General features: G+C 68.2%; 190 protein-coding genes, 4 tRNA genes, 1 pseudogene and 2 riboswitches (1 of these 197 running past the window's edge). Of the genes and pseudogenes, 103 read left to right on the plus strand and 92 right to left on the minus strand.

The window, feature by feature from the left end; translation table 11 throughout:
• The 7 genes from ilvD to VM780_RS11040 form a co-directional block, all read right to left on the minus strand.
• A protein-coding gene (gene ilvD, locus VM780_RS11010) for a dihydroxy-acid dehydratase (RefSeq protein WP_325447317.1) crosses the window boundary here: on the minus strand, positions 1-796 show its beginning. The gene continues 929 nt to the left of window position 1, outside the view; only the first 796 of its 1,725 coding nucleotides appear in the window; the start codon lies at positions 794-796; the stop codon falls past the left edge of the window.
• 259 nt (positions 797-1,055) lie between these two features.
• The gene (locus VM780_RS11015; RefSeq protein ID WP_325447318.1) at positions 1,056-2,330 is read right to left on the minus strand and encodes a glycosyltransferase; all 1,275 of its coding nucleotides are present in this window, start codon (positions 2,328-2,330) and stop codon (positions 1,056-1,058) included.
• An 88-nt stretch (positions 2,331-2,418) separates the two neighbouring features.
• Positions 2,419-3,975 carry a glucan biosynthesis protein G gene (locus tag VM780_RS11020; RefSeq protein ID WP_325447319.1) on the minus strand — a complete coding sequence of 519 codons (1,557 nt, stop codon included), beginning with the start codon at positions 3,973-3,975 and terminating at the stop codon, positions 2,419-2,421.
• A 101-nt stretch (positions 3,976-4,076) separates the two neighbouring features.
• Positions 4,077-6,785 carry a valine--tRNA ligase gene (locus tag VM780_RS11025; RefSeq protein WP_325447320.1) on the minus strand — a complete coding sequence of 903 codons (2,709 nt, stop codon included), beginning with the start codon at positions 6,783-6,785 and terminating at the stop codon, positions 4,077-4,079.
• Positions 6,786-6,886: 101 nt separating this feature from the next.
• Complete coding sequence (locus VM780_RS11030) at positions 6,887-7,546, minus strand: DUF2497 domain-containing protein (RefSeq protein WP_325447321.1); 660 nt, start codon at positions 7,544-7,546, stop codon at positions 6,887-6,889.
• A 153-nt stretch (positions 7,547-7,699) separates the two neighbouring features.
• Positions 7,700-9,130: a TolC family outer membrane protein gene (locus tag VM780_RS11035; protein WP_325447322.1), complete on the minus strand. Its 1,431-nt coding sequence runs from the start codon at positions 9,128-9,130 to the stop codon at positions 7,700-7,702.
• Positions 9,131-9,298: 168 nt separating this feature from the next.
• Complete coding sequence (locus tag VM780_RS11040; RefSeq protein WP_325447323.1) at positions 9,299-9,949, minus strand: protein-L-isoaspartate O-methyltransferase; 651 nt, start codon at positions 9,947-9,949, stop codon at positions 9,299-9,301.
• Positions 9,950-10,131: 182 nt separating this feature from the next.
• On the opposite strand from VM780_RS11040, the gene VM780_RS11045 reads away from it, so the two are divergent.
• The 3 genes from VM780_RS11045 to VM780_RS11055 all read left to right on the plus strand — a co-directional run bounded on the left by VM780_RS11045 (position 10,132) and on the right by VM780_RS11055 (position 11,716).
• Positions 10,132-10,205 (plus strand) — tRNA-Cys (locus VM780_RS11045).
• A gap of 169 nt (positions 10,206-10,374) precedes the next feature.
• A complete protein-coding gene (locus VM780_RS11050; protein ID WP_325447324.1) occupies positions 10,375-10,875 on the plus strand; it encodes an RDD family protein in 501 nt (166 codons plus the stop codon).
• Positions 10,876-10,963: 88 nt separating this feature from the next.
• Positions 10,964-11,716 carry an arginyltransferase gene (locus tag VM780_RS11055; RefSeq protein WP_325447325.1) on the plus strand — a complete coding sequence of 251 codons (753 nt, stop codon included), beginning with the start codon at positions 10,964-10,966 and terminating at the stop codon, positions 11,714-11,716.
• Between the two features lie 3 nt (positions 11,717-11,719).
• On the opposite strand, the gene VM780_RS11060 is transcribed toward VM780_RS11055, so the two are convergent.
• Positions 11,720-13,291 (minus strand): acyl-CoA synthetase, encoded by a 1,572-nt coding sequence (locus VM780_RS11060; RefSeq protein ID WP_325447326.1) that lies wholly within the window; start codon positions 13,289-13,291, stop codon positions 11,720-11,722.
• 221 nt (positions 13,292-13,512) lie between these two features.
• Here VM780_RS11060 and VM780_RS11065 point away from each other — a divergent pair, with 221 nt between their 5' ends.
• On the plus strand, positions 13,513-14,082 hold the full coding sequence (locus VM780_RS11065; RefSeq protein ID WP_325447327.1) for a DUF1003 domain-containing protein: 570 nt from the start codon (positions 13,513-13,515) through the stop codon (positions 14,080-14,082).
• Between the two features lie 49 nt (positions 14,083-14,131).
• On the opposite strand, the gene VM780_RS11070 is transcribed toward VM780_RS11065, so the two are convergent.
• On the minus strand, positions 14,132-14,482 hold the full coding sequence (locus tag VM780_RS11070) for a hypothetical protein (protein ID WP_325447328.1): 351 nt from the start codon (positions 14,480-14,482) through the stop codon (positions 14,132-14,134).
• Between the two features lie 298 nt (positions 14,483-14,780).
• Between VM780_RS11070 and otnI the strand changes: the two genes are divergently transcribed.
• Both otnI and VM780_RS11080 read left to right on the plus strand, forming a co-directional pair.
• Positions 14,781-15,551: a 2-oxo-tetronate isomerase gene (otnI, locus tag VM780_RS11075; RefSeq protein WP_325447329.1), complete on the plus strand. Its 771-nt coding sequence runs from the start codon at positions 14,781-14,783 to the stop codon at positions 15,549-15,551.
• Positions 15,552-15,627: 76 nt separating this feature from the next.
• Positions 15,628-16,719 (plus strand): ATP-dependent DNA helicase, encoded by a 1,092-nt coding sequence (locus tag VM780_RS11080; protein WP_325447330.1) that lies wholly within the window; start codon positions 15,628-15,630, stop codon positions 16,717-16,719.
• A 13-nt stretch (positions 16,720-16,732) separates the two neighbouring features.
• Here VM780_RS11080 and VM780_RS11085 read toward each other — a convergent pair whose 3' ends face one another.
• The 7 genes from VM780_RS11085 to VM780_RS11115 all read right to left on the minus strand — a co-directional run bounded on the left by VM780_RS11085 (position 16,733) and on the right by VM780_RS11115 (position 21,474).
• Complete coding sequence (locus VM780_RS11085) at positions 16,733-17,077, minus strand: hypothetical protein (protein WP_325447331.1); 345 nt, start codon at positions 17,075-17,077, stop codon at positions 16,733-16,735.
• A complete protein-coding gene (locus VM780_RS11090) occupies positions 17,077-17,775 on the minus strand; it encodes a hypothetical protein (RefSeq protein WP_325447332.1) in 699 nt (232 codons plus the stop codon). Before VM780_RS11090 ends, VM780_RS11085 begins: the two co-directional genes overlap by 1 nt.
• A 135-nt stretch (positions 17,776-17,910) precedes the next feature.
• The gene (locus VM780_RS11095) at positions 17,911-18,594 is read right to left on the minus strand and encodes a response regulator transcription factor (protein ID WP_325447333.1); all 684 of its coding nucleotides are present in this window, start codon (positions 18,592-18,594) and stop codon (positions 17,911-17,913) included.
• Positions 18,591-20,219 carry a HAMP domain-containing sensor histidine kinase gene (locus VM780_RS11100; protein ID WP_325447334.1) on the minus strand — a complete coding sequence of 543 codons (1,629 nt, stop codon included), beginning with the start codon at positions 20,217-20,219 and terminating at the stop codon, positions 18,591-18,593. The genes VM780_RS11095 and VM780_RS11100 overlap by 4 nt, the downstream gene beginning before the upstream one ends.
• An 81-nt stretch (positions 20,220-20,300) precedes the next feature.
• Entirely contained in the window at positions 20,301-20,567 is a 267-nt protein-coding gene (locus VM780_RS11105; protein WP_325447335.1) for a histidine kinase, read from the minus strand.
• The gene (locus VM780_RS11110; protein ID WP_325447336.1) at positions 20,564-20,998 is read right to left on the minus strand and encodes a hypothetical protein; all 435 of its coding nucleotides are present in this window, start codon (positions 20,996-20,998) and stop codon (positions 20,564-20,566) included. Before VM780_RS11110 ends, VM780_RS11105 begins: the two co-directional genes overlap by 4 nt.
• Before the next feature lie 326 nt (positions 20,999-21,324).
• Positions 21,325-21,474 carry a hypothetical protein gene (locus VM780_RS11115; protein ID WP_325447337.1) on the minus strand — a complete coding sequence of 50 codons (150 nt, stop codon included), beginning with the start codon at positions 21,472-21,474 and terminating at the stop codon, positions 21,325-21,327.
• 451 nt (positions 21,475-21,925) lie between these two features.
• Between VM780_RS11115 and fae the strand changes: the two genes are divergently transcribed.
• Positions 21,926-22,438, plus strand: a complete 513-nt coding sequence (gene fae, locus VM780_RS11120; protein ID WP_325447338.1) for a formaldehyde-activating enzyme — start codon at positions 21,926-21,928, stop codon at positions 22,436-22,438.
• A 167-nt stretch (positions 22,439-22,605) separates the two neighbouring features.
• On the opposite strand, the gene VM780_RS11125 is transcribed toward fae, so the two are convergent.
• The 4 genes from VM780_RS11125 to VM780_RS11140 are packed head-to-tail and all read right to left on the minus strand — an operon-like array spanning position 22,606 to position 25,622.
• Positions 22,606-23,349, minus strand: coding sequence for an ABC transporter ATP-binding protein (locus VM780_RS11125; RefSeq protein WP_325447339.1), 744 nt, complete (start codon positions 23,347-23,349; stop codon positions 22,606-22,608).
• Positions 23,337-24,089 (minus strand): ABC transporter permease, encoded by a 753-nt coding sequence (locus tag VM780_RS11130; protein WP_325447340.1) that lies wholly within the window; start codon positions 24,087-24,089, stop codon positions 23,337-23,339. Before VM780_RS11130 ends, VM780_RS11125 begins: the two co-directional genes overlap by 13 nt.
• Before the next feature lie 10 nt (positions 24,090-24,099).
• Complete coding sequence (locus VM780_RS11135) at positions 24,100-25,098, minus strand: ABC transporter substrate-binding protein (RefSeq protein ID WP_325447341.1); 999 nt, start codon at positions 25,096-25,098, stop codon at positions 24,100-24,102.
• Complete coding sequence (locus tag VM780_RS11140; RefSeq protein WP_325447342.1) at positions 25,098-25,622, minus strand: DUF3280 domain-containing protein; 525 nt, start codon at positions 25,620-25,622, stop codon at positions 25,098-25,100. The genes VM780_RS11135 and VM780_RS11140 overlap by 1 nt, the downstream gene beginning before the upstream one ends.
• A gap of 482 nt (positions 25,623-26,104) precedes the next feature.
• Between VM780_RS11140 and VM780_RS11145 the strand changes: the two genes are divergently transcribed.
• Genes VM780_RS11145 through VM780_RS11170 form a run of 6 tightly spaced genes read left to right on the plus strand, consistent with a single transcriptional unit; the run spans position 26,105 to position 31,751 of the window.
• Positions 26,105-27,214 carry an ABC transporter substrate-binding protein gene (locus tag VM780_RS11145; protein WP_325447343.1) on the plus strand — a complete coding sequence of 370 codons (1,110 nt, stop codon included), beginning with the start codon at positions 26,105-26,107 and terminating at the stop codon, positions 27,212-27,214.
• A 49-nt stretch (positions 27,215-27,263) separates the two neighbouring features.
• Entirely contained in the window at positions 27,264-28,271 is a 1,008-nt protein-coding gene (locus tag VM780_RS11150; protein ID WP_325447344.1) for a PQQ-dependent catabolism-associated beta-propeller protein, read from the plus strand.
• Between the two features lie 37 nt (positions 28,272-28,308).
• Positions 28,309-29,127 carry an ATP-binding cassette domain-containing protein gene (locus VM780_RS11155; protein WP_325447345.1) on the plus strand — a complete coding sequence of 273 codons (819 nt, stop codon included), beginning with the start codon at positions 28,309-28,311 and terminating at the stop codon, positions 29,125-29,127.
• 35 nt (positions 29,128-29,162) lie between these two features.
• On the plus strand, positions 29,163-29,981 hold the full coding sequence (locus VM780_RS11160) for an ABC transporter permease (protein WP_325447591.1): 819 nt from the start codon (positions 29,163-29,165) through the stop codon (positions 29,979-29,981).
• A gap of 35 nt (positions 29,982-30,016) precedes the next feature.
• Positions 30,017-30,751, plus strand: coding sequence for a hypothetical protein (locus VM780_RS11165; protein ID WP_325447346.1), 735 nt, complete (start codon positions 30,017-30,019; stop codon positions 30,749-30,751).
• A gap of 10 nt (positions 30,752-30,761) precedes the next feature.
• Positions 30,762-31,751 carry a tripartite tricarboxylate transporter substrate-binding protein gene (locus tag VM780_RS11170; protein ID WP_325447347.1) on the plus strand — a complete coding sequence of 330 codons (990 nt, stop codon included), beginning with the start codon at positions 30,762-30,764 and terminating at the stop codon, positions 31,749-31,751.
• Positions 31,752-31,821: 70 nt separating this feature from the next.
• Here the strand turns inward: VM780_RS11170 and VM780_RS11175 are convergent, their stop codons facing one another.
• Both VM780_RS11175 and xoxF5 read right to left on the minus strand, forming a co-directional pair.
• Positions 31,822-32,673, minus strand: a complete 852-nt coding sequence (locus VM780_RS11175; RefSeq protein ID WP_325447348.1) for a substrate-binding domain-containing protein — start codon at positions 32,671-32,673, stop codon at positions 31,822-31,824.
• Between the two features lie 387 nt (positions 32,674-33,060).
• Positions 33,061-34,869: a lanthanide-dependent methanol dehydrogenase XoxF5 gene (gene xoxF5, locus VM780_RS11180; protein ID WP_325447349.1), complete on the minus strand. Its 1,809-nt coding sequence runs from the start codon at positions 34,867-34,869 to the stop codon at positions 33,061-33,063.
• A 664-nt stretch (positions 34,870-35,533) separates the two neighbouring features.
• Between xoxF5 and VM780_RS11185 the strand changes: the two genes are divergently transcribed.
• Genes VM780_RS11185 through VM780_RS11200 form a run of 4 tightly spaced genes read left to right on the plus strand, consistent with a single transcriptional unit; the run spans position 35,534 to position 38,782 of the window.
• Positions 35,534-36,106, plus strand: coding sequence for a hypothetical protein (locus VM780_RS11185; protein ID WP_325447350.1), 573 nt, complete (start codon positions 35,534-35,536; stop codon positions 36,104-36,106).
• Positions 36,103-37,527, plus strand: coding sequence for a DUF6513 domain-containing protein (locus VM780_RS11190; RefSeq protein ID WP_325447351.1), 1,425 nt, complete (start codon positions 36,103-36,105; stop codon positions 37,525-37,527). Before VM780_RS11185 ends, VM780_RS11190 begins: the two co-directional genes overlap by 4 nt.
• Positions 37,524-38,090: a DUF447 domain-containing protein gene (locus VM780_RS11195; RefSeq protein WP_325447352.1), complete on the plus strand. Its 567-nt coding sequence runs from the start codon at positions 37,524-37,526 to the stop codon at positions 38,088-38,090. Before VM780_RS11190 ends, VM780_RS11195 begins: the two co-directional genes overlap by 4 nt.
• Positions 38,087-38,782 carry a (5-formylfuran-3-yl)methyl phosphate synthase gene (locus VM780_RS11200; RefSeq protein ID WP_325447353.1) on the plus strand — a complete coding sequence of 232 codons (696 nt, stop codon included), beginning with the start codon at positions 38,087-38,089 and terminating at the stop codon, positions 38,780-38,782. Before VM780_RS11195 ends, VM780_RS11200 begins: the two co-directional genes overlap by 4 nt.
• A gap of 10 nt (positions 38,783-38,792) precedes the next feature.
• Here the strand turns inward: VM780_RS11200 and VM780_RS11205 are convergent, their stop codons facing one another.
• The 5 genes from VM780_RS11205 to VM780_RS11225 are packed head-to-tail and all read right to left on the minus strand — an operon-like array spanning position 38,793 to position 43,752.
• A complete protein-coding gene (locus tag VM780_RS11205; RefSeq protein ID WP_325447354.1) occupies positions 38,793-39,596 on the minus strand; it encodes a formylmethanofuran dehydrogenase subunit C in 804 nt (267 codons plus the stop codon).
• Entirely contained in the window at positions 39,593-40,489 is an 897-nt protein-coding gene (gene fhcD, locus VM780_RS11210) for a formylmethanofuran--tetrahydromethanopterin N-formyltransferase (RefSeq protein WP_325447355.1), read from the minus strand. The genes VM780_RS11205 and fhcD overlap by 4 nt, the downstream gene beginning before the upstream one ends.
• Positions 40,486-42,144: a formylmethanofuran dehydrogenase subunit A gene (locus VM780_RS11215; protein ID WP_325447356.1), complete on the minus strand. Its 1,659-nt coding sequence runs from the start codon at positions 42,142-42,144 to the stop codon at positions 40,486-40,488. The genes fhcD and VM780_RS11215 overlap by 4 nt, the downstream gene beginning before the upstream one ends.
• Positions 42,141-43,385, minus strand: coding sequence for a hypothetical protein (locus VM780_RS11220; protein WP_325447357.1), 1,245 nt, complete (start codon positions 43,383-43,385; stop codon positions 42,141-42,143). Before VM780_RS11220 ends, VM780_RS11215 begins: the two co-directional genes overlap by 4 nt.
• Positions 43,378-43,752, minus strand: a complete 375-nt coding sequence (locus VM780_RS11225) for a 4a-hydroxytetrahydrobiopterin dehydratase (RefSeq protein ID WP_325447358.1) — start codon at positions 43,750-43,752, stop codon at positions 43,378-43,380. The genes VM780_RS11220 and VM780_RS11225 overlap by 8 nt, the downstream gene beginning before the upstream one ends.
• 156 nt (positions 43,753-43,908) lie before the next feature.
• On the opposite strand from VM780_RS11225, the gene VM780_RS11230 reads away from it, so the two are divergent.
• Genes VM780_RS11230 through VM780_RS11255 form a run of 6 tightly spaced genes read left to right on the plus strand, consistent with a single transcriptional unit; the run spans position 43,909 to position 49,719 of the window.
• Positions 43,909-44,943 (plus strand): beta-ribofuranosylaminobenzene 5'-phosphate synthase family protein, encoded by a 1,035-nt coding sequence (locus VM780_RS11230; protein ID WP_325447359.1) that lies wholly within the window; start codon positions 43,909-43,911, stop codon positions 44,941-44,943.
• 20 nt (positions 44,944-44,963) lie between these two features.
• Positions 44,964-45,857, plus strand: a complete 894-nt coding sequence (locus tag VM780_RS11235; RefSeq protein WP_325447360.1) for an NAD(P)-dependent methylenetetrahydromethanopterin dehydrogenase — start codon at positions 44,964-44,966, stop codon at positions 45,855-45,857.
• Complete coding sequence (locus VM780_RS11240; protein WP_325447361.1) at positions 45,829-46,992, plus strand: ATP-grasp domain-containing protein; 1,164 nt, start codon at positions 45,829-45,831, stop codon at positions 46,990-46,992. Before VM780_RS11235 ends, VM780_RS11240 begins: the two co-directional genes overlap by 29 nt.
• Positions 46,989-47,945 carry a methenyltetrahydromethanopterin cyclohydrolase gene (mch, locus tag VM780_RS11245; protein WP_325447362.1) on the plus strand — a complete coding sequence of 319 codons (957 nt, stop codon included), beginning with the start codon at positions 46,989-46,991 and terminating at the stop codon, positions 47,943-47,945. The genes VM780_RS11240 and mch overlap by 4 nt, the downstream gene beginning before the upstream one ends.
• 24 nt (positions 47,946-47,969) lie before the next feature.
• Positions 47,970-48,881 (plus strand): RimK family alpha-L-glutamate ligase, encoded by a 912-nt coding sequence (locus tag VM780_RS11250; protein ID WP_325447363.1) that lies wholly within the window; start codon positions 47,970-47,972, stop codon positions 48,879-48,881.
• Positions 48,871-49,719, plus strand: a complete 849-nt coding sequence (locus VM780_RS11255; protein WP_325447364.1) for a triphosphoribosyl-dephospho-CoA synthase — start codon at positions 48,871-48,873, stop codon at positions 49,717-49,719. The genes VM780_RS11250 and VM780_RS11255 overlap by 11 nt, the downstream gene beginning before the upstream one ends.
• Here VM780_RS11255 and VM780_RS11260 read toward each other — a convergent pair.
• A complete protein-coding gene (locus VM780_RS11260; RefSeq protein WP_325447365.1) occupies positions 49,658-50,383 on the minus strand; it encodes a HisA/HisF-related TIM barrel protein in 726 nt (241 codons plus the stop codon). The two genes, VM780_RS11255 and VM780_RS11260, sit on opposite strands and share 62 nt — an antisense overlap.
• A 101-nt stretch (positions 50,384-50,484) precedes the next feature.
• On the opposite strand from VM780_RS11260, the gene VM780_RS11265 reads away from it, so the two are divergent.
• From VM780_RS11265 to folK, 4 genes are read left to right on the plus strand one after another with little or no spacing between them, the layout of a single operon-like run.
• Positions 50,485-51,435: an ATP-grasp domain-containing protein gene (locus tag VM780_RS11265; RefSeq protein WP_325447366.1), complete on the plus strand. Its 951-nt coding sequence runs from the start codon at positions 50,485-50,487 to the stop codon at positions 51,433-51,435.
• Positions 51,432-52,499, plus strand: a complete 1,068-nt coding sequence (locus VM780_RS11270) for a hydantoinase/oxoprolinase family protein (RefSeq protein ID WP_325447367.1) — start codon at positions 51,432-51,434, stop codon at positions 52,497-52,499. Before VM780_RS11265 ends, VM780_RS11270 begins: the two co-directional genes overlap by 4 nt.
• 31 nt (positions 52,500-52,530) lie before the next feature.
• Positions 52,531-52,908, plus strand: a complete 378-nt coding sequence (gene folB, locus VM780_RS11275) for a dihydroneopterin aldolase (protein WP_325447368.1) — start codon at positions 52,531-52,533, stop codon at positions 52,906-52,908.
• Positions 52,909-52,912: 4 nt separating this feature from the next.
• Positions 52,913-53,416 carry a 2-amino-4-hydroxy-6-hydroxymethyldihydropteridine diphosphokinase gene (folK, locus tag VM780_RS11280; protein WP_325447369.1) on the plus strand — a complete coding sequence of 168 codons (504 nt, stop codon included), beginning with the start codon at positions 52,913-52,915 and terminating at the stop codon, positions 53,414-53,416.
• On the opposite strand, the gene VM780_RS11285 is transcribed toward folK, so the two are convergent.
• Together VM780_RS11285 and VM780_RS11290 are read right to left on the minus strand one after the other, a co-directional pair.
• Positions 53,413-53,796 (minus strand): response regulator, encoded by a 384-nt coding sequence (locus VM780_RS11285; protein WP_325447370.1) that lies wholly within the window; start codon positions 53,794-53,796, stop codon positions 53,413-53,415. The genes folK and VM780_RS11285 overlap by 4 nt on opposite strands.
• Positions 53,797-53,855: 59 nt before the next feature.
• A complete protein-coding gene (locus VM780_RS11290; RefSeq protein WP_325447371.1) occupies positions 53,856-54,818 on the minus strand; it encodes a LysR family transcriptional regulator in 963 nt (320 codons plus the stop codon).
• 144 nt (positions 54,819-54,962) lie between these two features.
• Here VM780_RS11290 and VM780_RS11295 point away from each other — a divergent pair, with 144 nt between their 5' ends.
• The 8 genes from VM780_RS11295 to VM780_RS11330 all read left to right on the plus strand — a co-directional run bounded on the left by VM780_RS11295 (position 54,963) and on the right by VM780_RS11330 (position 67,455).
• A complete protein-coding gene (locus VM780_RS11295; protein ID WP_325447372.1) occupies positions 54,963-55,988 on the plus strand; it encodes a class 1 fructose-bisphosphatase in 1,026 nt (341 codons plus the stop codon).
• Positions 55,989-55,999: 11 nt separating this feature from the next.
• Positions 56,000-56,875, plus strand: a complete 876-nt coding sequence (locus VM780_RS11300) for a phosphoribulokinase (RefSeq protein WP_325447373.1) — start codon at positions 56,000-56,002, stop codon at positions 56,873-56,875.
• 78 nt (positions 56,876-56,953) lie between these two features.
• Positions 56,954-57,634: a ribulose-phosphate 3-epimerase gene (gene rpe, locus VM780_RS11305; protein WP_325447374.1), complete on the plus strand. Its 681-nt coding sequence runs from the start codon at positions 56,954-56,956 to the stop codon at positions 57,632-57,634.
• The gene (locus VM780_RS11310; RefSeq protein ID WP_325447375.1) at positions 57,634-58,380 is read left to right on the plus strand and encodes an HAD-IA family hydrolase; all 747 of its coding nucleotides are present in this window, start codon (positions 57,634-57,636) and stop codon (positions 58,378-58,380) included. Before rpe ends, VM780_RS11310 begins: the two co-directional genes overlap by 1 nt.
• A 142-nt stretch (positions 58,381-58,522) precedes the next feature.
• Positions 58,523-59,950: an efflux transporter outer membrane subunit gene (locus VM780_RS11315; protein WP_325447376.1), complete on the plus strand. Its 1,428-nt coding sequence runs from the start codon at positions 58,523-58,525 to the stop codon at positions 59,948-59,950.
• Positions 59,947-61,230 (plus strand): efflux RND transporter periplasmic adaptor subunit, encoded by a 1,284-nt coding sequence (locus tag VM780_RS11320; protein ID WP_325447377.1) that lies wholly within the window; start codon positions 59,947-59,949, stop codon positions 61,228-61,230. The genes VM780_RS11315 and VM780_RS11320 overlap by 4 nt, the downstream gene beginning before the upstream one ends.
• Positions 61,231-61,243: 13 nt before the next feature.
• Entirely contained in the window at positions 61,244-64,342 is a 3,099-nt protein-coding gene (locus tag VM780_RS11325) for an efflux RND transporter permease subunit (RefSeq protein ID WP_325447378.1), read from the plus strand.
• A 44-nt stretch (positions 64,343-64,386) separates the two neighbouring features.
• Complete coding sequence (locus tag VM780_RS11330) at positions 64,387-67,455, plus strand: efflux RND transporter permease subunit (protein ID WP_325447379.1); 3,069 nt, start codon at positions 64,387-64,389, stop codon at positions 67,453-67,455.
• Positions 67,456-67,462: 7 nt separating this feature from the next.
• Here VM780_RS11330 and gnd read toward each other — a convergent pair whose 3' ends face one another.
• Positions 67,463-68,470, minus strand: coding sequence for a phosphogluconate dehydrogenase (NAD(+)-dependent, decarboxylating) (gnd, locus tag VM780_RS11335; RefSeq protein ID WP_325447380.1), 1,008 nt, complete (start codon positions 68,468-68,470; stop codon positions 67,463-67,465).
• A gap of 270 nt (positions 68,471-68,740) precedes the next feature.
• Here gnd and VM780_RS11340 point away from each other — a divergent pair, with 270 nt between their 5' ends.
• The 6 genes from VM780_RS11340 to VM780_RS11365 are packed head-to-tail and all read left to right on the plus strand — an operon-like array spanning position 68,741 to position 74,358.
• Positions 68,741-69,745: an AAA family ATPase gene (locus VM780_RS11340; protein ID WP_325447381.1), complete on the plus strand. Its 1,005-nt coding sequence runs from the start codon at positions 68,741-68,743 to the stop codon at positions 69,743-69,745.
• 9 nt (positions 69,746-69,754) lie between these two features.
• Positions 69,755-70,654, plus strand: a complete 900-nt coding sequence (locus tag VM780_RS11345) for a DUF58 domain-containing protein (RefSeq protein ID WP_325447382.1) — start codon at positions 69,755-69,757, stop codon at positions 70,652-70,654.
• Positions 70,641-71,102 carry a DUF4381 family protein gene (locus tag VM780_RS11350; protein WP_325447383.1) on the plus strand — a complete coding sequence of 154 codons (462 nt, stop codon included), beginning with the start codon at positions 70,641-70,643 and terminating at the stop codon, positions 71,100-71,102. The genes VM780_RS11345 and VM780_RS11350 overlap by 14 nt, the downstream gene beginning before the upstream one ends.
• A gap of 3 nt (positions 71,103-71,105) precedes the next feature.
• A complete protein-coding gene (locus VM780_RS11355; RefSeq protein WP_325447384.1) occupies positions 71,106-72,062 on the plus strand; it encodes a VWA domain-containing protein in 957 nt (318 codons plus the stop codon).
• Positions 72,059-72,994 (plus strand): VWA domain-containing protein, encoded by a 936-nt coding sequence (locus tag VM780_RS11360; RefSeq protein ID WP_325447385.1) that lies wholly within the window; start codon positions 72,059-72,061, stop codon positions 72,992-72,994. The genes VM780_RS11355 and VM780_RS11360 overlap by 4 nt, the downstream gene beginning before the upstream one ends.
• Before the next feature lie 5 nt (positions 72,995-72,999).
• Positions 73,000-74,358, plus strand: coding sequence for a hypothetical protein (locus VM780_RS11365; RefSeq protein WP_325447386.1), 1,359 nt, complete (start codon positions 73,000-73,002; stop codon positions 74,356-74,358).
• On the opposite strand, the gene VM780_RS11370 is transcribed toward VM780_RS11365, so the two are convergent.
• The 6 genes from VM780_RS11370 to oxlT form a co-directional block, all read right to left on the minus strand.
• Positions 74,289-74,687 carry a DoxX family protein gene (locus VM780_RS11370; RefSeq protein ID WP_325447387.1) on the minus strand — a complete coding sequence of 133 codons (399 nt, stop codon included), beginning with the start codon at positions 74,685-74,687 and terminating at the stop codon, positions 74,289-74,291. The genes VM780_RS11365 and VM780_RS11370 overlap by 70 nt on opposite strands.
• A gap of 132 nt (positions 74,688-74,819) precedes the next feature.
• The gene (locus tag VM780_RS11375; RefSeq protein WP_325447388.1) at positions 74,820-75,845 is read right to left on the minus strand and encodes a 2-dehydropantoate 2-reductase; all 1,026 of its coding nucleotides are present in this window, start codon (positions 75,843-75,845) and stop codon (positions 74,820-74,822) included.
• Between the two features lie 95 nt (positions 75,846-75,940).
• Positions 75,941-76,822, minus strand: coding sequence for a succinate--CoA ligase subunit alpha (gene sucD / locus VM780_RS11380; protein WP_325447389.1), 882 nt, complete (start codon positions 76,820-76,822; stop codon positions 75,941-75,943).
• 1 nt (position 76,823) lies between these two features.
• Entirely contained in the window at positions 76,824-77,996 is a 1,173-nt protein-coding gene (gene sucC / locus VM780_RS11385; RefSeq protein WP_325447390.1) for an ADP-forming succinate--CoA ligase subunit beta, read from the minus strand.
• A gap of 102 nt (positions 77,997-78,098) precedes the next feature.
• Positions 78,099-78,824 carry a GntR family transcriptional regulator gene (locus VM780_RS11390; RefSeq protein WP_325447391.1) on the minus strand — a complete coding sequence of 242 codons (726 nt, stop codon included), beginning with the start codon at positions 78,822-78,824 and terminating at the stop codon, positions 78,099-78,101.
• A 361-nt stretch (positions 78,825-79,185) separates the two neighbouring features.
• Positions 79,186-80,508, minus strand: coding sequence for an oxalate/formate MFS antiporter (oxlT, locus tag VM780_RS11395; RefSeq protein ID WP_325447392.1), 1,323 nt, complete (start codon positions 80,506-80,508; stop codon positions 79,186-79,188).
• Between the two features lie 859 nt (positions 80,509-81,367).
• On the opposite strand from oxlT, the gene frc reads away from it, so the two are divergent.
• Positions 81,368-82,645, plus strand: a complete 1,278-nt coding sequence (gene frc / locus VM780_RS11400) for a formyl-CoA transferase (RefSeq protein WP_325447393.1) — start codon at positions 81,368-81,370, stop codon at positions 82,643-82,645.
• A 124-nt stretch (positions 82,646-82,769) separates the two neighbouring features.
• Here the strand turns inward: frc and VM780_RS11405 are convergent, their stop codons facing one another.
• Positions 82,770-83,093 (minus strand): hypothetical protein, encoded by a 324-nt coding sequence (locus VM780_RS11405; RefSeq protein ID WP_325447394.1) that lies wholly within the window; start codon positions 83,091-83,093, stop codon positions 82,770-82,772.
• Positions 83,094-83,165: 72 nt separating this feature from the next.
• On the opposite strand from VM780_RS11405, the gene VM780_RS11410 reads away from it, so the two are divergent.
• Positions 83,166-84,098: a methionyl-tRNA formyltransferase gene (locus VM780_RS11410; RefSeq protein WP_325447395.1), complete on the plus strand. Its 933-nt coding sequence runs from the start codon at positions 83,166-83,168 to the stop codon at positions 84,096-84,098.
• Positions 84,099-84,106: 8 nt separating this feature from the next.
• The gene (locus VM780_RS11415; RefSeq protein ID WP_325447396.1) at positions 84,107-84,526 is read left to right on the plus strand and encodes a DoxX family protein; all 420 of its coding nucleotides are present in this window, start codon (positions 84,107-84,109) and stop codon (positions 84,524-84,526) included.
• 80 nt (positions 84,527-84,606) lie between these two features.
• Here the strand turns inward: VM780_RS11415 and VM780_RS11420 are convergent.
• From VM780_RS11420 to VM780_RS11450, 7 genes are all read right to left on the minus strand, one after another.
• Positions 84,607-84,681, minus strand: a tRNA-Glu gene (locus tag VM780_RS11420).
• A gap of 63 nt (positions 84,682-84,744) precedes the next feature.
• Complete coding sequence (locus VM780_RS11425) at positions 84,745-85,413, minus strand: exopolysaccharide biosynthesis protein (RefSeq protein ID WP_325447397.1); 669 nt, start codon at positions 85,411-85,413, stop codon at positions 84,745-84,747.
• Between the two features lie 119 nt (positions 85,414-85,532).
• Positions 85,533-87,356 carry a single-stranded-DNA-specific exonuclease RecJ gene (recJ, locus tag VM780_RS11430; RefSeq protein ID WP_325447398.1) on the minus strand — a complete coding sequence of 608 codons (1,824 nt, stop codon included), beginning with the start codon at positions 87,354-87,356 and terminating at the stop codon, positions 85,533-85,535.
• 86 nt (positions 87,357-87,442) lie between these two features.
• Positions 87,443-88,408, minus strand: a complete 966-nt coding sequence (gene glpX / locus VM780_RS11435) for a class II fructose-bisphosphatase (RefSeq protein WP_325447593.1) — start codon at positions 88,406-88,408, stop codon at positions 87,443-87,445.
• 112 nt (positions 88,409-88,520) lie between these two features.
• The gene (locus tag VM780_RS11440) at positions 88,521-89,831 is read right to left on the minus strand and encodes a homoserine dehydrogenase (RefSeq protein ID WP_325447399.1); all 1,311 of its coding nucleotides are present in this window, start codon (positions 89,829-89,831) and stop codon (positions 88,521-88,523) included.
• 225 nt (positions 89,832-90,056) lie between these two features.
• Positions 90,057-91,274, minus strand: coding sequence for an LL-diaminopimelate aminotransferase (locus VM780_RS11445; RefSeq protein ID WP_325447400.1), 1,218 nt, complete (start codon positions 91,272-91,274; stop codon positions 90,057-90,059).
• Between the two features lie 116 nt (positions 91,275-91,390).
• Positions 91,391-91,639, minus strand: coding sequence for a hypothetical protein (locus tag VM780_RS11450; protein ID WP_325447401.1), 249 nt, complete (start codon positions 91,637-91,639; stop codon positions 91,391-91,393).
• A gap of 661 nt (positions 91,640-92,300) precedes the next feature.
• Here VM780_RS11450 and phaC point away from each other — a divergent pair.
• Positions 92,301-94,037: a class I poly(R)-hydroxyalkanoic acid synthase gene (gene phaC, locus VM780_RS11455; protein ID WP_325447595.1), complete on the plus strand. Its 1,737-nt coding sequence runs from the start codon at positions 92,301-92,303 to the stop codon at positions 94,035-94,037.
• A 197-nt stretch (positions 94,038-94,234) separates the two neighbouring features.
• Here phaC and argC read toward each other — a convergent pair whose 3' ends face one another.
• The 3 genes from argC to VM780_RS11470 all read right to left on the minus strand — a co-directional run bounded on the left by argC (position 94,235) and on the right by VM780_RS11470 (position 97,702).
• Positions 94,235-95,287 (minus strand): N-acetyl-gamma-glutamyl-phosphate reductase, encoded by a 1,053-nt coding sequence (argC, locus tag VM780_RS11460; protein WP_325447402.1) that lies wholly within the window; start codon positions 95,285-95,287, stop codon positions 94,235-94,237.
• Between the two features lie 126 nt (positions 95,288-95,413).
• On the minus strand, positions 95,414-96,397 hold the full coding sequence (locus VM780_RS11465; protein ID WP_325447403.1) for an MDR family oxidoreductase: 984 nt from the start codon (positions 96,395-96,397) through the stop codon (positions 95,414-95,416).
• Between the two features lie 60 nt (positions 96,398-96,457).
• The gene (locus VM780_RS11470; RefSeq protein WP_325447404.1) at positions 96,458-97,702 is read right to left on the minus strand and encodes an MFS transporter; all 1,245 of its coding nucleotides are present in this window, start codon (positions 97,700-97,702) and stop codon (positions 96,458-96,460) included.
• A gap of 254 nt (positions 97,703-97,956) precedes the next feature.
• On the opposite strand from VM780_RS11470, the gene nadA reads away from it, so the two are divergent.
• The 3 genes from nadA to nadC all read left to right on the plus strand — a co-directional run bounded on the left by nadA (position 97,957) and on the right by nadC (position 101,614).
• On the plus strand, positions 97,957-99,033 hold the full coding sequence (nadA, locus tag VM780_RS11475; protein ID WP_325447405.1) for a quinolinate synthase NadA: 1,077 nt from the start codon (positions 97,957-97,959) through the stop codon (positions 99,031-99,033).
• A gap of 113 nt (positions 99,034-99,146) precedes the next feature.
• Positions 99,147-100,760 (plus strand): L-aspartate oxidase, encoded by a 1,614-nt coding sequence (locus tag VM780_RS11480; protein ID WP_325447406.1) that lies wholly within the window; start codon positions 99,147-99,149, stop codon positions 100,758-100,760.
• Positions 100,757-101,614, plus strand: a complete 858-nt coding sequence (gene nadC / locus VM780_RS11485) for a carboxylating nicotinate-nucleotide diphosphorylase (RefSeq protein WP_325447407.1) — start codon at positions 100,757-100,759, stop codon at positions 101,612-101,614. Before VM780_RS11480 ends, nadC begins: the two co-directional genes overlap by 4 nt.
• A 60-nt stretch (positions 101,615-101,674) precedes the next feature.
• On the opposite strand, the gene VM780_RS11490 is transcribed toward nadC, so the two are convergent.
• On the minus strand, positions 101,675-102,097 hold the full coding sequence (locus VM780_RS11490; protein ID WP_325447408.1) for an organic hydroperoxide resistance protein: 423 nt from the start codon (positions 102,095-102,097) through the stop codon (positions 101,675-101,677).
• A gap of 160 nt (positions 102,098-102,257) precedes the next feature.
• Between VM780_RS11490 and VM780_RS11495 the strand changes: the two genes are divergently transcribed.
• Positions 102,258-102,707, plus strand: a complete 450-nt coding sequence (locus VM780_RS11495; protein ID WP_325447409.1) for a MarR family transcriptional regulator — start codon at positions 102,258-102,260, stop codon at positions 102,705-102,707.
• Between the two features lie 4 nt (positions 102,708-102,711).
• Here VM780_RS11495 and VM780_RS11500 read toward each other — a convergent pair whose 3' ends face one another.
• The 3 genes from VM780_RS11500 to VM780_RS11510 all read right to left on the minus strand — a co-directional run bounded on the left by VM780_RS11500 (position 102,712) and on the right by VM780_RS11510 (position 104,864).
• Positions 102,712-103,065 carry a hypothetical protein gene (locus VM780_RS11500; RefSeq protein ID WP_325447410.1) on the minus strand — a complete coding sequence of 118 codons (354 nt, stop codon included), beginning with the start codon at positions 103,063-103,065 and terminating at the stop codon, positions 102,712-102,714.
• A gap of 11 nt (positions 103,066-103,076) precedes the next feature.
• Positions 103,077-104,060: an agmatinase gene (gene speB / locus VM780_RS11505; protein ID WP_325447411.1), complete on the minus strand. Its 984-nt coding sequence runs from the start codon at positions 104,058-104,060 to the stop codon at positions 103,077-103,079.
• 87 nt (positions 104,061-104,147) lie between these two features.
• Positions 104,148-104,864, minus strand: a complete 717-nt coding sequence (locus VM780_RS11510; protein ID WP_325447412.1) for an adenosylcobinamide amidohydrolase — start codon at positions 104,862-104,864, stop codon at positions 104,148-104,150.
• Positions 104,865-104,888: 24 nt separating this feature from the next.
• Between VM780_RS11510 and VM780_RS11515 the strand changes: the two genes are divergently transcribed.
• The 3 genes from VM780_RS11515 (at position 104,889) to VM780_RS11525 (ending at position 108,054) form a co-directional block, all read left to right on the plus strand.
• Positions 104,889-105,650, plus strand: a complete 762-nt coding sequence (locus VM780_RS11515; RefSeq protein ID WP_325447413.1) for a DeoR/GlpR family DNA-binding transcription regulator — start codon at positions 104,889-104,891, stop codon at positions 105,648-105,650.
• An 87-nt stretch (positions 105,651-105,737) separates the two neighbouring features.
• Positions 105,738-106,721 carry a phosphotransferase enzyme family protein gene (locus VM780_RS11520; RefSeq protein WP_325447414.1) on the plus strand — a complete coding sequence of 328 codons (984 nt, stop codon included), beginning with the start codon at positions 105,738-105,740 and terminating at the stop codon, positions 106,719-106,721.
• A 10-nt stretch (positions 106,722-106,731) separates the two neighbouring features.
• The gene (locus VM780_RS11525) at positions 106,732-108,054 is read left to right on the plus strand and encodes an aspartate aminotransferase family protein (RefSeq protein WP_325447415.1); all 1,323 of its coding nucleotides are present in this window, start codon (positions 106,732-106,734) and stop codon (positions 108,052-108,054) included.
• A gap of 22 nt (positions 108,055-108,076) precedes the next feature.
• On the opposite strand, the gene VM780_RS11530 is transcribed toward VM780_RS11525, so the two are convergent.
• Complete coding sequence (locus tag VM780_RS11530) at positions 108,077-108,883, minus strand: substrate-binding domain-containing protein (protein ID WP_414652814.1); 807 nt, start codon at positions 108,881-108,883, stop codon at positions 108,077-108,079.
• 144 nt (positions 108,884-109,027) lie between these two features.
• Here VM780_RS11530 and VM780_RS11535 point away from each other — a divergent pair, with 144 nt between their 5' ends.
• Positions 109,028-109,330 (plus strand): DUF3175 domain-containing protein, encoded by a 303-nt coding sequence (locus VM780_RS11535; protein ID WP_325447417.1) that lies wholly within the window; start codon positions 109,028-109,030, stop codon positions 109,328-109,330.
• Positions 109,331-109,334: 4 nt separating this feature from the next.
• Here VM780_RS11535 and VM780_RS11540 read toward each other — a convergent pair whose 3' ends face one another.
• Both VM780_RS11540 and VM780_RS11545 read right to left on the minus strand, forming a co-directional pair.
• Positions 109,335-110,204, minus strand: a complete 870-nt coding sequence (locus tag VM780_RS11540) for an SDR family oxidoreductase (RefSeq protein ID WP_325447418.1) — start codon at positions 110,202-110,204, stop codon at positions 109,335-109,337.
• Between the two features lie 109 nt (positions 110,205-110,313).
• On the minus strand, positions 110,314-111,642 hold the full coding sequence (locus tag VM780_RS11545; RefSeq protein WP_325447419.1) for an MFS transporter: 1,329 nt from the start codon (positions 111,640-111,642) through the stop codon (positions 110,314-110,316).
• A gap of 330 nt (positions 111,643-111,972) precedes the next feature.
• Here VM780_RS11545 and cyoA point away from each other — a divergent pair, with 330 nt between their 5' ends.
• The 7 genes from cyoA to VM780_RS11580 all read left to right on the plus strand — a co-directional run bounded on the left by cyoA (position 111,973) and on the right by VM780_RS11580 (position 118,891).
• On the plus strand, positions 111,973-113,076 hold the full coding sequence (gene cyoA / locus VM780_RS11550) for a ubiquinol oxidase subunit II (protein ID WP_414652815.1): 1,104 nt from the start codon (positions 111,973-111,975) through the stop codon (positions 113,074-113,076).
• 42 nt (positions 113,077-113,118) lie between these two features.
• Positions 113,119-115,122 carry a cytochrome o ubiquinol oxidase subunit I gene (gene cyoB / locus VM780_RS11555; RefSeq protein ID WP_325447420.1) on the plus strand — a complete coding sequence of 668 codons (2,004 nt, stop codon included), beginning with the start codon at positions 113,119-113,121 and terminating at the stop codon, positions 115,120-115,122.
• Between the two features lie 3 nt (positions 115,123-115,125).
• Positions 115,126-115,755 carry a cytochrome o ubiquinol oxidase subunit III gene (gene cyoC, locus VM780_RS11560; RefSeq protein ID WP_325447421.1) on the plus strand — a complete coding sequence of 210 codons (630 nt, stop codon included), beginning with the start codon at positions 115,126-115,128 and terminating at the stop codon, positions 115,753-115,755.
• Positions 115,752-116,213 (plus strand): cytochrome o ubiquinol oxidase subunit IV, encoded by a 462-nt coding sequence (cyoD, locus tag VM780_RS11565; protein ID WP_325447422.1) that lies wholly within the window; start codon positions 115,752-115,754, stop codon positions 116,211-116,213. The genes cyoC and cyoD overlap by 4 nt, the downstream gene beginning before the upstream one ends.
• A 25-nt stretch (positions 116,214-116,238) precedes the next feature.
• Entirely contained in the window at positions 116,239-116,997 is a 759-nt protein-coding gene (locus VM780_RS11570; RefSeq protein ID WP_325447423.1) for an SURF1 family protein, read from the plus strand.
• Positions 116,998-117,069: 72 nt separating this feature from the next.
• Positions 117,070-118,368, plus strand: a complete 1,299-nt coding sequence (locus VM780_RS11575; RefSeq protein WP_325447425.1) for an ATP-binding protein — start codon at positions 117,070-117,072, stop codon at positions 118,366-118,368.
• Positions 118,358-118,891, plus strand: a complete 534-nt coding sequence (locus tag VM780_RS11580) for a response regulator transcription factor (protein ID WP_325447427.1) — start codon at positions 118,358-118,360, stop codon at positions 118,889-118,891. Before VM780_RS11575 ends, VM780_RS11580 begins: the two co-directional genes overlap by 11 nt.
• A gap of 11 nt (positions 118,892-118,902) precedes the next feature.
• On the opposite strand, the gene VM780_RS11585 is transcribed toward VM780_RS11580, so the two are convergent.
• Positions 118,903-119,916 carry an LLM class flavin-dependent oxidoreductase gene (locus VM780_RS11585; protein WP_325447429.1) on the minus strand — a complete coding sequence of 338 codons (1,014 nt, stop codon included), beginning with the start codon at positions 119,914-119,916 and terminating at the stop codon, positions 118,903-118,905.
• 124 nt (positions 119,917-120,040) lie between these two features.
• A riboswitch (cobalamin riboswitch) is annotated at positions 120,041-120,221 on the plus strand.
• Positions 120,222-120,296: 75 nt separating this feature from the next.
• On the opposite strand from VM780_RS11585, the gene bluB reads away from it, so the two are divergent.
• The 4 genes from bluB (at position 120,297) to VM780_RS11605 (ending at position 126,424) form a co-directional block, all read left to right on the plus strand.
• Complete coding sequence (gene bluB / locus VM780_RS11590; protein ID WP_325447599.1) at positions 120,297-121,007, plus strand: 5,6-dimethylbenzimidazole synthase; 711 nt, start codon at positions 120,297-120,299, stop codon at positions 121,005-121,007.
• A 79-nt stretch (positions 121,008-121,086) separates the two neighbouring features.
• A riboswitch (guanidine-I (ykkC/yxkD leader) is annotated at positions 121,087-121,193 on the plus strand.
• A gap of 79 nt (positions 121,194-121,272) precedes the next feature.
• On the plus strand, positions 121,273-122,106 hold the full coding sequence (locus VM780_RS11595) for an urea amidolyase associated protein UAAP1 (RefSeq protein WP_325447431.1): 834 nt from the start codon (positions 121,273-121,275) through the stop codon (positions 122,104-122,106).
• A 10-nt stretch (positions 122,107-122,116) separates the two neighbouring features.
• The gene (locus VM780_RS11600) at positions 122,117-122,797 is read left to right on the plus strand and encodes an urea amidolyase associated protein UAAP2 (RefSeq protein WP_325447433.1); all 681 of its coding nucleotides are present in this window, start codon (positions 122,117-122,119) and stop codon (positions 122,795-122,797) included.
• A gap of 96 nt (positions 122,798-122,893) precedes the next feature.
• A complete protein-coding gene (locus VM780_RS11605; RefSeq protein ID WP_325447434.1) occupies positions 122,894-126,424 on the plus strand; it encodes a 5-oxoprolinase/urea amidolyase family protein in 3,531 nt (1,176 codons plus the stop codon).
• Between the two features lie 36 nt (positions 126,425-126,460).
• Here VM780_RS11605 and fabG read toward each other — a convergent pair whose 3' ends face one another.
• Positions 126,461-127,234 (minus strand): 3-oxoacyl-ACP reductase FabG, encoded by a 774-nt coding sequence (gene fabG / locus VM780_RS11610; protein WP_325447435.1) that lies wholly within the window; start codon positions 127,232-127,234, stop codon positions 126,461-126,463.
• A 158-nt stretch (positions 127,235-127,392) separates the two neighbouring features.
• Here fabG and VM780_RS11615 point away from each other — a divergent pair, with 158 nt between their 5' ends.
• The 5 genes from VM780_RS11615 to VM780_RS11635 all read left to right on the plus strand — a co-directional run bounded on the left by VM780_RS11615 (position 127,393) and on the right by VM780_RS11635 (position 132,612).
• Entirely contained in the window at positions 127,393-128,532 is a 1,140-nt protein-coding gene (locus VM780_RS11615; protein ID WP_325447437.1) for a PotD/PotF family extracellular solute-binding protein, read from the plus strand.
• Between the two features lie 170 nt (positions 128,533-128,702).
• Positions 128,703-129,791: an ABC transporter ATP-binding protein gene (locus VM780_RS11620; RefSeq protein WP_325447438.1), complete on the plus strand. Its 1,089-nt coding sequence runs from the start codon at positions 128,703-128,705 to the stop codon at positions 129,789-129,791.
• A gap of 89 nt (positions 129,792-129,880) precedes the next feature.
• Positions 129,881-130,792, plus strand: coding sequence for an ABC transporter permease (locus VM780_RS11625; protein WP_325447440.1), 912 nt, complete (start codon positions 129,881-129,883; stop codon positions 130,790-130,792).
• Entirely contained in the window at positions 130,792-131,601 is an 810-nt protein-coding gene (locus tag VM780_RS11630; RefSeq protein ID WP_325447442.1) for an ABC transporter permease, read from the plus strand. Before VM780_RS11625 ends, VM780_RS11630 begins: the two co-directional genes overlap by 1 nt.
• A 99-nt stretch (positions 131,602-131,700) precedes the next feature.
• Complete coding sequence (locus VM780_RS11635) at positions 131,701-132,612, plus strand: proline iminopeptidase-family hydrolase (protein ID WP_325447444.1); 912 nt, start codon at positions 131,701-131,703, stop codon at positions 132,610-132,612.
• Between the two features lie 64 nt (positions 132,613-132,676).
• On the opposite strand, the gene rpsI is transcribed toward VM780_RS11635, so the two are convergent.
• The 3 genes from rpsI to VM780_RS11650 form a co-directional block, all read right to left on the minus strand.
• Complete coding sequence (gene rpsI, locus VM780_RS11640; RefSeq protein ID WP_325447445.1) at positions 132,677-133,153, minus strand: 30S ribosomal protein S9; 477 nt, start codon at positions 133,151-133,153, stop codon at positions 132,677-132,679.
• A 2-nt stretch (positions 133,154-133,155) separates the two neighbouring features.
• The gene (gene rplM, locus VM780_RS11645; protein WP_325447446.1) at positions 133,156-133,635 is read right to left on the minus strand and encodes a 50S ribosomal protein L13; all 480 of its coding nucleotides are present in this window, start codon (positions 133,633-133,635) and stop codon (positions 133,156-133,158) included.
• Positions 133,636-133,804: 169 nt separating this feature from the next.
• Positions 133,805-134,308: a PaaI family thioesterase gene (locus VM780_RS11650; protein ID WP_325447601.1), complete on the minus strand. Its 504-nt coding sequence runs from the start codon at positions 134,306-134,308 to the stop codon at positions 133,805-133,807.
• A gap of 151 nt (positions 134,309-134,459) precedes the next feature.
• Between VM780_RS11650 and VM780_RS11655 the strand changes: the two genes are divergently transcribed.
• Entirely contained in the window at positions 134,460-135,158 is a 699-nt protein-coding gene (locus tag VM780_RS11655; RefSeq protein WP_325447447.1) for a hypothetical protein, read from the plus strand.
• Between the two features lie 38 nt (positions 135,159-135,196).
• Positions 135,197-135,625: a CoA-binding protein gene (locus tag VM780_RS11660; RefSeq protein ID WP_325447449.1), complete on the plus strand. Its 429-nt coding sequence runs from the start codon at positions 135,197-135,199 to the stop codon at positions 135,623-135,625.
• 3 nt (positions 135,626-135,628) lie between these two features.
• Here the strand turns inward: VM780_RS11660 and VM780_RS11665 are convergent, their stop codons facing one another.
• Positions 135,629-136,729 (minus strand): COX15/CtaA family protein, encoded by a 1,101-nt coding sequence (locus VM780_RS11665; protein WP_325447451.1) that lies wholly within the window; start codon positions 136,727-136,729, stop codon positions 135,629-135,631.
• A 101-nt stretch (positions 136,730-136,830) separates the two neighbouring features.
• Here VM780_RS11665 and VM780_RS11670 point away from each other — a divergent pair, with 101 nt between their 5' ends.
• Positions 136,831-137,043 carry a DUF2842 domain-containing protein gene (locus tag VM780_RS11670; protein WP_325447453.1) on the plus strand — a complete coding sequence of 71 codons (213 nt, stop codon included), beginning with the start codon at positions 136,831-136,833 and terminating at the stop codon, positions 137,041-137,043.
• Between the two features lie 2 nt (positions 137,044-137,045).
• Here VM780_RS11670 and VM780_RS11675 read toward each other — a convergent pair whose 3' ends face one another.
• Positions 137,046-138,098, minus strand: a complete 1,053-nt coding sequence (locus VM780_RS11675) for a polysaccharide deacetylase family protein (protein WP_325447455.1) — start codon at positions 138,096-138,098, stop codon at positions 137,046-137,048.
• 347 nt (positions 138,099-138,445) lie between these two features.
• Here VM780_RS11675 and VM780_RS11680 point away from each other — a divergent pair, with 347 nt between their 5' ends.
• Genes VM780_RS11680 through VM780_RS11695 form a run of 4 tightly spaced genes read left to right on the plus strand, consistent with a single transcriptional unit; the run spans position 138,446 to position 142,299 of the window.
• Positions 138,446-138,991 carry a TadE/TadG family type IV pilus assembly protein gene (locus VM780_RS11680; protein ID WP_325447457.1) on the plus strand — a complete coding sequence of 182 codons (546 nt, stop codon included), beginning with the start codon at positions 138,446-138,448 and terminating at the stop codon, positions 138,989-138,991.
• Positions 138,991-139,560: a pilus assembly protein gene (locus VM780_RS11685; RefSeq protein ID WP_325447459.1), complete on the plus strand. Its 570-nt coding sequence runs from the start codon at positions 138,991-138,993 to the stop codon at positions 139,558-139,560. Before VM780_RS11680 ends, VM780_RS11685 begins: the two co-directional genes overlap by 1 nt.
• Positions 139,561-139,564: 4 nt before the next feature.
• Entirely contained in the window at positions 139,565-140,989 is a 1,425-nt protein-coding gene (locus VM780_RS11690) for a TadE/TadG family type IV pilus assembly protein (protein ID WP_325447461.1), read from the plus strand.
• Entirely contained in the window at positions 140,986-142,299 is a 1,314-nt protein-coding gene (locus VM780_RS11695) for a GNAT family N-acetyltransferase (protein ID WP_325447463.1), read from the plus strand. The genes VM780_RS11690 and VM780_RS11695 overlap by 4 nt, the downstream gene beginning before the upstream one ends.
• 10 nt (positions 142,300-142,309) lie before the next feature.
• Here the strand turns inward: VM780_RS11695 and VM780_RS11700 are convergent, their stop codons facing one another.
• Complete coding sequence (locus VM780_RS11700; RefSeq protein ID WP_325447465.1) at positions 142,310-144,520, minus strand: exopolysaccharide transport family protein; 2,211 nt, start codon at positions 144,518-144,520, stop codon at positions 142,310-142,312.
• A gap of 160 nt (positions 144,521-144,680) precedes the next feature.
• On the opposite strand from VM780_RS11700, the gene VM780_RS11705 reads away from it, so the two are divergent.
• From VM780_RS11705 to VM780_RS11720, 4 genes are all read left to right on the plus strand, one after another.
• Positions 144,681-145,241 (plus strand): polysaccharide biosynthesis/export family protein, encoded by a 561-nt coding sequence (locus tag VM780_RS11705; RefSeq protein WP_325447467.1) that lies wholly within the window; start codon positions 144,681-144,683, stop codon positions 145,239-145,241.
• A gap of 46 nt (positions 145,242-145,287) precedes the next feature.
• Positions 145,288-146,439 carry a glycosyltransferase family 4 protein gene (locus VM780_RS11710; RefSeq protein WP_325447469.1) on the plus strand — a complete coding sequence of 384 codons (1,152 nt, stop codon included), beginning with the start codon at positions 145,288-145,290 and terminating at the stop codon, positions 146,437-146,439.
• Between the two features lie 86 nt (positions 146,440-146,525).
• Positions 146,526-148,037 carry an undecaprenyl-phosphate glucose phosphotransferase gene (locus VM780_RS11715; RefSeq protein WP_325447603.1) on the plus strand — a complete coding sequence of 504 codons (1,512 nt, stop codon included), beginning with the start codon at positions 146,526-146,528 and terminating at the stop codon, positions 148,035-148,037.
• A gap of 41 nt (positions 148,038-148,078) precedes the next feature.
• Positions 148,079-149,302 (plus strand): O-antigen ligase family protein, encoded by a 1,224-nt coding sequence (locus VM780_RS11720; RefSeq protein WP_325447471.1) that lies wholly within the window; start codon positions 148,079-148,081, stop codon positions 149,300-149,302.
• A 3-nt stretch (positions 149,303-149,305) separates the two neighbouring features.
• On the opposite strand, the gene murJ is transcribed toward VM780_RS11720, so the two are convergent.
• The 3 genes from murJ to VM780_RS11735 form a co-directional block, all read right to left on the minus strand.
• Positions 149,306-150,817: a murein biosynthesis integral membrane protein MurJ gene (murJ, locus tag VM780_RS11725; protein WP_325447473.1), complete on the minus strand. Its 1,512-nt coding sequence runs from the start codon at positions 150,815-150,817 to the stop codon at positions 149,306-149,308.
• Positions 150,818-150,914: 97 nt separating this feature from the next.
• Positions 150,915-151,985 carry a sulfate ABC transporter ATP-binding protein gene (locus tag VM780_RS11730; RefSeq protein ID WP_325447475.1) on the minus strand — a complete coding sequence of 357 codons (1,071 nt, stop codon included), beginning with the start codon at positions 151,983-151,985 and terminating at the stop codon, positions 150,915-150,917.
• 110 nt (positions 151,986-152,095) lie between these two features.
• Positions 152,096-153,118: a sulfate ABC transporter substrate-binding protein gene (locus VM780_RS11735; RefSeq protein WP_325447477.1), complete on the minus strand. Its 1,023-nt coding sequence runs from the start codon at positions 153,116-153,118 to the stop codon at positions 152,096-152,098.
• A gap of 409 nt (positions 153,119-153,527) precedes the next feature.
• On the opposite strand from VM780_RS11735, the gene VM780_RS11740 reads away from it, so the two are divergent.
• The 4 genes from VM780_RS11740 (at position 153,528) to VM780_RS11755 (ending at position 154,701) form a co-directional block, all read left to right on the plus strand.
• Positions 153,528-153,605, plus strand: a tRNA-Pro gene (locus VM780_RS11740).
• 70 nt (positions 153,606-153,675) lie between these two features.
• The gene (locus VM780_RS11745; protein WP_325447479.1) at positions 153,676-153,855 is read left to right on the plus strand and encodes a hypothetical protein; all 180 of its coding nucleotides are present in this window, start codon (positions 153,676-153,678) and stop codon (positions 153,853-153,855) included.
• A 105-nt stretch (positions 153,856-153,960) separates the two neighbouring features.
• Complete coding sequence (locus tag VM780_RS11750) at positions 153,961-154,227, plus strand: hypothetical protein (RefSeq protein WP_325447481.1); 267 nt, start codon at positions 153,961-153,963, stop codon at positions 154,225-154,227.
• An 87-nt stretch (positions 154,228-154,314) separates the two neighbouring features.
• Positions 154,315-154,701, plus strand: coding sequence for a response regulator (locus tag VM780_RS11755; protein ID WP_325447483.1), 387 nt, complete (start codon positions 154,315-154,317; stop codon positions 154,699-154,701).
• Here VM780_RS11755 and VM780_RS11760 read toward each other — a convergent pair.
• Together VM780_RS11760 and VM780_RS11765 are read right to left on the minus strand one after the other, a co-directional pair.
• Positions 154,667-155,635 carry a YncE family protein gene (locus tag VM780_RS11760; RefSeq protein ID WP_414652816.1) on the minus strand — a complete coding sequence of 323 codons (969 nt, stop codon included), beginning with the start codon at positions 155,633-155,635 and terminating at the stop codon, positions 154,667-154,669. The two genes, VM780_RS11755 and VM780_RS11760, sit on opposite strands and share 35 nt — an antisense overlap.
• 1 nt (position 155,636) lies before the next feature.
• Positions 155,637-156,167, minus strand: a complete 531-nt coding sequence (locus VM780_RS11765) for an SRPBCC family protein (protein WP_325447487.1) — start codon at positions 156,165-156,167, stop codon at positions 155,637-155,639.
• 204 nt (positions 156,168-156,371) lie between these two features.
• Here VM780_RS11765 and VM780_RS11770 point away from each other — a divergent pair, with 204 nt between their 5' ends.
• Complete coding sequence (locus VM780_RS11770; protein ID WP_325447489.1) at positions 156,372-157,568, plus strand: GNAT family N-acetyltransferase; 1,197 nt, start codon at positions 156,372-156,374, stop codon at positions 157,566-157,568.
• Between the two features lie 59 nt (positions 157,569-157,627).
• Entirely contained in the window at positions 157,628-158,050 is a 423-nt protein-coding gene (locus tag VM780_RS11775; protein ID WP_325447491.1) for an HIT family protein, read from the plus strand.
• Between the two features lie 10 nt (positions 158,051-158,060).
• On the opposite strand, the gene VM780_RS11780 is transcribed toward VM780_RS11775, so the two are convergent.
• The 5 genes from VM780_RS11780 to VM780_RS11800 all read right to left on the minus strand — a co-directional run bounded on the left by VM780_RS11780 (position 158,061) and on the right by VM780_RS11800 (position 162,588).
• Positions 158,061-158,402 (minus strand): AzlD domain-containing protein, encoded by a 342-nt coding sequence (locus VM780_RS11780; RefSeq protein WP_325447493.1) that lies wholly within the window; start codon positions 158,400-158,402, stop codon positions 158,061-158,063.
• On the minus strand, positions 158,399-159,148 hold the full coding sequence (locus VM780_RS11785; RefSeq protein ID WP_325447495.1) for an AzlC family ABC transporter permease: 750 nt from the start codon (positions 159,146-159,148) through the stop codon (positions 158,399-158,401). Before VM780_RS11785 ends, VM780_RS11780 begins: the two co-directional genes overlap by 4 nt.
• A gap of 43 nt (positions 159,149-159,191) precedes the next feature.
• On the minus strand, positions 159,192-161,603 hold the full coding sequence (gene clpA, locus VM780_RS11790) for an ATP-dependent Clp protease ATP-binding subunit ClpA (protein WP_325447497.1): 2,412 nt from the start codon (positions 161,601-161,603) through the stop codon (positions 159,192-159,194).
• A gap of 10 nt (positions 161,604-161,613) precedes the next feature.
• Positions 161,614-161,994 (minus strand): ATP-dependent Clp protease adapter ClpS, encoded by a 381-nt coding sequence (gene clpS, locus VM780_RS11795; protein WP_414652812.1) that lies wholly within the window; start codon positions 161,992-161,994, stop codon positions 161,614-161,616.
• A 261-nt stretch (positions 161,995-162,255) separates the two neighbouring features.
• Positions 162,256-162,588, minus strand: a complete 333-nt coding sequence (locus VM780_RS11800; RefSeq protein ID WP_325447499.1) for a phasin family protein — start codon at positions 162,586-162,588, stop codon at positions 162,256-162,258.
• A 297-nt stretch (positions 162,589-162,885) separates the two neighbouring features.
• Here VM780_RS11800 and VM780_RS11805 point away from each other — a divergent pair, with 297 nt between their 5' ends.
• A complete protein-coding gene (locus tag VM780_RS11805; RefSeq protein ID WP_325447501.1) occupies positions 162,886-164,514 on the plus strand; it encodes a D-alanyl-D-alanine carboxypeptidase in 1,629 nt (542 codons plus the stop codon).
• Between the two features lie 15 nt (positions 164,515-164,529).
• Here VM780_RS11805 and VM780_RS11810 read toward each other — a convergent pair.
• Positions 164,530-164,718, minus strand: a pseudogene (locus VM780_RS11810) (DnaJ domain-containing protein); the annotation flags it as partial.
• 467 nt (positions 164,719-165,185) lie between these two features.
• Between VM780_RS11810 and panC the strand changes: the two are divergent.
• The 3 genes from panC to VM780_RS11825 all read left to right on the plus strand — a co-directional run bounded on the left by panC (position 165,186) and on the right by VM780_RS11825 (position 167,090).
• Positions 165,186-166,076, plus strand: a complete 891-nt coding sequence (gene panC, locus VM780_RS11815) for a pantoate--beta-alanine ligase (protein ID WP_325447503.1) — start codon at positions 165,186-165,188, stop codon at positions 166,074-166,076.
• A gap of 140 nt (positions 166,077-166,216) precedes the next feature.
• Positions 166,217-166,672 carry a rhodanese-like domain-containing protein gene (locus VM780_RS11820; protein ID WP_325447505.1) on the plus strand — a complete coding sequence of 152 codons (456 nt, stop codon included), beginning with the start codon at positions 166,217-166,219 and terminating at the stop codon, positions 166,670-166,672.
• Positions 166,673-166,685: 13 nt separating this feature from the next.
• A complete protein-coding gene (locus VM780_RS11825) occupies positions 166,686-167,090 on the plus strand; it encodes a rhodanese-like domain-containing protein (RefSeq protein WP_325447507.1) in 405 nt (134 codons plus the stop codon).
• An 83-nt stretch (positions 167,091-167,173) separates the two neighbouring features.
• On the opposite strand, the gene VM780_RS11830 is transcribed toward VM780_RS11825, so the two are convergent.
• The 7 genes from VM780_RS11830 to VM780_RS11860 all read right to left on the minus strand — a co-directional run bounded on the left by VM780_RS11830 (position 167,174) and on the right by VM780_RS11860 (position 174,850).
• Entirely contained in the window at positions 167,174-169,294 is a 2,121-nt protein-coding gene (locus VM780_RS11830; RefSeq protein WP_325447509.1) for a sodium-translocating pyrophosphatase, read from the minus strand.
• A gap of 216 nt (positions 169,295-169,510) precedes the next feature.
• Positions 169,511-170,344, minus strand: a complete 834-nt coding sequence (locus VM780_RS11835) for a lytic murein transglycosylase (protein ID WP_325447511.1) — start codon at positions 170,342-170,344, stop codon at positions 169,511-169,513.
• Positions 170,345-170,503: 159 nt separating this feature from the next.
• On the minus strand, positions 170,504-171,496 hold the full coding sequence (thiL, locus tag VM780_RS11840) for a thiamine-phosphate kinase (RefSeq protein WP_325447513.1): 993 nt from the start codon (positions 171,494-171,496) through the stop codon (positions 170,504-170,506).
• A 7-nt stretch (positions 171,497-171,503) separates the two neighbouring features.
• Positions 171,504-171,965 (minus strand): type II toxin-antitoxin system RatA family toxin, encoded by a 462-nt coding sequence (locus VM780_RS11845; RefSeq protein WP_325447515.1) that lies wholly within the window; start codon positions 171,963-171,965, stop codon positions 171,504-171,506.
• A gap of 143 nt (positions 171,966-172,108) precedes the next feature.
• Positions 172,109-173,083 (minus strand): quinone oxidoreductase, encoded by a 975-nt coding sequence (locus VM780_RS11850; RefSeq protein WP_325447517.1) that lies wholly within the window; start codon positions 173,081-173,083, stop codon positions 172,109-172,111.
• Positions 173,084-173,094: 11 nt separating this feature from the next.
• Positions 173,095-174,024, minus strand: a complete 930-nt coding sequence (locus VM780_RS11855) for a hypothetical protein (protein ID WP_325447519.1) — start codon at positions 174,022-174,024, stop codon at positions 173,095-173,097.
• A gap of 58 nt (positions 174,025-174,082) precedes the next feature.
• Positions 174,083-174,850 (minus strand): TerC family protein, encoded by a 768-nt coding sequence (locus VM780_RS11860; protein WP_325447607.1) that lies wholly within the window; start codon positions 174,848-174,850, stop codon positions 174,083-174,085.
• 192 nt (positions 174,851-175,042) lie between these two features.
• Here VM780_RS11860 and VM780_RS11865 point away from each other — a divergent pair, with 192 nt between their 5' ends.
• Positions 175,043-176,215 (plus strand): UbiH/UbiF family hydroxylase, encoded by a 1,173-nt coding sequence (locus tag VM780_RS11865; protein WP_325447521.1) that lies wholly within the window; start codon positions 175,043-175,045, stop codon positions 176,213-176,215.
• Between the two features lie 3 nt (positions 176,216-176,218).
• On the opposite strand, the gene VM780_RS11870 is transcribed toward VM780_RS11865, so the two are convergent.
• Positions 176,219-177,166, minus strand: a complete 948-nt coding sequence (locus VM780_RS11870) for an AEC family transporter (protein ID WP_325447524.1) — start codon at positions 177,164-177,166, stop codon at positions 176,219-176,221.
• 214 nt (positions 177,167-177,380) lie between these two features.
• Between VM780_RS11870 and VM780_RS11875 the strand changes: the two genes are divergently transcribed.
• Positions 177,381-178,421 carry a CoA ester lyase gene (locus tag VM780_RS11875; protein ID WP_325447526.1) on the plus strand — a complete coding sequence of 347 codons (1,041 nt, stop codon included), beginning with the start codon at positions 177,381-177,383 and terminating at the stop codon, positions 178,419-178,421.
• Between the two features lie 65 nt (positions 178,422-178,486).
• Complete coding sequence (gene hspQ / locus VM780_RS11880; protein WP_325447528.1) at positions 178,487-178,825, plus strand: heat shock protein HspQ; 339 nt, start codon at positions 178,487-178,489, stop codon at positions 178,823-178,825.
• Between the two features lie 77 nt (positions 178,826-178,902).
• On the opposite strand, the gene VM780_RS11885 is transcribed toward hspQ, so the two are convergent.
• Entirely contained in the window at positions 178,903-179,631 is a 729-nt protein-coding gene (locus tag VM780_RS11885) for an invasion associated locus B family protein (protein WP_325447530.1), read from the minus strand.
• A gap of 265 nt (positions 179,632-179,896) precedes the next feature.
• Between VM780_RS11885 and VM780_RS11890 the strand changes: the two genes are divergently transcribed.
• From VM780_RS11890 to VM780_RS11900, 3 genes are all read left to right on the plus strand, one after another.
• Positions 179,897-181,753: an extracellular solute-binding protein gene (locus VM780_RS11890; RefSeq protein WP_325447532.1), complete on the plus strand. Its 1,857-nt coding sequence runs from the start codon at positions 179,897-179,899 to the stop codon at positions 181,751-181,753.
• 3 nt (positions 181,754-181,756) lie between these two features.
• Positions 181,757-183,256, plus strand: a complete 1,500-nt coding sequence (locus tag VM780_RS11895) for an AMP-binding protein (protein WP_325447534.1) — start codon at positions 181,757-181,759, stop codon at positions 183,254-183,256.
• Positions 183,257-183,320: 64 nt separating this feature from the next.
• Positions 183,321-183,977, plus strand: a complete 657-nt coding sequence (locus VM780_RS11900; protein ID WP_325447536.1) for a DsbA family oxidoreductase — start codon at positions 183,321-183,323, stop codon at positions 183,975-183,977.
• Between the two features lie 45 nt (positions 183,978-184,022).
• Here VM780_RS11900 and mfd read toward each other — a convergent pair whose 3' ends face one another.
• Positions 184,023-187,535 (minus strand): transcription-repair coupling factor, encoded by a 3,513-nt coding sequence (gene mfd, locus VM780_RS11905; protein ID WP_325447538.1) that lies wholly within the window; start codon positions 187,533-187,535, stop codon positions 184,023-184,025.
• A 54-nt stretch (positions 187,536-187,589) separates the two neighbouring features.
• Positions 187,590-187,892: a succinate dehydrogenase assembly factor 2 gene (locus tag VM780_RS11910; protein WP_325447540.1), complete on the minus strand. Its 303-nt coding sequence runs from the start codon at positions 187,890-187,892 to the stop codon at positions 187,590-187,592.
• Positions 187,893-187,996: 104 nt separating this feature from the next.
• Here VM780_RS11910 and recG point away from each other — a divergent pair, with 104 nt between their 5' ends.
• Complete coding sequence (gene recG, locus VM780_RS11915) at positions 187,997-190,099, plus strand: ATP-dependent DNA helicase RecG (protein WP_325447542.1); 2,103 nt, start codon at positions 187,997-187,999, stop codon at positions 190,097-190,099.
• 4 nt (positions 190,100-190,103) lie between these two features.
• Here the strand turns inward: recG and VM780_RS11920 are convergent, their stop codons facing one another.
• The gene (locus VM780_RS11920; RefSeq protein WP_325447544.1) at positions 190,104-190,280 is read right to left on the minus strand and encodes a hypothetical protein; all 177 of its coding nucleotides are present in this window, start codon (positions 190,278-190,280) and stop codon (positions 190,104-190,106) included.
• 99 nt (positions 190,281-190,379) lie between these two features.
• Complete coding sequence (locus VM780_RS11925; protein WP_325447546.1) at positions 190,380-191,111, minus strand: DUF502 domain-containing protein; 732 nt, start codon at positions 191,109-191,111, stop codon at positions 190,380-190,382.
• A 183-nt stretch (positions 191,112-191,294) separates the two neighbouring features.
• On the opposite strand from VM780_RS11925, the gene VM780_RS11930 reads away from it, so the two are divergent.
• A complete protein-coding gene (locus VM780_RS11930; RefSeq protein ID WP_414652813.1) occupies positions 191,295-191,660 on the plus strand; it encodes a YbaN family protein in 366 nt (121 codons plus the stop codon).
• On the opposite strand, the gene glmS is transcribed toward VM780_RS11930, so the two are convergent.
• Positions 191,647-193,470, minus strand: coding sequence for a glutamine--fructose-6-phosphate transaminase (isomerizing) (gene glmS, locus VM780_RS11935; protein ID WP_325447550.1), 1,824 nt, complete (start codon positions 193,468-193,470; stop codon positions 191,647-191,649). The genes VM780_RS11930 and glmS overlap by 14 nt on opposite strands.
• Positions 193,471-193,568: 98 nt before the next feature.
• Positions 193,569-194,930 carry a bifunctional UDP-N-acetylglucosamine diphosphorylase/glucosamine-1-phosphate N-acetyltransferase GlmU gene (gene glmU, locus VM780_RS11940; RefSeq protein ID WP_325447551.1) on the minus strand — a complete coding sequence of 454 codons (1,362 nt, stop codon included), beginning with the start codon at positions 194,928-194,930 and terminating at the stop codon, positions 193,569-193,571.
• Between the two features lie 162 nt (positions 194,931-195,092).
• Between glmU and VM780_RS11945 the strand changes: the two genes are divergently transcribed.
• The 3 genes from VM780_RS11945 to mdoH all read left to right on the plus strand — a co-directional run bounded on the left by VM780_RS11945 (position 195,093) and on the right by mdoH (position 199,548).
• A complete protein-coding gene (locus tag VM780_RS11945) occupies positions 195,093-195,698 on the plus strand; it encodes an SPOR domain-containing protein (protein WP_325447553.1) in 606 nt (201 codons plus the stop codon).
• A gap of 131 nt (positions 195,699-195,829) precedes the next feature.
• Entirely contained in the window at positions 195,830-197,380 is a 1,551-nt protein-coding gene (locus VM780_RS11950) for a glucan biosynthesis protein (RefSeq protein WP_325447555.1), read from the plus strand.
• On the plus strand, positions 197,368-199,548 hold the full coding sequence (gene mdoH / locus VM780_RS11955; RefSeq protein ID WP_325447557.1) for a glucans biosynthesis glucosyltransferase MdoH: 2,181 nt from the start codon (positions 197,368-197,370) through the stop codon (positions 199,546-199,548). Before VM780_RS11950 ends, mdoH begins: the two co-directional genes overlap by 13 nt.
• Positions 199,549-199,711: 163 nt before the next feature.
• Here the strand turns inward: mdoH and glp are convergent, their stop codons facing one another.
• Together glp and VM780_RS11965 are read right to left on the minus strand one after the other, a co-directional pair.
• The gene (gene glp / locus VM780_RS11960) at positions 199,712-200,989 is read right to left on the minus strand and encodes a gephyrin-like molybdotransferase Glp (protein ID WP_325447559.1); all 1,278 of its coding nucleotides are present in this window, start codon (positions 200,987-200,989) and stop codon (positions 199,712-199,714) included.
• Positions 200,990-201,116: 127 nt separating this feature from the next.
• Positions 201,117-201,863 (minus strand): tetratricopeptide repeat protein, encoded by a 747-nt coding sequence (locus VM780_RS11965; RefSeq protein ID WP_414652817.1) that lies wholly within the window; start codon positions 201,861-201,863, stop codon positions 201,117-201,119.
• A gap of 566 nt (positions 201,864-202,429) precedes the next feature.
• Between VM780_RS11965 and VM780_RS11970 the strand changes: the two genes are divergently transcribed.
• Together VM780_RS11970 and VM780_RS11975 are read left to right on the plus strand one after the other, a co-directional pair.
• Positions 202,430-202,714, plus strand: a complete 285-nt coding sequence (locus tag VM780_RS11970) for a sulfurtransferase TusA family protein (protein WP_325447563.1) — start codon at positions 202,430-202,432, stop codon at positions 202,712-202,714.
• Between the two features lie 37 nt (positions 202,715-202,751).
• Positions 202,752-202,827 (plus strand) — tRNA-Lys (locus tag VM780_RS11975).
• Positions 202,828-203,117: 290 nt separating this feature from the next.
• Here the strand turns inward: VM780_RS11975 and VM780_RS11980 are convergent.
• A partial coding sequence (locus VM780_RS11980) for a DUF2380 domain-containing protein (RefSeq protein ID WP_325447565.1) occupies positions 203,118-203,316 on the minus strand: 199 nt, incomplete at its 5' end.

Raw genomic sequence — 203,316 nt, forward strand, 5'->3', positions numbered from 1 at the left:
TCTCGAGCGCCTTGCGGGTGACGATGTCGCGCGGGCGGATGTTGCGGGCGATCAGATCCATGATCATCTCGCCGGCCGCCATGCAGAACCGGTCACGGATCTCGTAAGGCGCGGGCGCGCCAGCCGAGTACGGCAGCGCGAGGCCGATCGCCTCGGAGACCGTCGCCATGGTGTTGGCGGTGAACTGCGCGCCGCAGGCGCCGGCGGACGGGCACGCCGCCTGCTCGATCTCGTCGAGGTCTTCGTCCGATATGGCGTGAACGGAGTGCTTGCCGACCGCCTCGAACACGTCCTGGACCGTGATCTGCTGGCCGCGATAGGAGCCCGGCAGGATCGAGCCGCCATAGATGAAGATCGACGGCACGTTGAGGCGGACCATCGCCATCATCATGCCCGGCAGCGACTTGTCGCAGCCCGCGAGGCCGACGAGCGCGTCGTAGCAGTGGCCGCGCATGGTGAGCTCGACGGAGTCGGCGATCACGTCGCGGGACGCCAGCGAGGACTTCATGCCCTCGTGGCCCATGGCGATGCCGTCGGTGACGGTGATGGTGCAGAATTCGCGCGGCGTGCCGTTCGCCGCCGCGACGCCCTTCTTCACCGCCTGCGCCTGGCGCATCAGGGAGATGTTGCAGGGCGCGGCCTCGTTCCAGCACGAGGCGACGCCGACCAGCGGCTGATGGATCTGCGCCTTCGTCAGGCCCATCGCATAAAGGTATGAGCGATGGGGAGCGCGCGCCGGACCCTCGGTCACATGACGGCTGGGCAGTTTCGACTTGTCGAAGACGTTCGCGTCCATTCCGCCCCAATCCCTTGGGGCGAGACACGCCCCATACGCACGCTCAGCGGAGCGGACCGACGAAGGCGCTGGTTGACGCCGATGTCCGAACGCACGCGGCCTGCCGCTGCTGAACGCTTTGGTCCCCCGACCGTCTCAAGACGAGACTGCGTTCTCAGGCAGCAGGTTACCCCCGAAATAGTTGGGGCTTTGTGGCTGAATGGCGGCGAATTGGGCGGCGTGCGCGAAAGCGCGGCGCTCTGTTCTATTTATGTTGCTCTTATGCCACGGAAGACTCGGCCGGGCGCAACGAACCATTCACCGTATTCTGTCCGGCGAGACCGTCAATCAAGGCAAGCTGGCGCGGCAGACAGACCCGCTCGAGATCGTAGTTCTCGACCGCGAACGCACGTGCGGCGCGACCGAGCGCGCCGAGCCGCTCCCGCTCAGCCAGGCTTTCCACCACGAGCTCAGAGAGACCTGCCACGTCGAAGAAATCGAACAGCCGTCCGGTGATCCCGTCTGCGATGACCTCGCGCACCGGCGGCGTGTCCGACGCCACGATCAGGCATTCCGCCGCCATGGCTTCCAGCAGCGACCAGGACAGCACGAAGGGATAGGTCAGGTAGACGTGGCAGGACGACACCTGCAGCATCGCGATGAAGTCGGGCTTCGGGATGTTGCCGACGAAGTGGACGCGGCCGACGTCGAGCCGGTCGCGCACCTCGTCGAGGAAGATGTCCTTCCAGGTTTTGCCCTCCGGCGCGCGGCGCCCGTAGGACACGCCGTCGCCCCCGACGATCACGACCTGCGCGTGCGGCCTCCGCTTCAGGATCTCCGGCAGCGCGCGCATGAAGACATGGTAGCCGCGATAGGGCTCGAGCTGACGGTTCACGAAAGTGATGACTTCGTCGCGCGGCCTGAGCGTCAGGTTGGTTCCGGGGATCGCGAAGCGCGCGTTCGGCTTCGGGCAGGCGGCGGCGGTGTCCACGCCGTCATGGATCACCTTGATCTTGTCCCACAGAAACTGAGGGTGCTGGCGCTTCTGCCAGTCGGTCGGCGAGAGGCCGAGATCGGCTGCTGCGAGCGAGGTCAGCATAGCGGCGTTCTTGGTCCTCACCGGCAGCGCCGATCGCAGCCCGGCCTCCGGGAATTCCGGATCGAAGCCGACGTCCGCCCCGCTGAAATTGTAGAAGAACTCGCTGTAGACGAGATGGCGCGCGTTGGGGAACAGATCCCGCGCGAACAGCGTCTCTCCCCAGCCGGAGTGGCCGACCACCACCGCCGGGTCGCAGCCCGCCTCGCGCTTCAGCCGCTGCATGGCGCTGGCCGAGAGCTCGCCGCGCACCACGTCCGCCACGAAGCGCTCGGCGAGCGGGTGGCCTGCGCGCGGCGGAGAGGCGGGCGTCCTGTAAGTCGCCAGAGTGACGCCGGGACGGGGACGCGCGGTCGGCCCGCCGGCGGCGAAGACCCTGACGCCGGGCCGACGGGCGAGCGCCCGCGACGTGTGGATGAACTGCCCCGGGAAGTTGTTGTGAATGAACAGGACGTCCAAGGCGGCCCCCTGCCCCCGAGGCCGAAAGGATCGATCGCGAGGGCAGCGTTGTCAAAGCCTCGGCGACTGAGGCCTTAGCAGTGGGAGCTCAGTCCCTCCGCGTCCAGGGAAAGACCCATGCTTCCGTGATCACACGGTCGCCGACCTTCAGCAGCGCCCTGAGCTCCGCCGACGTGTTCGGCTGCTCGATCTCGTGATCGAGGAACAGGCGAAAGCCGCGTATCTCCGGATTGGGCACCACATAAGCGGCGTTGATCTTCCCGACGCTGGCGCGGGTGTCGGTCACCACCCGCTTCGGCTCGTCGAGCCAATACGCCAACTCGCCCCCGGCGAAATCGACGATGAAGCGCCGCACATGGGGAGGCCCCGGGTTCGGGTCGCCGGAGGCGCGCGCCTCCGTCACGAAGGTATGCACCGCGTGGGCCTCGGGCGTCAGCCGCTCGGCGAGCTTCAGGGCGCGCAGCCCGTATGAAAATCGCAGCGACTCGCCGGCTTTCGGCGGCGTCTCCGGAACCCAATAGGCGACGACGTTGTCGAACGTCTCGTTGTCGGTCGGCAGTTCGACCAGCTCGACCCGTCCTGCGCCCCAGCCGCCTTCAGAGTCGACCCAGTAGCTCGGCCGGAGATCGTAGCGGACCTCCAGATCCTGGTAGTCCTCAAACAGCCGGTCGCGCTGCAGCAGACCGAAGCCTTGGACCGACGGATCCGAAAAGGCGCTTTTTTGCAGCGCGTCCGGGTTCACCAGCGGACGCCAGGTCCAGCCGGAATCGCCGCGCACCAGAAGACCGTCGGAATCGTGAACTTCCGGCCGGAAGCCGCGATACTGGCGACGGTCGTTCTCGCCGTAGAAGAACATAGTGGTGAGCGGCGCCACGCCGAGCTTCGGAATGTCGCGCCGCGGGAACAGGGTCGAGCCGACCGCGACCGTAGTCTCCTCCCCCGGGGTGATGACCATCCGGTAAGAGCCCGTGAGCGACGGGCCGTCGAGCAGCGCGTGGATCACGATAGCGCTGGCGCCGGGCGCTGGCTCCTCGATCCAGAACTCCCGGAACATCGGAAATTCCTCGGGCTCAGCTTCGCCGGTGCCGATCGCGATGCCTCTCGCGGAGAGCCCGTAATGCTGGCCCGCGCCGAGGAACCGGAAATAGCTGGCTCCCAGGAAGACGGCGAGCTCGTCCATGACGGTCGGCCGGTTGAGCGGAAACAGCAGCCGCAGACCTGCAAAGCCGAAGTCGATCGGCAGCCTGTCCTTCACCTTCGTCTCGCCGAAATCGAACAGCGAGGCGTCATACGGGATCGGAGCCGCGACGCCCTCGCGCACGAGGTTCACCACCACCGGCGCCTTGTAGAGGAAGCCGAGGTGGAACAGCTCCATCCGGAAATCGCTGCGGCCCTTGGCGAAGAACGCCTTTTCGCGCCGAAACCGAATGGCGCGATAGGCATCGAACGAGAGCTCGTCGAGCGTCTTCGGAAGATCGGACCGCGGCGGCTGATAGGGATGCGCCGCGAGCTGGCGCGCCCGTTCGATGACGATGCCGTGGTCGAAGTCGAGCGGGCTCGTCTGGCCGCGCGCCGCAACAGGCGCAAGCAACGCAGCCCCGCCCGCGCCAAACAGCGCAACTGCCTCACGACGATTGATGATCACCGGCTGGAGTCCCCCCGCACACCCTTCGCGGCGGATTCTAAGGCGAAAGCCGGAGGTTTCGAGGCGGAGGCGCGTCGCTGCGCGCCTCCAATCGCGCTCCGTCACCCGCCGAGCTGCTTCAGCGCCGCCTCGATCTTGGCCAGCCGGTCCTGATAGCCCGCGCGCTTCTCACGCTCGCCCTCGACGACGTCCTCCGGCGCGCGTGCGACGAAGCTTTCGTTCGAGAGCTTCCCGTCGATGCGTTTGATCTCGCCGAAGGTCTTCTCGCGCTCCTTAGCGAGCCGGGTCCGTTCCGCTGCAATGTCGACCACGCCGCCGAGCGGAACGGCGACGACCGTGCCGCGCACAAGAAGCTGGATCGCCTCGCCGGGCGCCGTTTCGGCGAAGGAGACGTTCGACACCCGTGCGATGCGGGCGAGCGTCGGCGCGGCGCGCTCGGCGCGCGCCTGGAGCTCCCGGTCGGCCCCGACCAGCACGAGAGGCAGCGTCGCCGCCGGCGGCACGCCCATTTCAGCGCGGGCGGAGCGAAGCTCCGTCACGAGCTCCACCAGCCAGCCGATCTCCGACTCGCTCTCCGCGTCGCCCAAACCTTCGAGATCGGGCCATGCCGACAGAACAAGCAGGCTGTTCCGTCCGCCCTCGCCTGCCCTTGCGGCCCAGAGCTCCTCTGTCACGAAAGGCATGAACGGGTGCAGCAGCTTCGCGGACTGGTCGAGGATGAAGGCGAGCGTCGCGCGCGTCTCGGCGGCCTCCTCCTCGCTGCCGCCCTGCCCCTGCAGAACGGGCTTCGCCAGCTCGACATACCAGTCGCAGACGACGTTCCAGACGAAGCGGTAAACCGAGGCCGCGGCGTCATTGAAGCGGTAGGCCTCGATGGCCGCGGTCGTGTCGGCGGTCGCCCGCGCGGCCTCGCCGAGGATCCAGCGATTGAGAATGGTCTTGGCGGACCGCGGATCGAAGCCCTCCACCGGGGCCGAGCCGTTCATCTCGGCGAAGCGCGAGGCGTTCCAGAGCTTGGTCGCGAAGTTGCGGTAGCCCTCGACGCGCGACTTGGCGAGCTTGATGTCGCGCCCCTGCGCCGCCATCGCCGCAAGCGTAAAGCGCAGCGCGTCCGCCCCATAGGCGTCGACCAACTCTATCGGATCGATGACGTTGCCCTTCGACTTCGACATCTTGGCCCCCTTCTCGTCACGGACGAGGGCGTGGATGTAGACGTCGCGGAACGGGACCTCCTCCATGACGTAGAGGCCCATCATCATCATCCGGGCCACCCAGAAGAAGATGATGTCGAAGCCGGTGACGAGGGCGGCGTTCGGGTAATAGGTCTTGAGCTCCGGCGTCTCGTCCGGCCAGCCGAGCGTCGAGAACGGCCAGAGTGCGGAGGAGAACCAGGTGTCGAGGACGTCCTCGTCGCGGGTGAGCGCAGTCGGCGCGCCATAATGCTTCTCGGCGGCGGCGAGCGCTTCGGCTTCCGTCTCCTCGACGAAGATCTCGCCGTCCGGGCCGAACCAGGCCGGGATCTGATGGCCCCACCAGAGCTGGCGCGAGACGCACCACGGCTGGATGTTCTCCATCCAGTCGAAATAGGTCTTCGACCAGTTCTCCGGGACGAAGCGCGTGCGGCCGTCGCGCACCGCGGAGATCGCGTCGACGGCGAGCCTTGCGGCGTCGACGTACCACTGATCGGTCAGGTAGGGCTCGATCACGACGCCCGAACGGTCGCCATGCGGCACCTGATGGACGTGCGGCTCGGTCTCGACCAGCAGGCCGAGCTCCTCCAGCAGCGCCAGCACGCGCTTGCGCGCGTCGGCGCGGTCCAGCCCGTCGAGCGACATCACGAGATCGAGGTCGAGCGTTTCCGGCGCGCCGTTCAGGAACGCTTCATTGCCGAGCAGGGTGAGGCGGCCGTCCGGCGTCAGCACGTTGATCAGCGGCAGGCCGTGGCGCTTGCCGACCTCAAAATCGTTGAAGTCGTGCGCCGGGGTGATCTTGACCGCGCCCGTGCCCTTTTCGGGATCGGAATAGGAGTCGGCGACGATCGGAATCCTGCGGCCGACGAGCGGCAGCACGACGTTCTTGCCGACAAGGTGCTTGTAGCGCTCGTCGTCGGGATGCACCGCGACCGCAGCGTCGCCGAGCATCGTCTCCGGCCGCGTGGTCGCGACGACGATCGACTCGTCGGAATCCTCGACGGGGTAGCGCAGGTGCCAGAGATGGCCCTTCACCTCCACCGACTGGACTTCGATGTCCGAGATCGCAGTGAGCAGCTTCGGGTCCCAGTTCACCAGCCGCTTGTCGCGGTAGATCAGCCCGTCCTTGTGAAGCCGGACGAACAGCTTGACGACGGCGCGCGAGAGGCCGTCGTCCATGGTGAAGCGCTCACGCGACCAGTCGCAGGAGGCGCCGAGCCGCTTGAGCTGCTTGAGGATCGTGCCGCCGGATTCGGCCTTCCACTCCCAGATGCGCTCGACGAATTTCTCGCGGCCCATGTCGCGCCGCCCGGGCTCGCCGCGCGCGCTGAGCTGGCGCTCGACGACCATCTGCGTAGCGATGCCGGCGTGGTCCATCCCCGGCTGCCAGAGCACATTCTTGCCGCGCATGCGCTCGAAGCGCACGAGAATGTCCTGCAGCGTGTCGTTGAGCGCGTGCCCCATGTGGAGCGAGCCGGTGACGTTCGGCGGCGGAATGACGATGCAATAGGGCTCGGCGCCCGGCTTCGCTCCGGCCCCTGCCTTGAATGCGCCCGCCTCATCCCACCGCGCGGCGATGCGCGGCTCGATCTCGGCCGGCGAATAGGTCTTCTCGAGCATTGGGGAACGCGCCTTGGGACGTGCGGGACTGAGAGCGCGCGTTGAAGCCCAGCCCCGTGGGGAGTGTCAATGTTGCGGCGAATGGAGACGCCGGTTCGGACCTATCGGCCGCCGCGGGCGACGCGCTCGATCTCGTTGCGCACCAGACGCTCGACCAGCGGCGGAAGATTGTCGTCGAGCCATTCGCGCAGCATCGGCCGGAGCATCTCCTTGACGATGTCGTCGAGCGTCCGGGCGTTGTTCGAGAGGATCGTGTTCGCAAGCGATCCGAACGCGTTGCTGACGGCGTCGTCCGCGCTGGCGGACAGCAGCCGCTCGGACGACTCGGACGGCCGCGATGCGGTCGCCCGATCCGCGGCCTTCGGCGCCGGTGAGGCCGCCGCCGACGGCTCAGGCCTCGGCTCCTCGGCCATGTCCTCGGTGAGCTCGAAGACGTCGAGATCGTCGGCCATTGCGAGCGGTTCCGGCCGCGGCTCCATCTGCCGTGGCGCGACCAGCTCCGGCTTTGGAGCCTTCGGCGCCGGCGCGTCGAACGACGCAAACATGGCGTCGATGTCGTCCTGTCCCAGCGGTTCTTCCGCCTCGGGCTCCGGCTCGGGCTCTGGCTCCGGCTGCCGGGCCGGCTCGGGCTTCGCGGCCGCCCTGGGCGACGCCTTCGGCGGCGTCATGGCCTGGGTCGGCTCGTCATCGGAAATGATACGGCGAATTGAGGCCAGGATTTCCTCCATCGTCGGCTCTTGAGCCTTCGCGGGCGTGCTCATGGTCTCTCCGTCGCTCTCAGAGCCGCCCCGGGCTGGCCGTCCGCTTATGCGCACGGCTCACGAATCACCCGAAGACGCCGACCCTTTGTTAACGGCGAGTATTGCACCAGCCGGCCGCTCCACAAGCGCGCCGGCGCGGTCGCCCACAGCTCCTCAGCGACCGTCCGGGGTGCGAAGCCCGGTCCACTTGTCGCGGACTTGGTCGTAATGGACGTTGGCGTCGTAGCTCGCCACGCTCAGCCCGAGCCTGCTGGCGGTCAGCCAGCCCACGGCGGACATCACCGCGTAAGCCGCGACCACGCGGTCGCGCTGCGCCTGGATCAAGGTGACGCGGGCGGTCAGCAGATCCTGCTGGGCGTTCAGGACGTCGAGCGTCGTCCGCTGGCCGACCTTGGCTTCTTCGCGAACGCCATTCAGCGCCGTCTGGGACGCCTGGATCTGCGCCTTCGCGGAGGCGATCTGGGCGGTGGCGGCCTGCAGCTGGCCCCAAGCCGAAACCGTCGCCTGGCGCACCTGATCGCGGGCGATGTCAGCCTCGATCCTCCGCTGGCCGGCGACTTCCTTGGCCTGTCGAACCTGCGAGGAGACCGACCCCGCCTGATAGATCGGGATCGTCATGCGGCCGACGATCGAACCGCTGGTCACGCGCGAGACGTTGGAGCTGTCATCGTAGCGCCGCTGGAACGCCGCTTCGAGCCCGACCGTCGGATAGAGCTGGCCCTCGACGACCCGGATCTGCAGGTTTGCCGCGTCGACGCCGTGGAACGCCGCCAGGACGGCAGGATGCTGCGCCTGGCTGAGATTGATCGCGTCGTTCAGGTTCTTCGGCAGCAGCCGGTCGATCGAGCGCGCCGGCTTCGGCCGGCCTATGTCGTCGCCGACCACCTGCCTGTAGGTCGCGCGGCTGGTGTTGAGCTGCGCTTCCGCCTGGCTGACCGCGGTATGCGCGCCCTCCACGGCGGCCTCGGCCTGGGCGGTGTCGGTCCGCGTCACCTCGCCGACCTGGAAACGCTCCCGAGCGGCCCGGAGCTCTTCCTTGAGCACGTCGACATTGTTCCGCCGGACGTCGAGGATCGCGTAGTCGCGCAGCACGTCCATATAGGCCTGCGCCGCGTCGAACAGCACGTTCTGCTCGGTGTTGCGGAGTTCTTCGCGCGCGCCGAGCACGTTGGATTCCGCAGTGCGAACCTGGTTCTGCGTGCGAAAACCGTTGAACAGGTTCTGGTCGGCCGTGAGGGCGACGCCGCGCGGCTGACCCGTGTTGGTCGTCTTGCTCTTGGGCACATTGATGCCAAGGAACTGCGAGGCGGGCGTAACCTGCTCGGTCCGCTGGACGCCGTAGTCGGCCGAGATGCCGATCGTCGGGCGATAACCGGACAGCGCCTGCGGCACCTGTTCGTCGGTCGCGCGCACGGCGGCGCGCTGGGCGTTCAGCGTCGGGCTTGAGCCGTAGGCGCGGGCGAGCGCCTGCTCGAGGGACTGGGCGCGCGCCGCCTGATCCGCCGGGACGGCGAACAGCAGCCCAAGCGCCACACTGGCGCACAAGGCGCCTGCGCGACGACGAAACGAGACGTTCGTCGACATTCTACACACCGGATTTCGAGCGCCGCTCGCGCCGGAAAGCTCCGTCGCTGCGCGGCATGACGCGACCCCGCTCCAGCGTAGCGGGGCGGTCTCCAGAGGGAAACCGGCGGAGGCTACCTTGGTCGAAAGACCGCGGCGGTGGCGCAAAGCGGCCACAGCCATCGCAGCTCAGAACGCAAAGGCCTCTGTCGGCTGAAAGCCAGGCAGCGCCGGTCCGTAGGCGTCGAAGAATTGCGCGCTTGCAAGCTTGCCCTGATGCGGGCGGAAGATTGTCGCCTTGGTCGCCGGCCCCATGCCAGCCGGCGCGACGATCCGCCCCGACGGCGTCAGTTGGTCCGCGAGGCGCTCGAGCCCGACCGAGACGGCGCCGTCGCAGAAGATCAGGTCGAACGGCGCCTCCTGAGGCGCGCCGGCGGTGAGATCGCCTTCGACGACAGTGACATTCGGCCGATCCGCCAGCCGCTCGCGGGCGCCGGCGACGAGAACCGGGTCGCATTCAAGACCGACCACACGGGCCGCAAGCTCCGCGAAGATCGCGACGCTGTAGCCAAGGCCGCAGCCGACCACGAGAACGGATTCATCCTCCTCCGGCGCCGCGAGCTGCACGAGCCGTGCGAGCGTCATCGGCTCGAGCATGGCGCGGCCGGGCGCGCCGAGCGGCGCGCGGATGTCCAGATAGGCGAGGTCCTCGCGGCCGCCGGGAACGAACTTCTCGCGCGGCACGCTCAGGAAGGCGGAGAGGACGCGGTGGTCGGTGACATCGGCGACCCGGATCTGGCCGTCGACCATGCCGTGCCTGAGACGCTCGAAATCGGTCATGAGCCTCGCGCTCCCACGCGGCGCCCGCCGGCCGCGCTGCCGCGCCTCTTCTGCGACAGGCGCGGCGCTGTGGCAAGCATCGGTCACCTGTGTTGCGGCCGGAGAGAGCGCAGGCTATGGAGAGCCCCCCATTCCGCGGAAGCAACGCCGAGGGACCTCAAAGCCCCCCGGCCCGCGCGCGAGGCCACGTGGCGGAATGGTTACGCAGAGGACTGCAAATCCTTGTATCCCGGTTCGATTCCGGGCGTGGCCTCCAGCTTCCCCTCTTCCGGCGGTGCGCTTTTCGTTCATTTCGAAGCCAGCGGCTCGGGGCCATGCGAGTCGGGCTGTGGCATCCGGCCTTCGCTGCGCTGGCCGCTTGCGGAGCGGCCGGACGCCCCCCAGATTCGAGGAGGTACTTCAGCCGCCCCCGGAGCCGACGCGAGATGCAGCCTGCGCCCCTCTCCCCGACCGCCGTTCCGCTGCGCGACAGCTGGGATCCTCTGGCCGAGCCGCGACTCTACGACGGGGTGCTCAGCCGCCGCGTGCTCGCCTTCTGCGTCGACTTCTGCGTGTTGCTGACCCTCACAGCGCTCGCGAGCGTCATCATCGGCGTGCTCGGCATCTTCACCTTCGGGCTCGCCTGGCTGCTCTACGGGATGGTGTTTCCGATCGTGGCGATTCTGTATTCCGGCGCGACGCTGGGCGGTGACCGCGCAGCCACGTGGGGAATGCGCCTGACGGGGCTGACGTGTCGACTGGCCGACGGCGCGCGGCCAGGCTTCGTGGTCGCGGCCGCGCATGTCGTGTTCCTTTATCTCTCGGTCTCCATCCTGACGCCGCTCGTGCTCGTCGTCGGCCTCTTCACACGCCGCAAGCAGTTGCTGCACGACCTCGTGCTCGGGACGCTGTTCGTCGACCGAGGGACGCTGGACCGGCTCACGTGAGCCGGTCTTGTCGGCCGCAACGCCGCTGATATCCTGATGGTCGGACTTGCGCCGCGGGCGGCACCGTGGCGAGTCTCGGGTACGCGCCTTGACCGCCCACGCTCGTGATACGCCGCAGTTCTACCTGACAGCGCCCTCGCCCTGTCCCTATCTGAAGGGCCAGTTCGAGCGAAAGGTCTTCACGCATCTGGTGGGCGACAAGGCCGCCAGCCTGAACGATCTGCTCACCCATGGCGGCTTTCGCCGCAGCCAGACCATCGCCTATCGGCCGGCCTGCGAGAGCTGCCGCGCATGCGTCTCGGTGCGGGTCTGCGTCAGCGACTTCGTGTGGACCAAGGCGTTCCGCCGCAACCGCGCGTTCAACCGCGACCTCGTCGGGCAGGAGATCGGCCTGCAGCCGACGTCGGAGCAGTATTCCCTGTTCCGGTCATATCTCGACCGCCGCCACGCTGACGGCGGCATGGTGGACATGACGGTGCTCGACTACGCCACCATGATCGAGGACAGCCACGTCCGGACGGGGCTCGTGGAATATCGCCGGCGCGGGCCGGACACGGCGATCAACGGGCGCGGCGCGGGTCCGTTGCTGGCGGTCGCGCTCGTCGACCGGCTCTCGGACGGCCTGTCGCTGGTCTACTCCTTCTATGATCCGGACGCTCGCGACCGCGGCCTCGGCACCCATGTGATCCTCGACCACGTGGCGCGCGCAAAGGCGCTCGGGCTGCCCTACCTCTATCTCGGCTATTGGGTCGATGGCTCGCCGAAGATGGATTACAAGCGCCGGTTCCGGCCGCAGGAATATCTCAGCGCCACCGGCTGGACGCGGCGCGCCGGAGAGTAGGCCTCACGCCCGCCGGGCGCCGCTCTCGATGGTGGACGCGAGCAGCCGCCGCTGGAGCTTGCCGTTCGGCGAACGGGGCAGCGCCTTGACGAAGTGGAACGCCTTCGGGCGCTTGTAGGAGGCGAGCCGCGCCTCGGCCTGCGCCGCAAGGCCGGCGGGATCGGCGACAAAGCCTTCCTTCAGCAAGACGAAGGCGGCGATGATCGAGAGATCCTCCCTGGCCCGCCATTCCGTGACGCCGATGTCGGCCACGCAAGGGTGGTCCGCCAACGCGGCCTCGACCTCTGCCGGCGAAACCCGGTAACCGAGCGCATTCATCACGTCGTCAGCCCGACCGTGGTGCCAGACATAGCCGTCGTCATCGATCGAGACGAGGTCGCCGCTGACGAACCATTCGCCGCGGGAGGCGGCCGCCTCCTCGTCCGCGCGCCGCCAGTAACCGAGCATCAGGCCTGGATCCGAGCGGTGGATCGCGAGCAGCCCCACCTGCCCGTGCGGCGACGGATCAGTCCCGCCTTCTTGCGGCAGGACAGCGATATGACGGCCAGGCTGCGGCTTGCCTGCGGAGCCCGCACGCGGCGGCGTGGCAGGTCCTGACGAGATGAAGGTCGAGATCTCGCTCATCCCGAAGGACTCGTAGAGCGGCTTGCCGGTTCTCTCGCGCCACTCGGCGAGAAGCGCCGGAGCGAGCGCTTCGCCGGCGGCGACGCCATGACGAAGCGTCGGCAGTTCGAGCCCCTCCGTCCAGCCGCGCTTCATGATCTGCCGGTAGACGCCCGGCGTCGCGGCGAAGATCGTTGCGCCGAGGGCGGCGATCAGCCGGGGCCAGGCGGCGGGGTCCGAGACGCCGCGCGCGAGCGCAGCCGTCGCGCCGCAGGACCACGGGTCGAGCACGCCGACGCCGAGCGTGTAGGTCCAGTTGAACGCGCCGGCATGCAGCATCACGTCGCCCGGCCGCAGACCCAGCCAGTGCTGGTGCATCGGCCGCCGCCCGAGCGCCACCCGGTGCGCGTGGAGCACGCCCTTGGGCCGGCCGGTGGTGCCGGAGGTGTAGACGAGATAGGCCGGATCCTCCGCAGCTGTCGCGGCGAAGTCGGCGAGCGGCGCAGCTTGCCTGAGGGCGGCGAGTTCGTCCGGGCGGAGCGCCAGCGCGCCGCCGAAGCCGCGCTCCGACACCGCGTCGCGCCCAAGCGCCACCACAGCCGCCTCGGCGTCCGCCGTCACAAAGCGCACGTCGTCGGTCGTCAGCATCATCGACGTCGGGACTGCGACATGGCCGGCGGCGATCACCGCAAAGAACAGCAGGACCGTGTCCACCTCGTTGCCCATCCGGATCACGATCCTGGAGCGTGGCGGCAGGTCGAGCCCGGCCAAACCGCCAGCCAGGCGCATGACCGCGTCCAGGACCTCGGCGAAAGTCATCCGAAGCGGCGCGCCGCCGTCCCCCTCGGCGATGATCAGCGCCGTCTGGCTTCCGCGGAGACGGGCGTTCTCGGCCAGGCAGTGGCGGGCGAGATTGAATGCGCCGCCGGTGGCGCTGGGATGATCAGGCGCTTCGGTTACGTCGGCTGACATGGCGGCCCTCTGGCTGGAGGGGCCATATACCGGCGGTCCGCTTCCCGCGCGCTCATGCTTTCGGCGCAGCCCACGCCGCCTAACCGTCGCTCGGGCCGCCAAAGGTCGTCTGCCGGCGGAGGCCCCAGGCGGCAGGAACTTCACCCGCCCTGCAGTTGTTGCGCCAGCGACCGATCTTCTTCCTTCCCGACAAGGCTTCATCGCATGGCGGCGTTCAACGCATGACGGGCAATGACCCTCAGAGCGCGGATAGCGTAACCGAAGAAGCCGACCGCGAAGATCTCGGCCCCGTTCTTGACCAGAACATCCGTCGCCTTGAACAGCGACGCCAGGCCGAGGAGACCAGGGCGCCGCTTGAAGAGCGGCTCGCGGCCCGGATCACCGCCGCCACGGGCAGCATGGGCTTCGTCTACGTGCACCTCTGCGCCGTGATCGGCTGGATCGCCGTCAACACCGGTCTGGTCCCGATGATCCGCCCGTTCGACCCGACCTTCGTGATCCTGGCGACGTCTGCGTCCGTCGAGGCGATCTTCCTCTCCACGTTCGTGCTGATCAGCCAGAACCGCGACGCCGCAGTCGCCGAGCGCCGGGCGCAGCTCGACCTCCACGTGAACCTCCTCTCGGAGAGAGAGATCACGACGCTCGTGAAAATGGTGAAGGAGATCGCCGCGAAGCTGGATATACCGCTCGAGCAGGAGCCGGAGGTCGACGACGCACAACGCAAGATTGTGCCGGAGAAGGTTCTGGACCGGCTGTCAGACTCTGAGCCGAACAGGGGCGGCGCCGCCTGACGGCGGCGCCGCTATGCATTCCGGTTCAGCGGGCGCCCGATTGCGGCGTTCACTCCGCCATCTTCTTGGCGCCGCTCTTGGCGGCCTCGTCGGAGCTCGCCTGCTCCTGATCCGCGTAGCTCAGCAGGAGGTCCTTGCCGACGACAATCTTGTCGCCGTCACGGGCCGGCAGGCCGTAGCCCATGCCCACCACTCTCACCTCGCAGCCGCCGGGACATTCAAGATTCGCCGACTTGCCGGCGTCGATCTTGGTCCGCGGCTCGTCGGCGCCTCGGTCGACCGTGATCTCCTGGGCCTTGTCGCTCTGGTTCGCCACCGTGAGAGCCAGCGCCGGAGCGGCCGCAAACGTCAACGCGCCGGCAGCAAGCAGTACTGCTCCGGCGTCCTTCAACATAATCATCTCACTTGTCTCCTTCCCATATTGATGCGTCGCAAGCATCATCGTCCGCTGACGGCGACGGCGTCGCGGCGAGCCTCGTAATCGGCTGATGTTAGCTTTGGGCGAGCGCCTGCTTCCGCAAGATTCCTACGTGAATGTTATCCACTTCACGATTTTACTTACGAGACCGTGAGAGTCGGAGGATATGCATGCGCGGCAGCTCCGACCGAATGACGTGTCGCCGGCCGGCGGATGCCCGCGCCGATGGCGTTTCCGACCCCGTCGTCTATGCTCCGCGGCTCCTCCAGAGCCCCTCCCGATGCCGCGCTTCGCAGCCAATCTCTCGTTGATGTTCACGGAGCATCCGCTCCTCGACCGCTTCGCGGCGGCGGCCGACGCCGGGTTCGAAGCGGTCGAGCTGCAGTTCCCGTATGAGCAGTCGCCGGACGCAATCGCCGGCAGGCTCGCCGCCTCGGGACTCGAACTGACACTGTTCAATCTCAGTCCCGGCGACTGGGCGGCGGGCGACCGCGGACTTGCGGCGCTGCAGCATCGGCGGGAGGAGTTCCGTGCGTCCGTCGCGCAGGCTCTGGCTTACGCCGAGGCCACGGGAACGCGGAAGCTGCACGCCATGGCCGGGATCGCGCGCTCACCCGACACGGGCGCTGCAGCCGCCTATCGGGACGCGCTGCGCTACGCCTGCGACGAGGCCGGCGCTCGAGGCCTCGAGGTGATGATCGAGCCGATCAATCCGCGCGACATGCCCGGCTACTTTCTGAACGATTTCGCCGCAGCGGCGGAGCTCATCCGCGAGCTCGCGCTGCCGAACCTGAAGCTGCAGTTCGACGTCTATCACCGCCAGATCCTGCACGGCGACGTGCTCAAGGGCCTCGAGGCGCTCCTGCCGATCACCGGGCACGTCCAGATCGCCTCGGTTCCGGGACGGAACGAGCCCGGGACGGGCGAGCTCGACGATTTCAGAATCTTCCGCGCGCTCGACGAGCTCGGCTACGCCGGCCGCGTCGGCTGCGAGTACCGGCCGCTGGGCGGCACCGAGGAAGGCCTCGGTTGGCGTCGGGGGATCGCGTGACGCTGCCGCGGCGCGCCGGTCTGGACCGCGACTCGGTCTACAAGGCGGCCAACGTAACTCCGTCTGACGAGATCTGATGCGCTGGTCGCCTCAACAGGACGCCGCTCTTGCGGCCGCCGCCGAATGGCTGCGGCGGCCGCGTTCCCAGGTCTTCCGGCTGTTCGGCTATGCCGGGACGGGAAAGACGACGCTCGCGCGCCATCTCGCGGAGGATGTCGACGGCGACGTCTCGTTCGGCGCCTATACGGGCAAGGCCGCGCTGGTGCTGCGCGGCAAGGGCTGCGAGGGCGCCAGCACGATCCACGCAATGATCTACCGGCCGCGCGGCGGCGACGAGGATGCCCCCTCCTTCGCCCTCAACCGCGACGGGCCCGCCGCCAAAGCGGATCTAATCGTCATCGACGAATGTTCGATGGTCGACGAAGAGCTCGGTCGCGATCTGCTGTCCTTCGGGAAGAAGGTCCTGGTTCTGGGCGATCCGGCCCAGCTTCCGCCGGTGCGCGGCGGCGGCTTCTTCACCGACGCCGAGCCGGACGCGATGCTGACGGAGGTGCACCGGCAGGCGGCGGACAACCCGATCATCCGCATGTCGCTTGCGGTTCGGGAGGGCCGCGAGCTCGAGGCGGGCGTGTTCGGCGAAAGCCGCGTGACCTCGCGTCGCGAGATCGAAACTGCGGACGTCACAGGCGCCGACCAGGTGCTTGTCGGCACCAACCGCACCCGCCGGCTCTACAACGGCCGGCTGCGCGAACTGAAAGGCTTGCTGGATCCGATGCCCGCCGTGGGAGACAAGCTGGTCTGCCTCCGGAATGACAAGACCAAGGGCCTGCTGAACGGCGGCACCTGGCTGGTGCAGCGGCTGAAGAGCGCAGACGCCACGCGCGTGAAGATGGACGTGCTGCCCGACGACGAGAGCGCCCGCCGCTCCGTCTCAATCACGGTCCTCAAGGCCTTCTTCACCGGCGAGGCTGAGGCGATCCCGTTCGCGCAGCGCAAGCGCTCGGATGAGTTCGACTATGGCTACGCGTTGACGGTCCACAAGGCGCAGGGCTCGCAATGGGACGACGTGGTGCTGTTCGATGAGAGCTACGCGTTCCGCGAGCACCGCGCGCGCTGGCTCTATACGGGACTGACCCGCGCGGCCAAGCGCGTCACGGTGGTGCGCTAGCGGCGCTCTGGCCTCACGGGAAGCACTCGATGTCGGCTTCCGCCTGCGCGCGCCGGAGGTTCGCGATCTTGTCGCGCAGCTGGGCGCTGCTGCGGAAGACCTCGGACATCTGGCCGGCGACCTGATTCATGCTCATCACCGTCTGCGCCTCCTCATAGTCCGAGTGAGGCAACAGGGTCGCGATCTTGTCGATAGAGCACGAACACTGCTCCAGCGCCTGCCGGGTCTGGCCGTTGGCCGCCATGCAGCCGAAGACGTAATCCGCCTTGTCGACCGTCGTGTAGTCGTCGCCGACGCCCGCGAACGCCGTCCCTGCGGGCAGCAAGAGCGCCACGGCCGCGGCTGCGATCTTCTTCATCACTGCTTTGCGCCCTCCATCGGCTTGGCCGCCGTCTTGGTCGGCTGCAGGATCAGCTCCTCCACTAGAAGCGGGCCGGCGCCGTCCTGTTTCGGGGTGACGCTCTTGATGGCGTAGAGGCCGCCCGGCACATCGTCCGCAAAGGTCAGCTCATAGGCGCGATCGGCGAAACCCTTGAGCTGGGCGCGGTGCTGGTCCTTGGCGAACGGCTCGAACTTCACCGTCCAGGCGTCGATGGTGCGGCCGTCATACTGGATCTTGGTCGGCTCGGTGGCCGGGTCGTTCCTCAGCGCTTCCATGATCCGGTTGCGCAGATAGAAGGGACTGCCGCCCGAGACCTTCTGCATCTCTCGCACGTCCTGCTCGAACAGCGCGACGACAAGGGGATTTCCGCTGCGCGCCATGTTCGGCAGCGAGAGCCCGCGGGCTCCGGTGAACAGGTCGATCTTGACCGAATCCTCGGCGCCCTTCGGGCCGACGGTGAGCTTCACCTCATCCTCGAACGACGGCGCCAGGTCCTTGCCGTCCGCCTTCCTGACATAGCGGTAAGACAGCTCGGAGCCGTTCTCGACCTGCTTCAGGAACGGCGCATAGAATACGAGATCGACCGCAGCCGGATTGGCGCTCGCGGGCGCCGCGATCGCGACGCACAGCGCAAGCCCAGCCGCCACGCTGCAGCCGGAAACAAGACGACGCATAGGGCAAGCCTTCCTCGACCAGAGCGGGGCTTCATCCACGGCGCAAGCGCTGTCGCGGGCCGCGGGCCCCTTGTTATGCCCGCATTATGCACCGCCGTGGCGGAGCGCGCCAATATGGCGACCGGCCGCAGCGGCTCACGTCGGCGAGAACATGAAGCCGCGGCCGCGGACGGTCACGATCAAGCGGCCCCCGTCCGGCATGGCTTCGCCGAGCTTGTGCCGGAGATAGCCGATGTAAACGTCGACCACATTGAGCGACGCGCCGCCGTGCCCCGCCCAGAGAGCGGCGAAGATGTCGGCGCGGCTGAGCGGTTCGCCCGCGTGGCGCATCAGCAGCGCCAGCAGATCGACCTCACGCTCGGTCAGCCGCGTCGAGCCGTCCGGCGTCGCCGCGGTGCGGGTTTCGAGATCGAGATCGAGCGGCGGCACCACAAGATGCCGCTGGTCCGTCCCGCTGGTCTCGCGGCGCATCTCCTGGACGCGCACCCGCGCGAGCAGCTCCTCGAAATCGAACGGCTTCACGAGATAATCGTCGGCGCCGGCGAGCAGGCCCTCGGTCCGGTCCGAGACGCTCGACTTCGCAGACAGCATGATGATCGGCGCGGTCTGTCCGGCCGCCCGCAGGGCCTTGCACACATCGATCCCGGACCTGCCCGGCAGCATGACGTCCAGGATGATGGCGCAGAGCGGCTTGCCCGTCGCGACCGCGAGGGCCGCCTCGCCGTCGCCCACCAGTTCGACGTCATAGCTCTCGGCGGCGAAGCCGCGCCGCAGCACCGACCCGATGTCGACGTCGTCTTCCACGATCAGGATGGTCATGAAGCGGCTCCGATGGCGAGGCGCGGGGCATGCGCGGGCAGACGAATGGTGACGATTGTGCCGGACGGAAGACCGCCGCCGCCGGTGCTGCTGTCGATGGTGATTTCGCCTCCATGGCGCTCGACGACCCATCGCGCGAGAGCAAGGCCGATGCCGAAGCCTGAGCCCTCCTTCTGATCTCCTCCGCGGTAGAAGCGTTCGAAGATTTTGGGCAGGTCAGCTTCCGGGATGCCGCCGCCGTCGTCCGCGACGAGTATCTCGGCCGAGCCGTCGCGGGCGGCGCGGACGTCGAGGCGGACCGCTCCGCCCGGCGGCGTGTGGCGGACCGCATTGGCGATCAGACCCTCGATCACCTGCCGCAGCCAGTCGGCGTCGGCCTCTACGATCGGGTCCACCGCAAACGGCCCGGCCAGCAGCTTGATCTGCGCGGCCTTCGCGCCCGCCTCTGCGCTGTCGGCCGCCGTCTGGACGATCTCGGCCAGCGACACCGGAGTGAATTCGAGTTCGAGCTGGCCGCTTTCGGAGCGGGCGACCCTCAGCAAATCCTCCACCCTGCGGTGCAGGGCGCGGGCGCGCGCTCTGATGGTGTTGAGCGCCGCGCGCAGGGCGCCAGCGTCGGGCTGCCCCCGCAGAGAGATGTCGACCTCGCCCAGGATCACGGTAAGCGGCGTCCTGAGTTCATGGCTGACGTCGGTGAAGAAGCGTCGGCGGGCGCGGTCGACGTCGGAGAGGCGCGCGTTGGCCTCGCGCAGCTCCGCCGTCCGGGCGTTGACGATTTCCTGAAGCCGCAGCTGCGCCCTGAGCAGGCGTTCCTCCCGCCGCGACAGCTGGAGCGCCATCCGGTTGAAGCGCATCATCAGAAGGCTCAGTTCGTCATGGCCGCGCACGGAGAGACGCGTCTCCGTCTGTCCGCGCGTGATGGCGGCCGCGGCGCCGGCCACCTGAGAGATCCGCGACAGCAGCGGGCTTGCGACCGCCCGGTACAGCAGGAAGGCGATCAACGCAGCCGCCACGATGGCCGCAACCGATATGGGCGCAAGCCGCGCCCGGAGATCAGCCATCGCGGCGTCGGCGCCGCGGGCCGCCGCGCGCTCCTCCTCGATCGCCTGGCTCAGAGCCGGACTGAACCCGCTCGCAAAGTCGTCCAGGGCGACTTTGACCCGGGCGGAGGCGTCAGGCTGGCCTGCGCGCGCGTCCTTGATCGCCTGCAGGGTCTGTCGGTCGAGAAAATCGAACCGGGCTCGCATAAAAGCGAAGACGCGGCTTCGGGCTGCGACCAGGGTCGCCGCCTCCTCGTCGCTCTGCCGCGCAACCTCGCGCGCCACTTCCTCGTTCAGGCGCTCGAACGCCTCCTGCACGCGCTTGCGCGGAGGCGAGAGGCGATCCGATTGCAGCTCGCTAGTCTGGGTGGTCTGAAGCGCGCTCAAGGCGTAGTCCGCCACCCGCCCCGACACCGCCGAGAGCAGCTCCAGCCGCCTTTGAGCGGAGGAAAGCTCGCTGACGTGGCCGCTCGCCACGGCCAGCGTCCACGCGATCGCGAAGGCGGCTGCCCCCGTCACGACCACCACCGTCGTGACCAGGATCGCCAGCCGAAATCTCAGAGACTGGTGCGCGCGGCGCCACATGCGGCGGACCTCAGAACGACGGAGCGGCGTCGCCGCCCCGGAGATTTCGCGTGCGCGGCGGGCCGGCGCCCGCCGGCGACATCACTTCTTGTTCAACGCCTTTTTCGCGTCAGCGACGGCGTCGAGGCACTCGTCATACTCCTTCTCGCCCTTCTCCCGCTCCGCGACCCTCAGCGCCTTTCTGAGCGCGTCGGCCACGGCCGGCCGGTGCTGACCGGCCGCCTCGGCCCTGATCATCTGGATTCCGGCGTCGCACTCAGCCGCTTCGTCCGCCCGCGCCGCCGTCCCGGCGAGCGCAGCGCAGGCGACGGCGAGAACAACGCCGCCGATCAAGTCTCCGCGCCTCATTTCGCCACGATCTTTCCGGTCATGCCGCGGCTCTCGAGGCCGTCGATCCACCATTTGAATTCGCCCGGGCGGATGACCACGAACTCCAGGCGAATCGCTCCCGCGTCGTCCCACTCAAGATGATGCGGCGCGCCGGGACCATGGATCTCAAGATGATCGATGACGATCTGGTTGATCCAGATGTTCCGGAAGAACTCGGGCGAGAAGAATTTATATTCCTTGCCGCCCTTGGACACGATGTCGAGCTTGTAAGCCTTGCCCGCCTCGAGCTCGATGTCCTTCTGGCTGACGGCGTAATCGTCGCCTTTGTCGTCGCCAAACACGAGATCCGGCAGGTTGGTGCGGCCCTTGGCGAGGTCGACGGCGCCCGCAGGAGCGCCGGCGACCAGCGCGGCGGCGATTCCAAGCGAGGCGGCATAGCGTTTGAACATTTCCGGTCTCCCGTTGCGGCCCTGCTGGGCTCTTTTGATTGTCCGGCCGCGTCGCCGAACACGCGCGCGCCGCATGGATGATCGTCCGACAGTCAGACGTCGGTTTGTCGTGACTATCGTGGAGGATCGCAAGCCGAGACCAGTCACGCCGGCGCGCGAGCCAGGCGCGCCGTTCCGGGCGCCGACCTCAGGCGCCGCACGCGCCTTCCAAACGCAGAATCTGATAATCTCCCGTAGAGGTTACGGAAGTTTAATTCCGCGAATGGTTCGCGTCTATATTCGGCGGTATTTATTCTTCTCTTATGATTCCCGCCTTAGAACGCTTCTTAGTCGGCATTCCGGCTGAGCCGGACCTGATCCGACTGCTGGCATTTCCATCTGGAAATCTGCCACTCGGGATGGTCGCCCGACCATTCCGCCAGAACAGGCACGGCGCCGACCATGCACATGCGGGGTTCGGCCTGCTGAAGGCTCATGAGGAGCCTTTCCTCGTGGCACGACTGAGGGGACGCGGCGAGGCACACTAACAGGACAAGGTCCATGTCGGGCTCCTGGCGACTGCCGGCGTAGCGCGCCGGATCGACCGCCGGCGACGCTGAAGCCGGCGACGAGTCGAAGTGTACGCCGGCTATTGTGCGCCGCAATAAATTTTTTGTGCAGCGCAAGGCGCTGGAGCTCGAGGCGGTGAGGCCTGCAACGGTCAGGGCGCCCGGAGGCGGCGAGCGGTCGCGCTTCATAAGAAGCCCTTGCCGTCCGCGCGTGGTCGCGACTAGTGTGCGCGCCGCATGTCCTTATTCGAAGCTATCAGGCCAACCGGTTCGGTTCCCCGCCGAACGCAGTACGCAACGATAGCCTGGGGCATCGAGTCGGCGGGGGGCCGTCAAGGCGCTGCCGACTACACCATGGCTTAACGCTGGGAGGATGCTTATGGCGAAGATTACTAAGACGCTTATCGGTGAGTCGCTGGTTGGCGACGGCAACGAGGTCGCTCACATCGACCTGATCATCGGCCCGCGCGGCTCCACCGCCGAGTCGGCGTTCGTCAACGCTCTGACGAACAACAAGGACGGCTTCACCTCGCTGCTCGCGGTCGTGACGCCGAACCTGCTCGCCAAGCCGAACACGATCCTGTTCAACAAGGTCACCATCAAGGACGCCCGTCAGGCCGTTCAGATGTTTGGCCCGGCGCAGTACGGCGTCGCGAAGGCTGTCGTCGACAGCGTCGCGGAAGGCGTGATCCCCGAGGACGAAGCCGACGACCTGTTCATCTCGGTCGGCGTGTTCATCCACTGGGAAGCGGCTGACGACGCCAAGATCCAGCAGTACAACTACGAGGCGACCAAGGAAGCCCTCAAGCGCGCCGTCATGGGCGAGCCGAAGGCCAAGGACGTGGTCGCTCAGGCCGCGACTGCGAAGCACCCCTTCGCCGCCAACGCGTAGAGCGGAAACCACCCTGGACAGAACCCGCCTGCAGCACAGCCTCCAGGCCTGCTCCAGCGGTTGGCCGCCCTGCTCTTTGGCAAATGAGACGGTCGGCGACGGCCCGAAGCGCAAGCTTCGGGCCGTTTCCGCGTCTTAGAGAACGAATTTCCGATTGATCCGCGGCCTCAGGCCGCGACGGTGGGGCCCGCGCCGAGCACCGTCCCGCGCACGCGCTCGACCTCCCCGAGCGTCAGGCGACCTTCCCGGCTAAGCTCCACCCGCACGTCGCGCACCACCCGCACCGGCGGGCCGCCGAGAACGACGACCCGATCGGCGAGACGCACGGCTTCGTGGCTGTCATGGGTCACGAACAGCACGGTCGTCGGCCGCGCTTCGATCAGTTCAGCCAGCAGATCCCTGAGACGGTTCGCGTTCGCCTCGTCGAGCGAGACGAAGGGCTCGTCCATCAGCAGCAGCTCGGGCTCCAGCGCGAAAGCCCGCGCCAGCGCGACGCGGCGCTGCATGCCGAGCGAGAGCCGCTCCGGATAGACCTCTTCCGCGTCGGCCAGCCCCATATCGCTCAGGACGCCGCGCGCGCGCTTCAGGCTTTCCGCTCCGGGCGGCAGCGGCAACAGGACGTTCTGCAGCACGGTCCGCCAAGGCAGCAGCCGCGGGCTCTGAAAGACATAGGCGATCCGCGGATTCGGGCCGCGCGAAAACGAGATTCGGCCCGAGAAGCCGTGGTCCACGCCCGCGATCATGTTGAGCAGCGTCGTCTTGCCGAGCCCCGACGGTCCGAGCAGCGCCACGAAGCTTCGGTCGGCGAGCTCCAGCCGGAAATCGCGGTAAAGCGGCCGCGCCGGCGCGCCGCCCGCAGCCGGAAAGACCTTTTCGTCGATCTCGATGCTGACGCCGGTCACCGCCGCCACCTGTTTGCGAGCCGCTCCCAGGGCTGGATGATTCCGAGCTCGATCGCCTGCACGATGAGGCCGAAAGCCAGCGCGTAGGCGAGAATCGTCGCGACGTCGAACAGTTGGAACGCGGTCTGCAGTTCGAAGCCGACCCCGTTTGGCCGCCCAAGCAGTTCGACCACGAGCACGATTTTCCAGACCAGCGCGAGCCCGGAGCGCGCGGCCGCTGCGAAGTAGGGCGAAAGCTGCGGCAGTATGACGTGCCGCAGCGTCTTCCAACGCCCGAAGCGGTAGACGGCGGCCATCTCGGCGAGGTCCCGGCTCAACGCCGCAGCCCCCTCCCTCAGCGTCACCGCGACGTTCGGGATCTTGTTGATCGCCACCGCGGCGACCGCCGCCGATTCAATCAGGCCGAACCACACGTAGCAGAGGATGATGATCACCAGCGCCGGCAGGTTCAGGAACAGAACCACCCAAGGGCCGATCAGGCGGTCGGCGGTCCGGGACATGCCGAGCAGGATTCCGAGCGCCGATCCAAGCACCATGGCGATGAAAAAGCTCGCCGCCACCCGCGCCATGGTGATGAGCAGATTGGTGAGCAGAGCGCCTGTCTTGGCGGCGGCGATCAGCGCCGCGAGGACGAGGTCCGGCGTCGGCAGAAGCCGGAAGTCCTGTCGCAGCAGCGCGACCACCCACCAGATGGCGACAAACGTAGCGAGCGACAGCGCCCACCATCCCAGCCGACCTGCGACCGCCAACTGTTCCGCCTCAGACCTTGGGGGACCAGAACAGCGCCGGGTCGAAATGCGGATTCGGCCCGACGAACTCGGCGCCGCCGAGATCGGCCAGCAACTCATAGAGCTTCTGAGACGACTTCAGGTCGGCCTCCGTCCACGGCCCCGGCACGCCCGCTCTGAAATAATCCCGGAGCCGCGCGAACTCGAGGTCCGACTGCACCTGCATGCTGGGACGGAGGCGCTCCCACGCGGCGTCCGATGTCTTGAGCGTCTCGTTGGCTGCGGCCACGGCGCGGAAAAAGCCTTCGACTTGCGCGCCGGCCTTGGCGAGCAGCGTCTCGCGCCAGACAAAGCCCACGAGCGGCGGCGGCGGCGTCAAGCCGAGCTCCTTCATGACGTCGCTCACGTCGATCAGTCGTCGATATCCCTGCGCGTCGAGCCGGGCCGCATAGTTCCAGTAGGTGAGGACGGCGTCGACACGGCCGAGCCGCAATTGCTCGGAGAGCAGCGGCGGCGCTCCGAACACAGGCTCCAGCATGGTTGCGATGTCGCCGTCGACCTTGTCGTGCGCATAGGCGCGCAGCAAGAGCCAGCTCTTGTCCAGCGGGCCACCGGCCACGCCCAGCTTCTTGCCTTTCAGGTCGCCGATCGAGGCGATTTTGGCGTCGGCGCCGACCATCACCGCGCCGAGCGCTGAGGAATACGGCGCGAAACGAAACGGCTCGCCGTCGAGCCGTCGGCGCATTGCCCAGGGCCAGTCGCTGACGGCGAGATCGCAGTCGCCTGCCTGGAGCGAGACGGTGAGGGCCTGGGTGGAGGCGAGCTCGGTGCGATTCATCATCGCCCCCTCCCTCGTATCGAAGCCCTCGGCTTCGATGGTGTCGAGCAGCCAGTTCACCGTGCCGAACTTCAGCGTCGCGATCCGCAGCGGCGCGGCGGCCAGAGCGCTCCGGGGACGCAGCGCCGTCATCACGGCCGCGCCGGCGCAGGCCGCGAGAGCGCCGCGGCGCGAAAGGCTCAAAGCGCCCATCAGCCGTGCGCCTCCGGCAACGGCGTGTTCAGTATCTGGTCGCGCAGCAGCACCTTCACGCCGTGAGCCCACATCTCGTTGGTGTTGCCGCGAATGTCCGTGCTGCCGCCACGGACGATCTGTCCTGTCTTGGCGTCCACAACCTCGAGGTTGATGTTGAGGATCAGGTTGGAGACCTTCTGCACGTAGCCGATGACCGCGAAATCGGCGCCGAGGCGGGCGGCCGCCTTCTGCGCGCACGGCTTGCAGTCGCGCAGGCTCTTCACGTCGGCAAGCTCGCCGTCCGCCGGGGCGACGTCCACGAGTTCGATCCCGGCGCTCTGAAGAGCGTCGCGGACCTGGTCGGCGGTGCGGGCGAGCCGCTGAGTCTGGTCCGCCCGGACGCCGTCCATCTCACCTTCCAGACTGGTGTCCACGAGTTCGAATTTGAACACTGCGGCCTTGGGCGGGGAGGCCTCAGCGGAAAGCGCGAAGCACGGGGCCACGAGCATCCCGAGCAGCGGAATCGCGATGATGCGATGCATCGGCCTCTTCCCCTCTGGGTCTTTCGTCTGTGAGACGCTTCTGCAGGGCAGGCGACACTCTGCACCGAACGCCATACAGGATAAATTGCTCCGCTGGACAGGTGAATCAAGCAAACGTCAGCACTTATTATTCTCTTATGCATTGCTTTTGGCTGAGGCGAGCATATGGAATCGCCAGCAAATGTTCCCCGAGCATGCGGGCCGGCGCTGATGCGGCGCTCTGTCTCACGGCGGCGCGCACTCGACTTTGGCGGGACCGCGTCCATTAAGATCGAGATAGGCGGCTCAACCGCCTGCGGGAGGCGCTTCATGACCGTTTCGTCCACCGAAGCCCGGGACGCGTTCGCGTGAAGCGCGCCGCGGCTTGCTTCGTCGCAGCGCTGCTCGCGACCACCGTCCCGGCGGCGGCGCAGACTGCGCCAGCGGCGCCCTCCCCGGCCCCGACCACTCCTGGTCCGGCGCCGAAAAATGCCCCGGCGCCGATGGAATTCACGTTCGGGGTGCTGCGTCAGTTTCCCGAGAACCCGCCGTGGTGGAACAACATCGTGACTGTCCCGCCGGAGGATGACGGCATCGCGGGCGCAGCGCTCGGGGTCGTGGACGACAACACGACGGGCAGGTTCCTCAAGCAGGATTTCAAGATCGTCGCGCAGGAACTGGTGCCGAACGGCGCCGATCCGATGCCGGCGTTCAATCGTATCCTTGAGAGCGGCGCGAAGTTCGTTCTTGTCGCAGTTCCGGCCGATGCTCTTGTGAAGATGGCGGATGCCGCCAAGGGCAAGGACGTCATCCTGTTCAATGTCGGCGCGACCGACGACCGGCTGCGTGGAGCCGACTGTCGCGCCAATGTGCTCCACACGGCGCCGAGCCGCGCGATGCTGACGGACGCGCTGGCGCAATACCTCGTCACGAAGCGCTGGCCCAAATGGCTTCTGCTGGTCGGCCGCCGCCCGGACGACAAGCTGTACGCGGAGGCGGTCAAGCGGTCGGCCAAGAAGTTCGGCGCCAAGATCGTCGATGAGCGGACGTGGGATTTCGGTCCCGACGCTCGCGAGACCGGGAACGACATCATTCCGGTCTTCACGCAGGGCGTCAGCTACGACGTCATCGTGATCGCCGACGAGCTGGGCGAGTTCGGTCCGCTAATCGGCTACCGCAGTTGGGACCCGCGGCCGACGGTCGGGACCGCGGGCCTCAAGGCGACCACGTGGAGCATCACCGTCACGGGCTGGGGCGCAGAGCAGATCCAGAACCGCTTCTTCCGCCAGTCGAAGCGCGGCATGCGGCCGCTCGATTTTCAGATGTGGCTTGCGATGAGGACAATCGGCGAGTCGGCGGCCCGTATCCGCTCGAACGATCCCGCCAAGCTGCGTGAATTCATCTTCGGCCCGAGTTTCGAGCTCGCCGGGTTCAAGGGCGGGTCTTTCTCGTACCGCCCGTGGGACAACCAGCTCCGCCAGCCGATCGTCCTGACCACCGATGAGGCGCTGGTCGCCGCGTCGCCGCAGCCTGGCTTCCTGCACCAGACCAACCCGCTGGACACGATCGGGTTCGACAAGCCAGAGAGCCAGTGCCATTTCACCGGTCAGTGACAATGCGTGACGCCTCTCAGCCGCCCTCGTCCTACCTCGGAGATCGCCGATGAACTCTCGTCTCGCCGGCCGGGCGCCGCTTGCGTTCGTGAGGACCGTGACGGCCGGAGCCGCGCTCGCCGCCCTCGCGGCGTTTCCCGCGCCGGCCTGGGCCGGAAAGGTGTTCGTGACCAACGAGCGCGATCACACCATGACCGTGCTCGACAGCGACTCGCTGAGCACGATCGAGACCATCAAGACCGGACGGCGGCCGCGCGGGCTGACCGCGAGCCCCGACGGCAAGCTGATCTATGTCTGCGCGAGCGATGACGACCGCGTCGAGGTCTACGACGCGAACGACTATCACCTCGTCAAGACGCTGCCGTCCGGGCCGGACCCGGAGCTGTTCATCCTGCATCCCTCCGGCAATCCGCTCTACATCGCCAATGAGGACGACGCGCTCGTCACGATCGTCAACACCGAGACCGGCAAGGTCGAAGGCGAAATTCCGGTCGGCGTCGAGCCGGAAGGGATGGGCATCTCCCCAGACGGCAAGCTCCTGGTCAACACCTCCGAGACCACGAGCATGGCGCATTTCATCGACACGCAGACCAAGCAGATCGTCGAGAACGTTCTGGTCGACAGCCGGCCGCGCGTCGCCATGTTCACGCCCGACGGCAAGTTCACCTGGGTGTCGGCCGAGGTCGGCGGCACCGTGTCGGTGATCGACAACGCCACCCATCAGGTGGTGAAGAAGCTCTCCTTCGCGATCCCCGGGGTGAACGACGAGGCGATCCAGCCGGTCGGCATCCGCATCACGGCGGACGGGAAGACCGCCTTCGTTGCGCTCGGACCGGCCAACCGGGTGGCGGTGGTCGACGTCCAAAGCTATGAGATCAAGAAGTATCTGCTCGTCGGCCAGCGCGTCTGGCAGATGGCGTTCTCTCCCGACGGCAAAACGCTCTACACCACGAACGGCAATTCCAACGACGTGTCCGTGATCGATGTCGACGATCTCAAGGTGAAGAAGTCCGTCGCGGTCGGCCGGGGACCCTGGGGCGTGGTGGCTGTCCCTTGAGGCGCCACGCGCTGACGGCGTCCGGACGGCTGCGTAGATGAGCCAGGTGATGACGATCGAACAGCAGACCCGCGCGGCGGGCTCGCATTCCGAGCCCGCGCTCAGCGTCACCGGCGTCACGCACGCCTTCGGCTCCCGCAAGGCTCTCGACGACGTCACGCTGGAGGCGCCGGGCGGAGCCTTCACGGCGCTCGTCGGTCAGAACGGCGCGGGCAAGACCACCCTGTTCTCGCTGATCACGCGGCTTTACGACAACCGCTCCGGCTCGATCCGCGTCCTCGGCTATGACGTCAGGCGGAATCCGGCCGCCGCGCTGTCGCAGCTTGGCGTGGTGTTCCAGTCCCGAACGCTCGACCTCGAACTCACCGTTCTTCAGAACCTGCTCTACCATGCGGCGCTGCACGGCATCGGCCGCCGCGAGGCGAAGGAGCGCGCCTATGCGGCGCTTCGCCGAGTGAACCTCGATGCGCGGGCGAAGGATCGGGTCCGCGCGCTTTCGGGCGGTCAGATGCGGCGGGTGGAGATCGCCCGCGCCCTGCTCCACCAGCCGAGCCTCCTGCTTCTGGACGAGCCGACCACGGGCCTCGACATCGGCTCCCGCCGCACCCTCATCGAGGAGGTCCGGCGCCTGATCGAGGAAGACGGCATCGGCGTTCTCTGGGCCACTCATCTGGTCGACGAGATCGAGGTGGCGGATCGTGTCGTCGTCCTGCACAAGGGACGGGTGATGGCGAGCGGCGCCGTCGACGAGCTGAAGGCCCGGGCAGGCACCGACGACGTCGGCGCGGCCTTCCTGGCCGTGGTCGGCGAGAGCGATGCGGAAGCCGCCGTTCTGTCACGGAGGGCTTTGGCGTGACGATCGCGAATGCGGCTCCTCGGGCGGAGCGGGGCGTGACCGCGAGCGGCTACCTGGTCTGCCTCGGCGGCATCGTCTGGCGCGAGAGCCTGCGCTTCCTGCACCAGCGCGGGCGCTTCCTCTCGGCGCTTGTCCGGCCGCTGGTCTGGCTCTTCATCTTCGCCGCCGGCTTCCGGGCGACGCTCGGGGTCTCGATCATCCCGCCTTACGAGACCTATGTTCTTTACGAGGTCTACATCGCGCCCGGACTGATCGCGATGATTCAGCTGTTCAACGGGCTGCAGTCGTCGCTTTCGATGGTCTACGACCGCGAGGTCGGAGCGATGCGCATCCTGCTCGTGAGCCCCTACCCGCGCTGGTACCTGCTCGTCTCCAAGCTGATCGCGGGCATCGCAGTGTCCCTGCTGCAGGTCTACGCCTTCCTGCTCGTCGCCTATTTCTGGGACGTGCAGCCGGACGATCCGATCGGCTACCTCACCGTCCTGCCGGCGCTCCTGCTGACGGGCTTTATGCTCGGGGCCATGGGACTTGCGATGTCCTCGGTGTTCAAGCAGCTCGAGAACTTCGCGAGCGTGATGAACTTCGTCATCTTCCCGATGTTCTTCGCCTCCTCGGCGCTCTACCCGCTGTGGCGGGTCCAGCAGGCGAGCATCCCGCTCTATATGATCTGCCAGTACAACCCGTTCACCTCGGCGGTCGAGCTGATCCGGTTCGCGCTCTACCGCCAGGTCGAATGGACGTCGCTCGCGGTCGTCGCGGGCTGCTCCGTCGTCTTCCTGGCGGCGGCGATCTTCGCCTATGACCCCTCTACGGGCCTCACCTCCCGGCGAGGCGGCCCCGACGCCGCGAAATGAGCGCGTCGTCCTCGCATTCAGGAGAAGGAAGAGCCATGAGACGCACAGTCGGACCTCTGGCGTTCGGCGCGGCCGTCCTCCTCGCGCTCGCCACCGCCGCTTCGGCGCAGCCCGCGGTGCCCGCCGCGCCGGCTGCGACCGAGCCGCAGCAGCAGCCCCAGCCGAAGACGCCGCTTCCGCCACGCGACACGCCAAGAGCGCCTGAGCCAGGCAAGAAAGCCGCTGCGCAAGATCCGGACTGGCCGTGCCTGCAGCGCAAGGTGCCCTCCATGAGCTACGGCCAGATGTGGGGCGGCCCGCCGCTCGAGGATGCAGCCAAGGCCTGGCGCAACGACAAGGCGGTCGCCGATCTCGTGCCGACGATCGTCGCCCGGCGCACCTCGATGGACGAGGCCAGAGCGGCGATCGAGGACTTCGCCAAGGCGGCCGGCGCCGAAAAGAACCAGAAGCTGTCGCGCCTGTTCGCGGGCGCCTTCGAGGAGTTGAACGACCAGCGGGGCCGCATCATCGCCGGCATCGAACGGTACGCGCGCAAGCAGCGCGCGCTCGCGGACCGCATCAAAGAGGAGAGCCAGCGGATCGCGGCGAGCCAGAAGGACATGGCGGCGCAGATGAGCCCGGAAGGCCAGAAGGACCAGCAGACGCTCGACTGGGACACCAGGATATATGACGAGCGCGTCCAGTCTCTCACCTATGTCTGCGAGACGCCGGTCATCCTGGAGCAGCGGGCCTTCGATCTCGGCCGCGAAATCCAGAACCATCTCGACTGACGATCCCGACATGCCGTTGAAAGGCGTTCAGCCCGATCGGCGCAGCGTGGCGCGCGGGCTCGCGGCAGCCGCCGCGGCGGCTGCCTTGACGCTGAGGAGCGGCCCCTCTGCGGCGCAGATCGCGAGCATCGAGATCGTCGCCGCCACAGGTCCCGGCGACGGCGACGACCAGCTGGCGCGCGCCATCGCAGAGGGCCTGACCTCCACGCACCTGCTGCCGAACGCCGGCGCGGCGGACGCGCCTGGCGAGGACGGCGTCACCGGTTTCACGCAGTTCGTCTCGGGCGCGAGGCCCAAGCCAGGCCTGATGGTCCTCGGCCTTGGCACGTTGGGCTCGCTCGTGCTTCGCAAGGCCGATGAGGGCCTCGACCGAACCCTTCCGCTCGCCACGATGATCGGGGAACGGCAGCCGATCATCGTCGCGGCGGATTCGCCGATCCAAACACTGCCGGATCTCCTGGCCGCGATCAGCCGCGATCAGGCCAGCGTCCGCTGGGGCGGGCGCGCCCTTGGCGGGGCGGACCACCAGATCAGCCTGCTGACGACGCAGGCCGCGGGGGGCGATGTCCGTCGGGTGAATTATCACGCCGGCGATCATCGGACGGAAGTGGTCAGGATGCTTCTGCAGGGGGAGATCGCGGTCGCGACCGGCGACCTGATCGACCTTCTGGCGCAGATCCGCGGAGGCACCATCCGGGCCTTGGCGCTCGCCTCGGACGAACGTGCGCCGGGCGTCGACGTCCCGACCTTCCGGGAGCAGGGAGTGGACGTCGCCCTGCCCCACTGGCGCGGCGCGATCGCGCGGAGGAGCATGGACCCGGCTCTTGCGGTCCGCTTTTCGGACGCGCTCAAGCAGCTCGCGCAGGCGACCGGGTGGCGGCAGCTGCTGAGCCAGCGAAGCTGGCAGGACCTGTACGCGCCGGGCCCCGAGTTCGCGGCGCTGATCGATCGGGAGCGCGCCCGGATGGCCACGCTTTTCGGCTCCGCCGGCTTGCTCTGACGCGGCAGCTTCTGCGGCGTGAGCGCAGCCGCCCCGATTTCCCGGGGCGGCGTCACCAGAGGCAGGCAGGTTACTGAGAGACTTCGATCGGCCGATCCTGCTCGTCGAGCAGAGGAACGTGGTAGGACGCCAGGATCCTGTTGATCTCCGACTGGTTCTTCTTGATGAAGTCGTTCAGCCGATGCTTCCAGTTGTCTTCGCCGGGCCGAATGCCAAAGGTCAGGCGATAAGCCATCGGCGGGCCGCCGCGCTCCTTCACCAGCGGCGTCGCCACTAGGTCCGGGACCTTAGAGGCGAAATAGCCGCCGATCGGCCCCCAGAGCACGCCGGCGTCGATCGCGCCGGATTCGACGTCCTTGATCATCTCCTCAGCCGGCGACTCGTAGCGCCGGTCGACCGTCAGCGAGTACGGCTTCGCCTTCTGCATCAGCCCATACTGCACCAGATAGCTCGCGGTCGGACTGCCCGCGGTCACGCCGATCTTCGCCGTCTTGAGCTTCGGATCCGCCAGCGTGTCGACGCCGTCAAGCGGCCCGCCCTTCTTGACGATGAGGACCGAGGTGGAGCGGAAATAGGCGTTGGTGTTGAGGTAAGGGTCGGCGCCGGAGGGGACGCCGAAGACGACGTCGCAGCGCTTCGAGCCGAGGGTCATCCGGTAGAAGCCGGTCGCCTGGGGAAACCAGGTGTAGACGAGCGGCACGCCGAGATCCTTCGCGAGAAGCTCGGCGATCTTGTTCTCGAACCCTTCGCCGGCCTCGTTGGAGAGTGGCATGTCGGCCGGATCCGCACAGACGCGCAGCGTCGCGCGGCTCACGAGATCGGACGTCTGTGCGGCCGCAGGCGCGGCGATCCAGCTGGCGAGGCCAAGCGCGGCGATCGCCGCGGCGGGCCAGCCGCCCAAAATGGCGCGTCGATTTCTCATCCGAGGCAAACTTCCTCCTAAGCGCGGTTACCCGACGTTTCTTGTAGCGGTCGCCAAGGCCCGCGAGACGCCTCGGCCGGCGGACGCGCCGCCGATCGGAGCCCGGCGAGCGGCGCGACGGTAATGCGCTCCTAATGGGGCGCGTTCAAGCGGCGGCCCGCCTCAAGCAATGAATCGCCTGTAAGCGGGACTCCGAAGTCTCTCCGCCCAGCCGAGCTCATCATCCAGCGCCGCCGGCGCTTCGGTCGGGACGGCAGGCCCTTCGCAGCAGTCGACGAACTGGCGGGGAATCTAGAGAGACCTCCAGATACGGAAAGACCCGGCCATCGGATGATGGCCGGGTCCCTATTTCCCGAAATCAGCTGGAGGCTGACTTCGCTTTAGCGCTTACGAGCTCGGCAGCGAGAACACGGTCAGCTGACCGCCGAGAGCCGTGTACTGCGAGAGAGCCGCGTAGCCGCCGACCGCGCCGAGGCCGTCAGTCGGGTTGGCCAGACCGGCCGCAAGGCCGATGCCCGCCCAGCCGCCGACGCCCGAGAGCACCGCGACGAACTGCTTGCCCTTGTGCTCGTAGGTCATGACGTTGCCGATGATCCCGGACGGGGTCTTGAACTTGTAGAGTTCCTTACCCGTCTTGGCGTCGACAGCCTTCAGGTAGCCTTCGAGCGTGCCGTAGAACACCACGCCGCCAGCGGTCGCCAGGGCGCCCGACCAAACGGAGAACTGCTCCTTGTTCGACCAGACGATCTTACCCTTCTTGCCGTCCCAGGCGATGAAGTTGCCCATGCCGCCATGGCTGTTCGGCGCGGGGTACATCGAGAGGGTGGCGCCGACGTAAGGCTGGCCAGCGGTGTACGAGACGCGGAACGGCTCGTAGTCCATGCAGACGTGGTTGGTCGGAACGTAGAACAGCTCGGTCTCCGGCGAGTAAGCCGCAGGCTGCTGGTCCTTGGTGCCGAGCGCCGCAGGGCAGATGCCCTTCGAGTTCACGTCTTCGCCGTTCTGCTCCGTGGAGTACTTGGCGACGACGAGCGGACGGCCGTAGGTCTTGGACGACTTGTCCATGTCGACCTTGGTCGCCCAGTTCACCACCGGGTCGTACTTCTCGGCGACGAGCAGCGCGCCCGTCTCGCGGTTCAGCGTGTAGCCGAAGCCGTTACGGTCGAAGTGCGTCAGGAGCGGCTGATCCTTGCCGTCGACCTTCTGATCCGTGAGGATCATCTCGTTGATGCCGTCATAGTCCCACTCGTCGTGGGGGGTCATCTGGTAGACCCACTTGGCCATGCCGGTATCGACGTCACGCGCCCAAATGGTCATCGACCACTTGTTGTCGCCCGGACGCTGCTTCGGGTTCCAGGTCGAGGGGTTGCCCGACCCGTAGTACATCAGGTTCAGCTTCGGATCGTAGGAGTACCAGCCCCAGGTGCAGCCGCCGCCGGTCTTCCACTGATCGCCTTCCCAGGTCTTCAGCGAAGAATCCGCGCCGACAGGCTTGCCGAGCTCGGTGGTCTTCTCCGGATCCATCAGCGTGTCGCTGTCCGGACCCATCGAATAGCCGCGCCAAACCTGCTTGCCGGTCTTGGCGTCATAGGCCGTGACGTGGCAACGCACGCCGAACTCGCCGCCCGAGATGCCGACGATGATCTTGTCCTTGACCGGCAGAACGGTCGCGGTGTTGGTCTCGCCCTTCTTCGGGTCGCCGTTGACGACCGACCACTTCTTCTCGCCGGTCTTGGCGTCGAGCGCCACGACCGTCGTGTCGGCCTGATGCAGAATGATCATGCCGTTGGTGTAAGCGAGACCGCGGTTAACGGTGTCGCAGCACATCACCGGAATGACGCTCGGATCCTGCTTCGGCTGATACGTCCAAACGATCTTGCCGTTGTCGTTCAGGTCCAACGCATAGACGTTGTTCGGGAACGGCGTGTGGACGTACATCATGTCGCCGATCACGAGAGGCGAACCCTCGTGGCCGCGCAGAACGCCGGTCGAGAAGGTCCAGGCGACCTGGAGCTTCTTGACGTTGTCCTTGGTGATCTCGTCGAGCTTGGAATAGCGGGTGTTGGCGTAATCACCAGTCTGAATGACCCACTGCTTCGGGTCCTTCATCAGCGTGGCTACGTCTTCCTGCGCCAGCACCGGCCAGCTCAGGGCCGCGGAGCAGAAGAGCCCCGCCGCGATTGCGACTTTGCGCATTCGTTATTTCTCCCTCTTATACGCAGTCCTTAGTCAGCCCCTCGCTGGCCGTGAGGCTTTAAAGGAGCAGAGTGCTTATTATTGGACTTGCGCCTTCAGCATCGTGTCACGGTTTGTCGGCAAAGCGTTCGCGGGCCCAAGCCCCAAATCGCTCCCGCATTCCTACGATCCGCCGCCCCTCTTTATGGAGTTTCGCGTAGAAGCTGAAGACTGCGGCGGACCGTAGCTCCCTTCCCCAGGGTTCGCAACAGGACTTTAAGATATAAGGGCATTATTATGATTTTGCTGCGTTTGCGAACTTATTATATTGCGCTGCGTTATCACCGTTTTCGGGCTTCGCCGGTCGGGCGGCGCTCGCGGCCAGGCCGCGACGGCCGCCATCGCGTGGTTGCGGCGCGTTGGTCAGCTCGACCTTGGCTCTACAGCGCCTCTAGTTAACAGAGCTGCCGAGAGCGCAGCATAGCCGTCGGGCCGCGCCGAAGGGCAGAGGCCGCGCCGGACCCGCAAGGCGGATTGCGGGCCGAAGATGCGTCGGCTCACCGCCCGGCTCGTGAAAGCGGCGACGGCCTGCAAATTGAGAACCGCCCGGCGCGCTGATAGGGTCGCGCCAACGAAGCGCCGAGCGACGCATGAAGCCTGGGTCCGCGAGCCTATGAAACCGACGGTGGTGAAACTCGGCGGCAGCCTGATCGGGCCTGTCGCGCTCGACCCGCTGCTCGCCGTCGCTCAGCGTCATGCGGCGATCGTGGCGCCGGGCGGCGGCCGCTTCGCGGACGCCGTACGCGATGCGCAGGCTGAACTCGGCTTCAGCGATGCCGCCGCGCACCGGATGGCGATCCTCGCGATGGAGCAGGTCGCGCATCTGCTGCACGACCGGGCGCCGACCTTCCTGACATGCGCCTCGCTCGCTGATTTCGAGGCTGCGCGCGGCCGACCGGCTCTGTGGCTTCCGAGCCGGATGGCCTCCGCGGCGCCGCTTCCTGCCAGCTGGGACGTCACCTCCGACAGCCTCGCTCTGTGGCTGGCCTGCGCGCTCGGCGCGCGTAAGTTTGTTCTGGTCAAGGCGGCCGAAGCGCCGAGGGCCTCCTCCCCGGCGGATTGGGCGCGCGCCGGCTTGGTCGACCCTCAGTTCCCGCATGTCGCCGAAGCCTTCGCCGGCGAGATCGTCTGCGTCGGCCGTGCGTCGCCCGAGGAACTCGCAGCGGTCCTCTCCGCGCCTGTCAGCGTCGCCGCGTGAGCGCTGAACGGGTCGCCCTGCTGACCGGCTCGCTCGCCGAGGAGCGTCTCGCGCGTCTCGCCGACGAGCTGCGTGGCGATGCGCTCGATCCGGTGGTGGTCAATATCGGCGTCAAGGTCGCGGCGCTGATGACGGCCGAGATCATCGAGCGCCGCCTGAAAATGCCGGAAGGCGTCGATCGGGTGGTGCTCCCCGGCCGTTTCCGCGGCGATCTCGCGCGACTGAGCAGCCGCTTCGGCGCGCCCTTCGAGAGGGGCCCGGAGGAGCTCGCCGATCTCCCGACGTTCTTCGGACGAGGCGGCGTGGAGCCGGACCTGTCCCGGCAGGATTGCCTGATCTTTGCGGAGATCGTCGACGCCACCGCTTTGTCGGTGGAGGAGATCGTCGCCCGCGCCGGCTTGCTGCAGGCCGACGGCGCCGACGTGATCGACCTCGGCTGCATGCCGGACACCGCCTTTCCGCATCTGGAAGACTCCATCGCAGCGCTCGCCGGGGCGGGCTTCCGTGTCAGCGTCGATTCCGCGGACGGCGAGGAGCTTGCGCGCGCCAACCGGGCGGGCGCGAGCTACCTTCTCAGTCTTCACGAAAACACCCTCGGGATCGCCGACGAGGGGGGCGCCGTCCCGATTCTGGTGCCGGCCTCGCCGGGCGACATGGCCTCATTGCTGAGAGCCGTCGACGCCATGGAGGCGAAGGGCGCGCCCTATCTGGCGGACCCGATCCTTGATCCGATCCATTTCGGGTTCACCGAGTCGGTCGTGCGTTACGCCGAGCTCCGCCGGCAGCGGCCGCAGGCGCCGATCCTGATGGGCATCGGCAATGTCACCGAACTGACCGACGCTGACACGACCGGCGTCAACGCGATCCTGATGGGCATGATCTCGGAGCTCAGGATCGCTGCGGTGCTGGCGGTTCAGGTGAGCCCGCATTGCCGAACCGCGGTTCGGGAGTTCGATCGCGCCCGCCGGGAGTTTTTCGCCGCGCGCGAGGCGAACTCGCTGCCGCAGGGATTTGGCGGCGGGTTGATGGCGCTGCGCGACCGGCGGCCGGTCACTTCCACGGCCGCCGATATTGCGACCTTGGCGGGCCAGATCCGCGACGCCAATTACCGTATTCAGGTCAGCGAGGCCGGGGTGCACGTGTTCAATCGCGACGGCCACCGGCTGGCGGTGGACCCGTTCGATCATTTCCCCCACCTGGCGGTGGAAGGCGACGCCGCGCACGCCTTCTATCTGGGCGTCGAGACCGCCAGGGCCGAAATCGCGTTCCGGCTCGGCAAGCGTTACGCGCAGGACGAAGGCCTGCGGTTCGGCGTCGTCGCCGGCACCGCGGAAAGCGTCGAGGAGGCCCACAAAATGGGGTTCAAGGAGGCCGGCTCCACAATCGCCGCCAAGCGCGGCGCCAAAGCCGAGCCGTCATGATCCGCGAGACGATCGTCACCACCCTGTCGCCAGATGGGGTCGCGCATGTCGCGCCGATGGGCGCGACGCCGATCGAGGAAGGCTGGCTGCTGCAGCCGTTCCGTCCATCGACGACGCTCGACAACTTTCTCGCGACGCGCTGCGGCGTGGTGAACTTCACCGATGACGCGCGAGTTTTCGCGGGCTGCGTCACCAAGAGGCGACCCACCTGGCCGACGGCGCCTGCGAGCGAGATTCCGTCGGTTCGCCTCCAGGCGGCGCTGTCGCATCACGAGGTGCGCGTGGCGCGCATCGACGGAGACGGCGAGCGACCGAAGCTTCACTGCGTCGTCGTCGCGGAGAGGATCCACCGCGCCTTTCTGGGCCTCAACCGGGCCGTCGCCGCCGTCCTCGAGGGCGCAGTCCTGGTCAGCCGCCTCAACATGCTGCCTCCTGAGAAGATCGACGCCGAGTTCGCCTATCTGCAGATCGCGATCGACAAGACCGCCGGACCGGGCGAGCTCGAAGCCTGGCAGTGGCTGCTCGACGCGGTCCGCGAGCATCGCGCCCGGGCCGCGTCATGAGCGGGCTTCTGGCGAGCGTCGCGACGCTGGACGAAATGGATCTCGTCCGCGCCGGCGGGGCGGACATCGTGGACTTGAAGAATCCCGCGCAGGGGGCTCTCGGCGCTTGGGAAAGCTCAGCTCTCGAGGCGGCAGTCAGGCGGTGGCGGACATGGCCGGCGCCGAAGCCGACGCTGAGCGCGACGATCGGCGATCATCCGATGGCGCCCGAGACCGTGCGCGCGGCCGCCGAGCGCGTGGCGGCGACCGGCGTGCCGCTCGTGAAGCTCGGGCTATTCGAGGGCGACGTGTCCGGCTGTCTCGCCGCGCTGCGCCCGCTCGCGGCGACGACGCAGCTGATCGCGGTGTTCTTCGCCGACCGGGCGCCTGATTTCGCCCTGCTTCCGGAGGTGGCGGCGGCAGGTTTCCGCGGCGCAATGCTGGACACCGCGGACAAGGCCGCCGGCGGTCTACGCACCCATCTCGACGAACCTGATCTGCGCCGCTTCGTTTCGCGAGCGCGCAGCCTCGGTCTGCTGACCGGGCTCGCGGGCTCGCTGAAACGGGAGGACGTCGCGCCGCTCGCCGCCATCGGGCCGGACTATCTCGGTTTCCGCGGCGCGTTGTGCGAAGGCGGCCGCACCGGTCGCCTTGATCCCGCCTCCATGATCTCGATCCGGCAGGCCCTGGCGGAAAGCCGCCAGGCGGCCTGACCGGTCGACGTCACATACGGCCGGAGGGCGCGACGATCAGGGCTTCGCCCTTGCCGCCGGCGTAGAGATCGCCGGCGAAGCGCCGGGCGCGCGTGACCTCCGGGCCGAGGAAGGCCGCCAGTTCGGCCGACCGCCTGACGAGCACCCGGAGCAGCACGAGGTCGTGCTCGCCTGCGTCCCTGAACCCGCCCGAAAGGCCTTCGGCGGCGCGCAGAAACAGCGTGCCGCGCTTCATCCCGCGTCCGGCGGAGCCCGCCAGCCTGCCCCCGACCGCCAGCGTGCCGGCGATCAGATCAGCGGCCGCGTCTTTGCCGGCATCGCCTTCGATGACCACGACCCCGCCCCGCAGCCTCTCGCCCGCGCGGGCGCCGGCCGAGCCGCCGACGATCACGACCCCGCCGCTCATGCCGCGCCGGCTGCCATCGTCGGCCGCGCCGAGGCGTTCGCCGGCGTCGCCGCCGATCGCGATCTTGCCGCCGGACATCTCGCTCGCCGCGAAGGCGCCGGCCGAACCCTTCACGGAGATCACGCCGCCGCTCATCTTGCGGCCGAGACGGGCGCCGACGTCGCCGCGCACGACGATCTCGCCCTTCGTCAGCCCTGCGCCGACGCCGTCGAGCCGGGCGTCGCCGGCCTCGATCGTCAGCCGCTCGGCGCCGGAGCCCGAGACGTCGAACAGCTCGCCCAGCTCCACGACGCGGCCGCCATAGGGGATCGGCCGCTTCGCAAGGTCGCCTTCGGCGCCGGGCAGCACGCCCGAAAGGTCGACGCGGGCGTCGAAAGCGCCGCGCGCGGTGAGGATCACGCCGGTCACGCCATGATCTCCCGCAGCTTGAAGTGGAACGGTCCGAGATTGCCGCCGTAATTGCCGGCGTCGATCGCCACCACCCCCTTGGCGCGGCCGAGCGCGACGACCGCCTCGATGCCGGCGCGGGTGCAGGCCGAAACGGCCTCCGGCGAGACCCCGTCGATCACGATCTCCATCACGGAGGCGACCTCCGGCGGAAGCTGCGTCGCGGTCTGCGCCCGAAGCGTCGGGCAGTAGAAGTTATTGGTGGACGCGAACATGCCCTTGTACTTCGAGCCCACCTTCGAGCCGGACCGGACGACGCCGCCGGGGAACGGGAGAATGCAGCCCTCGACCTTGTCCATGGCGTCGACCGCGGCTTCCGCGGCGGCCAGCGCCTCGCCGCGCGAGGTCGCCAGGATCAGGATGTTGCCGCCGCCGACGCCGGAGGTCGTGCCGCTTTCATGATCGCAGACGAACTCGCCTTCCATCACGGGAATGCGCCAGATCCGGCGGCCGTCGACATTCTTGGCGATCTGCCAGCCGTCGCCAAAATAGCGCAGCGCCTTGCCGATCGAGACCGTGTCGCCACCCGTCATGCCCGCAAAGCAGGCCGACGTCGGGGAGGTCAGCACGCACTGGCCGATGCGCAGCGGCACGACCGACTTCAGCCCGTTGATGTCCATCGCGAAGATCAGCACGGCGACGCCCGGCCTGCCGTCCGGCGTCTCATCCGCCGGGACGACCCGCTCGACGCCGGCCTCGCAGCCGCAGCCGATGACCGAGGTCGCGAAGCCCGTCATGGTCTTGGCGGCCGTCATCGCCCAGCGCGGCGTGTCGGCCGTGATGATCAGGCGCGTCCCGACCATGGGGAACGCTTCCGCGAAGCTGTCGCGGATTTCGACGCCGTTGAGGATCATGCGGACCTCTTGGTGGCGTGCACGACCGTACCCTGGCCGTCGCGGATCTCGTGGTCCTGCAGCTTGAAGGTCTTGGCCTTGAAGCCGATCGCCTCGTCGAACCAGCGGTCGAGCTTGGCGTCCATGCTCTTGTCGTAGTCCGGCGCGACCGAGTGGGTGCGACCATAGACGACCTCGACGATCTCGCCGTCCTTCACGACGACCTTCCCGTCCTTGAGGACGTATTCGGCCTTCGAGAACATCGCCTCTCGGTCCGGATCGTCGCGGTAGATCACGACGTCGCCGGCCGCCCCGGCGCCGAGATGGCCGCGGTCCGTCAGGCCCAGGATCTTGGCCGGCGCGGCGCGGGTGACGATCGCGATCTCCTCGAGCGTGTACTCGCGCGTGAGCTCGTTCAGGATCGAGTGCTTGCGCGCGGACTTCGGAAGCTTGGCGAACTGTTCGTCGCGGAACGGCTTGTCCATCAGCAGCCGCAGCAGATGCGGATAGGTGGTGAACGGGGCGCCGTTCGGGTGATCGGTGGTCAGGAAGATCCGCCACGGGTCTTCCACCAGCAGGAACAGCTCGAGGCCGATCGCCCACTGCAGCGCGTTGACGAAGGACTTGTCCTTGTACTCGAAGGGCACGATCCCGCAGGCCGCGTCCATCTCGATGTCCATGCCGATCCAGCGCTTCGGCGTGGCGATGCCGCGATTGCGGTGCTGCGACATCAGGTCGGCCGAGGCCGTGACCGTCTGGCCGAACATGATCTGTCCGACGTCGACCGAGATGTTCGGGTTCTTGTTCACCGCCTCGGCGATCTTCACCGCGCCGGAGGAGAATTTCCGGTCGCCCTCCGTGCCGTAGGAGTGGAACTGCACATGCGTCATGTGCAGCGGCAGGCCCTCGGTCGCCGCGATCGTGTCGAGCGTGGTCTGCTCATTGCCGGGCACGCCGAGATTGCAGCCGTGCAGGTGGATCGGATGAGTCAGTCCGAGCTCCGTCACCGCGCGGATCAGCGTGGTGAGGATCTTGCGCGGCGTGATCTCGTAGTGCGGGTTGGCTTCGTCGAGGTCGAGCTTGCGGGCGTTGAACTTGAACGCGTTGATGCCGCCCGGATTGACGATCTTGATCGCCATGCACTTGGTCGCCGCCAGCATCCAGGCGACGTAGTCGTTGACCGCCTGCTGCCCGGCCCCGCTCGCAATCAGGTCGAGCAGGAAATCATCGTTGCCGAGAACCAGATAGCCGCCGGTGTCGAGGAACGGGATGTCGCCCATCTCGTAATGCATGTGGCGCGCATTGGCGCCGACCACGGCCGGCTCGAAGGCCGCGGTGTAGCCCATCTCCACATAGCGGCAGCCGGTGGCGTGCGCCGTCATGGTCGAAAGACCGCCGCCGCAGGCGCAGAACGGCCCTGAGGGCTCCCGGATCGCGCGCTGCTCCTCGACCATCAGCAGACGCGCGATGTTCGACTTGCCGCCGGCGATATGAGTGTGAATGTCGATCGCGCCGGCCATCACGATCCCGCCCCGGGCGTCGATCGTTTCGGTCGCGCCGTCGCCGGCGTCCGACGCGACGATGCGGCCGTCCCGGATGAAGATGTCGCGTTCGACGCCGACTTCCCCGTTCGCCGGGTCGAGGACCTTCCCGCCGGTGATGCGCACGGCGCTCATGACAAACGCTCCCGAAGACCCTTGGCGACCGTCGCGATGCTCGGCAGGCCGGCGTCGCGATATCCGCCGAGGGGAATGCTCACCACGGTGTCGGTCCGGAACGCGAGGCCGCGATGGTCGAGGCCGGGCTGTCCGACCGGCACGAACACTTCCGGTTCGCGCTCGAAGCTCGTGTCCGGATGCGCGAACGCCACCACCTGGCCTTCGAAGGCCGGCGGCTGCTCCGGACGGAACGCGGAGGTCCAGATCAGCAGATCGCCCGACTTCAGCGCTTCTTCCGTGCTGTTGAGCAATTGGTCGTGGTCGGCCTTGCCGCCGCGGAACGCGGTTCGCAGCGGGAATCCGATATTCCAGAGGAACGCCTGATTGGCGCCGATGAGGTTGTCCCGACCGGCAAGCGGCAGACAGGCGGCGCGGGTGTCGACGTTCAGGATGTCGACGATGATCGAGGCGCGCTCGACGATCAGGTCGCCATCGCCGCCGAGCATGCCGGCGCTCCAGGCGAGCACGCCGTAATGGGCGCCCTTCAGACCGGCCGCGAACGCGGCGAGATCAGGCCCGCCCGGAACCTCCGGCGCGCCGGAGATCAGCCCCTGCAGACGCGACAGCGCGTCCAGCAGCTCGCCCTCCGCAACCGGTATGGTCTCGATCTCGACGCCATCGAGCTGGCTGCGCGCTTCTTCGGAGGGCGCGCCGCCGAGAAACACGACCTTTCGCTTGCCCTTGATGAAGCGGCCGGTCGGCGGCGTGATCCGGTCGTACAGCCGATGGAAGTCCCTGGAGGGGTCAGGGCCGATCACGACCAGCAGGTCGCAATGGTTGCGGACCTCGGCCAAGGTGGTCGCGATCCAGCCCTTGCGCTGCGATGTCGAGATGTTCCGGAACAGCCCGGCCGACGCATAGTGGTCCACGCTGCCGCCGGTCTTGCAGGCCAGCTTGATCAGCGCCCGAACGCCGTCGACGTCGGTTCCGAGCCCGCCATAGACCGGCGACCGAGCGGCGGCGACCAGTTCGGCCGCGGCCGCCAGCGCCTCATCGAGCGACACCTCGCGCCCCATGACGCGGGCTGAAGGAACCGGATCGGCCGAACGCCGGAACAGCGCGGCGGCGCGCCCGCAGGCGCCCTCCCCGGCTTCGACCGCGTTCCCCTGAACCCTAAGCGAGACGTCGTCGCAGCCCAGGCCGCAGAACGGGCAAACGACGTCGTGGTGCGTAATGCCGCCGCCGGCGACGTCAGTCATATTTCACATAGGCGAAGCGCTGGTCGCCCTGCGGCGTGCCCTCGAGCGCGCCGCCTTCCAAGCCGGGCTGCCACTGAATGACGCTTTCTATCTTCTTCGCGAGTTCGAAGTCGCGATCGGTGATTCCCTTGGCGTCGTGCGACATCAGCCGCACCTCGACCCAGGCGTAGGAGGCGGTGATGTCCGGATGGTGCCAGGCGGCCTCCGCCAGATGGCCGACGGTGTTGATCACCATCAGCGTGCTCTTCCAGCTCTGGGTCTTGTAGGTGCGCCGGATCCAGCCGTCCTCCAGCCGCCACTTCGGCAGCTCGGCGGCGAGGCGGGCCTCGACCTGGTCTGGCGGAATGACGGCTTTTCGTTCGGCCATTGGCGGACGGAGCCCCAAAACACTGGAAGTGGCGCGAGGCTTACACAGCGCCTTGAGCCGGCGCAACGCGTCGCGACGTTTCGTCCGATACCGCCTTAGGCCAAGGAGCGAGGTTGGCGAGCGCGGCCCCCGGCGCATAAGGTGCCGCCGAAACCCATGAGAGTCATTCCGCAACATCGCCAGGACGGCGACCCCCAGCGCGCCCTCCGGGCGGTGCGCGTCACCGCGCCGGGCCGGCTGCACATCGGCTTCCTAGACCTCAGCGGCTCGCTCGGCAGGCGGTTCGGCAGCCTCGGCATGACGCTGGAGCGGCCGGTGACGCGGGTTCTGATGGAAAACGCCGCCGCGCTGTCCACGAGCGGACCGGACGCAGCCCGCGCCGAAAAGGCGCTGAGATGCGCGGCCGCGGAGTTCGGCGTCGACGAGAGCGTCAAGATCACCGTCGAGGCGGCGCTCCCGGCGCATAGCGGCCTCGGCTCCGGCACCCAGCTCGCGCTTGCTGTCGGCGTCGGCGCCTGCGCCCTCAGCGGCAAGGCGATCGACCCGCGTGACGTCGCGTACGCTCTGAGTCGGGGCGCCCGCTCGAGCATTGGGCTCGGCGCCTTCCAGGGCGGGGGGATTCTGCTCGATGGCGGCAAGCCGGTCGCGGGGCCGCGCCGCCAGCCTCCGCCGCTGCTGTCACGGATCCCGATTCCCGACGCGTGGCGGATCCTCCTGATTTTCGACCAGGAGCGCGTCGGCCTCAGCGGAGGCGACGAGACCCAGGCGATGGACGGCCTGCCGCCGTTTCCGGAGGCGTTGGCCGACCGTCTCTGCCGGCTGACGATCATGGCCGCGCTGCCCGCGGCCGCGGAAGGCGACGCGATCGGCTTCGGCCGCGCGGTGGGCGAGATCCAGCGCCGGCTCGGCGACCATTTTGCGCAGTTCCAGGGCGGGCGCTTCACCAGTCCGGACGTCGCGGAGGCGCTGCGGCTCATCGAGGCCGCCGGCGTGCCGGGCGTCGGACAGAGTTCGTGGGGCCCGACGGGCTTCGCGGTGTTCGGCGAGGCCGCCGCGGCGGACGACGCGGCCCGCGATCTGAGACGGCGTTTCGCCGACCGTCCGAATCTGGTCTTCGACGTCGTCCGGGGCAACAATCACGGCGCCACGGTCGAAGTCGCGCCCGTTCCGGCGCATGGCGCCACCGTCTGAGGCCTCCACAGGAGACACGAATGTCCGACGCCGTACCGATCCTCCACATGATCACGCCGCTCAGGCACACGAGCCCGTTCGACGTGAACATGGCGGTCGACGCGGGCTTCCACGACATCGCGACCTATGTCGGGGTCGAGCTCAAGGACGTCGTGCCGCTCACCCAGGACGCGATGTTCAGCCGCGCGCCGTCGGCCGCCAAGCGGACGGTGCTGTTCATCGGCGGAAAGGACGCGAGCCTCGCGCTCGACCAGATGGCGGCCGCGGCGTCGGCGCTGTTCCCGCCATTCGAGATCTCGATCTTCGCCGATCCGGCGGGCGCCTTCACGACCGCCGCCGCGATGATCGCGCAGGTCGAGCGGCACCTGCTCGGCAAGCGCGACAAGGGTCTAGAGGGCGCCCGGGTGCAGGTCTATGGCGCGACCGGCATCATCGGCGGCATCGCGGCCGTGATCGCCGCGCAGGCGGGGGCCCATGTCACGATGGTCGGCCACATGGTCATCGAGGACGTCCAGCTCAAAGCAATCGATTTCAGGAAGCGCTTTGGCGTGACGCTCGATTGCGCGGCCGCGAGCACCGACGACGACAAGAAGAAGCTGGTCAAGGACGCCGAGGTGATCCTCACCGCCGCATCGGCAGGCGTTCAGGTCATCTCCCGTGAAGTGCTCGAAGCGGCCGGCGACCTGCTGGTGGCCGCCGACATCAACGCCGTTCCGCCGACCGGGATCGAGGGCGTCGGTTCGAACGACGACGGCGTCGCTCTGCCGCACGGCGTCGGCGTCGGCGCGCTCGTCATCGGCCAGATCAAGTATCAGGTGCAGCACCGGATGCTGAAGCGGATCCGCGAGAGCGACGTCGCGCTGCGGATCGGCTTCCTGGAGGCCTATGAACTCGCGCGCACCCTCTCGGAGTGACGCCTACGACGTCGCGCTCATAGGATTGTCGGCGCGGGCGCTCGCCCGCTCCGCGCGCCGCGCCGGGCTCAGGGCGCTCGCGCTCGACCTCTTTGCGGACGCTGACACCAGTGAGCACGCCGCGAAGGCGGTGCGAGTCGCGCCGGCGCGCCAGGGCCCCGGCCTCGACGGGCGCGCCCTCACGGCGGCTCTCGCCGCGCATGCTCCCGAGGGTCTGCCGGTCGTGCTCGGCCCCGGTTTCGAGCACGCGCCCCGCCTGATGACCCGGATCGCGGAACGCAACCCGTTGATCGGCGCGACGCCGGAGACGGTGCGTCTACTGAAAGACCCGATCCGCTTCGCCGCCTTGCTGGCGGCGGTCGGCGCGCCGCATCCAGAACTCGTGGCTGCGGCCGGCGACCAGGTCCTGTCAAAGCGTCGCGGAGGATCGGGCGGAGCCCATATCAGGGCGGCCGAGGGACTCCCGCGGCGCGGGCGATACTTCCAGCGGCGCGTCGACGGCAGATCAGTCTCCGCGCTGTTCGTCTGCGACGGGCGTGAGGCGCAGATCATTGGTTTTTCGGAGCAATGGACCGATCCGACGCCCGCCGCGCCGTTCCGGTATGGCGGGGCGGTCGGGCCGATCGCGCTCGACGCCGTTCTGGCCCGTAAGGTCGCCGCTGCGCTGAGCCGTATCGTCGCGGCGACGGGCCTTGTCGGCCTCGCCAGCGCTGATCTGCTCCTTCCCGACGACCAGCTCACCTTCTGGTTGCTGGAGATCAACCCTCGGCCAGGCGCAACGCTCGACGTCTTCGACAGAGCGCCCGCCCCTGCGCTTCTTGGGCTTCACCTCAGCGCCTGCAGGGGGCTGCCGCCTGAGCCACCCCCGCGTTTCACACGCGCGCAAGCGGCTGGCGTTCTCTACGCCGAGGCGCCGACATCCGTCGCCTCCCTCCGAAGGCCGGTCTGGACGGCGGACTGGCCCGCATGCGAGGAGATCGTCCCCGCTGGCGCGCCTGTGTGCACCGTCCTCGCCGCCGGCGCCTCGCCCTCCGCCGCCCGAGCGCTGTTCTTCGAGCGCCGAGCGGCGCTTCTCGCATCGCTCCGCGCCGCATCCCGCCCGGCGCGCGGCCAACTCACCATGGTGTTCGGATGACAGCCAAGCCAAGCGTCGGAAAACTCTCCGCCCCGCTCGTCGAGGCGCTTGTGCAGGACGCGGAGACTCTGCGGCTCGCTGTAGAGCGCACGGCGACTGGCGCGCGGATCGTCGACGCCGGGATCGCGGTGCGCGGCGGACTCGAGGCCGGGCGCCGGATCATCGAGATCTGCCTTGGCGGGCTCGGCCGCGCGACCTTCCAGGCCGACACGCGATTCAAGCGCTGGGGCCAGGCGGTGCATGTGACGACGCTTGATCCGGTCATCGCCTGCCTCGGCAGCCAATATGCCGGCTGGAGCCTGTCGGAGGGCGATTTCTTCGCCCTCGGCTCGGGCCCGGGCCGCGCGCTGGCGGCGAAGGAGACCCTCTATGAGGAGCTCGCCTACAAGGATTCAGCCGATACGGCCGCCCTGGTGCTCGAGGTCGACAAGCGCCCGCCGGACACGCTGATCGCCCAGATCGCGAAGGATTGCGGCGTCGCCGAAGACAAGCTGACGCTGATCCTGACCCCCACCTCGAGTCTCGCCGGCACGGTGCAGGTCGTCGGCCGGGTGCTGGAGGTCGCGCTCCACAAGGCGCACGCGATCCATTTCCCGCTGGAGCGGATCGTCGACGGGTTCGGCACGGCCCCGGTCGCGCCTCCCGGCGCCGACTTCATCACCGCCATGGGCCGCACCAACGACGCGGTGCTCTACGGCGGCGAGATCGCGCTCTACGTGGAAGGCCCGGAGGATGAGGCCGAGCAGCTCGCCAACGGCCTGCCCTCCTCGACCTCGCGCGACCATGGCCGCCCGTTCGGAGAGGTGTTCGCAGGCTACAACTACGATTTCTACGCGTGCGACCCCGGCCTTTTCTCGCCGGCGCTCGTCACCGTGACGGCGCTTTCCACCGGCAAGAGCTTCACCGCCGGCGCCTACGAGCCGGCGCTGGTTGAGCGCTCCTTCGGCGGATAGGCGCTGCTGGAGCCCGGCGCTGCAATGATCCTCGAAGACGCTGTCGTCATCTTCACCGAGAAGGCCGACTGGCACAGCAAGGGCCTCGCGGCGGCCATGGCGCGCGAGGGCCTTCGGCCGACGATTCTGTCGATGACGGAGTGCGGTTTCGACGTCGCGCCGGGCGGGTCCGGCCTGGCCTTCGCCGGGCTGGAGGGGCGGCTGCCGGGCGCGATCTTCGTGCGGCTGATCCCGGCCGGGACCACCGAGCAAATCACCGCCCGACTCGGCTTCCTGCACGCCGCCCGCGCGGCGGGCGTCCGGGTCGTGAACGACGCCCGCGCGATCGAGGTCTGCGTCGACAAGTCGATGACCACCTTCGTGCTGGCGCAGGCCGGATTGCCGACGCCGCGCACCGTGGCGCTGGAACGCCGCGAGGCCGCGCAGGCGGCGTTCGACAGCATGGGCGGCGATGCGGTGCTGAAGCCGCTGTTCGGCGCGCAGGGCAAGGGATTGGTTCGCCTGAACCCCGGCGACGAGTTGCCGGAGCCCGAGGCGGTCGGGGGCGTCTACTACCTGCAGGAATTCATCGCGAGCCGCGGATCGCGCGCCGCCGGCGGAGCGCATGACTGGCGCGTCTTCGTGCTCGACGGCCGCCCGATCGGCGCCATGATCCGGCGCTCCGAAGGCTGGATCACCAACATCTTTCAGGGTGCCGCTGGAGAAGCGGCGGCCGTCGACGGCGAAGCCGCCGCGCTCGCGGTGAAGGCGGCCGCGGCGGTCGGCGCCGATTACGCGGGCGTCGATCTCATCGAGGCCGAGGACGGCCGCTTCCTCATCCTCGAAGTGAACTCGATGCCAGCCTGGAAAGGCCTTTGGGAGGCCACCGGCGTCGACGTCGCCGCCGCGCTCGCGCGCGACATGGCCGGCCGTCTCGCGCGTCCCGATGCCGCCTGAGCCAGCCTGGGACATGGCCGCCGTCGCGGCCGCCTTCCGAGAGTCCTGCCGCGCCGAACTTGCGGCGCTGAAGCCCGGGAACGTCCACCATTTCCGAGAGGGCCACGGCATGACCGCGGCCACCTTCGAGCGCGCGGCGGAGGTCGCGGCGGTGCGCCTCGTCGCCGGCCGCACCGTCGGAGAACGCATTGAAGGGGCCGTGCGGGCGTCGCTCGCCGCCGTCGGCTGCAACGCCAATCTCGGCATCGTGCTGCTGTGCGCGCCGCTCACCCACGCGGCCTTCGAGCGCGCCCCGGGCGAGCCTCTGCGGCCGGCGCTCGCGCGGGTTCTGGAGCGACTCACCGTGGGGGACGCCGAAGCCGCCTACCGGGCGATCGCGGCCGCCAACCCGGGCGGACTTGGTCGCGCCGAGCAGCACGACGTCGCGGAGCCGCCCAAGATCACGCTGCGCGAGGCGATGGCGGCCGCGGCGGATCGCGACCGGATCGCGCTGCAATACGTCACCGATTTCGAGGACGTCTTCGCCGCCTCGGCCGCTTACCGGGCCCGCAGCCCAGGCCGCGAAGCTGTCGAGGACGTCTATCTGGGCTTGCTGAGCCTGTTCCCGGACAGCCACGTGGTCCGCAAGTTCGGAGCGGACATCGCCGAGAGGCTCCGCCGCGAGGCCGCCGCCTTCGCCGAAAGCCTCGATTTTCGTGAAGATCGCGAGCGGGCGCTCGATGCGTTCGACCTGCACCTCAAGGCCAAGGGCTTGAATCCGGGAACGACAGCGGATCTTACGGTCGCGGCGCTGTTCGCGGCCCGGCTCGAAGCGCCTGCTCCAGGAGCTCGCGGCTGAGCCTGCCGTCATGCAGCGCGCTGGCGACCAGCGCCCCCGACACGCCGAGATTCGCCAGCGCCGTGAGATCATCCGCGCCACGCACGCCGCCCGCGGCGTAGACACGGCGCGCGCCGGCGAGACTTAAGACGCCCTCCAAACGATCGAGGTCGGGTCCCGCGTCCGCGCCGACACGGGCCAGCGTCATGACGATCACACGGTCCGGCCAGAAGGATGAATCTTCATGCGCGTCAGTGGGTCCGATCGGTCCGCTCGCGTCATGGTCGAGCGACAGCACGCCTGCGGAGGCCTGGCACGCGCTTCTCAGCGCATCGCCATGCGAGAATGACTCGCTGCCGATGACGGATACGCCGGGCCCGATTTTGGCCCGCAGCCTGAGCGTCGCCGGATCGCTCTCGCCACGGTCGACCCAGATCTCCAGCTGCGGATGAGCGTCCGCGAGTTCGGCGATGACGGCGTCATGGCCGCCCGTCCCGCGGATCGCATCGAGATCGGCGACGTAGAGCCGGCGAAACGGCGCGAGCGCGAGCAGCGCCGCCGCGACCGCCTGAGGCCGCGAACTTTCGACGAGCGGCGAGTGGATCGGCCGGTAGGCGCCGCGGTCGCCGCGCCGGGCATGCACCACCTCCCCTCCCATCAGGTCGATGACCGGAATGACGTCCACTGGTTCGGCTCCATTCGGCAGGTGAGGCCAAGCCGCTTTTGCGCTAAGCCCTCGCGGCGGGCGCAGGGGCGGCTCGGCGAGCGATCGGCGGCGGGGGCCTGATGCGCGTCTTCATATGCGAATTCGTGACGGGCGGCGGAATGCGGCGGGACGCCCTGCCCGCCTCGCTTGCGCGCGAAGGCCTGCTGATGCGCGACGCGCTGGCGCGTGACGTGTCGGCCCTCCCCGGCGTCGAAGCCGTCGCGACTCATGACGACCGACTGCCGGCCCCGCCCGGGGCCGAGAGCGTCGCAGTCGGCGACGGACAGGATTGCTGGGCGTTGTGGGCCGAGCGCGCCGCCATTGCCGATCTTGCGTGGATCGTCGCGCCGGAGACCGGCGGACTGCTGGAGCGGCTCTGGACGCTCTGCGACGCCGCCGGCGCTCAGGTCCTGGGCCCTTCGCTCGCAGCGATCCGCATCGCCGCAAGCAAGCGCCGGACGGCCGAGCGCCTGCGCGCGCACGGGGTCCGGACGCCCTCCGTCTGGAGCCCGGACGCCGTTCCGGCAGGGGAATGCGGCCCATTCGTCAGCAAGCCTGACGACGGCGCCGGATGCGAATCCACGCGGCTCTGGGACCGGCCTCCCGCTCCCGGCGCGGCGCCTGCGGACCACATCGTGCAGCGCTACGTGTCGGGCGCCGACGTGAGTCTGACCTGCCACGGCGCCGGCGACTCCGGCCGGGTGCTCTCGGCGAACCGCCAGCATGTCGCGACTGAAGACGGCGTCTTTCGGTTGCGGGGACTGACGGTCGGCGCGCTGCCTGTGGATCGGGAGCTGAGCGCCGTGGCGCACGATGTCCGGCAGGCCCTCCCGGGGCTCGACGGCTTCTTCGGCGTCGATCTCGTGCTCGCCGCCGAGGGCCCTGTGGTGATCGAGATCAATCCGCGCGTGACCACCGCTTACGTGGGACTTCGGGAGGCGCTCGGTCTCAATCCCGCGACGCTCCTCGGCCCGCTCGGGGGAACTCCGCGGTCGGTCGAGGCCCTTCGGCCTGTCGAGATTTCGCTGTGACGAGCGGCGCGATCATTGGCCTTGACGTCGGCGGGGCGCACCTCAAGCTGGCGCGGCTCTCGGCGGCGGGGGCGTTGGAGGCGGCGCGGATCGCGCCTTGCGCGCTGTGGCGCGGTCTCGACCAGCTCGAGGACGCGCTCGTCTCGCTGGGCGGAGACATTCCGCCGGACGCGTCCTGCGCGGTCACGATGACCGGGGAGCTTGTCGATCTGTGGCCTGACCGGCGCGCCGGCGTCGCCGCCATCGTCGAAGCGCTCGGCGCGCGGCTCGGGCGGGACCGGCTGGCGTTCTACGCCGGCCCCTCGGCCTTCGTCCCGGCCGGCGACGAGGCCGCGCATTGGAGCGCGATCGCCTCCGCGAACTGGCGCGCCACGGCGGAGGCGGCGGCCGCCAGCGGAGAGGCGGGCCTGCTGATCGATGTCGGCTCGACCACGAGCGACATCATCGCGTTCGCCGGCCAGAAGGTTCTCGCCAGAGGCTCCGACGACGCCAGCCGGATGGCCGCCGACGAACTCGTTTATCTCGGCGCGGCGCGCACCCCCGTGATGGCGCTGGCGGCCCGAATGCCGTTCGGCGGCGGCTGGATCTCACCGATGGCGGAATTCTTCGCCACCACCGCCGACGTGTTCCGCCTGACCGGCGACCTGCCCGACGGCGCGGATCTTCATCCTGCGGCGGACGGCGGCGCCAAGACGGAGGAGGCGAGCGCGCGGCGGCTGCTGCGCATGGTGGGGGCCGACCTCGACGAAGAGACGGAAGGTCAGGCGCGCGCCCTCGCCGCTTGGCTCGCCGAAGCCCTGCTGCGCCGGCTCTGCGACGCCGCCGCGCTGACGCTCTCGCGGGCGGACGCGCCAGCGGCGCCGACGGTCTTCGGCGCCGGCGTCGGCCGTTTCCTGGCGCGCCGACTGGCGGACCGGCTCGGCCTCATGTATCGCGACCTCGGGCGTGAATGGTCGCTGGACGAGGCGCTCGCCGCCGCGGCGGCGGATTGCGCGCCGGCCGTCGCCGTAGCGCGGTTGCTGCCCGCCCGCCGACCGGCGTCATTCGCGCCTCATCCGGGTTGAACCGCCCGCCCCCGCTGCGAGGTCAAGAGATATGAGCGATCGGATCTTCTTGAGGGGCATTCCGGTTCACGCCCGCCATGGCGTGTTCGAGGAGGAGCGCCGGCTCGGCCAGCGCTTCGTCTTCGACGTCGACTTCTGGGTCGAGACCCAAGCCTATGCGCGCGCCGACGACGCCGGCGCGGCAGTCTCTTACGCCGACGTCTATGACGCGGTGACGCAGGCCGCCGGAGAGCCGAGCCTCAACCTGATCGAGGCGGTCGCCGAGCGCATCGCGCAGCGGCTGCTCGATAGCTTTCCGCCAATCGAACGGGTTCGTGTCGAGGTTCACAAGCCGGGCGCGCCGATCGCCGGCGTGTTCGCGGACGTCGGGGTGGAGATCTTCCGCAGCCGCGCCCCCGCCGGACGCTGACCGCATGACGGAGATTGGGCTCGGCTTCGGCAGCAATGTCGGCGACAAGGTCGCCAACCTCCACCGCGCGATGGAGCGGGTGTTCGCCACCGGCGAGATCCGGTTCCTGGCCGCCTCCTCGGTCTGGCGGACGGCGCCGTGGGGTTACGTCGACCAGGACTGGTTCGCAAACGCCTGCGCGGTCGGCGAGACCGACATGTCGCCCGAGGAAGCCCTTGGCTTCACCCAGTCTGTCGAAGAAGAGCTTGGTCGCGAAAAGACATTCCGCTGGGGACCTCGCGTGATCGACGTGGACATCCTCTATCTCGGAGACGCGAAAGTCGCCTCAGAGCGGCTGCTCATTCCGCACAAAGAGATGTTCAATCGCGCCTTCGTGCTGGCGCCGCTCGCCGAGATCAGGCCTGAGCTGGTGCTGGACGGCAGATCGATCCGCGAGGCGGCGAACGCCGCCGGCTCCGGCGGCCTGTCGCGGCTCGCCCCCCCGTGGCGGCCCCACCCCGTCGACTAGCCGGGCTCGTCCTCGTGGCGGCGCAAACCGGACCGGTCGCCCGAGCAAGCCTCGTCGATCGCCCGCGCAATCTCGAAATGAGAGAACGGCTTCGAGATGAAGGCGATATGCGTCAGATCGTCCGGCGTATCGGCGCGCGACGAGCCGGAAACGAAAATGACCGCGGCGCCGTGCTGGTGAAGATCGGAAGCCAACGCGTAGGTCTTGCCGTCGGTGACGTCGATGTCGAGGAAGGCGAGGTCGACGGCCCCTTGGGCCGCTTGCCGTCCCTCACGGATCGTGACGGCGACGGTTATGCTGGCGTCGGGTAGTCGGGCTTGAACGATCGCCTCCATCTCGAGGGCAACAATCGCCTCATCCTCGAGAATAAGCACTCGCATCGCACGCTACGCTCCTGCCGCCAGGGCGGCTGCGTCGCGCGATATGCGCTCGACGCCTCTCAAGACGTTGAGATGACGGGGATGGTTCCGCCGGTCGAAGAAATCTGCGGCAGGAACTCGGCGCCGCGTTCGCTGAGAAAGGCGGCCATGGCGGCCGCGGGCGGCGTCAGCCGTCGTCCGGCGCGCCGCACGACGTGCCACCGGCGCAGGATCGGCAGCCCGGTCACGTCGAGCCGGACCAGCCGCCCGTCGGCGATCTCCGCCGCGACCGTGTGCGCCGAGATGAAGGCGAGCCCCAGCCCTGCGATCACGGCCTGCTTGATCGTCTCGTTCGATCCGATCTCCATGCCGATTTTCGGCGCCACGCCCTTCTGCTCGAACAGGCGCTCCATGAGCAGTCGGGTGCCGGAGCCGCGCTCGCGCATCAGGAACGTCTGGCCGCTGAGTTCGGCAGGATCTATGTCGCGGCGCGAGGCGAGTTCATGATCGGGAGCGGCGATGACGATCTGCGGATGTTCGCCGATGATCGCCGCCACATTGTCGAGGTCGTCCGGCGGTCGGCCCATGATGGCGACGTCCACCTGGTCGGAGCGCAGCAAGCCGATGACTTCTGCGCGGTTGCCGACGGACAGGCTGAGATCGACGCTCGGATGAGCGCGCGCGAAGGCGCCGAGCGCCATGGGCGCGAAATATTTCGCGGTCGAGACGATCGCGACCGCGACCCGCCCGCCCTCCAGCCCCTTCATGGCCTCCAGCGCGCCGACGCATTCGCGCAGCGCGGTTTCGACCCGGGCGGCGGCCTCGACCAGTTCGCGGCCCGCGTCGGTCGGGCGGAATCGCTCGCCCGTGCGGTCGATCAGCGGCAGGCCGACCGCCGCCTCCAGCAGTTGAACCTGCATGGTGACGGCCGGAGGCGTGACGTTCAGCCGCCGCGCAGCCGCGCTCACAGCGCCGGTTTCGGCCACAGCCGAGAGCGCGCGCAACTGCTTCAATGTGAGCGAACGGACAAGGTCTTCAGACATGCTGAAATTGGCGTTTAGTTTATGTGGCTTTTCTGATCAACGTCGTTAGGACGATCTATCGCCCCGAAGCCTGCGCGGGCGACGGCTCGCCCGCGCCTGACGAACGAAGCGAATGACGCGTTTTTTACGCGTGAGGAGACCTCCGTGGCCGAGCATATGACCCTCGACGCCTTTCTCCAGCAGTGGAGCGCCGGCGACGCGACCCGCGGCGCGACGGCCGCTACGGTTCTGGCCGTATGCGAGGCCGGCCGCGCGATCGCGGCGCTCGTGGCGCGCGGCGCGCTCGAGGAGGCGATGGGATCGGCGGTGGGCGAGAACGCCGGCGGCGACACCCAAAAAGCGCTCGACGTCCGGACGCATGATATTCTCATCGAGGCTCTGCGGCGGGCGCCGGTCTCGCGAGTGGGCTCCGAAGAGGCGGAGGATGAGATCGTCCTCGACGCAGCGGCGCCTGTGGCGGTTGCGACGGATCCCCTGGACGGCTCCTCGAACATCGAGACCAATGTCTCGATCGGCACTCTCTTCGGCGTGCTGCCGGAGGCCGGCGACGCGACCTTCCTGCAGCCGGGCTCCCGTCAACTCGCGGCTGGCTTCCTGGTGTATGGCCCCGCGACCGCGCTGGTGCTGACGGTCGGGACCGGAACCCACATCTTCATGATGGACGGCGTCGGCGGGCCCTTCGTGCGGACCCATGCGGACGTGCAGATCCCCAAGGCCACCAAGGAATACGCGATCAACGCATCCAATCAGCGGCACTGGGCCGACCCCATGCGGACCTATATCGCGGATTGCCTGGCCGGCGACTCCGGTCCCCGCGAAAAGAACTTCAACATGCGCTGGGTGGGATCCCTCGTCGCCGACGTGTTCCGCATCCTGGTGCGCGGCGGCGTCTATCTGTATCCCGGCGACGCGCGCGAGGGGTACGGCTCCGGCCGGCTGCGGCTCGTCTATGAGTGCAACCCGATCGCAATGGTGTGCGAGCAGGCGGGCGGCGCGGCGACGGACGGCAAGACGCGCATTCTCGACATCGCCCCCGCCAAGCTGCACGCGCGCTCGCCGCTGATCGCCGGCTCGGCCGAGGAGGTCGAACGCATCGGCCGGTATTACGACGAGGGGGCTCGGCAGGAGTCGTCGCCGCTCTTCACCAAGCGCGGACTGTTCCTCGCCTGACCTGGCCCGGCATGTCGATCCGTCATCCGATCATCTCCGTCACCGGCTCGTCCGGCTCGGGCACCACATCGGTGCGCGACACGTTCGAGCAGATCTTCCGCCGCGAGCACATCGTGGCGGCCTTCGTCGACGGCGACGCGTTCCATCGCTACGACCGCGACGGCATGCGCCAGAAGGCGATGGAGGAAGAGGCGCGGGGCAACCATCACTTCAGCCATTTCGGCCATGACGCGAACATGCTCGAGGAGCTCGAGGCGGTGTTCGCGTCCTACGGCTCCAGCGGCGGCGGGCGCACGCGGCGCTACGTCCACGACCTCGAGACCGCGCAGCGACTCGGGCTGCCGATGGGCACGTTCACCGAGTGGACCGATCTGCCGCAGCCGACGGATCTGATGTTCTATGAGGGGCTGCACGGCGCGACGGTCGGCGACGGCGTCGACATCGCGCGCTACGCCGACCTCAAGATCGGAGTCGTCCCGGTCATCAATCTCGAGTGGATCCAGAAGATCCACCGCGACCGCAACGACCGCGGCTATTCGACCGAGGACGTCACCCAGACGATCCTGCGCCGGATGCCGGACTATGTGCGCTACATCTGCCCGCAGTTCACCCGCACCGACATCAACTTCCAGCGCATTCCGACGGTCGACACCTCGAACCCCTTCATCGCCCGATGGATCCCCACGGCGGACGAGTCGATGGTGGTGATCCGCTTCCGCAATCCGCGCGGGATCGATTTCCCTTATCTGCTCTCGATGATCCCCCAGAGCTTCATGTCCCGCGCGAACTCGATCGTGATCCCCGGCGGCAAGCTCGACCTCGCGATGCAGCTGATCCTCACGCCGATGATCATGCAGCTCGTCGAGAGAAAACGGCGCGCCGGCTGAGCCCCGGGGCGTCGCCTCTGTACGGGCGGAGGCATTGGGTTTAACAGCGTGCCGCACTGCAGCAACCGGTGAGCCGCCATGTCCGTGACCATCGCGCCCTCCATCCTCTCCGCAGATTTCTCGCGCCTCGGCGAAGAGACGCGCGACGTGGTCGCGGCCGGCGCCGACTGGGTGCATCTCGACGTGATGGACGGCCACTTCGTGCCGAACATCACGTTCGGGCCCGAGGTGGTGAAGCGGCTCCGGCGCTGGACCAACGCGCTGTTCGACTGCCACCTGATGATCGCGCCCGCCGACCCATATCTTGAGGCCTTCGCCAAGGCTGGCTGCGACCGGCTGACGGTGCACGCGGAGGCCGGCCCGCATCTCGACCGCTCGCTGCAGTTCATCCGCTCGCTCGGCAAGAAGGCGGGGGTAGCCCTCAACCCGTCGACGCCGGAAAGCGCCGTCGAATACGTGCTCGACAAGATCGACCTCGTGATCGTGATGACCGTCAATCCCGGCTTCGGCGGCCAGGCGTTCATCCCCGAGCAGATCGAGAAGGTGCGCAGGCTGCGCCGGATGATCGGCGCGCGGCCCATCTCGATCGAGATCGACGGCGGCGTCACGCCGGAGACCGCGCCGCTCTGCGCGGCGGCGGGCGCCGACGTCTTCGTGGCGGGCAACGCCGTCTTCAAGGACGGCCCGGACGGCTACCGAAGCAACATCGCGGCGATCCGGGCCGCGGCCGAGGCGGCGCTCGCGAACCGGGCCGCCTGATGCCGCTCGAGGCGCTGATCTTCGACGTCGACGGCACCCTCGCCGAGACCGAAGAGACGCACCGCGAGGCGCTTAACGCCACCTTCGCCGACTTCGGCCTGCCTTGGAGCTGGGACCAGCCGACCTACCGGCGCCTCCTGCGCGTCATGGGCGGCAAGGAGCGGCTGCGCCATTTCATCGAACACGACCGGCCGCAGAAGGGCGGCGAAGCGCTGGCGGCGCTGCCCGAGCTCCACGCCGCCAAGAACGAGCGCTACGCGGCCCTTGTGGCCGGCGGCGGCGTGCGGCTTCGTCCCGGGGTGGAGCGGCTCATCCGGGAGGCCCGCGCCGAGGGGCTGAGGCTCGCGATCGCCACGACCACGAGCCTCGCCAATGTGGAGGCCCTTCTGGCCGCGACGCTCGGGCCCGATGGACGCGGCATGTTCGAGGCCGTGGCCACTGGCGACGCGGTCGCGAGCAAGAAGCCCGCGCCCGACGTCTTCGAACTCGCCGTCCGGCTGCTGCGCGTCGATCAATCCCACGCGATCGCCTTCGAGGACACCGTCTACGGGCTGCGCGCCGCGACCGCCGCAGGCCTGAAAAGCGTCGTGACTCCAAGCTTCTACACCGACGACCAGGATTTTTCCGGCGCGGCGGCGGTGTTCGACACGTTGGGCGATCCCGGCCGTCCCGCCCGCCACATCAGCGGCGCAGGCGCCGGCGAGACCATGGTCACGGTGCCTTTCCTGCGCACCCTCGCGCCTTGATCTGGTTCGGGTCGCGAAGGGACCCGGCTCCGGCTGCGTACAAGGCAGGAAAGTCGCCCCGCAATGTCGCTTCCCGGCAACGGCGCAGGGAGGTCGGCCATGTCACTTTCAGCGACTGCGCGTACAGGACGAGGCGAAGAGTTTGCGGGGGCTAAGGGTTGCATCGCGGATCGCGGCCGTCCTGGCCGCGGCGCTTGGCGTCAGCGCCTGCGCCAACGGCTGGGCGCGGCCGCCGCTCGGCGTCGGGTCGCCGAGCCGATGGGAGGATACGCGCGCCGACAGGCCGGTATGGCCGCAAAGGGACTGGTGGCGCGCTTTCGGGTCCAGCGAGCTGTCGACGCTCGTCGCCGAGGCCGAGCGCTCCAATCAGGACATCGGCGCCGCCAAGGCGCGGATCGAACAGGCTGACGCGCAGGTGCGGATCAACGGCGCTGCGCTCATTCCGCTGATCCAGGGCTCCGGCGAGGCGAGCGCGCAGAAATCGCCCGGAACGCCGGTCGTGGGCGGGTTCCAGTCGGCGCTCTCGGCGAGCTACGAGCTCGACTTCTGGGGCAAGAACCGCGCGACGCTGCGTTCCGCCCAGGCCTCGGCGCTGTCCGCCCGCTACGCGGAGGAAGTCGTCGCCCTGAGCGTGGTGGCGAGCGTGGCCAACACCTATTTCGCCCTGATGTCCGCGCAGGAGCGGCTCGCCATCGCGCACAGCAACGTCAAGAGCGCGCAGACCATTCTCGATGCGATCCAGGGACGCCTCGACGTCGGGACGGCGAACGCCCTCGACCGCGCGCAGCAGCGCGCCGTGCTCGACCAGCAGCGCGCCACGATTCCGCCGATCGAGCAGGAGATCCGCACCAACCAGACTGCGCTCGCGCTGCTGCTCGGCCGCCCCCCGATCCTGCTGCCGGTCAAGGGCGGCCGCCTCGCCAGCCTGAAATCGCCGCGCGTCGCGCCGGGGCTTCCGTCCGAGCTCCTGTTGCGCCGTCCGGACGTGCGGGAGGCCGAGGCCAATCTCGCGGCGACCGACGCCAACGTGACGGCCGCGCGAGCGGCCTTCCTGCCGTCGATCGACCTGACGGCGCAGGGCGGCTTCGAGAGCGCCGCGCTTCGCAGCCTGTTCAGTTCGCAGTCCGCATTCTACTCGCTCGCCGCAGGGCTCACCCAGCCGATCCTCGACCCGACGCTGCCGGGCGACCTCGACCTCGCCAAGGGCCAGTATCGCGAGAACCTCTACGCCTACCGGAAGGCGGCGATCCAATCCTTCGTCGACGTGGAGAACGCGCTGATCACGGTGCGGAAGTCGGCGGAGCAGCAGCGCCTGCAGGAGGCCGCCGTCAAGAGCGCGCGGGAGGCCTATGACATCGCTCAGGTGCAGATGCGGGAAGGCACGATCGACATCGTGACGGTGCTGAACACCCAGCAGACGCTGTTCTCGACCCAGCAGAACCTCGCCGAGGCGCGGCTCGCGCGCTACCAGGCGATCGTCCAGATGTTCCAGGCGTTCGGCGGCGGCTGGGCGGCGTCCGGACAGCGCCCAGGGGGCGCGCCGTTGCCCGAAGCGGCGCTGATGAAATGAAGCGCCTGATCGTCCTTCTCCTTGTGGTCGCCGCCGGCGTCGCGGCGTGGCGGTTCTGGCCGCCGCCATTCTGGCCTTCCGCGCTGCAGTCAGCCTCGGACGAGGGCGGCCCGTCGCAGCGCCAGCAGTCGCGTCGGGCGGGGCGCAGAGGCGGCTTCTCGGATCAACCGGTTCCCGTCGTCGCCTCCGAGGCCAAGCGGCAGGACGTGCCGGTCTTCCTGGAGGGGGTCGGAACGTTTCAGGCGCTCAACACCGTGACCGTGCGGCCGCAGGTCGAAGGCACGCTGGTGGAGGTCGCCTTCCGCGAAGGACAGGACGTGAAGGCGGGCGACGTGCTGGCGCGCATCGACCCCGCAACCTATCAGGCGCAGTACGATCAGGCCGTCGCCCAGAAGGCGCAGTATGAGGCGCAGCTCGCCAATGCGCGCACCGATCTCGAGCGCTACCAGAGGCTCGCCAAGAACGATTACGGCTCGCAGCAGCAGGCCGCGACGCAGAAGGCGACTGTCGGACAGCTGGAGGCGCAGGTCCGCTATTACGGGGCGTTGATCGACCAGGCCAAGACGACGCTCGACCGCACTATCGTTCGTGCGCCGATCACCGGACGCACCGGCGTACGCGGCGTCGATCAGGGAAACTACGTGACGGTCGGCGACACGACCGGCATCGTGACGATCACGCAGATTCAGCCGATCGCCGCCCTGTTCACGCTGCCGCAGCAGAACATTGCGGCGGTCACCAAGGCGATGACGCGCGGGCCGGTGACGGTCGAGGCCCTGGGGGCGGACGGCGAGACCGCGCTCGACCGCGGAAAGCTCGACGTCATCGACAACCAGGTCGACCAGACGACCGGCACCGTGAAGCTCAAGGCGACGTTCCCGAACGCCGAGCTCTCCCTCTGGCCGGGTCAGTTCACCAATGTCCGAGTGGCGGTGGACATGCTGAAAGACGTCGTCACCGCGCCGGGCGCAGCCGTACAGCAGGGGCCGGACGGCCCCTTCGTCTACGTGGTCAAGGACGACTCGACCGTGGCTCAGCGCGCCGTCGGGATCACGCGGCAGGACGCCGAACTCGCCGTGATCGGCTCGGGGCTCGAAGCCGGCGACAAGATCGTCACGACTGGCTTCACGCGGCTCAGGGACGGTCAGAAGGTCGAGGTCGGTTCGCCCGGCGGCGCCGAGCCTGGCGATGCCCCGTCAACGGACGCCAGGCCTGCAGGCAGGCGCCGGGGCGAAGCGCCCGACCGCCGCGCCGAGGGCGACGCTGCGCCCGAGAAGTGACGGGGCGCGCGCAATGAGCATATCAGCGCCCTTCATCGCGCGACCCGTCGCGACGACGCTGCTCGCCTTCGCGGCGCTTCTGGCGGGCGTGCTCGGCTATCTGCAGCTGCCGGTTTCGTCGCTGCCGCAGGTCGACTTCCCGACGATCCAGGTGACCACCCGGCTGCCGGGCGCAAACCCGCAGACGATGGCTTCGCTCGTCACGGCGCCGCTGGAACGGCAGCTTGGGCAGATCCCGTCGCTCGACGCCATGACCTCGACGAGTTCCTTCGGGCTCAGCCGCATCACGCTGCGGTTCGATCTCGACCGCGACGTCGACGGCGCGGCGCAGGACGTGCAGGCGGCGATCAACGCCGCCAACTCCACGCTGCCGAACAACCTGCCCTACCCGCCGGTATTCTCGAAGGTGAACCCCGCGAACACGCCGGTCCTGACGGTCGCGCTGACGTCCGACACGGTCCCGATCCGCGACGTCTCGGACCTTGCCGACACGCTGGTCGCGCAGCGGCTTGCTGAGGTCGCCGGCGTCGGGCGGGTGAGCGTCGGCGGCGGCGTGAAGCCCGCCGTCCGCGTTCAGGCCGACGTGCGCCGGCTTGCGGCCTACGGGCTGAGCCTCGAGACGCTGCGGACCGCGATCGCCGGCGCGAGCGTCGCCGGACCCAAGGGCTCGATCGACGGCCAGCGGCAGTCGTTCACGATCTCGGCCAACGACCAGATCGGAACCGCGCAGGCCTACTCCGACGTCGTGATCGCGACCAGCAACGGCGTTCCCGTGAAGCTGCGCGACGTCGCCGACGTGGTCGACGGGCTCGAGGACAATCAGGTCGCGGCGAGCTTCCAGGGCAGGCCGGCAATCGTCATCGACGTGCTTCGCCAGCCGGGCGCCAACACGGTCGCGACCGTCGAGGCGCTCCGCCGGCAGCTGCCGGAGATCCAGCGCGCCATGCCGGCCGGCGTGCGGCTGGCGGTGGTCGACGACCGCACCGACACGATCAAGGCCTCGCTGCACGAGGTGCAGTTCACGCTCGCGCTTTCCGTCGGGCTCGTAGTGCTGGTCGTCCTACTGTTTCTGCGCACCTTCCGCGCGACCCTGATCGCCGGCGTGGCTCTGCCGCTGTCGCTGATCGCGACCTTCGCGGTGATGTGGGCCTTCGGCTACAGCGTCGACAACCTGTCGCTGATGGCGCTCGTCGTCGGCGCGGGCTTCATCGTCGACGACGCAATCGTCATGATCGAGAACGTCTCGCGACACATCGAGGAGGGCGCGCCGCCCCTCAAGGCGGCGTATGACGGCGCGCGCGAGATCGGCTTCACGATCGTCTCGCTCACCGCCTCGTTGGTCGCGGTGTTCATCCCGCTGCTGTTCATGAGCGGCCTCATCGGGCGCGTGTTCCGCGAGTTTGCCGCGACGCTGACGATCGCCGTCATCGTCTCGATGGTGATCTCGCTCACCCTGACGCCGATGATGTGCGGCCAGCTGCTGCGCGCTCCCAAAGCCTCGAAGTCGCGGCTGGGCGCCGCGGCGGAGCGGGCGACGACCCGCTTCATCGAGGGCTACCGGCGCTCGCTGCGCGTGGTCATCCGGCATCAGGCGCTGATGCTGCTGCTGACGCTGGCGACCCTCGCCGCCACCGCCTGGCTCTACGTCGCCGCGCCCAAAGGCTTCCTGCCTGAGGAGGATTCAGGCCTGATCACCGCCACCATGGAAGCGGAGCAGGACGTCTCCTTCGGCGAGCTGCAGCGGCGGGACGCGAGCCTCGTGTCGCTCATCCGGAAGGACCCGGCCGTCCAGAACGTGGTCTCGGTGCTCGGCGTCAGCGATCAGACCACGACGCCGAACGCGGGACGGCTTTCGATCGTGCTGAAGCCTCATGCCGAGCGCGGTGATTCAGCCCCCGAGGTCATCGCGCGGCTGGAGCGCTCGGCCGCCACGATCCCGGGCCTCTCGGTGGTCTTCCAGTCGGCGCAGGACCTGCAGATCTCGACCCGCGCCTCGCGCGCCCGCTACCAGTACACGCTCACCGATTCCGACGCCGCCGAGCTCGCCCGCTCGGCCGCTCATCTGGTCGAGCGACTTCAGGCCTCGCCCGCTTTGCGCAATGTCGGCTCCGACGCTCGGCCGGGCGGACTGCAGGCGCGCGTGACGGTCGACCGCACCACCGCCGGCCGGCTCGGCGTCACCATGCAATCGATCGCCGACGCGCTCTACGACGCCTATGGGCAGCGGCAGATCTCGACGATCTACGGTCAGGCCAACCAATACCGCGTGGTCCTCGAAGCCGCGCCCGACCAGGCCAAGGATCCCGCATCGCTGAAGAGCCTCTACGTGTCATCGTCCGGCGGGCAGCCCGTGCCGCTCTCGGCCGTGGCGGACATCGCGATCGAGCCGGCGGCCCTGGTCGTCACCAATGAGGAACAGTTTCCGGCGGTCACGATCTCCTTCGACCTCGCCGGAGAATCGTCGCTCAGCGACGCCGTCGAGGTGATCAGGCAGGCGGAGGCGGACATCGCGCTGCCGGCGACGGCGGTCGGGAGCTTCTCGGGCGACGCGGCCGAATTCGCACAGTCGCTCGCGGGCCAGCCCTGGCTGGTGCTCGCGGCGGTCGTCGCGATCTACATCGTCCTCGGCGTGCTCTACGAGAGCTTCATCCATCCGCTCACGATCCTCTCCACCCTGCCCTCCGCGGGCGTCGGCGCGCTGATCGCGCTGGAGCTGTTCGGGCTGGAGCTGTCGATCGTCGCCCTGATCGGCGTCATCCTGCTGATGGGCATCGTGAAGAAGAACGCGATCATGATGATCGACTTCGCGCTCGACGCCGAGCGGGAGCGCGGGCTCTCGCCGGAGGAGTCGATCGTGGAAGCGGCCGCGCTGCGGTTCCGCCCGATCATGATGACGACGCTCGCCGCCCTGCTGGGGGCGCTTCCGCTGGCGCTCGCCACCGGTCCCGGGGCCGAGCTCAGGACGCCGCTCGGCGTGACCATCATCGGCGGCCTGCTGCTGAGCCAACTCCTGACGCTCTACACGACGCCGGTCGTCTATCTGGCGATGGAGCGGGTCCGCCTCGCCTTCGTCGGGCGGCCGGCGCAGCATCGCGTGGAGCCGGCGGAGTGAACCGCGCGACGGCGTCACGGGTCCATGACGGCGGGGCCGGCTAGATGTCGATCTCCGCGCCCTTCATCCGCCGTCCCGTCGGCTCCACGCTTCTTGCGATCGGGCTTCTGCTGATCGGCTTCGCCGCCTATGTGCGGCTGCCGGTTGCGAGCGTGCCGAACGTCGAGTTCCCGGCGATCTTCGTTCAGGCGAGCCGGCCAGGGGCCGACCCGAGCGTTATGGCCGCGACCGTCGCGGCGCCGCTGGAGCGCGCGCTCGGCGCGATCGCCGGGGTCAGCGAGCTGACCTCGACCTCGGCGCTCGGCTCGACCCGGATCGCGGTGATTTTCGACCTCGACCGCAACATCGACGACGCCGCGCGGGACGTGCAGGCGGCGCTCAATGAGGCCTCCGTCGACCTGCCGTCGGACATGCCGAACCTGCCGACCTTCCGGAAGATCAATCCTGCGGCCTCGCCGGTCCTGGTGCTGGCGCTCACCTCCGACGCGCTGCCCACGAGCCGCGTCTACGACGCAGCCGACAGCGTGCTGGTGCAGCGCCTGTCGCAGGTCGCCGGCGTCGGCGAGGTCAGCGTCGCGGGCGCCGAGCAGCCGGCCGTGCGGGTCAGGCTCGACCCGGACCGGCTGGCCGCGATGGGGCTTTCGCTGGACGACGTCCGCTCCGCGATCGACAACGCCAACGTGCTCACGCCGGTCGGCGCCCTGTCGGACGACAAGCGCCAGATGACGATCGCGCTGGACGGCGAGCTCGGCCAAGCCCCCGAGAAGTACCGCGACATCGTGGTGCGGACGTCGAACGGGGTGACGGTCCGGTTGGGCGACGTGGCCGACGTGGCGGCCGGCACGCGGAATGAACGCACCGGCGGCTGGTTCAACGGCAAGCCGGCCGTGCTGGTCAACGTCACCAAGCAGCCGGACGCCAATGTGCTCAAGACCGTCGACGGCGTGAAGGCGCTGCTGCCGAACCTGTCGCGCTGGATACCGGCCGCGATCGACGTGACGGTGCTGGTGGACCGGACCACCACCATCCGCGCGAGCGTCGAGGACATGCAGAAGACCCTGCTGCTCTCGATCGCGCTCGTGATGCTGGTTGTGCTCGCGTTCCTGAAGCGTCTCGCGCCCACCTTCGCCGCCGGCGTCACGGTGCCGCTGGCGCTCGCCGGCTCGTTCGCCGGCATGTGGGTCTTCGGGTTCTCGATCGACAACCTGTCGCTGATGGCGCTCGCCGTCGCGGTCGGCTTCGTCGTCGACGACGCCATCGTCATGATCGAGAACGCCTACCGCAACCTTGAGAAAGGCATGTCGCCGCTGGAGGCGGCGCTCGCCGGCGCCCGCGAGATCGCCTTCACGGTCGTGGCGATATCGGTGTCGCTGATCGCGGCCTTCATACCCCTGCTGTTCCTCGGCGGCATCGCCGGGCGGTTGTTCTTCGAGTTCTCGATGACGCTGGTGTTCGCGATCATCGTCTCGACGGCGGTGTCGCTCACGGTCACGCCGATGATCTGCGGCCAGCTGTTGCGGCCGGAACCGGCCGAGAGGCGGCGGGGACTCGTCGACCGTCTCGCGGACGGCTACGCGCGCAGCCTCCGCTTCGCGATCAGGGCGCCCTGGCTGATGGCGCTGCTGATGCTCGGCGCCGTGGCGTGGAGCGTTCACCTCTACGTCGCGATGCCGAAGGGCTTCCTGCCGCAGGACGACACCGGCATCGTCAACGCCTTCACCGAGGCGGCGCCGGACGTCTCCTTCGCCGCCATGGCGGAGCTTCAGAAGCGTGCGGCGGACATCATCGCCGCCGATCCCGCGGTGGAATCGGTCGCGCCTTCGGTCGGCGGCGGCCGCAGCGTGTCCAATCAGGGCCGCATCCAGATCGCGCTCAAGCCCGTCGGCGAGCGCCCGGAAGCCAATACGGTGATCGAGCGCCTGCGCAAGCCGCTCTCGGCGATCCCCGGGCTTCGGGTGTTCCTGAGCCTGCAGCAGGACATCCGCGCCGGCGGCCGGCAGGGCCGTTCGCAATACCAGTTCACGCTGTGGTCGCACGATCTCGATCTGCTGCAGGAGACCGCGCCGCGCGTCGTGGAGCGGCTTCGCCGCATCCGGACGTTGCGCGACGTGGCGACCGACCGCGAGGCGAACGGCATCGACCTCCGGCTCGACATCGACCGCGACGCCGCGTCCCGGCTGGGCGTCTCGATCGAGGCGATCGACGCCGCGCTGAACACCGCCTTCTCGCAGCGCCAGATCTCGGTCATCTACGGCCGGCGGAACCAGTACCGGGTGGTGATCGAGCTCGCGCCCGAGGAGGCCGACGACTCGTCGGACGTGCTCAAGATCCATGTTCCGACGCGTTCCGGCGCCCAGGTTCCGCTGTCGACGGTCGCCACGATGGCGCGCCGCGTCGCGCCGCTCACCGTCAACCATCAGGGCCAGTATCCCTCGATCACCATCACCTATGACGTCGCTCCTGACGCATCCGCGGGCGACGCGATGGAAGCCGTTACGCAAGCGGTCGCGAACATGCGGCTGCCGGACGGCGTGAACGCGGAGTTCGCCGGAGACGCCGCGCAGTTCGCCGCCTCCGCCTCGAGCCAGCCGATCACGATCTTGGCGGCCCTCGTGGCCATCTACCTGGTGCTCGGCGTGCTCTATGAGAGCTACGTCCACCCGCTGACGATCCTCTCGACCCTGCCGCCCGCGGGGCTCGGCGCGCTGCTCGCGCTGCAGTTCGGCGGCTACGACCTGACGCTGATCGCGCTGGTCGGGATCATCCTGCTCATTGGACTGGTGAAGAAGAACGGCATCATGCTGGTCGATTTCGCCCTGACCGCCGAACGCACGATGGGCCTTTCTCCGCGCGACTCGATCGTCGAGGCGGCGCGCGTCCGCTTCCGGCCGATCCTGATGACGACCTTCGCGGCGCTGCTGGGCGCCCTGCCCCTCGCCTTCGGCGAAGGTCCGGGCTCGGAGCTCCGGCGCCCGCTCGGGATCACCATCGTGGGCGGATTGATCGTCTCACAGGCCCTGACACTCTACACCACGCCCGCGATTTACCTGCTGCTGGACCGCCTGCGGCGGCGACGGAAACCGGCGGCGGCCGAGCTCCAGCCGGCGGAGTGACCGGAGGTCAGGTCCTGACCTTCTTCTCCTCGCCAACGCCCGCCGGCGCTTCCGCGTGCCCGCCGAACTGGCGCCGCATCGCGGAGAGCAGCCGGTCCGCGAATGAGTGGTCGACCCGGGAACGGAACCGCGCGAACAGCGCCGTCGCCAGCACGTCGACCGGCACGGCCTCCTCGATGGCGGCCTCGATCGTCCAGCGTCCTTCTCCCGAATCCGCGACCCGGCCAGCGAAGCCGTCGAGCTTCGGGTCGTCTGCGAGCGCGATGGCGGTGAGATCGAGCAGCCAGGACGACACCACGCTGCCGCGCCGCCAAAGCTCCGCGACGTCGGCGACGTCGATCTGAAAGCGCCGGTCCTCCGGGAGCTCCGGCGAGCCTCTGCTGCGCAGGATGTCGAAGCCTTCCGCGTAGGCCTGCATCAACCCGTATTCGATTCCGTTGTGGACCATCTTGACGAAGTGGCCGGCGCCGACCGGCCCGCAGCGCATATAGCCCTGCTCCACCCGAGGATCCCGGCCCTCGCGTCCCGGCGTGGGCGGGATCTCTCCCCGACCGGGCGCCAGCGTCGCGAACACCGGATCCAGGCGGCGTACGACCTCCTCGTCGCCGCCGATCATCAGGCAGTAGCCGCGCTCGCGCCCCCAAACGCCGCCCGACGTGCCGGCGTCGATGAAGAGGATTTTCTTCTCGGCCAACTCAGCCGCTCGCCGGATGTCGTCCTTGTAGAAGGAGTTTCCGCCGTCGATCACGACGTCGCCCGGCGACAACGCCTCGCTGAGCGCAGCGATCGCGTCGCCCGTAATCTTGCCCTCGGGCAGCATCACCCAGACCGCCCTCGGGGCCGGCAGAGCCGCGACCAGTTCCGCGATCGAACCCGCCGCGGTCGCGCCATGCTCGGCCAGCTCCGCCACTGCCTGCGGATTGACGTCGAACACCGCGCAGCGGTGGCCGCCCTCCATCAGGCGGCGCGCGATGTTGCCGCCCATGCGGCCGAGGCCGATCACTCCGATGTGCATGAGATCCTCGCATCTCGGGAGAGCGCTGGCGCGCGACGCTCGTTCAGATATGACCTCGCCGCCGCCTGTCGACCCGCATCCTCGCAACGCCGGCTTTCGTGCGGCCGGCGCATTAATCGTGAACCTGTATTGACGGAACCGCGTAGAACGGGCGTGATCCTAAAAAGCCCCTAAGAGGCTGCGTGAGGAGCGTGGGAGAGTCATGCGGATCGGCCAGTCTTCCGGAGCGTCCCGACGGCGCTCTGTCCGTTTCCGGCGCACCCGGTCCTCATGACCCTTCAGGAGAAAACGGTCGCGGCTGTTAGGGAAACGGCCGACGCGGCGCTGCGCGATCAGGTCGTCGCTCTTCGGAGCGGACTTGAAGAAGGCCTGATCGGCGTTTCCGGGCTGATCGAGCGGCTTCTGATCGGCCTGCTCACCGGCGGCCATGTGCTGGTGGAAGGCGCGCCGGGCCTCGCCAAGACGCGCGCCGTAAAGCGTTTGTCGTCCGGGCTCGAAGGGTCTTTCGCGCGCATCCAGTGCACGCCCGACCTGATGCCGGCGGACCTGACCGGAACCACGGTCTGGCGCCCCGATCAGGGCCGATTCGAGTTCCTGCAGGGACCGATCTTCCACTCGCTGGTGCTGGTGGACGAGATCAACCGCGCGCCGCCGAAGGTGCAGTCGGCTCTGCTCGAGGCGATGGCCGAGCGGCAGGTGACAGCCGGATCGAGCACTTACGCCCTCCCCGACCCGTTCATGGTCGTCGCGACCCAGAACCCGATCGAGCACGAAGGCACCTTTCCGCTGCCCGAAGCCCAGCTCGACCGCTTCCTGCTGCATGTGGTGGTCGGTCTGCCGGACGCGGCCTCGGAACGGCGCATCCTCGATCTCGTGGAGCGCGAGGCGACCGGCCACGAACAGCCGCTCGGCGTCCGCCTGACGGCCGACGAGGTCCGGCGCGCGCGCCGCGACGTCGCGAATGTCCATCTCGCCCCCGCAATCAAGGACTACATCGTCCGCATCGTGGCCGCGACGCGGGAGCCCGACACCGTGCCGGAGGTCCGGCGGGCGATCGAATATCCGGTGTCGCCGCGCGGCACGCTCTCGCTCGCGGCCGCCGCCAAGGCGCGCGCCTATCTCGACGGGCGCGACCACGTCACGCCGGACGACGTGGCCGGCCTCGCCGAGGACACGCTCGCTCACCGGCTGGTGCTGACCTGGCGCGCCGCCGCCGACGGAAGGACGGCGCGCGACCTGGTCGCGCCGCTGCTCGACCAGGTGCGGCCGCTCTAGGAAGGCGTCGTGGAGGGCATCCCGGTCCCGGGCGTCGATGTGGACGCCGCCGCGCTTCTGGGGCTGCGCCATCTCGCGCGCGGCGCCCCGTCCTCGTCGTCGCGCCGGCTCGCGGCCCGGCCCGGCGGCATCGTGACCCGGCGGCGGGGGCGCGGCAGCGAACTCGACGACGTGCGCCCGTGGATCGACGGCGACGACATCAGGCATATCGACCGCAACGCCACGGCCCGCACCGGCGTGCTGCACACCCGCACCTTCCGCGACGAACGCGAGCGCGCCGTGCTTCTCGTGGCGGATTTCCGGCCGGCGATGCTGTTCGGCACGCGTCGCGCCTTTCGCTCAGTCGCGGCCGCCGAGGCCCTCGCGCTCGTCGGGTGGCGCGCCGCCGCCGAGGGCGGCCGGATCGGCCTCCTGGCGGCCGGCGCAGGCGAGCCGGACTTCGTCCGCCCAAAGGGCGGCGAGCGGGCGATGAACGGCGTTATCGGGGTCATGGCGCGCGCCCACGCCGAGGCGCTCGGCGCGCCCGACCAAGCCGATCCGCCGCTGGCGGACGCGCTCGAGATCGCCGTCGGCGCGCTGCCGCGCGGCGGACACCTGATCCTCGCCAGCGGGCTCGACGAGCCCGGGCTGCGGTTCGACGAGGTCATCCGAGCCGCGGCGACGCGGGTCTCGATCGCCGTTCTGCTGGTGACCGACGCTTTCGAGCGCGACGCGCCGCGCGGGGCCTATGCGTTCCTGGCGCGCGACGGCCGCAGCGGTTGGCTTTCGGGGCGGCGCGGCGGCGACGCGCACGCCGACTTCCGGCGCGAGCGCCTGATGGGGCTTGGCGTGCCGGTGATCCCGATCGACGCCGCCGCGGGACCCGAGCGCGTGGCGCCTCTGCTGGAGCGGCTCGATGCCGTCCAGTGACCCCCTCGCCGGCATGCGCGGCTTGCACCTTCCGGAGCAGCCGGGGTCATTCTGGTCCGACGTCGGGCTGGCGGCCGCGATCGGGCTTCTGGCCGCGCTTGCGGTCGCGATCGCAGTCCGGCTGCTGTTCCGGCCGAAGCAGTCGCTGCGCGCGTCGGCCCTCGCGGCGCTCGAGGCCGCAAAGGACCTGCCCCCGCCGGACCGGCGGGTGGCGCAGGCCGCCGTGCTGCGCCGCGTCGTGAGGACGATCGACGGAGACGAAGCGGCGCGGCGCGAGGGCCTCGCCTGGGGCGAGACGCTCGACCGCGTCTTCGGCGCCGACTTCTTCACCGCCGGGCCCGGACGGGTCTTCGCGACCGGCCTCTACGCCCCCACAGCCGCCACGACGGGAGACGACGCTGAGATGGACCGCCGGCTCGAGGCGCTTCTCGCCGGTCTCCGGCGCTGACGCATGTGGCAGTTCGCGACGCCGCTGCTGTTTCTCCTGCTGCCGCTTCCGCTGCTGATCCGCCGCTTCCTGCCTACCGAGGGAAGAGTGGGCGGCGCGCTGAAGGTCCCGGGCACCGTCGCGGGCTCGCATGGCGAGGCGGATGCGTCCGCGGTCGCCTCGCCCGGCAAGGCGGTATTCGCCTGGATCGCCTGGATCGCGCTCGTCACGGCGCTCGCAGGTCCCCAGGTCGTGCTGCCGGCTCAGGCGTTGCCGACCACCGGACGCGACCTGGTCATGGCGCTTGACCTCTCCGGCAGCATGGAGCGCACCGATTTCGCGCTCGACGGCGCCACGGTGCGACGTCTGGACGTGGTCAAGACGCTCGGCGCCAAGTTCATCCGCGGAAGGGCCGGCGACCGCGTCGGCGTCGTCGCCTATGCGGATCGCGCCGCGGTCGTGTCTCCGCCGAGCTATGACGTCGAGGCCGTGGCGCGATCGCTGGACGGCTTCGTCATCGGCCTCGTGGGGCGCTCGACGGCGATCGGCGACGGACTTGGCCTGGCGTTGCGGCGGCTTGCGTCCACCGACGCGAAATCACGCGTCGTGGTGCTGCTCTCGGACGGCGTCAACAACGCCGGAAACTCCGCCCCGAAGGACGTCGCGCGGCTCGCCGGCGAGATGAACGTCCGCGTCTACACCATCGCGATGGGGCCGCGGGCGCTCGGCGAGACCGACTACAATCCGGACGTGGTCGACGTCGAAACCCTGAAAGACATCGCCTCCGCCAGCGGCGGCCGAACCTTCCGGGTGAAAACCAGCGAAGACCTCCAGGCGGCGATCAAGGCGATCGACGAAATCGAGCCGACGCGCTCGATCGCGCCGCCGGCGCCGATCTGGCGGGAGCTCTGGCCCTGGCCCGCCGCCCTCGCCTTTCTGGCCTCGGCCGCGACGGTGCTGGTCCGGAGGCGGCGCGGATGATCGAGCTCTTCGGTCTTGCTCTGCTGCGGCCGTGGTGGATTCTGGGGCTGCCTGTCGCCGGACTTGCGATGTTCGCCGCCATGCGCCGCGCCGGCGGAGTCGGCGACTGGCGCAGAGCCGTCGATCCGCATCTGCTCGACGCGCTCGCCCGGCGCGGCGCCGTAGTGGCCGGCAAGGGCGGCGGCGCCGCCTTCGCCGCGGCAGGCTCCGCGCTGATCGCGCTTGCGCTGATCGGGCCGGCCGTCGAGCGCAACCAGACGACGAGCTTCCGCAACCTCGACACCATCGTCGTCGCGCTCGACCTGTCGCGCTCGGTGGCCGAGAGCCCGCAGTTTCGCGACGCCAAGATCGCCGCTCTGGCGGCCGCGGAAGCCGGAGGCTCGCGGCAGGTCGCCGTGATCGCCTTCGCAGGCGACGCCTATCTGGTGAGTCCGCCCACCACCGACCGCAAGGGGCTCGAGACCACCCTGTTCTCGCTCGACGGCGGCGCCGTGCCTGACCTCGGGAGCGCCCCCACGCGCGCGCTCGCTCTCGCGCGGAAGACGCTCACCGACGGTGAAGTCGTGTCTGGCGACGTGATCCTCATCACCGACGGCGGCGGCATCGATGAAGGCGCGCGGAACGAAGCCCGCGCCCTGTCCGACGAGGGCCACGCGCTCCACACGCTTTACGTCGCCCCCAAGGAGCCGCCCGCCTCTCCGCCGGGGCCGAAGCCGACCGGCCGACCGGAGCTCGACGCGCTCGCCGCGATCGGCGGAGGCGGCGCCGCCGACATCGAGACGCCGGGCGCGGTGGAGGAGCGGCTCGCCCGAGGCGCGGCGCAAAGGCTCGGCCCGGGCGCCTACGCCTCGCTTGTCTGGTATGATTTCGGACGCTGGCTGCTCTTCGCGGCCGCCTTCCCGCTGCTCATGCTGTTCCGCAGAGGCGCATGACCCTCATGGCGAAACCGGTCGCGGCCGCCCTGGCCATCCTGATGACAGGCTTCGTTCTCGCGGGCGCGCCGGCCGCCGCGCAGGACCGCACGATCTTCGACGACGTCAAACTGGAGGTCTTGCCTGAGACCCACGGCGTCGATCCGTATCCGAACGAGCTCATCCTCGTGCGCATCCGCGGCACCTATCGTCCCAAGATCAAGATCCAGCACCTGCTGCAGCCGTCGCTGACGGATTTCGGCTGGATGCACCTCACCAAGGACAAGGCGTTCGAGACGACCTTCGGCGGCTTCTCGGCGAACGGATATGAGCGGGTGATCGCGGTCTTCGCCGAAAAGAGCGGCCCGCTCACAATCGGCAGTTTCACGCACAAGCTGAGCGTCGTCGACGGCGTCGGCAGCCGCGAGCTGGAGGTGAAGTCCGCGCCCGTCACGATCAACATCGCGAAATGGACCGGAGCCGGCGGCCCCTCTGATCCCAATGTCTGGTGGCTTCCCGCGAGTGAGGTTCGGGTCACCGACGAGTGGGCGTCCGATCCGAACCACGTGCCGCGCGGGGAGACGACCCGTCGCACAGTCACCATCGAGGCCGTGGGCGTGACGGCCGAGCAGCTTCCTCCGCCGCCGGTGATGCGCTCGCCCGGCGTGATCAGCTTCCGCGGCCCGACCGAACGCGACACCAAGATCACCGAAAACGGACCGATCGCGCGTGCGGTCTACCGTTGGGACATGCGGCCGACGACCGCCGCTCCGGCGATCGTGGAGCCGGTGCAAATCCCGTGGTTCGACACGGTCTCTCGGACCATGCGGACCGCTACGATCCCGGCGCAGCGCATGGCGTGGGCGGCGGCCGCGTCATCGGCGGCCGCGGCGGCCGAGCCTGAGCGCCCCGCGATGGCGGCCACCCTGGCGGCCGGTGTGATCGCCTTCATAGCCGGGGCGGCGCTGCTGCTCGCCGGCGGAAGCCGACGCTCGCTCTGGGCTGGTTTGCCGCCGCGGGCGCTGTGGAAGCTTAAGGCGGCCGCCCGGCGCGCCGACGCGGCGGAGACGCGCGCGGCGATCTCCGAGCTTGCGCGCGCCGAGCCGGAGCGCTCCGCCGCCTGGTCAGGCCGGAGCGACGTCCGGGCGGCGATCGCCGAGCTCGACCGCCACCTCTACGACAACAAGGCCGCCCCGCCGCCTGACCTGAGGCGGCTCGCCCGGACGGTCGTCGCGGCCCGCCGCTCGGCTGCAGCCGGACGAGAGGCGGCTCGGTCCGGCCTCGCGCCGCTCGACGGCCCGATGCCGGCCAAAGGTCAGACGCGGTCGGTCTTCGCCCGCATGGCGTCGACGCTCCAGGGGCCGGGGCCCGCGAACACCAGATAGAGGAAGATGAAGCAGAACAGGATCGCCGCGTCGCCGCCGTTGAGCGCCGGGTAGAAGCTCTTCGGGGCGTGGGCCATGAAGTAGGCCACCGCCATCTGACCTGATAGCAGAAAGGCGACCGGACGGGTGAAGAGGCCGATCGCCAACAGGAACCCGCCGAACATCTCGAGCACGCCGGCGGTGGCGGACAGCGCGGTCAGCGGGTTCGGATAGGCCGCCGGGAACCCTATGAGCTTCATCGTTCCATGCGCGATGAACAGCAGCGCGGCCATAATCCGTAGAATGCTGAGAACATGCGGCGCCCAGCGGGTCAGTGCGGCAGGTGACATCGGCGATCCTTCACGGCGTAGAACGGATCGTCAGCTTGCGACGCCGGAACCGGAATGGCGAGGCGCCCGCATGATCACTTTGCCGATTTCTGAAGCCGCCGCGGCCGGACGCTGAGAGACCCCTCGTGGCGGTTAGCCTGCGGCGGCGAGCTGCGGCTGCTCCGCGAGCTCGTCCGGGAAGGTCGGGTAGACGCCGAAGGAACGCCCCATCTGTTTGGCGAGCCCCAGAACGGCGTCGATGAAGGGCGTCTCCACCTGGACGAGCTGCCCCATCTCCTGAACCGCGGAGAGCAGCGCGTCGAGCTCGATCGGCTTGCCGGCTTCCAGATCCTGCAGCATCGAGGTGCGGTGGGCGCCGACGCGTGCGGCGCCGTCGATGCGCCGGTCGACGTCGACCTTGAAGGTCGCGCCAAGCTTTTCGCCGATCTGCTGCGCCTCGAGCATCATCCTCCTGGCGAGGGAGCGTGTGCCCGGATCGGTGGCGACGACATCGAGCGTCGCGCGGGTCAGCGCCGAGATCGGGTTGAAGCAGAGATTGCCCCAGAGCTTCAGCCAGATGTCGTCGCGGATGTCGTCATAGTAACGCGCCTTGAGACCGCTCGCCTGAAGGGCGTCGCCGAACGCCTTCAGCCGGTCCGTCTTGGCGCGGTTGGGCTCGCCAAGCCCGAACGCGTCGCCATAGGTGTGCTTGATGACCCCCGGCTCGATGATTTCCGTCGCCGGATAGACGGTCGCGCCGATCACGCGCTGCGGGCCGATCGCGTTCCACTGCCTGTCGCCCGGGTCGACGGTCTTCAGCCGGAGGTCCGCGTAAGGGCCCTCGAGGCCGTGGAAATACCACCACGGCACGCCGTTCTGCGCGGTCACCACGGCGGTGTTCGGGCCCAGCAGCGGCCTGAGATCCTCGGCGGACTCCCACGCCTGATGGGATTTGAGGCCGATGATGACGAAGTCCTGCGGCCCGAGCTCCGCGGCGTTGCGGGTCGCCGGCATGGCGGCGACTTTCTCTTCGCCGTCGATGATCAGCTTCAGGCCGCGTTCCTGAATGGCCGCCAGATGCGGCCCGCGCGCGACCAGCGAGACGTCGATGCCGGCCTGCTTCATCAGCACGGCCATGTAGCCGCCGATGGCGCCGGCGCCGTAGATGCAGATTTTCATGGCCTTCCCCCGTCGTCCTTACTCGGCGGGCGGCCTGCGCCCCGGTGTTCTTCTTGAAGAGATCGCGCGCGATCCGGCGCAGCCGGCTTCGCGTCCTACCGGGCTCTGGAAAGCGCCTCGGCGATCGTTCGGCCGACGAGATGCGCGCTCCCCGCGATGCGCGCGCCGGCCCGCTCCAGCGCGGCGGCCTTTGCGGACGCGTCGCCGGTCGCGGCCGATGTCAGCGCGCCGGCGTGGCCCATGCGGCGCTCACGCGGCGCGTGGGTCCCGACGATCAGCGCGACGACCGGCTTTGCGGGCTTCGCCTCCGCCATGTAGTCGGCGACCTCCTGCTCCTCGAAACCGCCGATCTCGCCGATCAGGACCACGCCCTTGGTCTCGTCGTCGGCCAGAAACAGTTCGAGGCAATCGCGCATCGACATCCCGTGCACCGGATCGCCGCCGACACCGACAGTAGTGGACTGGCCAAGGCCAGCTTCCGTGACCTGAGCCACCACCTCGCTGGTGAGCGAGGCTGAGCGAGAGACGATCCCGACGCCGCCAGGCCGCTCCGATCCCGTCGCCATGACGCCGAGCTTGCAGATCCCCGGAGCCAGAACGCCTTGCGAATTGGCGCCGACCAACCGGGAGCCGGCCCCCTTGAGGGCGTCCCGCACCCGGATCATGTCGAGCACCGGCACCCGCTCGGTGACCGCGACGATCAGCGGGATTTCGGCCTCGATCGCCTCGATCATCGCCGCCGCCGCATTGGCGGGCGGCACGAAGACGATGCTGGCGTTCGCCCCGGTCGCCGCCTTGGCCTCCGCGACGCGATCATAGACCGGCAGGCCGATATGCGTGCGGCCGCCTTTGCCGGGCGTGACGCCGGCGACCACCTGCGTGCCGTACTCGATCATCTGCGCGACGTGATGGGTGCCGGCCCAGCCGGTCATTCCCTGGCACAGCACGCGCGTGTCGCGGTCGAGCAGAATCGCCATGTCAGGCCCTTCCCGCTGCGACCGCGACGGCGCGCTCGGCGGCCGCGCCCATGTCGGGCGCCTCGATGACGTGACAGCCGAAATTCGCCAGCCGGTAGCGGCCGAGATCGGCGTTGAGGCCCGCCAGCCGGACCACGATCGGCAGCTTGCGGCCGGACTTGCGCAGCGCGATGCCGAGACCCTCGGCGATCGTGTCGCAAGACTGCATGCCGCCGCCATGCACGTTGATCAGCAGGGTGCGTATCTTCGGGTTGTCGAGCAGCAGCGCGAAGCCGTGCGCGATGTCGAGGCTGCGCGCGGTGGTGCGGATGTCCATGAAGTTGGCGGGCCGGCCGCCGGCGCGATGCACCATGTCGAGCGTCGCGAGCCCAAGCCCGGCGCCGTTCGACACGAGCCCGATGTCGCCGTCGAGCTGGACGAAATTCAGCTGGTTGCGGTGCGCGCTCAGCTTCAGCCGTTCGGCCTCGGCTTCGTCGCGCAGCGACGCGAGCTCGGGATGGCGGAACAGCGCGTTGTCGTCGAGCGTCATCTTGACGTCGATCGCCTTGAGCTCGCCGGACGCCGTCACCGCAAGCGGATTGATCTCGATGAGGCTGGCGTCGAGTTCGACAAACGCGCGCCGCAGTCCCTCGACGAGGTCGCAGCCGGCTTCGTTGGTCGGGCCTTCGAGCCCGAGCCGGGCGAGAAACCCGGAGAGTTCAGAGCGATCTGCAGGACGGGCGATCGGCAGGCTCAACCGCTCGCAGCGCAGTTCGCCCTTGCGCTCGCGCTCCTCGATTCCTTCGCCGCCCTCCGGACTGCCGAGCACGACGAGACCGGCGGTCCTGAGATCGATCAACAGCGTCAAATAGAGCTGCCGGGCGATCGCGACGCCCTCTTCCACATAGACGCGGCGGACGATCAGGCCGTCGTCTTCGGTCTGCGCGGTCGCGAGGCGCTGCCCGAGCATGGCGGCGGCTGCGGAGCGCACCGTCGCCGGCCCGTGCGCCATACGCACGCCGCCAGCCTGCAGCCGGTCGCCGGCGAGCACCTGCGCCTTGACCGCGACAGGGCTGACCGCGAGATCGCGCGCGATCGCCTCCGCCTCGTCAGGTGTGAAGGCGACAGCGCCCCGCGGCGTGGGCAGTCCATAGTCGGCGAGCAGCCGCTTCGCCTGGAATTCATGCAGTCGCATGGCGCGACGGGTCCCTCTGTCGGGCGCAGGTGCGGCGGTCTTTGGTATACCTGACGGCGCCGAGCGCCAATTCGCCCAAGGGCTGACGCAGGCGCCGCGCGTTCAGTCGAAGATGTCGCCGTGCTCCTCGACATAGCTGGCGAGGCCGAGCGTGTGATCCCGCGAGCGGCGCTCCGCGCCCTCCACGTCGCGGCGCTCGAGCGCCTCGATGATCGCGAGATGGTCGTCCATCGAGCGCGTGGCGCGGTCGTCGCGGCCGATCGTGATCTGGCGGATGCCGCGGACATGCATGAGGATGTTCGAGGTGATCTCGAGCAGCGCGTGCGAGCCGCTGAGCTTGATCAGCGTCTGGTGGAACTGGATGTTGGCGGCGGAGTACTCGCTGAGATAGTCCGCCGGCCTGTGGCTCTCGTTGAAGCCCTCGAACAGCTTCCGGAGTTTGCCGATCTCGACGTCGCTCGCCCTCTGGGCGGCGAGACGGGCGGCCATGCTCTCCAGGGCGGCCCACGCCTCGATCATCTCCGTGACCTCGCGCCGAGTCTTCTTCAGCACCATGATGCCGCGGCGCGGCATCGACTTCACGAAGCCCTCCTGCTCCAGCATCGCGATCGCCTCGCGCACCGGCGTCCGACTGACGCCGAGCCGCTCCGAAAGCTGGCGCTCGTCAAGCCATGTCGGCTCGTCGGAGGAGTAGATGTCCATGTTGACGATCGCCTGCTTGAGCGCGGCGTAAACCCTCGTCTTGTAGGTTTCCTCCGGAGCAAAGCGCTCGAGAACGAGCTCGTCATGCGGGTCGTCCTCGACTGGCCAGCGCAACGGTGTTCTCAAGGCTCTCACTCCCCCGGGCCAAACCCGACCTTAATCTTGCATACCAGAGCCGGGCGGAGCGGCGAAGATTCATTCCGCCGCAGACTAAAGGCGGAGAGGCTCCTGCGGGCTCTCTTTTGGCCTGCCCCAGACTGCAGGGCTGACGCTCCGCGGAAGTTTTCAGAAGCAGCCCCGGCCCGATCGGGCAATGCCCCCGAGGTGGCGTCAGGGACGCCGTTGATCACGCGCGCTAATCAGACACGCCGAGATCAAAGCCCGTTCCCCCCGGACCAGGTTTGCGCCTGTTATCGACCCAAAAGGCCTCCGGCGGGGGTCGCCGGAGGCCTTGAGGACTGAAGTTCGGGCGGGCGCCCGCCCTAGGTCAGACGGCGGGCACGCTGCGCGCCGCGCCGGTCTCCTGCGACTCAAGCGCATTGGCGACGACACGCCGGCGCCAGGGCTTGAGGACGAGGATCGCGAGGAGCGAAGCGAGAATGTTCGCGCCCGCAGCCACGAGGAACACGCCGTCCCAGCTGCCGCTGGACTGCTGCAGATAGTTGGCGAACGGCACGAGCAGTGAGGCGGTGCCCTTCGCCGTGTAGAGCAGGCCGGCGTTGGTGGTCGCGAACTTCGAACCGAAAGTGTCGGTGCAGGTCGACGGGAACAGCGAGTAGATCTCGCCCCAGGCGAAGAACACCAGACCGGTCAGGATCACGAACAGCACGGGATCATGGCCGTAGAGGTACAGCAGGTAGATGCCCACGCCTTCGAAGCCGAACGCGATGAACATCGTGTTCTCGCGACCGATCTTGTCGGAGATCCAGCCGAAGAACGGACGGGTGAGGCCGTTCAGGATGCGGTCGATCGTGGCGGCGAAGGTCACGGTCGTCATGGTCAGGCCGACGAGCGTGACGCTCATCTTGTCGATGTGGAAGTCAGCCGCGATCGGCTTGAGATTGGCGGTGACCATCAGGCCGCCGGCGCCGACAGCGACGAACATCAGGTACATCAGCCAGAAGATCGGGTGCCTCAGCACCTCGGCCGGGCGGTAGTTCCGCCGAGACTGAACGATGTTGTGGCTGATGACGGGAGCCGGCGTCTGGCCGACCATCGGACCGACCAGGAAGATCGAGGCGATCAGGATGATCACCGCCTGGCCGATGCCAAAGTTGATGAAGGCCGCCTGGAAGCCGGAATTGGCGATCATCGACTGGATCGGCGCGACCGTCAGAGCCGAACCCGCGCCGAAGCCCGCCGCGGTGATGCCCGCCGCAAGGCCGCGCTTGTCGGGGAACCATTTGAGGGCGTTGCCCACGCAGGTGCCGTAGACGGCGCCGGCGCCGATGCCCGCGATCACCTGGCCGACATAGAAGCCGGTCAGGCTTGTGGCGTAGCCGTTGATGACCCAGCCGAGGCCGCACAGCACGCCGCCGAACATGACGACGGAGCGCGGTCCGTATTTGTCGACGAACCAGCCCTCAACCGGGACAAGCCAGGTCTCGAACAGAACGAACAGCGTGAACGCCCACTGGATCGCAGCGCGGTCCCAGCCGAAGGTCTTTTCGATGTCGGTGACGAAGAACGTCCAACCATATTGGAGGTTGGCGATCATGACCATGCAGAGCACGCCGACGGCGAGCTGGGTCCAGCGATAGGCGTCGCTGACCCGGGGCGCATGACCCCCAGTCTCAGGCGAAGTTATCATTTCCTACCCCTTTAAGCTTTTGCTTTTACCCGAGCGGTCGACGCCACTCTTGGCAGACATCCTGGTATGCCTAATGCCAGTTGGGCAAGAGCGAAAAGCACAGCGACACGTCTGCGACACTGCTTACAAGGTAGAAAATGGGAGGAGAGCGTTGTGAAAGTTGAAGAAAAAAAAACGCCTTTCTGAGAGGAAAAAACGCGGGACGGCGTTGAAAATGGCGGCCTGAGCCGCACCGGGCGCGAAAATCAGATGCCAGAGGCTCGATCGAGCCACTGCGGGCGTCGATCTCCGCAATCCGCGGAAGCATCCGAGAAGAGTCTGCCAGATGGAGCGCAAACCGCCGGCAGGAGCGGAATGCGCGGTGATGACTTCGGTCGGCATCAAGCTCGCCGGCCTTGGACGAAAGTCTAAGGCATCTTGGCCGCGCTGAGAGACGATCGGACCCAGCGCGCAGCCCGCGATGCGGCTCCGCTGATTTTGCAGCGCAACCGATCAGTGAAGAATCGGCGCCGCAGCGCTCGTTGACAGGGCGTTTCCTGGGATGCCAGCTTTCCTGGTTGGAGGCGCGTGAGGCCACAACACGTTTGCAGGCGCTCCCGCGAAGCCTCCATCGGAGAGCGGCGCGGAGCCCGCGGCAGCTGCATCGCCGAGCCGCCAGCCGGACTGTCGCTGCCGGAGCGGATCGACTCATCGCCAAGCGTCGCCGACCGGACGGCGACACCGACTTGGACTTAAGTATAAGGTCGCGCGGCCTTGAGGCGATCTGACGACGCTTTTCCCGCGACGCCAATTCCGCTTAAAGGCTGGCACACCAGCAAGATGGCATAGCAATCGCCCCGGGACGGGAGGAGAAGACGATATGAGCAAGGCTCTCGAAGGGGTCCGGATCTTGGACTTCACCCATGTGCAGTCGGGCCCGACCTGCACGCAGTTGCTCGCCTGGTTCGGCGCGGACGTCATCAAGGTGGAGCGCCCCGGCGCGGGCGACGCGACCCGGCAGCAGCTCCAGGACATCCCGGACGTGGACAGCCTCTATTTCACGATGCTGAACCACAATAAGCGCTCGATCACGATCGACACCAAGAGCCCCAAGGGCAAGGAAGTGCTCTGGCGGCTGGTGAAGGAGTGCGACGTCCTCGTCGAAAACTTCGCGCCCGGCGCGCTCGACCGGATGGGTTTCTCCTGGGAGAAGCTGCACGAGGCCAATCCGAGGCTGATCGTGGCCTCCGTCAAGGGGTTTGGCCCGGGTCGCTACCAGGACTGCAAGGTCTATGAGAACGTCGCCCAGTGCGCTGGCGGTTCGGCTTCCACCACCGGTTTCCGCGACAGCGTCCCGATGGTCACCGGCGCGCAGATCGGCGATTCCGGCACCGGCCTGCATCTCGCGCTCGGCATCGTGACGGCCCTCTATCACCGGACCCACTCGGGCGAAGGCCAGAAGGTGGACTGCGCCATGCAGGATGCCGTGCTGAACCTGTGCCGCGTGAAGCTCCGCGACCAGCAGCGCCTCGAGCATGGGCCGCTGCAGGAATACAGCCAGTTCGGCGAAGGCGTGCCGTTCGGCGACGCGGTCCCGCGGGCCGGCAACGATTCCGGCGGCGGGCAGCCTGGCCGCATCCTGAAGTGCAAGGGCTGGGAGCACGATCCCAACGCCTACATCTACTTCATCACTCAGGCCGCGGTGTGGGAGCCGATCTGCGACATCATCGGGGAGCCGAGCTGGAAGACCGATCCGAACTACGCCACCCCGAAGGCGCGTCTGCCGCATCTGAACGAGATCTTCACGCGCATCGAAGCGTGGACGATGAAGCACGACAAGTTCGAGGCGATGGACATCCTCAACGAGTATGACATCCCCTGCGGGCCGATCCTGTCGATGAAGGAGATCGCCGAGGACGAGGCGCTGCGGAAGAACGGCACCGTCGTCGAGGTCGATCATCCGACCCGCGGCAAGTATCTGACGGTCGGCAGCCCCATCAAGTTCTCGAACAGCCCGGTCGACGTCGTCCGCTCGCCCCTGCTCGGCGAGCACACCGAGGAAATTCTCCGCGAGGTGCTCGGCTATAGCGACAACGAGATCGCCGAAATCGAGGGTTCGGGCGCCTGCGGGCGCGTGACCAAGCTCGCGGCGGAGTAACGCTGCGATCGCATCAGTTGCAGCCCTGCCGCTCCGGCGGCAGGGCTTTTTTTGCGGCCGGGGCCGCCGGCTCAGCTACCCTCTGACGGGTAGGTCGAGACCACGAGGCTGACGCCGCACGCCCTCACCATCGCCGCAACGTCGGCCGGGACCTCTGCGCTTCGCGAAATTCTGTCTGCGGGAAGACAAACATCAGATCGAGCGTCGCCGCTCCGATGGCGCCCGACGCGATGAGCCGCCGGATCGTTTCGCCGTGACGACAGAAGAACCCCGCCACGCCGGTCCAGCCATCGTGTTCGGACACAGCATACTTGGCATAGGCGAGCCCATTGGCTCTCTGTCGCCCGTACTCGTAAAGCGGCGCTGATAAGGCGACCTTGATTTCGGCCTGGGACCGCGTGATGTCGGTCAGCCACAGCACGGCGCCGGCTGGTTCGAAAACGCTCACGCTTCAAATGCTCCGGCCGCCGTCATAGTCGCCGCTCTCGATTACCGGCGCCGAGAAATCGCGGAGAACCCGATGCGGATCGTCGTTCACGGCCAGCAGGCTTTTGGAAAAGCGGTGCTCGAGGCGCTGCTGGCGCGCGGTGAGGAGGTCGTCGCAGTCTATGTGGCGCCCGAGCAGGAGGGCCATAAGGCCGATCCGCTCAAGGAGGCGGCGCTCGCCGCGGGCCTGACGGTGCGTCAGCCCGCGTCCTACAAGGACGAAGCCGTCGTGGAGGAATTCCGGGCGCTGAAGCCTGATCTGCAGGTCATGGCCTTCGTCACGTTGTTCGTGCCGTCGGACTTCCTCAACGTCCCGACCCATGGGTCGATCCAGTACCACCCGTCCCTCCTGCCCGCCCATCGGGGCGGCTCATCGATCAATTGGCCGATCATCAAGGGCGAGGCCGAGACCGGCTTGTCGATCTTCTGGCCCGATGACGGGCTCGACACCGGCGACGTGCTTTTGCAGAAGACCACGCCGATCGGGCCGGAGGATACGCTCGGCTCGGTCTATTTTGACCGCCTGTTCCCGATGGGCGTGGAGGCGATTCTGGAGGCTGTCGATCTGGTCAAGGTCGGCAAGGCGCCGCGGATCAGGCAGGACGAGAGCCGGGCGAGCTATGAAGGTCTCTGCCGCAAGGGCAACGCCCGGATCGATTGGGGCAAGCCGTGGCAGCAGATCGACCGCCTGATCCGCGGCTGCAACCCCTCCCCCGGCGCCTGGACGACGCTCGAGGGCAAGGTCCTCAAGATCCTCGACGCGAAGCCGCTGCCGGCCAGGAGCCCGCAGGACATCGGGGGCAAGGTCGGCGAGATCGTCGCCATCGAGCCGGACGGCTTTTTGGTCGTCTGCGCCGATGGCCGGTTCCGGGTGACCCGCGTCCAGCCGGAAGGCGAAGCGAAGGCGCCGGCGGGCGACTGGGCCAAGTCGGCCAGCCTTGCGGCGGGCGCGCGGTTGGGAGCCTGAGGATCAGCATGGCCACGACGTCGCCTCCTCCGCCAGCCGGACGAACGAGCCGCGCCGCATGGACCGGGCGCGCGCTGAGCGGCCTCGCCATTCTGTTCCTGCTCGCGGACGGCGCGATGAAGCTTGTTCCGCTTCAGCCGGTCGTGGACGCCATGCAGGCGCTCGGCTGGCCTGCCGACCCGACCTTGCTGCGGCTCCTCGGGCTGGCCGAAATCGTTGCGACGCTGATCTACGCCTACCCGCCGTCCTCGGTGTTCGGCGCCGTGCTGCTGACGGCTTATCTCGGCGGCGCTGTCGCGAGCCACATTCGGGTCGGCAGCCCGCTTCTGACCCACGTGCTGTTCGGCGTCTGCCTCGGGGCCGTGGTTTGGGGCGGGCTTTGGGTTCGCAGTCCGGCGCTGCGGGACGTGCTCACCGGCAAGCGGTAGCGCGCGACAGGCGCCGACCCGCCTCCCCGCTCACAAGCGACGCGGCGACGCTCTGAGACTGACCGACAGCAAGGATGGAATGGCGCGCCCTACGGGAGTCGAACCCGTCTCTCCAGCGTGAAAGGCTGACGTCCTAACCGATAGACGAAGGGCGCGGCGGGGGGACGTATAGGGGGGTTGCGGCGCCCGGGCAAGACTGAAGCCTGCGGCGCGACCTCTCAGAGGCCGAAGAGCCGCAGCAACGGGCCCGCAAAGGTGTGGATACCCGCCAGGATGACCTTCCAGAGCGCCGCCATGATTCCGAAGCTGCCTGCGGCCGCCAGCCAACCGATCGCGATCGCCGCGCCGTCGGCTTCGATCATCCCGAGCGCAAAGGCCGAGATCGCAGCGGCGGGCGGCATGTTGCCGAACGGGATCGGCAGGAAGAGAATCAACGACAGCAGAAAACAGGCCGCGCCGGTGAAGCGGTCCGCGACCGGCGTCGTGAGCCACTGCGCCCGCGGCTTCAGCAGCCGCTCCAGCCGCATGATCCACGGAATGACCTTTTCGGTGAGCGTGCGAAAGTCCTCGCGACGCATCGACCGCTCGGTGATGAAGCGCGGCAGCCAGAGCACGGCGCGGCCAATCATCAGCTGGAAGGCGATGAACACCAGCGGCGCGCCCAGAATCGCTGAGGTGCCGGGCGGCATCGGCAAGGCGTTCGGAAGCGCGAACACCAGCAGCAACGCTCCGAACGCCCGGTCGCCGAACGCCTCAAGGATCGCCCCGACGCTGACGCGTTCATGATCGCTCTCGCCCAGCCGCCGCAAAACGTCCGAAAAGCCTCCGCCGGGCATCTGCGGCTGGCCTGCTCCCGAAAGGGGCTCGCTGCGGGCGTGATCGGACACGAGGCTCTTCGGCTAGGGGGGCTAATCTGCGGGAAGCGGCGCGACGCTATCCTGCGAACGTGTCGGACAGGTGGCGCAGCAAAGGGCCGGCGGCAATACGCGTGCGACGCACAAGCGCGTCAGAACTCTGCGCGCGCCGCGTCCACTATCCGAAGACAGACACGCTCCGAGCCGCCCCAGCGGTCGATCGTGAGCGAGCCGGCCGCATGAATCCGGCCGCCCCGGCTCGCCAGCAGCGCCCGGCCGAGGTCCGTCTCGGCCGCACGGAACGCCATCGCGCCCACGGCGGCGCCGTCGCCGGCGCGCAGCCGCAGCCGGATGTGTCCCTGGCCGACGACCTCAGCGGAAGCCACCGTATGCCCTGGCAGCGCCAGCAGCGGCTCCGGCGAGCCGGCGCCATATGGACCGGCCCGGTCAAGCTCGCGCACGAGGTCCGGCGTGGCCGCCGCCGCCGTCAGAGCGGCGTCGACCTTCAAGGCGCGTTCGCCGCGGGCGGCCGTCACGGCCGCCGCGAGACGCTCTTCGAGGAACGCCCGCAACGCGCCCAGCCGGTCCCGTCTGACGGTCACGCCGGCAGCCATGGCGTGGCCGCCCCCCTTGATCAGCAGACCCTCGCCGACAGCAGCCCGGACGGCCGCGCCGAGATCGACGCCTACGATCGAGCGCCCGGATCCGGTGCCGATCCCGTCGGCGGCGAACGCCACCGCAAAGGCCGGGCGGCGGTGCCGCTCCTTCAGCCGCGCAGCCACCAGCCCGACGACGCCGGGGTGCCAGCCTTCGCCGGAGACGACAGCGACGGCCGCGCCTTCCCCGTCGAGCCCCAGCGCCGAGAGCGCCTCGGCCTCCGCCTCCGCGAGCGTGGCGCGTTCGATCGCCTGCCGCTCGCCGTTCAGCCGATCGAGCTCGGCGGCGATGCGGGTCGCTTCGGTCTCGTCGTCGCACAGCATCAGCCGACAGCCGAGCCCTGCGTCCCCGATGCGACCTCCCGCATTGATCCGGGGGCCGAGCAGAAACCCCAGATGATAGGGCGCCGCCGGCCCGTCGAGCCGCGCCGCGTCCATGAGCGCGCGCAGGCCGAGACGCCGGCGCGAGCGCATCGCGATCAGACCCTTGGTGACGAAGGCGCGGTTCAGGCCGGTCAGCGGCACGACGTCGGCGACGGTGCCGAGGGCGACGAGATCGAGCGCCGCAAGAAGGTCCGGCTCACTGCCGCGAGCGGCCCAGAAACCGCGGCGGCGAAGCTCCCGCTGGGTGGCGACCAGCGTCATGAACACCACGCCGCAGGCCGCCAGGTGACCGAGACCGGAAAGGTCGTCCTGCCGGTTGGGGTTGACCAGCGCGTTTACGGGCGGAAGTTCGGCCCCGACCTGGTGGTGGTCGAGGACGACGACGTCCATCCCGCGGCGGCGGGCGTGCGCGAGCGCGTCGAAGCTCGTCGAGCCGCAGTCGACCGTGACCAGCAGCCGGGCGCCGCCGTCGGCAAGCATATCGATCGCTCCGACATTGGGCCCGTACCCTTCGAAGATGCGGTCGGGGATATAGGTCCGGACGTCGCCGCCGGCGTCGCCGACGAACCCTGCCAGCAAGGCCGCGGAGGTCGCGCCGTCGACGTCATAATCGCCGAACACAGCGATCGCTTCGCGGCGTTCGATCGCATCGGCGAGCCGGGCGGCGGCCGGCTCCATATCCGTCATGCAGGACGGGTCCGGCATCAGCCCGCGAAGCGACGGGTCTAGGTAAAGCGGAGCCTCCGCGCTTGCGACGCTCCGCCCTGCGAGCACACGCGCGAGCAGCTCCGAATGGCCGTGGTCGCGCACGATCTCGGCCGCGGCGGCGCGGCCACGCGCGTCCAGCCGGTCGCGCCAGAGCCGACCGTCGAAGGAGGCTTCGACGCCGAGAAACGCGTCGCCGCGCGGGAAAGCGGAGCGAAGAGCGGCGGTCATTCAGGCGATCGTCTCGTCACACCCGCCGAATCGCGGCGAGGCTCGGACACCGTTGGTACCCGAGAAGCCCGCAGCCGCCCAGCCGCTCAGGCCCGGTCGAACCGCTCCGTCATCCGGTGCTCCGAGCGTATCCGCCGGCAAGCGCCCGTGGAGTGGCGCATCACGATCGTCTCGGTGACGATCCCCTTCGGTCCGAAGCGGACGCCGGCCAGCATGCCGCCGTCGGTGACCCCGGTCGCGGCAAACAGCACGTCGCCTGCGGCCATATCGGCCACGCCGTAGACGCGCCGAGGATCGCTGATGCCCATCTCGCCCGCGCGCCGGCGGCTGTCCGGGTCGTCAAGCAGGAGGCGGCCCTGCATGAAGCCGCCGAGGCATTTCAGCGCCGCGGCCGCGAGCACGCCCTCAGGCGCGCCGCCGACGCCCAGATAGATGTCGACGCCGGTGTCGTGCGGGTTCGTCGCGTCCACCACGCCTGCGATGTCGCCGTCCGTGATCAGCCGCACCGCCGCGCCCGTCGCGCGGATCGCCTCGATGAGCTTGGCGTGGCGCGGCCGGTCGAGCACGCAGGCGGTGATCTCGCCGACCGCGACGCCCTTGGCCGCTGCGAGCCTGCTGATGTTCTCAGCGGGAGGCGCGTCCAGGTGAACCGTGTCTTCGGGGTAACCGCGCCCGATGGCGATCTTGTCCATGTAGACGTCTGGTGCGTTGAGCAGCGTGCCGGGCTCGGCGAGCGCGATGGCGGTGATCGCGTTCGGTTGATCCTTGGCGCACAGGGTCGTGCCCTCGAGCGGATCGAGCGCGATGTCGAAGCGCGGACCGGCCGGATCTCCGACCTCCTCGCCGATGTAGAGCATCGGAGCGGCGTCGCGCTCGCCCTCGCCGATCACCACCGTGCCGTGGATCGGGAGCGCGTTCAGCATCCGCCGCATGGCGTCGACCGCGGCCTGATCGGCCGCCATCTCGTCGCCGCGCCCCCTGAGCCGAGCGGCCGCCACGGCCGCTTGCTCCGTGACACGAACCACCTCGATGACCAACGACCGGTCGATCATCTCATGGAGAGAGAGAGACTTCGTCGCCGCGCCCCGAAGGGACACGACGGAGCGTCGCGCAGCGCCCGCTTTAGCCATGACGTTTCCTCGGCGCGTCGTTGCGCGCTCCGCCTCAACGCTTCTCGATTCGTATCACTTGAGGCGCTCCATCGATATGGCCGTCCGCCTCGATCGCGTCCAGCGCCACGCGCAGCGCAGCCTCGTTGGTAGCGTAAGTGATTAGCACCACTGCGACAGGATCCGGGCTCGGCCGATCGAAGTCCGGCTCCCGCCCCCGCTGGACGATGCTGCGCAGTGAGATGCCCTGCTCGGCCATGCGGGTGGCGATCGCCGCGGCCGCGCCGGGCCGGTCGAGGACCGAGAGACGGATATAGTAACCGCCATGATGGGTGCCCATCGGCGCCCGCTTCGGCACGGCCAGCTCCGCCGCCGGCACGCCGAACACCGGCAGTTTGGCGCCGCGGGCGATATCCACGATGTCTGCGATCACCGCGGAGGCGGTTGCGTCACCGCCGGCCCCCGGGCCCGCGAGCACGAGGGCGCCGACCGCGTCGCCATCGATCTCGACAGCGTTGGTGACGCCATCCACGCGGGCGATGGCGCTGTCCTTCGGCAGCATGGAGGGGTGCACCCGAAGCTCGATGCCGGCTTCGCTCTGCGTGGCCACCCCGAGCAGCTTGACGCGAAAGCCGAGCTCCTCGGCCATCGCGAGATCGAACGGCGTGATAGAGGCGATGCCCTCGACATAGATGCCGTCGGGATCGATCTGGACGCCGAAGGCGAGGGCGGCGAGCAGCGCGAGCTTGTGAGCGGCGTCGAACCCGCCGATGTCGAAGGTCGGATCGGCCTCGGCGTAGCCGAGGCGCTGGGCGTCGGCGAGGCATTCGGCGAAGCCGATGCGATCCTTCTCCATGCGCGTCAGTATGTAGTTGCACGTGCCGTTCAGGATGCCGAACACGCGGCTGACGCTGTTGGCGGTCAGGCCCTCGCGCAGGGTCTTCACGATCGGGATCCCGCCTGCGACTGCCGCCTCGAAAGCGATGGTCACGCCCGCCGCCTCGGCGCTCAGCGCGAGGGCCACGCCGTGCTTGGCGAGCAGAGCCTTGTTGGCGGTGACGACCGGGCGGCCTGCGCCGATCGCGGTCTCGACGCAGGATCGCGCCGCGCCCTCGGCGCCTCCGACCAGCTCCACCACGAGGTCGACGTCGCGGGAGCGCGCAAGCTGGCTCGGATCCATGTGCCAGGCGACGTTCAACAGATCGAGGCCGCGATTGCGGGCCTTGTCGCGGGCGGAGACCGCCGTCACCACGATCGGGCGGCCGGCGCGCGCCGCGATCTGCTCCGCCTTGGCGGAGAGGATGCGGACAACCGAGGCGCCGACGGTGCCGAGACCGGCGACGCCGACTTTGAGAGGTTCGGCCATGAGGCTGTTCCGTTCAGAGGCAGAGGGACGTGGCGGACCGCCACGGCAGGCCGAGCATCGAAGCGCATCCGCGGGGGACGCTCCTCAGCATCAGGCGGCGAAAAGCCGTCGGCGAACGCGCCTCATGCTGAAGAGCCCTGGCGTCGAACCAGGGCGTCTCGAAGCATGCAGCGCGTCCGCGCGGCTATTGCTTCAGGGCTGGCGCGCGGGCGTCCCGGCCTTCACTCACCGGGCCGCTGCGAGCGGGACGACGTTGTGCAACGTATCGTCCGCCGTTTCAAGAAACCGCCGGATCGAGCGCGCGGCCTGGCGGATGCGATGCTCGTTCTCGACCAGCGCGATGCGAACGAAGTCGTCGCCATGCTCGCCGAAGCCGATGCCGGGCGCGACGGCCACGGACGCCTTCTCCACCAGCAGCTTGGAGAATTCGACGCTGCCGAGCGGCCGGAACTTCTCCGGGATGGGGGCCCAGGCGAACATCGAGGCGCGCGGCGACGGCACCGGGAAACCGGCCCGACCGAACGATTCGACCAGCGTGTCGCGGCGCTTGCGGTAGATTTCACGCGCCTCGACGATGCAGTCGTCCGGCCCGTTCAGCGCGGCTGAAGCCGCAACCTGGATCGGCGTGTAGGCGCCATAGTCGAGATAGGATTTCACGCGGGCGAGCGCCGCGATCAGCCGCTCGTTTCCGACCGCAAAGCCCACGCGCCAGCCTGGCATCGAATAGGTCTTCGACAGCGAGGTGAACTCGACCGCAACGTCGAACGCCCCGGGAACTTGCAGGATCGAGGGCGGCGGCGCGCCGTCGAAGTAGATCTCCGAATAAGCGAGGTCGGAGAGCACGAACAAATCGTGCTGCTTCGCGAAGCGGATGACGTCCCTGTAGAAATCGAGGTCCGCCACCTCCGCGGTCGGATTGGACGGATAGCAGGTGATGATGGCGATCGGCTTCGGGATCGAATGGATCACCGCGCGCTCAAGCGCGCGAAAGTAATCCGGTCCCGGAGTGGCCGGCACGTTGCGGATGACGCCGCCAGCCATCAGGAAGCCGAAAGCGTGGATCGGATAGCTCGGGTTCGGAGCCAGCACCACGTCGCCCGGCGCGGTGATGGCCTGCGCCATATTGGCGAAGCCTTCCTTGGAGCCGAGCGTCGCGACGATCTGCGTCTCCGGGTCGAGCTTCACGCCGAACCGTCGAGCGTAATAGGCCGCCTGCGCGCGCCTGAGGCCCGGAATGCCCTTGGAGGTCGAGTAGCGGTTGGTCCGCGGCTTCGTCACCGCTTCGACGAGCTTGGCGTTGATGTGCTCCGGCGTCGGCAGGTCCGGATTGCCCATGCCGAGATCGATGATGTCGGCGCCGGCCTTGCGTGCGGCGGCCTTCACCCGGTTCACCTGTTCGAACACGTAAGGCGGCAGGCGGCGAACGGAGTGAAATTCGGACATGGCGGCGCGTTTCGCGATTGGAGCGGCTAGAGCAGCCGAGTCTCAACCCAATATCTTACGGGCCGATTGCGATCAAACCCGGGCGTCGCGCCTGTCGCCCCAAAGGCGGCTAAAGCCTAGCGGCTCGACCGGGACTGCCGCTTGCCCGCAAGCAGATCGGCCTGGAGCCGCTTCTGCTCCTCAGCCGTCTTGAGCTTGCTGTGGGCGTCCGGCTGAGTGCGATAGACGTTCGGGTACGGCAGGTCGGCAGGCGGGGGCGGCAGCCCCCGATCGCCCTTCGGACCGTAGGGTCCGCACGCCTGCAGGCCGGCAGCGCCGACGCCGACAATGAGCGCGGCGCGAAAGAGCTTCCCTGGCAGGGTCATCGGCGCGTCTCTGGCGAAAGAATGAGGGTCGAAACAGATAGCGAGGCCCGCTGGCCGTGGCGTCCCGAGCGGCTTGCGCCTATTGTCACGGGAACAAGACTTGAAGCAACCCACGGACGCGTCTGGGCGGCGACATCACCGTGGTTTCGAGGGAAGGACAGCCCGCATGGCCCGGAGCGTCGTGAGCCGATCCCCGACCAAGCAGGTCGAGGCTGTCTCACGTCCGGCGAAGGCGCCCAGACGTCGCGCGGAGCCGGACACGCCCAAATCGCAGCCGAAGAGTGTGACGCCGGAGGCAGGACCGGCGCGCACGCCGCCGAAGCAGCGCTCCGGCGACGCGCCCAAAACGGTTCGCGCCAAGCCGAAGCCGCGCGAGGCGGCTGCGGAGGGCAAGACCCCGAAAAAACCTGCTCGTTCTGTCAAGAAGACCTCCGCGGACAACACGCGCGGCGTGGCGGCCGCCCGTCGCGAAAATGCCCGCGCCGCTCGCGCCGCCTGGTCGGAGACGCACAAGAACACGTCTGCCCCTGAGGAGGAGACAAGCTCCCGAGCCACCGGGCCGGGGGCCGGGGACGAGCGGACGCAGGGCGGCGGCGCCGGTAGCGGCGGGCACCAAGAATCTCTCTTCCTCACCCCGGAGGTCGAGGCGTTCGCGACCAACATGGCGCGACTCTGGGAAGAGAGCGGACGCGCCGTGTCGGCCTATATGCGGCCGCGTGAGAGCGGCGCCAAAGGCTCTGCGGGCGCGAACGAGGTGATGGATGTCGTAAAGACGCTCGGGCAGGTCGCCGAGCGCTGGCTGGCCGATCCCGGCCGCGTGGCGGAGGCCCAGCGGGCCTTCACGGGCGGCTTCCTCGATCTCTGGGCGGGAACGCTGCGGCGCTTTTCGGGCGAAGCCGCCGAGCCGGTCGTCCAGCCTGACCCAAAGGACCAGCGCTTCCGTGACCCGGAGTGGTCCGAGCACCCCGCCTTCGACTTCCTCAAGCAGGCCTATCTGCACGCCTCACGCTGGGCGGAGCGGATGGTCGACGAGGCCGAGGAGCTCGACCCGCACACCCGGCAAAAGGCGGCCTTCTACGTGAAGCTGCTGTCGAACGCCGTCTCGCCTTCGAATTTCGTTCCGACGAACCCGGAGCTGATCCGGGAGACGCTCGCGAGCAAGGGCGAGAATCTGGTGCGCGGCATGCGGATGCTGGCGGAGGATATCGCCGCCGGCGAAGGCGACCTGCGCATCCGGCAGACCGATCCGACCAGCTTCGAGGTCGGCCGAAACCTTGCGCTGTCGCCCGGCAAGGTCGTCTACCGCGGCGAGCTGTTCGAGCTGATCCAGTATTCGCCGGCGACCGAGATGGTCCGCACGCGACCGATCGTGATCGTCCCGCCATGGATCAACAAGTTCTACATTCTCGACCTGACGCCTGAAAAAAGCATGATCAAATGGTGCGTCGAACAGGGGCTCACCATCTTCTGCGTGTCTTGGGTCAATCCGGACAGGCGGCACGCGCAGAAGAGCTTCGAGCACTACATGCGTGAAGGGATCATGCGGGCGGTCGACGTCGCGCGCGAGATCTGCGGCGTCGAGAAGGTCGACACTGTCGGTTACTGCGTGGGCGGCACGCTGCTCGCGATCACCCTCGCCTACATGGCCGCGACCGGCGACGAGCGGATCGCGAGCGCGACCTTCATGACCGCCCAGGTAGACTTCACCGACGCCGGCGACCTCAAAGTGTTCGTGGACGAGGATCAGATCGCCGCAGTCGAGGCGCACATGGCGCAGACCGGCTACCTCGAAGGCGCGCGAATGGCGAACGCCTTCAACATGATCCGGTCGAACGACCTGATCTGGCCCTATGTCGTGAACAACTATCTGAAGGGCAAAGCGCCCTTCCCGTTCGACCTGCTCTATTGGAACTCGGACGCGACGCGGATGCCGGCCGCGAACCATTCGTTCTATCTGCGCGGCTGCTACCTCAACAACGATCTCGCGGAAGGCCGCATGGAGATCGGCGGCACGAAGCTCGACCTGAAGAAGGTCACCGTGCCGACCTATAATCTCGCGACGCGCGAAGACCATATCGCTCCGGCGCGATCGGTCTTTCTCGGAGCGCAGCTGTTTGGCGGGCCGGCGCGCTTCGTGCTCTCCGGCTCCGGCCACATCGCCGGCGTCGTGAACCCGCCGGCGCGCATGAAATACCAGCACTGGGTCGGCGAGGAGCCGCGCGGAAGGCTCTCGGACTGGTTTGCCCAGGCTGAGGAGCGCCCTGGCTCCTGGTGGCCGGACTGGCGGGCCTGGCTCGCCGCTTTGGACGCGACGATGGTCCCGGCGAGAACGCCCGGCGACGGTCCCTATCCCGCGATCGAGGACGCGCCGGGCTCCTACGTGAAGGTCAGGGCGTAACGCTCTGACGGTCCGCCGTTTCAGCGAACCATTGCGTAAGCGAGCGCCCCCGCGAACACGCCGAACATCGAAAGCACGGCGGCGACGACGATGACCGATTCAAGTGGCATGGCGGTGTCCTCTCACAAGCGAGGCGAACACCATCGGCGCGGATCCGGACGGGCGCTTTGATCCGCGTCAAAGTCCGGAAGGCGGGCTCACGGGAACAGGGCGAACTGGCCGAGCCCTTCGGTCTCGTCGAAGCCGCAGACCAGGTTCATGTTCTGCACCGCCTGACCCGAGGCGCCCTTCACCAGATTGTCGAGCGTCGAGATCACGATGGCCCGGTCCGGGCCGCGGTCTGCGATCACGCCGATCTGGACGTTGTTTGAGCCGCGCACGTGCCGTGAGTGCGGAACCTTGCCGAATGGCAGGACCTGCACGAACGGCTCGCCCCAGTAGGCGGTCGCCAGCGCCGCGTGCAGCGCCTCGGCCGTCGCGCCCGCCTCGAGCGTCACGGTGATCGTCGCATAGATGCCACGGTTCATCGGGAGCAGCATCGGCGTGAACGTCGCCCGCGCTGCGCGTCCCGCGGCCTTCTCGTACTCCTGGTCGAGCTCGGCAGTGTGGCGATGCCGCCCCACCCCGTAGGCGTGCACGCCCTCCGACACCTCAGAGAACAGCATCTCCTCCTTCGCGCCCCTTCCCGCCCCCGACATGCCGGTCGCCGAGGTGATGACGATCTGATCCGGATGAATCAGCCGTTCCCGCAGCAGCGGAACGATCGGGAGGATCGACGTCGTGGAGTGGCACCCGGGGTTGGCCACAAGCCGCGCGCTTCTGATCGCTTCCCGGTTCAGCTCCACGAGCCCGAAGGCCGCCTCCTGCTGAAGCTCGAGCGCCTGATGCGGATGGCCGTACCATTCCTCATAGGCCGCGGGATCAGCCAGGCGGAAATCCGCCGACAAATCCACAATCTTGAGCGAAGGCTTGCGCCCGATCAGATCGGCGATCACCTGCTGCGTCGTGCCGTGCGGCAGAGCGCAGAAGACCAGATCGACGGCGTCGATCTCGAGCTCGCCGATCGTCGTCAGGCGCGGGAGGTCCACGCCGGCAAACTGCGCGAAGACGTCGCCTACCGCCTGGTCGGCCTTGCGGTCCGCCGTCAACGCCACGATGCGGACATGAGGGTGCCGCAGCAGAAGGCGGATCAGCTCGGCGCCTGTGTAGCCGGAGGCGCCGAGGATGGCGACGTTGACGGGCTCAGTCATTTTTCGTGCCTTGCATCACAGCGGCATGTGAGGACGGACGTCTATACGCGTTTCGCCAGACGCGCACGCGTGGCTCCAAGCCGCTTCAGGAAGCGCGGCCCCTCTCGGAGCAACGGCCTCGTGGGCTCAGATTTCGACCACCACGCGGCCTCGCACCTTGCCGTCCAGAATGGCTTCCGCTGTCGGGATGATGTCGTCGAAGCCGATCGTCCTGGTCATCGCCGCCAGCTTGTCGCGGTCAAGATCGCGGGCGAGCCGGCTCCAGGCTTCAACACGGATCGGCTTCGGCACTGTCACGCTGTTGATGCCGAGCAGCGACACGCCGCGCAGGATGAAGGGCGCGACGCTGGTCGGCAGGTCCATTCCGGCCGCAAGCCCGCAGGCCGCCACCGCGCCGCCCGCCATGGTCTGGGCGATCGCATTCGCCAGCGGCACCGAGCCGACCGAGTCGATCACGCCGGCGAACCGCTCCTTCTGGAGCGGCTTGCCAGGAGCGGCGAGTTCCTCGCGCGGCAGAATCGAGGAGGCGCCGAGGCCACGGAGGTAGTCCGCCTCCTCGGTCCGTCCGGTCGAGGCCACGACCTCGTAGCCGAGCCTGGCGAGCAGCGCGACCGCGACCGAGCCGACGCCTCCTGATGCGCCGGTGACCAGGACCGGCCCCCGTTCGAGCGTCACGCCGTGCCGCTCGAGCGCCATGACGCAGAGCATCGCCGTATAGCCGGCCGTGCCGACCGCCATCGCTTCTGCGGCCGTCATGTTCGCCGGCAGCGGCACGAGCCAATCCGACTTCACCCGCGCCACTTCCGCGTAACCTCCGAGATGGGTCTCGCCGACGCCCCAGCCGTTGAGGATGACCTCGTCTCCCTCGCGGAACTCGGGGCTGGTCGAGGACATCACCCGCCCGGCGAAGTCGATGCCGGGAATCATCGGGAAGCGGCGAACCACCGGGGACTTGCCGGTGATCGCGAGCCCGTCCTTGTAGTTCACCGTCGAGTGCGAGACGCGGACCACCACGTCGCCGTCCATCAGATCCGCTTCGTCGAAATCGACGGCGGAGATCGTCTGGCCCGTCTCGGCCTTGTCGATGCGCAGAGCGCGGAAGGTGGACATTGGTTCCTCGATCGCTGGCTTCGGGCTCGCGGGCCTAGATAGGGGCGGCGAGCCTCTGCGTCACGCCGCGGCCGCCGAGGAAGCGGCGAGCCGCGCCACCGGCCGCTCGCGGATCGGCAGATTGATCAGCCCGGACATGATGCTCAAGACGATCGCGATCTGCCAGACGAGGTCATAGGAGCCTGTGCGCTCATAGAGCGCGCCGCCGAGCCAGACGCCTGCGAAGGAGCCGAGCTGATGGCTGAAGAAGGCGAAGCCATAGAGCATGGTGAGGTATCGCGGCCCGAACATCGTCGCGACGAGACCGGAGGTCGGCGGGATGGTCGAGAGCCAGAGCAGGCCGATCCCCGCCCCGAAGGCGAGCGCGCTTGCGGGCGTCACCGGCAGAAACACGAACGCCGAGATCAGCGCCGCCCGGGCGAAGTAGATCGCCGCCAGCAGGCGGCGCTTCGGCATGCGGCCGGACAGGACTCCCGAGCCGAGCGAGCCCGCAATGTTGAACAATCCGATCAGAGCAAGCGTCCAGCCGCCGACCGAGGGCGAGATGTGCTTGTCGAGCAGGAACGGCGGGAGGTGCGCGGTGACGAAGGCGAGATGGAAGCCGCAGGTGAAGAAGCCGGCCACCAGCAGCCAGTAGCTCGGCGTGCGGAACGCTTCGCCGAGGGCCTGGCGGATCGACTGGTTCGCGGCGACCGGGCCACTAGTCCCCGGGTGCAAGGCGCGGGTCGCGAGCGGCAGCGAGAGCGGCACGACCAGGAGCATCAGCGCCGCGAAGACGAGCACGGTGGTCTGCCAGCCATAGGCGGAGATCAGCGCCGCCGCGAAAGGCGTGAACAGAAACTGCCCGAGGGAGCCCGCGGCGGTGCCGAGGCCGTAGCCGATGGTGCGCCACTCCTCCGGCAGAAGCTTGCCGAAGGCGCCGATCACGATCGAGAACGAAGCCCCGGAGAGCCCGAGCCCGATCAGCGCGCCGGCCGTGACGTGCATCGCGCCGGGCGAAGCCGAGAGCGGCATCAGCGCAAGGCCCGCGGCGTAGAGCAGTCCGCCCGCCGCCAGCACGCGGCGCGTGCCAAAGCGGTCGGCCACCGCGCCCGCGAAAGGCTGGCCGATGCCCCAGAGCAAATTCTGGATGGCGAAAGACAGCGCGAAGACGTCCCTTCCCCAGCCGTTCGTCTCGGAGATCGGCGTGAGTAAAAGACCAGCCGTCGCCCGCGGGCCGAAGGTGAGGCAGGCGATCGCGCAGCCGCACAGAATGACCAGCAGCGTAGCCGGACCCCTGGAACTCTGAAGCGGACGGTCCGTCATGGCGGTCTCGGAGCTTGGCGCTGCGCCTGGTTGCGCTGCACCAATAAAACCAAACATGCCTCAGATGTGATGAAACTGCGTGATCCCGATCATCTCGGATCGAGATGGCCGCCCAAGTCGCCCAGAGGCGAAGCGCCGGATGATCGACCGCGCCAATGCATATTTAACCGGCGCCGGGGCTTCAAATCTGGCCCTCGGGCAACTATCATAGTTATGCTCGAAATGAGCATAACAGGCACGTTCCGGAGGACGCCATGTCCCCTTCCGCCGCCACGCTCCTGAAGCCCGCCGCCACATCCGGCGGGGCTCCCCGGCGCTTCGCCCCTGTGGCCGCGCCGTCGCTGGAATGGACGCCCGCCGTCGAAGCGGAGACCGCGCACCTCTACGAACGCGTCAAAGCCGTCATTCCGCCCGTCGAGTGGCCGTTCTTCGCGCCTTACGTCAAGGCGATCAACGAGCTGAAGCGGGTCCGCAACGCCGTCATTCTGGCGCACAACTACCAGACGCCGGAGATCTACAACTGCGTAGCGGACGTCGTCGGCGACAGCTTCCAGCTTGCGCGCGAGGCGACCAAGACGGACGCCGAGGTGATCATTCAGTGCGGCGTGCACTTCATGGCCGAGACCTCGAAGATCCTGAACCCGGACAAGACGGTGCTGATTCCCGACAGCCGCGCCGGCTGTTCGCTCGCCACCTCCATCACTGCCGCCGATGTGCGCGCGCTTCGCGAAAAGCATCCCGGCGTGCCGGTGGCCGTCTATGTGAACACCACCGCCGAAGTGAAGGCCGAAGCTGACATTTGCCTGACCTCCGGCAACGCCGTTCAGGTCGTGGAGTCGCTCGGGGCGCCCGAGGTGATGGTCCTGCCCGACCAGTATCTCGCCGCCTGGATCGCCTCGCAGACCAAGGTGAAGATCATCAGCTGGCATGGCGCCTGCGAGGTGCATGAGCGGTTCACGGCGGAGGAGCTCCGGTCCTATCGCGCGGACAATCCCGGGATCACGATCCTCGCCCATCCGGAATGCCCGCCGGACGTGCTGGCGGAAGCGGACTTCACCGGCTCAACGGCGAAGCTCGCCGACTACGTGAAGCAGCGGAAGCCGAAGAAGGTGGCGCTGATCACCGAGTGCTCGATGGCCGACAACGTCATGGCGGACGCGCCGGAGACCGAGTTCATCAAGCCCTGCAACCTCTGCCCGCACATGAAGCGGATCACGCTGCCGGCGATCCTCGACTCGCTGCTGCACATGCGCGACGAGGTGATCGTCGACCCGGCGATCGCCGCCCGCGCGCGCTTGAGCGTCGAGCGGATGGTGAACCTGAAGATCTGAGCGGCCAAGGCGCCCCGGCCGAGCGAGAGCCGGGGCGTTCCGATCCAGACAGCGCTTCATCCTCGCGACGATCCCGCGTCGGTCTCGGCCGTCCGGGATGACGGGTGAAATCCATGACTGACGCCCCTGACCTCGTAGATCTGGACGATCTCGCTCCCCTGTCCTGGCGCGGCGTCGACGACGTCGTGATCGTCGGCGGCGGCCTGGCGGGGCTGTTCTGCGCGCTGAAGCTCAGTCCGCGGCCGGTGACGGTGATCGCCGCCGCCCCGCTCGGAGCCGGGGCTTCCTCGGCGTGGGCGCAGGGCGGCATCGCGGCCGCGGTCGGGCTTGGAGACAGCGCGGAGGCGCACGCCGCCGACACCATTGCGGCGGGCGCCGGCATCGTGGATCCAGCCATCGCGGCGCTCATGACCCGCGAGGCTCCCGCGCGCATCGCGGACCTGCTCGCTTACGGCGTGCCGTTCGACCGCGACCTGGAGGGCAAGCTCCTGCTGTCGCGGGAGGCCGCGCATAGCGAACGCCGGATCGTCCGCGTCAATGGCGACCTTGCCGGCAAGGCCATTATGGCGGCGCTGGTGACGGCGGTCCGCAACACGCCGTCGATCCGCGTGCTCGAAGGCTTCGTTGCGGAAGACCTTGTCATGGACGGGCGCTTCGTGGCGGGCGTCGTCGCGCGCCCGCTTTGCGACCATGCCGCCCAGCCGCTCCATCTGCCGGCGCGCGCGGTGGTCCTGGCTTCGGGCGGCGTTGGGCACCTCTACGCCGTCACGACCAACCCGGTGGAGGCGCGCGGCGGCGGCCTCGCCATGGCGGCGCGCGCCGGCGCGCTGCTGGCCGACCTCGAATTCGTGCAGTTCCACCCGACCGCGATCGCGATCGGGCGCGACCCCGCGCCGCTCGCGACAGAGGCGCTGCGCGGCGAAGGTGCGATCCTGGTCGACCGCGCGGGCAGGCGCATCATGGAAGGCGTTCACCCCGACCTCGACCTCGCGCCGCGCGACATCGTGGCCCGTGCAGTCTACCAAGCGGCGCGCGCCGGCGGCGCCTTTCTGGACGCGCGCGAGGGGATCGGCGCGCGTTTCGCCGAGCGCTTTCCGACCGTCTATGAGACGTGTCGCTCCGCCGGGATCGATCCCGCGGCGGAGCCCATCCCGGTCGCTCCGGCTGCGCACTACCACATGGGCGGCGTCTTCGTGGACGCGAACGGCCGCGCCTCGCTGGACGGCCTCTGGGCATGCGGCGAGGCCGCCTCGACAGGCGCGCACGGCGCCAACCGCCTGGCGTCCAATTCGCTGCTCGAGGCTGTCGTGTTCGGGGCGCGGATCGCCGAGGACATCCTCGGCGTCGTTCCCGCCGCCCCGGCGCCAGCCCGCCTGCCCGCAGCGCGCGCCCTCGGGAGCGTCAAGGCCGACGACGCCGCCGTCGCAACCCTGCGGCGGTGCATGACCGAGGCCGTCGGTGTCGTGCGCGACGGCGGACGCCTCCGCGGAGCGATCGGCGCGGTGGACCGCCTCAGGCGAGAGGCCGCCAGCGCCGACCTCCGGAATATGGCGACGAGCGCGCTTCTCATCGCAGTCGCCGCCGAACGCCGAAAAGAGAGCCGCGGCGCGCATTTCCGCTCCGATTTTGACGCGCCTGTCGAAGCGCTGGCGCGCCGGTCGACGCTGACGCTCGCCGACGCGCTGACGGAGCTCGAGCCGCTCGCGCCTCAGCTGGCCGCCTCGTGAGCCTGCCGGCTCCGCTTGACCAGATCGCGGTCCGGCGCGCGGTTGAGGCTGCGCTCGCCGAGGATCTCGGCCGCGCCGGCGACATCACCAGCGCGGCGACCATTCCGGGGAGCGCCGCCGCGCGGGTCGTGATCGCGGCGCGGCAGCCCGGTCGGCTCGCCGGCCTGCAGCTCGCGGCGGCCGCCTTCCAAGCGCTTGATCCCGCGATCTCATTCGAGCCCGAGGTCGAAGACGGCGCCCGGCTCGGGCCTGGCGACGTGATCGCACGCATCGTGGGCCCCGCGCGCGCCGTTCTGTCCGCCGAGCGCACTGCCCTGAACTTCCTTGGCCACCTCTCCGGGGTCGCGACCGAGACTGCGCGCTACGCCGATCTCATCGCCCACACCCGAGCCCGGATCTGCTGCACGCGGAAAACCACGCCGGGGCTGCGGATTTTTGAGAAATATGCGGTGCGGTGCGGCGGCGGATCGAACCACCGCTTCGGGCTCGACGACGCGATTCTGATCAAGGACAACCACATCGCGGTCGCGGGCGGCATCGAGGCTGCGCTACGCGGGGCGAAGGCCTCGGCCGGTCACCTGGTCAAGATCGAGATCGAGGTGGATACGCTCGATCAGCTCGATCGCGTCATCAGGGAAGGCGCAGACGTTGTGCTGCTCGACAACATGCCGCCGCCCATTCTTCGGGAGGCGGTCATGCGGATCGGCGGCAGGATGCTTGCGGAAGCGTCCGGCAATGTGTCGCTCGACACGGTCGCAGCCATCGCCGAGACCGGCGTTGACCTGATCTCGGTCGGGCGCATCACCCATTCGGCGGCGACGCTCGACCTCGGCCTCGACATCGCGCTCGGCTGAGCCTTCCTCACGATAGGGAGCGTCCGGCTCACGGCTTGCGCGAGCCGGACGCCTGAGGCGTTACGCGACCGAAACGTCCACATCCGCGCCGACCTTGGCGAGGTTCGAATAGGGGCACACCACGTGCGCCTTGGCGGCGAGTTCCTCAGCCTTGGCGCGGTCGAGACCGGGAATCGTGACCTTGATCGCGAGGGTGAGGCCGAAGCCCTGCCCGTCATCGCGCTGCCCGATGCCGACCTTGGCCGCGACGGTCGTGTCGTCCGGGATCTTCACCTTCTCCTTGGAGGCCACGAACTTCAGCGCGCCGAGGAAGCAGGCAGAATAGCCGGCGGCGAAGAGCTGCTCCGGATTGGTGCCGGCGCCGCCGGGGCCGCCGAGCTCCTTGGCCGTCACGAGATCCACCTTGAGGTTGCCGTCCGTGGTGGCGGCAGTTCCCGTGCGACCGCCCGTGGCGACGGCTTCCGTCTGGTAGAGCGCCTTCATGTCTGTCTCCTCAGGTGCGCGGCGACCCATCGGCCGCCCGGTTTCGATGAGGCAAAATTCATTATCGCGATATCTTTTTCAAGCGATCCTGCGCGCATGACTGCCATGCAGATCATTATCGCGATATGGATTATATTAGCTCCGCCCTCGGAGACGGAACGTGCCCCCTTCGCCAAGCCTAAAGCTGCAGGACCAGCTCTGCTACGCCGTCTATTCGGCCGCGCTGGCCATCAATCGCGCCTATAAGCCCGCGCTCGACGATCTCGGCCTGACCTACCCGCAATACCTTGCCATGCTGGTGCTGTGGGAGCGTGACGGCTTGGCGGTGAAGGAGATCGCAGACCGGCTGATGCTGGAATCGAGCACGCTCACACCGCTGCTCAAGCGACTTGAAGCCGCCGGATTGGTCGTTCGCCGCCGCAGCGCGGAGGACGAAAGGCAGGTGCTGGTCGAACTGACCGACGCAGGGCGCGCCCTTCAGGAGCGGGCGGCGTGCGTGCCGACGACCATGCTTGCGGGCTCAGGCCTGAAGGTCGACGACCTCAGAAGGCTGAACCGCGAAATCCGCGCGCTGCGAGATTCCCTCGCCGCCCATACGGAGGTCGCCTGAGGGTTCAGGGCGCGACGCCGTATTTCCGCTGCAGCTCGCCCCAATAGGTCTCGCGTTCGACGCCGCCGAGGCTCTTCAGCCGCTTGCTCTCCTCGGGCGTGATTGTCACGAGCCGGTAACCGCGCGACCTCAGGCAGGCGAAGCGCTGGCTGAACCGGTCGGTCGCGGGCCCGAAGCCGGGACCGACCCCGTCGCCGATGACGATGCTCGCGCGGCTCTCCGATTCCTCGGCGCAGGACAGTTCGTCCGCATTCGCCTCCCCCGGACCCGCCCCGCGCTTCATCCAGAGCTTTTCGCCCGCGCAGCCACAGAGCGCGAAGGCGAGGACGAGCGCGGGCATGGCGCAGGCAGGGCGCACGGGCATCCTCTTCAGAGCGTCACGGCCTTGCCCGCCCGCTTCCGCTCGGCGAGCAGGCCGAGATAGACCTGCGCCATGGTGCAGCCGGCGAGCGCCGTGATGCCCGCATGGTCATAGGGCGGCGACACCTCGACGACATCGAAGCCCTTGAGATCGAGAGCGCCAAGCCGCCTCAGGCAGGAGATCGCGAAGCTCGAGGAGACCCCGCCGCAGACCGGCGTGCCGGTGCCGGGAGCGAAAGCCGGGTCGAGGCAGTCGATGTCGAAGGTCACGTAGGCCGGCGCGTCCTCGACATGGCCGAGGATGCGGCTCGCCGTGGCGAGCGGCCCGAGTTCCTGGGCCAGAAGGCTGTCGACGATCGAGATGCCGAAATCCTGCGGCGCGTTGGTGCGGATGCCGATCTGGATCGAGCGCTCCGGCACGATGAGCCCTTCACGCACGGCGCGGGTGATCATCGTCCCGTGGTCAATGCGGCTGCCGTCATCGTCCCAGGTGTCCTGGTGCGCGTCGAACTGCACCAGCGCCACGGGCCGTCCGATGCGAGCGACCAGCGCCTTCAGCACCGGGTAGGTGAGGAAGTGATCGCCGCCGAGGGTGACAAGATGCGCCCCGGTCGCAAGCCGTGCGGCGGCCTGCGCCTCGATCGCGGCAGGCATCTGGTCGATCCTGCCGTAGTCCAGCGAGCAGTCGCCGGTATCCGCGACCGCGAGATCGCCGAAGATGTCGAACTGGAACGGATAGGTCGGGTCCCCGACATTGATCGTCGAAGCCTCGCGGATGGCGCGCGGGCCAAAACGCGTCCCGGGGCGATTGGAGACGGAGGTGTCGAGCGGGACGCCCCAGACAGCGACGTCGAAACCCTCGGCCGAACGCGCATAGGGCCGGCGCAGGAAAGAGACGGCGCCGGCGTAGTTCGACTCGATGGACTCGCCATACCGCGGCGAGGCGTCGAGCGCATCATCGACAGGACGAGGGAACAGCGGATCTTTGGCCATGGATCTCACGGATGACGTCGGCGCGGCCGCCTCGTCAGCCGCGCATCAAGCTGATTAGCAGCGCCCGATCCGGATGACGATAGCCGCTCACGGGCGGCGCTCGGCGATCCAGTCCCGTCCGGCGGCGGCCACCGCCTCATAGACCGCGGCCGCCAGCGCACGCCCCACCTCGGTATGAAGCCCGGCGAACGGCTCGGCCGACTCCCCCTCGGGGGCGGCGACCACGATGCAGTCGGTGCCGGTGCCGGTCGCTGTCTCGCCGCCGACCGGCCAGGCGAGGTCGATGATCGCCGCGGTTCGCGCCTCTGCGGCGATCGACAGCGCCTCGATCAGCGCCGTCTGCGTCAGCGGCGTGGACACGGCCGCCAGCAGGTTGATCGTTCCGGGACCCGCGTCGGCATGAGGCGCGAGGGAGCCGGCGCGGGAGGCGTTGTTCAGACCGACCGTCGCAAGGCACTGCGCCGTCGTCTGTCCGGTCGTCGCTGCCCCTGTTCGGGCGGCGCTGACGTCGCGCGACGTCATCATCGCCACCGCGTCCTCCAGCTCGGCCTCCGAAAGGCGTTTGCGCAGCAGCGCGAAAGCATCGACCTCGAGCGTCAGATCCGACCGCCGGACCTCTAGCCAGGCGACCCGGCCCGCCGTCTGGAATCCGGGCCGCGCCATCGCCCAGCTCAGCATCGCCTGAGGGCGTTCAAAGCTCGCGATCAGGAGCGGCCTCTCGCAGCGCGCCGTAAACAGCGTCGCCGGGTCGACCGCGTTCTGAGCCTTCTCGGACGCCACGGCCGGCGGCGTGCTATCGTTCATCTCCCCTCCCGGCATGTCCGACGCATGAAGCTTTCGAAATCCTCCCGACATTCGCAGATCCTGACGCAGATCACCCAGACGCCAAGCCTGCGGGTGGCCGAGCTCGCGGCGCGGATGGGCGTCTCGACCGAAACGATCCGGCGCGACCTCGACGAGCTGACGAGCCAGGGGCTCGTGAACCGCACTTACGGCGGCGCCGTGCGGACGCCAAGCACCGAGCCTTCCGTGGGCGAGCGCCACGCCTTGTTCGTCGCCGAACGGGAGCGGATCGCGCGCGCGGCTTCCGCCCTCGTCCGCCCGGGCAGCCTGGTGATGATCGGCGCCGGCGCCACCACCACCCACGTGGCGCGACGGATCGCGGTGGAGCACAAGGGGCTGACCGTGATCACGCACTCGTTCGGGGTCGCAACCGTCCTCGCGCTCAACCCGACGATCACGGTGTTGATGGCGCCCGGCGCCTACCTTCCAAGCGAAGGCGCCACGGTGGGAGCGCACGCCACGCGCTTCATCAACGAGTTCTCGGCCGATCTCGCGATTCTCGGAGCGAGCGGCCTGACTGGCGAGGGCGCGTCCGACGCGCTGCTCGAGCCGGCCGCCGTCTATGGGGCGATCGCGCGCCGCGCAGGCGAGACCATGGTGGTCGCCGACCACTCGAAGTTCAACCGGATGTTCGCGGCCCGCTACGCCTCCTGGCGCGAGATCGGGACGGTGGTGACCGATGCGGCTCCGACCGGGGCTCTGGCGGAATCGCTCTCGCGCCACAGGGTCGAGGTCGTCACGGCCTGAGCCGCTCATGTGGCGGATCGCTCAACTTATGTTGCATTCGCCACATCGGCATGGGATGTCTCGCAGGGTTCTGCGGCGAGATCTTCCATGTATGACGACGCTTTCCTGTCGCGGCTCGAGAACAGGCTGCGCGAGGCGCTGCCCGGCTGGGGACTGGCTCCGGATGCGCCGCTCCGCCTGCTGACGATCTCCGAGAACGCCACTTTCCTGGCTGAAGACGACAGCGGCGCGCCCGTCGTGTTCCGGGTCCACCGGCCGGACTATCACCGCAGGGACGAGATTCGATCCGAGCTCGCCTGGGTCGAGGCGCTGCGCGCGAACGGCGTCGCCGCGACGCCTGAGCCTTTGCGGATGAAGAACGGCGACCTGCTCGGAGGCTTTGACGACGGCGGGCACTGGCGCAACGTCGCGGCCTTCGAGTTCATGAGCGGCCGCGAGCCGGAGCCCGGGAGCGACCTTGCGCCGTGGTTCCGGGCGCTCGGCAAGATCACCGCGGGCCTTCATCAGCATGCCCGCGGTTGGCGGCCCGCGGCCGGCTTCGCGCGCAAGACCTGGGACTTCGATGCGATGCTGGGCGACCGGCCGCTTTGGGGCGACTGGCGCCACGGCCTCGGGCTCGATGCGCAAGGCCACGCAGTGCTCGAACGCGCGGCGAACGTGTTGAAGTCTCGGGTCAGCGCCTATGGCGCCTCCGCCGACCGGTTCGGGCTGATCCATGCCGATCTGCGGCTCGCCAATCTGCTGGTCGACGGCGATCGGCTCGGCGTCATCGACTTCGACGACTGCGGCTTCTCCTGGTTCCTGTACGATTTCGCGGCGGCCGTGAGCTTCATGGAGCACGAGCCGTTCATCCCCGAGCTCGAAGACGCCTGGCTCAGCGGCTACGCCTCGGTCGCGCCGGTCTCCGCCGAGGACCGCGCCATGATGCCGACCTTCCTCCTGCTCCGCCGCATCCTGCTCACGGCTTGGGTGGCGTCTCGCTCCGAGACGCCGACAGCGCAGGCCATGGGGATTCCGTACACGCATGGCAGCGTCGAGCTGGCGGAGCGCTATCTCACGGCCGAAGGCTGAGGAGGCGACTATGACGGCAGCCGTTGGCCAGCGCATCCTCGCCCTGAACGCCTTCGACGCATCGCGTCCCAAGGGCGATCTGCCAGCCGCGACGCAGGCTCTCCTGCAGCGGCGCCAGAAGGCGTTCGGGCCGACTTCGGTGCTGTTTTACGAACGCCCGCTCCACCTCGTATCGAGTGACGGGGTTTGGCTTCAGGAAGCGGACGGGACGCGCTACCTCGACGTCTACAACAACGTCCCCTCGGTCGGGCACTGCAACCCGCGCGTCGTGCGGGCGATCTCCGAACAGGCGGCGAAGCTCAACATCCACACCCGCTATCTCTACGACGTCGTCCACGACTATGCGGACCGGCTGCTGGCGACGTTCCCGGCCGGCCTCGACAAGGTCGCGTTCACCTGCACGGGCAGCGAGAGCAACGATATGGCGTTGCGGATCGCCGCGATCGCCACCGGCAAGTGCGGCTTCGTGGTGACCGAGAGCGCTTATCACGGCAACACATGGGCGGTGACGGAGATCTCCCCCTCCTCGCGTCCAGGCCAGCCGCTCGCCCCGCATGTGCGTTCGGTGCGGGCGCCGATCGGCGACGGCGACGTCGCAGCGCGGCTCGAGGAAGATCTCAAGGCGGCGATCGCGAGCCTGGAGGCTGATGGACACGGGTTCGCGGCTTTCATCGCGGACACGATCTTTTCAAGCGACGGCGTGGCCGCGGACCCGGCAGGCTTCCTGGCCCCCGCGGCCGCGGCCGCCCGCGCCGCCGGGGGGCTGTTCATCGCAGACGAGGTTCAGCCGGGATTTGGTCGCACCGGCCATCGGATGTGGGGCTTCGAGCGCCACGGCGTGACGCCCGACGTCGTGACGATGGGCAAGCCGATGGCCAACGGCATTCCGCTTGGCGGCGTGGTGTCGCGGCTCGACCTGATGCGGGAGTTTGCTGAGAGCGCCGGCTACTTCAACACTTTCGGCGGCAATCCGGTGGCCAGCGCCGCCGGGCTCGCCGTACTGGCCGAGATCGAAGAACGCGGGCTGATCAGCAACGCGGCCGACGTGGGTGGCCACATCCTATGCGGCCTGCGGGAGCTCGCCGGCCGGCATGAGGCGATCGGCGACGTGCGCGGCGCCGGGCTCTATCTCGGGGTCGAGTTCGTCGCAGACGGCGCCCCCGCCCCGCAGGTCGCGAGCCGCGTCATCAACGGCCTGCGCGATCGGCACATCCTGATCGGGGCTGCGGGCCGACACGGCAACGTGCTGAAGATCCGCCCGCCGCTGATCTTCGAGCGCCAGCACGCCGACCTCCTGATCGAGGCTCTGGATGCGGTGCTCACGGCGCAATGAGACTGCGCCGGCCGGGCTTCTGTCACCGCTCCGCCGCTGCTTGGGAAGGCTGGTCCAGCCGCGGAATGTCGTATTCGGCCAGGATGGCGTCCACCTCGGCGCGATGGCGTCTTAGCGCAGCGGCGACTTCGCCCCTCAGCTCGACGTCATCGCGGCGCACGGCCATCGAGATGTCGAAGGCCATTGGCAGCCGCGGCCCGTCGAAGGGCGGGGAAATCTTGGTGACGCGAAGCGGCGGGGTCGCGCGGGCGGCGAAGTAGCCCGCCAGCGGACCCCAGACGAGCGCGACGTCGACCTCGCCCCGCGCGACCGCGTCCACGACCCGCGACGGCGGGTGCGGCTCGCTGTAGTCGCCAAAGACGCCGTAGCCGCGCACATTGTCGATGACGCCGCGGCGCGCCAGGGCATGGGCGGGCGGAGTGTTGTAGCCGTCGTCGCCGATCATCTGCACGCCGATCTTCAGTTCGCGCAGGCGCGGGTCGTCCAGCGACGAGATCGGCGGCTCGTCGGGGCGGGTGACGAAGACATAGGACGAGCGGTAGAGCGCCGGCGCGGTCGAACGCAACATCTCGACCCCTACCGGAAGGCCCGGAACGAGGTCGCACTTGCCGGCCAGGATGGTGTTGCGCAGGAAGCCGCGCCGCTGCGCCCACCAGACATAGGTCACCTTCGCGTCGAGATCGCGGGCGACCAGCTCGACGAGCTTGTTCTCGTAGCCCTCCCCCGCCTTGTCAGAGAAAGGCAGGTTGTTTGGATCTGCACAGACCCTCAGCTCGCGCGCCACGGCAGGTCCGCCTGCCCATGCCGCGACGACGAGCGCCGCCAGCAGGCCTGAGTTCCACGTTCGGGAACGGAGTGGAGAACGGCGAGAAGCTTTCAACGGCGGCGCTGTCCATGGCGAGCCCAGCCGGAACTCCGCGGCTGCGGAGGAGGTTCCAGCAGGTAAGCCCCGCCTGCTGCTGTTGGAGAACCCATGACGGCGTCCCACCAACCGGCTCATGATTACCGCTGGTCAGCTGAAGTCACCCGCAACAGCGACGCCCTCGATCTGGAAGATGGCGTCTTCACGAAAGATGATCCCGCCGCCATCGCCATCTCGCTCAAGCGTTCGGCGGAGCGCAGCGACCGGCGGAAATCGAGTCCGTTTCGCTCCGCCATGTCGATGCTGACCTTCCACATCAACCGGGCGGGTTCCAAACTGAGTTCCGAGCAGCGCAAGACGCTGGAGGCGGCGAAGGACGAGCTCCGCCGCCTGTTCCGCAAGGATAAGGATTGAGCCGTCAGAGCATCGGGCGACCGCCCGTCACCGGGATGACGGCGCCTGTGATGTAGCTCGCCTCCTTGGACGCCAGCATCACATAGGCCGGCGCGAGCTCCGCAGGCTGGCCCGCGCGTCCGAGGGGGGTGTTCTGGCCGAAGCTTTCCACCGCCTCGGGCGGCATGGTGGACGGGATCAGGGGCGTCCAGATCGGACCGGGCGCGACCGCGTTCACGCGGATCCCCTGCTCCGCCACGAGCCCCGCGAGACCGGCGGTAAAATTCGCGATCGCGCCCTTGGTGGTCGCGTAAGCCAGCAGATGCGGGCTCGGGTTCTTGGCGTTGATCGAAGTCGTGTTGACGATCGCCGAGCCCGGCTTCATGCGCGGTATGGCCGCTTTGCAGAGGTAGAACTGGCTGTAGATGTTGGTCCGGAAGGTGACGTCCCACTCCTCCGCGCTGATGTCCTCGATCTTCTCGAAGCTCGCCTGGTGGGCGGCGTTGTTGACCAGGATGTCGAGCCGGCCGAACTCGGCGAGCGCTTTTTCAACAAGCTCCTTGCAGTGCTGCTCCTGCTTGATGTCGCCCGCGACCACAACGGCCTTGCGCCCGGCCTCCTCGACCCAGCGCGCTGTCTCGCGGGCGTCCTCATGCTCGCTGTAGTAGGAGATCAGCACGTCGGCGCCTTCGCGCGCATAGGCGATCGCCACTGCGCGTCCGATGCCTGAATCGGCGCCGGTGATGATCGCCGCCAGGCCGGCCAGCCGGCCCGAGCCGCGGTAGCTCTCCTCGCCATGATCCGGACGAGGCCGCATCTCGCCGGTGTGTCCCGGCATGTCCTGCTGCTGCTTGGGCTGCGGCGGCTGCGGCGCGCCAGTCGTCGGATTGTCCATCGCCACGTCGGACTCCCTTGTCTGAAGGCGTGGCCGCCCCTTTGGGGGCGGCGTTCGCCTTCACAACAACCGAGCGGCGCAGAAGGTCCCGGGCCTGGCGCGGCCGAAATCAGTCCCTGATGTCGAGCATGCGCCTGTTGATCAGCAGCGAAACGCCGGTGCAAACGGCGCCCGACAGCAGGTAGAGCCCGACGAACGCCAGACCGAATTTCGCCGAGAGCCCAAGCGCCACGAGCGGCGCGAAGGCCGCGCCGAGCAGCCAAGACATGTCCGAGGTCAGGGCCGCGCCGGTGTAGCGGTACTGGGTCGAGAAGTTCGACGTCACGGCGCCGGACGCCTGTCCGTGCGACAGACCCAGCAGGGCGAAGCCGAGGAAGATGAAGCCGGCCTCGGAGGTCGCGCCGCCGCTCAGCAGGAACGGCGCAGCGAAACTGAACAGCCCGATCAGGACGGCGCAGATCGCAAGCAGCGTCCGCCGGCCGATGCGGTCGGCGATCGCGCCCGAGGCGATGACCGCGACCACGCAGACCATCGCGCCGACCATCTCGGTCACCAGGAACTCACGCGCATGACGTCCCGTGTAGAGCGTGACCCAAGAGAGCGGGAAGATCGTCACCAGGTGGAACAGCGCGAAGCTCGCGAGCGCCGCGAAGGCGCCGATCAGCACGTTCCGGCCCTCTGCGCGGAACATCCGCCACACCGGCGTGGGCCGCAGTTCGCGCCGCTCGAGCAGCGCCGTGAACTCGTCGGTCACCACCAGCCGCAGACGCGCGAACAGCGCGACGACGTTGATCGCGAAAGCGACGAAGAACGGGTAGCGCCACCCCCAGTCCAGGAAATCCTCGTTCGACAGATTGCTCACGAAGAAGGCGAACAGGCCGGCCGCCAGAAGAAAGCCCAGGGGAGCGCCGAGCTGCGGCATCATTGCATACCAGCCGCGATGCTTCTGCGGCGCGTTCAGCGCCAGCAGCGAGGCCAACCCGTCCCAGGCGCCCGCCAGCGCCAGGCCTTGGCAAATCCGGAGGAAGGCGAGCAGGCCTGCCGCCACGAAGCCGATCTGGGCGTAGCCTGGCAGGAAGCTCATCGCCGCCGTCGAGCCGCCGAGCAGAAACAAGGCGATCGTCAGCTTGACGCCCCGGCCGTGACGCCGGTCGACCTGCATGAAGATCACCGAGCCGATCGGCCGCGCGATGAAGGCGAGCGAGAAGATCGCGAACGAGTAAAGCGTCGCCGTGAGCGGATCAAACTCAGGAAACAGCAGCTGCGGGAACACCAGCACCGAGGCGATGCCGTAGACGAAGAAGTCGAAGAACTCCGATGTCCGGCCGATGATCACCGCAACCGCGATCTCGCCCGGCGCCACCTTGGCGTCGCCGCTGACGAGACGGGCGTCGCGCTCGAGGGGCGCGCTATTCGACAGCGCGTAATCTTGGCTCATGCGTTTCTTCGCTCCTCGACGCCAAGGAATGGCGGCGGCCACCGCTCGGCCGCGACTCTAGAACACCATGGAACGCCGCGACATCGCATTTGTTCTGCGGCTGAACCCGGCGGGTAGGTTCCCCCCGCGCCGGAGCTGGGACGTCCCATGCCGCACTCAATAACCTTCCTGCGACGTCTCCGCCGATGGGACAAACCGTCCACTATCGCCCCTCCCGCCAGGGGCTTAACGCAGCGCAACAAAACGTCCCCACAGACGGTTGTCCTGCCCGTGAGCATTCTACGCAAAATCGTCCTTCTGCCGCTGCTGTGCCTGCTCGCAGGCTGCGAGATGGTGGTGACCCACCCCTCTGGAGACATCGCGGCGCAGCAGAGGGACCTGATCGTCATCTCGACGATCCTGATGCTGATGATCATCGTGCCCGTCATGGCGCTCACGGCGCTGTTCGCGTGGCGCTACCGCCAAACGAACACGTCGGCGACATACGATCCCGACTGGCACCACTCGACTCGGCTAGAGGTCGTGATCTGGTCCGCGCCGCTGGTGATCATCATCGCGCTCGGCGCCATCACCTGGATCAGCACCCACCTGCTCGACCCGTTCCGCCCGCTGTCGCGGATCTCCGAATCCAAGCCGGTCGCGGCGGAGGTCAAGCCGCTGGACGTCCAGGTCGTGGCGCTCGACTGGAAGTGGCTGTTCTTCTATCCCGAGCAGGGCGTCGCCACGGTCAACGAACTCGCCGCGCCGGTCGATCGGCCCATCACCTTCCACATCACCGCGTCCTCGGTGATGAACTCGTTCTTCATCCCGGCGCTCGCGGGCCAGATCTACGCGATGCCCGGAATGGAGACGAAGCTCCACGCCGTGATCAACAAGCCCGGCGAGTATGACGGCTTCTCGGCCAATTACAGCGGGGCCGGCTTTTCGCGCATGAACTTCAAGTTCCGCGCGCTCGACGGGAAGGGCTTCGACGAGTGGATCGCGAAGGCCAAGGCCAGCGGCTCCACGCTCGACCAGAAGACCTACATTGCGCTCGAGCGCCCGAGCGAGCAGGAGCCGGTGCGCTACTACGCGTCCGTCGAGAACGGGCTCTACAACAAGGTGCTCAACATGTGCGCCCTGCCCGGCCAGATGTGCATGAGCGAGATGATGCACATCGACGCGATGGGCGGCGGCGGCGAGAACAGCGAGGCGAACCGCGAGCGCCTCCGCTACGACGGCCACCGTCTGCGTCAGGGCGTCGAGGAGCCGGGCGCCACCTTCCCGGTGTCGGGGCGCCCGCCGAACACCAACGTGCAGCCGCAGGGCATGAAGCCAGACGCGCTGACGCCTGACGTCAACAAGCAGCAAACCCAGCCGGACGAAGGCCAGGGCCATCGAATGCCCGGGATGGACCATCAGGGTCCCGCTCCTGGCCAGATGCATGACCAGTAAGCCCGCCGCTGACCGATTTAGCTGACTGAACGAGCAGACATCATGTTTTCCAATCTGGACCTTCAGCAGCTGATCTTCGGACGGCTGTCGCTTGAGGCGATCCCGTACCATGAGCCGATTCTGGTCGCGACCTTCATCGCCGTCGCGATCGGCGGCGCCGCGCTCGTCGGCGGCCTGACCTACTACCGCCTCTGGGGCTATCTCTGGAAAGAGTGGTTCACCAGCGTCGATCACAAGAAGATCGGCGTGATGTACATCATCCTGGCGATCGTGATGCTGCTGCGCGGCTTCGCGGACGCGATCATGATGCGCGCCCAGCAGGCGATCGCCTTTGGCGACGCCAATGGCTACCTCCCGCCGCACCATTTCGACCAGGTGTTCACGGCGCACGGCGTCATCATGATCTTCTTCATGGCGATGCCGTTCGTGACGGGACTGATGAACTACGTCGTTCCGCTGCAGATCGGCGCGCGCGACGTCGCCTTCCCGTTCCTGAACAATTTCAGCTTCTGGATGACGGTGAGCGGCGCGGCGCTCGTGATGGCGTCGCTGTTCGTCGGCGAGTTCGCCCGCACCGGCTGGCTCGCCTACCCGCCGCTGTCGGGGGCCGCCTACAGTCCGGGCGTCGGCGTCGACTACTACATCTGGGCGCTGCAGATCGCCGGCGTCGGAACCTTGCTGTCAGGCGTCAACCTAATCGCGACCATCGTCAAGATGCGCGCGCCGGGCATGACGATGATGAAGATGCCCGTGTTCACCTGGACGGCGCTCTGCACCAACGTGCTGATCGTCGCGGCCTTTCCGGTGCTCACCGCGGTGCTCGCGCTGCTGTCGCTCGACCGTTACATCGGGACCAACTTCTTCACGAACGACTTCGGCGGCTCGCCGATGATGTACATCAACCTCATCTGGATCTGGGGTCATCCGGAGGTCTACATCCTGATCCTGCCGGCCTTCGGCATCTTTTCCGAAGTCACCTCCACCTTCTGCGGCAAGCGGCTGTTCGGCTACGCCTCGATGGTCTACGCCACGGTCGTCATCACCATCCTGTCGTATCTCGTGTGGCTCCACCACTTCTTCACGATGGGGTCGGGCGCGAGCGTGAACTCGTTCTTCGGGATCACGACGATGATCATCTCGATCCCGACGGGCGCGAAGATCTTCAACTGGCTGTTCACGATGTATCGCGGCCGCATCAGGTTCGAGCTGCCGATGATGTGGACCCTCGCCTTCATGCTGACCTTCGTGATCGGCGGCATGACGGGCGTGCTCCTCGCGGTTCCGCCCGCCGATTTCGTGCTGCACAACTCGCTGTTCCTGATCGCGCACTTCCACAACGTGATCATCGGCGGCGTGGTGTTCGGCGTGTTCGCCGGCGTCAACTTCTGGTTCCCCAAGGCCTTCGGCTTCCGGCTCGACACGTACTGGGGCAAGTGGTCCTTCTGGCTTTGGGTGATCGGCTTCTACCTCGCCTTCATGCCGCTCTACGTGCTCGGCCTGATGGGCGTGACCCGTCGCCTGAACCATTTCGACGATCCGTCGCTCCAGATCTGGTTCGTGATCGCGGCCATCGGCGCGGTGCTGATCCTGTTCGGCATCCTGGCCTTCATCGTGCAGATCGGCGTCAGCATCCTGCGGCGCGAGCAGTTGCGCGACGTGACGGGCGATCCGTGGGACGGCCGCACCCTGGAGTGGGCGACCTCGTCGCCGCCGCCGGAGTACAACTTCGCGTTCACGCCGCGCATCCACGACCTGGACGCCTGGTGGGACATGAAGAAGCGCGGCTATGTCCGCCCGCTGGAGGGCTACAAGGCCATCCACATGCCCAAGAACACGGGCGCGGGCGTCATCCTCGCCGGGCTCGCCACCGTGTGCGGCTTCGCCATGATCTGGTACGTGTGGTGGCTCGCGGCGCTGAGCTTCGCAGCTCTGATCGTCGTCGCCATCGGGCACACCTTCAACTACGCGCGTGACTTCTACATCCCGGCCGAGCGGGTCGCGGAGGTGGAAGGCGAGCGTTCGCGCATGTTGAACGCAGGGGCCTGAGCGATGAGCGCCACTCCCGCCGCTGCGGCCGCGAAGGCCGACCCGACGACCTTCTACGTCCAGGACGAGCATCACCCCGAGAACGGGACGCTGCTCGGCTTCTGGATCTATCTGATGAGCGATTGTCTCATCTTCGCGGTCCTGTTCGCCTGCTACGGCGTCCTGGGCCGCAACTACGCGGCCGGTCCCACCGGCGCCGACCTGTTCGATCTGTCGATCGTCGCGGTCAACACGACGATGCTGCTGTTCTCGTCCATCACCTATGGCTTCGCCATGCTGGCGATGGAGAAGAACCGCAAGGGTCAGACGCTGTTCTGGCTGGCGGTTACGGGTCTGTTCGGCCTGGCCTTCGTCTGCATCGAACTCTGGGAGTTCTCGCACCTCATCCATGAGGGCGCGACGCCGCAGCGGAGCGCGTTCCTGTCCTCTTTCTTCGCCCTTGTCGGGACGCACGGGCTGCACGTCAGCTTCGGCATCATCTGGCTCGTCACCTTGATGGCGCAGGTCGGACGGCGCGGGCTGATCCCCGAGAACCGCCGACGGCTGCTGTGCCTCAGCATGTTCTGGCACTTCCTGGACGTCGTCTGGATCGGCGTCTTCACCTTCGTCTACCTGATGGGAGTTCTGCGATGAGCGCCGACGCCCACGCCGCAGCGCACGAGGCGCACGGCCCCGGACACGGGCACGACCTCGAGCATTCGCACGCCGGCCACGGCTCGATGCGGGGCTATCTGCTTGGCTTCTTCCTGTCGGCCATCCTGACCGCGATCCCGTTCTGGCTGGTGATGGGCGACGTGTTCCGCGACCCGCGGACGGCGGCGATCACGGTCCTGGTGTTCGCGGCGATGCAGATCGTGGTCCACATGATCTTCTTCCTGCACATGAACACGAAGTCGGAAGGCGGCTGGACCATGCTGGCGGCGATTTTCACGATCGTGATCGTGGTGATCACCCTGGCGGGCTCGTTCTGGGTCATGTTCCACCTGAACGCGAACATGATGCCTGCGCATGTGCCGATGGAGGGCATGGGCGGCCCCGGCGGGATGAACGAGATGACCAACGGCGTCAGCGGGCCTCACGGCGCTCACTGACGCGAGGCGGCGCAACGGCGCGCACATGGGCGAAAACCGCGCGGTTTCCAATGAACGGCCGCGCGGGCTCGCAGCGGTCGCGGGCCTGGCGGTCCTGTTCATCGCCGCCTTCGCGGTCTTCACGTCGCTCGGCGTCTGGCAGGTCCACCGCCTGTCATGGAAGCTCGACCTGATCGACCGCGTCGAGCGTCGCGTCCACGCCGCCCCCGCTCCTGCGCCCGGTCCCTCGCAATGGCCGTCGGTGACTGCGGAGAGCGACGAATACCGGCGGGTGCAGGTCGCGGGCGTTCTTGATCTCGCCAGCACCACCCTTGTGCAGGCCGTGACCGACCTTGGAGCCGGCTACTGGGCGCTGACGCCGCTCCGCACCGAAGATGCTTATGTCGTCCTCGTCAACCGCGGCTTCGTTCCGCCGGGCTGGCGGGACCGGGCGCCTGGTGATCAGGCCGGCGCGGGCGACAGAGTCACCGTTACGGGGCTGCTGCGGCTCAGCGAGCCGAAGGGCGGTTTCCTGCGCTCGAACGATCCCGCGGCCGACCGCTGGTACTCACGCGACGTTCAGGCGATTGCGACCGCGCGGGACCTTCGCTACGTCGCGCCCTACTTCATTGACGCCGACGCAAGCGGCGATCGTCCCGGAGGTCCGGTCGGGGGGCTCACTGTCGTGACGTTCCACAACAGCCACCTGGTCTATGCAGTGACGTGGTTCTCGCTCGCCCTGATGGTCGTGGCCGCGGGCGCCTATATGGTGTGGCAGGAGCTGAGGCTCCGCCGCAGGCGCTGACGCCCTCCCCCTCTCCGCTCAACGGCGCCCATCGCCAACGGCGGTCCTGAGACGATCGAGTATGCTCGCCGCGTGACCAGCGACCTCTCCCCGGCCGATGATTCCACCGCCCGCAAAAACATCCTGCAGCTCGTGCAGCTGCGGTGGATCGCCGTCGTCGGGCAGATCGTCACGATCGCGGCCGTCCAGTTCGGGCTCGGCGTCGATCTGCCGCTCGCGCCGATGGCCGTCGTGCTGGCGGCGCTGGTCGCTCTCAACATTGCGACGCTGCTGCGGCTCAGGCGGCAGGCCAGGGTCAGCAACACCGGCCTGTTCCTCGCGCTCGCTTTCGACGCCGGCGCGCTGACCGCGCAGCTTTATTTCAGCGGCGGCGCGACGAATCCGTTCGCGTTTCTCTATCTGGTGCAGGTCACGCTCAGCGCGGTTCTGCTCGAGGTCTGGTCGACCTGGGCGATGGTGCTGATAACGACGGCCTGTTTCGCCGGGCTGACCCTGTTCAATCAGCCGATCACGTTGCCGGATGAAGACGCCGGATCGCTGTTCCGGCTCCACATCCAGGGAATGCTGATCTGCTTCGCGCTCGACGCGGCGCTGCTGGTCGTGTTCGTGACCCGCATCGGCAAAAATCTTCGGGAGCGCGATTCCCGCCTCGCGGATCTCAGGCAGCGGGCGGCCGAGGAGGATCACATCGTCCGGATGGGACTGCTCGCCTCAGGCGCGGCGCACGAGCTCGGCACCCCGCTCGCGACCCTCGACGTCATCCTGAGCGACTGGCGGCGCATGCCGAAGCTCGCCGCCGATCCGGAGCTCGCGCCCGAGATCGAGGAGATGCAGGCCGAGGTTCGCCGCTGCAAGGCGATCGTGACGGGAATCCTGCGCTCCGCCGGCGAAGCGCGCGGCGAGGCGCCCGTCATCACCACCATCAACGCGTTCCTGGACGACATCGTGCAGGACAGGCGCTCGGCGAGGCAGGCGAACCTCGCCTATCAGAACCGCTTCGGTCCGGATCTCCCGATCGTCTCCGACACCGCCCTCAAGCAGGTGATCTGCAACGTGATCGACAATGCCGTCGACGTCTCTCCGCGGTGGGTCGGGCTCGCGGCTCGTCGAGAGGACGACACTCTGGTGCTGGATATCGCCGACCGCGGAACGGGCTTCCCGCCCGAGATGCTCGCCAACCTCGGAAAGCCCTACCAATCGAGCAAAGGACGCGAAGGCGGAGGGCTTGGGCTGTTTCTTGTCGTGAACGTGCTGCGCAAGCTCGGCGGAGAGGTGAACGCCCGCAACCTCGAGGAGGGCGGCGCGCTGGTGACCCTCACCCTGCCGCTCGCTTCGCTGGCGATCGAGGAGGCCCGCGCCAATGGCCGCTGAACGGCTGCTGGTCATCGTGGAGGATGACGCGCAATTCGCTCGTACGCTCCGTCGCTCGTTCGAGCGGCGCGGCTACGAGGCGCTGCACGCCTCAAACCTTGAAGAGCTGCAGGAGCTTCTGAAGACCCGGTCGCCCGGTTACGCCGTCGTCGACCTGAAGCTCGCGCGCGCCTCGGGCCTCGCCTGCGTCCAGGCGCTGCACGCGCATGACGCCGAGATGGTGATCGTAGTGCTGACCGGCTTCGCCAGCATCGCGACAGCCGTGGAGGCCATCAAACTCGGCGCGCGCCACTACCTGGCGAAGCCCTCGAACACCGACGACATCGAGGCCGCTTTCGGACGCGTCGAGGGCGACGTCACGGCGCCTCTCACGGAACGCCCGACCTCGATCAAGACGCTCGAGTGGGAGCGGATCCACGAAACCCTGATCGAGACCGAATTCAACATTTCCGAGACCGCGCGGCGGCTCGGCATGCACCGCCGGACGCTGGCCCGAAAGCTCGAGAAGCGCCCCGTCAAATAGGCCGGGTCCTGTCAGGCCACGGCGCGCGCGGAGCCGGCGTTCAGCCGATCACGGATCCCGGCGGTCAGCTCGAGGGATCGCACCCGCGCCGCCAGCTCGAACACGTGTCCGGTGACCATCAGCTCGTCCGGCTTGAGCTGCTCAAGGAAGCCTGCGAGCCCGCGCTCCACCGTCTCGGGCGAGCCGACGAACGAATAGGCGAGCATGTGCTGCATCCCCGCTTTCTCGGCAGGCGTGCTGTACAGGTCGATGTCGTCGATCGGCGGCGGCAGAGGACCCGGCCGGCCCCGCCGCAGATTGATGAAGGACTGCTGTTGCGAGGTGAACAGCCGCCGGGCTTCCACGTCGCTGTCGGCTGCGAGCACGTTGACCGCCGCCATCGCGTAGGGCGCAGCGAGTCGCGGCGACGGGCGAAAGCGTTCCCGGTAGACCGCGAACGCGTCGACCAGATCCGTCGGAGCGAAGTGCGAGGCGAACGCGAACGGCAGGCCGAGCATCGCCGCAAGTTGCGCGGAGAACAGGCTCGAGCCGAGCAGCCACACCGTCACGTCGAGTCCCGCGCCCGGAACCGCACGGATGCGCTGATCCGGCTCGGCCGGCTCGAAATAGGCCATCAGTTCGACCACGTCCTGCGGAAACTCCTCGGAACGGTCGAGGCCGCGTCGCAGCGCGCGGGCCGTCGCCATGTCGGTTCCGGGAGCGCGGCCGAGGCCGAGGTCGATGCGGCCCGGATAGAGCGAGGCGAGCGTGCCGAACTGCTCGGCGATGACCAGCGGCGCGTGGTTCGGCAGCATCACTCCGCCGGATCCGACCCGGATTGTGCGGGTCGCGCCCGCGACATGGCCGATCACCACCGCCGTCGCGGCGCTCGCGATACCGGTCATGTTGTGGTGCTCGGCGAGCCAGAACCGCTTGTAGCCAAGCGACTCAGCCGATTGCGCGTAGGCGGCCGAGTTGCGGAACGCGTCCGCTGCGGTCGAGCCCTCCGCGATCGGAGCGAGATCGAGAACGGAAAACGGGATCATTGGCGCACCCTGGTAGAGCCGGGCCGCGCGGAGCCCGGGCTTTGACAGAGAATGGGCCGACATTGGCGGACCGGTAGGGCGCTCGGCGCAAGATGGCGGGCGCTTTGACGCAAGGCCGTATCCGGCTAGGGTCCAGGTGTTCGGCGCCCGCCGCAGCGGGAGAATCGGAAACGCGGTGGAAATCCGCGGCGCGCCCAGCGCTGTGATGGGGACTGGACGGCGAGACGCCACTGGCTGCGAGGTCGGGAAGGCGCCGTTTCGGGATGAACCAGAGCCAGAAGGCCGACCGAACGCATATGCCAGAACCGCGCGGACGGCGGAACCGGCGTTGCTTTCGCATGGGAGCGGAAACGATGTCGTCTGTCCTGCAGCAGGACCCGATGAAGCCCTCGGATGAGCCTCGTCCCGCCGACGCCTTCGGCGAAGCGGATCGGGCGGCCGTCTACCGTGCCATCGAGACCCGGCGGGACGTCCGCGACGAATTCCTGCCGCGCCCGGTGCCGGACGAGGTTCTTCGCCGCCTTCTGAGCGCGGCCCATCACGCCCCTTCGGTCGGGCTCATGCAACCGTGGAACTTCATCCTGGTCCGCAGTCCGCAGACCAAGGCGCTGGTCCACGACGCCTTCGCACGCTGCAACGCCGAGGCGGCGGGGATGTTCGAAGGCGAGCGGGGCGCGCTCTATCGCCGCCTCAAGCTCGAGGGAATCCTCAAGGCGCCCCTCAACATCTGCGTCACCTGCGACCGGGCGCGCGGCGGCCCGGTCGTGCTCGGCCGCACCCACCAGCGCGACACCGATCTCTACAGCGCCGTCTGCGCGGTCCAGAATCTTTGGCTGGCGGCTCGAGCGGAAGGAATCGGGATCGGCTGGGTGAGCATCTTCGACCCCGATGATCTGCGTCCGATCCTCGGCGTGCCGCAGGAGGCGGTCATCGTCGCCTATCTTTGCGTCGGCTATGTCGATCGTCTGTTCGATCGGCCGGAACTCGAAGCGCGGCGCTGGGGCCAACGGCTTGATCTCGCGAGCCTGGTTTTTGACGATCATTGGGGCCAGCCGAGCGCCGTCCTCGGCGGCGCATCCAGCGACGTCTAAACCGCTGCCGCCAATTTCGGCGGCATGCCGCTTCTTTGGGCTGCCGATTCTCAAAAGCGCTGATCTATCATCGCTGCACTGAGTTGGCGGCTAGGGTTCCGCGTCTGATCAGACGGCTGGTCCGAGAGCTGCCGCCCCGCCGGGAGACATCCGGTAGGGACACGGCGGGACAAAATCCCGGGAGACCTCAAGGGCCTGGAACAGGCGCCGCGATGGTCCGCGCCGACTTCCGAGGTCTGACGACGTTTCGGAAGCGGAGCTCAGCATGTCTCTCAACGTTCTGCAGGAGAAGGCCGCGCTGATCGCCCAGCGGCGGCAGCGTTATGAGGAGCTGAAGGCCGCCGGCCAGTCGGCTGCGCCGAAGACGCTGCCGCCGCCGACCAAGCGGGACGGCGCGCCGATCGAGCCTGGCTCGATCCGCCAGCGCATCGCGGTTCCAGGCGGCTGGTACTGGGCCGAGAAGATCGCGCGCGGCGAGGCGCTGCGGGTGCTCAACGTCTCGGGAACGCCCGGCGTCTCGCTGTTCTTCTGGAACGCCGCCGATCCTTCGGAGCGCTACAACAGCGCCGACACGATCAAGGTTCAGTGGACGGCCGAGCTTCGCAAGGGCCGGGTGCTGTTCTCCGACATGGGCCGCGTGCTGATGTCGATCGTCGAGGACAGCTGCGGCGCGCATGACGCGATCGTCGGCGGGTCAACGCCAGCGTCGAACCTCAGGAAGCATGGCGACGCCACGCTGCGCTCGACGCGCGAGAACATGATCCTCGCGGCGTCGAAGTTCGGGCTCGGTCCACGCGACGTCGCGCCCGTGCTGACCTTGTTCGCGCCGGTCATCCACGACGAAACAGAGCGCATGTCGTTCCGGGAGGGCGTCATCCAGCCCGGCGACTTCGTCGACCTGCGCGCGGAGATCGACCTGCTGGTCGCCGTCTCCAACTGCCCTCACCCGCTCGCGCCGGATGTGGAGTTCAGGCCGGGAGAGATCGAGCTGATCGTCCACCGCGCGCCGGAGCCGGGGACCGATGACCTCTGCCGCACGGCGACCGCCGAGGCCGCGCGGGGCTTTGAGAACACAGACCGCTATCTGAGCGCGCGTTGAGGAGAGACCGATGCAGCCGACGCCACTCTCCCAACCCGTCTCCGCCTTCTTCGCCGCCCCCGCCGCGCTCGACCCGAAGGACGCGATCTACGACTTCATCATCCCCGCGAACCGTCCCTGGTCCGGCGTGGTGGAAAAGGGCCAGGTCCTGCGTATCGTCGATCTCGAAGGCTGCCAGGCCGTCGACACGCTGTTCTACAACGCGCACGACCATGGCGAGCGCTACAGCGCTCAGGACACGATCCTCGCGCAGGGCGCGCCTTACGTCTCGACCGGGACGCGTCTGATCTCGAACGACGGAAACGTGCTGGGCGTGGTGGTCGCCGATTCCTGCGGGCGTCACGACACCTCGGCGGGCGCCTGCTCGTGCGAGGCGAACACCGTGCGGTTCGGCCAGCAGACCCGCTTCATGCATGCCTGCCGCGAGAACTTCGTCATCGAAGTCTCGAAACACGGCATGACGAAGCGGGACATCGTGCCGAACATCAACTTCTTCATGAACGTCCCCATCGAACCCTCTGGGAAGCTTGCAATCGTCGACGGCGTGTCGTCGCCCGGCGACCATGTCGACGTGCTCGCCGCGATGGACCTGCTCTGCGTGATCTCGAACTGCCCGCAGATCAACAACCCCTGCAACGGCTTCGACCCCTCGCCGGTGCGGGTGCTGATCTTCGATCCTTCGAGCGCCTGACGTCGCGTCTGAGACCTTTTCAACCGCGCATCAGTCCGCGCCAGCAAGCGCGTCCGAGGATCTGCGCGCCTCCCTGCTCTCCGGAACCACTGGTCCATGTTCAATAAGGTCCTGATCGCGAACCGCGGCGAGATCGCCGGGCGGATTATCAGAACGCTCAGAAAGCTCGGCGTCGCTTCGGTCGCCGTCTATTCGGATGCGGATCGCTTCACCCGACCTGCGCTTGACGCTGACGAGGCCGTCCGCGTCGGCCCCGCCCCGGTGCGGGAGAGCTATCTCGACGTCGACGCCATCATCGGCGCCTGTCTCCGGACCGGCGCTGAAGCCGTGCATCCCGGCTACGGGTTCCTGTCTGAAAACGCGGATTTCGCTGAGCGGCTTGCGGCGAACGGCATCGCTTTCATTGGACCGCGGCCAGAGCATCTGCGCGGCTTCGGGCTGAAACATACGGCGCGCGAGATCGCCCGCGCTGCCGGCGTGCCTCTGCTCGCCGGCTCCGGCTTGCTCGACTCGGCCGACGAGGCTGTCGCCGCGGCCGAGCAGGTCGGCTTTCCGGTGATGCTGAAGTCGACCGCCGGCGGCGGCGGAATCGGAATGCAGCTCTGCCACGACGCCACGGAGCTTCGTCAGCGCTTAGAGACCGTGCAGCGGATCGCCGGCTCGAGCTTCGGCGACGCGCGGGTCTATCTCGAGCGCTTCGTGGCCGTCGCCCGTCATGTCGAGGTTCAGATTTTCGGTGACGGGAAAGGCCGCGTGGTGGCGCTCGGCGAGCGCGACTGTTCGCTGCAGCGGCGCAACCAGAAGGTCGTCGAGGAGACGCCGGCGCCGAACCTGCCGGAGACGGTGCGCTCCCGCCTCCACGCCGCGGCGGTCGCGCTCGGCGAGGCGGTCGCCTACGAGTCCGCCGGCACGGTCGAGTTCATCTACGACGTCGCGCGCGAGGACTTCTCCTTCCTCGAGGTCAATACACGCCTCCAGGTCGAGCACCCCGTCACGGAGGCCGTGTTCGGCGTGGATCTGGTCGAATGGATGGTGAAGCAGGCGGCCGGCGAATTCATGTTGCCGGCGCAGGTCGAACTCGTTCCGTGCGGCGCCGCGATCGAGGCGCGGATCTACGCCGAGACGCCTCAGGCCGATTTCCGTCCGTCCACCGGTCTGCTCACCAAGGTCGCCTTTCCAAAAGAGGTTCGCGTCGATGGCTGGATCGAGACGGGCTCCGAGGTGACGCCCTGGTACGACCCGATGCTTGCGAAGGTCATCGTCCACGCCGAAGACCGGCCGGCGGCGCTTTCGAAGCTGAAGGCGGCTTTGGCCGACACGACGCTGCTCGGCATCGAGACCAACCTCGACTATCTGCGCGCGATCGGGGCGTCCGACGTGCTGGCCGCCGGTGAGATTTCAACCGCCGCCCTGAAGACCTTTCCCTTCACGCCCCGCGCGATCGAAGTCCTGGCTCCCGGCGCCCAGAGCAGCGTGCAGGACTGGCCGGGCCGCCTCGGCCTCTGGCATGTCGGCGTGCCGCCGTCAGGGCCGATGGACGACCGGTCGTTCCGCCTGGCGAACCGGCTGGTCGGCAACCCGGAGGGTTCCGCGGCGCTCGAATGCGCGGTCACCGGCCCCACTTTGAAGTTCCACCGTGAGGCCGTCGTGGCCCTCACCGGGGCCGACATGCAGGCGACGCTCGACGGCGCGCCGGCGCCGCGCTTCGCGCCGTTCGCCGTTCCGGCCGGATCGACGCTGGCGCTCGGCCGCATAAGCGGGCCCGGGCAGCGCGCCTACCTCGCCGTGGCCGGCGCGATCGAAGCGGCGGAGGCCTTCGGTTCCAGGGCGACCTTCATGCTCGGCCGCTTCGGCGGTCACGCGACTGGGGCGCTGCGCGCCGGCGACATACTGAAGATCGACGCGATCCCGCCGGAAGCGGAGCCGCGCGCCGCCCACGCCGATGAGCGGCCCGAACTCACAAGCGACTGGACGATCGGCGTCAGGTCAGGCCCACACGGCGCGCCGGACTTCTTCCAGGACGCCGACATCGTCGACCTCTTCGGCGCGACCTATGAGGTGCACTTCAACAGCGACCGCACCGGGGTCCGGCTGATCGGCCCGCAACCGCGCTGGGCAAGGCCGGACGGCGGCGAGGCCGGGCTCCATCCGTCGAACATCCACGACAACGCCTATGCGGTGGGCTCGCTCGATTTCACCGGCGACATGCCGATCATCCTCGGCCCCGACGGGCCGAGCCTCGGCGGCTTTGTCTGTCCGGTCGTGGTCGCCCGCGAGGAGATGTGGAAGACGGGTCAGCTGAAGCCCGGGGACCGGGTGCGCTTCGTCCCGCACGGCCTCGCCTTGCCGTCCGTTCGTCGCGCGCAAGACATTCCCAGCCCCATCCTCGGGATGAGCGAAGACGGCCCGACCCGCGTGGTCTATCGCCGTGCGGGCGACGACAATCTGCTGGTCGAATACGGACCGATGGCGCTCGACGTGGCGCTGCGGATGCGCGTGCACGTTCTGGCGGAGGCCCTCGCGGCCGAGAAGATGCCGGGGATCATCGAGCTCACCCCCGGCATCCGCTCGCTGCAGGTGCATTTCGACAGCGCAGTCTTGCCGGTGGAAAGACTGCTCGCGGCGCTGCGGGCCATCGAGTCCGCCCTGCCCCCGCCCGAGGACGTGACGGTCCAGAGCAGCACTGTCTGGCTGCCGCTGTCGTGGAACGACCCGCAGATCCGGCTCGCGATGCGGAAGTACCAGGAGCTCGTCCGTCCCGACGCGCCCTGGTGTCCGGACAACATCGAGTTCATCCGCCGCATCAACGGGCTCGGCTCGACTGAGGACGTCCGGCGCATCGTGTTCGACGCCGAATATCTCGTCCTCGGGCTCGGCGACGTCTATCTCGGCGCGCCCGTGGCCACGCCGGTCGACCCGCGCCACAGGCTGGTGACCACCAAGTACAACCCCGCCCGAACCTGGACGCCCGAGAACGCGGTCGGCATCGGCGGAGCCTATCTGTGCGTGTACGGGATGGAAGGGCCCGGCGGTTACCAGCTGTTCGGCCGCACGATCCAGATGTGGAACTCGTGGCGCGTCACCAAGGCGTTCCGTCCGGAGCACCCTTACCTGCTGCGCTTCTTCGATCGCGTGCGGTTCTTTCCCGTGGACGAGCAGGAGCTGCTGGAGATGCGGGAGGCCTTCCCGCACGGTCGCTACGACGTGCGGATCGAGGACAGCCAGTTCTCCTACCGTGATTATGCGCGGCTGCTGGCCGAGAAATCGGACAGCATCGGGGCCTTCCAGCACAGCCGGCAGGCCGCCTTCGAGGCCGAACGCGCCGACTGGAAGGCGCGCGGCCTCGACAGCTTTGTGAGCGACTCGGGGAGCGCGTCGACCGCCGATGAGGAAGCCGTCCCGGAGGGCTGCACCGCCGCGCCGAGCCACATGACCGGCAATGTCTGGAAACTGCTTGTGGCGGAAGGCGACGAGGTGGCCGCGGGCCAACCGATCGTGGTGGTCGAAGCCATGAAGATGGAGATGGAGATCTCCGCTCCGGTCGCGGGCAGGATCGTCAGCCTCCGCGCCCGGCAGGGCCGCACCGTGCGCGCCGGCGACGTCGTCGCGGTGATCGCCGGCGCGTAGCGTCAGATCACGCGGCTCGGCTCATCGCGTTCCGCTTCAGCCCTCCATCGCCTCCAGCGCGCCGAGGCTTTCGGGGAGCACCTGGCCGCCGTCGACCACGATGGTCTGCCCCGTCACGTAGCCGGCCGCGTCGCTTGCGAAGAACAGCGCGGCTGCGGCGATGTCGTCGACGGAGCCGAGCCGCTTCATCGGGATCGAGGCCGCCATCTTGTCGAGATAATCCTGTCCAAGGCCATCCAGTCCCTCGGTCATGATGTTGCCCGGCAGCACGGAGTTCACCGTGATGCCGAAGGGAGCGAGCTCGATCGCGGCGGTGCGCATGAAGCCGAGCTGACCCGCCTTGCTGGCCCCGTAATGCGACCAGCCGGGATAGCCGGTGATCGGGCCGGTTATGGACGAGGTCAGCACGATGCGACCGCGTCCGGCGGCTTTCATCGCCGGCAGCACGGCTTTCACCGACAGGAACGTCCCCTTGAGGTTCACGCTCATTACCTGATCGAAGTCCGCGACCGTCATCTCGCTCAGCTTGGCGGCCGGGAAGATGCCGGCGTTGGCGCACAGCGCGTCGATGGCCCCGAACCGCTCGAGCGCCGCGGCCGCCATCGCCTCCATCGAAGCCTCGTCGGAGACGTCGGCCGCAAAGCCGCTCGCCTCCTGCCCGATCTCAGCCGCGACCGCATCGGCTTCCGCGGCGTTCCGCGAGACCACCAGCACCCGGTAGCCGGCCTGCGAGAAGCCGCGCGCGATCCCCTTGCCGATGCCCTTGGTGCCGCCGGTCACGATCGCGGCTTTGGTCGTCTCGCTGGCCATCAGGCGCCTCTCGGATGGATGATGCGAATAGAAGCTTGCCCATAAAAAGGGCGTTGTAAACCCAACAGGACGCGCGATACTGCCCCACACAATTTGCCCGACTTGCAACGTCGACGCGGCGTGACGGGGCCTCGGGTTCGCAGAGGAGCACTCGCACCATGGCGGTTTTCAACAAGCGCGACGTTCTGAAGATCCTGGGCGGCGCGGCTCTCGCCGGGCCCTTCGCCAACCTCCAGCCGGCGTTCGCCGCGCGCGAGAAGGAGCTGAACATCCTGTGCTGGGAGGGCTACAACTCCGCGCAGGTGCTCGACCCGTTCCGCAGCATGAAGTCGGCGAACGTCAAGGCCGAGAGCCTCACCAACGACCCGACGATGATCAACCGCCTGCGCGGCGGCGAGACCAAGGTCTGGGACCTGATCAACGTCAACAATCCCTGGGCGCGCAAGATCATGTACCCGGAAGGGCTGATCAAGCCGCTGCCGCGCGAAGAATTCGAGCCGTTCTTCGGCAAGATGCTGCCGCAGTTCAAAGCGCCCTATCGATGGGCGATGAGCGACGACGGCAAGGAGCTGCTCGGCATGGCCCAGCGGTTCGGGCCCTACAGCTTCGTGGTCAACACCGACAAGGTCAGCCGGAAGACCGCCGAGGAGCAGGGCTGGGAGATCTTCAACGATCCGTCGCTCAAGGGAAAATACGGCATTCTTGAATCTGACGACTGGAACGTCTTCAACGTCTTCCTGATCGCCGGCATCGATCCGTTCAAGACCCATGACGACGCCGAGATGGCCAAGTTCGGAGAGACGGCGAAGCGGGTCTTCGGCGGGGCGAAGCTCGTCGGCGACATCGCGGCGATGAACCAGGCGCTGGTCTCGGGCGAGATCGACCTGCACATGACCGGCGGCACCTACTCGGTGTCTCCCGCGCGGGCGGACGGGCATCCGGAGCTGCGAGCCGTCACGCCTCTCAAGGGGCCGATCGACGGCAAGGGCGGGGTCGCCTGGATCGAGATCACCTCGACGGTGAACAACCCCGGCCTGTCGCCGCTCGCGACCGAGTTCCTGAAATACGTCCAGGACCCAAAGGTCGCGCACACGGTCGCGTTCGCGGAGGGCACGTTCAACCCGGTCGCCCAGATGGGCAACAAGGCGTGCTTCGACCTCTTCACCAAGGAGGAGCTCGACGCGATCCAGTACGACAGCCTCGAGGAAGAGATGTCGCGTTGCGCCGAGTACGACATCGTCCCGGACTACGACAAGGCCCTCGAAATCCTGACGGCGGCGAAGCGCGCCAAGGGCTAACCGGCGGCCCGCATGGCCATGCCGCTGCCCGGGCCATCATCCCAGCCGAGCCAAGCGAGAGCCGGGATCGCGCCCAGAAGGGGCGCGACAATCCTCATGACGATCCCGGATCAACGGCTCCGCCGCCGTCCGGGACGAGGTCCTCTGTTCACCACGCATAAGGTCCAAGCATGACGGCGACCGCCCTCGCCCAGACGAACAGCCCGCCGATCCTGCAGCTCGTCGGGGTCCGCAAGACGTTCGGCGATTTCGCCGCCGTCGAACGTATCGACCTCGACATTCGGGAGGGCGAGTTCCTGACGGTCGTCGGCCCGTCGGGTTCGGGCAAGACCACCCTGCTGCGCATGCTGGCCGGGATGGAGCAGCCCAGCCAGGGCGAGATCACGCTGCGCGGCCGGCGCATCAACGACGTGCCCTCGAATCGGCGGCCGACCTGCCTCGTGTTCCAGTCGCTCGCGCTGTTTCCGCACAAGACGGTCGGCGAGAACATCGAGTTCCCGCTCAAGGTCCGGAAGGTCGCGCCGGCGGACCGCAAGGCGCGCGCCATCGAGCTGCTGCGCATGGTTCGGCTGCCGGAGAGCTATTACGGCAAGAACGTGATGAAGTGCTCGGGCGGCGAACGGCAGCGCGTGGCGCTTGCGCGGGCGCTGGCCTACGATCCCGAGGTGCTGTTCTTCGACGAGCCGCTGTCGGCGCTCGACTACAAGCTCCGCAAGGCGATGGAGAAGGAGCTCAAGGACCTGCACCGCGAGAGCGGCAAGACCTTCATCTACATCACCCACAGCCTCGAAGAGGCGATGGTGATGTCGGACCGGATCGGGGTGATGCAGGCGGGGCGGCTGGTGCAGGTCGGCACCCCCGAGGAGATCTACACCCGGCCGTCGACCAAGTTCGTCTCGGAGTTCATGGGCGAGGTCAACGTCTTTGAGGCGGCGCGCGCCGGCGGCCTGTGGCGCATCGACGGTCTCGCAGCGCCGGCGAAGATCACGCTGCCGCCGTCCATGTCCGGAGCCGCCAAGGCCGCGATCGTGGTCCGGCCTGAGTTCATGCGGTTCGTCGACACGCCTGACGGGGCCGACAATTGCCTGAGCGGCGTCGTTTTCAACGAGTATTCGCTCGGTTCGCGGATCCAGTACCAGGTCCGCGTGGGCGCCAGGACGTTCCTTCTGGAGCTCTCTCGCGCCAACGCCCGCAGGACCCAGGGCGACACCGCGCTGATCGGCTGGAACGCGGCCGACGCCATCGTGGTCGAGCCGTGAAGGTGGGAGCGCAGACTGTCCCTGCCCTCTCCCGGATGACCGGGGAGGGCGGGGCCGGCCGGGCCATGGCGTCCGCAGAGCCGGACGCCATGGCCCAACATCCCGATCGATCCAAGGGCGAGGACGGGGCCGCCCAAGGCGCGTCGCGGGGAGCGGCAAGGCTCTCCCGCGGCCTTCTGAGCTCACTCCCAGTAATGGCCGTGCTGCTGTTCGGCTTCCTGGCGCCGCTCGCGACCGTGGCCGCCTATGCGTTTGCGACTCCCAAGACCTTCGACGTCTTCCGTTCGTTCACGCTCGAGAACTTCGAGGCGATCTTCGACCCGGCGAACACCGTCTGGAGGTCGTTCGCCTGGTCGCTCGGGCTCGCCGGCCTGACTGTCCTCATCCTGGCGATCGTCGCCTATCCGATCGCCTGGGGGCTGGCGCGCGCCTTCGGGCGTTGGTCGGGGCTCGTCAGCGTCCTGTTCGTGTTCCCGCTGTTCGTGTCCGAGAATGTGCGCCTCTATGGCTGGACGCTGTTCTTCATCAAGAACGGGGTGCTGGACGGCGCGCTGAAGCTGATCGGCGCGCGCGGGCCCGACGTGCTCTACACGCCCGGCATCACGCTGTTCGGCATGGTCTATGTCTACCTGCCCTTCATGCTGTTCCCGATCACGCTCGGCCTCTCGATGGTGCCCCGCGAGCTGGTCGAGGCCGCCCGCGATCTCGGCGCCTCCCGTTTTATGGTGTGGCGCGAGGTCGAACTGCCGCTCGCCATGCCGGGCGTCATGATCGGCATGTTGCTCACCTTCGTGCTCGCCGTCGGCGCCTTGGCGGAGTCGAAGATTCTCGGCGGCCAGGCGGTCATCGTGGCGACCCACGACATCGAGATCGCCTTCACCTATGCGCAGAACTGGCCGCTCGGCTCGGCGCTCGCGCTGATCCTCACCGTGATCGTCGGCGCGCTGTCGCTTGTCGCCCTGTCGCGGCTCGACCTTGACCGGATCCTGGGGAGGCGGTGATGGAGCAATCCGCGCGGCGCTCGACCGCCTTCGTCTGGGCCTGGACGATCTTCGTCCTGATCGTGGTCTACCTGCCGATCGCCTGCGGCGCGCTCGCGGGCCTTTCCAAGAGCCGCTATTTCGGCTTTCCGGTCGCGGCATGGTCGTTCGACTGGTGGAGCCGCGCGATCGACTCCTTCGAGGTGCAGACGATCGTCAAAACCTCGCTTGCGATTGCGCTCATCGTCACCCTGGTCGGCGTCGTCATCGCGTTCTTCGGCGCGCTCGCCTTCGCGAGGTACGACTGGCGCGGCCGGGCGCTCTATCAGAAGCTCGTCCTGCTGCCGATCTTCTTCCCGCAGCCGGTGCTTGGGCTGGCGCTGCTGCTGTGGATGAACGCGGTCGGCGTGCAGCCGACCTGGCACACCGCGATCTTCGCGCATCTGGTCTGGATCGTGCCGGTCGTGACGCTCGTGATCGCCATCCAGGTCTACGGCTTCGATCCGACGCTCGAGGAGGCGGCGGCCGATCTTGGCGCGGGCCGGCTGTTCATCCTGCGCGAGGTCACGCTGCCGATCCTCTGGCCAGGCGTGTGGTCGGGGGCGCTGTTCGCCTTCCTGCTGTCCTGGGGCAATTTTCCGCTGTCGCTCTACACGACCGGCGCCGACTCCACCGTGCCCGAGTGGCTCTACGCCAAGATGGTCGCGGGCTACACGCCGATGGTGCCGGCGATCGGCACGATGAGCACGCTTGCGGCGGCGGCGCTGCTGCTCGCCGGAGGCCTGATCCTGGCCGTGCTCCGATGGCGCGCAGGCCGGACCGTGGCATAGGCCTGAGGGCCGGCCCGCGGCGCGGCCGCCTCCCCTGGCGCGGGGCGGACCTGAGGAAGGCGCTTCCGCCGCCAATCCCTTCAACCAGAGGACTCATCCATGTGGCGCGAGATGGAGCCCGATCAGCGGATCGAAGTCACGATAGATGGCGGCCACAAGGTCGTCGCCTACAGCTTCGGCTCGGCCGACGAGACCGTGTTCTGTCTCAACGGCGGCCCTGGCCTACCCTGCGACTATCTTCGCGAAGCGCACTCCTGGCTTGTCGATCACGGCTTCCGCGTGGTCGCGTTCGATCAGCTCGGCTGCGGCGCGGCCGACCGCCCGACCGATCCGGCGCTCTGGACCATCGAGCGCTACGTTCAGGAGACCGAGGCGGTTCGTCAGGCGCTTGATCTCGGCAAGGTGCACCTGCTCGGCCATTCATGGGGCGGCTGGCTCGGCATCGACTACGCGCTTGCCCATCCGGAAGCGCTCAAGAGCCTGATTCTCGAAGACACCGTGGCCGACATGCCGGCGTCGATCGCCGAACTCGAGCGGCTCCGCAGCGCGCTGGGCGCCGATACGGTCGCGATGATGCAGCGATACGAGGCGGAAGGGCGCTACGACCACCCCGAATACATGGCCGCCATCACCCTGCTGAACTATCGGCATGTCTGCCGGCTGAGCGAGTGGCCCGCGCCCGTGAGCCGTTCGCTGTCGGACTGGAACCCCGGGCCCTATGGCGCGATGCAGGGGCCTAACGAGTTCCATTACACCGGCAACCTGAAGGACTGGTCCCGGCTGGCCGAACTGCCCACGATCAGCGTTCCGACGCTGATCACCTGCGGCCGGCACGATGAATTCACCCCCGCAGGCGCGCTGAAGATGAAGCTCGCGATTCCGGGCGCAGAGCTGAAGGTCTTTCCCAACTCCAGCCACATGCCGTTCTACGAGGAGCCGGAGGCCTACGGGGCCGCGCTGCTCGACTTCCTGAACCGGGTCGCCGGAATGCCGAAGCAGTCAGGCCGCTGATCGGCCGGAATGCAAAAAAGGCGGGCCGCTGGCCCGCCTTTTCCGTACGCAGTACCTGAACTTGTCAGCGCTTGGAGAACTGGAAGCTCCGACGCGCCTTGGCGCGGCCGTACTTCTTGCGCTCGACCACGCGGCTGTCGCGGGTGAGGAAGCCGCCCTTCTTGAGGACGCCTCGCAGCTCCGGCTCGAAATAGGTCAACGCCTTGGACAGACCGTGACGCACCGCGCCGGCCTGGCCCGAAAGCCCGCCGCCCGCCACCGTGACGGTGATGTCGTACTGGCCCTTGCGGTTGGCTACGTCGAGCGGCTGCTCGAGGATCATACGCAGCACCGGCCGCGCAAAATAAACCTCGATCGCACGCTTGTTCACCGTCACCTTGCCCGAACCGGGGCGGATCCAGACGCGGGCGACCGCGTCCTTTCGCTTGCCGGTGGCGTAGGCGCGGCCGAACTGATCGACCTTCTTGACGTATTTCGGGGCTTCCTGGCCGGCGTTCAGCGCGCCGCCGAGATCGCCGAGGGACTGGATGTTCTCGGCCATGATCAAGCGCTCCGCATGTTCTTGCGATTGAGGACGCCGACGTCGAGCGCGACCGGCTGCTGTGCCTCATGAGGATGGCTCTCGCCCGCGTAGACCCGCAGGTTGCCGAGCTGCTTGCGGCCGAGGGGGCCGCGCGGAAGCATGCGCTCGACAGCCTTCTCGATCACCCGCTCCGGAAAGCGGCCGTCGAGAATCTGGTGCGCCTTGCGCTCCTTGATGCCGCCCGGATAGCCGGTGTGCCAGAAGTAGGACTTGTCCTCACGCTTCCGGCCGGTGAACGCGACCTGCGCCGCATTGACGACAATGACATTGTCGCCGTCGTCGACGTGCGGCGTGAAGGACGGCTTGTGCTTGCCGCGGAGACGAAGCGCGATGAGCGAAGCCAGGCGGCCTACGACCAGGCCCTTGGCGTCGATCACCACCCACTTCTTCTCGACATCGGCCGGTTTGGCCACGAATGAGCGGGCCGGCTGGGGGCGCATGAGAGAAGCCTCGGATTGGGAAACCAGAACGCGCAGGGAAGGCCCTGCGCGACGCGTCGAGGTGATAGCCGAAGACCTGCTCAAAATCAACGTCGTCGCACCGATAAAAGGTCAACAATATCAGACGTCTAGAAAAATGGTATCTAACTACCTCTGCTGTGAGCGCTGATTATGTAGGCTCGGAGCGCTTCGGCTCGCCGGCGCCGTCGACGGGCGGCGACCCGAAGGCGCCCGGCGGGATCGAATAGGTCGCGACCACATGAGCCACCGCCTCGCCGTGAGGCTCCTGGAACAGCGTGGCCTCGCCTACGGCCAGGCTCCTGCCGATCTTCATGTAGCTGCACGCAGCGAGAAGGTCCCGCGGCTCGGGCTTTCGGAAGAAGTTGATTGACAGATTGGTCGTGACGGCGAGCTTCACCGGCCCGATTGCGCCGAGCAGCGCGACGTAAAGCGCGACGTCGGCAAGCCCCATCATGGACGGACCGGAGAGCGTCCCGCCTGGGCGGAGGTGTCGCTCGTGGAACAGAAGACGCAGCCGGGCGGAGCCGTATCCGACGTCCTCGATCACATAGGTTCGGCCGCCATGGGCGGTTTGCGGAAATTCCGCCTCCAGAAAGGCCTCGGCCTCGCCAACAGTCATGCGCGGCGTGCGATCGGAGGCGGGGCGTGGCATTTCCGTCATGGTCGCGTCCATTTTCCGGGGCCATAGTCCCGACTCGAAGAAGCGCCTGAGTCTTGGGCGGGCCGCGGCGCGAACGGTGATGAAGCCGCTCGCGCAGTTCCGTGCAAGCCCTCGGGGCGCCACGCGTCTCCCGGAGGACGTCATGCTGATCGCCGCCCGCACCATGCGCTCGTTCCTGCTCGCCGCCTCCAGCGCCGCGGTGTGGGCCCTCGCGACGCCTGCCTTTGCCCAGGAGACGACCCAACCTCCGGCCGCCGCCGCGGAGCAGCCGCAGGGCGAGGCGCCCGCGGAGGCTGAGCCCAAGCAGGTTCCGCTTACCCCGAAGCTCGTCGAAGCGTTCATCGCCGCCTGGCCCGAGTTTGAGGCGTTGCGCGAAAAGCTCGCCGGCGACAATCCAGCCGAGAAGGATCAGGCGAAGACGCCCGATAATCAGGCCGAGAGCGACGAGGCCGAGGTCGGCGAGGCGGAAGATCCCGTCGGGGCGCTCGCCGGCTATCTCGACAAGCCGGAAGCCAAGGCGCAGATCGAGGCCATCCTCAAGAAGCACGATTTCGCGACTTATTCCGACTGGGCGGACGTCGCGCAGTCGGTTCTCCTGGCGTTCGGCGCAAGCGATCCCGAGGGCAACGAGACCGATCTCGCGGCCGAGAAGAAGAAGGTCCAGGGCGAGATCGAGAACGACGCCGCCCTCTCCGAGGACGAGAAAAAGGCGGCGCTGAAGGACCTCGACGAGCAGTTCTCGGCGCTCGAGAGCTTCCAGCCGCTGCCCGGCAATGTCGAGGTGGTGAAGCCCTATCTCGACAAGATCAAGGCGCTGTTCGGCGACCAGGAAGACAACTGACCCCGGGCGCGATCGGCAGACGCGGCGTCGGCTGACGCATGCCGCACGACGGCTATTCCGACGAGCTGCTCCGCTCGATCTTCGAGACGGTCCGGACCATCGCCGTGGTGGGCGCAAGCCCCAACCCGATGCGGCCGAGCAACGGCGTCGCCGGCTTCTTGAGGCGGCGCGGCTACCGCGTGTTCTGCGTCAATCCCGGGCACGCGGGGGGACAGGTCGCGGGCTCGCCCTGCGTCGCCCGCCTGGCTGACATCCCGGAGCCCATCGACATGGTCGACGTGTTCCGCTCGCTCGAACATATCGGCGGCGTCGTCGAGGAGGCGCTGAAGCTGGCGCCCCGGCCGCGGGTAATCTGGACGCAGCTCGGCCTGCGGGACGACGCCGCCGCCAGCCGCGCCGAAGCGCAGGGCGTGACGGTCGTCATGGACCGCTGCCCTGCAATCGAGATCCCGCGTCTCCGCCTCTGAGGATCAGCGCGCCGGCTGCGCCAGAGCGGCGGCTGCGCCGACGTCCTGCGTCCGCTGCGCGACAGGCCGACGGGCAAGCGCGGCGTTGCGGACCGCGAGCGCGAAAGCCACCACTGCGCCGAACTGGTGAGCGAGCCCGAGCGACAGCGGAACGACCATCACGAGCGTCGCGACGCCCAGCCCCACCTGCAGGATCAGGACACCCAGCAGCTCGAAGACGCGCCTACGCGAGGCGCGGTCGGTCCCCGCGCGCGCGACCGCGACGGCATAGATCGCGACGACGATCAGCAGCACATACGCGCCGATCCGGTGGTTCAGCTGAACCAGCGCGACATTGTCGACGAAGTTCTCCCACCAGGGCGTCACGGCGAACAGCGAGTCCGCGGATGGCGCCAGGCCGCCGTCCATGAGCGGCCAGGTGTTGAACGTGAATCCCGCATGCGATCCCGCCACCAGGCCGCCGAGCAGGATCTGAACGAAGGTCAGCAGGAGAACCAGATAAGCTCCGGCGCGGAGCGAACCCGGCAGGGGCCGCGTCTCCGGCCGCGGCGCGCGCACGTGAAGCAGGAAGGCGATGAGCGTTCCGAAGAACAGGAGCGCGAAGCCGAGATGCAGCGTCAGCTTGATGGGAGCGACCGCCGTCATGCCCGGCTGCAGCCCGGACGCCACCATGATCCATCCGATCGCGCCCTGGGTTCCGAGCAGAAGACCCATGCCGAACAGGGTCAGCCCTTCGCGGAGGCTGACCCGGCGCGTCACCGCGGCGAACAGCAGGCCTCCGGCGAATACCAGGCCGATCAGCCGTCCGAGCTGGCGATGGCTCCATTCCCACCAATAGATGAACTGGAAGTCGCCAAGCGACATGCCCTCGTTGAGGAGCCGGTATTGCGGGCTCGCCTGGTACTTCGCGAACTCCTCCGCCCAAGCCCCCTGCCCGATCGGCGGAATGGCCCCCGTCACGGGCCGCCATTCGGTGATCGACAGCCCCGAGCCGGTCAGCCGCGTCGCGCCGCCGACGACGACCATGAGGGCGACGAGCGCGATCGTCACGACAAGCCAGACGCTCAGAAAGCGCCGGCGCGGGGTTGCGTTCGCCTCGGACACGCAGGCTCTCCTACTCGGGGTTGACCCGGAACGGACCCCGGCTTTACGTCCGCCCTGCGGCGCCGGCAAGGCGACGAGACGTCTCCCTCCACGGACCCGCCATGTCGCCGCGCACCAAGAAGTTCATCGGCGTCTTCGTGCTGCTGATCGGCGTCATGGTCTACGCCTTCGCAGTCCTGACCATTGGGCAGATCCGGATGGCCGAGGCTGGGCCGCTTGCCCAGCTCGCCTTCTTCGCCTTTTTCGGCCTGGTCTGGATCGTGCCGGCGGCGCTTCTGATCCGCTGGATGGAGCGCGTCGACCGGCCGCGCTGAGCTCAGCCGCGCAGCCGCGCGAGCGCGCCGGTCGCCAGGAAGGGCGTTCCGCACAGCAGCGCGTCGATCGCCGCTCTGGTCTGGAAGTGCCCGTTCAGCGAAACGCGCGGGAGCGCGGTTGGCGAAGCCGCATGAGCCTTGGTCAGGTGTCCCGGCCGCGTCGTCACCGCCGTCGTGAAGCCGAGCTCCGCCGCCAGCGCGTAATCACGCTCGCCCGCCGCCGAGCGATCCCCCACCGGATAGGCGAAGTGCTCGGCCTCGAGGCCGAGGTTCTGGCGGATCGCGTCGCGGCTGCCGGCGATCTCGGCTAGCGCGGCCTCGCGCGGGTGTTTGGCGAGCATGGGATGCGAGACCGTGTGCGCGCCGATCGTGACCAGCGGATCGCGCGCGACGGATCGCAGCTCGTCCCAGCTCATGCAGAGTTCGCGCGCGAAGGAGAGGGTGTCCACCCCCTGCTCCTCCGCGAGGCGTCGGACCTCGGCGCGGAGCAGTTCCTCGGGGCCGGCTCGCAGCCGCCAGTAGATCGCCGACCAGGCGGCGGCCTTTTCAGCGGGGGTTGCCGTGGAAAGCACGGCCTCCCCGCCGCCGACGTCGCAATAGAGCCGGCTCGCCCGGGCGATCGCCTCCTCGAGCGCGAGCCACCAGATCTCCGCCTCGCCCTCCGCGAAGCCGGACGCGATGTAGAGCGTCGCCGGGGCCCCGTGGCGCTCGAGGATCGGAAGAGCGTGATCCCGCACGTCCCGATAGCCGTCATCGAAGGTCAGGTGCAGGAAGGGCCGCACGGAGATGCCGGTCGTCACCCGCCGCCAAGCTTCGTCCATCGAGACGAAGTCGAAGCCCAATTCACGCGCGCGGGTCAGGGTCTCGTCAAGAAAGGACGGCTCCACCTCGAGCAGCCGGTTCGGCGCGAACGCCTTTCCGGACCACGGCCGCACATGGTGCAAGGTCAGGATGACGCCGAGCCCCTGGGCGCGACGGCGCAGCAAACGGTTCGCCCGCGTCAGCTCCAGCGCCGCGAAGGTCGCGCGAAACAGCGTCGTCCGCGCTGCGCTCATGATGCTTCGCCTGCCCTCGCCTGAAGAAACGCCGACTTTCAGCATGGACGGTGAACGAACCGTATCTCCTGACGGTCCCGAAGCCCGCGTTCGGCCGAAGCCGAAAACGCGAGCCATTGTGGCATGTTGCAAGATCGCTGACGCGCCCAAAAAGCCGACCTGCCTCCCCGCGCCGACGAAAAGCAGCGAAGATCCAGCGAGGTGGACCATTCCACGACAATATTACCTCAAGTTTTAGTCGATCACTTTCACCTGTTGTAGATTTTTAGTTTCTACCGTCGGCGGCGATCGGAACACCGACATTCGCGCCGCCAGTGATCAAGAATTCCAAGATATCGCGCGCCCTGATGCGCCTCCGGCGGGACCCCTCGGGGGCCACCGTGGTGGAGTTCGCGATCATCGCTCCGGTGCTCGTGCTGCTCATCATGGGCACGGCGGAACTCGGGCTGATGGCCGGCGCGCAAGCGATTCTGAACGACGCGGTGTTCGTCGGCTCCCGCACCGGCAAGACCGGCTACAAGGCGAGCGGCCAGACCCAGGCGCAGACCATTCAGGCCGGCATCAAGAAGGCCGCGTCCGCTTTGCTGGACCCAGCCAAGATCACCCTCACCAGCACGTCCTATCCTGACTATTCCTACCTGAAGCCGGAGCCGTTCACGGACACGAACAAGAACGGCAAGTGGGACACTGGCGAGGCCTATACCGACCTCAACAGCAACGGAAAATACGACAACGGCGTCGGAACGAGCGGAACCGGCAGCTCCGGCGAGATCGTGTCCTACACGGCGACCTACAGCTGGAAGCTCTTCACCCCGGTGCTGAAGAGGTTCGTCGGCACGAACGGCGTCGTCCCCCTCAAGTCCAGCGTCGTCGTCAAGAACGAGCCCTACTGATGAGAACCCGCGGCCTCCGCGGCCTGCTCGGCCGCTTCCGACGCTCTCAGGATGGGCTGGCGGCGCTCGAGCTCGCGCTCACGGCGCCCTTCCTCGCCCTGCTGCTGCTCGGCGGCTACGACGTGGCGCGGTTCGTCAGCATCAGGTCGGGAGTGGACAAGGTCGGTTTCTCGGTCGCCGACGTCACCTCGCAATATCAGGAGCTCAGCGCGAAGGCGATGAAGGAGGTCTTCCTCATCACCGGCTCCAGCCTGCCGTCATACGTCTCCGGCACGACGGGGGTTACGGTGCTGACCTCCGTCTACCTCAATTCGAGCAACGTCCCGAAGGTCCGCTGGCAGTGCTACAGCACCACCGGCACCAGCTGGAAAAGCAAGATCGGCGCAGAAGGCGCGACAGCCGCCGTCAATTCCGGGCTTCTCGCCGATACCAACGACAACCTGATCGTTGCAGAAGTCTTCTATAAGTTTACTCCGCTTTTCTCAAGGTTCTTCAAGAGCGGTTTCGACATTTACACGCAGTCGACATACCGGCCGCGCCTCGGCGCACTCAACACCAAACCGTGCTGATCCCATGAGCACCCCCCGTCTCTCTCCGCGATGCTCTCTGCTGGCGCGCTTCCGTCGATCCGAGAAGGGCGCTGTCGCGCCGCTCATCGGGATCGTGATGCTGGTCCTTATCGGCTGCATGGGGTTCGCGATCGACGTCGGACGGTCCGTCCTGGTCCGCGCGCGGCTGGTCGACGCGCTCGACGCGGCGGGGCTCGCGGTCGGCGCCCGTCTCAGCACGACCGACTACTCAGCCGACGCCCTGAAGTTCGTAAACGCAAATTTCAAGGGCGGCTATGCGGGCGCGACCGTGACCAGCGTCACCGCCACCGCGAACTCGACGAAGAGCGTCATTTCACTGAGCGCCACCGCGACAGTGCCGACGATCTTCATGAAGCTGTTCGGCCAGAAGAGCGTGACCGTGAACGCGGCCTCGGAGGTGACCCGCTCCACTACCGGCCTGGAGGTCGTGATGGTGCTGGATAACACATACTCTATGGAACTGAGCAATAGCATGCCGGGACTCAAGAGCGCCGCCAATTCGCTCGTGAATATCCTGTTCGGCGACTCGACTACTGCGAAGAACCTTTACGTTGGTCTAGTGCCGTTCTCTTTGGCAGTGAACATCGGCGTCAGCCGCAAAGCCTGGACGGACCTCAATACCGTCTCCCGCACGGGCTACCCAACCTACTGGACCGGCTGCGTAGAGGAGCGCCTCAATGGCCTGGATCAGACTGATGATCCTCCGGTAGCCGGAAGCAGCACCAAGATCTTTAGAGCGTTTTACGCGCCGGATTCCTGGCCGGGCATCAACGATAATAACTGGATGACGGCGGGCTGGTTTGGCACCACGTACTCCATTAATTACAGCAATCCCGTGGATCCCCAGGGGCCCGGACGGTATTGTCCGCAAGAACTCACCCCCATGACTAACGTTAAGAGCAAGGTGACTTCCGGGATATCAAAGATGACGGCCCAAGGTGGGACACATATCAACGTCGGCGCCGTGTGGGGATGGCGAATGTTGTCGCCGAAGTGGCGCGGATACTGGGACGGCGATATGGCTGCCAACTCTCTGCCTCTGGATTATGGCACAAAGAACATGAGCAAAGCCATGATACTTATGACAGATGGCGAGAACACGATGTACAACGACACATATACCGCCTTCGGAAAGCTCTCTGACAACCGGCTCGGCACTACTAACGACGTCACCGTTGCAATCAACACGCTAAATACACGCCTGAAGACAATATGTAATAGCGCCAAATCGGCCGGGATTATCGTATATACCGTAGCGTATGACAATCCTGGCGTCGCGACCAAATCATTGCTTCAGAGCTGTGCAACCAGTGTGGCCTACTATTTCGACGCGGGAAATCAGACGGCGCTGGACACGGCTTTCCGGACGATCGGCGACTCTCTGTCGAACCTGCGCGTCAGCAAGTGATCGGCGCGCGGGAGGCGATCCGCAGGCCGGCGTGCGATAAGGGCGCCGATGTTGCAGCCGAGTCGGCAACGGCGCCGCGGCTCACGATCGTCCCGCAAGCGACAGGATCTCGACCGCTGCCCCAGTCTCCCGCCAGCTCCGGACCGGCGTTCTCGTCGGTCGAGGTCCACCGCGACGCCGCCGGCGCGCTGCCCGCATGGTCTGAACTGCTGCGCGATGCGCTCGCCACGCCATACCAGCATCCGGGACTGCTGAGGCCCTGGCTCGACAATGTCGCGGCTCATGAAGCCGTCCGCCCGCTCATCGTCGTCGCGAAGGACGAGGCCGGCGCGCCCGTCGCCCTGCTGCCGTTCGGGGTCAGCCGCAGATGGGGCGTGGCCGTCGCCCGCTTTCTCGGCGGCAGCCATGTCAACTACAACGTCCCGGTCATCCGCCGCGACCGCCTCGCGCTGTTCGATCTGGCCGAAGTCGACCGTCTGCTGGCCGAGACGGCGGCGCTGGCGCGCATCGATCTGTTCGCGCTGCAGAACCAGCCGGAGAGCTGGGAAGGTCTGCCCAATCCCTTCATGGCGCTGCCCAGCCAGCCGTCGCCCGATCCGGCGTTCAGCGGCCCCCTCGCCGCAAGCCTCGATGAGCACCTGAAGCTTTTCGTTTCCGCCAAGTCGCGCTCGAACCAGCGCCGCAAGATGCGGCGCTTCGAGGAGCGCGGCCGGCCGCACATCTTCCGCGCCACGAGCGCGGAGCAGCGCCGCAAGCTGCTCGACGTCTTCCTGGCCCAGAAGGCGGAGCAGTTCGCCGAGCGCGGGATCGAAAACGTGTTCGCGCATCCCGGCGTGCCCGAGTTCCTCGCCGAGGCCTGCGGCCTCGCCGAAAAGGCGCCGGTGATCGATCTCTACGGCTTCGATCTCGACGACGAGACGATCGCGGTGACGGGTGGCGTCGCCGACGAACAACGCTACTGCGGCATGTTCATCTCGATCACCAGCGGCGAGCACGCCAAATACAGTCCGGGCGAAATGCTGATGAACTTCGTCGTTGAAGATTCGATCCGTCGCGGGCTCAGGATCTTCGATCTCGGCGTTGGCGCAGCCGCCTACAAGAAGATGTATTGTCCGGACCTGGAGCCGCTGTTCGACTCGATTTTCGGGGTCACGCTGCGCGGACGCGCGGCCGCGGCCGCCATTGCGGCCAAGACCACCGCAAAATCACGCATCAAGGCGAACCCCACCGCCTACGCGCTGGTCGAGAAGATCCGGGCGTTCCGCGCCCGCCGACGGGGCCATGCGGAACCCGCGCCGGAAGCCGAATAGCTCCGGGAGATCAGGCGGCCGCCAGTGAGCGGCCGCGCGGATCGCCGCCGCCGTCGCTGACGAGCAGCACGACGACGTCCTCGATCCCCTGTGACTTCAGCCGCTCATGCGCCTCGACCGTCGCGAGGTCGGCCGCGCCTGCGGCCGAAATCAGCACGGCCGCACTGCAGTAGGGCGCGAACGGTTCCGCGCCGGCCGGTCCGCCCGGCGTCATCAGCATCACGAAGTCATAGGTCAGCGCGAGCGCCTCGAGCACCACGTCGAGGCGCGCCTGGGCGGCCGCGTCGAGCGCGCGGTATGGCGTGGCGCCCCCCGGCACGAGGTGGATGCGCGAGCCCGGGTCGCGGTGGATCGCCTGCGCGAAGGTTGCGGCGCCCGTCAGGAGCTCCGAGAGCCCAGGCTCCAACGGCGGCTCTCCCGAGCGGGCCGCGCCGCCGCCGGCGTCGATCGCGACCACCCGCCGACCCGACGCGGACAGCGTCGCGGCGAGTTCGGCCGCCACGCTCGCCACCGCGAGGTCCGGCGTCGCGCCGGTGGTGAGGATGCGCAGCGCGCCGTCCGAGGTCGGCATGGCGGCGAGTTGCCGTGCAAGCGCGGCGACCAAGCTTGCGTCGGCATATTCGATGCTCGCCGCGCGCGCTGACGAATTCGCTTCCGGCGAGGCTGCGCTTCCGTCCTGTGCGTCGCTGGAGCGCCCTGCCGCTGGCGTCGCGGCTGTCGCAGACGGAGGCGCGGTCGCCGGCTGGACCCGCATCGGCTCCTGAAGCCGACCGAACACCGGCACCGCGCCGATCGCCGGAGGCGGCGCGGCGTCGCCGTCGTCGAGCCGGCGCTGCGTGCCGAACACCTCGGCGGCCGCGGCCCCGAACAAGGACAGCGCGAAGGCCGCGATGGTGACCAGGGCGATGGTCGGGAGCTTCTTGGGGAAGTAGGGCCCGGTGGCCGCCGCGCCGCGCGAGATGACGCGCGCGTCCGCCAGCAGCGCTTCCGGATTCTCGCGGGCGGTGGTTTCGCGATAGCGGGCGAGAAGCTGTTCGAGAAGATCGCGTTGGGAGCGGGCGTCGCGCTCGAGCGCGCGGAGCTGAACGTCCTGGCTGTTGGCGGCGGCCGCCGCGGCCTTGAGCTCGTCGAGCTGCTGGCTCAGCGCTTTGACGCGGGCTCCGGCCGTCTTGGCGTCGTTTTCGAAGGCGCGCGCAAGCTTTTCGGCCTCGCCCCGGATCTGCTCGTCGAGGCCCTGCAGCTGCGCGGCCAGTTCGCGCATGCGAGGATGCTGCGGCAGCAAGGTGCGGCCTTCGCTGGCGATCTGGGCGGCGAGCTGCGAGCGCTGCTGCGTCAGCGAGCGCACCAGATCGGAGTTCGCGATGTCGAGCGCCTCCGCCGGCCGCCCCTGCCGGAGCACGGTGCGGATCATCTCCGCCTTGGCCTGGGCCTCCGCCTGCTGGGTGCGGGTGGCGGACAGCTGGGTCGTGGCGTCGCCGAGTTGCTGCTGGGCGACCGTCGTGTTGTTCGCGCCGACGAGCAGCCCGGCCTTCGAGCGGAAGGCTTCCACCTTCTCCTCGGCGTCCTGGACCCGCGAGCGCAGGCTCTCGATCTCGCCGGCAAGATACTGGCCGGCCTGCTGGTTGGTTTCCCGCTTCGCGGCCCGCTGAATGTCCAGATAGGCGTCGACGAAGCCGTTCACGACCTTGGCGGCGGTGTCGGCGTTCTTGGAGACGAACTCGATCCCGACGACTCTCGATCCGGTCACCGGATAGACCGAGAGGTTCTCGGCCACCTTGTCGACCACACGTTCGCTCAGCGGCGCATCGTCCTGTCCGCTTAGCCCGATCGCGCGCAGGATGCGCCGCAGGATCGAGCCTTTCTGGACGGAGAATTCGGGATCCTCCCCGAGGTCGAGGGTTTTCACCACTCTGCGCACCAGGTCGCGGGACTGGATCAGCTGGACCTGGCTCGCCACTGCCTGCTCGTCGGGCAGTTGAGTCTCGCGCTCGCCGCCGGGGCCGGGCGACGCGCTTTCGCGGTTTTCGATTAGAACGAGGGCAGTGGACCGGAAATACGGCGCGCTGAGTTCAACGAACAGGAAGGCGACCACCGCCGCCAGCAGCGTCGGCCCGAGAATCCAGCGCTTCCGGCGCCAGAGGCCCCGGCCAAGCGCGCGAAGGTCGATTTCCCCGCCCTGGGGACGATCTTCCTCCTCGCCATGGCTGATCCGCTGGACCATTCCCCGCCCTCGACTGCCGCATCATTACTTCACTTGTCGCAGGACAGCATGATCATGGTTGCCGCAGAGTTAATCCGCCGCCCTGCAGCAGATTAGCCGACAACGGCTCGTTAACCATGTTGAGGTAACGAAGGATAAACCATGTCTGCAAGGGTTCGTCATGAGGTCGCGTCGCTCCTCGATTGCGCTGGCTCTCGCCGCGCTGCTCGCCGGCTGCGCTGCTCCGCGGGCGGTGCCGCCGCCCCTCTCGGCGGATTATGACGAGCCTTACGTTCTGGCGAGCGGCGACAAGCTCAGAATCAACGTGTTCGGGCAGCAGAACCTGACCAACAGCTACGCCGTGGAGCCGGACGGCAGCATCGCGATGCCCCTCGTCGGCCGTTATCAGGTCAGCGGAAAGACCTCCGACCAGGTTCGCACAGGACTGGAGGCGAAGCTGAAGAGCGGCTATCTGCGCGACCCCAACGTCTCCGTGGAGATCGAGTCCTACCGCCCGTTCTTCATCCTTGGCGAGGTCACCAACGCCGGGCAGTACCCCTATGTCGCCGGCATGACGGCGGAGAACGCCGTCGCAATCGCGAGCGGCTTCTCTCCGCGGGCCAGGCGCGACCGCGTGGAGCTCACCCGACGGGTGGGCGACCGGGTGTTCAAGGGCGAAGTGCCGGTGACCTACCCGATCCGGCCGGGCGACACGATTAACATCGAGGAGCGATGGTTCTGAGGCCGAGCGCCGCGGCGAACTGCGACACGCTGGCCCTGGAGCGCTCATGACCGACGCGAAGCCCCTGCGGATCGTACATCTGGTCCGATCGCCGATCGGCGGAATCTTCCGGCACATCGCCGATCTGATCAGCGCGCAGGCGGCGGCGGGCCACAGCGTCGGCTTTGTCTGCGACAGCACCACGGGCGGCGCCTTTGAAGAGGCCCGCATAGGCTCGCTCGCCAACGATCTGGAGCTGGGCTCGGTCCGCCTCCCGATCGCCCGCCAGCTCTCGCCCTCGGACCTCCTCGCCATCGCGCGCGTCAGCCGGACCCTTTCGCCCCTGGCGCCGGACGTTCTGCACTGCCACGGCGCGAAGGGAGGCGCCTTCGGGCGCGTGGTCGGGACCTGGCTTGGCCGATCGAAGCCCGTTGCCCGGCTTTATGCGCCTCATGGCGGGAGCCTGCATTACGATCCCGGCTCGCTCGAAGGCCGCGTGTATTTTCAGGTCGAGCGGGCGTTGGAGCGGCTGACCGACTCGCTGATTCACGTCAGCGCCTATGAGCAGCGGACCTATGTGGAGAAAATCGGCGCGCCGCGCTGTCCCTCTGTCGTGGTCCGCAACGGTCTGAGGCCGGAAGAGTACGAGCGGGTGCTCCCGGCGCCTGACGCCGTCGACTTCCTCTATCTCGGCATGTTGCGCGATCTGAAGGGCGTCGATGTGTTCATCGATGCGCTCGCCCTGCTCGCCGGCGCAGGGCGGCCCGCCTCTGCGATCATTGTCGGCGATGGACCGGACGAGAATCGCTACAGGGCGATGGTCGCCGAACGCGGACTGGCCCCGCGCGTCAGATTTCAGAAATCGACCCCCGCCCGCGAGGCCTTCGGGCTCGGCCGCGCAATCGTGGTTCCGTCGCGGGCCGAGTCGATGCCATACGTCGTGCTTGAGGCGATCGCAGCCGGTCTGCCGATCGTGGCGACCCGCGTCGGCGGCATACCGGAGATCTTCGGGCGGTTTTCGGATGAACTCGTCGCGCCGGGCGACCCGCAGGCGCTCGCCGCCGCCATGTCCGCGATCGCCGCCGATCCAGCCGCAGCCGCCAAGGCGGCGTCCGCGCGGCGCGAGCACATCTTGGGTGAATTCTCGCTCGCCGAGATGTCTGCGCGGATCGAAACCGTTTACCGCGAGGCCCTTCGTCGCCGGTCTGGCGGTGATTAATGGATCGCCGTAAAACAATATTCGCAGTTTAGGGGGGAGAGTGCCGGTCGTTCGAGGGAGAGCCCAGCGACGTGACCGACCTGTCCATGGCCCGAATCGACACTGGCGAGAAACCGACGTCAGCCGCCGCGAAGCAGCGCCAGGCGCGGCTGAACGAACAGGCGCGCGAGATCGCCGAGCGGTTCAGCGCCGCCTCTATATCGCCGGTGCTGCTGATCGGCGTCGCGCGCCTCGCCGACGCCGCGGTGGTCATCGGTTCGGGCCTTGCGGCCTATGCGGCTGCGTTCGGCGCGGTCGACGCGATCGCCTGGCCGTATCTCGCCGCCATGGGCATCGGATTCCTGCTGACGCTCGTCTTCGCCCACGCGGCCGACGTCTACCATGTGGTGGCGTTCCGCTCAGTGCGGGGCCAGGTCGGCCGCACCCTCGGCGCCTGGACCCTTGTGTTCGCGGGCTTCGCCGTCGTCGGCGCGTTCTTCGACTTCGGAGGCATCGTTCAGCGGAACTGGCTCGGCTACTGGTTCGTGTTCGGCGCGGGCGGCCTGATCACGGTCCACGGCGCCATGACGCTGCTGGTCAAGCACTGGGCGCGCGAAGGACGGATCGGGCGCAAGGCGGTGATCGTGGGCGGCGGCGAGCCGGCCGCGGAGCTCATCCGATCGCTGGAATCGATGCCGGAGAACGACGTCCACATCTGTGGCGTGTTCGACGACCGCTCTGATGACCGCTCGCCGGCTATCGTCGCCGGCTATCCGAAGCTCGGCAACATCGCTGAACTGGTGGAGTTCGGCAGACTCGCTCACATCGACCTGCTGATCGTCACGATCCCGGTCAGCGCAGAGGGCCGCGTAGCCGAGATCCTGAAGACGCTTTGGGTCCTGCCGGTCGACATCAGGCTCTCCGCCCACACCGACAAGCTGCGCTTCCGGCCGCGCGCCTATTCCTATCTCGGCGCCATCCCGATGGTGGAGCTCGCCGAGAAGCCCATCCAGAATTGGGACTTCGTTGCCAAGAGGGCCTTCGATCTGATCGTGGGATCGCTCGCGCTGATCCTGCTTTCGCCCGTGATGCTCGCGACCGCTATCGCGATCAAGCTCGACAGCCCGGGCCCGGTGTTCTTCCGCCAGAAGCGCTACGGCTTCAACAACGAGGTCATCGAAGTCTTCAAGTTCCGCTCGCTCCGCCACGAGATGTCGGACCCAGACGCCAAGACGGTCGTGACCAAGAACGACTCCCGCGTCACCCGGGTGGGCCGCTTCATTCGCAGGACGTCGATCGACGAGCTGCCGCAGCTCTTCAACGTGCTGAAGGGCGAACTCTCGCTCGTCGGTCCTCGGCCGCACGCCGTTGGGGCGCACACCTCGGAGCGCCTCTGGAACGATGTGGTGGACGGCTACTTCGCCCGTCACAAGGTGAAGCCCGGCGTGACCGGCTGGGCGCAGATCAACGGCTGGCGCGGCGAAGTCGACACCCCCGAGAAGCTGCGCAAGCGCGTCGACCACGACCTCTATTACATCGAGAACTGGTCGATCCTGTTCGACATCCTGATCCTGGCGAAGACGCCGTTCGCGCTCGCCAAGACGGATAGCGCCTATTGAGCGCCGCCGGCGCGCTGCCGGGCCGGAGCGCGCGCCGGCCCATGACGATCCAGGCGGAGACGCTCCGCGAGGGCGTGGTCTGGCTCGCCATCGCCTCGAGCTTCTTCGTGATGTTCGAGCCGGCCGCCTACGATCTGCTGATGATTGGCGCGATCGTGCTGTTCGTCGGCACCGGGCTGAAGCTGCCGCGCGTGCTGCTGCCCTTTCTCCTGCTCGTCATCCTCTACCAGCTCGGCGCCGTTCTCACGCTGACGCTGGTGTTCGATCGGGCCGACACGCAGAAGTGGACGACGATCGGCGTCTTTCTCGCCGGAACCGGCTGCTTCTATTCCCTCTTCCTCGCCGACCGCACCGAGACTCGGGCGCGCCTGATCGCGAACGCCTGGGTCATCGCCGGGGTGGCGAGCGGGCTGCTTGCGATCGTCGGCTACTTCCACCTCGTGCCGTTCGCGGACAGCCTGCTGCGCTACAACCGGGCCAAGGGCGCGTTCAAGGACCCGAACGTCTTCGCGCCGCACCTCATCTTCCCGGCGCTGATCCTGATCCAGCGGCTCTATGCGAGCGATCTCAAGAGGTCGCTCATCCTGGTCGTGCCGCTTGGGATCATCATGGCGGGCGTGCTGCTGAGCTTCTCGCGCGGATCCTGGGGCCATCTGATCGCGTCGGCCATGCTGATGACGACGCTCACCGTGCTGACCGCTCCCTCGCCGTCAGCGCGTGCACGGATCCTGGTCACCTGCGCGGCGGCGACCGTATTGGCTGCGGTCTTCCTGGTGATCCTGATCCAGCTGCCGTCGGTCGCGAACCTGTTCGCCGAACGCGCAAGCCTCGAGCAGAGCTACGATGTCGAGCATGGCGGTCGCTTCTCGAACCACGTGATGGGCTTCCGCCTCGCTCTCGACAAGCCGTTCGGCATTGGAATCTTCCAATTTTCCAAGCGCTTCGGGGCGGATGTTCACAACACCTATCTGAACGCCTTCATGTCATACGGCTGGCTCGGCGGCGTGGTGGTGCCGGTGATGACGCTGCTCACCCTGTTCTCCGGCGCCCGCTACGTGCTGACGCCGACGCCGTGGCGGCCGGTGTTCATCTGCACCTTCTCGACCTGGGTGGTGCTGATGATCGAGGCGGCGGTCATCGACATCGACCACTGGCGTCACCAATGGGCGCTGCTCGGCATGATGTGGGGCTTCATCGCCGCGACGGTTGCGTATGAGCGCCGCGGCCCCGCCCCGCAGCGACGACGGCGCGCGCTGGCGGGCTGACGATCAGCGCCGCGCGAATAGAAAGCCCGGCGCGGCGATGGCCCCATAGGCGACGATTCCGACAAGGCCGATGAGCGCCGCAGGGGCGAAATCCGGGAATTGCGGGATCAGCCCCTTCAGCCCTGCCGCCGGGCCGAGCGACCAGCGGACCGCCGCGGCGGAGCCTGCGGTCGCAAGGGCGAGCGCCGCGATGCTGAGCGCGAAGCGCCGGTCGGGCGCAAAACCGTCCCGCTTGCGCAAGAGCCAGGTCAGCAGCAACAGATTTGCCCAAGCGCCCATCGAAGTCGCGAAGGCGAGGCCGGCGCTGAAGAACGAGCCGACAAGCAGCACCTTCAACGCCACGTTGACGATCGTCGCGGCCGCGAGCGCCTTCACGGGGGTCGCCGTGTCGCCGGAAGCATGGAAGCCCGGCGTCACGCAGCGCAGCGCCACCACCGCCGGAAGGCCGATCGCGTAGGCCTGGAGCGCGGCCGCCGAACCCTCAACGGCCGCTGCGTCGAACGCCCCGCGGCCGAACAGGGCGGCCACCACCGGGCCGGGCGCGGCGGCGAACAGCGCGACGAAGGGCAGCGTCATCAGCAGCGCGCCCTCGAGCGCGCGGTTCAGCCTGTCGCGCGCCCCGGCGAGATCGTCCGCGGCCAGCCGGCGCGCAAGCTCGGGCAGCAGCACGGTGCCGATCGCAATGCCAACGACCGCAAGCGGCAGCTGATAGAGCCGGTCCGCGTAGTAGAGATAGGAAACGGAGCCGGTCGGAAGGAACGACGCCAGAATGGTGTCGGCGAACATCGCGATCTGGACGCCCGCCGAACCCAGCACCGCCGGACCGAAACCGCGCAGAAAGTTGCGCACATGCGCGGTCATTCGCGGCGTCTTGAGACGCAGGCTGCGCCCGGCGCGCTTCAGATCCCACAGCACGAGGCCGAGCTGCGCGAAGCCCGAGACCAGCACGCCGACCGCCAGCGCATGCGCGACCGTCGGAAAGAAGCCCGTCATCAGCAGCGCGCCGATCATGCAGATGTTGAGCAGGATCGAAGCCGAAGCGGCGGCGGCGAAGCGGTCGTGCGCGTTCAGCACGCCTGACGCCAGCGTCATCCAGGAGATCAGCAGCAGATACGGAAAGGTGATGCGTGTGAGGCTCGCGGTCAGCTCGAGCTGGCCGGGCTCCTCGGCGAAGCCCGGAGCGAGCAGCGCCACCACCACCGGCGCGAACACGAGCGCGAGAACCAGCAGCGCGAGTTGCACGGCCAGCGTCAGCGCCAGCACGTCTTCCGCGAACGACTTCGCCTCTTGTTCTCCGTGCCGCTCGAGCGCCCGGGCGTAGCGCGGCACGAAGGCGGCGTTGAAGGCGCCCTCGGCGAAGATCGCGCGGAAGTGGTTCGGCAGCCGAAACGCGACCATGAACGCGTCGGCGAGCGGTCCGGCGCCGAGCAGCGCGGCCATCATCACGTCGCGCAGGAAGCCGAACAGGCGCGAGACGAGGGTCAGCCCGCCGACCGAGGCCGCCTTACGCCACATCTATCGCCATCGCGCCGTTCCCGCCCTTACACCGGGGCGCGCCGAATCCCCTGAGCTTGGCGCGGCGGGACAGTAGCAGCGGCGGCGGTGCGGCGCCTCATGCGGCGCGCGCGACCGGAGCGGCGGCGGCTTCGTCGGGGAACAGAGCATGGCGGCGGAAGGCCAAACCGACCCGATCGCCGACCCCGATCTCGTCTTCCGGGGAGACCAGCGCCTCGATCCGGCTGCGCTCGGCCCCGACGCAGACGTCGATGCGGCGGTTCGATCCGGACCGCCGCAGGGCGACGACCTCGCCGGTCACGACTCCGGCTTCCGGTTCGACCAGCGCCACGTCCTGGGGACGCACCAGCAGACGCGCCGGCCCCTCGGCGACGCCGCTCGCGCCGATCGAAAGCGCCCGGCCGTCGAGCTCGAGCCGTCCGGCGCGCACCATCACCGGCAACGCCGTCGACTCGCCGATGAAGCCGTAGACGAACGGCGTCGCCGGCTGGTCATAGACCTCGTCAGGCGTGCCGACCTGCTGCAGATCGCCCTTGTGCAGCACCGCCACCCGGTCCGCGAGCTCCATCGCCTCGTCCTGGTCATGCGTGACGAACACAGTGGTGTGGCCGGTGTCATCGTGGATCTTGCGCAACCAGCGGCGCAGCTCCTTGCGGACCTGCGCGTCGAGCGCGCCGAACGGTTCGTCGAGCAACAGCACCTGTGGCTCGATCGCCAGCGCCCGGGCGAGCGCCACGCGCTGCCGCTGGCCGCCCGACAGCTGAGCCGGATAACGTCCCTCGAGCCCGGTAAGCTGGACAAGATCGAGCAGCTCCAGCACGCGCCGGCGGATCTGCGCCTCCGAGGGCCGCCGCGACCGCTCCCGCACCCTCAGGCCGAACGCGATGTTGTCGAGCACCTTCATGTGCCGGAACAGCGCATAGCTCTGGAAGACGAAGCCGACATTGCGCTCCTGGACGGTCTTGCGCGAGGCGTCCACGTCGCCGAACAGGATTTGCCCGCCGTCGGGGAACTCAAGTCCCGCAATGGCGCGCAGCAGCGTCGTCTTGCCCGAACCCGAAGGCCCGAGCAGCGCGATCAGCTCGCCCGAGCGGATGTCCAGGCTGACCCCGTTGAGCGCCGGGAACTTCCCGTAGTCCTTGCGGATGTTCCTGATCTTCAGATCCATGGCGTCCTCGAGTGCTGTCCTGCGTGTCTTAGCGGATCGCGTGGCGTCGGTGGAGAACGCATGGACGCGCGGCCGACAGGACCGCGCGTCCGGCGCCCGACGGCGAGGGATCAACCGCCCGGCTTGTAAATCTGGTCGAACGTGCCGCCTTCGCCAAAATGCTCCGCCTGAGCCTTCTTCCAGCCGCCGAACTCGGCGTCTACCGTGACGAGCTTCAGCTGTTTGAAGCGCGCCAGATCCTGCGGGTCTGCGAGATCGGGAAAGCTCGGCCGGTAGAAGTTGCGCGCAGCGATGGTCTGGCCCTCTTTCTCATAGAGCAGCCTGAGATAGGACTCGGCGGCTTTGCGGGTGCCGTTCTTGTCGACATTGCCGTCGACAAGCGCGACCGGCGGCTCAGCGAGGATCGACAGCGAGGGGTAGACAATCTCGAACTTGTGGTCGCCGAACTCCTTGAAGGAGAGGAACGCCTCGTTCTCCCAGGCGAGCAACACGTCGCCGAGGCCGCGTTGCGCGAATGTGGTCGTGGAGCCGCGGGCGCCGGAGTCGAGCACCGGCACGTTCTTGTAGAGCGCGGCGACAAAGGCCTTCGCCTTCTCCTGATCGCCTCCGTTCTTCTCCGCCGCATAAGCCCAGGCGGCGAGATAGTTCCAGCGGGCGCCGCCGGAGGTCTTTGGGTTCGGGGTGATGACTTGAACGTCGGGCTTCACCAGATCGTCCCAGTCCCGGATCGCCTTCGGGTTTCCTTTGCGGACCAGAAACACGATCGTCGACGTGTAGGGCGCGGAATTGTGCGGCAGGCGCTTCTGCCAGTCCGCCGGTATCCTGCCGCTGGCGGAGGCGATCGCGTCGATGTCGGCGGCCAGGGCGAGCGTGACGACGTCCGCGTTCAGGCCGTCAATCACGGCGCGGGCCTGCTTGCCTGAGCCGCCATGCGAGGCCTGGACCCTGATGTCCTCGCCGGTGTCGGCCTTCCACTTCTTTTCGAACGCGGCGTCGAACTCCTTGTAGAGCTCGCGCGTCGGATCATAGGAGACGTTGGTGATGCGGGTTTGCGCGTTCGCCGGCGAGCCAGCCGCCAAGGGCCCGGCAAGCGCGAGCGCGGCCGCAACACGCGCTGCGATACGGAAGATCATGAACGAGTCTCCAGGAGCTACGCCGCCGAGCACGCCATGGCCCGCGCCGCCTGTCAACGTCATTCTATAAACTTAGTAGCTTTATCGTCCAGGCCGCTCCGCCGATCGGGCGGCCGCCTATCGCGTCGAAGTCCAACCGAACTGCTCTGCTGAAAAAAAATGGCCCGGCCGTTCCCCTGCCGGCCGGGCTCATCCTCCGAGAAACTCTCGGCGCGGAGAGGGGCGGTGTCCGCGTCGACGCCTGTTCAAGGCGGGGGAAGATCTCGAAAGTCCGGACAGGTTGCGCGGTCCCGGCTGAACGGAAGCCGGACGGCTCATTCATTTTCCGTTCAGCCGACCGGCGCCCTTCCCGCCGGCTTGCGCGTCGGCCCGAATGGCGCTAGGGCAAGCGCCGCCCCTCAAGGGGTGTCGGAGCGTGGCGCAGCCCGGTTAGCGCACTAGTCTGGGGGACTAGGGGTCGTGGGTTCAAATCCCGCCGCTCCGACCAAATTTTCCATTTATTGGCGGGGGCACAGCCAGATTGGCGGCCTCCTCGCCCGAGGGGATTTCCGCCGCAGATGGACGATTACAAGACTCTGCTCGACCGCATGAAAGCGGCCCAGATCGAGCTTCTTGCGGCCGCGGCCCGCGCTCGCACCCTCCCCTCCGACGGCGCGCTGCGCAAGATCGCCGACCTTGAGGTTGCGATCGGGGCTCTTGAGCATCTGATCGACGACGGTGCGCTGCCGCGCGGCTGAGGCTCCTAGGCGTAAAGAAATTGTGAAGCACCGAGTTCGGAGCGGAACTCGGTGGCGAGAGGCGCGTTGAACGCTTAATTCAGCGAAACACGCCTGAGCGCTTCAATGTTTTACGTTCTCGAGAACAGACCGACCGCTTCTGCTTCGCATGCAGTCGTCGCAGCAAATCTGCCGGTCAACGCAGCGGATGCGGAAGACTTCATTGAGGCAGGCGTCGAGTTCGGGTCTGACGACATAGATATTGTTGACGACGCGCTGCTGAATACCTCGCCTCATAACGCGATCGAACGTCAGCTTCTTCGCGGCGATGTGGTTGGCCTTGCATTGATGTCGGGCGCGATCATCTGGAGCGCGATGGGCGCGTTCGGATAAACGCGTCAAAAGTGTGGCGTTAGTCTCGACTGAGGATGATCTCTGCAGTACGCATGCCGCCTGAAACGCCTTAGCTGAGAGCCTCCTGTGCGAGTGCTTTATGTCGACGATGAGTCCGACATCCGGGAGATCGCCCGGCTCGCGCTTGAAATAGATCCGGAGATGATTGTCGAGACGGCGGCGACGGGCGCAGACGCTCTGGCGCTTGCGCCGAGCTTCGCCCCCGACCTCATCCTTCTTGACGTCATGATGCCCGACATGGACGGGCTGGCGACCCTCACTCGCTTGCGCGCGGGAGCCGCCACGCGGCAGACGCCCGTGATCTTCATCACGGCGCGAACCCAGGCGACCGAAATTCATCGGTTCAAGCAGCTGGGCGCCATGGCCGTCATTCCCAAGCCGTTTGATCCAATGCAGCTCGCGGCTCAGGTGCGAGCGCTCATGGACGCTGCTGGATCGGCGCCGTCGGCCTGATGAAGAGGCCGAAGGCGCGCGGACCATCGCCCGTCTTCATCTCTCCGACGGACTTAAGCGTCTCCGAGTCGATCACCGTCACTGTGTTCGACGCCCAGTTGACGACATAGACGCGCTTCCCATCCCGCGAGGCCTGCAGGCCCTCCGGGTACTCGCCGACCGGCACGTCCTTCAGCGGCCGGAGCGTAGCCGTGTCGAATACGGAGACCTGCCCGGCGTATTGATCGGTTACGAAGGCGCGGCCATTCGCAAGCCCTACGACATAGGGGCGCTCGCCTACCGGGACCGTCCCGACGACTTTTCGCGCCGCAATGTCGATCACCGAAACGTCGTTCGAGGTGACGTTCGCCGTATAGGCGCGCTTCCCCTCAGCGTCGATCGTCACGCCGAATGGATGCTCGCCCACCGGCACGGCGGCGAGAACCTTCTCGGTCGCAAGGTCGATGATCGACACCTGGTTGGACTCGCGATCCGCCGACAGCAGAAGTTTGCCGTCGGGCGTCACAGCCAGGCCGGAGGGTGATTTGCCGACCTCGATCCGGCCGGTGACCTCCCGCTTCTCGGGATCCACCACCATGATCCGGGACGCGTACCAGTCGGCCACATAGACCGGCGAGCCGGAGGGATGGACAGCGACGCCGAGCGGCCCGCCTTCGAGCGGCATGCGGTGAAGAAGCTTTCGGGCGGCCGCGTCGACGATCGACAGCGCCTTGCCGTCAGGGCTCGTCACGTAGACTCGCGCGCCATCCGCGGACACAGCGACGCCCGCGGGCTTTCCGCCGATCGGGATGGTGGCGACTGCCTTGCCCGTATCGAGGTCGAGGACGCTCAGATCGTCCTCAGCCTGATTTGTCACGAACGCCTCATCGGCGCGGGACCCGCCCGCGCCGACAAGGAGCAGCGCCAGAAGCGCTGCGCGGGTGTGGGAGATCAGATCAGCTCCCCTTCTCGAGCTTCTCCTTGAGAGAATCGAGCGTGGTCCGATAGAGGCCGCTCACCGCCTTGACCGCAGCCTCGTCGCTCAGATCGGCAGGCGGATCATTGTTCGGATAGCCGCGATAGAACGCGCCCCACCAGACGACCTTGGTCTTGTCGCCCTCCGGCGTCACCGTGACCTTCGATGAGTAATTGGTGACCGGCAGAACCTTCACGTCCACATTGGTGATGCGGTAGTGAAAGGTCTTGTCGGCCTCGTCATAGGCATCCAGAGCTTCCTCGACGGTCCCGCCGCCCTTGAGGGTCAGCTTCCGCGTCGCGCCCTTTTCGTTGCCGCCCTGCCCTTCGGTCTTCTCGACCACAGGGATCCAGCTGGCGTCCTGGAAGTTGCCGACAGCCTTCCAGACTTTGTCGGCAGGGGCGTTGATCTCGACCTCCTGCTGGGTCTTCTGCCGGGTCGGGCCATGCGCCTGAGCGGCGCCCGCGAGCCCGAGCAGGACCGCAGCGGCGGCGACAAGTTGAATCTTCATGCGTCGCTTCCTTCCACATTGGTCCCTGCAAACGGTGATCCGCGCAGAAGACCCTTTTTGGGCCCTTCGGCCGCGCCGCATAGAACCAAAGCGCGGCGCCGGGATAAAGCCCTGCAGGTCCGGCGGTTCGCCGCACCCCCGCCCCTTGGACATGGCCGCCGGGCAACCTAGTTTTCCGGGGCCGCCCTCACGTGACCAGCCAGAATGTCCGAGCGACCACCCTTCCGCGCGCGCCTCGTCGAGCGCATCTCCGACATAGACCCCGAGGTCTGGCAGGCCTGCGCGCAGCCCCAAGGCGCCGACGCGAGCTACAACCCGTTCGTCGATCACAGGTTCCTCAAGGCGCTCGAGGATTCCGGCGCCGTCGGCCCCGGCACGGGCTGGACGCCCGCTCATCTCGCGCTCGAGGACGCCTCGGGCGCGGCGGCCGGCTTCGCGCCCTGCTATCTGAAGAGCCACAGCCAGGGCGAGTACGTGTTCGACCACGCGTTCGCCGACGCATACGAGCGCGCCGGCGGACGCTATTATCCGAAGCTGCAGGTCGCGGCGCCGTTCACGCCTGCGACCGGGCCGCGCCTCCTTGCCGCGCCCGGCCAGGATCGGCAGGCGGCGCAGACTGCGCTTGCAGCCGCCCTGCGGGGCTTGATGCGCCAGATCGGCGCCTCCTCCGCTCACGTGACCTTCGCCACTGAGGCGGAGCAGGCGTTGCTCGTCCAGCAGGGTTTTCTGGCCCGGACGGACCAGCAGTTTCATTGGCGCAACGAGGGCTACGGCTCCTATGACGACTTCCTGGCGGACCTATCGTCCCGCAAGCGCAAGCAGCTGAAGCGCGAACGGCGCGAGGCGCTGGCGGACGGGATCGTGATCCGCCATCTGACGGGCGCCGACCTGACGGAAGCGCACTGGGACGCCTTCTTCGCCTTCTATCTCGACACGGGCTCGCGGAAGTGGGGCCGCCCCTATCTGAACCGGCGGTTCTTCAGCCTGATCGGCGAGGCCATGCCGGAGCGGATCCTGCTGGTGATCGCCGAGCACGGCGGCCGGCCGATCGCCGGCGCGTTGAACTTCATCGGCGGGGACGCGCTCTATGGCCGCTACTGGGGCGCGATCGAGGATCGTCCGTTCCTGCATTTCGAGGTCTGCTACCACCAGGCGATCGACGCCGCGATCGCGCGCGGCCTGCCGCGCGTCGAGGCTGGGGCGCAGGGCGAACACAAGCTTGCGCGCGGTTATCGGCCCGTCACCACCTACTCCGCGCACGCCTTCGCAGACCCCGAGCTCGCGCGCGCCGTGAAAACCTATCTGGCGCGCGAGCGCCGCTACGTTTCGGAGGTCCAGGACGCGCTGGAGGCCGCGACGCCGTTCCGGCGAGCGGAAGCGGCTGCCGAAGAGGGCGCTTGACCGAAGCTCCCGGGCGCGATCCTTTGGCCGCCCTTCTCCCGGACGGAGCCGCGGCGCCTATGGCCGAGTACGACCCCGAAAACATCTTCGCCAAGATCCTGCGCGGCGACCTCCCCGCCCAGAAAGTCTACGAAGACGACGCGGCGCTGGCGTTTATGGACGTCATGCCGCGGGCGGACGGTCATGTGCTGGTGATTCCCAAGGCGCCGTCGCGCACCCTGCTGGAGGCGGAAACGGCGGATCTGGGTCCGCTCTTCGCCGCCGTGCAGAAGGTCGCTCGCGCGGTGAAGTCGGGCATGGGCGCCGAGGGCGTCACCATCCAGCAGTTTAACGAAACCGCCGGCGGCCAGGTGATCTTTCACACCCACGTCCACATCCTGCCGCGCTGGACCGACGTGCCGCTGAGGCCGCATACCGGCCAGATGGAGAACCAGGACGTCCTCGCCGCCCACGCCGAGAAGATCCGCGCCGCGTTGGACTGAAGGCCCGAGCCTACGCTCCGAGCGCGACCACGCCGAGGACGAGCGCGACCTCCGCTGCCGCGACGCCAAGCGCAAGAGAGCGGCGGCCGAGCGTGTAAGCCGCAATCCCGACGCCGGCTGAACCGAGCCGGAGCCAGAGCGGCGCCAGGGCGAAGCCGCCGCTCGGCGACAGCACGAGCTTCGCCACCAGTCCGGCGACCAGAGCCGTCGCAACCATCCGCACCCAGGCGAACAGCGCCCCGTCCTCGTCGAGCCGCGCTGAAAGCACGACTCCGAGCGCGCGCCAGATCTCGTTCGCGAAGAAGGCTGCAATCACCGCGAGCAGCAGAAAGCCGGCGTCGTGAGGCGTCATGCGGCTGAACGCCGTCGGCGCGCCGCCCGGTCGATCGCAAACGCAATCGTCCCGCCGATAATTCCGGTCCAGAGCAGGTCGAAGCGCGGCGAAACGGTTGCGATCAGCGGCGCGAGAACCAGCCCGAACCCGATCGCGAGCCGCTCGCCGAGGCCGGAGGCGCCCCGCTCGAGCGACAGAAGAAAGTAGATCGGCGTCAGACCGAGCAGCCCGATCGAAAGCGCCGCCGGCAGCAGGCCCGCCGCCGCGTGTCCGGCCACGGTCGCGATCGTGCTGCCCACCACCAGCCCGTTCGCGAGGCCGAGGAAGAACGGCATGCGGCTTTCGCGATCGAGCGCCGGCGTGCGGCGCAGTCCTTCGAACCAGGCAGTCACCGCCACGTAGTGCGCGGCGAGAAGCCGGGCCCCGAGGGAGGTGCGGTCGGAGCGCAGGACAGGAAGGATCGACACCACCATCGGCAGCAGTCGCACCGCCGAGATCGTCACCGCAAGCGACGCCGCCGCGATGCCGGCGCCGCTCGCGAGCGCGCCGGCCAGCACCAGCTGGGCCGGCGCCGCCCAGATCAGGACCGTCGACAACGCGGCGATCCAGATCGGCCAGCCAAAATCGTGCGTCATCGCTCCGAAGCCGGTGAAGCTTCCGAACAGCACCAGCCCCGGGGTGCTCAGGGCCGCTCGCGCGCCGCGCCAGAACGGACGAGAGGCGCCGGCGGGAGCCGGCGCCTCATGTGAAGGGGTCGCGTCCATCAGCGGTCAACCCGGCGCGTGTTGCGCCGGGCGCCGCGCCCGCTCAGCCGTCACTGCGCACGAGCGGGGGCGCTTTGGAGCCGCCTTTCCGGGAGCTCTCCGAGCGGCGCCGCGCCGGCCGGTCGCCCGGCTTGTCGCCGATCGTCTCGGGCTTCGGCGTGACTGGCCCTTCGGGGAAGGCGAAACCGAGGCCGGCTTTGCCATCCTCTTTGGTCTCGACCAGCACCCTGACCGCGCCGCCGCCCTTCAGGCGTCCGAACAGCACCTCGTCGGCGAGCGGCGTCTTGATCGTCTCCTGAATGAGACGGGCGAGCGGCCGCGCGCCCATTTGCGGGTCGTAGCCGCGCTCGGCCAGCCAGTCGCGCGCCTCGTCGGAGAGCTCGATCGTGATGTTGCGGTCGGCGAGTTGCGCCTCGAGCTGCAGCACGAACTTCTCGACGATCTGACGCACCACTTCGATCGGCAGGTTGCCGAATGCGATGATCGCATCGAGCCGGTTGCGGAATTCCGGCGCGAACAGGCGGTTGATGGCGTCGGAATCCTCGCCGGACCGCTTGGAGCGGTTGAAGCCGATCGGCTCCTTCGCGAGGTCGGACGCTCCCGCATTGGTCGTCATGATCAGGATGACGTTGCGGAAATCGACCTGCTTTCCGTTGTGATCGGTCAGCTTCCCGTGGTCCATCACCTGCAGCAGGATGTTGAACAGGTCGGGATGCGCCTTCTCGATCTCGTCGAGCAGCAGCACGCAATGCGGGTTCTGGTCGATGCCGTCCGTCAGCAGCCCGCCCTGATCGAAGCCGACATAGCCGGGAGGCGCGCCGATCAGGCGGCTGACCGTGTGGCGCTCCATGTATTCCGACATGTCGAACCGCAGCAGCTTGACGCCCAGCAGCGACGACAGCTGGCGCGCGACCTCTGTCTTGCCGACGCCGGTCGGTCCCGAGAACAGGTAGCAGCCGATCGGCTTCTCCGGATCCCGCAGACCAGCGCGCGCGAGCTTGATCGTGGAGGAGAGCGCCTCGATGGCGGCCTCCTGCCCGTACACCACCCGCTTCAGGCTCTCGGTCAGCGACCGCAGAACCTCGGCGTCGTCCTTGGAGACCGACTTCGGCGGGATCCGCGCCATCGTGGCGATCGTCGCCTCGATCTCCTTCACGCCGATCGTCTTGCGCCGCTTGTTCTCCGGCAGGACCATCTGCGAGGCGCCGGTCTCGTCGATCACGTCGATCGCCTTGTCGGGCAGCTTGCGGTCGTTGATGTAGCGGTGCGCGAGCTCGACCGCCGCCTTGATGGCCTCGTTCGTGTAGCGGACCTGATGATAGCTCTCATAGTAGGGCTTGAGGCCCTTGAGGATCTCGACCGCGTCCTCGACCGAAGGCTCCGCCACGTCAATCTTCTGGAAGCGCCGAACGAGCGCCCGGTCCTTCTCGAAGTGCTGGCGGTATTCCTTGTAGGTTGTCGAGCCGACGCAGCGCAGCGTGCCGGAGGCGAGCGCCGGCTTCAGCAGGTTCGATGCGTCCATCGCGCCGCCCGAGGTCGCGCCCGCGCCGATGACGGTGTGGATCTCGTCGATGAACAGGATCGCGCCGGGGGTCGCTTCGAGTTCCTTCACGACCTGCTTCAGCCGCTCCTCGAAGTCGCCGCGGTAGCGCGTGCCGGCGAGGAGCGCGCCCATGTCCAGCGAGAACACGGTGGCGTCCTGCAGGACTTCGGGCACCTCGTCGCGAACGATGCGCAGCGCGAGGCCTTCGGCGATCGCGGTCTTGCCGACGCCGGGGTCGCCGACGAAGAGCGGATTGTTCTTGGTGCGGCGGCACAGGATCTGGATGGTGCGCGTGATCTCGGCGTCGCGCCCGATGAGCGGATCGATGCGGCCCTCGCGCGCCTTCTTGTTGAGGTTCACGCAATAGGCGTCGAGCGCGTCGGCCTTCTTCTTGCCGCCGCTCGGGGCCTCGTCGGCGCTCGCGCCCGCCTCGTCGTCGGCGCCGCGCGCGGGGCGAGCTTCGGACAGGCCCGGGCGCTTGGCGATGCCGTGGCTGATGTAATTCACCGCGTCATAGCGCGTCATGTCCTGCTCCTGCAGGAAGAACGCGGCGTGGCTCTCGCGCTCGGCGAAGATCGCCACCAGGACGTTCGCTCCGGTGACCTCTTCCCGGCCGGAAGACGTGACATGGATGACGGCGCGCTGGATGACGCGCTGGAAGCCCGCGGTGGGCTTGGAATCCTCCGACGTGTCGCCGACCAGATTTTCGAGCTCGGCGTCAACGTACTCGATCAGGTTGCGCCGCAGAATTTCCAGGTCGACGTTGCAGGCTCGCATGACAGCCGCCGCGTCCTGATCGTCAACCAGGGACAGCAGCAGATGCTCGAGCGTCGCGTACTCGTGATGGCGCTCGTTAGCGAAAGCCAGAGCGCGGTGGAGAGACTGCTCGAGGCTGCGCGAGAATGACGGCAATTGCTTTACCTCACTTCTTTTCCATGACGCATTGCAATGGATGCTGATGCTTCCGCGCGAAATCCATGACCTGCGTCACTTTGGTTTCGGCCACCTCATAGGTGTAGACGCCGCACTCCCCCGCGCCGTGATTGTGGACGTGCAACATGATGCGCGTCGCAGCCTCACGATCTTTCGCAAAAAACTGTTCCAACACGTGCACGACGAACTCCATCGGAGTGTAGTCGTCGTTAAGTATCAGCACACGATAAAGGTTCGGCCGCTTGACCTTCGGCCGCGTCTTCGTCACGACGCCCGTGCCCGGTCCCGCATCCTCGACCCTGCGCAGACCCGCAGTGAGTTTCGCGGCCCGCAGGGCGGCCCCGCTGCGCCGTACGTCCGTGCGACGCAAGCCACGCTTCGAATTACCCGTCCTCGCCTCCCTCATCAGTTCGCCGCCGCCTTCCCGTTCGCCGCGGCGCGTTCGAGGGCCCGCGCGGCGCCGCATCAAATCACCTGGGCTGATCCTAGCCCTGGAGTTTCGCACACGCCAGACTGTCGGAACGCCCCGCCGACGATCAAGTAGGAAGCCGAAGAGGTAAAAAAAAGCCCGGCGAGACGCCGGGCTGTGGGGATGCGCCGGCCATCGGGGCCGGCCGCTGACGTCAGAGCGTCACTTGATCTTGGCGAACGCCGTCTCGATCGGCTTGTAGCTTTCCTTCGCCAGATCCGCGTACAGCTCGCCGATCTTGGTCATGCGCGCCAGATAGGCGTCGTAGCTCGACTTGACGAACTGGGACTGGACCTCGAACGCCTTGTCGATGGACTTGACGCTTGCGATCTTCTCGACCAGAGCGCTGCCGTCCTCGAACGCCTTCTTCGAGTAATCGGCGACTTCGACGGCGATCGCCTGCAAGCCCTTGCTTACGGTGCCGAAGCTCTTGAGCGCGAGATCCATGTTCTCGCGGCCAAACTTCTGAGCGTCTTCGAACGTGTTGGTCGTCATGCCGGTCTCCTCCTGCAGGGTTGGGCTGCGCATTGCGCGCCCCGCTGTGTTGAAAGCGGCTCGACCCTTTAGCGGAGCGCTTTCGGACGCCTTGGGCGTTCAAGCGCACGAAATATATGCAGTGCAACATAGCTGTCAAGAACGCTTTTGCACCGCACAACAGGACGTTCGCCTTAACCCCTCCGTAACCGCGTCTGCTTAGCGTCGTTGACTGCGCTGTCCGGGAGACGGCGGCGGCGTGAGACGGCGTCAGCAAGGGTCGACCGGCAACGTCGATCCGGCGCAGGCAATACGGGAATGCGTGTGATGAAGGCGAGTTGCGTTGTGAGTTGGAGCGGTCGGTTTGTCTCCTGCGTGGCGGCCGCAGGCGTCCTGGCGGGCGCGGTCCTGACCACCGTCGATAGCGCCGAAGCCCGATCGAAGCGGCGGCCGCACGCGGCGCAGCACAAGTCGCGCATCACCCCCGCCGCCACGTTCACCGGCGCGCCGAACTACGCGGCGCTGGTCGTGGATGCGAAGACCGGCGCCGTGCTCTACGAGAAGAACGCCGACGACCTGCGGTTTCCCGCCTCCGTCACGAAGGTCATGACGCTCTACCTCGTATTCGAGGATCTGGAGCGCTCCCGCATCAGCCTCGACAGCCGGATCACCATGTCGGCGCACTGCGCGGCGGCGGCGCCTTCCAAGCTCGGACTGCGGCCGGGCCTCGGCGTGCGGGTCGAAGACGGAATCAAGGCGCTCGTGACGAAGTCCGCGAACGACGTCGCCTGCGCCTTCGCGGAGAACCTCGAAGGCTCGGAGGCCGGCTTCGCCGATCGCATGACGCGCAAGGCGCGCGCGCTCGGCATGAACAGGACCGTCTTCCGCAATGCGTCCGGCCTGCCGAACCCGAGCCACGTCACCACGGCCCGCGACCTGGTGACCCTCGGCCGCGCCATCCAGGACCGCTTCCCTCGTTACTACGGCTATTTCGGCACGCGCTCCTTCACGTTCGCCGGCCGTACGATGCCGAACCACAACAAGCTGCTTGGCCGCGTCGAAGGCGTCGACGGCATCAAGACCGGCTACACCAACGCGTCCGGCTTCAACCTCCTCACATCCGTCAAGAGCCAGGGCCGCAGCGTCGTGGCGGTGGTCATGGGCGGCCGCACGGGCCCGTCCCGCGACGCGCACATGCGCGAGCTGATCGCGCTCAACCTGCCGAAGGCTCAGTCCGGCTCGCGCACCGCGCCGCTCGTCGCGGAGAACGATCGCGGCTCCGTCAGGACCACTCGCCCCGCAGTGATGGCGAGCGTGCCGACGCCGCTCGCTGCGCCGCCGCTTCCGGTTCGCGAGCGCGTGGCCGAGGCCGAGATCCCCCTGCCCGCCCCCGCGCCGGTCGCCTCCGGCGTCACGCCCAAGGCCGCGCCTCGCGTGGTCCCTGTCGACGAGCAGCCTGTCGTGGCGGCTGCGCTGCCGGTTGTGGCGGAGCCGGAGCCGGAGCCGGCGCCGGCTTCCGCCGAGGTCGGCCAGCCGATGCGCTGGGTCGTCGGCAATCAGCCCTCGGTCACCGGCAGCGTCGCGCGGACGGTGGCCGCGAGCGCGGACGATGCGTCTTCTCGGCCCGTGCGTGTGGCGTCGGCCACGCGTGACCTCGACGTCGCGCCGCGGCCGGCCCCGGCCGCCGAGCCGGCTCCGGTCCGGTCCGGCTGGATGATCCAGATCGGCGCCACCACCGAGGCCGAGCGCGCGCAGCAGTTGCTGTCCGACGCGCAGGCGAAAGGCGGCAGCATGCTGAAGCGCGCAGAGCCGTTCACCGAGACCTTCACAAAGGGCGAGACGACCTATTACCGGGCGCGTTTCGCGGGTCTCACCGAGCGGAGTGCGGACGCCGCCTGCAAGGCGCTGAAGCGCAGCTCGGTGAGCTGCTTTGCGATCAAGAACTGAGGCGGATCGGGGAGGCTAGGCATGTCGCCGCGCCGCGAGAACGTCCTTGGCGGCGTTGACCCTCGCCGCGAGTTCAGTCGACCCCCCTTGGTCGGGATGGACTTTCTTCATCAGCGTCCGATGCGCACGAGCGACCTCCTCCGCGCTCGCCCCCGGCTGCAAGCCAAGGATCTGATACGCCTCCTCTTCCGTCATTACGCCCGGCCGCCGGCGACGGACGTCTCCCTCTCGGCCCCCCGGGTTCGCGTGACCCTCGAAGTGCGGACCCCCTCCGGTCGGCCGGCCGCGACGCTCTCGTTCACCGACTCTTGAACGGGGGCGCTGCGCGAGCGCGCCTGTCCCGAACGCGCCGAGCGCCATCAGGATGAGGCCGGGCAGCGGCTTGCCCGTGAAGGCGAGCGCAAGACCGACGGCCCAGCATAGAGCCGAGGCGACCTGCACTGAGGGCCGCGCGCGCTTCGGGTCTGACTTGATGACGATGCGGCCCACCGCGACGACGGCCGCGAGCGCCATCGCTCCCAGAAGAATCCAGATCATGTCTTTCCTGCTCGTCCGCCGCGCCCGACTGAGGGCGCAGGACCGCGGCGAACGTGGCGTGGCGCGCAGCCCGACATCCTGATAACGCAGGCGCCCCGCGGCCGCGAGAGCCGCGAGGAGAGAGCGAACGCCCGATGCCCCGACCGCCTACCGTCGTCTCGACCGTCTCCGCGCTGCGGGATCGCCTGCGACCCTGGCGGGCGGCGGGCGAGCGGATCGCGCTGGTCCCCACGATGGGCGCCCTGCACGAGGGACATCTTGCGCTGGTCGCGCGCGCGGCCGAAGAGGCCGACCGCGTCGTCGTGTCGATCTTCGTCAATCCGACGCAGTTCGCGCCGCATGAGGATCTGGCGACGTATCCACGCGATCTGGCGGCCGATCTCCGGAAGCTCGAGACGACATCGGCCGAGCTCGTGTTCGCGCCGGACGTCGGCGAGATGTATCCCGCCGGCGCCTCCACGGTCGTCACCGTCGGCGGACCCGCAGCGGGCCTTGAAAGCGATGCGCGGCCACACTTTTTCGCCGGCGTCGCGACAGTCGTCACGAAGCTGCTGATCCAGTGCGCTCCGGACGTCGCCATATTCGGCGAGAAGGATTATCAGCAGGCCGCAGTGATCCGCCGGCTGGTCCGCGACCTCTGGCTGCCCGTCCGGATCGTGACCCTGCCCACAGTGCGCGAGTCTTCCGGTCTCGCACTGTCGTCCCGGAACGCCTATCTGAGCGCCGACGACCGCGCCAAGGCCGCTGCGCTGTACCGGTCGCTGACGGGGGCGGCAGGCTCCATTTCGGCTGGCGGGAACCCGGAGCAGGCTTTGATCGTTGCACGGCGAGAAATGGAGAGCGTTGGGTTCACGATCGACTATCTCGAACTCCGTGACGCGGAGAGCTTGGGCGCCCACGACGAAACTCTGGAGCGCCCGGCGCGGCTTCTGGTAGCCGCCCGTCTCTCAGGCGTTCGTCTAATCGACAATATTCCTGTCACGAAAGCTTCAAAGGGCGGACCGACAATGGCCGCGCCAAGGTAGAATACGCGTGCGCTGACCGAATCACTTTTGAGGGATCGCCTGACATGGCGTTCACGAGTTCTGCGCTTCCCGGCATCACTCCACTAACGGCCGTTCCGCGGCCAAGCAGCACTGCCAATCGCCGCGCCGACGCGCCGCTCGTGATCAAGGCGCCCGAGGCCCTCGCTTTGTGGCGTCGCAAGCAGGTCGTGATGGTCGATCTGAGCGACTGGGAGACGGCTGATCAGATCGGCTGGATCGAGGGATCGTTCCATTGTCCCCCCGGCGAGTTCGCCGGGCTGGTGGATCCCGCAAGCCCGCTGCACGCCCGACTGTTCGAGCCCGGAAAAATCTTCATATTCTATGGCGGCCCGAAGGCGGCGCCGCTCAAGGCCGCCAAGCGCGCCCGCGCGCTGGGGCTGCTTGGCGCCCGCGCCTTGCGCGGCGGTTTGCCGGCTTGGCGTAACGCTGGCGGCCGTGTGGCCGGGCACCCGAACAGCCCGTTCCCGGCGCTGAAGGCGTCCTTCAACATCGCGTTGAGATATGCGTTGGCCACGATGCGCCGGCGCTACGCGAAGGTGGGCCGCCGCGGCAGGCAGGCGACGCGCGGCGCCTGAGGCGCAGATCAGCTTGGCGCAGCAGATCACCCGAGGCTACCAGGCGCTGCTTGCAGACGCCGAGGCCCGAGTGGCCTCAATCGACCCGCATGAGGCGATCGCGCTGTGCGGGCGAGACGATGTGGTCTTCGTTGATCTGCGGGATCCGCGCGAGCTCGAGCGCGAGGGCCGGATGCCGGGCGCATTCCACTGTCCGCGCGGCATGCTGGAGTTCTGGATCGACCCGGAAAGCCCCTATCACAGGCCGATCTTCGCCCGCGACGCGCGCTTCGTGTTCTTCTGCGCGAGCGGCTGGCGATCGGCGCTCGCCGCGGACGCCGCTCAGTCGATGGGCCTGCAGCCCGTGAGCCATCTGGCTGGCGGCTTCACCGCGTGGAAGGCGGCCGGCGGCGCCGTCGAGGCCCTGCCGAAGTCCTAAAAGTCGTCCGCGGAGATCGACCCGGCCCGCGTCGCCGCAGGCCCGACCCGGCGCGCGTCGCCGCAGGCCGGGCCAAGCCGCCGTCAGCTGGCGTGAGCCAGGATGGCGAGCAGCAACAGCGCGACGATGTTGGTGATCTTGATCATCGGGTTCACAGCCGGGCCGGCCGTGTCCTTGTAAGGATCGCCCACCGTATCGCCGGTCACGGCCGCTTTATGGGCTTCGGAGCCTTTGCCGCCGTGATGACCGTCCTCGATGTACTTCTTGGCGTTGTCCCAGGCGCCGCCGCCTGAGGTCATCGACAGCGCCACGAACAGTCCCGTGACGATCACGCCGAGCAGCATCGCTCCGACCGCCGAGAACGCCTCGCTCTTGCCGGCTACGGCGAGCACGACGAAGTAGGCGAAGATCGGCGAAAGCACCGGCAGCAGCGACGGGATGATCATCTCCTTGATCGCCGCTTTGGTCAGCAGGTCGACGGCGCGCCCGTAATCGGGACGGTCCGTTCCCTTCATGATGCCCGGCTTCTCGCGGAACTGGCGGCGAACCTCCTCGACGATCGCCCCGGCGGCGCGGCCGACCGCCGTCATGCCCATGGCGCCGAACAGGAACGGCAACATGCCGCCGAACAGCAGGCCGACCACGACGTACGGGTTCGCCAGCGAGAAATCGAGCTTCACGTTGGCGAAGTAAGGATAGTCGGCGGCGTTCGCGATGAAGTGGTTGAGGTCGGACGTATAGGCGGCAAACAGCACCAGCGCGCCGAGCCCGGCGGAGCCGATCGCATAACCCTTGGTGACGGCTTTGGTGGTGTTGCCGACGGCGTCCAGGGCGTCGGTCGAGGTGCGCACCTCCGCCGGCAGGCCCGCCATCTCGGCGATGCCGCCGGCATTGTCCGTGACCGGTCCGAAGGCGTCGAGAGCGACCACGAAACCGGCGAGCGCCAGCATGGCCGTCACCGCGATGGCGATCCCAAACAGGCCGGCGAGCGAGAAGGTCACCATGATGCCGGCGATGATGACGAGCGCCGGCAGGGCGGTGGCTTCGAGAGAAACGGCGAGCCCCTGGATGACGTTCGTGCCGTGGCCGGTGACGGACGCCGCTGCGATCGACTTCACGGGCCGGTAGCCGGTGCCGGTGTAGTATTCGGTGATCACGACGATCAGGCCGGTGATGACGAGCCCGACGACGGCGCAGAGGAACAGGTCCCAGCCGGTGAAGGTCACGCCCGTCAAGGTCGTGTACTCGGCGTCGAAGCCGACCAGCGCAGCCGTCGCGATCGCGATGCCGACGAGCGAGAGGCCGGCCGACACTCCGAAGCCCCGGTAAAGCGCGCCCATGATCGACTGGTTCGCCGGCAGCTTCACGAAGAACGTGCCGGCGATCGAGGTTACGATGCAGGCGGCGCAGATGCCGAGCGGGTAGAGGATGAGGCTCGCGAGCGCGGGATTTCCGGCGAAGAAGATCGAGGCGAGCACCATCGTGGCGACGACCGTCACGGCGTAGGTCTCGAACAGGTCGGCTGCCATGCCTGCGCAGTCGCCGACATTGTCGCCGACATTGTCGGCGATCGTCGCGGGATTACGTGGGTCGTCCTCTGGGATGCCGGCTTCGACCTTACCGACCAGATCGCCGCCGACGTCGGCGCCCTTGGTGAAGATGCCGCCGCCCAGACGCGCGAAGATCGAGATCAGCGAAGCGCCGAAGCCGAGCGCCACCAGGGCGTCGATCACCACGCGGTCGCTGATGTCGTGGCCGAGGATCGAGGTCAGGATCGTGAAGTAGATCGCGACCCCGAGCAGAGCGAGGCCGGCGACCAGCATGCCGGTGACGGCGCCCGATTTGAACGCGACTTCAAGACCTGCGCCGAGCGAGCGCGTCGCGGCTTGGGCTGTCCGCACGTTGGCCCGCACGGAAACGTTCATGCCGATGAAGCCGGCGGCTCCCGACAGCACCGCCCCGATCAGGAACCCGAAAGCGACAGGAAGCGACAGGAAATAGGCCAGAAGAACGAAGATGACGACGCCGACGATGCCGATCGTCGTGTACTGCCGCTTCAGATAGGCCTGCGCGCCCTCGGCGATGGCTGCGGCGATCTCCTGCATGCGCGGACTGCCGGCGTCCGCCTCAAGCAGCGAGCGGGTCGCCCATACGCCGTAGACGATTGATAACAGCCCGAGAAGGACGATGAGCGTCAGCGCCATTGTGTCTGTTCCTTGAACGCGTTTCCAGCCGCGACCCATCGGAAGCCGTTCCGGCCGAAGCCGGGGCTTTGTTGTCTTCGTTGGGCTTGTATTCCCCGCCCCGCCGAAAGGTCACAGGGAGGCTGCCAGATGCGTTCAACTTCCGCAATGCGGCGAACAAGACGAAGCGGCGCGTTGTGACGAACGTCGAAGACTGCCCAACGCGCCGCCGCGCGGCTAGCGGCCGGAGCCGGTCGCCGCAGCGATCTTGGTGGCGAGCAGCGCGATGGTGCGCTGATAGACGCTCGACCGGTTCCACTCGTTGAACACGCTGAAATTAGCCGATCCTTCTTCCCAGCCCCCGCCGGCGCGCCAGCCGTGACCCTGCAGGTAGGTTCCGATGGACGCGATGGTGTCGGCCCCGGAGCGGACGAGATCACGGCGGCCATCGCCGTCGCCGTCCGTGCCGAACTTCAGGTAGGAGCTTGGGAGGAACTGCGCCTGGCCCAGCTCGCCATGCGCCGCGCCGCGCATCTCGGAGAGCGAGAGGTCGCCGCGGTCGACGATCTTCATGGCGGAGATCAGCTCACGCTGGAACATGTCGGTGCGACGGCAGTCATAGGCGAGCGTGGCGAGACCGTTGAACACCGGCTTCTTGCCCTGCACCTGGCCGAAATCCGTCTCGAGGCCCCAGATCGCCAAGATGACGGCGGCCGGCACGCCGGTGCGCTGCTCCGTGCGCTGGAGCACCGCGCCATAACGGGCCATGCGCGCTTTCGCGCCGTTGACGCGCGCGTTCGACGCCATGCGGGCGGAGAACTGCTCGAAGCTCTGCTTGAAGACCTTCTGGCTGCGGTCGAACGCGATCAGATTACGGTCATAGCTGACGTTTCCGAGCGCGGCCTCGGCCGTGCGCGCGGAAACCCCCTGAGCCTGCGCCTCCGATTTGAAGGCCTCCACCCACTGCTGAAAGCCTTCGCCGTTGTTGCCGCAGGTCGCCGCCGAGGCTGGTCCGGCAGCCGAAGCCGCCATCAGGAAAGCGACCGTGATTGAAGTCTTCATCTTAAGCATGTCGGCTCCGCCGCATTGTCCAGATCGAATGAACGGCCCTGAGCGGCCTTCTCGTCTCAGAGACGCAGGTTCGCGGCCCGTTCTGCTCACGGCTACGCGACGCTTTGCTTTATAGGACGGGCCGCCGAGGAATCGCCCCTCACGAGGCCACAAGCGTGGTTAGAAATGCGTGAAGGAGCCGCGTCCGAGGTCCAGCGGACGTCCGTGTCTATCGATCTCAACCCCGCCGCCGTCGACAAGAGCGCCGATATCCGTGACGGCGATGCCGGTCGCGGCCGCCTCGAACTCGAAGGCGGGCGCGTCGCCGGGATCGATCGCGAGCAGCAGTTCATAATCGTCGCCGCCCGTGAGCGCGGCGCCGAGCGCGGCCTCGTCATGCTCGACCGCGCGGGCCACGGCGCGCGACATCGGCACCCGCGCCGCGTCGATCACCGCGCCGCAGCGCGAGGCGGCGGCGAGCTTGCCGGCGTCTCCGGCGAGTCCGTCCGAGACATCCATCGCCGCCGTCGCGTAAGCCGCCACGATGCGGGAGAGACCAAGCCGCGGCTCGGGAAGCAGATAGCGGTCGAGCAGGCGTTCCCGTTCGGCGCGCCGAAGGTCCCAGCGCAGCGCCAGCCGCTCGTCCCGCCGCAGCCTGAGCCCAAGCGCAGCGTCGCCGATCGTTCCGGTGACATAGAGGCGCTGTCCCGGCGCGCCGCCATTGCGCCGCGGCACGTGCCCCTCCTGCGCGTATCCCAGGGCGGTGACGGACACCCAGAGCGGCCCGGGCGTCCTCACGGTGTCGCCGCCCAACAGGCTGATCCCGAACTCCTCCTGGTCGGCCGCGAGACCGTCGACGAAACCTTCCAGCCAATCGGTGGTCCAGTCGGACGGAAGCGCGAGCGTCACGAAATAGCCGGCCGGCGCCGCGCCCTTCGCGGCGAGGTCCGACAGATTCACCCGCAGCGCCTTGCGGGCGATGGCGTCCGGCGGATCGTCGGGAAAGAAGTGGACGCCTGCGACGACGGCGTCCGTCGTCACGACCAGGTCGCGCCCGTCGACAGCCGGGATCGTCGCGGCGTCGTCCAGCAGAAGAGCCGCCCCGGGCGCGGTCGCGAGCGGACGAAAGAAGCGCGCGATCAGCCCGGCCTCGTCGGGGCGGCCGACCGTCATCCCAACCTCACGCGAGGGCCCGCCGGCGGCCATACACCACATCGGCGCGCTGCTCGAAGGCTTCGGCGTAGCGTCGGAAGACCCGGTCGAACACCGATCCGACGAGCATGCCGAGGGTGCGGCTGCGCAATTCCCAATCGATGAAGAAGCCGATCTCACACCCGCCCTCGGTCGGCCGGAATGTCCAGCGGTTCTGGAGATGGCTGAACGGGCCATCGAGATATTCGACCAGGATGGTGCGCGCCTCCCGGTCGAGGGTGACCCGGCTCGTGAAGGTTTCGCGGATGATCTTGTAAGCGATCGTCATGTCGGCGACGAACACAGGTCGCTGGTCGCGCTCTTCGCGGCGCCGGATCCGAAGCGCCTCGCACAGCGGCAGGAACAACGGATATTTCTCGACGTCCGCCACCAGATCGAACATCTCGTCGGCCGTGTAGGGCACACGGCGGGTTGTGCGGAAGCTGGGCATCAGGCTCGCTGAGGATCGGCGGAGTAAAGACTATAGCGGAGGCGCCCCGCAGGGCGAAGTGCCACCACGCCAGCGGGGCGAGAGCGAGCTCGCAGCGTGGCAAGGCCAGGACGGCGCCAGGCCCCGCCAAGCCGGACGCAGCCTTACGGGATCAGGATCGTCGAGCCCGTGGTCGCCCTGCTCTCCATGGCCCGGTGGGCGTCCGCCGCGTCGGCGAGCGCGAAGCGTTGGCCGATGTCGATGACGACCGCGCCGGAGGCGATCACGCCGAACAGATCCTCCGCCGTCGCGAGCAGTTCCGCGCGGGTCGCGGTGTAGTGGAACAGGCTCGCGCGCGTGGCGTAGAGCGACCCCTTCTGGCCGAGCAGAGCGATCGGGAACGGCTCGACGGGGCCGGACGACTGGCCGAAACTCACCCAGAGACCGCGCTGCTTCAGGCAGTCGAGCGAGCCCGGAAAGGCGTCCTTGCCGACCGAGTCGTAGACGACGTCCACGCCCTTGCCGCCGGTGATCTCCCGCACCCGATCGACGAAGCTCTCGGTCCGGTAGTCGATGACATGGGCGCAGCCCTTGGTCTTGGCGAGCGCGACTTTCTCCGGACCGCCGGCGGTGCCGATCACGGTCGCGCCGAGATGAGCCGCCCACTGGCAGGCGATCTGCCCCACCCCGCCCGCCGCGGCGTGGAACAGGATCACGTGCTCGGGGCCGACCCTGAAGGTCCGCCGCAGGAGATATTGCGCCGTCATGCCCTTGAGCATGACGGCGGCCGCGATCTCGTCGCTGACGCCTGCGGGGATCTTCACAAGCTTGTCGGCCGGCAGCACCCGCTCCGTCGCATACGCCCCGAGCGGGCCGCCCGCATAGGCGACGCGGTCGCCGACCGCGACCTCGGTCACGCCCTCCCCGACCGCCGTCACGACGCCTGCGCCTTCCGAGCCGAGCGTGAACGGCAGAGGCTGAGGATAGAGCCCCGTGCGGTGATAGACGTCGATGAAATTGACGCCGATCGCGGTGTGCCGGATCGCGGCTTCGCCCTTGCGGGGCGCGGGTAGTTCGACATCCTCGAAGCTGAGGACGTCCGCGCCGCCCGTCTGGTTGATCCGGATCGCCTTGGCCACGGCGCCGCTCCTTACTTTGCAGATCCGAGCGCGCTGACGAAGTTCCGGAAGGTGACGTCCGGCGCGCTGGTGTTGTGTCGGGAAAGCTCGATCCGGTCGAACCGGACCTCGCTCGCATTGGCTCCCTTAAACTCCATGATGGGCGCGTTGTAGAGTCCCGCCGCGGTCCGCCAGTTGACGCGGGCCGCGTCGGCGTTGGTCGGGCTCACGAACATCGAGCGGATCGCCGCGAAGGGCGCCGGCGGATCGGCTTTCGGGAGCCCCTCGACCAGCACGTCGAGCGTGACGTGCCGACGATCGACCGCGCTGACCTTGAGCTCGGCCGAGCCGCCGCGAACGAATTTCATCCGGAACAGCTTCGCCTTCGGGTCGATCTCCAGTCGGGAGATGTCGACGATCGGCCGGTGCTGGGTCTCGACCGGGCCGATGAGGAAGGACGTGCCGTAGGCGGCGTTGGGGAAACGCTCCGGCGGCAGGGGCTTCGCTCGCCAATAGCCGTCGAACGGGTAGACGACGAGATATTCGATGAACTTGCCGTCGACCTTCTCGAACAGCTGAACGAGGTGCAGATCGCTCTCGTCCGTGTCGCCGACGACCACCTCGGCGCCCTTCGCGCGCCAGGACTCCGCATAGGTGTGCCCGACGATCCGTGTCTCGCCGTCGTCGTAGAGCGTGACCTGCTTGGGCGTGAACTTGTTCTTCGGATCCTCTTTCATCGCCTCGCAATTGGCGAAGTTCGGAGCGGTGTCGTCGGCCTTTAGATCATCCAGATAGACCGGCGCGCTGACGTCGATCTGGAAGGCGCGGACCCGCTGATCCGAGAGCGTGTAGTAGACATTGTCGAACTCGGCGCACCCGGTGGGTTGGCTCTGGTTCTCCACCCAGACCGTTCCGGGCTCCGCGTCCGCCGCGCGCACCGCGGCGCCCGGCGACGCCGCCAACAAAATCAGCGCCGCCGAAACCCGCCGCAATCCAGTCCGCATGTCGCGTCCCCGCCGCTCAGCCTTGCCCCGGTCGTCCGCTTCCCGGTCGCGTCGGAATGTCCACGCCCGCCGCCCGCGCCCGGCGCGTCTTCGCCAGCACGTTGAGCATCTCGACCATCACGGAGAAGGCCATGGCCGAGTAGATGTAGCCCTTCGGCACGTGGAAGCCGAAGCCGTCGGCGACGAGCACCATGCCGATCAGCAGCAGGAAGGCGAGCGCCAGCACCTTAGTGGTGGGGTGTCGGACGACGAAGTCGCTGATCGGGCCGGACGAGAAATACATCACCGCGACAGCGATGACGACCGCCGCCACCATGATCTCGATGTCCTCGGCCATGCCGATCGCGGTGATGATCGAGTCGATCGAGAACACGAGGTCGATGAGGATGATCTGCACGATGATCCCGGCGAACGCCTTCTGGACCGAGCCGCCCGCGCCGTGAGCCTCGCCCTCGATCGAGGCGTGCAGCTCTAGCGTCGCCTTGACGAGCAGGAAGCCGCCGCCGGCGATGAGGATCAGGTCACGCCAGGAGAAGCCGTGACCGAACGCCGAAAACACCGGCTCCTTCAACGCGATCAGCCAGGACAGCACGAACAGCAGCGCGATGCGGAAGACGAGCGCCAGACCGAGCCCGATCTGGCGGGCGCGCTTGGCCTGAGCCTCGGGCAGCTTTGCGACAAGGACCGAGATGAAGACGACGTTGTCGATGCCGAGGACGATCTCCATCGCCGTGAGCGTCACCAGGGCCGCCCAGGCCTCCGGGGTCATGAAGACCTCGAGCATCAGTTTCATCCTCCATCGTTGATCAGCCGCCGCGAGATAGCTTCGTGGTCCTGCAATACAAGCGCCTCCGGACGTTCCTGCCGATCACGAACCGCTCAGCCGCGGCGCCTTTCGCCCTGACAGGCCCACGACGCCTTCCGCCGGCGTGGGATCGGCCCTAAACCAGAACCCCGGAGAAGGAGCCTGAGCAGCATGGCGCGGAACGCTGAAGTCGCGGTGGTGGGCGGCGGCCCGGCCGGCCTGCTGGCCGCGCTGCTCGCCGCCCGCACGGGAGCGGCGACGACGCTGATCGCGCCGGCGCCGCCGCAGGACGCCCGCACCACCGCCCTGCTCGAAGGCTCGGTCGCGGTCCTGCGTGAGGTGGGCGTATGGGACTCGCTTCAGGACCTGGCCGCCCCGCTTCGGACCCTCAGAATCGTGGATGGCGGCCGGCGGCTGTTTCGCGCGCCCGAGGCGACCTTCCGGGCAAGCGAGCTCGGGCTCGAGGCGTTCGGCTGGAACGTGCCGAACGCCGCGCTCACCGCGGCCTTGGCGAACGCCTATGAAAACGCGCCCGGAGCGGTCCGGCTGTTCGCCGAGGCGCGCGAGAGCCGGCCGGGCGACGAGCTGATAGAGCTGACGCTGGATGACGGCTCGGCCGTCGAGGCGCAGGTCGCGATTGCGGCGGATGGGCGAAAATCCCTGCTGCGGGAGGCGGCCGGCATCGGCTTCAAGAGCCACCGCGCGCCGCAGACCGCCCTCGCCTTCTCGGTCTCGCACGACCGCGACCATGACGGCGTGTCGACCGAGTTCCACTTCGAGGAAGGTCCGTTCACGCTGGTGCCGATGCCGGGCCGACGGTCGAGCGTCGTGTGGGTCGCGACGCCGGGACAGGCGGAGGAGCTCGCCGCCCTGAGTCTCGAAGCTCTGGGCGAGGCCGTGACGCGCAAGAGCGGACGGCTGCTGGGCGCGATGCGCGTCGAGGGCTCGGTCGGACGGTTTCCGATCACGGTGGGCGCCGCGACCTGCTTTGCGGCGCGCCGCACCCTGCTGGTCGGCGAAGCCGGGCACGTGCTGCCGCCGATCGGCGCGCAGGGCCTGAACCTCGGCGTCCGGGACGCAGCGCGCGCCGCCGCAGTGATCGCCGCCGCCCGCGCCGAGGGGCGGGACCCCGGCGGTCCGCAAGCGCTGCGGGCTTACGGGCGCGCCCGCGCCGCCGACGTGCTGACCCGCGCCGCAGCGACCGATCTCCTGAACGTCTCCCTGCTTTCGTCGGCGCCGCCCGTCCATCTCGCGCGCGGCCTCGGCCTCGCCGCGATCTCGCGCATTGGCCCTCTCCGCCGTTTTGTCATGCGCGAAGGACTTATGGGCGCGCCGAGCCTCTGAGGCTCAGCCGAGCCAGCCGCCCACGATCAGCGCCAGAACGCTCGTGACGGTCAGCACCGAGCAGACGGTGCCGACGAGGATGACCGTCGACGCGCGTTCGACATAGACGCCGTACTGGCTCGCCATGACGAAGACATTGAGCGCCGGCGGCAGCGAGGCCATCAGAACGGCGGTCGCCACCCAAACGGGATCAAAGCCGCCGACGAGGTGAAGGATGCCGAACGCGATCGCGGGGTGGACCAGCAGCTTCACCGCCACCAGCGCGGGCAGTTCCAGCGGGATCCGCTTCAGCGGCGCGAGCGCGACCGTGACCCCCATCATGAACAGCGCGCAAGGCGCCGCCGAGCCGCTGAGCAGCGTCACCGTCCGCATCACGGGCTCCGGCGGCGCATAGTGGAAGTACGCCGCGAGGCCGCCCACGACCGTCGCGATGTTGAACGGGTGGAACGCGATGCGACGCAGCACGAGCCCGGCCGTCACCCAGGCGCTTTCGTGCCGCGGACCGGCGATCGACATCAGCAGCGGCACGAGCGTGAACAGCAGCGTGCAGTCGAACACGAAGATCAAGGCGGTCGGCGCCGCGGCGGCGGGACCCAGCGTCGCAAGCGTCAGCCCCGGCCCCATATAGCCGACATTCGAATAGCTCCCCGCCGCCCCCTGGATCGCCGCCTCCGGCAGACGGCCGCGGCTCGCCGCGAGGCCGATTCCGAGCGACAGCAGGAACGCCGTGAAAGTCGCGGCCGTGGTGACGGCCACGAAGCCGACATTCGCGAGCTCCTCGAACGGCGTCTTCGAGATCAGGACGAAATAGAGCGCCGGCACCGCCACATAGACGATGTAGATGTTGAACCAGGCGAGCCCGCTCTGCGGCGCCTTGGCGATCCGGCCGCACAGGAAGCCGAGAAAGATCAGTCCGAAGAACGGCAGCGCCAATCCGGCCACGTCGGTCATGGATTGGCGCGCTCCTCGGGTGGCGGGGTCCTGTAGGCTCTGGGGCTAAGTGCTCGCGACACACCGGTCAACGGCGGCCGCGGCATGGCTATCGTGACTGACGTCAGCGCCCGTCCCAGCATGGTCTTCGCCATGCGACGAAAGCCGTCTTGCGGCGCAACAATCGGGCCGCGAAACCTGCGCCTCCCTCATTCCCTAGCGAAAGGCCGCGAACATGATCGTCCCGAGCGCCTATTACCGTCCGCTCGCGCTTGGCGCGCCTGCGCCGTTCCGCGAGCCGCCGGTCAAGGTCGAGCGGATGATCCACTTCGTGCCGCCGCACGTCGAGAAGATCCGCGCCCGCGCCGGCGATCTCGCGAAGCAGGTCGACGTCGTGCTCGGCAATCTCGAGGACGCGGTTCCGGCCGACGCCAAGGAGGCCGCCCGCGCCGGCTTCATCCAGATGGCGAAGGACACCGACTTCGGCGCCGCCGGCCTCTGGATCCGGATGAACGCGCTCGACAGCCCCTGGGCGCTGGACGACGTGATCGAGATCGTCGGCGCGGTCGGCGACAAGCTCGACGTCATCATGCTGCCGAAGGTCGAGGGCTCATGGGACATCCATTATCTCGACCGGCTGCTCGCGCAGCTCGAGGCTCGGCATGGGCTCGCAAAGCCGATCATGATCCACGCCATCCTCGAGACCGCGCAGGGCGTGATGAACGTCGAGGAAATCGCCAAGGCGAGCCCGCGCATGCACGGCATGAGCCTTGGCCCGGCGGATCTCGCGGCGTCGCGCCGGATGAAGACGACGCGCGTCGGCGGCGGCCATCCGAGCTACGGCGTGCTCGCCGACAAGGAGGGGGACGGCGCCCGCGCCTTCTCGCAGAGCGACCTCTGGCACTACACGATCGCAAAGATGGTCGACGCCTGCGCGGCGAACGGCATCAAGCCGTTCTACGGGCCGTTCGGCGACTTCTCCGACGCTGAAGCCTGCGAGGCGCAGTTCCGCAACGCCTTCCTGCTTGGCTGCGTCGGCGCCTGGACTCTGCATCCGAGCCAGGTCGCGATCGCCAAGAAGGTGTTTTCGCCTGACGTCGAGGAGGTGAAGTTCGCCAAGCGCATCGTCGATGCGATGCCGGACGGCACCGGCGCCGTGATGCTCGACGGCAAGATGCAGGACGACGCGACCTGGAAGCAGGCGAAGGTCATCGTCGACCTCGCCCGGCAGATCGCCGAACGCGAGCCGGAGGCGGCCGAACGCTACGGCCTGTGAGCGGCGAGCCGTTGACGAGGGCGCGCGGCTCAGATCATGTCGCGCGTCCGAAAACGGGATTCACGATGCATTCCGAGCGCTCGCGCCGCGCCAAATTCACGATCGGCCAGGTGGTCAGACATCGCCTCCACCCGTTCCGAGGGGTGATCTACGACGTCGATCCAACCTTCTCGAACAGCGAGGAGTGGCTGGAGGCGATTCCGGCCGACGTGCGGCCGGAACGCGATCAGCCGTTTTATCACGTGTTCGCCGAGAACGAGGAAACCGAATACGTCGCCTACGTTTCGGAGCAGAACCTCGAACACGACATGAGCGGCGAGCCGGTTCGCCATCCGCAGGTGCCGACGATGTTCCGGCGGGGCGCGGACGGCTCGTACCAGATCCGCCGGGTGTTCATGAACTGAGCCGCTCCAGCGCGGCGCCGAACGAAAAACGCCCGGGCCAAGGCCCGGGCGTTTTGTCTTCCTGAACGCGGGAGGGCTTACTGGCCCTTGACCGGCGCCTTCTCCCCGATCGACGGACCGCCGTCGCTCGGCGGAACCGGCGTGGTCGGCGCCTGCAGCTTGTTGCGCTGCTGCTCGGCGAGCCGGTTCAGGCCCTCGTTCATTTCCTTCTTGTATTCCTCGATCGCCTTCGGGTCCGCAGCCGGACCCTCATAGGCCTTGGTGAAGCCGGAGAGGCTGACCGGGAAATTCAGGGTCTTGGCCTGCTGGTTCATCGCCTGCAGAACGAGATTGTTGCCCTTCTTCATGTTGTTGAAGAAGGCGTCGTTGATCTCGAGCTCGGCGTAGCAGGCGTTGGGGAAGCAGATCGAATACTTGCCGTTGGTCGGCGTGTTCTGATCGACCGCGATGCGCACGCCCGGCTGGATCAGCAGGCCGGGCGGAACCGCGGCAAGCACGAACTTCTTGTTATCGCCGCTCACCACCCGCACGGCGACGGAGGCGATCGTCTGGCCGGTCTCGGTCCGAAGATCGCGGGAGGTCAGGCAAACCTCCTTCTTGGCGTTCGGATCGGTGTTGCAGATCTTGACCCAGTTCGGCTGCGGCGGCGCAGGCGGGTTCGCCGGCATCGGACCCGGGCCGGCGGCGTCATCGGGCGCCTTCTGAGCGTCGCCCGCAGCGGGCTTGTCCTGCGCGTAAGACGGTACGGCGACGACGCCGATCGCCGCGGACAGCAGGGCGAGGCGCGCGATCTTACCCAGTTCCATGCAGTTTCCTTCCTGTCGTTCAGGACGACCCGGCTGGCTCAGCCGCCGCGCGTCTATAGTGAAATCCTGCGCGTCGCGCATCTACGCGGAAGCCGGTCGGCCGCGAAAGCGGAGACCGGCTGTCTGTCCAGCAAATACGGCGAGACAGTGACCTTCTTCGGCGCCCATGGCGGTCGCGGACTCACCGAGAGCGTCTGCGACGGCGCCTGTGATAACCTCCTTTTCAGGATTTGCGAATCGCGGCTCGCGCCGGCCGCGCGAGAGAATGGCGACTGAGCCGTTGCAGGGACCAAGGATCGCGCGTCGGGACGTGCTCAGGGCGGCGCCTGCGCTTGCTCTCGCGCTTCTGCGCCCTCTGCCGGCGACGGCCGACGAGTCGCTCCCGCGTCGGCACGGCGTGGCCATGCATGGCGAGCCCGCCCTGCCGCCCGGCTTCGACCGCCTGCCCTACGCGCGTGCCGACGCGCCGAAGGGCGGCCGGCTTTCCAACGCCTGGCTCGGCGGGTTCGATACCCTGAATCCCTACGCCTATAAGGGCGCGCCCGCGCAGGGGCTGAAGGGCTTCGTCTATGAAAGCCTGCTCGCCCGCAATTATGACGAGCCGTTCGCGCTCTATGGCCTCGTCGCCGAAACCGTCGAACTGCCGGACGATCGGGACTTCATCGTCTTCCACATTGATCCGCGCGCTCGATTCTCCGACGGCGAGCCGGTCGGCGCCGACGACGTGCTGTTCACATTCGAACTGCTCCGGGAACACGGGCACCCCGCCTTCCGGTCAAATTACCGCCGCGTCCGCAATGCGACGGTGATCGACGATCGATCGGTGAGATTCGATCTGCCGCCGGAGGACCGCGAACTCGCGATGATTCTCGGTCTGATGCCGGTGCTCGCGAGTCACGCCACGGATGCCGGCCGCTTCGAGGAGACCACCTTTACCCCGCTGGTGGGCACCGGCCCCTATGCGGTGAGCGCGGTCGATCCCGGCCGCTCGATCGCCTACCGGCGCGATCCGAACTACTGGGGCCGGGACCTTCCGGTGAACCGCGGCCTGAACAATTTCGACGAGATCCGCTACGACTATTACCGCGACGCCAACGCCATGTTCGAGGCGTTCAAGCGCGGCCTGGTGGACGTTCGGATCGAGGCTGATCCGGTCCGCTGGACCACCGGCTACGACTTTCCGGCCGTCCGCCGCGGCGAAATCGCGCTCGAAAGCTTCAAGTCTGGCCTGCCCTGGGGCATGAACGCCTTCGTGTTCAACACCCGCAAGCCGATCTTCTCGGACGTGCGGGTGCGCGAAGCCCTCGGCTTCCTGTTCGACTATGAGTGGGTCGACCGGAACATGTTCGGCGGCGCCACGGTGCGCACGCAGAGCTATTACGAGGGCTCCGAACTGTCATCGCACGGACGCCCTGCGGATGCGCGTGAGCGCGAATTGCTGGCGCGGTTTCCCGAGGTCGTGCGGCAGGACATCCTTGAAGGAAGCTGGAGCGCGCCGAGCGGCGACGGCTCCGGACGGGACCGCGACCAACTGCGCAAGGCTCTCGACCTTCTCGCGGCGGCCGGGTGGTCGCTGAAGAATGGCGAACTCGTCCACGAGTCGGACGGAACCCCCTTCCGGTTCGAGATCATGGTTTCGACCAAGGAAGACGAGCGTCTATCGCTGGCCTTCGCGCGTGGGCTGGAACGCGTCGGCGCGCGCGCCGCCGTGAGGCTGGCGGACTCCATTCAGGCGTTTCGCCGGCTGCAGACCTACGACTTCGACATGATCGTCTACAACTGGGTCTCGTCGCTCTCGCCGGGCACCGAGCAGAAGAAGTATTGGAGCGCCGCGGCCGCCGACACGCCGGGGGAGCGCAACTACATGGGCGTCAGGGAGCCCGCGGTCGATGCGATGATCGACGCCCTGCTGGCGGCGCGGGAACGCGCGGACTTCGTCTCCGCCGTTCGCGCGCTCGACCGAGTCCTGCTCTCTGGCTTCTACGTCGTTCCGCTCTTCCACGTGAAAGAGCAGTGGATCGCACGCTGGAAGACGATCCGGCATCCCGACGTGACGCCGCTCTACGGACCCGTACTCGAAACCTGGTGGCGGACGACGTCGCCGGCCGGCACCGACGGTTGAGCCATGCGCCTTACTCCCTTCGCTCCTGATCCGATGCCGAATCCGGTCGCAGGCCGGCTGACGCTCGACGGCGTGCTCGAACTGAACGCCCGCCGGAATCCGGACGGACGCGCGCTCGCCGGCGACGGCCTGCCCTTCGCCGGCTCATGGCGGGACGTCGACCAGGCGACCTCGGCGCTCGCTGCGATCTTCGCCTCCTGGCGGCTTGGCGAGGACGCGCTCGTCGGCGTGCAGTTCGGCTCGAGCTGGCAGGGCGCTCTCGTCTGTCTGGGACTTTGGCGCGCCGGTCTCGTGCCGGCGATGCTGCCGCTCGGCTGGCGCCGCTTCGAGATAGCGCGCGCCCTGCTGTCGGTGGGCGCCAGCGCGATGGTGACGATGACCCGCGCCGCAGGCGCGCCGCTGGCCGAAATCGCCTGCGAGGTCGCGTGGGGACTGGAGGGCGTGCGGTTCATCGGCTGTTTTGGCGACGCCGCGCCTGACGGCGTGACGCCGCTTGACGCTGCGTTTTCGGACCCGGACGCGCTCTGGGAGGGGCGCGAGCGTCCGGAAGACGCGGCCGACCATGTCGCGGTGATCACCTTCGAAGCGGGCGGCGTCCCGGTTCCGAGAAGCCATAACGAACTCGTCGCGGCCGCCCTGACGCCGCTGCTCGCGGCTCGCCTTTCAGAGGAGGCCGCGCTTGTCTCCACCCTCGATCTCGCCGGGCTCGCAGGGCTCGGAACCGGCCTCGCGCCGTGGCTGACGACCGGAGCGACTGTCCTGTTCCACCAGGCCTCGGACGGCCCCGCGCTCGCCGCAGCGGTTCGTGAGGTCGAAGCGACGCACCTCACCCTGCCCGGCCGGGCGGCTGACCGTCTGATCGCGGAATGCGGGCTCGACGCCGGGCGCCTCCAGGCCGTCACCGCCGTCTGGCGCGCTCCGGACGGCCGCGGGCCGGCGAAGCCGCTCGGCGTCGAAGGAGCAGCGGTGGTGGACGCGGTCGCGATCGGCGAGCTTGGCCTGCTGGCGGGAGCGCGCACGAACGAGGCGCTGCACGCGCCGCTGCCGCTCGGCGCGTCCGGCCCTGAGGGGCTGGCGCCGCTGATCGACCTTCGCGTCCTGCCGGACGGACGGCTGTTCATCCGCGGACCGGCCTGCCCGCAGGCGGCTTTTCCGGGCGATCCCGGGGCCCCGACGCCGCCTTTCGGCGCCGACGGGTATCTCGACACAGGGCTTACCGGCATCGCGGATCGCGTGGTCGGCCGCGTGCTGCCGGGCGGACGCCGCCGTGGCGTCGCGCAGATCGGCGGGCTCGCGGTCAGCCTCGGGGACGCCGAGATGGCGGCCCGGGTCGCAAGCCTCCCCGGGAAGCTCGAGACGCAGGAGGACGCGCTTTTCGGGACCCGCTTTGTCCTCGGCGCCGGAGAAGACGGCGCGGCGGCCGATGCGATCGCCGCCGCGGGCTTCAGTCCGGCCCTGCTTCCGGCGTCCGCGGTCCGGGGTCGCGCCCGCGGCGCCGCCTGACGGGGTTACGATCCCGGCCGGGCGGCCCCATATCGGCTGCTTCACATCCGACAGGCCTGCTCTCATGTCCGTTCCGCTTGCGATCGACGTCTTCGCCGATCCCGTCTGCCCCTGGTGCTGGATCGGCAAGCGCCGCCTTGAAGCCGCGCTCGCCGCCCGCCCCGAGGTGGAGGCGGTGATCCGCTGGCGGCCCTATCAGCTGGATCCCGCAATCCCGCCGGAAGGACTCGACCGCGACGAATATCTCGAGAGCAAGTTCGACGACGTGGCGCGAGTGCGCGCGACGCTCGATCAGCTCACCGCCATCGGCCGCGACGAAGGCATCGCGTTTCTGTTCGCCGACATCACGCGCGCGCCGAACACGCTCGACGCGCATCGCGCCATCCGCTGGTCGGCCGAAGAAGGCCCAGTAGCGCAGAGCGCTTTGATCGAGCGGCTGTTCGAGGCCTATTTCACCGAAGCGGAGGACATCTCCGACCGTGACGTGATCGCCCGCGCGGCGGAGGAGGCCGGGCTCGACTGGGAGACGCTGCGCGACCGTCTCGACAGCGACGAGGACATCGAGGACGTGCGCGAAGAGATCGCCCAGGCCCGCGCGATCGGCGTCGAGGGCGTTCCCTGCTTCATCTTCGAGAACAAGCTCGTGGTGATGGGCGCGCATCCCCCGGAGGTGCTGGTCGAGGCGATCGACCGCGCGCTCGGGGATGAGGACGAGGCGTAAGGGCCCGCCGCCCGCGGGCGATTTAGGCGCGCCGCAGGGCGCGCGTCACGCCGCCTTTTTCGGCGCCTCGGCGATCCTGACCAGCTCCCGAAGCAGCTTGGCTGCGCCCTTCAGCCGCTTCTCCGGCGTTCCCCACTCGCGCTTGAACACGACCTTCATGTCCGGCCGCACCTTGGCGTTCGGACCTTCCTCGCGCGCGAGATGCGTCACGAGGCCTTCCGGATTGGCGAAGGAATTTTCGCGGAACGACAGCACGACGCCCTTCGGGCCTGCGTCGATTTTTTCGACATTGGCGCGGCGGCAGAGCGCCTTGATCGCGGCTGTCTCGAGCAGCTGCTTGACCTCGGTCGGCAGCGGCCCGAAGCGGTCGGCGAGCTCGCTCGCAAAGGCGTCCAGCGCCTCGTCGGTGTCGATCTCGGCGAGGCGTCTGTAGAGCGACAGCCGGATCGCGATGTCCGCGATGTACTCCTCCGGGATCATCACCGGCGCGCCGAGCGTGATCTGCGGCGACCACTGGTCCTGCGTGACTTCCGCTCCGCCCTCCTTCAGCGCCTCGACCGCGTCGGCCAGCATCTGCTGATAGAGCTCGTAGCCGACTTCCTTGATGTGGCCCGACTGCTCCTCGCCGAGCAGATTGCCCGCGCCGCGAATGTCGAGGTCGTGCGACGCCAGCTGGAAGCCCGCGCCGAGGCCCTCCAGCGACTGCAGCACCTTGAGCCGCCGTTCGGCGTTCGGCGTCAGGGTCTTGTTCGCCGGCACCGTGAACAGCGCATAGGCGCGCGTCTTGGAGCGGCCGACGCGGCCGCGCAGCTGATAGAGCGCCGCAAGCCCGAACATGTCCGCCCGATAGACGATCAGCGTGTTGGCGTTCGGGATATCGAGGCCCGACTCGACGATCGCCGTCGACAGCAGCACGTCGTAGTGGCCCTCGTAGAACTCGGTCATGATCTTCTCGAGCTCGCTCGCCGCCATCTGGCCGTGCGCCACGGCGACCTTCACCTCCGGCACATCGGACGTCAGGAAGGCGCGCGCCTCGTCGATGTCCTCGATCCGCGGGCAGACGAAGAAGGACTGGCCGGAGCGGTAGCGCTCGCGCAGCAGCGCCTCGCGCACGGTCAGCGGGTCGAACGGCGCGATGAAGCTGCGCACCGCCAGCCGGTCGACCGGCGGCGTCGCGATCATCGAGAGGTCGCGGACGCCCGTCATGGCGAGCTGCAGCGTGCGCGGGATCGGCGTCGCGGACAGCGTCAGCACGTGGACCTCGGCGCGCAGCTGCTTCAGCCGCTCCTTGTGGGTCACGCCGAAATGCTGCTCCTCGTCCACGATGACGAGGCCGAGATCCTTGAACTCGATCGACTTGCCGAGCAGCGCATGGGTGCCGACCACGATGTCGACGTCGCCCGAGGCGAGGCCTTTCTTGGTCTCCGCGGTCTCCTTGGTCCCAACGAAGCGTGAAGCCTGCGCCACCTTGAGCGGCAGCCCGCGGAAGCGCTCCGCGAAGGTGGCGTAGTGCTGCCGGGCGAGCAGCGTTGTCGGGACCACGACCGCGACCTGGCGGCCGCTCATCGCGACCACGAAGGCTGCGCGCAGCGCCACCTCGGTCTTGCCGAAACCGACATCGCCGCACACCAGCCGGTCCATCGGCCGGCCGGCCGCGAGATCGTCCAGCACCGCGTCGATCGCGGCCTGCTGGTCGTCGGTCTCGTCATAGGGGAAGCGCGCCGCGAACTCGTCGTAGAGGCCCTCGGGCGGCGTGGCGCGCGGCGCTTCCTTCGTCAGCCGGGCGGCGGCGATCTTGATGAGTTCGCCCGCCATCTCGCGGATGCGGTTCTTGAGCTTCGCCTTGCGGCCCTGCCAGCCCGAGCCGCCCAGCTTGTCGAGCTGCGCTTCCGTGCCCTCGGAGCCGTAACGGGTCAGAAGCTCGATGTTCTCGACCGGCAGGAACAGCTTGTCGCCGCCCGCATAATGCAGCTCGAGGCAGTCATGCGGAGCGCCTGAGACGTCGATGCTCTGCAGCCCGACGAAACGGCCGATGCCGTGATCGACGTGGACGACGAGATCGCCGGCGGCGAGGCCAGCCGCCTCCGTCAGATAGTCCTGGGGACGGCGGCGTTTCGCCTTGCCGCGAACGAGCCGGTCGCCGAGCACGTCCTGCTCCGCGATGACGGCGACGTCATCCGTCTCGAAGCCCTGCTCCAGACCGAGCACGCCGAAGGCCACGGCGTCCTTCGGCTGCGCCAGAGCCTCGCGCCAGGTGGCGACCATGCGGCGCGCGGCGACGCCGTGGTCGCCGAGAACTGTCGCCATGCGGTCACGGGCGCCGTCCGTCCAGGCCGCCACCAGGACGCGCTTGCCGTCCTCCTTGAGGGCTCGGATGTGGCCGACGACGGCCTCGAACACGTTGGAGTTTTCGTCCGCCCGTTCAGCCGCGAAGCTGCGTGAGCTCCGGACCCCGGCGTCGAAGACACGACCCTTGCCCGCGTCCGGCGGCGTGAACGGCGTCAGGCGGATCGGAGCCGCGTCGTCGATGCGCTCGCGCCACTCCTCGGGGGTGAGGTAGAGCGCGTCAGGCTTCAGCGGCTTGTAGGCCGTCGGCGACCTGTCGTGCTGCCGGGCGGTCTGACGGGCGTCGTAATAATCGGCGATCTGTGCGAGCCGCTCGCCCGCAGAGTCCTCGGCCAGCGGATCGAGCACGTAGCGCGCGTCCGGCAGGTGGTCGAAGAGTGTCCCGAGCCGCTCGTGGAACAGCGGCAGCCAGTGCTCCATGCCGGGGTAACGCCGGCCCTCGCTGATCGCGGCGTAGAGCGGATCATTCGGCCCCGGCACGCCGAAGGTCGCGGCGTAGGCCTGGCGGAAGCGCCGGATGGTGTCGGAGGTGAGCTGCACCTCGCTCATCGGCACGAGGTCGAGCGCGTGAAGCTGACCGGTGGAGCGCTGCGTCTCCGGGTCGAAGGGACGGATGGACTCAAGCGTATCGCCGAAGAAATCGAGTCGGATCGGCTCGGCGTGGCCTGCCGGGAACAGGTCGACGATGCCGCCGCGGATGGCGTACTCGCCATAGTCGCGCACCGTCGATGAGCGCAGGAAGCCGTTGGTCTCGAGCCATTCGCCCAGGGCCTTGAGGTCGACGACGTTGCCGGGCGCGGCCGAAAAGCTCTGGCGGGCGACGCTCTCGGGCGTCGCGACCCGCTGCAGCGCCGCCCCGGCGGTGGTCAGGACGATGCGGGGCTTGTCGCCGCCGCGCGTCGCGGCGAGCCGCGCCAGCGTCGTCATCCGGGCCGCCACGACCGGGCCGTTGGGCGAGACCCGATCATATGGCTGGCAGTCCCAGCCGGGGAAGACCAGCCGCTCGACCTCCGGCGCCATGAAGGCGAGCGCGCGATCGATCGCCGCCAGCCGGGCGCCGTCGCGGGAGATGTGGACCACGCCGCCAGCCGCGTGGCTCCGCGCCGAAAGGGCGCGCGCGAGATCTGCGACGAGCAGCGCGTCGAAACCGTCCGGCACCCCGCCGACGGTCGCGGGCTTGCGGTCGAGAAGAGCGTCGAGCTTCAGGGTCATGGTCTTTTGATCTGGGGACGCCGAAGCGCTGGATTGCAGAGCCGCCGCTGCGGCTCAGCCGATATGCTCGGTCGTGGGAAAGGCTCGGTGGAAGGCTTTGAGCCGCCGGAACACCTTGCTGTCATGCTCGGCGGGCGTCGGCTCCCGTTCCGCGATCCAGGCGAACAGCTCGCGGTCCGGAAGCTCTATGAGCGCCTCGAAGGCCCGGAACTCGTCGTCGCTGAAACCGTCGATCTCGGCGTCGGCGAAACGGCCCATCAGGAGGTCCATCTCGCGCGTTCCGCGCCGCCAGGAGCGGTACAACGCGCGGCGGCGGCGAGGATCCAGGCCCTCGACTGTTCTGGTGGTTCCGGTCATGTGCGGGAAAGAGATGGAGCGCGGTCCGGGTTCCTACCAGCCCGACGCCGCCCTGTCAGCTTCTCCTCTTGCGCCGCCTCCCCGGCTCGCCTCCCTTAGGCCCGATGCGCGACTCGCGGCTCGATCCCCTCTTCGCCGAAGCGACCGTTCTGACCGGGGTCGGCCCGAAGGTCGCCAAGGCTCTGGCGCGACTGCTCGACGGCTCCCCTTCCGGCGGCGAGCCGCGGGTGCTCGACCTGTTGCTGCACGCGCCGAGCGGCGCGATCGACCGGCGGGCGCGGCCCAGGATCGCGGAGCTGACCGCGGGCGAAGTGGCGACCGTCGAGGTCGAGGTCGAGCGCCACCAACCGCCCCGGAGTCCGCGCGCGCCCTACCGCGTCGTGGTGGCGGACGAGACCGGCGCGATGAGCCTGGTCTTCTTCAAGGCGCAGGCAGGCTACATCGAGCGACTTCTGCCGTTGGGCGAAAAACGTTGGGTTTCAGGGACCCCGGAGCTGTTCGACGGCTCCTTCCAGATGGTCCACCCGAGCCACGTGCTGGACGCTGAAGGCCTCGGCAAGCTGCCCCCGGTGGAGCCGACCTACCCGCTCGTCGAGGGGCTGACGCACGGACTTCTTGGCAGGCTGGCGCGCGCCGCGCTGGAGCGGCTCCCCCCGCTGCCGGAATGGCTGGACGACACGCTGCTCGCGCAGCGCGGCTACGCGGGCTTCGGCGCCTCGCTGAACGCGCTCCACGTCCCCAAGACGCCGCGCGACGTCGCGCCGGAAGGCGCGCCCCTCACCCGCCTCGCCTATGACGAGCTGCTGGCCAACCAGCTCGCGCTCCAGCTCGTGCGGGCGCATATGCGCCGCGGCGCCGGGCGCAGCAGCGCCGGCGACGGCCGCGTCTCGCGCAGGATCGAGGCCGCCCTGCCCTTCGCGCTGACCGGCGCGCAGACCCGCGCGGTGTCCGCGATCCGGGAGGATATGGCGGCGGAGACCCGGATGCTTCGCCTGCTGCAGGGCGACGTCGGCTCCGGCAAAACCGTCGTCGCGCTGCTCGCCGCCGCGACGGCCGTCGAAGCGGGCCGGCAGGCGGCCCTGATGGCGCCGACAGAGATTCTTGCGCGCCAGCATCTCGCGACCTTGGCGCCGCTCGCCGCGGCGGCGGACCTGCGCATCGCGGTGCTGACGGGGCGCGAGAAGGGCCGCGAGCGCGCCGACATCCTCGCGCGGCTTGCGGCTGGCGAGATCGACCTCCTGGTCGGAACGCATGCGCTGTTCCAGGAAGACGTCGCGTTCCGCGACCTCGCGCTTGCGGTCGTCGACGAGCAGCACAAGTTCGGCGTCCGCCAGCGCCTGGCGCTCGCCTCGAAGGGCGTGGCGGTCGACGTGCTGGTGATGACCGCGACGCCCATCCCCCGCACGCTCGTCCTGACCGCCTTCGGCGACATGGATCACTCGGCTCTCGACGAGAAGCCGCCAGGGCGGACGCCGATCGACACCCGCCTCGTGAGCCTGGAGCGCCTCGACGAGACGGTCGACGCGATCGGCCGCGCCATGGCGGCGGGCGCGCGGGTCTACTGGGTGTGCCCGCTCGTAGAGCAGTCGGAGACGCTCGACGTGGCGGCGGCCGAAGACCGCTTTTCGGCGCTGGCCGCGGCGTTCCCGGGCAGGGTCGGGCTCGTCCACGGCAAGATGAAGGGCGCGGAGAAGGACGCAGCGGTCGCTCGCTTCGTCTCGGGCGAGACGCCGCTGCTGGTCGCCACCACGGTGATCGAAGTCGGCGTCAATGTGCCGGAAGCGACCGTCATGGTGATCGAGCACGCCGAGCGGTTCGGCCTCGCGCAGCTCCACCAGCTGCGTGGCCGCGTCGGCCGCGGCGCCGGCCGCTCCACCTGCCTGCTGTTGTGGAAGGGCTCCCTCGGCGAGACCGCGAAGGCGCGCCTTGAGACGCTGCGCGACACCGAGGACGGGTTCGTCATCGCCGAGAAGGACCTGGAGCTCCGCGGCGAAGGCGAAGTGCTGGGCTCGCGCCAGAGCGGCGCGCCGGGCTTCCGCCTCGCCCGCATGGAGGTCCACGGCGAACTCGTGCGCACCGCCCACCAGGACGCCGCGCTGCTGCTCGCGCGCGATCCCACGCTGACAAGCCAGCGCGGGCAGGCTCTCAGGCTGCTCCTGCAGCTGTTCGAGCGCGACGCCGCCGTTCGGCTGCTGCGCGCCGGCTAGAACCTCAGCGGCGCCAGCGGCAGGTCCAACGCGCGAGATACCAGCCCGGCGGCGCCGAAAGATCGCTGATGTCCTCGATCAGCGCGCAGCCATTCGCGGCGAAAGCCTGACGGTGATGCACCCTGCAGGCGGCGGGCTCAGCCTGCAGACAGACGGCCACGATGAGTTCGGCGATTCCCATGCCGACGTTCCTTGCTCGAAGTCCCCGAGCAAAGGCGCAAGCAATCCACGAGCCGGAACGTTCCAGCCCAGCGCATGGCAGCCGCGCATTCTTGGAATGTCATTCCGCAGCGAGCGACGAGCGGTCGACCGGCTGGGGAGGCTCGGCGAGCTTCGCCGCCGGCGCCTCGCGCGGCTGGATGATGCCCATCGACATGATGAGCTTGAAGGCCTCATCGGTGGTGACGCCGATCTCGGTCACCTTCGACGCCTCCATCATCACCAGATAGCCGGTGGTCGGATTCGGCGTGCAGGGCACGAACAGGCAGACATGCTCGGAACTCGGCAGGCCCGCCGCCAGCGCGCCGCGGGCGGGCTCGGTGATGAAGCAGAGCGACCACAGTCCCGGCCCCGGCCATTCGATCAGGCCGACGCGGCGGAAGCTCGTGCCGTCCTGCTTAAAGACAGTCTCGAAGATCTGCTTCACGCCCTTGTAGAGGCTGCGCACGATCGGCATCCGGTTGAGCACCTGCTCGCCCGACTGCACGACGGTGCGTCCGACCAGATTGGCCGTGAGGAAGCCAAGAATCGTCAGTCCAATCACGGCCGCCAGCACGCCCACGCCCGGCACCGCCACCGGAAGGTAGCTGTTCGGGTTCCAGGCTTGCGGGATCAGGGGCTTCACCCAGCTGTCGATCAGCCCGATGAGCCAGAGAGTAAGCCAGATGGTGATCGCGACAGGACCGGCTACCACGAGGCCGGTCAGGAAGTAGGTCCGCAGCCGCGCGAGCGGACTTGGCGCCGGCCCCGGCTGCGGGATCGGACCGAGAGGGCTTGGGACCGGTTGCGTCATCTCGGCTGGCTGCCTTCGCTCTCCGCGCGTCCGATCGCCTTAGGCGCCGCGACGCACAATAGGGCATATCATTTGGGGCGGCGACGTGACGATAGGAGGGGCCTTGGCATGACGGCCTCCGGACCGGAGAGAAACCGCCTGGCGTCCGGCCGTGTTGCGCGAGCCGCGTGGCTGGCAGGAGGAGTGACGCTCACCGGCCTCGGCGTCGCGGGTCTGATCCTGCCGCTGATGCCCGGAACAGTGTTCCTGATCCTCGCGGCCGGCTGTTTCACGCGTTCATCGCCGCGGCTCGAGCGCTGGCTGCTCGAGCATCCCCGACTCGGACCGACGGTGGTCGCCTGGCGGCGCGACAGGGTCATCCCGGTCCGGGCGAAAATCGCGGCCTTTGCCGGGATGGGCTCTTCGCTCGCGCTCGTGAGCGTGTCGGGCGCGCCGCCGGTCGCCATCGTCTCGACCGCCGCATTGATGGCCGCAGGAGCGCTCTACGTCGGGACGAGGCCGTCGCGGCCGCAAGCCGGGCCGCCGGCGGACACTCTCACTCCACCGTGACGGACTTCGCGAGGTTCCGTGGCTGGTCGACGTCCGTGCCCATGAAGACGGCGGTGTGATAGGCGAGAAGCTGAATGGGAATGGCGTAGATCAGCGGGCTGACGAAGGCGTAAGCCTTGGGCGCCACGATGGTCGCGAAGGTCTCGCCCGCATGGGCCGCGCCCTCCCGGTCGGTGATCAGGACGATCTTGCCGCCGCGCGCCGCGACTTCCTGCATGTTGGACGCGGTCTTCTCGAACAGCGCGTCGTAGGGCGCGAGCACCACCACCGGCACGTTCTCGTCGACGAGCGCGATCGGCCCGTGCTTGAGCTCGCCCGCGGCGTAGCCCTCGGCGTGGATGTAGGAGATTTCCTTGAGCTTCAGCGCGCCCTCGAGCGCGATCGGATAGCTGGTGCCGCGGCCGAGATAGAGCACGTCCTGCGCCTTGGCGAAGGTGTGCGCGAGCTTCTCGATCTGCGGCTCGAGATGCAGCGCCTCGGCCATCAGCCGCGGCAGTTCGATCAGCGACGCGACGAGCTTGGCCTCGTCCTCCGCGGACAGCACTTTTCGGTCGCGGCCGGCCTTGATGGCGAGCGCGGCCAGCACCGCGAGCTGACAGGTGAACGCCTTGGTGGAGGCGACGCCGACCTCGACGCCGGCGACCGTCGGGAACACCACGTCGGCCTCGCGTGCGATCGTCGAGGTCGGCACGTTGACGACCGCGCCGATCTTCATGCCCTGCGCCCGGCAATGGCGGAGCGTCGCCAGCGTGTCGGCGGTCTCGCCGGACTGCGAGATCATCAGCGCCAGCCCGCCGGGGGTGAGCGGCGGCTCGCGATAGCGGAACTCGGAGGCGATATCGATGTCGACCGGAAGCCGGGCGAACTTCTCGAACCAGTAACGGCCGACGAGGCCGGCATAGTAGGCCGTGCCGCACGCCGAGATCGCGAGCCGGTCGAGCCCGGAGAAGTCGAAATCGGTGCCTTCCGGGAGCCGGACGCGGCCGGAGGTCATGTCGATGAACCGGACCAGCGTGTGGCCGACCACCTCCGGCTGCTCGGCGATCTCCTTCGCCATGAAGTGGCGGTGCGCGCCCTTGTCGACGATCACCGAGGCGACCGAGGACCGCACGGTCTCGCGCTCGATCCGCCCGCCGGCCTCGTCGAAGATCTCAACGCCGCCGCGCGTCAGCGCGACCCAGTCTCCGTCCTCCAGATAGGTGATCTCGTCGGTGAACGGCGCGAGCGCCACCGCGTCGGAGCCGAGATAGATCTCGCCCGTCCCATGACCGATCGCGAGCGGGCTGCCCCGTCGCGCGCCGATGAGCAGGTCGTCCTCGCCGGCGAACAGGAAGGCGAGCGCGAAGGCGCCGCGCAGCCGCTTCAGCGCCTGCTGGACCGCGAGGCGGGGGCTCGCGCCGGCCGCGAGCGCCTGGCTCACCAGATGAGCGACGACCTCGGTGTCGGTCTGGCTGGAGAACGCCGCTCCTTGCGCGGTCAACTCGTCGCGCAGTTCGCGGAAATTCTCGATGATGCCGTTGTGGACGACCGCCACCGTCTCGGTCGCATGCGGATGCGCATTCGCTTCCGTCGGCGCGCCATGGGTCGCCCAGCGCGTATGTCCGATCCCGGAACGGCCGCCGAGCGGCGCGGCGGCGAGCGCCGCCTCGAGGTTGCGCAGCTTGCCTTCCGCCCTCCGGCGCACGATGCGCCCGTCCTCGAGCGTCGCCACGCCCGCGGAATCATAGCCGCGATATTCCAGCCGCTTCAGCCCGTCGACGAGCTGCGGGGCGACGGCCTCACGCGCCAGAATCCCAACGATGCCGCACATGCCGCTCAGCTCTCCAGGTCGTCCCGCCGCCCCGTGATAGCACGCGAGTGCTTAGCGGCGGCTGAAGCAGCGCCGCGAAAACGCGGCCAAACGAGGGCTTATCCGTCGCGCCGCACCCTGAACGCCTGGCGCAGCTTGGCGGCCCGGCCCGGCTTGGTCACCTGACGCGACCGCGCGATCGCGAGCGCGTCCGCCGGCACGTCGTCGGTCACCACGCTGCCGGTGCCGACATAGGCGCCCTCCCCGATCGTGACCGGCGCGACCAGCGAGGAATTGGTGCCGATGAACGCGTCCGCGCCGATGGTGGTGCGGTGCTTGGCGACCCCGTCGTAATTGCAGGTGATCGTGCCGGCGCCGAGATTGGCCCGCGCGCCGACCGAGGCGTCGCCGACATATGAAAGGTGGTTGAGCTTCGCGCCTTCGCCGATCTCGGCGTTCTTGACCTCCACGAAGTTGCCGACCCGGGCGCCCGCCGCGAGGCGCGTTCCCGGCCGCAGCCGCGCGAAAGGTCCGACCGACGCGCCGGCCCCAACGCTGGCGCCCTCGAGGTGGCTGAAGGCGTGGATCACCGCGCCGTCCGCCACCGTGACGCCAGCGCCAAACACCACGTTCGGCTCCACGATCACATCGCGGCCAAGCCTGGTGTCGTGAGAGAAGAACACCGTCTCGGGCGCGATCAGCGTGGCGCCGCCCTCCATGGCGGCTGATCTCAGCCTTTGCTGAAATGCCGCCTCGACCTCCGCGAGCTGGCCGCGGGTGTTCACGCCGCGCACCTCGGCTTCGGAGGCCGCTTCGGCCTCGACCGCAAGGCCGCGCTTCACCGCGACCTCGACGATGTCGGTGAGGTAGAACTCCCGCTTGGCGTTGTCGTCGCCGATCCTTTCCAGCAGTTCGAGCGCGCAGGCGCCCGAGATCGCGATCAGGCCGGCGTTCGAGAGCTTGATCGCGCGCTCTTCCTCGCTCGCGTCCCGCTCCTCGCGGATCGCGACCAGATTGGAGCCGTCGGAGATCAGCCGGCCATAGCCGGTCGGATCCTCGGCCTCGAATCCCAGCACCACCACCGAAGCGCCATGCGCGAGCGGCGCGCGCAGCCGGCGCAGGGTCTCGGGACGCACGAGCGGCGTGTCGCCATAGACGACCAGCACGTCCTCGAAACCTTCCGCGATCGCCTCGCGGGCGGCCAACACGCCGTGGGCCGTACCCCGCCGCTCGGCCTGCACGAAAACCCGCGCGCCCGGCGCCGCGCGGGCGACTTCCTGCGCCACGTCGTCACGGCCGGGCCCGACCACGACCGCGAGCGTCCCCGCGCCGGCCTCCGTCGCTGCGGCCAGCACGTGGGCGACAAGGCTCCGGCCGGCGGCCTTGTGCAGGACCTTCGGCAGTTCGGAGCGCATGCGCGTGCCTTCTCCGGCGGCGAGCACGATGGTCAGGCAGCGGCGATGCGGATCAGGCGAGGTCATCAAAAACTCGAAGAGGCGGCGGCGACGAACCGTCGAAGCGGGGATGGAGCGCGACAGTGGCGTCTCGCGCAGCGGCCTGCAACACCCGAGCTTCTGCGGCATCAGCGAGACCGGCGACTCAGCTATTGTCGCGCGGCGTAACCGACGCGCAGGAGCCGCCGCTTGGACTATCGCCATTATGACGAGCGGCCACACTCCGAAGACGGGCTTTCGCCCGCGTCGCCCGCAGTGATCTGGGGCGCGCTCATGGTCGTCGCCCTCGCGGCCGCCGGGGCGACCGCGTGGACAGCGCGAGGAGCGCCCACGGAACGGCTGATCGCCGCCGACGGTTCGCAGGAGTTGCGGCGGAACCTGCGCGAACTGACGGCGCAGCGTGATGAGCTCGCAGAGCGGGTGGCGCGGCTGGAGCGAGGCCTCGGCGAACTCAAGCTCGCTGCGCGCGCCGGCGTCTCGCCCGAGGTGACCGGCTCCATCCACAAACCGGCGGGAGCGGAGGCGAAGGGGGAACAGTTCGGCGTCTCGCTTGGGCCCGACGCTTCGATCGACGCGGTGCGCCGGCGCTGGGGAGCGCTTGCGGCGCGCTATCCGCAGGCGTTGGGAAAGCTCAGCCCGCGGGCGCTCCGCCAGAACGGCGGCGCGCTGGTGGATCTCGTCGCCGGGCCGTTCGCGACCCGCGCGGAGGCCGATCACGCTTGCGCGACCCTTGCGGATCAGGGTTTTGCCTGCGATACGACGATCTTCGGCGGGGAGCCGCTGATGCGGCCTTGATCCCCGGGCGGTCGCGCGACTGGGGCGACTTAGCGCATCCGCTCAACACTGGATTTGTCGTGGGAGCGCAACATCATCCGACGTCAGTCATGCCCCCGATTTCGACCCGCGCCGCTTGATGCGCCACGCCGATGAACCGTAGGGATTTCTGCGCCGGCGTTTCCGTCGCCGCTCTGTTTAGCGCCGCCGCGCGGGCGCAGGAGCCCGCGCCGAAACCCGCGCCTGCGCCCTCGCCGCCCGACCTGTACGCCGATGGCGCCCCGTTCAGCCGGGAGGCGCTCGAGGAGCATGCGCGCCTGCTCGCCACCCGTGGCTTCGAGGCGCCGCGCTCGCTCCTGCCGGACGGCTATGCGGACCTGCCGCTCGACGTCTTCCGGACCATCAGGATGCTGCCCGAGCGCGCGCCTTGGGCGAACGAGAACCGCGGGTTCACGCTCGACCTGCTGCCGGGCGGATTCATCTACCGGTCTCCCGTCCGGATCGCGACGGTCGACGATGGACGGGTCCGGATGCTGCCGGAGGAGCCGACGTGGTTTGACTTCGGAAAGGCGCCCAAGCCGCCCGCCGACAAACCGTTCCCGTTTTCAGGCTTCAACGCGCGCGCCCCGCTCGACCGGCCCGAGGAATTTCGCGACTTCGCGACATTCCAGGGCGCGACGATCTTCCGCGCGCTGGCGCGGGGGCAGATTTTCGGCACCTCCTCGCGCGGTCTCGCGATCGACACCGGCGAGCCGAACGGCGAGGAGTTCCCGCTTTTCCGCGCCTTCTGGATCGAGCAGCCCGGCCCCGGCGCATCGAGCCTCGTCGCGCACGCGCTGCTCGACAGCCGGCGGCTGACCGGCGCCTACCGCTTCACGCTGCGGCCGGGCGAGATCACCGTGGTGGACGTCGAGCTGACGCTGTTCCCGCGGGAGACGCTCGGCCATGTCGGCATCGGCCCGATGACGTCGATGTACCTGTTCGGCCCGAATGATCGCGCGGGCGTGGACGACGTGCGCGGCCAGGTGCATCGGTCCGACGGGCTGCAGATCTGGAACGGCGCGGGCGAGTGGGTCTGGCGGCCGCTGAACAACCCCGGCGATCTCCAGATCAGCGTGTTTCTTGACAAGAACCCGCGCGGCTTCGGCCTGCTGCAGCGCCAGCGCGGCTTTCCGGCCTACAACGACCTCGGTCGTCGCTACGACCGGATGCCGAGCGTCTGGGTGGAGCCGATCGGCGACTGGGGCGACGGTCAGTTCCAACTCCTCGAGATCCCGACCGACACCGACATCAACGAAAATATCGTCGCCTATTGGCGCCCGAAGGCCGCCATGGAGCCGGGTTCACGGATCTCCATGGCGTACCGCATGCACTGGTGCTGGACGCCTCCGGATCGCCCGGGCGGCGCGATCGTCTATGGGACCACGACCGGCGGCGCAGGCGGCAGACGCCGCCGCTTCGTCGTGGACTTCGCCGGCGACGCAGTGGCCGACCCGGCGCGCGCCGCCATGATCCGGCCCAACGTCTCGACATCGGCCGGTAAGGTGATCGAGCCGCTTGGCCGCCCCAATCCGGAGATAAAGGGCTACCGGGTGACCTTCGACCTCGACCCTGCCGGAGAAGAGCTCTGCGAATTGCGAATGGTGCTGGAGGCGGACGGCGGCCCGATCAGCGAGACCTGGCTCTATAGATGGACCGCGTAATCGAGGATCGCGCCGTGCTTGGCGTTCCGGGCGTCAACACGCCCGAGGCCATGCCGCCGGAAGCGCCGCTCGCCATGCCGGCGCAACCGCTTCGGAGTTGGTCGCGCGATCAGGCTCGGCCGCGCGCGCGGCCGGAGGCATGGAGCACGCCTTGGGCGAGCCGGGCGTTCGTCAGCGTCGGCGCAGTCGTGGTGACCGGACTCGGCGCGCGCGAGATGTACCGGGTCGTCGAGGTTGGCGGCGTCACCGTGCTCGAGTGGGCGCTGCTGGCGCTGTTCGTCATCAACTTCGCCTGGATCGCGCTCGCCTTCATCAGCAGCGTCATCGGCTTCTTCGCCCTGCTCGGGCGGCCGGCGCTTGCGCGCCCCAACCTTCCGGAGAAGCTCACGACGCGTACCGCCCTGGTGATGCCGATCTACAACGAGCAGCCGAGCCGCGTCTTCGGCGCCGTCCAGGCCGCCTATGAGGACGTCCAACGGCTCGGCTTCGCCGATCATTTCGACTGCTTCCTGCTGTCCGACACCACCGACCCGGACGTTTGGATCGCCGAGGAGCGCGCCTTCCTGCGGCTGCGCGAGCTGCTGGGTCCCGACGCGCGGGTGTTCTACCGCCATCGCGCCAAGAACCACCGCCGCAAGGCCGGCAACATCGAGGACTTCGTCACGCGCTGGGGCGGCGCCTACGACCACATGCTGGTGTTCGACGCCGACAGCCTGATGACCGGGCACGCGGTGATCGCGCTCGCCGCCGCCATGGAGGCCGACCCGGACGCGGGAATCATCCAGACCCTGCCGTTCGTCATCAACCGCAACACGCTGTTCGCCCGCGTCCAGCAGTTCGCCTCGCGCGTCTATGGCCCTGTGATCGCGTCCGGCATCACCGTCTGGTACGGCCGCGACGGGAATTACTGGGGCCACAATGCGATCATCCGCACCGAGGCCTTCGCCTCCGGCGCGGGCCTTCCGGACCTGCCCGGGAAGCCGCCGTTCGGCGGCCTCATCCTGAGCCATGATTTCGTGGAGGCGGCGCTGATCCGGCGGAAGGGCTGGGCGGTCTACATGCTGCCCCGGATCGAGGGCTCCTACGAGGAGAGCCCGCCGTCGCTGATCGACGTGGCGCAGCGCGACCGGCGCTGGTGCCAGGGCAATCTGCAGCACTCGGCGCTGCTCAACGCCCGCGGCCTGCACCCGCTCAGCCGCTATCACTTCCTCAACGGCATCTTCTCCTACCTCGCCTCGCCGTTCTGGATGTTCATGCTGCTCTGCGGCATCGCACTCGCCCTGCAGTCCAAGTTCATCCGGCCGGAATATTTCACCGACGAGTTCTCGCTGTTCCCGGCATGGCCGCGTTTCGACGCGGAGCGCGCGCTGACGCTGTTCGGCGCCACGATGGTGATCCTTCTTGCGCCGAAGGTTTTCGGGCTGCTGCTCTATCTGCTGCACGGCCCCTCGCGGCGCGCCGGCGGAGGCACGATCCGCATCCTGACCTCCTCCGTGCTGGAGGTGATCCTGTCGTCGCTGTTCGCGCCGATCATGATGCTGGTGCAGTCCGGCTCGGTGTTCCAGATCCTCGCCGGCCGCGCCACGGGATGGAACCCGCAGCGGCGGGACGACGGCTCGATCCCGTTCTCCGCCATCGTCCAGCGTCACCGTTGGCACACCGCACTCGGCGTCGTGACGCTGGTGACCGGCGCAGCGATCGCCCCGTCGCTCGTCGCCTGGATGTCGCCCACCATCGCCGGGCTGCTGCTCGCGATCCCGCTGTCCTGGCTCTCCGGCCATCTCGGCTCCGGCCTCGCGCTCCGGCGGCTGGGGCTGATGCTGATCCCCGAAGAAACGATCGCGCCTGAGATCGCAGTGGCGGCGCGCGCCAACGCCGCCGCGCTCGCCGAAGGCGGCGTCGACGACGCCGAGGCGCTGGTGGCCATCCATGGCGACGGACGCTTCTTCGCTGAACACGAGCGGATGCTGCCGCCCGCGCCGCGCCGACCGAAAGGCGCGATCGAAACCGACCGGGTGATGGCGGCCGCGAAGCTCTCGGAGGCCGAATATCTTGGCGACGCCGTCGCCTGGCTCACTCCGAAGGAAAAGACGGTCGTGCTGCACGACCGCGCGCTGCTCGCGCTGCTGGCCCGGCTTCCGCGCGAGGCGCCTGCGGAGACAATCTAGGCGCCCCATCAAGCATCGGCGTCACAATAAATGTGCAGCGCGTCGGAACTTGGCCTCATTCGGCTTGTTGTATGGGCAATCCCCTCCTGGCGTCGCGATGGTTTTGAGCGCGTCGCCAAGCGCAGAAGAGCCTGCCGCCCGTTTGCCGGGCGGTTTTTTTTGGTCAGAGCTGCAGCGCGGCTTCGAACGGAAGAAATCCGATCGGATCTCCCGGGCGAATCTCGTCGCGACCGGCAGGAATCACGGCCAAACCGTCCGCCGCAATCAGCGGCGCGAGGCGCGCGGAGCCGCCGCGACCGAGTTTCTCCACCCTGAGAACGCCCCGGGCGTCCGCGCCAAGCAGCGCAGCCGGCGCGAACTCGGTGCGCGCGCCAGGGCCGCGCTGGCCGAAAGCCGCCACAGCCGGCAGCGGTCGCAGCGGTCGAGGCGACAGGCCAGCCAGCCGTTCGAGCGCGGCGCGGCCGATCAGCATATGAGCGACCAGAGCCGCGAAGGGGTTTCCCGGCAGACCGATCAGGACAGCCCGGCCGACATTGCCCACGACCACCGGCTTTCCTGGCTTTAGGGCGACGCGCGCGAGATCAAGCCGGCCGCCGGCCGCCGACACCGCGGCCGCGAGGTGGTCTTCTTCGCCGACCGAAGTCGCGCCGCTGGTCACGATGGCGTCGCAGCGCTCGGCCGCATCGAGCAGCAGCTTCGTGAGCGCCTGCCGATCGTCGGGCGCGACGCCGAGGTCGACCACCTCGTGCGAGGGCCGCGCCAGCATCGCCGCCAGCATCGGCCGGTTGGCGTCGTGGATCCGGCCCGGTCGCAGCGGCTCGCCCGGCCGCAGCAATTCGTCGCCCGTCGACATCAGGCCGATGACGACCGGCCGTCTTACGGCGACAGCCTCGACGCCGGCGGAGGCCAGGATCGCGAGATGGCGCGCATCCAGCCGCACGCCGGCCGGGACGATCACGTCGCCGGCCGCGACGTCCTCGCCGCGGCGCCGGATGTTCGCGCCGATCTCGGGCTGGAACTCCAGGCGGATTCGGTCGCCGTCCCGGAGCGCGCGCTCCTGCATCACCACCGCCACAGCGCCGGGCGGCAGCGGCGCTCCCGTGAAGATGCGCGCCGCCTCGCCCGGCCGAAGCGCTTCCGGCGCTCCCGACGCGCCCGCCGCGAGCCGGCTTCGGACCACATGTTCGAGGCCGAGGCTCGCGACCGCGTAGCCGTCCATCGCCGAATGATCGAACGGCGGCAGCGGCGTCGGGCTTACGACGTCCTCGGCGGAGATGCGGCCACGCAGGCCGCCGAGCGCGCCCAGCTCCGACGCGACCGGACCTGCGATCAGCGCCGCCGCCCGCTCCTGCGCGGCCACCACCGAGAGCAGGCCGGGATCGCTGCAGATATCGCTCGCTAGGGACAGCGGAGGCGCTGTGGTGGAGGCGACCTTCGTCATGGCTGCTGCGCGCCTTCGTGAATCCGGAGCGGGCGGCTCCGCCCGTCGTTTCCCCGCGACAGCGTCGACGCCGTCAGCGCCCCCATAAGCGCAACGCCGCCACAGTGGGCAAGGCCGGCGACGAGGATCATCCGGCCTCCTCGACTTCGGTCGGGCCCGGAACGCGCCGAGCCGCCTGCTCGGCCTCGGCGATCTGTTCCGCAGGCAACGCGGCGCGGACAGGGGCAAGGAACGGAGCAGCCAGGGAGCTGCCCGCGTCATCCGCGCGCAGCAGCCAGATCAGAGCCGCTCGGTCGTCTTTTTCGACGCCCGCCCCAAGATGCAGCGCCGCGCCCAGCATTGCCTGTCCGTCCGGATCGCCGCGACGCGCCGCTTCGTACCACCAGCGCGCGGCCTCCTCGGAGTTGCGCTCCATTCCAAGAGCGTTGTGCGCGATCAGGCCGAGCCGCGCCATGCTGGTCGCCACCTCCTGCTCGGCGGCGGCGAGCGCCCAGCGACGTGATTCCACCGGATCTGAATCGGCCCCCCGCCCTTCCAGCAGCATCCAGCTCAGCATGTCCTGCGCCGCCGCGTCGCCGCTCTTGGCGGCGAGCCGGTAAAGGCGCAGCGCCTCCTCATCGTCCTGAGGGACGTCCTCGCCTCTAAAGTGGAGCGCGGCGAGGTTGCGCTGGCCGACGGCGTCGCCGGCGTGGGCGGCGCTCCGGAACCACTCCGCCGCGGCGGCAGGATCGCGCGGCGTCCCAAGGCCCTCGAGGTAGCAGGCGCCGAGACTGCTCTGCGCCCGCGCCACGCCGCTTTCCGCAAGCGGCCGCCACATCGCGACGGCGGTCTCGTAATCGCCTTTCAAGGCCGCCTTGGAGGCGGACTCGAGCAATGCGGCGAGATCGCCGTCGTCCTGCTCCTCTTCGGTCTCAGTCTCGAATGCGCTCTTGAAGAAGGTCTTGAGCCAGCTCACGAGCGCGCCCCATCCCGAGATCCGGCCGGGATCTGTTCGAACCCCGCGGAGGCGCCTTGGTCATCAAGGCCGCGCCGCGGAGCGCCCGAGCGGGTCCGGCTCCGGACGCGCGTGGCTAAGAACGTGACTTCGAGCTGATCGCTCATAGGCAGCCAGTGCGCCTCCAAGACGCTGCGGCGAATCCCTCCAGACAGTCCTGAAGGCTCGAATTCCTCGGCGATCCTCACGCGAGGCTGCAGGGCCGCGCAAGAGGCCGCCGGGAAAGGCGCCGATCAATAGCTGAGAAGACAGTGATTGAAAGCCCGCGCCAAGCCCGGCTCGCCGCGCGGCGCCGGCGCCGTGCGCGGTTCGGCTCGCGCGAACGCCAAGCTATGATGCGTCAGCGGAAAAGCCTTTGACTTCCAACCGCTCAGCGGTCGATCTGACGTCCCTCGCGCCGCGGGATCGCGAGCTTCAGGCATTCGTTTACAGCGCAGCGCAGGTTCATGAGCGACATCAGGGAGGTCACCGTCGACCTGCGTGGCCTGAAGTGTCCGCTGCCGGCGCTGCGGACGCTGAAGGCGCTGCGCGCCGCCTCCGCGGATGAGACGCTCCTCGTGCTTGCGGACGATCCGCTCGCCGCGATCGACATTCCGAACGCCGCCCGCGAATTCGGCGCTCAGCTTCTCGACAGTTCGCGTGACGACGGCGCGCTGCAGTTCAGGATTCGGGTGATCGGATTTCGTGACGGCGCAGGTCGTCCACCTCAAGGCTCGCGCAGCGGCGAATGAGATGCTAGAGGACGCCCCGCGACGCAGCGCGTCGCGGGAGCGCGTAGCTCAGCTGGTAGAGCAACGGACTTTTAATCTGTAGGTCCTGGGTTCGAGTCCCAGCGCGCTCACCAAGAACCTCTAGGGGTCTTGGTTCCCGACATGAGAACAGCCGCGGAACGTGAGACATCCAGAACGTCTCACGTGAGACTTGGTGGCCCGGTCGCGCCGCGGATGTCCGCTGATTTTAAGCCCCTGCAACGTCGGCGCGCTCGCGATTGTCGCGCCGCTCGAGCTCCCTGCCCCTGGTGGCAGCTCGGGGCAAGGAGTCTCGGAGCCCGAACAGCCAGCGGCGGCGACCCTCTAGGATATCGCCGGCGCTCGTGCGACCCTAGGGAGCTTTATCAACCGGCTCTTTGCGACCTTACCTGGCGGAGTTCAGCACCTTGTTCTCCAGCAGCCAGTCGACAGCCCGGGGCCAAGAATAGTCGGCGCCGACGCGCATGTCGGTCGCAAAGCTCCCGACCACCGTCCCAGCGCGCGCGTCGCGAAACTGCATGTGAAGCCGGTATTCGGTCATGCTGAGCTTGGTGACGACGCCGCGCAGCGACTGGTCCGCCCCA

Origin of the sequence: Hansschlegelia sp., from assembly GCF_035538955.1 — a bacterium.
In the GTDB taxonomy this organism is placed as follows: domain Bacteria; phylum Pseudomonadota; class Alphaproteobacteria; order Rhizobiales; family Methylopilaceae; genus Methylopila.

Excerpts from the sequence above, each read along its gene's own strand:
- VM780_RS11025 (WP_325447320.1), bottom strand. The coding sequence starts at position 6,785 with ATGCTCGAGAAGACCTATTCGCCGGCCGAGATCGAGCCGCGCATCGCC.
- VM780_RS11030 (WP_325447321.1), bottom strand. The coding sequence starts at position 7,546 with ATGAGCACGCCCGCGAAGGCTCAAGAGCCGACGATGGAGGAAATCCTG.
- VM780_RS11035 (WP_325447322.1), bottom strand. The coding sequence starts at position 9,130 with ATGTCGACGAACGTCTCGTTTCGTCGTCGCGCAGGCGCCTTGTGCGCC.
- VM780_RS11040 (WP_325447323.1), bottom strand. The coding sequence starts at position 9,949 with ATGACCGATTTCGAGCGTCTCAGGCACGGCATGGTCGACGGCCAGATC.
- VM780_RS11050 (WP_325447324.1), top strand. The coding sequence starts at position 10,375 with ATGCAGCCTGCGCCCCTCTCCCCGACCGCCGTTCCGCTGCGCGACAGC.
- VM780_RS11060 (WP_325447326.1), bottom strand. The coding sequence starts at position 13,291 with ATGTCAGCCGACGTAACCGAAGCGCCTGATCATCCCAGCGCCACCGGC.
- VM780_RS11065 (WP_325447327.1), top strand. The coding sequence starts at position 13,513 with ATGACGGGCAATGACCCTCAGAGCGCGGATAGCGTAACCGAAGAAGCC.
- VM780_RS11070 (WP_325447328.1), bottom strand. The coding sequence starts at position 14,482 with ATGATTATGTTGAAGGACGCCGGAGCAGTACTGCTTGCTGCCGGCGCG.
- otnI (WP_325447329.1), top strand. The coding sequence starts at position 14,781 with ATGCCGCGCTTCGCAGCCAATCTCTCGTTGATGTTCACGGAGCATCCG.
- VM780_RS11080 (WP_325447330.1), top strand. The coding sequence starts at position 15,628 with ATGCGCTGGTCGCCTCAACAGGACGCCGCTCTTGCGGCCGCCGCCGAA.
- VM780_RS11085 (WP_325447331.1), bottom strand. The coding sequence starts at position 17,077 with ATGAAGAAGATCGCAGCCGCGGCCGTGGCGCTCTTGCTGCCCGCAGGG.
- VM780_RS11090 (WP_325447332.1), bottom strand. The coding sequence starts at position 17,775 with ATGCGTCGTCTTGTTTCCGGCTGCAGCGTGGCGGCTGGGCTTGCGCTG.
- VM780_RS11095 (WP_325447333.1), bottom strand. The coding sequence starts at position 18,594 with ATGACCATCCTGATCGTGGAAGACGACGTCGACATCGGGTCGGTGCTG.
- VM780_RS11100 (WP_325447334.1), bottom strand. The coding sequence starts at position 20,219 with ATGTGGCGCCGCGCGCACCAGTCTCTGAGATTTCGGCTGGCGATCCTG.
- VM780_RS11105 (WP_325447335.1), bottom strand. The coding sequence starts at position 20,567 with ATGAGGCGCGGAGACTTGATCGGCGGCGTTGTTCTCGCCGTCGCCTGC.
- VM780_RS11110 (WP_325447336.1), bottom strand. The coding sequence starts at position 20,998 with ATGTTCAAACGCTATGCCGCCTCGCTTGGAATCGCCGCCGCGCTGGTC.
- VM780_RS11115 (WP_325447337.1), bottom strand. The coding sequence starts at position 21,474 with ATGAGCCTTCAGCAGGCCGAACCCCGCATGTGCATGGTCGGCGCCGTG.
- fae (WP_325447338.1), top strand. The coding sequence starts at position 21,926 with ATGGCGAAGATTACTAAGACGCTTATCGGTGAGTCGCTGGTTGGCGAC.
- VM780_RS11135 (WP_325447341.1), bottom strand. The coding sequence starts at position 25,098 with ATGGGCGCTTTGAGCCTTTCGCGCCGCGGCGCTCTCGCGGCCTGCGCC.
- VM780_RS11140 (WP_325447342.1), bottom strand. The coding sequence starts at position 25,622 with ATGCATCGCATCATCGCGATTCCGCTGCTCGGGATGCTCGTGGCCCCG.
- VM780_RS11145 (WP_325447343.1), top strand. The coding sequence starts at position 26,105 with ATGGAATTCACGTTCGGGGTGCTGCGTCAGTTTCCCGAGAACCCGCCG.
- VM780_RS11150 (WP_325447344.1), top strand. The coding sequence starts at position 27,264 with ATGAACTCTCGTCTCGCCGGCCGGGCGCCGCTTGCGTTCGTGAGGACC.
- VM780_RS11155 (WP_325447345.1), top strand. The coding sequence starts at position 28,309 with ATGAGCCAGGTGATGACGATCGAACAGCAGACCCGCGCGGCGGGCTCG.
- VM780_RS11165 (WP_325447346.1), top strand. The coding sequence starts at position 30,017 with ATGAGACGCACAGTCGGACCTCTGGCGTTCGGCGCGGCCGTCCTCCTC.
- VM780_RS11170 (WP_325447347.1), top strand. The coding sequence starts at position 30,762 with ATGCCGTTGAAAGGCGTTCAGCCCGATCGGCGCAGCGTGGCGCGCGGG.
- VM780_RS11175 (WP_325447348.1), bottom strand. The coding sequence starts at position 32,673 with ATGAGAAATCGACGCGCCATTTTGGGCGGCTGGCCCGCCGCGGCGATC.
- xoxF5 (WP_325447349.1), bottom strand. The coding sequence starts at position 34,869 with ATGCGCAAAGTCGCAATCGCGGCGGGGCTCTTCTGCTCCGCGGCCCTG.
- VM780_RS11195 (WP_325447352.1), top strand. The coding sequence starts at position 37,524 with ATGATCCGCGAGACGATCGTCACCACCCTGTCGCCAGATGGGGTCGCG.
- VM780_RS11200 (WP_325447353.1), top strand. The coding sequence starts at position 38,087 with ATGAGCGGGCTTCTGGCGAGCGTCGCGACGCTGGACGAAATGGATCTC.
- fhcD (WP_325447355.1), bottom strand. The coding sequence starts at position 40,489 with ATGATCCTCAACGGCGTCGAAATCCGCGACAGCTTCGCGGAAGCGTTC.
- VM780_RS11215 (WP_325447356.1), bottom strand. The coding sequence starts at position 42,144 with ATGAGCGCCGTGCGCATCACCGGCGGGAAGGTCCTCGACCCGGCGAAC.
- VM780_RS11220 (WP_325447357.1), bottom strand. The coding sequence starts at position 43,385 with ATGACTGACGTCGCCGGCGGCGGCATTACGCACCACGACGTCGTTTGC.
- VM780_RS11225 (WP_325447358.1), bottom strand. The coding sequence starts at position 43,752 with ATGGCCGAACGAAAAGCCGTCATTCCGCCAGACCAGGTCGAGGCCCGC.
- VM780_RS11230 (WP_325447359.1), top strand. The coding sequence starts at position 43,909 with ATGAGAGTCATTCCGCAACATCGCCAGGACGGCGACCCCCAGCGCGCC.
- VM780_RS11235 (WP_325447360.1), top strand. The coding sequence starts at position 44,964 with ATGTCCGACGCCGTACCGATCCTCCACATGATCACGCCGCTCAGGCAC.
- VM780_RS11240 (WP_325447361.1), top strand. The coding sequence starts at position 45,829 with ATGAACTCGCGCGCACCCTCTCGGAGTGACGCCTACGACGTCGCGCTC.
- mch (WP_325447362.1), top strand. The coding sequence starts at position 46,989 with ATGACAGCCAAGCCAAGCGTCGGAAAACTCTCCGCCCCGCTCGTCGAG.
- VM780_RS11250 (WP_325447363.1), top strand. The coding sequence starts at position 47,970 with ATGATCCTCGAAGACGCTGTCGTCATCTTCACCGAGAAGGCCGACTGG.
- VM780_RS11255 (WP_325447364.1), top strand. The coding sequence starts at position 48,871 with ATGCCGCCTGAGCCAGCCTGGGACATGGCCGCCGTCGCGGCCGCCTTC.
- VM780_RS11265 (WP_325447366.1), top strand. The coding sequence starts at position 50,485 with ATGCGCGTCTTCATATGCGAATTCGTGACGGGCGGCGGAATGCGGCGG.
- folB (WP_325447368.1), top strand. The coding sequence starts at position 52,531 with ATGAGCGATCGGATCTTCTTGAGGGGCATTCCGGTTCACGCCCGCCAT.
- folK (WP_325447369.1), top strand. The coding sequence starts at position 52,913 with ATGACGGAGATTGGGCTCGGCTTCGGCAGCAATGTCGGCGACAAGGTC.
- VM780_RS11285 (WP_325447370.1), bottom strand. The coding sequence starts at position 53,796 with ATGCGAGTGCTTATTCTCGAGGATGAGGCGATTGTTGCCCTCGAGATG.
- VM780_RS11290 (WP_325447371.1), bottom strand. The coding sequence starts at position 54,818 with ATGTCTGAAGACCTTGTCCGTTCGCTCACATTGAAGCAGTTGCGCGCG.
- VM780_RS11300 (WP_325447373.1), top strand. The coding sequence starts at position 56,000 with ATGTCGATCCGTCATCCGATCATCTCCGTCACCGGCTCGTCCGGCTCG.
- rpe (WP_325447374.1), top strand. The coding sequence starts at position 56,954 with ATGTCCGTGACCATCGCGCCCTCCATCCTCTCCGCAGATTTCTCGCGC.
- VM780_RS11310 (WP_325447375.1), top strand. The coding sequence starts at position 57,634 with ATGCCGCTCGAGGCGCTGATCTTCGACGTCGACGGCACCCTCGCCGAG.
- VM780_RS11320 (WP_325447377.1), top strand. The coding sequence starts at position 59,947 with ATGAAGCGCCTGATCGTCCTTCTCCTTGTGGTCGCCGCCGGCGTCGCG.
- VM780_RS11325 (WP_325447378.1), top strand. The coding sequence starts at position 61,244 with ATGAGCATATCAGCGCCCTTCATCGCGCGACCCGTCGCGACGACGCTG.
- VM780_RS11330 (WP_325447379.1), top strand. The coding sequence starts at position 64,387 with ATGTCGATCTCCGCGCCCTTCATCCGCCGTCCCGTCGGCTCCACGCTT.
- gnd (WP_325447380.1), bottom strand. The coding sequence starts at position 68,470 with ATGCACATCGGAGTGATCGGCCTCGGCCGCATGGGCGGCAACATCGCG.
- VM780_RS11340 (WP_325447381.1), top strand. The coding sequence starts at position 68,741 with ATGACCCTTCAGGAGAAAACGGTCGCGGCTGTTAGGGAAACGGCCGAC.
- VM780_RS11350 (WP_325447383.1), top strand. The coding sequence starts at position 70,641 with ATGCCGTCCAGTGACCCCCTCGCCGGCATGCGCGGCTTGCACCTTCCG.
- VM780_RS11355 (WP_325447384.1), top strand. The coding sequence starts at position 71,106 with ATGTGGCAGTTCGCGACGCCGCTGCTGTTTCTCCTGCTGCCGCTTCCG.
- VM780_RS11360 (WP_325447385.1), top strand. The coding sequence starts at position 72,059 with ATGATCGAGCTCTTCGGTCTTGCTCTGCTGCGGCCGTGGTGGATTCTG.
- VM780_RS11365 (WP_325447386.1), top strand. The coding sequence starts at position 73,000 with ATGGCGAAACCGGTCGCGGCCGCCCTGGCCATCCTGATGACAGGCTTC.
- VM780_RS11370 (WP_325447387.1), bottom strand. The coding sequence starts at position 74,687 with ATGTCACCTGCCGCACTGACCCGCTGGGCGCCGCATGTTCTCAGCATT.
- VM780_RS11375 (WP_325447388.1), bottom strand. The coding sequence starts at position 75,845 with ATGAAAATCTGCATCTACGGCGCCGGCGCCATCGGCGGCTACATGGCC.
- sucD (WP_325447389.1), bottom strand. The coding sequence starts at position 76,822 with ATGGCGATTCTGCTCGACCGCGACACGCGCGTGCTGTGCCAGGGAATG.
- sucC (WP_325447390.1), bottom strand. The coding sequence starts at position 77,996 with ATGCGACTGCATGAATTCCAGGCGAAGCGGCTGCTCGCCGACTATGGA.
- oxlT (WP_325447392.1), bottom strand. The coding sequence starts at position 80,508 with ATGATAACTTCGCCTGAGACTGGGGGTCATGCGCCCCGGGTCAGCGAC.
- frc (WP_325447393.1), top strand. The coding sequence starts at position 81,368 with ATGAGCAAGGCTCTCGAAGGGGTCCGGATCTTGGACTTCACCCATGTG.
- VM780_RS11410 (WP_325447395.1), top strand. The coding sequence starts at position 83,166 with ATGCGGATCGTCGTTCACGGCCAGCAGGCTTTTGGAAAAGCGGTGCTC.
- VM780_RS11415 (WP_325447396.1), top strand. The coding sequence starts at position 84,107 with ATGGCCACGACGTCGCCTCCTCCGCCAGCCGGACGAACGAGCCGCGCC.
- recJ (WP_325447398.1), bottom strand. The coding sequence starts at position 87,356 with ATGACCGCCGCTCTTCGCTCCGCTTTCCCGCGCGGCGACGCGTTTCTC.
- glpX (WP_325447593.1), bottom strand. The coding sequence starts at position 88,408 with ATGATCGACCGGTCGTTGGTCATCGAGGTGGTTCGTGTCACGGAGCAA.
- VM780_RS11440 (WP_325447399.1), bottom strand. The coding sequence starts at position 89,831 with ATGGCCGAACCTCTCAAAGTCGGCGTCGCCGGTCTCGGCACCGTCGGC.
- VM780_RS11445 (WP_325447400.1), bottom strand. The coding sequence starts at position 91,274 with ATGTCCGAATTTCACTCCGTTCGCCGCCTGCCGCCTTACGTGTTCGAA.
- VM780_RS11450 (WP_325447401.1), bottom strand. The coding sequence starts at position 91,639 with ATGACCCTGCCAGGGAAGCTCTTTCGCGCCGCGCTCATTGTCGGCGTC.
- phaC (WP_325447595.1), top strand. The coding sequence starts at position 92,301 with ATGGCGCGACTCTGGGAAGAGAGCGGACGCGCCGTGTCGGCCTATATG.
- argC (WP_325447402.1), bottom strand. The coding sequence starts at position 95,287 with ATGACTGAGCCCGTCAACGTCGCCATCCTCGGCGCCTCCGGCTACACA.
- VM780_RS11465 (WP_325447403.1), bottom strand. The coding sequence starts at position 96,397 with ATGTCCACCTTCCGCGCTCTGCGCATCGACAAGGCCGAGACGGGCCAG.
- VM780_RS11470 (WP_325447404.1), bottom strand. The coding sequence starts at position 97,702 with ATGACGGACCGTCCGCTTCAGAGTTCCAGGGGTCCGGCTACGCTGCTG.
- nadA (WP_325447405.1), top strand. The coding sequence starts at position 97,957 with ATGTCCCCTTCCGCCGCCACGCTCCTGAAGCCCGCCGCCACATCCGGC.
- VM780_RS11480 (WP_325447406.1), top strand. The coding sequence starts at position 99,147 with ATGACTGACGCCCCTGACCTCGTAGATCTGGACGATCTCGCTCCCCTG.
- VM780_RS11490 (WP_325447408.1), bottom strand. The coding sequence starts at position 102,097 with ATGAAGGCGCTCTACCAGACGGAAGCCGTCGCCACGGGCGGTCGCACG.
- speB (WP_325447411.1), bottom strand. The coding sequence starts at position 104,060 with ATGGCCAAAGATCCGCTGTTCCCTCGTCCTGTCGATGATGCGCTCGAC.
- VM780_RS11510 (WP_325447412.1), bottom strand. The coding sequence starts at position 104,864 with ATGAACGATAGCACGCCGCCGGCCGTGGCGTCCGAGAAGGCTCAGAAC.
- VM780_RS11515 (WP_325447413.1), top strand. The coding sequence starts at position 104,889 with ATGAAGCTTTCGAAATCCTCCCGACATTCGCAGATCCTGACGCAGATC.
- VM780_RS11520 (WP_325447414.1), top strand. The coding sequence starts at position 105,738 with ATGTATGACGACGCTTTCCTGTCGCGGCTCGAGAACAGGCTGCGCGAG.
- VM780_RS11525 (WP_325447415.1), top strand. The coding sequence starts at position 106,732 with ATGACGGCAGCCGTTGGCCAGCGCATCCTCGCCCTGAACGCCTTCGAC.
- VM780_RS11535 (WP_325447417.1), top strand. The coding sequence starts at position 109,028 with ATGACGGCGTCCCACCAACCGGCTCATGATTACCGCTGGTCAGCTGAA.
- VM780_RS11540 (WP_325447418.1), bottom strand. The coding sequence starts at position 110,204 with ATGGACAATCCGACGACTGGCGCGCCGCAGCCGCCGCAGCCCAAGCAG.
- VM780_RS11545 (WP_325447419.1), bottom strand. The coding sequence starts at position 111,642 with ATGAGCCAAGATTACGCGCTGTCGAATAGCGCGCCCCTCGAGCGCGAC.
- cyoA (WP_414652815.1), top strand. The coding sequence starts at position 111,973 with ATGGTGGTGACCCACCCCTCTGGAGACATCGCGGCGCAGCAGAGGGAC.
- cyoB (WP_325447420.1), top strand. The coding sequence starts at position 113,119 with ATGTTTTCCAATCTGGACCTTCAGCAGCTGATCTTCGGACGGCTGTCG.
- cyoC (WP_325447421.1), top strand. The coding sequence starts at position 115,126 with ATGAGCGCCACTCCCGCCGCTGCGGCCGCGAAGGCCGACCCGACGACC.
- cyoD (WP_325447422.1), top strand. The coding sequence starts at position 115,752 with ATGAGCGCCGACGCCCACGCCGCAGCGCACGAGGCGCACGGCCCCGGA.
- VM780_RS11570 (WP_325447423.1), top strand. The coding sequence starts at position 116,239 with ATGGGCGAAAACCGCGCGGTTTCCAATGAACGGCCGCGCGGGCTCGCA.
- VM780_RS11580 (WP_325447427.1), top strand. The coding sequence starts at position 118,358 with ATGGCCGCTGAACGGCTGCTGGTCATCGTGGAGGATGACGCGCAATTC.
- VM780_RS11585 (WP_325447429.1), bottom strand. The coding sequence starts at position 119,916 with ATGATCCCGTTTTCCGTTCTCGATCTCGCTCCGATCGCGGAGGGCTCG.
- bluB (WP_325447599.1), top strand. The coding sequence starts at position 120,297 with ATGAAGCCCTCGGATGAGCCTCGTCCCGCCGACGCCTTCGGCGAAGCG.
- VM780_RS11595 (WP_325447431.1), top strand. The coding sequence starts at position 121,273 with ATGTCTCTCAACGTTCTGCAGGAGAAGGCCGCGCTGATCGCCCAGCGG.
- VM780_RS11600 (WP_325447433.1), top strand. The coding sequence starts at position 122,117 with ATGCAGCCGACGCCACTCTCCCAACCCGTCTCCGCCTTCTTCGCCGCC.
- VM780_RS11605 (WP_325447434.1), top strand. The coding sequence starts at position 122,894 with ATGTTCAATAAGGTCCTGATCGCGAACCGCGGCGAGATCGCCGGGCGG.
- fabG (WP_325447435.1), bottom strand. The coding sequence starts at position 127,234 with ATGGCCAGCGAGACGACCAAAGCCGCGATCGTGACCGGCGGCACCAAG.
- VM780_RS11615 (WP_325447437.1), top strand. The coding sequence starts at position 127,393 with ATGGCGGTTTTCAACAAGCGCGACGTTCTGAAGATCCTGGGCGGCGCG.
- VM780_RS11620 (WP_325447438.1), top strand. The coding sequence starts at position 128,703 with ATGACGGCGACCGCCCTCGCCCAGACGAACAGCCCGCCGATCCTGCAG.
- VM780_RS11625 (WP_325447440.1), top strand. The coding sequence starts at position 129,881 with ATGGCCCAACATCCCGATCGATCCAAGGGCGAGGACGGGGCCGCCCAA.
- VM780_RS11630 (WP_325447442.1), top strand. The coding sequence starts at position 130,792 with ATGGAGCAATCCGCGCGGCGCTCGACCGCCTTCGTCTGGGCCTGGACG.
- VM780_RS11635 (WP_325447444.1), top strand. The coding sequence starts at position 131,701 with ATGTGGCGCGAGATGGAGCCCGATCAGCGGATCGAAGTCACGATAGAT.
- rpsI (WP_325447445.1), bottom strand. The coding sequence starts at position 133,153 with ATGGCCGAGAACATCCAGTCCCTCGGCGATCTCGGCGGCGCGCTGAAC.
- rplM (WP_325447446.1), bottom strand. The coding sequence starts at position 133,635 with ATGCGCCCCCAGCCGGCCCGCTCATTCGTGGCCAAACCGGCCGATGTC.
- VM780_RS11650 (WP_325447601.1), bottom strand. The coding sequence starts at position 134,308 with ATGCCACGCCCCGCCTCCGATCGCACGCCGCGCATGACTGTTGGCGAG.
- VM780_RS11655 (WP_325447447.1), top strand. The coding sequence starts at position 134,460 with ATGCTGATCGCCGCCCGCACCATGCGCTCGTTCCTGCTCGCCGCCTCC.
- VM780_RS11660 (WP_325447449.1), top strand. The coding sequence starts at position 135,197 with ATGCCGCACGACGGCTATTCCGACGAGCTGCTCCGCTCGATCTTCGAG.
- VM780_RS11670 (WP_325447453.1), top strand. The coding sequence starts at position 136,831 with ATGTCGCCGCGCACCAAGAAGTTCATCGGCGTCTTCGTGCTGCTGATC.
- VM780_RS11675 (WP_325447455.1), bottom strand. The coding sequence starts at position 138,098 with ATGAGCGCAGCGCGGACGACGCTGTTTCGCGCGACCTTCGCGGCGCTG.
- VM780_RS11680 (WP_325447457.1), top strand. The coding sequence starts at position 138,446 with ATGCGCCTCCGGCGGGACCCCTCGGGGGCCACCGTGGTGGAGTTCGCG.
- VM780_RS11685 (WP_325447459.1), top strand. The coding sequence starts at position 138,991 with ATGAGAACCCGCGGCCTCCGCGGCCTGCTCGGCCGCTTCCGACGCTCT.
- VM780_RS11690 (WP_325447461.1), top strand. The coding sequence starts at position 139,565 with ATGAGCACCCCCCGTCTCTCTCCGCGATGCTCTCTGCTGGCGCGCTTC.
- VM780_RS11700 (WP_325447465.1), bottom strand. The coding sequence starts at position 144,520 with ATGGTCCAGCGGATCAGCCATGGCGAGGAGGAAGATCGTCCCCAGGGC.
- VM780_RS11705 (WP_325447467.1), top strand. The coding sequence starts at position 144,681 with ATGAGGTCGCGTCGCTCCTCGATTGCGCTGGCTCTCGCCGCGCTGCTC.
- VM780_RS11710 (WP_325447469.1), top strand. The coding sequence starts at position 145,288 with ATGACCGACGCGAAGCCCCTGCGGATCGTACATCTGGTCCGATCGCCG.
- VM780_RS11715 (WP_325447603.1), top strand. The coding sequence starts at position 146,526 with ATGGCCCGAATCGACACTGGCGAGAAACCGACGTCAGCCGCCGCGAAG.
- VM780_RS11720 (WP_325447471.1), top strand. The coding sequence starts at position 148,079 with ATGACGATCCAGGCGGAGACGCTCCGCGAGGGCGTGGTCTGGCTCGCC.
- murJ (WP_325447473.1), bottom strand. The coding sequence starts at position 150,817 with ATGTGGCGTAAGGCGGCCTCGGTCGGCGGGCTGACCCTCGTCTCGCGC.
- VM780_RS11730 (WP_325447475.1), bottom strand. The coding sequence starts at position 151,985 with ATGGATCTGAAGATCAGGAACATCCGCAAGGACTACGGGAAGTTCCCG.
- VM780_RS11735 (WP_325447477.1), bottom strand. The coding sequence starts at position 153,118 with ATGATCTTCCGTATCGCAGCGCGTGTTGCGGCCGCGCTCGCGCTTGCC.
- VM780_RS11745 (WP_325447479.1), top strand. The coding sequence starts at position 153,676 with ATGGACGATTACAAGACTCTGCTCGACCGCATGAAAGCGGCCCAGATC.
- VM780_RS11750 (WP_325447481.1), top strand. The coding sequence starts at position 153,961 with ATGTTTTACGTTCTCGAGAACAGACCGACCGCTTCTGCTTCGCATGCA.
- VM780_RS11765 (WP_325447487.1), bottom strand. The coding sequence starts at position 156,167 with ATGAAGATTCAACTTGTCGCCGCCGCTGCGGTCCTGCTCGGGCTCGCG.
- VM780_RS11770 (WP_325447489.1), top strand. The coding sequence starts at position 156,372 with ATGTCCGAGCGACCACCCTTCCGCGCGCGCCTCGTCGAGCGCATCTCC.
- VM780_RS11775 (WP_325447491.1), top strand. The coding sequence starts at position 157,628 with ATGGCCGAGTACGACCCCGAAAACATCTTCGCCAAGATCCTGCGCGGC.
- VM780_RS11780 (WP_325447493.1), bottom strand. The coding sequence starts at position 158,402 with ATGACGCCTCACGACGCCGGCTTTCTGCTGCTCGCGGTGATTGCAGCC.
- VM780_RS11785 (WP_325447495.1), bottom strand. The coding sequence starts at position 159,148 with ATGGACGCGACCCCTTCACATGAGGCGCCGGCTCCCGCCGGCGCCTCT.
- VM780_RS11800 (WP_325447499.1), bottom strand. The coding sequence starts at position 162,588 with ATGACGACCAACACGTTCGAAGACGCTCAGAAGTTTGGCCGCGAGAAC.
- VM780_RS11805 (WP_325447501.1), top strand. The coding sequence starts at position 162,886 with ATGCGTGTGATGAAGGCGAGTTGCGTTGTGAGTTGGAGCGGTCGGTTT.
- panC (WP_325447503.1), top strand. The coding sequence starts at position 165,186 with ATGCCCCGACCGCCTACCGTCGTCTCGACCGTCTCCGCGCTGCGGGAT.
- VM780_RS11830 (WP_325447509.1), bottom strand. The coding sequence starts at position 169,294 with ATGGCGCTGACGCTCATCGTCCTTCTCGGGCTGTTATCAATCGTCTAC.
- VM780_RS11835 (WP_325447511.1), bottom strand. The coding sequence starts at position 170,344 with ATGCTTAAGATGAAGACTTCAATCACGGTCGCTTTCCTGATGGCGGCT.
- thiL (WP_325447513.1), bottom strand. The coding sequence starts at position 171,496 with ATGACGGTCGGCCGCCCCGACGAGGCCGGGCTGATCGCGCGCTTCTTT.
- VM780_RS11845 (WP_325447515.1), bottom strand. The coding sequence starts at position 171,965 with ATGCCCAGCTTCCGCACAACCCGCCGTGTGCCCTACACGGCCGACGAG.
- VM780_RS11860 (WP_325447607.1), bottom strand. The coding sequence starts at position 174,850 with ATGCTCGAGGTCTTCATGACCCCGGAGGCCTGGGCGGCCCTGGTGACG.
- VM780_RS11865 (WP_325447521.1), top strand. The coding sequence starts at position 175,043 with ATGGCGCGGAACGCTGAAGTCGCGGTGGTGGGCGGCGGCCCGGCCGGC.
- VM780_RS11870 (WP_325447524.1), bottom strand. The coding sequence starts at position 177,166 with ATGACCGACGTGGCCGGATTGGCGCTGCCGTTCTTCGGACTGATCTTT.
- VM780_RS11875 (WP_325447526.1), top strand. The coding sequence starts at position 177,381 with ATGATCGTCCCGAGCGCCTATTACCGTCCGCTCGCGCTTGGCGCGCCT.
- hspQ (WP_325447528.1), top strand. The coding sequence starts at position 178,487 with ATGCATTCCGAGCGCTCGCGCCGCGCCAAATTCACGATCGGCCAGGTG.
- VM780_RS11885 (WP_325447530.1), bottom strand. The coding sequence starts at position 179,631 with ATGGAACTGGGTAAGATCGCGCGCCTCGCCCTGCTGTCCGCGGCGATC.
- VM780_RS11890 (WP_325447532.1), top strand. The coding sequence starts at position 179,897 with ATGGCGACTGAGCCGTTGCAGGGACCAAGGATCGCGCGTCGGGACGTG.
- VM780_RS11895 (WP_325447534.1), top strand. The coding sequence starts at position 181,757 with ATGCGCCTTACTCCCTTCGCTCCTGATCCGATGCCGAATCCGGTCGCA.
- VM780_RS11900 (WP_325447536.1), top strand. The coding sequence starts at position 183,321 with ATGTCCGTTCCGCTTGCGATCGACGTCTTCGCCGATCCCGTCTGCCCC.
- mfd (WP_325447538.1), bottom strand. The coding sequence starts at position 187,535 with ATGACCCTGAAGCTCGACGCTCTTCTCGACCGCAAGCCCGCGACCGTC.
- VM780_RS11910 (WP_325447540.1), bottom strand. The coding sequence starts at position 187,892 with ATGACCGGAACCACCAGAACAGTCGAGGGCCTGGATCCTCGCCGCCGC.
- recG (WP_325447542.1), top strand. The coding sequence starts at position 187,997 with ATGCGCGACTCGCGGCTCGATCCCCTCTTCGCCGAAGCGACCGTTCTG.
- VM780_RS11920 (WP_325447544.1), bottom strand. The coding sequence starts at position 190,280 with ATGGGAATCGCCGAACTCATCGTGGCCGTCTGTCTGCAGGCTGAGCCC.
- VM780_RS11925 (WP_325447546.1), bottom strand. The coding sequence starts at position 191,111 with ATGACGCAACCGGTCCCAAGCCCTCTCGGTCCGATCCCGCAGCCGGGG.
- glmS (WP_325447550.1), bottom strand. The coding sequence starts at position 193,470 with ATGTGCGGCATCGTTGGGATTCTGGCGCGTGAGGCCGTCGCCCCGCAG.
- glmU (WP_325447551.1), bottom strand. The coding sequence starts at position 194,930 with ATGACCTCGCCTGATCCGCATCGCCGCTGCCTGACCATCGTGCTCGCC.
- VM780_RS11950 (WP_325447555.1), top strand. The coding sequence starts at position 195,830 with ATGAACCGTAGGGATTTCTGCGCCGGCGTTTCCGTCGCCGCTCTGTTT.
- mdoH (WP_325447557.1), top strand. The coding sequence starts at position 197,368 with ATGGACCGCGTAATCGAGGATCGCGCCGTGCTTGGCGTTCCGGGCGTC.
- glp (WP_325447559.1), bottom strand. The coding sequence starts at position 200,989 with ATGACGAAGGTCGCCTCCACCACAGCGCCTCCGCTGTCCCTAGCGAGC.
- VM780_RS11970 (WP_325447563.1), top strand. The coding sequence starts at position 202,430 with ATGAGCGACATCAGGGAGGTCACCGTCGACCTGCGTGGCCTGAAGTGT.